The sequence below is a fragment of the Sulfitobacter brevis genome (assembly GCF_900112755.1).
Lineage (GTDB): Bacteria > Pseudomonadota > Alphaproteobacteria > Rhodobacterales > Rhodobacteraceae > Sulfitobacter > Sulfitobacter brevis.
The window spans coordinates 57672-284046 of sequence record NZ_FOMW01000003.1 but is presented as its reverse complement, the minus strand read 5'-3'; the positions used below and the strand labels follow the sequence as shown (position 1 = coordinate 284046).

Annotated in this window: 214 protein-coding genes and 1 riboswitch (2 of these 215 only partly in view); of the genes, 114 read left to right on the top strand and 100 right to left on the bottom strand. The window is 60.9% G+C overall.

The window, feature by feature from the left end; translation table 11 throughout:
- Together BM174_RS05720 and BM174_RS05715 are read left to right on the top strand one after the other, a co-directional pair.
- Positions 1-434 carry the 3' portion of a peroxidase-related enzyme gene (locus BM174_RS05720; protein ID WP_093922879.1) on the top strand. 136 nt of this gene lie to the left of the window's left edge, so the window shows 434 of its 570 coding nt (coding positions 137-570); the start codon falls outside the window, past its left edge; it ends in the stop codon at positions 432-434.
- Positions 434-1366 carry an OmpA family protein gene (locus BM174_RS05715; RefSeq protein WP_093922878.1) on the top strand — a complete coding sequence of 311 codons (933 nt, stop codon included), beginning with the start codon at positions 434-436 and terminating at the stop codon, positions 1364-1366. Before BM174_RS05720 ends, BM174_RS05715 begins: the two co-directional genes overlap by 1 nt.
- A gap of 7 nt (positions 1367-1373) precedes the next feature.
- Here BM174_RS05715 and BM174_RS05710 read toward each other — a convergent pair whose 3' ends face one another.
- The 5 genes from BM174_RS05710 to BM174_RS05690 form a co-directional block, all read right to left on the bottom strand.
- Complete coding sequence (locus BM174_RS05710; RefSeq protein WP_093922877.1) at positions 1374-2090, bottom strand: energy-coupling factor ABC transporter ATP-binding protein; 717 nt, start codon at positions 2088-2090, stop codon at positions 1374-1376.
- Positions 2084-2788, bottom strand: a complete 705-nt coding sequence (locus BM174_RS05705; protein ID WP_093922876.1) for an ABC transporter permease — start codon at positions 2786-2788, stop codon at positions 2084-2086. The genes BM174_RS05710 and BM174_RS05705 overlap by 7 nt, the downstream gene beginning before the upstream one ends.
- A 192-nt stretch (positions 2789-2980) precedes the next feature.
- Positions 2981-3886: a LysR family transcriptional regulator gene (locus BM174_RS05700; RefSeq protein WP_093922875.1), complete on the bottom strand. Its 906-nt coding sequence runs from the start codon at positions 3884-3886 to the stop codon at positions 2981-2983.
- A 147-nt stretch (positions 3887-4033) separates the two neighbouring features.
- Positions 4034-4975 carry a zinc transporter ZntB gene (locus BM174_RS05695; protein ID WP_093922874.1) on the bottom strand — a complete coding sequence of 314 codons (942 nt, stop codon included), beginning with the start codon at positions 4973-4975 and terminating at the stop codon, positions 4034-4036.
- A 113-nt stretch (positions 4976-5088) separates the two neighbouring features.
- A complete protein-coding gene (locus tag BM174_RS05690; protein ID WP_093922873.1) occupies positions 5089-7116 on the bottom strand; it encodes an NADPH-dependent 2,4-dienoyl-CoA reductase in 2028 nt (675 codons plus the stop codon).
- Between the two features lie 251 nt (positions 7117-7367).
- Between BM174_RS05690 and BM174_RS05685 the strand changes: the two genes are divergently transcribed.
- Both BM174_RS05685 and BM174_RS05680 read left to right on the top strand, forming a co-directional pair.
- Entirely contained in the window at positions 7368-7850 is a 483-nt protein-coding gene (locus BM174_RS05685; RefSeq protein WP_093922872.1) for an RNA pyrophosphohydrolase, read from the top strand.
- A complete protein-coding gene (locus tag BM174_RS05680; RefSeq protein WP_143092424.1) occupies positions 7847-8329 on the top strand; it encodes a hypothetical protein in 483 nt (160 codons plus the stop codon). The genes BM174_RS05685 and BM174_RS05680 overlap by 4 nt, the downstream gene beginning before the upstream one ends.
- Here BM174_RS05680 and BM174_RS05675 read toward each other — a convergent pair.
- Genes BM174_RS05675 through nth form a run of 3 tightly spaced genes read right to left on the bottom strand, consistent with a single transcriptional unit; the run spans position 8326 to position 10558 of the window.
- Positions 8326-8922, bottom strand: coding sequence for a GNAT family protein (locus BM174_RS05675; protein ID WP_093922870.1), 597 nt, complete (start codon positions 8920-8922; stop codon positions 8326-8328). The two genes, BM174_RS05680 and BM174_RS05675, sit on opposite strands and share 4 nt — an antisense overlap.
- Before the next feature lie 5 nt (positions 8923-8927).
- Complete coding sequence (locus BM174_RS05670) at positions 8928-9917, bottom strand: adenosine kinase (RefSeq protein ID WP_093922869.1); 990 nt, start codon at positions 9915-9917, stop codon at positions 8928-8930.
- Positions 9914-10558 (bottom strand): endonuclease III, encoded by a 645-nt coding sequence (gene nth / locus BM174_RS05665; protein WP_093922868.1) that lies wholly within the window; start codon positions 10556-10558, stop codon positions 9914-9916. Before nth ends, BM174_RS05670 begins: the two co-directional genes overlap by 4 nt.
- A gap of 103 nt (positions 10559-10661) precedes the next feature.
- Here nth and BM174_RS05660 point away from each other — a divergent pair, with 103 nt between their 5' ends.
- Together BM174_RS05660 and BM174_RS05655 are read left to right on the top strand one after the other, a co-directional pair.
- Complete coding sequence (locus tag BM174_RS05660) at positions 10662-11537, top strand: methylated-DNA--[protein]-cysteine S-methyltransferase (RefSeq protein WP_093922867.1); 876 nt, start codon at positions 10662-10664, stop codon at positions 11535-11537.
- Positions 11538-11684: 147 nt separating this feature from the next.
- Complete coding sequence (locus tag BM174_RS05655) at positions 11685-12353, top strand: YiaD family glycine zipper/OmpA-like lipoprotein (protein ID WP_093922866.1); 669 nt, start codon at positions 11685-11687, stop codon at positions 12351-12353.
- Between the two features lie 105 nt (positions 12354-12458).
- Here BM174_RS05655 and BM174_RS05650 read toward each other — a convergent pair whose 3' ends face one another.
- Positions 12459-13490, bottom strand: coding sequence for an NAD(P)/FAD-dependent oxidoreductase (locus BM174_RS05650; RefSeq protein ID WP_093922865.1), 1032 nt, complete (start codon positions 13488-13490; stop codon positions 12459-12461).
- 58 nt (positions 13491-13548) lie between these two features.
- Between BM174_RS05650 and mnmC2 the strand changes: the two genes are divergently transcribed.
- Positions 13549-14223, top strand: a complete 675-nt coding sequence (gene mnmC2 / locus BM174_RS05645; protein ID WP_093922864.1) for a tRNA (5-methylaminomethyl-2-thiouridine)(34)-methyltransferase MnmC2 — start codon at positions 13549-13551, stop codon at positions 14221-14223.
- Positions 14220-15098: a DMT family transporter gene (locus tag BM174_RS05640; protein WP_281244838.1), complete on the top strand. Its 879-nt coding sequence runs from the start codon at positions 14220-14222 to the stop codon at positions 15096-15098. Before mnmC2 ends, BM174_RS05640 begins: the two co-directional genes overlap by 4 nt.
- On the opposite strand, the gene BM174_RS05635 is transcribed toward BM174_RS05640, so the two are convergent.
- Positions 15054-17027, bottom strand: coding sequence for a lytic transglycosylase domain-containing protein (locus BM174_RS05635; protein ID WP_177209421.1), 1974 nt, complete (start codon positions 17025-17027; stop codon positions 15054-15056). The two genes, BM174_RS05640 and BM174_RS05635, sit on opposite strands and share 45 nt — an antisense overlap.
- Positions 17028-17152: 125 nt before the next feature.
- Here BM174_RS05635 and dapA point away from each other — a divergent pair, with 125 nt between their 5' ends.
- Positions 17153-18028: a 4-hydroxy-tetrahydrodipicolinate synthase gene (gene dapA / locus BM174_RS05630; RefSeq protein WP_093922863.1), complete on the top strand. Its 876-nt coding sequence runs from the start codon at positions 17153-17155 to the stop codon at positions 18026-18028.
- Between the two features lie 59 nt (positions 18029-18087).
- Here dapA and BM174_RS05625 read toward each other — a convergent pair whose 3' ends face one another.
- The 8 genes from BM174_RS05625 to BM174_RS05590 form a co-directional block, all read right to left on the bottom strand.
- On the bottom strand, positions 18088-18960 hold the full coding sequence (locus tag BM174_RS05625) for a dimethyl sulfoxide reductase anchor subunit family protein (protein ID WP_093922862.1): 873 nt from the start codon (positions 18958-18960) through the stop codon (positions 18088-18090).
- Entirely contained in the window at positions 18960-19706 is a 747-nt protein-coding gene (locus tag BM174_RS05620) for a 4Fe-4S dicluster domain-containing protein (RefSeq protein ID WP_093922861.1), read from the bottom strand. The genes BM174_RS05625 and BM174_RS05620 overlap by 1 nt, the downstream gene beginning before the upstream one ends.
- A gap of 76 nt (positions 19707-19782) precedes the next feature.
- A complete protein-coding gene (locus BM174_RS05615) occupies positions 19783-22602 on the bottom strand; it encodes a molybdopterin oxidoreductase family protein (RefSeq protein ID WP_093922860.1) in 2820 nt (939 codons plus the stop codon).
- Positions 22599-23717: an acetate/propionate family kinase gene (locus tag BM174_RS05610; RefSeq protein WP_093922859.1), complete on the bottom strand. Its 1119-nt coding sequence runs from the start codon at positions 23715-23717 to the stop codon at positions 22599-22601. Before BM174_RS05610 ends, BM174_RS05615 begins: the two co-directional genes overlap by 4 nt.
- On the bottom strand, positions 23710-25485 hold the full coding sequence (gene xsc / locus BM174_RS05605) for a sulfoacetaldehyde acetyltransferase (RefSeq protein ID WP_093922858.1): 1776 nt from the start codon (positions 25483-25485) through the stop codon (positions 23710-23712). The genes BM174_RS05610 and xsc overlap by 8 nt, the downstream gene beginning before the upstream one ends.
- Positions 25486-25597: 112 nt before the next feature.
- A complete protein-coding gene (gene pdxR / locus BM174_RS05600; RefSeq protein ID WP_093922857.1) occupies positions 25598-27061 on the bottom strand; it encodes a MocR-like pyridoxine biosynthesis transcription factor PdxR in 1464 nt (487 codons plus the stop codon).
- A 160-nt stretch (positions 27062-27221) separates the two neighbouring features.
- Complete coding sequence (locus BM174_RS05595) at positions 27222-27482, bottom strand: glycine zipper 2TM domain-containing protein (RefSeq protein ID WP_093922856.1); 261 nt, start codon at positions 27480-27482, stop codon at positions 27222-27224.
- Between the two features lie 204 nt (positions 27483-27686).
- Positions 27687-29078, bottom strand: coding sequence for an aminotransferase family protein (locus BM174_RS05590; RefSeq protein ID WP_093922855.1), 1392 nt, complete (start codon positions 29076-29078; stop codon positions 27687-27689).
- A gap of 614 nt (positions 29079-29692) precedes the next feature.
- On the opposite strand from BM174_RS05590, the gene BM174_RS05585 reads away from it, so the two are divergent.
- The 3 genes from BM174_RS05585 (at position 29693) to BM174_RS05575 (ending at position 32905) form a co-directional block, all read left to right on the top strand.
- Entirely contained in the window at positions 29693-30697 is a 1005-nt protein-coding gene (locus tag BM174_RS05585; protein ID WP_093922941.1) for a taurine ABC transporter substrate-binding protein, read from the top strand.
- A 133-nt stretch (positions 30698-30830) separates the two neighbouring features.
- Positions 30831-31637: a taurine ABC transporter ATP-binding protein gene (locus tag BM174_RS05580; protein WP_093922854.1), complete on the top strand. Its 807-nt coding sequence runs from the start codon at positions 30831-30833 to the stop codon at positions 31635-31637.
- A gap of 5 nt (positions 31638-31642) precedes the next feature.
- The gene (locus BM174_RS05575) at positions 31643-32905 is read left to right on the top strand and encodes an ABC transporter permease (protein ID WP_093922940.1); all 1263 of its coding nucleotides are present in this window, start codon (positions 31643-31645) and stop codon (positions 32903-32905) included.
- 53 nt (positions 32906-32958) lie between these two features.
- On the opposite strand, the gene BM174_RS05570 is transcribed toward BM174_RS05575, so the two are convergent.
- Entirely contained in the window at positions 32959-35157 is a 2199-nt protein-coding gene (locus tag BM174_RS05570) for a DEAD/DEAH box helicase (RefSeq protein ID WP_093922853.1), read from the bottom strand.
- A gap of 223 nt (positions 35158-35380) precedes the next feature.
- Between BM174_RS05570 and BM174_RS05565 the strand changes: the two genes are divergently transcribed.
- The 4 genes from BM174_RS05565 to BM174_RS05550 all read left to right on the top strand — a co-directional run bounded on the left by BM174_RS05565 (position 35381) and on the right by BM174_RS05550 (position 41613).
- Positions 35381-35908, top strand: coding sequence for a MarR family winged helix-turn-helix transcriptional regulator (locus BM174_RS05565; protein ID WP_177209420.1), 528 nt, complete (start codon positions 35381-35383; stop codon positions 35906-35908).
- A 136-nt stretch (positions 35909-36044) separates the two neighbouring features.
- On the top strand, positions 36045-36764 hold the full coding sequence (locus BM174_RS05560; protein WP_093922851.1) for an ImuA family protein: 720 nt from the start codon (positions 36045-36047) through the stop codon (positions 36762-36764).
- Positions 36658-38202 (top strand): Y-family DNA polymerase, encoded by a 1545-nt coding sequence (locus tag BM174_RS05555; protein ID WP_245766273.1) that lies wholly within the window; start codon positions 36658-36660, stop codon positions 38200-38202. Before BM174_RS05560 ends, BM174_RS05555 begins: the two co-directional genes overlap by 107 nt.
- Positions 38203-38301: 99 nt before the next feature.
- Positions 38302-41613: an error-prone DNA polymerase gene (locus BM174_RS05550; protein WP_093922849.1), complete on the top strand. Its 3312-nt coding sequence runs from the start codon at positions 38302-38304 to the stop codon at positions 41611-41613.
- Positions 41614-41678: 65 nt separating this feature from the next.
- Here BM174_RS05550 and BM174_RS05545 read toward each other — a convergent pair whose 3' ends face one another.
- From BM174_RS05545 to BM174_RS05535, 3 genes are all read right to left on the bottom strand, one after another.
- Positions 41679-42410: a metallophosphoesterase family protein gene (locus BM174_RS05545; protein ID WP_093922848.1), complete on the bottom strand. Its 732-nt coding sequence runs from the start codon at positions 42408-42410 to the stop codon at positions 41679-41681.
- Positions 42411-42474: 64 nt separating this feature from the next.
- Positions 42475-44070, bottom strand: a complete 1596-nt coding sequence (gene serA, locus BM174_RS05540; protein ID WP_093922847.1) for a phosphoglycerate dehydrogenase — start codon at positions 44068-44070, stop codon at positions 42475-42477.
- Between the two features lie 65 nt (positions 44071-44135).
- Positions 44136-45275 carry a phosphoserine transaminase gene (locus BM174_RS05535; protein WP_093922846.1) on the bottom strand — a complete coding sequence of 380 codons (1140 nt, stop codon included), beginning with the start codon at positions 45273-45275 and terminating at the stop codon, positions 44136-44138.
- Between the two features lie 157 nt (positions 45276-45432).
- On the opposite strand from BM174_RS05535, the gene serB reads away from it, so the two are divergent.
- Entirely contained in the window at positions 45433-46308 is an 876-nt protein-coding gene (gene serB, locus BM174_RS05530) for a phosphoserine phosphatase SerB (RefSeq protein ID WP_093922845.1), read from the top strand.
- Positions 46309-46364: 56 nt separating this feature from the next.
- Here the strand turns inward: serB and BM174_RS05525 are convergent, their stop codons facing one another.
- Positions 46365-47360, bottom strand: a complete 996-nt coding sequence (locus BM174_RS05525; protein WP_093922844.1) for an asparaginase — start codon at positions 47358-47360, stop codon at positions 46365-46367.
- Positions 47361-47537: 177 nt separating this feature from the next.
- Between BM174_RS05525 and BM174_RS05520 the strand changes: the two genes are divergently transcribed.
- From BM174_RS05520 to BM174_RS05510, 3 genes are all read left to right on the top strand, one after another.
- The gene (locus BM174_RS05520) at positions 47538-48068 is read left to right on the top strand and encodes an invasion associated locus B family protein (RefSeq protein WP_093922843.1); all 531 of its coding nucleotides are present in this window, start codon (positions 47538-47540) and stop codon (positions 48066-48068) included.
- A gap of 133 nt (positions 48069-48201) precedes the next feature.
- Entirely contained in the window at positions 48202-49380 is a 1179-nt protein-coding gene (gene rlmN / locus BM174_RS05515; protein WP_093922842.1) for a dual-specificity RNA methyltransferase RlmN, read from the top strand.
- Between the two features lie 198 nt (positions 49381-49578).
- A complete protein-coding gene (locus BM174_RS05510; RefSeq protein WP_093922841.1) occupies positions 49579-49803 on the top strand; it encodes a hypothetical protein in 225 nt (74 codons plus the stop codon).
- Positions 49804-49916: 113 nt separating this feature from the next.
- On the opposite strand, the gene BM174_RS05505 is transcribed toward BM174_RS05510, so the two are convergent.
- Positions 49917-50771, bottom strand: a complete 855-nt coding sequence (locus BM174_RS05505; RefSeq protein ID WP_093922840.1) for an LOG family protein — start codon at positions 50769-50771, stop codon at positions 49917-49919.
- Between the two features lie 204 nt (positions 50772-50975).
- Between BM174_RS05505 and dapD the strand changes: the two genes are divergently transcribed.
- The 3 genes from dapD (at position 50976) to BM174_RS05490 (ending at position 52587) form a co-directional block, all read left to right on the top strand.
- Positions 50976-51803 (top strand): 2,3,4,5-tetrahydropyridine-2,6-dicarboxylate N-succinyltransferase, encoded by an 828-nt coding sequence (dapD, locus tag BM174_RS05500; protein ID WP_093922839.1) that lies wholly within the window; start codon positions 50976-50978, stop codon positions 51801-51803.
- Between the two features lie 132 nt (positions 51804-51935).
- Entirely contained in the window at positions 51936-52187 is a 252-nt protein-coding gene (locus BM174_RS05495; protein ID WP_093922838.1) for a GlsB/YeaQ/YmgE family stress response membrane protein, read from the top strand.
- Positions 52188-52248: 61 nt separating this feature from the next.
- Complete coding sequence (locus BM174_RS05490; protein WP_093922837.1) at positions 52249-52587, top strand: hypothetical protein; 339 nt, start codon at positions 52249-52251, stop codon at positions 52585-52587.
- A gap of 6 nt (positions 52588-52593) precedes the next feature.
- Here BM174_RS05490 and BM174_RS05485 read toward each other — a convergent pair whose 3' ends face one another.
- Positions 52594-53688, bottom strand: a complete 1095-nt coding sequence (locus BM174_RS05485) for a Hint domain-containing protein (RefSeq protein ID WP_093922836.1) — start codon at positions 53686-53688, stop codon at positions 52594-52596.
- A gap of 321 nt (positions 53689-54009) precedes the next feature.
- On the opposite strand from BM174_RS05485, the gene dapE reads away from it, so the two are divergent.
- The 5 genes from dapE to BM174_RS05460 all read left to right on the top strand — a co-directional run bounded on the left by dapE (position 54010) and on the right by BM174_RS05460 (position 59841).
- Positions 54010-55155 carry a succinyl-diaminopimelate desuccinylase gene (gene dapE, locus BM174_RS05480; RefSeq protein ID WP_093922939.1) on the top strand — a complete coding sequence of 382 codons (1146 nt, stop codon included), beginning with the start codon at positions 54010-54012 and terminating at the stop codon, positions 55153-55155.
- Positions 55152-55568 carry a GNAT family N-acetyltransferase gene (locus BM174_RS05475; RefSeq protein WP_093922835.1) on the top strand — a complete coding sequence of 139 codons (417 nt, stop codon included), beginning with the start codon at positions 55152-55154 and terminating at the stop codon, positions 55566-55568. The genes dapE and BM174_RS05475 overlap by 4 nt, the downstream gene beginning before the upstream one ends.
- Positions 55565-56164 carry a TIGR04282 family arsenosugar biosynthesis glycosyltransferase gene (locus BM174_RS05470; RefSeq protein WP_093922834.1) on the top strand — a complete coding sequence of 200 codons (600 nt, stop codon included), beginning with the start codon at positions 55565-55567 and terminating at the stop codon, positions 56162-56164. Before BM174_RS05475 ends, BM174_RS05470 begins: the two co-directional genes overlap by 4 nt.
- A 5-nt stretch (positions 56165-56169) precedes the next feature.
- Positions 56170-58428: a ribonuclease R gene (rnr, locus tag BM174_RS05465; RefSeq protein WP_093922833.1), complete on the top strand. Its 2259-nt coding sequence runs from the start codon at positions 56170-56172 to the stop codon at positions 58426-58428.
- Between the two features lie 120 nt (positions 58429-58548).
- Positions 58549-59841: a lytic murein transglycosylase gene (locus BM174_RS05460; RefSeq protein WP_093922832.1), complete on the top strand. Its 1293-nt coding sequence runs from the start codon at positions 58549-58551 to the stop codon at positions 59839-59841.
- Positions 59842-59859: 18 nt separating this feature from the next.
- Here BM174_RS05460 and BM174_RS05455 read toward each other — a convergent pair whose 3' ends face one another.
- Together BM174_RS05455 and BM174_RS05450 are read right to left on the bottom strand one after the other, a co-directional pair.
- Entirely contained in the window at positions 59860-61257 is a 1398-nt protein-coding gene (locus BM174_RS05455) for an aspartate aminotransferase family protein (protein ID WP_093922831.1), read from the bottom strand.
- Between the two features lie 92 nt (positions 61258-61349).
- The gene (locus BM174_RS05450) at positions 61350-62036 is read right to left on the bottom strand and encodes a GntR family transcriptional regulator (protein ID WP_177209419.1); all 687 of its coding nucleotides are present in this window, start codon (positions 62034-62036) and stop codon (positions 61350-61352) included.
- A gap of 146 nt (positions 62037-62182) precedes the next feature.
- On the opposite strand from BM174_RS05450, the gene BM174_RS05445 reads away from it, so the two are divergent.
- The 7 genes from BM174_RS05445 (at position 62183) to BM174_RS05415 (ending at position 70247) form a co-directional block, all read left to right on the top strand.
- Positions 62183-63268: a polyamine ABC transporter substrate-binding protein gene (locus BM174_RS05445; RefSeq protein WP_093922829.1), complete on the top strand. Its 1086-nt coding sequence runs from the start codon at positions 62183-62185 to the stop codon at positions 63266-63268.
- An 85-nt stretch (positions 63269-63353) separates the two neighbouring features.
- Positions 63354-64481 carry an ABC transporter ATP-binding protein gene (locus BM174_RS05440; protein ID WP_093922828.1) on the top strand — a complete coding sequence of 376 codons (1128 nt, stop codon included), beginning with the start codon at positions 63354-63356 and terminating at the stop codon, positions 64479-64481.
- A gap of 100 nt (positions 64482-64581) precedes the next feature.
- Positions 64582-65457 (top strand): ABC transporter permease subunit, encoded by an 876-nt coding sequence (locus tag BM174_RS05435; RefSeq protein WP_093922827.1) that lies wholly within the window; start codon positions 64582-64584, stop codon positions 65455-65457.
- Entirely contained in the window at positions 65454-66275 is an 822-nt protein-coding gene (locus tag BM174_RS05430) for an ABC transporter permease subunit (protein WP_093922826.1), read from the top strand. Before BM174_RS05435 ends, BM174_RS05430 begins: the two co-directional genes overlap by 4 nt.
- Positions 66272-67600: an NAD(P)/FAD-dependent oxidoreductase gene (locus BM174_RS05425; protein WP_093922825.1), complete on the top strand. Its 1329-nt coding sequence runs from the start codon at positions 66272-66274 to the stop codon at positions 67598-67600. The genes BM174_RS05430 and BM174_RS05425 overlap by 4 nt, the downstream gene beginning before the upstream one ends.
- A 75-nt stretch (positions 67601-67675) precedes the next feature.
- Entirely contained in the window at positions 67676-68995 is a 1320-nt protein-coding gene (locus BM174_RS05420; RefSeq protein WP_093922938.1) for a UDP-glucose dehydrogenase family protein, read from the top strand.
- A 16-nt stretch (positions 68996-69011) separates the two neighbouring features.
- Entirely contained in the window at positions 69012-70247 is a 1236-nt protein-coding gene (locus tag BM174_RS05415; RefSeq protein ID WP_093922824.1) for an MFS transporter, read from the top strand.
- Here BM174_RS05415 and trhO read toward each other — a convergent pair.
- Positions 70235-71134, bottom strand: a complete 900-nt coding sequence (gene trhO, locus BM174_RS05410) for an oxygen-dependent tRNA uridine(34) hydroxylase TrhO (RefSeq protein WP_093922823.1) — start codon at positions 71132-71134, stop codon at positions 70235-70237. The two genes, BM174_RS05415 and trhO, sit on opposite strands and share 13 nt — an antisense overlap.
- An 84-nt stretch (positions 71135-71218) precedes the next feature.
- Here trhO and pncA point away from each other — a divergent pair, with 84 nt between their 5' ends.
- On the top strand, positions 71219-71818 hold the full coding sequence (pncA, locus tag BM174_RS05405) for a bifunctional nicotinamidase/pyrazinamidase (protein WP_093922822.1): 600 nt from the start codon (positions 71219-71221) through the stop codon (positions 71816-71818).
- Here pncA and BM174_RS05400 read toward each other — a convergent pair.
- Positions 71815-72468, bottom strand: a complete 654-nt coding sequence (locus tag BM174_RS05400; RefSeq protein WP_093922821.1) for a MarC family protein — start codon at positions 72466-72468, stop codon at positions 71815-71817. The genes pncA and BM174_RS05400 overlap by 4 nt on opposite strands.
- Before the next feature lie 127 nt (positions 72469-72595).
- Here BM174_RS05400 and pncB point away from each other — a divergent pair, with 127 nt between their 5' ends.
- On the top strand, positions 72596-73888 hold the full coding sequence (gene pncB / locus BM174_RS05395) for a nicotinate phosphoribosyltransferase (protein WP_093922820.1): 1293 nt from the start codon (positions 72596-72598) through the stop codon (positions 73886-73888).
- A 103-nt stretch (positions 73889-73991) separates the two neighbouring features.
- Here pncB and BM174_RS05390 read toward each other — a convergent pair whose 3' ends face one another.
- Positions 73992-74519: a hypothetical protein gene (locus tag BM174_RS05390; RefSeq protein WP_093922819.1), complete on the bottom strand. Its 528-nt coding sequence runs from the start codon at positions 74517-74519 to the stop codon at positions 73992-73994.
- A 361-nt stretch (positions 74520-74880) separates the two neighbouring features.
- A riboswitch (cobalamin riboswitch) is annotated at positions 74881-75094 on the top strand.
- 35 nt (positions 75095-75129) lie between these two features.
- Here BM174_RS05390 and BM174_RS05385 point away from each other — a divergent pair.
- From BM174_RS05385 to cobJ, 10 genes are all read left to right on the top strand, one after another.
- Positions 75130-75300 carry a CbtB domain-containing protein gene (locus tag BM174_RS05385; RefSeq protein WP_093922818.1) on the top strand — a complete coding sequence of 57 codons (171 nt, stop codon included), beginning with the start codon at positions 75130-75132 and terminating at the stop codon, positions 75298-75300.
- A 3-nt stretch (positions 75301-75303) separates the two neighbouring features.
- On the top strand, positions 75304-75984 hold the full coding sequence (locus BM174_RS05380) for a CbtA family protein (RefSeq protein ID WP_093922817.1): 681 nt from the start codon (positions 75304-75306) through the stop codon (positions 75982-75984).
- A complete protein-coding gene (locus BM174_RS05375; protein WP_093922816.1) occupies positions 75977-76468 on the top strand; it encodes a hypothetical protein in 492 nt (163 codons plus the stop codon). The genes BM174_RS05380 and BM174_RS05375 overlap by 8 nt, the downstream gene beginning before the upstream one ends.
- Before the next feature lie 66 nt (positions 76469-76534).
- Positions 76535-76909 carry a DUF1636 family protein gene (locus BM174_RS05370; RefSeq protein WP_093922815.1) on the top strand — a complete coding sequence of 125 codons (375 nt, stop codon included), beginning with the start codon at positions 76535-76537 and terminating at the stop codon, positions 76907-76909.
- Positions 76906-77940 (top strand): cobalamin biosynthesis protein CobW, encoded by a 1035-nt coding sequence (gene cobW, locus BM174_RS05365; RefSeq protein ID WP_093922814.1) that lies wholly within the window; start codon positions 76906-76908, stop codon positions 77938-77940. Before BM174_RS05370 ends, cobW begins: the two co-directional genes overlap by 4 nt.
- 3 nt (positions 77941-77943) lie before the next feature.
- Positions 77944-81186, top strand: coding sequence for a cobaltochelatase subunit CobN (cobN, locus tag BM174_RS05360; RefSeq protein ID WP_093922813.1), 3243 nt, complete (start codon positions 77944-77946; stop codon positions 81184-81186).
- Positions 81183-82313: a precorrin-3B synthase gene (cobG, locus tag BM174_RS05355; protein WP_093922812.1), complete on the top strand. Its 1131-nt coding sequence runs from the start codon at positions 81183-81185 to the stop codon at positions 82311-82313. Before cobN ends, cobG begins: the two co-directional genes overlap by 4 nt.
- Positions 82313-82942 (top strand): precorrin-8X methylmutase, encoded by a 630-nt coding sequence (locus tag BM174_RS05350; RefSeq protein ID WP_093922811.1) that lies wholly within the window; start codon positions 82313-82315, stop codon positions 82940-82942. The genes cobG and BM174_RS05350 overlap by 1 nt, the downstream gene beginning before the upstream one ends.
- A 1-nt stretch (position 82943) precedes the next feature.
- Positions 82944-83675, top strand: coding sequence for a precorrin-2 C(20)-methyltransferase (locus tag BM174_RS05345; protein ID WP_093922810.1), 732 nt, complete (start codon positions 82944-82946; stop codon positions 83673-83675).
- Positions 83672-84406 (top strand): precorrin-3B C(17)-methyltransferase, encoded by a 735-nt coding sequence (gene cobJ / locus BM174_RS05340; RefSeq protein ID WP_093922809.1) that lies wholly within the window; start codon positions 83672-83674, stop codon positions 84404-84406. Before BM174_RS05345 ends, cobJ begins: the two co-directional genes overlap by 4 nt.
- On the opposite strand, the gene BM174_RS05335 is transcribed toward cobJ, so the two are convergent.
- Entirely contained in the window at positions 84382-85128 is a 747-nt protein-coding gene (locus BM174_RS05335; protein ID WP_218152914.1) for a cobalt-precorrin-6A reductase, read from the bottom strand. The genes cobJ and BM174_RS05335 overlap by 25 nt on opposite strands.
- A 1-nt stretch (position 85129) precedes the next feature.
- On the opposite strand from BM174_RS05335, the gene cbiE reads away from it, so the two are divergent.
- From cbiE to cobF, 7 genes are read left to right on the top strand one after another with little or no spacing between them, the layout of a single operon-like run.
- Positions 85130-86311, top strand: coding sequence for a precorrin-6y C5,15-methyltransferase (decarboxylating) subunit CbiE (gene cbiE, locus BM174_RS05330; RefSeq protein WP_093922808.1), 1182 nt, complete (start codon positions 85130-85132; stop codon positions 86309-86311).
- A complete protein-coding gene (locus BM174_RS05325) occupies positions 86308-86694 on the top strand; it encodes a cobalamin biosynthesis protein (RefSeq protein WP_093922807.1) in 387 nt (128 codons plus the stop codon). The genes cbiE and BM174_RS05325 overlap by 4 nt, the downstream gene beginning before the upstream one ends.
- Entirely contained in the window at positions 86691-87476 is a 786-nt protein-coding gene (gene cobM, locus BM174_RS05320; RefSeq protein WP_093922806.1) for a precorrin-4 C(11)-methyltransferase, read from the top strand. Before BM174_RS05325 ends, cobM begins: the two co-directional genes overlap by 4 nt.
- The gene (locus BM174_RS05315) at positions 87473-88798 is read left to right on the top strand and encodes a cobyrinic acid a,c-diamide synthase CobB (protein ID WP_093922805.1); all 1326 of its coding nucleotides are present in this window, start codon (positions 87473-87475) and stop codon (positions 88796-88798) included. Before cobM ends, BM174_RS05315 begins: the two co-directional genes overlap by 4 nt.
- Complete coding sequence (gene cobA / locus BM174_RS05310; protein WP_093922804.1) at positions 88795-89520, top strand: uroporphyrinogen-III C-methyltransferase; 726 nt, start codon at positions 88795-88797, stop codon at positions 89518-89520. The genes BM174_RS05315 and cobA overlap by 4 nt, the downstream gene beginning before the upstream one ends.
- The gene (locus tag BM174_RS05305) at positions 89517-89819 is read left to right on the top strand and encodes a DUF1636 family protein (RefSeq protein ID WP_093922803.1); all 303 of its coding nucleotides are present in this window, start codon (positions 89517-89519) and stop codon (positions 89817-89819) included. Before cobA ends, BM174_RS05305 begins: the two co-directional genes overlap by 4 nt.
- 3 nt (positions 89820-89822) lie before the next feature.
- Positions 89823-90566, top strand: a complete 744-nt coding sequence (gene cobF, locus BM174_RS05300; RefSeq protein ID WP_093922802.1) for a precorrin-6A synthase (deacetylating) — start codon at positions 89823-89825, stop codon at positions 90564-90566.
- 73 nt (positions 90567-90639) lie between these two features.
- Here the strand turns inward: cobF and arfB are convergent, their stop codons facing one another.
- From arfB to BM174_RS05270, 6 genes are all read right to left on the bottom strand, one after another.
- A complete protein-coding gene (gene arfB, locus BM174_RS05295; protein WP_093922801.1) occupies positions 90640-91062 on the bottom strand; it encodes an alternative ribosome rescue aminoacyl-tRNA hydrolase ArfB in 423 nt (140 codons plus the stop codon).
- 363 nt (positions 91063-91425) lie between these two features.
- Entirely contained in the window at positions 91426-92046 is a 621-nt protein-coding gene (locus BM174_RS05290; protein ID WP_093922800.1) for a queuosine precursor transporter, read from the bottom strand.
- Between the two features lie 89 nt (positions 92047-92135).
- On the bottom strand, positions 92136-92939 hold the full coding sequence (locus tag BM174_RS05285) for an esterase-like activity of phytase family protein (protein ID WP_093922799.1): 804 nt from the start codon (positions 92937-92939) through the stop codon (positions 92136-92138).
- 59 nt (positions 92940-92998) lie between these two features.
- On the bottom strand, positions 92999-93943 hold the full coding sequence (mepA, locus tag BM174_RS05280) for a penicillin-insensitive murein endopeptidase (RefSeq protein WP_093922798.1): 945 nt from the start codon (positions 93941-93943) through the stop codon (positions 92999-93001).
- The gene (locus tag BM174_RS05275) at positions 93940-95310 is read right to left on the bottom strand and encodes an MFS transporter (protein WP_093922797.1); all 1371 of its coding nucleotides are present in this window, start codon (positions 95308-95310) and stop codon (positions 93940-93942) included. Before BM174_RS05275 ends, mepA begins: the two co-directional genes overlap by 4 nt.
- A gap of 59 nt (positions 95311-95369) precedes the next feature.
- A complete protein-coding gene (locus BM174_RS05270; RefSeq protein ID WP_093922796.1) occupies positions 95370-95939 on the bottom strand; it encodes an acyl-CoA thioesterase in 570 nt (189 codons plus the stop codon).
- 126 nt (positions 95940-96065) lie between these two features.
- On the opposite strand from BM174_RS05270, the gene BM174_RS05265 reads away from it, so the two are divergent.
- The 3 genes from BM174_RS05265 (at position 96066) to yaaA (ending at position 99337) form a co-directional block, all read left to right on the top strand.
- A complete protein-coding gene (locus BM174_RS05265; protein WP_093922795.1) occupies positions 96066-96353 on the top strand; it encodes a YggT family protein in 288 nt (95 codons plus the stop codon).
- A gap of 127 nt (positions 96354-96480) precedes the next feature.
- The gene (gene recQ / locus BM174_RS05260) at positions 96481-98526 is read left to right on the top strand and encodes a DNA helicase RecQ (protein WP_093922794.1); all 2046 of its coding nucleotides are present in this window, start codon (positions 96481-96483) and stop codon (positions 98524-98526) included.
- Between the two features lie 31 nt (positions 98527-98557).
- Positions 98558-99337, top strand: coding sequence for a peroxide stress protein YaaA (gene yaaA, locus BM174_RS05255; RefSeq protein ID WP_093922793.1), 780 nt, complete (start codon positions 98558-98560; stop codon positions 99335-99337).
- On the opposite strand, the gene BM174_RS05250 is transcribed toward yaaA, so the two are convergent.
- Complete coding sequence (locus tag BM174_RS05250; protein WP_093922792.1) at positions 99322-101580, bottom strand: response regulator; 2259 nt, start codon at positions 101578-101580, stop codon at positions 99322-99324. The two genes, yaaA and BM174_RS05250, sit on opposite strands and share 16 nt — an antisense overlap.
- Positions 101581-101714: 134 nt before the next feature.
- Between BM174_RS05250 and BM174_RS05245 the strand changes: the two genes are divergently transcribed.
- The 5 genes from BM174_RS05245 (at position 101715) to BM174_RS05225 (ending at position 111755) form a co-directional block, all read left to right on the top strand.
- Positions 101715-107165, top strand: coding sequence for an alpha-2-macroglobulin family protein (locus BM174_RS05245; protein WP_177209418.1), 5451 nt, complete (start codon positions 101715-101717; stop codon positions 107163-107165).
- Positions 107162-109189 (top strand): penicillin-binding protein 1C, encoded by a 2028-nt coding sequence (gene pbpC, locus BM174_RS05240; RefSeq protein ID WP_093922791.1) that lies wholly within the window; start codon positions 107162-107164, stop codon positions 109187-109189. Before BM174_RS05245 ends, pbpC begins: the two co-directional genes overlap by 4 nt.
- Before the next feature lie 52 nt (positions 109190-109241).
- Positions 109242-110159: an AEC family transporter gene (locus BM174_RS05235; RefSeq protein WP_177209417.1), complete on the top strand. Its 918-nt coding sequence runs from the start codon at positions 109242-109244 to the stop codon at positions 110157-110159.
- A 61-nt stretch (positions 110160-110220) separates the two neighbouring features.
- Positions 110221-110874 (top strand): DUF1007 family protein, encoded by a 654-nt coding sequence (locus BM174_RS05230; RefSeq protein ID WP_093922789.1) that lies wholly within the window; start codon positions 110221-110223, stop codon positions 110872-110874.
- Positions 110859-111755: a nickel/cobalt transporter gene (locus BM174_RS05225; RefSeq protein WP_093922788.1), complete on the top strand. Its 897-nt coding sequence runs from the start codon at positions 110859-110861 to the stop codon at positions 111753-111755. Before BM174_RS05230 ends, BM174_RS05225 begins: the two co-directional genes overlap by 16 nt.
- Positions 111756-111773: 18 nt before the next feature.
- On the opposite strand, the gene BM174_RS05220 is transcribed toward BM174_RS05225, so the two are convergent.
- From BM174_RS05220 to BM174_RS05205, 4 genes are read right to left on the bottom strand one after another with little or no spacing between them, the layout of a single operon-like run.
- Complete coding sequence (locus BM174_RS05220) at positions 111774-113816, bottom strand: hypothetical protein (protein ID WP_093922787.1); 2043 nt, start codon at positions 113814-113816, stop codon at positions 111774-111776.
- The gene (locus BM174_RS05215; RefSeq protein WP_093922786.1) at positions 113813-116584 is read right to left on the bottom strand and encodes a DUF4159 domain-containing protein; all 2772 of its coding nucleotides are present in this window, start codon (positions 116582-116584) and stop codon (positions 113813-113815) included. The genes BM174_RS05220 and BM174_RS05215 overlap by 4 nt, the downstream gene beginning before the upstream one ends.
- The gene (locus BM174_RS05210; RefSeq protein ID WP_093922785.1) at positions 116581-117465 is read right to left on the bottom strand and encodes a DUF58 domain-containing protein; all 885 of its coding nucleotides are present in this window, start codon (positions 117463-117465) and stop codon (positions 116581-116583) included. The genes BM174_RS05215 and BM174_RS05210 overlap by 4 nt, the downstream gene beginning before the upstream one ends.
- Positions 117462-118469, bottom strand: coding sequence for an AAA family ATPase (locus BM174_RS05205; RefSeq protein ID WP_093922784.1), 1008 nt, complete (start codon positions 118467-118469; stop codon positions 117462-117464). Before BM174_RS05205 ends, BM174_RS05210 begins: the two co-directional genes overlap by 4 nt.
- 70 nt (positions 118470-118539) lie before the next feature.
- On the opposite strand from BM174_RS05205, the gene BM174_RS05200 reads away from it, so the two are divergent.
- Entirely contained in the window at positions 118540-119124 is a 585-nt protein-coding gene (locus BM174_RS05200) for a DUF1285 domain-containing protein (RefSeq protein ID WP_093922783.1), read from the top strand.
- A 15-nt stretch (positions 119125-119139) separates the two neighbouring features.
- Positions 119140-119895: a hydroxypyruvate isomerase family protein gene (locus BM174_RS05195; RefSeq protein WP_093922782.1), complete on the top strand. Its 756-nt coding sequence runs from the start codon at positions 119140-119142 to the stop codon at positions 119893-119895.
- 73 nt (positions 119896-119968) lie between these two features.
- Here BM174_RS05195 and polA read toward each other — a convergent pair whose 3' ends face one another.
- The 3 genes from polA to BM174_RS05180 all read right to left on the bottom strand — a co-directional run bounded on the left by polA (position 119969) and on the right by BM174_RS05180 (position 123729).
- Positions 119969-122767: a DNA polymerase I gene (polA, locus tag BM174_RS05190; RefSeq protein WP_093922781.1), complete on the bottom strand. Its 2799-nt coding sequence runs from the start codon at positions 122765-122767 to the stop codon at positions 119969-119971.
- A gap of 135 nt (positions 122768-122902) precedes the next feature.
- Positions 122903-123493 (bottom strand): TIGR02117 family protein, encoded by a 591-nt coding sequence (locus BM174_RS05185; RefSeq protein WP_093922780.1) that lies wholly within the window; start codon positions 123491-123493, stop codon positions 122903-122905.
- Positions 123494-123549: 56 nt separating this feature from the next.
- Positions 123550-123729 carry a zinc-finger domain-containing protein gene (locus tag BM174_RS05180; RefSeq protein ID WP_093922779.1) on the bottom strand — a complete coding sequence of 60 codons (180 nt, stop codon included), beginning with the start codon at positions 123727-123729 and terminating at the stop codon, positions 123550-123552.
- Positions 123730-123951: 222 nt separating this feature from the next.
- Here BM174_RS05180 and gpmI point away from each other — a divergent pair, with 222 nt between their 5' ends.
- From gpmI to BM174_RS05165, 3 genes are read left to right on the top strand one after another with little or no spacing between them, the layout of a single operon-like run.
- Positions 123952-125478 carry a 2,3-bisphosphoglycerate-independent phosphoglycerate mutase gene (gpmI, locus tag BM174_RS05175; protein ID WP_093922778.1) on the top strand — a complete coding sequence of 509 codons (1527 nt, stop codon included), beginning with the start codon at positions 123952-123954 and terminating at the stop codon, positions 125476-125478.
- Complete coding sequence (locus BM174_RS05170; protein WP_093922777.1) at positions 125475-126605, top strand: murein hydrolase activator EnvC family protein; 1131 nt, start codon at positions 125475-125477, stop codon at positions 126603-126605. Before gpmI ends, BM174_RS05170 begins: the two co-directional genes overlap by 4 nt.
- 4 nt (positions 126606-126609) lie before the next feature.
- Complete coding sequence (locus BM174_RS05165) at positions 126610-127944, top strand: S41 family peptidase (protein WP_093922776.1); 1335 nt, start codon at positions 126610-126612, stop codon at positions 127942-127944.
- 134 nt (positions 127945-128078) lie between these two features.
- On the opposite strand, the gene BM174_RS05160 is transcribed toward BM174_RS05165, so the two are convergent.
- From BM174_RS05160 to ilvD, 4 genes are all read right to left on the bottom strand, one after another.
- The gene (locus BM174_RS05160; protein ID WP_093922775.1) at positions 128079-128450 is read right to left on the bottom strand and encodes a hypothetical protein; all 372 of its coding nucleotides are present in this window, start codon (positions 128448-128450) and stop codon (positions 128079-128081) included.
- Between the two features lie 11 nt (positions 128451-128461).
- A complete protein-coding gene (locus tag BM174_RS05155) occupies positions 128462-129235 on the bottom strand; it encodes a DUF6478 family protein (RefSeq protein ID WP_093922774.1) in 774 nt (257 codons plus the stop codon).
- A gap of 111 nt (positions 129236-129346) precedes the next feature.
- Entirely contained in the window at positions 129347-129922 is a 576-nt protein-coding gene (locus BM174_RS05150; RefSeq protein ID WP_093922773.1) for a hypothetical protein, read from the bottom strand.
- Entirely contained in the window at positions 129903-131669 is a 1767-nt protein-coding gene (ilvD, locus tag BM174_RS05145; RefSeq protein ID WP_093922935.1) for a dihydroxy-acid dehydratase, read from the bottom strand. Before ilvD ends, BM174_RS05150 begins: the two co-directional genes overlap by 20 nt.
- 160 nt (positions 131670-131829) lie before the next feature.
- Between ilvD and BM174_RS05140 the strand changes: the two genes are divergently transcribed.
- The 5 genes from BM174_RS05140 (at position 131830) to BM174_RS05120 (ending at position 138428) form a co-directional block, all read left to right on the top strand.
- Entirely contained in the window at positions 131830-134940 is a 3111-nt protein-coding gene (locus BM174_RS05140) for an ABC transporter transmembrane domain-containing protein (RefSeq protein WP_093922772.1), read from the top strand.
- Positions 134937-135836 (top strand): CPBP family intramembrane glutamic endopeptidase, encoded by a 900-nt coding sequence (locus tag BM174_RS05135; protein ID WP_093922771.1) that lies wholly within the window; start codon positions 134937-134939, stop codon positions 135834-135836. Before BM174_RS05140 ends, BM174_RS05135 begins: the two co-directional genes overlap by 4 nt.
- Positions 135837-135895: 59 nt before the next feature.
- A complete protein-coding gene (accD, locus tag BM174_RS05130; RefSeq protein ID WP_093922770.1) occupies positions 135896-136849 on the top strand; it encodes an acetyl-CoA carboxylase, carboxyltransferase subunit beta in 954 nt (317 codons plus the stop codon).
- Complete coding sequence (locus BM174_RS05125) at positions 136846-138120, top strand: bifunctional folylpolyglutamate synthase/dihydrofolate synthase (RefSeq protein ID WP_093922769.1); 1275 nt, start codon at positions 136846-136848, stop codon at positions 138118-138120. Before accD ends, BM174_RS05125 begins: the two co-directional genes overlap by 4 nt.
- A 104-nt stretch (positions 138121-138224) precedes the next feature.
- On the top strand, positions 138225-138428 hold the full coding sequence (locus BM174_RS05120; RefSeq protein ID WP_093922768.1) for a hypothetical protein: 204 nt from the start codon (positions 138225-138227) through the stop codon (positions 138426-138428).
- A gap of 43 nt (positions 138429-138471) precedes the next feature.
- Here the strand turns inward: BM174_RS05120 and zapE are convergent, their stop codons facing one another.
- Positions 138472-139530, bottom strand: a complete 1059-nt coding sequence (gene zapE, locus BM174_RS05115; RefSeq protein ID WP_093922934.1) for a cell division protein ZapE — start codon at positions 139528-139530, stop codon at positions 138472-138474.
- A 178-nt stretch (positions 139531-139708) separates the two neighbouring features.
- On the opposite strand from zapE, the gene BM174_RS05110 reads away from it, so the two are divergent.
- Positions 139709-140950, top strand: coding sequence for an MFS transporter (locus BM174_RS05110; RefSeq protein ID WP_093922767.1), 1242 nt, complete (start codon positions 139709-139711; stop codon positions 140948-140950).
- A gap of 24 nt (positions 140951-140974) precedes the next feature.
- Here the strand turns inward: BM174_RS05110 and BM174_RS05105 are convergent, their stop codons facing one another.
- From BM174_RS05105 to mbfA, 6 genes are all read right to left on the bottom strand, one after another.
- Positions 140975-141895, bottom strand: a complete 921-nt coding sequence (locus BM174_RS05105; protein WP_093922766.1) for an ornithine cyclodeaminase family protein — start codon at positions 141893-141895, stop codon at positions 140975-140977.
- Positions 141892-142512 (bottom strand): HAD family hydrolase, encoded by a 621-nt coding sequence (locus BM174_RS05100; protein WP_093922765.1) that lies wholly within the window; start codon positions 142510-142512, stop codon positions 141892-141894. Before BM174_RS05100 ends, BM174_RS05105 begins: the two co-directional genes overlap by 4 nt.
- Before the next feature lie 69 nt (positions 142513-142581).
- Positions 142582-143034: a YaiI/YqxD family protein gene (locus BM174_RS05095; protein ID WP_093922764.1), complete on the bottom strand. Its 453-nt coding sequence runs from the start codon at positions 143032-143034 to the stop codon at positions 142582-142584.
- Positions 143031-143864: an S-formylglutathione hydrolase gene (gene fghA, locus BM174_RS05090; protein ID WP_093922763.1), complete on the bottom strand. Its 834-nt coding sequence runs from the start codon at positions 143862-143864 to the stop codon at positions 143031-143033. The genes BM174_RS05095 and fghA overlap by 4 nt, the downstream gene beginning before the upstream one ends.
- 26 nt (positions 143865-143890) lie before the next feature.
- Positions 143891-144820, bottom strand: a complete 930-nt coding sequence (locus tag BM174_RS05085; RefSeq protein ID WP_093922762.1) for an AEC family transporter — start codon at positions 144818-144820, stop codon at positions 143891-143893.
- A gap of 82 nt (positions 144821-144902) precedes the next feature.
- Positions 144903-145877 (bottom strand): iron exporter MbfA, encoded by a 975-nt coding sequence (gene mbfA / locus BM174_RS05080; protein WP_093922761.1) that lies wholly within the window; start codon positions 145875-145877, stop codon positions 144903-144905.
- A gap of 144 nt (positions 145878-146021) precedes the next feature.
- Between mbfA and BM174_RS05075 the strand changes: the two genes are divergently transcribed.
- Together BM174_RS05075 and BM174_RS05070 are read left to right on the top strand one after the other, a co-directional pair.
- Positions 146022-146639, top strand: a complete 618-nt coding sequence (locus BM174_RS05075) for a TetR/AcrR family transcriptional regulator (protein WP_245766272.1) — start codon at positions 146022-146024, stop codon at positions 146637-146639.
- Positions 146636-146926 (top strand): I78 family peptidase inhibitor, encoded by a 291-nt coding sequence (locus BM174_RS05070; RefSeq protein WP_093922759.1) that lies wholly within the window; start codon positions 146636-146638, stop codon positions 146924-146926. Before BM174_RS05075 ends, BM174_RS05070 begins: the two co-directional genes overlap by 4 nt.
- A gap of 40 nt (positions 146927-146966) precedes the next feature.
- Here the strand turns inward: BM174_RS05070 and paaK are convergent, their stop codons facing one another.
- Complete coding sequence (gene paaK / locus BM174_RS05065; RefSeq protein WP_093922758.1) at positions 146967-148277, bottom strand: phenylacetate--CoA ligase PaaK; 1311 nt, start codon at positions 148275-148277, stop codon at positions 146967-146969.
- Complete coding sequence (gene paaI, locus BM174_RS05060) at positions 148274-148714, bottom strand: hydroxyphenylacetyl-CoA thioesterase PaaI (protein WP_093922757.1); 441 nt, start codon at positions 148712-148714, stop codon at positions 148274-148276. Before paaI ends, paaK begins: the two co-directional genes overlap by 4 nt.
- A 115-nt stretch (positions 148715-148829) precedes the next feature.
- On the opposite strand from paaI, the gene BM174_RS05055 reads away from it, so the two are divergent.
- Positions 148830-149180 (top strand): DUF2794 domain-containing protein, encoded by a 351-nt coding sequence (locus BM174_RS05055; RefSeq protein ID WP_093922933.1) that lies wholly within the window; start codon positions 148830-148832, stop codon positions 149178-149180.
- A 35-nt stretch (positions 149181-149215) separates the two neighbouring features.
- On the opposite strand, the gene BM174_RS05050 is transcribed toward BM174_RS05055, so the two are convergent.
- The 3 genes from BM174_RS05050 to BM174_RS05040 form a co-directional block, all read right to left on the bottom strand.
- Positions 149216-149989 (bottom strand): C40 family peptidase, encoded by a 774-nt coding sequence (locus BM174_RS05050; RefSeq protein ID WP_093922756.1) that lies wholly within the window; start codon positions 149987-149989, stop codon positions 149216-149218.
- Positions 149986-151368 carry a leucyl aminopeptidase family protein gene (locus BM174_RS05045; RefSeq protein ID WP_093922755.1) on the bottom strand — a complete coding sequence of 461 codons (1383 nt, stop codon included), beginning with the start codon at positions 151366-151368 and terminating at the stop codon, positions 149986-149988. Before BM174_RS05045 ends, BM174_RS05050 begins: the two co-directional genes overlap by 4 nt.
- 65 nt (positions 151369-151433) lie before the next feature.
- On the bottom strand, positions 151434-151811 hold the full coding sequence (locus BM174_RS05040; RefSeq protein WP_093922754.1) for a hypothetical protein: 378 nt from the start codon (positions 151809-151811) through the stop codon (positions 151434-151436).
- A 149-nt stretch (positions 151812-151960) separates the two neighbouring features.
- Between BM174_RS05040 and BM174_RS05035 the strand changes: the two genes are divergently transcribed.
- A complete protein-coding gene (locus BM174_RS05035; RefSeq protein ID WP_093922753.1) occupies positions 151961-152611 on the top strand; it encodes a carbonic anhydrase in 651 nt (216 codons plus the stop codon).
- A gap of 110 nt (positions 152612-152721) precedes the next feature.
- Here the strand turns inward: BM174_RS05035 and BM174_RS05030 are convergent, their stop codons facing one another.
- The 5 genes from BM174_RS05030 to BM174_RS05010 form a co-directional block, all read right to left on the bottom strand.
- Positions 152722-153744, bottom strand: a complete 1023-nt coding sequence (locus BM174_RS05030) for an aspartate-semialdehyde dehydrogenase (RefSeq protein WP_093922752.1) — start codon at positions 153742-153744, stop codon at positions 152722-152724.
- A 74-nt stretch (positions 153745-153818) separates the two neighbouring features.
- Positions 153819-154997, bottom strand: coding sequence for an MFS transporter (locus BM174_RS05025; protein ID WP_093922751.1), 1179 nt, complete (start codon positions 154995-154997; stop codon positions 153819-153821).
- The gene (locus BM174_RS05020) at positions 154994-155770 is read right to left on the bottom strand and encodes an HpcH/HpaI aldolase family protein (protein ID WP_093922750.1); all 777 of its coding nucleotides are present in this window, start codon (positions 155768-155770) and stop codon (positions 154994-154996) included. Before BM174_RS05020 ends, BM174_RS05025 begins: the two co-directional genes overlap by 4 nt.
- A gap of 163 nt (positions 155771-155933) precedes the next feature.
- A complete protein-coding gene (locus tag BM174_RS05015; protein WP_093922749.1) occupies positions 155934-156608 on the bottom strand; it encodes a winged helix-turn-helix domain-containing protein in 675 nt (224 codons plus the stop codon).
- 1 nt (position 156609) lies between these two features.
- Positions 156610-156900: a hypothetical protein gene (locus BM174_RS05010; protein WP_093922748.1), complete on the bottom strand. Its 291-nt coding sequence runs from the start codon at positions 156898-156900 to the stop codon at positions 156610-156612.
- A gap of 223 nt (positions 156901-157123) precedes the next feature.
- Here BM174_RS05010 and BM174_RS05005 point away from each other — a divergent pair, with 223 nt between their 5' ends.
- The 3 genes from BM174_RS05005 to BM174_RS04995 all read left to right on the top strand — a co-directional run bounded on the left by BM174_RS05005 (position 157124) and on the right by BM174_RS04995 (position 159744).
- On the top strand, positions 157124-157732 hold the full coding sequence (locus BM174_RS05005; protein ID WP_093922747.1) for a hypothetical protein: 609 nt from the start codon (positions 157124-157126) through the stop codon (positions 157730-157732).
- A gap of 189 nt (positions 157733-157921) precedes the next feature.
- Positions 157922-158539 carry a ribonuclease HII gene (locus BM174_RS05000; RefSeq protein ID WP_093922746.1) on the top strand — a complete coding sequence of 206 codons (618 nt, stop codon included), beginning with the start codon at positions 157922-157924 and terminating at the stop codon, positions 158537-158539.
- 104 nt (positions 158540-158643) lie between these two features.
- Positions 158644-159744 (top strand): site-specific DNA-methyltransferase, encoded by a 1101-nt coding sequence (locus tag BM174_RS04995; protein WP_093922745.1) that lies wholly within the window; start codon positions 158644-158646, stop codon positions 159742-159744.
- A 217-nt stretch (positions 159745-159961) separates the two neighbouring features.
- Here BM174_RS04995 and BM174_RS04990 read toward each other — a convergent pair whose 3' ends face one another.
- Both BM174_RS04990 and BM174_RS04985 read right to left on the bottom strand, forming a co-directional pair.
- Positions 159962-161113: an alkane 1-monooxygenase gene (locus BM174_RS04990; protein ID WP_093922744.1), complete on the bottom strand. Its 1152-nt coding sequence runs from the start codon at positions 161111-161113 to the stop codon at positions 159962-159964.
- 54 nt (positions 161114-161167) lie between these two features.
- The gene (locus BM174_RS04985) at positions 161168-162196 is read right to left on the bottom strand and encodes an A/G-specific adenine glycosylase (protein WP_425442326.1); all 1029 of its coding nucleotides are present in this window, start codon (positions 162194-162196) and stop codon (positions 161168-161170) included.
- Between the two features lie 141 nt (positions 162197-162337).
- On the opposite strand from BM174_RS04985, the gene BM174_RS04980 reads away from it, so the two are divergent.
- Genes BM174_RS04980 through BM174_RS04970 form a run of 3 tightly spaced genes read left to right on the top strand, consistent with a single transcriptional unit; the run spans position 162338 to position 164656 of the window.
- The gene (locus BM174_RS04980; RefSeq protein ID WP_093922742.1) at positions 162338-162844 is read left to right on the top strand and encodes a DUF721 domain-containing protein; all 507 of its coding nucleotides are present in this window, start codon (positions 162338-162340) and stop codon (positions 162842-162844) included.
- A 22-nt stretch (positions 162845-162866) separates the two neighbouring features.
- Positions 162867-163544, top strand: a complete 678-nt coding sequence (locus BM174_RS04975; RefSeq protein ID WP_093922741.1) for a DsbA family protein — start codon at positions 162867-162869, stop codon at positions 163542-163544.
- Complete coding sequence (locus tag BM174_RS04970; protein ID WP_093922740.1) at positions 163544-164656, top strand: CaiB/BaiF CoA transferase family protein; 1113 nt, start codon at positions 163544-163546, stop codon at positions 164654-164656. The genes BM174_RS04975 and BM174_RS04970 overlap by 1 nt, the downstream gene beginning before the upstream one ends.
- Positions 164657-164694: 38 nt before the next feature.
- Here BM174_RS04970 and lpxK read toward each other — a convergent pair whose 3' ends face one another.
- The 6 genes from lpxK to BM174_RS04940 all read right to left on the bottom strand — a co-directional run bounded on the left by lpxK (position 164695) and on the right by BM174_RS04940 (position 171026).
- Entirely contained in the window at positions 164695-165687 is a 993-nt protein-coding gene (gene lpxK / locus BM174_RS04965; protein ID WP_093922739.1) for a tetraacyldisaccharide 4'-kinase, read from the bottom strand.
- Complete coding sequence (locus BM174_RS04960) at positions 165684-166916, bottom strand: 3-deoxy-D-manno-octulosonic acid transferase (RefSeq protein ID WP_093922738.1); 1233 nt, start codon at positions 166914-166916, stop codon at positions 165684-165686. The genes lpxK and BM174_RS04960 overlap by 4 nt, the downstream gene beginning before the upstream one ends.
- Positions 166917-166922: 6 nt before the next feature.
- Positions 166923-167165: a DUF4170 domain-containing protein gene (locus BM174_RS04955; protein ID WP_093922737.1), complete on the bottom strand. Its 243-nt coding sequence runs from the start codon at positions 167163-167165 to the stop codon at positions 166923-166925.
- Positions 167166-167214: 49 nt separating this feature from the next.
- Positions 167215-167991 (bottom strand): 3'(2'),5'-bisphosphate nucleotidase CysQ, encoded by a 777-nt coding sequence (locus BM174_RS04950; RefSeq protein ID WP_093922736.1) that lies wholly within the window; start codon positions 167989-167991, stop codon positions 167215-167217.
- On the bottom strand, positions 167978-169324 hold the full coding sequence (locus BM174_RS04945; protein ID WP_093922932.1) for a TldD/PmbA family protein: 1347 nt from the start codon (positions 169322-169324) through the stop codon (positions 167978-167980). Before BM174_RS04945 ends, BM174_RS04950 begins: the two co-directional genes overlap by 14 nt.
- 169 nt (positions 169325-169493) lie before the next feature.
- Positions 169494-171026 carry a DUF2125 domain-containing protein gene (locus tag BM174_RS04940; protein ID WP_093922735.1) on the bottom strand — a complete coding sequence of 511 codons (1533 nt, stop codon included), beginning with the start codon at positions 171024-171026 and terminating at the stop codon, positions 169494-169496.
- Positions 171027-171179: 153 nt separating this feature from the next.
- Between BM174_RS04940 and BM174_RS04935 the strand changes: the two genes are divergently transcribed.
- A complete protein-coding gene (locus tag BM174_RS04935) occupies positions 171180-171929 on the top strand; it encodes an SDR family oxidoreductase (RefSeq protein WP_093922734.1) in 750 nt (249 codons plus the stop codon).
- Positions 171926-172552, top strand: a complete 627-nt coding sequence (locus BM174_RS04930) for an enoyl-CoA hydratase/isomerase family protein (RefSeq protein WP_093922733.1) — start codon at positions 171926-171928, stop codon at positions 172550-172552. The genes BM174_RS04935 and BM174_RS04930 overlap by 4 nt, the downstream gene beginning before the upstream one ends.
- A gap of 52 nt (positions 172553-172604) precedes the next feature.
- Here the strand turns inward: BM174_RS04930 and BM174_RS04925 are convergent, their stop codons facing one another.
- On the bottom strand, positions 172605-172907 hold the full coding sequence (locus BM174_RS04925; protein ID WP_093922732.1) for an SH3 domain-containing protein: 303 nt from the start codon (positions 172905-172907) through the stop codon (positions 172605-172607).
- A gap of 360 nt (positions 172908-173267) precedes the next feature.
- Between BM174_RS04925 and BM174_RS04920 the strand changes: the two genes are divergently transcribed.
- Together BM174_RS04920 and BM174_RS04915 are read left to right on the top strand one after the other, a co-directional pair.
- A complete protein-coding gene (locus BM174_RS04920) occupies positions 173268-174428 on the top strand; it encodes a GAF domain-containing sensor histidine kinase (protein ID WP_245766271.1) in 1161 nt (386 codons plus the stop codon).
- Positions 174429-174614: 186 nt separating this feature from the next.
- Positions 174615-175808, top strand: coding sequence for a TIGR03862 family flavoprotein (locus BM174_RS04915; protein WP_093922730.1), 1194 nt, complete (start codon positions 174615-174617; stop codon positions 175806-175808).
- Positions 175809-175824: 16 nt separating this feature from the next.
- Here the strand turns inward: BM174_RS04915 and BM174_RS04910 are convergent, their stop codons facing one another.
- The 5 genes from BM174_RS04910 to BM174_RS04890 all read right to left on the bottom strand — a co-directional run bounded on the left by BM174_RS04910 (position 175825) and on the right by BM174_RS04890 (position 181027).
- The gene (locus tag BM174_RS04910) at positions 175825-176415 is read right to left on the bottom strand and encodes a glutathione S-transferase family protein (RefSeq protein WP_093922729.1); all 591 of its coding nucleotides are present in this window, start codon (positions 176413-176415) and stop codon (positions 175825-175827) included.
- Positions 176416-176434: 19 nt separating this feature from the next.
- The gene (gene holA / locus BM174_RS04905) at positions 176435-177433 is read right to left on the bottom strand and encodes a DNA polymerase III subunit delta (protein WP_093922728.1); all 999 of its coding nucleotides are present in this window, start codon (positions 177431-177433) and stop codon (positions 176435-176437) included.
- Entirely contained in the window at positions 177430-177912 is a 483-nt protein-coding gene (lptE, locus tag BM174_RS04900; protein ID WP_093922727.1) for an LPS assembly lipoprotein LptE, read from the bottom strand. The genes holA and lptE overlap by 4 nt, the downstream gene beginning before the upstream one ends.
- Complete coding sequence (gene leuS / locus BM174_RS04895; protein ID WP_093922726.1) at positions 177899-180445, bottom strand: leucine--tRNA ligase; 2547 nt, start codon at positions 180443-180445, stop codon at positions 177899-177901. Before leuS ends, lptE begins: the two co-directional genes overlap by 14 nt.
- 87 nt (positions 180446-180532) lie before the next feature.
- The gene (locus tag BM174_RS04890) at positions 180533-181027 is read right to left on the bottom strand and encodes a DUF3576 domain-containing protein (protein WP_093922725.1); all 495 of its coding nucleotides are present in this window, start codon (positions 181025-181027) and stop codon (positions 180533-180535) included.
- Between the two features lie 324 nt (positions 181028-181351).
- Here BM174_RS04890 and BM174_RS04885 point away from each other — a divergent pair, with 324 nt between their 5' ends.
- Together BM174_RS04885 and BM174_RS04880 are read left to right on the top strand one after the other, a co-directional pair.
- Positions 181352-182293 (top strand): porin, encoded by a 942-nt coding sequence (locus tag BM174_RS04885; RefSeq protein ID WP_093922724.1) that lies wholly within the window; start codon positions 181352-181354, stop codon positions 182291-182293.
- A 101-nt stretch (positions 182294-182394) separates the two neighbouring features.
- The gene (locus BM174_RS04880) at positions 182395-183048 is read left to right on the top strand and encodes a YggS family pyridoxal phosphate-dependent enzyme (RefSeq protein ID WP_093922723.1); all 654 of its coding nucleotides are present in this window, start codon (positions 182395-182397) and stop codon (positions 183046-183048) included.
- Positions 183049-183058: 10 nt separating this feature from the next.
- Here the strand turns inward: BM174_RS04880 and BM174_RS04875 are convergent, their stop codons facing one another.
- Both BM174_RS04875 and ribA read right to left on the bottom strand, forming a co-directional pair.
- Positions 183059-183553 (bottom strand): L,D-transpeptidase family protein, encoded by a 495-nt coding sequence (locus BM174_RS04875; protein WP_093922722.1) that lies wholly within the window; start codon positions 183551-183553, stop codon positions 183059-183061.
- Positions 183550-184638 (bottom strand): GTP cyclohydrolase II, encoded by a 1089-nt coding sequence (gene ribA, locus BM174_RS04870; protein ID WP_093922721.1) that lies wholly within the window; start codon positions 184636-184638, stop codon positions 183550-183552. Before ribA ends, BM174_RS04875 begins: the two co-directional genes overlap by 4 nt.
- 166 nt (positions 184639-184804) lie before the next feature.
- Between ribA and BM174_RS04865 the strand changes: the two genes are divergently transcribed.
- The 5 genes from BM174_RS04865 (at position 184805) to BM174_RS04845 (ending at position 188363) form a co-directional block, all read left to right on the top strand.
- Positions 184805-185491, top strand: a complete 687-nt coding sequence (locus BM174_RS04865) for a response regulator transcription factor (protein WP_093922720.1) — start codon at positions 184805-184807, stop codon at positions 185489-185491.
- 259 nt (positions 185492-185750) lie between these two features.
- Positions 185751-186539: an exodeoxyribonuclease III gene (locus BM174_RS04860; RefSeq protein WP_093922719.1), complete on the top strand. Its 789-nt coding sequence runs from the start codon at positions 185751-185753 to the stop codon at positions 186537-186539.
- Positions 186540-186594: 55 nt separating this feature from the next.
- Positions 186595-187509: a thioredoxin gene (trxA, locus tag BM174_RS04855; protein ID WP_093922718.1), complete on the top strand. Its 915-nt coding sequence runs from the start codon at positions 186595-186597 to the stop codon at positions 187507-187509.
- A gap of 27 nt (positions 187510-187536) precedes the next feature.
- Positions 187537-188181 carry an LON peptidase substrate-binding domain-containing protein gene (locus BM174_RS04850; protein ID WP_093922717.1) on the top strand — a complete coding sequence of 215 codons (645 nt, stop codon included), beginning with the start codon at positions 187537-187539 and terminating at the stop codon, positions 188179-188181.
- A 29-nt stretch (positions 188182-188210) separates the two neighbouring features.
- Positions 188211-188363, top strand: a complete 153-nt coding sequence (locus BM174_RS04845; protein ID WP_177209423.1) for a Trm112 family protein — start codon at positions 188211-188213, stop codon at positions 188361-188363.
- 21 nt (positions 188364-188384) lie between these two features.
- On the opposite strand, the gene BM174_RS04840 is transcribed toward BM174_RS04845, so the two are convergent.
- Positions 188385-189605 (bottom strand): UbiH/UbiF/VisC/COQ6 family ubiquinone biosynthesis hydroxylase, encoded by a 1221-nt coding sequence (locus BM174_RS04840; RefSeq protein ID WP_093922715.1) that lies wholly within the window; start codon positions 189603-189605, stop codon positions 188385-188387.
- Positions 189606-189689: 84 nt separating this feature from the next.
- Here BM174_RS04840 and BM174_RS04835 point away from each other — a divergent pair, with 84 nt between their 5' ends.
- The 4 genes from BM174_RS04835 (at position 189690) to BM174_RS04820 (ending at position 196023) form a co-directional block, all read left to right on the top strand.
- Positions 189690-191018, top strand: coding sequence for an amidase (locus tag BM174_RS04835; RefSeq protein ID WP_093922714.1), 1329 nt, complete (start codon positions 189690-189692; stop codon positions 191016-191018).
- 118 nt (positions 191019-191136) lie between these two features.
- The gene (locus tag BM174_RS04830; RefSeq protein ID WP_093922713.1) at positions 191137-192324 is read left to right on the top strand and encodes an aminotransferase class I/II-fold pyridoxal phosphate-dependent enzyme; all 1188 of its coding nucleotides are present in this window, start codon (positions 191137-191139) and stop codon (positions 192322-192324) included.
- 16 nt (positions 192325-192340) lie between these two features.
- On the top strand, positions 192341-195250 hold the full coding sequence (locus BM174_RS04825; protein WP_093922712.1) for a DNA translocase FtsK: 2910 nt from the start codon (positions 192341-192343) through the stop codon (positions 195248-195250).
- Between the two features lie 173 nt (positions 195251-195423).
- Positions 195424-196023, top strand: a complete 600-nt coding sequence (locus BM174_RS04820) for a LolA family protein (RefSeq protein WP_093922711.1) — start codon at positions 195424-195426, stop codon at positions 196021-196023.
- Between the two features lie 48 nt (positions 196024-196071).
- On the opposite strand, the gene BM174_RS04815 is transcribed toward BM174_RS04820, so the two are convergent.
- Both BM174_RS04815 and BM174_RS21560 read right to left on the bottom strand, forming a co-directional pair.
- Entirely contained in the window at positions 196072-196665 is a 594-nt protein-coding gene (locus BM174_RS04815) for a transglycosylase SLT domain-containing protein (protein WP_093922710.1), read from the bottom strand.
- A 104-nt stretch (positions 196666-196769) separates the two neighbouring features.
- On the bottom strand, positions 196770-196892 hold the full coding sequence (locus BM174_RS21560) for a hypothetical protein (RefSeq protein ID WP_281244835.1): 123 nt from the start codon (positions 196890-196892) through the stop codon (positions 196770-196772).
- A gap of 85 nt (positions 196893-196977) precedes the next feature.
- Here BM174_RS21560 and hspQ point away from each other — a divergent pair, with 85 nt between their 5' ends.
- A complete protein-coding gene (gene hspQ / locus BM174_RS04810) occupies positions 196978-197304 on the top strand; it encodes a heat shock protein HspQ (RefSeq protein WP_093922709.1) in 327 nt (108 codons plus the stop codon).
- A 104-nt stretch (positions 197305-197408) separates the two neighbouring features.
- Here the strand turns inward: hspQ and BM174_RS04805 are convergent, their stop codons facing one another.
- From BM174_RS04805 to BM174_RS04795, 3 genes are all read right to left on the bottom strand, one after another.
- Positions 197409-198986: a gamma-glutamyltransferase family protein gene (locus tag BM174_RS04805; protein WP_093922708.1), complete on the bottom strand. Its 1578-nt coding sequence runs from the start codon at positions 198984-198986 to the stop codon at positions 197409-197411.
- Between the two features lie 270 nt (positions 198987-199256).
- Entirely contained in the window at positions 199257-199628 is a 372-nt protein-coding gene (locus BM174_RS04800; RefSeq protein ID WP_093922707.1) for an ATP-binding protein, read from the bottom strand.
- Positions 199629-199720: 92 nt separating this feature from the next.
- Positions 199721-200071: an STAS domain-containing protein gene (locus BM174_RS04795; RefSeq protein ID WP_093922706.1), complete on the bottom strand. Its 351-nt coding sequence runs from the start codon at positions 200069-200071 to the stop codon at positions 199721-199723.
- A gap of 91 nt (positions 200072-200162) precedes the next feature.
- Here BM174_RS04795 and BM174_RS04790 point away from each other — a divergent pair, with 91 nt between their 5' ends.
- The 7 genes from BM174_RS04790 to rarD all read left to right on the top strand — a co-directional run bounded on the left by BM174_RS04790 (position 200163) and on the right by rarD (position 209186).
- Positions 200163-201335, top strand: a complete 1173-nt coding sequence (locus tag BM174_RS04790; protein ID WP_093922705.1) for a thiolase family protein — start codon at positions 200163-200165, stop codon at positions 201333-201335.
- A 78-nt stretch (positions 201336-201413) separates the two neighbouring features.
- Complete coding sequence (locus BM174_RS04785) at positions 201414-201872, top strand: GAF domain-containing protein (protein ID WP_093922704.1); 459 nt, start codon at positions 201414-201416, stop codon at positions 201870-201872.
- A 63-nt stretch (positions 201873-201935) separates the two neighbouring features.
- Positions 201936-202508 carry a helix-turn-helix domain-containing protein gene (locus tag BM174_RS04780; protein WP_093922703.1) on the top strand — a complete coding sequence of 191 codons (573 nt, stop codon included), beginning with the start codon at positions 201936-201938 and terminating at the stop codon, positions 202506-202508.
- A 1-nt stretch (position 202509) separates the two neighbouring features.
- A complete protein-coding gene (locus BM174_RS04775) occupies positions 202510-203133 on the top strand; it encodes a LysE family translocator (protein ID WP_093922702.1) in 624 nt (207 codons plus the stop codon).
- Positions 203134-203245: 112 nt separating this feature from the next.
- Positions 203246-205693 (top strand): GcvT family protein, encoded by a 2448-nt coding sequence (locus BM174_RS04770; RefSeq protein ID WP_093922701.1) that lies wholly within the window; start codon positions 203246-203248, stop codon positions 205691-205693.
- 76 nt (positions 205694-205769) lie between these two features.
- Positions 205770-208214, top strand: a complete 2445-nt coding sequence (locus tag BM174_RS04765; protein ID WP_093922700.1) for a GcvT family protein — start codon at positions 205770-205772, stop codon at positions 208212-208214.
- A 51-nt stretch (positions 208215-208265) separates the two neighbouring features.
- The gene (gene rarD / locus BM174_RS04760) at positions 208266-209186 is read left to right on the top strand and encodes an EamA family transporter RarD (protein ID WP_093922699.1); all 921 of its coding nucleotides are present in this window, start codon (positions 208266-208268) and stop codon (positions 209184-209186) included.
- Here the strand turns inward: rarD and BM174_RS04755 are convergent.
- Positions 209183-209599: a nuclear transport factor 2 family protein gene (locus BM174_RS04755; protein WP_093922698.1), complete on the bottom strand. Its 417-nt coding sequence runs from the start codon at positions 209597-209599 to the stop codon at positions 209183-209185. The genes rarD and BM174_RS04755 overlap by 4 nt on opposite strands.
- Before the next feature lie 57 nt (positions 209600-209656).
- Here BM174_RS04755 and BM174_RS04750 point away from each other — a divergent pair, with 57 nt between their 5' ends.
- The gene (locus tag BM174_RS04750; protein WP_093922697.1) at positions 209657-210304 is read left to right on the top strand and encodes a pseudouridine synthase; all 648 of its coding nucleotides are present in this window, start codon (positions 209657-209659) and stop codon (positions 210302-210304) included.
- Positions 210305-210380: 76 nt separating this feature from the next.
- Here BM174_RS04750 and BM174_RS04745 read toward each other — a convergent pair whose 3' ends face one another.
- Complete coding sequence (locus tag BM174_RS04745) at positions 210381-211808, bottom strand: aldehyde dehydrogenase family protein (protein WP_093922696.1); 1428 nt, start codon at positions 211806-211808, stop codon at positions 210381-210383.
- A gap of 156 nt (positions 211809-211964) precedes the next feature.
- Between BM174_RS04745 and BM174_RS04740 the strand changes: the two genes are divergently transcribed.
- Both BM174_RS04740 and BM174_RS04735 read left to right on the top strand, forming a co-directional pair.
- On the top strand, positions 211965-212618 hold the full coding sequence (locus BM174_RS04740) for a peroxiredoxin (RefSeq protein ID WP_093922695.1): 654 nt from the start codon (positions 211965-211967) through the stop codon (positions 212616-212618).
- Positions 212619-213413, top strand: coding sequence for a glycosyltransferase family 25 protein (locus BM174_RS04735; protein ID WP_093922694.1), 795 nt, complete (start codon positions 212619-212621; stop codon positions 213411-213413). It begins immediately after the preceding gene.
- A gap of 1 nt (position 213414) precedes the next feature.
- On the opposite strand, the gene BM174_RS04730 is transcribed toward BM174_RS04735, so the two are convergent.
- On the bottom strand, positions 213415-214149 hold the full coding sequence (locus BM174_RS04730; RefSeq protein WP_245766270.1) for a hypothetical protein: 735 nt from the start codon (positions 214147-214149) through the stop codon (positions 213415-213417).
- A gap of 204 nt (positions 214150-214353) precedes the next feature.
- Complete coding sequence (pnp, locus tag BM174_RS04725; RefSeq protein WP_093922693.1) at positions 214354-216492, bottom strand: polyribonucleotide nucleotidyltransferase; 2139 nt, start codon at positions 216490-216492, stop codon at positions 214354-214356.
- Between the two features lie 296 nt (positions 216493-216788).
- On the opposite strand from pnp, the gene BM174_RS04720 reads away from it, so the two are divergent.
- Positions 216789-217742, top strand: a complete 954-nt coding sequence (locus BM174_RS04720) for a class I SAM-dependent methyltransferase (protein ID WP_093922692.1) — start codon at positions 216789-216791, stop codon at positions 217740-217742.
- A 164-nt stretch (positions 217743-217906) separates the two neighbouring features.
- Here the strand turns inward: BM174_RS04720 and rpsO are convergent, their stop codons facing one another.
- The 6 genes from rpsO to rbfA form a co-directional block, all read right to left on the bottom strand.
- A complete protein-coding gene (gene rpsO, locus BM174_RS04715; RefSeq protein WP_093922691.1) occupies positions 217907-218176 on the bottom strand; it encodes a 30S ribosomal protein S15 in 270 nt (89 codons plus the stop codon).
- 197 nt (positions 218177-218373) lie between these two features.
- Entirely contained in the window at positions 218374-219330 is a 957-nt protein-coding gene (locus BM174_RS04710; RefSeq protein ID WP_093922690.1) for a calcium-binding protein, read from the bottom strand.
- A gap of 119 nt (positions 219331-219449) precedes the next feature.
- Complete coding sequence (locus tag BM174_RS04705) at positions 219450-219959, bottom strand: DUF1643 domain-containing protein (RefSeq protein WP_177209416.1); 510 nt, start codon at positions 219957-219959, stop codon at positions 219450-219452.
- Positions 219960-220002: 43 nt separating this feature from the next.
- Positions 220003-220917, bottom strand: a complete 915-nt coding sequence (gene truB, locus BM174_RS04700) for a tRNA pseudouridine(55) synthase TruB (RefSeq protein ID WP_093922688.1) — start codon at positions 220915-220917, stop codon at positions 220003-220005.
- 110 nt (positions 220918-221027) lie between these two features.
- Positions 221028-221768 (bottom strand): phosphodiester glycosidase family protein, encoded by a 741-nt coding sequence (locus tag BM174_RS04695; protein WP_093922687.1) that lies wholly within the window; start codon positions 221766-221768, stop codon positions 221028-221030.
- Complete coding sequence (gene rbfA / locus BM174_RS04690) at positions 221765-222196, bottom strand: 30S ribosome-binding factor RbfA (protein ID WP_093922930.1); 432 nt, start codon at positions 222194-222196, stop codon at positions 221765-221767. Before rbfA ends, BM174_RS04695 begins: the two co-directional genes overlap by 4 nt.
- A gap of 85 nt (positions 222197-222281) precedes the next feature.
- Between rbfA and dapB the strand changes: the two genes are divergently transcribed.
- Both dapB and BM174_RS04680 read left to right on the top strand, forming a co-directional pair.
- On the top strand, positions 222282-223100 hold the full coding sequence (gene dapB, locus BM174_RS04685; protein WP_093922686.1) for a 4-hydroxy-tetrahydrodipicolinate reductase: 819 nt from the start codon (positions 222282-222284) through the stop codon (positions 223098-223100).
- 84 nt (positions 223101-223184) lie between these two features.
- Positions 223185-223538 carry a dihydrodipicolinate reductase gene (locus tag BM174_RS04680; RefSeq protein WP_093922685.1) on the top strand — a complete coding sequence of 118 codons (354 nt, stop codon included), beginning with the start codon at positions 223185-223187 and terminating at the stop codon, positions 223536-223538.
- Positions 223539-223574: 36 nt separating this feature from the next.
- Here BM174_RS04680 and BM174_RS21700 read toward each other — a convergent pair whose 3' ends face one another.
- Positions 223575-223754 (bottom strand): DUF1674 domain-containing protein, encoded by a 180-nt coding sequence (locus BM174_RS21700; protein WP_177209422.1) that lies wholly within the window; start codon positions 223752-223754, stop codon positions 223575-223577.
- 215 nt (positions 223755-223969) lie between these two features.
- On the opposite strand from BM174_RS21700, the gene BM174_RS04670 reads away from it, so the two are divergent.
- Positions 223970-225241: an RsmB/NOP family class I SAM-dependent RNA methyltransferase gene (locus BM174_RS04670; RefSeq protein ID WP_093922683.1), complete on the top strand. Its 1272-nt coding sequence runs from the start codon at positions 223970-223972 to the stop codon at positions 225239-225241.
- Between the two features lie 42 nt (positions 225242-225283).
- Here the strand turns inward: BM174_RS04670 and BM174_RS04665 are convergent, their stop codons facing one another.
- A complete protein-coding gene (locus BM174_RS04665; RefSeq protein ID WP_342742049.1) occupies positions 225284-226048 on the bottom strand; it encodes a phosphate/phosphite/phosphonate ABC transporter substrate-binding protein in 765 nt (254 codons plus the stop codon).
- A 174-nt stretch (positions 226049-226222) separates the two neighbouring features.
- Between BM174_RS04665 and BM174_RS04660 the strand changes: the two genes are divergently transcribed.
- Positions 226223-226375: the beginning of a heparinase II/III family protein gene (locus tag BM174_RS04660; protein WP_093922681.1), read on the top strand. 1599 nt of this gene lie beyond the right edge of the window; the window shows 153 of its 1752 coding nt (coding positions 1-153); its start codon is at positions 226223-226225; the stop codon falls past the right edge of the window.

The window sequence follows — 226375 nt, the reverse complement described above, 5'->3', positions numbered from 1 at the left end:
TCGAAAAGCTGAATACCTTCACCGCGATGTACAACGATCTGATGCTCGGCGATTCGTCTCTGTCGAAGCTTGAGCGCGAAATGATCGCGGTCGCGGTGTCTGCGGTGAACAAATGCTATTATTGCCTTGTGGCCCACGGTGCTGCGGTGCGCGACCTCAGCGGTGATCCGGCCTTGGGTGAAGCTTTGGTAATGAATTACCGCGTTGCCAAGATTGATGCCAAACAACGCGCCATGCTGGACTTTGCGGTCAAGTTGACCCAGCAAAGCGCCAGCGTTGAAGAGGCTGACCGGCAAGCGCTGCGTGACGCGGGTTTTAGCGACCGCGACATCTGGGATATCGCCTCGGTTGCGGCATTTTTTAACATGACCAATCGCGTCGCCAGCGGCAGCGACATGCGCCCCAACGTCGAATATCACGCGCAGGCGCGGTGATGCTACGGGCGCTGGCTCTGCTATTGTGCTGTGCTGGCCCTGCGGCCGCGCTGGAGCTTTCGCTGCCCGCCAACGCACGCCAGACGGTCGAGCGTAATACCGCGCCCGACCGTTATGCCGCGCCGGTCGGGGTGTTTGCCGAAGGGCAGGTGGCACGCGTTGAGATTGACGGCGATGTGCACCGCGCTGCTTGGCGCCTACAATCGCCGGGGCTGACACCGCTTCAAGTCATCCGGCCCCTGCGCGCGCAGCTTGTTGAGGCGGGATTCGAGATCGTGCTGGACTGTGCGTCCAAACAGTGCGGCGGCTTCGATTTCCGCTTTGCGACCGAGACCCTGCCGGGTCCGAATATGTATGTGAACATCCGCGAGTATCACTTCGTCACCGCCTTGCGCCGCACGGGTGATGTGCCCCAAGAGGTGGTGACCCTGTTTGCCAGCACCTCGGCCAACTCGGCCTATGTGCAGATAATTCAGGCGGGGCGTTTGGCGGCGGGTTCGGTTGCGGTTTCGCCCGATGCGGACGTGCCGACAACAACACAGAGCGTGGCGCAGGATGATTTGGTCGGGACGCTGCTGAAAGACGGCCACGTGATCTTGGCCGATCTGGATTTTGACACCGGCACCTCCGATCTTGGCACGGGGCCGTTCGCTTCGTTGGAGCGTCTGGCTGCCTTGTTAAAAGAACGCCCGACGATGCGGATCGCCTTGGTGGGGCATACCGATACGGTCGGATCGCTGGAGAATAATATCGCGTTATCGCGCAGGCGCGCCCAATTGGTGCGCCAGCGCATGATCGAGACCTATGACCTTGCTGGTGCGCGGATGGAGGCGGAGGGCATGGGCTATCTTGCGCCTGTTGCGTCCAACCTGAACGCCGCAGGCCGCGAGGCCAACCGGCGGGTCGAGGTTGTGGTGCTCTCCGACGAGTAGGCCGCGCTTATTCGACGATATCGCCGTCCAGAAAGGCCCGCAGTTGCGGCGTTTCGGGCGCATTGAAAATCTCGGGCGCCTGCCCACGCTCATGGATACGGCCCCGCAACATAAACAACACATCACTGGCCAACCGTCGCGCCTGCCCAAGGTCGTGGGTCGCCATAACGATCCGCGTCCCTTGCTGGTGCGTGGCGATCAAAAGCGCTTCGATCTCGCGGGTCGCACGACCATCCAGATTGGCGGAAGGCTCGTCGAGGAATAACACTTCGGGTTTGCGGATCAACGCACGGGCCAGTGCCAGCTTTTGCTTCTCGCCGCCCGACAGTCGCGGGGCGTAGCGCTCCAGTGCGCCATCCAGCCCGATCCGTGCTGCCCAGTCGGCGACCTGTGCGGCAATCTCGGCTTTTGGCGTTTTTACAAGTTGCAGCGGGTAAGCGAGGTTTTGCGCCACGGTGCGGCGCAGGATTGTCGGGCTTTGAAAGACATAAGCCTGACGGGCACGGGCGAGGGCTTCGGATGTGGCCCAAGTCAACTGCCCCGCCGACAGCCGCTCAACCCCGTGCAAGAGCCGCAGCAGCGTTGTCTTGCCAGACCCGTTCGGCCCCAGCAGAATCGTAAAACCGTCTCTTGGCAACGCCAGATCAACCGGCCCGATAATGGTTTTGCCGCGCTTGCGCACCACAGCATCGGTGAGCGTCGGGATCTTCACTTGGCTTACCATCTGCCATCTCTTTCTGTGCGCGACAGGGTATGGATTGCAAGATTGACCAACAGCGCCAAACTGATCAGCACAAACCCAAGCCCGAGGGCGAGCGCAAAGTCTCCTTTGCCGGTTTCCAGTGCAATCGCCGTGGTCAGCACGCGGGTGGCGTGGTCGATATTGCCACCGACGATCATAATCGCGCCGACTTCACCGATGGCGCGACCAAATCCGGCCAGTGCCGCTGTCAGCAGGTTGCGCCGCCCGTCGCGGATTAGCGTAGCAATGCGCTGGCCCTTGCTGGTGTTTAGCGAGATCAGCAGATCATGATACTCGGCCCAAAGTTCGCGCATCGCCTGATGGGTGATCGAGGCAATGAGGGGCGTGATGATAATGACCTGCGCGATGATCATCGCCGTAGGCGTGAACAACAGCCCCAAAACCCCAAACGGGCCGGAGCGTGACAACAGCAAATAGACGATCAGCCCGACCACCACCGGTGGCAGCCCCATCATCGCATTCAGCACGGCAATCGTGGCACGGCGAAACCTGAAACGGCGCACCGCAAGCCACGTGCCCAAAGGCAGTGCAATCAGGCAGGCAATCACTAATGCCGAAAAGCTGACTTGGATCGAGCGCAGCGTAATCTCGATCAGATCGGGATCGCCGGTGCCGATCAGCTGGAATGCGGCCGATAATCCGGCCCAGATATCTTCCATGAAAAGCTGTCCCGTCCGGCAGAGAGTGGCGCGCTGTTGCTATCGTCGTACCGGAATACAGGCTTCTCCCCTGACGTCAAACCCGTTGCAGGCGGGGCGCGCGCGCGATGGCACGTCCAGAAAGCAAAAAAGCCCCCCGAATGCTTTTGAAAGCACCGGAGGGCGGAGGTCACCGAGGGGAGGTGGTGTGGATTACCAGACGTTCGGGCCTTTTTCCGCAAAGGCGTGGACCAGAAAGTCGATGAAAGCGCGGACCTTGGGCTGGGTAAACCGGCCCGGAGGATAGACGGCATAGATGCCTTGGGTTTCAACAGGCAGATCGGGGATCGCGTCCTCGACCAAACCCTTCTCCAGCGCATCAGCGTAGAGAAAGCTCGGCAGATAGGCGATGCCGAGGCCCGAGATCGCAGCGTTCAGCAAGCTTTGTCCGTCGTTGACCGAGAGCCAGCCCGCGGTGCGCACCTGACGTTTCTCACCCGAAGGGGCAGTCAGCTTCCAGACGTTGCCCGAGGACTGGTTGGAATAATGCAGCAGCTTGTGATCGTTCAGATCGTCGATCTTTTCGGGGCGGCCATATTGCTCGAAATACTTCGGGCTGGCGATCATCCGTTTGGTGGTTTCGGTCAACTTGCGGGCCCGCAGGGTGCTGTCTTCCAGCTCCCCGATCCGAACCGCCATATCATAGCCTTCCGAAATCAGCTCAACATAGCGGTTGTTGAGCACCATGTTCACGGTGATGTCAGGGAAGTCATTGAGGAATTCCGACAGTGCTGGCGACAAATGATTAACGCCAAAGTCCGTCGCGACAGAGATGCGCAACAGGCCCGAAGGCGCGGATTGCATCGAGGTCACCAAAGCGTCGGCTTCGCCTGCGTCGTTCAACACACGGCGGGCGCGGTCATAATAGGCAAGGCCGATTTCCGTCGGGCTGACGCGGCGGGTGGTGCGGTTCAACAACCGTGCCCCAAGGCGCGCTTCCAGTGACGACACGTGCTTTGACACTGCCGATTTGGAGATGCCCATTTTTTTGGCGGCGTCGGTAAACCCCCCTTGATCCACCACTGTGGCGAATGCTTCCATTTCTGTAAGGCGGTCCATGCCCGTTCCCTTCACGATACTTGTTTCAAGGATCAGTGATGACGGCCAATTCAGGCAGGAAGGGGGCAGCCATGGGACAGTAGCAAGGTATTTGCAGGGATCGTTAAGGGCATGGAAACAGCAGAACGCTGTGTTTCCATGTGCGTTTCAGAGCCAGCGCATCCAGCGCAGCAAGACAAACATGAACACCGCAAGCCCCAACATCGAAAGACAAAGGTAGACAAAAGCGTAAGGATGATCGAGCCCCGGCATGCCGCCGATATTAACTCCGAACAGACCTGTCAAAAAGCCGAGCGGTAAAAAGATCGCGGCGACAATCGATAGCACATAGCCGTGGCGCGCCTGTCGGTGGGCGATATTTGCGTCATGCTCATCCTGGATCGAAACAAGCTGGTCGCGCAGGGCATCAAGTTCTTCGACCGCGATGGTGGTAGTGTTGGCAAGTTCGCGCAGCCGAAACTGGCTCTCGGTCGGAATCAGCGGAATATCGAATGCTGCCAACCGTGCCAGCGCCACGCGCTGCGGCTCCATATAGCGTTTGAGACGGATAACGCTGCGCCGCGTATCCGGCAAATCGCGCGGCGGCGGGGTGTCTTTATTCTCCAGATCATCTTCGTAATAGTCGGCCAGTTCTTCGATCTTGGCGACCTGCTCCTGCACGCGGTCGGTCAGCCTGCTGATCAGCGCCTCAAGAAACGCCGCTGGCGTGTGCGGCGCATTCCCGGCGACAGCTTGTTGGCGAATCGCGTCGATGGCAAAAATCCGGCGGCGGCGCACGGTGATTACCACCTTACCGTCCACCCACATCCGCGCCGAGATCATCTCGTCCGCGTCGGCGCCATCGTTGAGGTTGATGCCGCGCAGGTTCAACATCAGCCCGTCTTCATAACGGTCACAGCGCGGGCGGGTTTCGTTCTGCAACAGCGATCCGGCGGGGATGGCCGGCAGCCGTTCATGCACCCAAGCCGGAAATTCCGGGTCGGTGAGATCGAAGTGCCACCAGCGGTAGGTGCCCGGACCCGTCAGCGCTGTATCGGTCGGCACCGTCGTCGTGCCGTCAGGAAAAATATCAAAAACGCAGATCGGCATGGGATGTCCTCGCAGGGGCTAAGGCAGTCTTTGCCGCCAAAGACGCAAATGGCAAGAACCGGCGCCGCTGACATGCAGTCGCGCCGCTCCTAAAATCTGCCGCCAAGCGGTGCTCAGAGCGCGGCAGCCAGTCGCGTGCCTTGATTGATCGCGCGTTTCGCGTCGAGTTCTGCCGCAACATCTGCGCCACCGATCACGTGGCAGGTTTTGCCTTTGGCTTCCAGCGCATCAGCCAGCGAGCGGTCCGACAATTGTCCTGCGCAAAGTACGATCGTATCGGCCTCGATCAGCGTCGGGTTTTCGCGTGCTTCGCCAAAGCTGATATGCAGGCCGTCTGCATCAATTTTCTCATAGTTCACACCCGCAATCATTTTGACCTCTTTCATGGTCAGGGAGGCGCGGTGGATCCAACCTGTTGTCTTGCCCAAACCCTTGCCAACTTTGGTGGGCTTGCGTTGCAGCATGGTGATCTGACGCGCAGGTTTGTGCGGTTGCGGCCCTTCGGGAGCCAACCCGCTGCGGTGCTCTTCGGGGTCAGTGACGCCCCATTCGCGCATCCATTCCGGCAGGTTCAGCGTGGTGCTGTCGCCGTCGTGGACCAGATGCTCGGACACATCAAAGCCGATCCCGCCCGCGCCGATCACCGCAACCCGCTGGCCGACCTCGACAGTGCCTTTCAGCACATCGATATAGCTGACCACTTTGCCGCTGTTCTGGCCCGGAATCTGCGGATCACGAGGCACCACGCCGGTCGCGATAATCACTTCGTCAAAGCCGTCCAGATCATTGGCCGAGACTTCGGTATTGAGCTTCACCGTGACGCCATGGTGGTCGACCATGGTGCGATACCACTCGACGAAACCCCAGAACTCTTCCTTGCCCGCGACCTGTTTGGCGAGGTTTAACTGGCCGCCAATCTCGGACGCGCGGTCAAAGATGGTGACGCTATGGCCCCGCTCGGCGGCAGTAATCGCGGCGGAAAGCCCTGCAGGCCCCGCGCCGACAACAGCGATGGTTTTCGGTGCTGCGGTTGCTTCGATCTTCAACTCGGTCTCATAGCAGGCGCGCGGATTAACCAGACAGGTGGAGATTTTGCCGCCAAAGGTATGGTCTAGGCAGGCCTGGTTGCAGGCGATGCAAGGCGCGATCCGGTCGGCGTGTCCGGCCATCGCCTTCGCGACAAAATCGGCGTCTGCCAGCATTGGCCGCGCAAGACTGACCATATCGGCGCAGCCATCGGCCAGCAGCTCTTCGGCGACCTGCGGTGTATTGATGCGGTTGGAAGTGATGATCGGGATGCCGACCTTGCCCATCAGCTTTTTCGTCACCCAAGCAAAGGCCGCGCGCGGCACCGAGGTGGAAATTGTCGGGATACGTGCCTCATGCCAGCCAATACCGGTATTGATGATCGTCGCACCAGCTTTCTCGATTTCCTGCGCCAGTTGCACAACTTCGGCATGGGTCGAACCATTGGGCACCAGATCAATCATCGACAGGCGGTAGATGATGATGAACTCCGCGCCGACGGCCTCGCGGACCCGTTTCACGACCTCGATCGGCAGGCGCATCCGGTTCTCGTACGAGCCGCCCCAACGGTCGGTGCGTTTGTTGGTGTGGGTAACCAGAAACTGGTTGAGGAAATAACCTTCGGAGCCCATCACCTCGACCCCGTCATAGCCCGCCTGTTTGGCGCGCAAGGCGCAGGCCGCGATATCGGCGATCTGCTTTTCGATACCTTCTTCGTCCAGCTCCTTAGGCGCGAACATAGAGATCGGAGACTTCACCGCCGAGGGCGCGACACATTCGGGCGTGAAAGCATAGCGGCCCGCGTGCAGGATTTGCATACAGATCTTGCCGCCCGCCTCATGGACGCGCTGGGTGATTACGCTGTGGTTATCGATGTCCTTTTGGCTGGTCATCATCGCCGCGCCATGCGCGACCGAGCCTTCGGGGTTGGGACCGATACCGCCCGTCACCATCAGCCCCACGTCACCGCGCGCGCGGGTCGCGTAAAACTCCGCCACGCGGTTCCAATCCTGCGTTTCCTCCAGCCCTGTGTGCATCGACCCCATCAGCACGCGGTTTTTGAGCGTAGTGAAACCCAGATCAAGCGGAGCAAGCATATGCGGATAGTTGGACATAAAGGACCTCTGGCTAAAACGGTTTCGCTAAGGGATGACCTTAGATGCGCCTCAAGTCACGTACAACGCGGCGTCAATCGCTGTGGCGGTTCAGGGCGGGCGGGACCTATGTCAGACTCAGGCCGGTTCTTGCCTGCAGGTTTTGCGCGCTGCGCCGCGCCATTCCGCACGGGGATGTTTCATGCTATCGAAAGGCTCAGATTTTGCTACCGCAGGGCCGGCCGCCCTGCCGGAGATGGAGACCCCCTGCGATGACCCCCGAAGATATTTCCAAACTGCCGTACCGCCCCTGTGTCGGGGTGATGCTGATCAATGCAGAAGGCGAGGTTTTCGTCGGCCAGCGCCGCGACCGTGATCAGGACGCTTGGCAGATGCCGCAGGGTGGGGTTGAAAAGGACGAGGACCCGGCCGAGGCTGCCCTGCGCGAGCTGGAGGAAGAAACCGGCGTAGCGCGTGATCTGGTCGAGGTGGTGGCGGAGACCGCGACGTGGCTGCCCTATGATCTGCCGCATGATCTGGTGCCGCGCATCTGGAAGGGTCGGTTTCGCGGGCAGGAGCAGAAGTGGTATCTGATGCGGTTTCAGGGCCGTGACGATCAGGTGAATATCGAAACCGAACATCCCGAGTTTTCCCAGTGGCGATGGTTGCCACATGGTCAGTTGGTCGCGGGAATCGTGCCATTCAAGCGCGCGGTTTACGAGGCCGTTTTAACCGAGTTCAAGGCGTATTTATGATGAGAAGATTTGTTGTTTTGCTTGCGGCACTTGTGCTGCCCGTACAGGCCTCGGCGCTATCGTGCCTCGCGCCATCGGTTCAGCGGACCTTTAACGAGGTGCATGCCGCGCCTGAGACTTACGTGGTGGTGCGCGGGCGGTTAACGCTGGATCCACGCAAGTTGCCGCGCAACAATCACGGGACCAGCAAGCCAGCGAAAATGACCCAAGTGCCCGCGAAACTGATCGGCAAATCGATGAGTAAATCTGGCTTCGTCGTGCCGTTCGAAAATACCGTCATGTTAGAGGTCGCCTGCTATGGACCGTGGTGCGGATCGGTGGCCAACGGGCAAGAGACACTGGCCTTTGTGAAGCGCGACGCGGGCAGCTATGCGCTGGGCATCAACCCCTGCGGCGGGCGGGCCTTCACCAATCCGTCAGCCGCCGATCTGAAAAAGGTGCTGGGCTGTTTCAACGGCGCCGCCTGCGACGCGCCCTAGGCGCGCAACAGAGGCACGTGCGGTGCTGCATTTTCCGGCAGTAGCCCGATCTGGCGCGGATCATCGGCAATCTCGATCTCTTGCTGATAGGGCGTAAAGCCGCTGCGCTTGTAGAAATCCACTGCCTGCGGGCTGTCAAAGGTGCAGGTATGAACGTGGAAGCTCGAGATCGGCTGCGCCCACGCCATCGAGATCGCCTCGTTCATCAAATAGCGCCCGGCGCCCGAACCGATAAGGGCCGATGTCAGCCCGAAATAGGCCAGTTCACATTCACCTTGGGTGCGGAAATCAAGCTCCAACAGCGCCTCGTCTCGCCCGCCACGGCTCAGAGTGTGGAAAGTGACTTTGGGATCATCGAGTATCGCCTGTAGCTTTTCGTCTGCCATCGCCAGCCGTCCAAACCACAGCCAATCCTGCCCGCCGACACGGGTAAAGATATCGCGGTACCAGTCGAGGTCGGGGGTAACCTGTCGCAGTTCCAGCCCGTCGGGCAGGGCAACTGGCCGCAACGGTGCCGCGGCCTGCATTTCGAGGTGGGTGACCACCGTCGCGACCTTACCCAGTGGCACTTTGTGAAATCCGTCAGCTAACATTTGTGTCACACCAGCCCTTGCGCTTTGAACAACGCCATGATGTCGGTCTCGGGCCGGGGGCCGATGTGGCTGATGACTTCCGCCGCACAGATATTCCCCATGCGCCCGCAAGTCTCCAGATCACGGCCCGTTGCCAGCCCATAAAGGAAACCTGCGGCAAACTGGTCGCCCGCGCCGGTGGCGTCAACGGGCACGATCCGTGTCACCGGCACATCAACGCGCTCCTCGCCACGGATCAATGTCACCCCGTCGCCGGAACGGGTGCAAACAACCAGCGGGCAAATCTCGGCAGTTTTGACCAGCGCGGCTTCGGTATCATCCGTCTCCCAAAGGGCGCGGATTTCGGCTTCGTTGCCAATGACAAAGCCTAGATCGTTCTGGATAAGGGCAAGGAAGTCGTCGCGGTGGCGCTCGACACAGAAAGGATCGGAAATGGCGATGCCTGCCATACCGCCGCCTGCAGTGGCTGCGCGTGCGGCTTCCCGGAAAGCAGATTTGCCTGCGTCATGATCAAAAAGGTAGCCTTCGAGAAACATCAGCTTGGCCTTGGAGGTCACCGCCTGCGGCACGTCCTCAGATGTAAGACCCGTGGAGATGCCCAGATAGGTATTCAGCGAACGTTCCCCGTCTGGCGTCACAAAAATCATGCAGCGCGAGGTGGGGTTTTCGCCGCCAGAGATCGGCGCATTGACGAAATCAATGCTGATATCGGTCATCGCCTTGGCGTAGAACTGCCCCAACGCGTCATCGCGTACCCGACCGATGAAGGCCGTTTTTAGCCCCAGCGCACCTGCGCCTGCCACCGTGTTTGCCACCGATCCGCCGGGTGTCTGCAGCCGGTCTTTCATCGCGCCGTAGAGCACCTCGCCGCGCTCCCGTTCGATCAATTGCATGATGCCTTTTTCGATGCCCATCAGGTCAAGAAAGCTGTCATCGGCGTGCGAGATTACATCGACAACGGCGTTACCGATGCCAACCAATTCGTAAGTCGTCATTCTGTTTTATCCTCATAGGGGCAAAGGTCGCGGATGATGCAGGTGCGGCACAGCGGTTTGCGTGCGGTGCAGGTATAGCGGCCATGCAAGATCAGCCAGTGATGTGCATGATGCTGGAAGTCAGCAGGAATATGGTCTTCGATGGCGCGTTCGACCACGTCGACGTTTTTGCCCGGTGCGATGCCGGTGCGGTTGCCGACGCGATAGATATGGGTATCGACAGCCTGCGCGGGATAGTTCCACCACATGTTGAGAACCACATTTGCGGTTTTACGCCCGACACCGGGCAGCGATTGCAACGCCGCGCGTGAGTTGGGCACCTCGCCACCAAATTCTTCGACGAGAATTTGGCTCATTTTCATGACGTTCTTGGCTTTTTGCCGGAACAACCCGATGGTTTTGATATGCTCGGTGACCGCATCAATCCCGAGGTCGAGCATTTTCTGCGGTGTGTCGGCCACGGCAAACAGCCCGCGGGTGGCTTTGTTCACCCCTGCATCGGTGGCCTGCGCACTCAGCGCCACGGCGACCACCAACGTATAGGCGTTCACATGTTCCAGCTCGCCCTCGGGGGCGGGGTCCATTTCCTGAAAGCGCGTGAATATTTCGCGCAGGGTATGATAGTCGAGCTGTTTTGCCATGCTCTGGGGTATGGGCAATCGCTGTGGCTAGGGCAAGGCGGGCACGCGAAAAAGGCGCAAGAAACGGGTCGCGTCAGGGCTGCGGGGGGCCTAGATTGATCTCATGACACAGATATCCGCCATACCCGCCCTGCCAACCGACAACGAAGCTGGCTATCATTACCGCGTGATGCGCCGTGCGATTGCCGTGATTGATGGCGCCGAAGACCCGCTGCAGCTTGATCAGATTGCCAGCGAAATGGGCATGTCTGCGGCGCATTTCCAGCGCTTGTTTTCGCGCTGGGTGGGGGTCTCGCCGAAGCGGTACCAGCAATATCTCGCGATTGATCACGCCCGCACCCTGATGCGCGACAGGTTCACCACGCTGGAGGCCGCGCATGAGTTGGGCCTCTCGGGGACGGGGCGGCTGCATGATCTGTTCTTGCGTTGGGAGGCGATGAGCCCCGGCGACTTTGCCCGCAAGGGGGCGGGGCTGACGATCAGTTGGGGCTGGTTTGACAGCCCGTTCGGAAAGGCATTGGTGATGGGTACCGAGAAGGGCATCTGCGGGCTGGGGCTGGCGGATGAAATGGGCGACGCCGCCGCGATGCTAGACCTCACGTCGCGCTGGCCCTCTGCGACCTATGTAGAAGACCCCGCACGACTGGCCCCTTGGGTGCGCACGGCCTTTGGCCTGCAAGACAGCCCTTCTGACAAAGCGCCGCTTTATATGATCGGGGCACCCTTCCAGATCAAAGTCTGGGAAGCGCTCTTGTCGATCCCTTCGGGGCAGGTCACTACTTATTCAGAAATCGCCCAGGCCATCGGCAGCCCGAAAGCCGTGCGCGCGGTGGGGACTGCTGTCGGGCGCAACCCCGTGTCATGGTTGATCCCTTGCCACCGTGCGCTGCGCAAATCGGGCGCGCTCGGGGGCTACCATTGGGGTTTACCCGTCAAACGCGCGATGCTGGCCTTTGAAACCGCCCGCGCCGAGGCATGAACGGGCCTCCCCCTTAGCCTGCCCATAAGGCGGGTTTCCGCCGATTTTTTCAAATCATCTGTTTTATGTGAAACCCAATCCCAATATACCGCGTTGGTACAATGATGCCCTGCCCGAACGGGGCCCGTAAACATGAAGGCAGTAGATATGATTACTACAAAAATGACTCTGGCCACCGTTCTGGCTGGCACACTTGCGCTCGGCGCTTGCACAACAACTGGTCCAATTGGCGCTGGCCCCAGCGATCCGAACCAGAAAACCAAAAACGGCGCATTGATTGGTGCCGGTGCTGGTGCGGTTATAGGCGCGCTTTCGGCGGGCGACGGCAACCGTGGCGATGCGGCCCTTAAGGGTGCCGTTTTGGGCGGGGCTTTGGGCGCTGGCGTGGGTTATTCCCTCGACAAGCAAGAAGCCGACCTGCGCCGCCAGCTTGATAGCAACGTCATCATCACCAACACCGGTGATCGTCTGATCGTGACCCTGCCACAGGATATCCTGTTCGCCACCGACAGCACATCCGTTCAACCGGGCCTGCGCGACGACCTGCGGGCGTTGGCGAACAACGTCAATGTTTACTCCAACTCCACGCTGCAGGTCATTGGCCACACAGACAGTGACGGCGCTGCTTCTTACAACCAGCAGCTCTCTGAAGGCCGCGCCAACGCGGTTGCGAACATCCTGATTGCTGACGGTGTGCCATCCTCGCGGGTGCGGGCCATGGGCCGCGGCGAAAGCCAGCCTGTCGCCAGCAACCTGAACGCCTCGGGCAAAGCGCAAAACCGCCGCGTCGAGATCGTGATCCTGCCGAACGCCTAAACCGTCCGGCACTGCAAGATGTAAAAAACAGCCCCGGCCTTTGGTCGGGGCTGTTTGCGTTTTAAACACTTTCGCCTGCCTGGCTGTACTCGGGCCAAGTAAGGCTCAGAGATTATCGCTAAATCGGAACCCGTCCGGTATTCGGTCATGCCCTTCCAATACTAAATCAGCCATCACCTCAGCAACCTTTGGTGCCATGCCAAACCCGATCTTGAAACCGCCGTTAGCGATGAACTGATCGGGTCGGTCTGGCCATACGCCCAACATTGGCGCGCGGCTGCGGCTGCGCGGGCGCACCCCCGCCCAGCGTTCAATCACTGGCGCATCACGCAAAGCCGGCACAGCGGCCCGCGCCGCCGCGATAACCGCATCTAGCTGTTGGTCGGTGTCGTAGGGTGCGGAATATTCGCGCTCGGTGGTGGAGCCGACAGCCACGGTTCCGTTGGTATGGGGGATCATATGAACGCCTTGGCCGAACAACTGCGGCAAGCCCCGCGCGTCATAGGCCAGCACTGCCGCTTGGCCCTTAATACCAGCCCCGATCTGGCGTGGGAATTGGCTGTTGAGCTCTTCCAGACCTGCAGCGCCAGTCGCCCAGACCGTGCGACCTTGATCCTCGCCCTCGGCCACGACCTCAACCCCTGTCACCGCGAGCGCCTTGACCATTGCATCACAGGCGGCCCGCGGATGGATCAGCGCGCTCAAGGTGTCATGCACCAGCCAGCCTGTCGGGCTTTCTGGCGCCCAAGCGTCGCTTGAAGCTGGCACCACCTGCCACGTGGCGCGGCCCTGCCACAGATCGGCAGCAGCGGCGCTGCGTTGATGCGCAAGGCTCAGGGCGTGATCGTCGGCCACAGGCTGCAATCGACCTGACGGCGCATAGCCCGATATGCCACCGCCCACCGCCTCGATCTCGGCCCAGAACGCCGGCGCCATCAGGAGGCTTTCAAGCTGAAATGCCTTCTTGGGGTTCCAGTTTTCGGGCACATGCGGGGCCAAGGCACCGACGACGCCACCGCTGCTGCCTGCGGCCGGACCATTGGGATCAATGACGCGCACCCGTGCGCCGCGCTGGACGCAGGCCCAAGCGATGCTCAGGCCGAAAATACCGGCCCCGCGTATGGTGATATCGGCCATTGCCAATGTGTGCTCCTTTGCGCAGTGTCTGCGCGACAAGGGCTTACTAGGTGCGCGCGTGCAGAACCAGACCGATAAACTGACGTGGCGGGAGGGCGGCGTGCCTGTCTCGACCCGGTTTGATGACCCATTTTTCAGCCTAGACAACGGCGTTGCCGAAACCGAGCATGTTTTCCTCGCGGGGAATGATCTGCCCTCCCGTTTTCGCGCGGGCTTCCAGATAGCCGAGTTGGGCTTTGGCACCGGATTGAACCTGTTGGTGGCTTGGGACTGTTGGACACGGTCAGGGATGCTGGGCCCGTTGCACTTCACCAGCTTCGAGGCGTTTCCGATGGCGCCCGAGGACATGCGGCAAGCCCACACGAGCTTCCCCGAATTTAACGGCAAGCGCGATTTGCTCGGCGCTGCCTGGGGCGGGGCGGGCGGCGTTTTTGACCTGCCGGGCTTGCGGCTTGAGGTCATTGCCGGAGATGCCCGTACCAGTCTGCCTGCGTGGCCGGGGCAAGCGGACGCATGGTTTCTGGACGGGTTCTCGCCTGCCAAGAACCCCGAACTCTGGGCGCCTGAGTTGATGGCCGAGGTTGCCGCCCATACCGCACCCGATGGGACCGCCGCGACCTATACTGCCGCGGGGCATGTGCGGCGCGGGTTGGCGGATGCGGGTTTTGACGTAACGCGCGTCGGCGGCTATGGCCGCAAGCGCCACATGACCCGTGCAAGGATGCCGCAGTGAGCCAGTCCAACAACATCCCGCTGGGCATCATTCTGATGATCGCGACCACCTTTGTGTTTGCCGTGCAGGACGGGTTGTCGCGCCATCTGGCCAGCGAATACAATGTGCTGATGGTGGTGATGATCCGCTATTGGTTCTTCGCCGCCTTCGTGATCGCGATTGCACGGCGCAAGGCGGGCGGGATCAGGGCCGCGGCACAGACATCCCAACCACTGTTGCAAACCGTGCGCGGGCTGCTGCTGGCCGCCGAGATTTGCGTGATGGTGATCTCCTTTACCATCCTAGGGCTGGTGGAAAGCCATGCGGTCTTTACCTGCTATCCGCTGTTGGTCGCGGCGCTGTCGGGGCCGGTGTTGGGCGAAAGTGTCGGCTGGCGCAGGTGGGCGGCGATCGGTGTGGGGTTCATTGGCGTACTGATCATTCTGCAACCGGGCATGAAGGTCTTCGACCCCGCTGCAATCATTCCGCTGTTGGCAGCGGCGATGTTCGCGATTTACGGACTGTTGACCCGTTTTGTGGCGCGAAAGGATTCTTCGGCCACCAGCTTTTTCTGGACCGGTGTCACCGGATCCGTGGCCATGACGGCGGCGGGCATCTGGTTTTGGCAGCCGATGACCGGCCCTGACTGGATCGTAATGGGCTGTCTGTGCATCACTGGCGTGACGGGGCATTGGCTGCTGATCCGATGCTACGAGGTCGCCGAGGCCAGCGCCGTGCAGCCCTTCGCCTATCTGCAACTGGTCTTTGCTGGCATCATCGGCGTGTCGGTCTTTGGCGAGGATATCGAGACCAATGTTGCCATCGGCGCAGGGCTGATCGTGGCGGCGGGGCTATTTACTTTTTGGCGCGAACGCCTTCAGCGTCGTACCGGTTAACTCCTGCGAAAACGGCACCGGCAGCGGATCTTTTCCCAGCCGAGCGCGGTAGACCGGCAGGCTCTCGGTGACGCGCATGATGTAGTTTTGCGTCTCGCGGAACGGGATCATTTCGACCCAATCGACGATATCAATCTCGCCTTTGCGCGGATCGCCGTAATCCTTTACCCACCGGTTCGGGCGACCGGGCCCCGCGTTATAGGCCGCAGCCATCATCGCCACGTTGCCGTCAAAACGACCGGCCATCTGGCTTAGATACGTCGCGCCGAGCTTGGCGTTGTAGTCAGGATCAGCGGTCAGCCGGTCCGTGCTGTGCAGGGCACTGATGCCCAAATCACGGGCGACGTCCTTGGCAGTGCCGGGCATCACCTGCATCAAGCCCCGCGCGCCCACGCCGCTTTGGACAATGGGATTAAATTCACTTTCGCGCCGCGCAATCGCCAAGGTCATCTCGGTCGCCATCGGCAGGTCCATTTTGACCAGTGAATGCAGCGGGTAATAGGGCGCGGCGACGGTCAGCCCACGCTGTGCGGCCCGCTTGCCGATCATCACGGCCAGATGTGGCTGACCTACGTCAATCGCGGCCTGACCCAAAAGCTCCAAATCATCGCTGAGCAACTGGCCCGCGAGGTGGGTCCAGAACCGTTTCGCTACGTCCAGCTCGCCCGAGGCTTGCAGCAACATGCCCGCCTCAAACAGCGGTGCGCGCGCCAGCGGCGAGGTGCGCCAGTCGCGTTTGGGTTTGTCACCTTTGAGGCTTTCGTCAAACGGCAGGCCGCCCCGTTCTGCGGCGAGCAGCCCGTAAAACGCGGTCTGGAACTGGGCGCCCATGGCATAGGCTTTGGCAGCACCTTCGGTATCGCCCATCGCTTCACGGGCGCGTCCGCGCCAGTATCCGGCGCGGCCTTGGCTGATTGGCGATTCAACAGCGCCGTCATGGGCCATGAAGTGTTTCAGCGCGAGTTCGGGGTCCTTGAGAAAGCGCAGGGCGAGATAGCCAGACAGCCACTCAAGATCGGCAAAGTCCGAGCCCTCGGTGAGAAAGTGCCGCGAGGCGATCTTGTAAGCGGTCTCATAGTTGCCATCGCGCATTTCGTCGCGGGCCATGGCGCGGCGGCGGTTGGACCATGCGCCCGGCTGGCCCAAATTCTCAGCAGTGGTTGACCGTTCAAGCAACAGCGATTTCGCATCGTCCCAAAGGCCCTTGCGCACACGCCATTCAAAGCGGGCATGGGCCAGTCCGGCATCGCCCGCTTTGCTGGCAGGTAGAGCGGCGATCATTGCGTTCACATTGCCCTCGCGCTTTTGCAGCGCAATGCGGGTTTCGGCCAAAGCCACGTCTTCCTTGCTGACCAGATCAAACATTTGGCGGGCTTCGCTATGTTCACCCTGCCAGAGCATCTCATCCAAGCGTGCGCGATGGTGTGGTTTCAACAAAGCCGCGTGTTCGGCCAGAAACCGTGCTTGCGAGGTAGTGTTCATCGGCATCGTGCGCCATGCCAGAACCAGATCAGCCTCTGCCTCGCCTTTCTTCCCCGTACGGGTTAGCGCGGCGGTATGAGCCAAAACGCCGCTCGGGGTCTGGGGCGGCATCTCGGCGAAAAAGGCAAGAATCGCCGGATCATCCTGATCGGCGACCATATCTTCGGCCCGCTTGCGCAGGAAATCCTCGCCCGGCCAGTCGGGGCGGCGGTCAAGAAACGCGCGGACGTCCCCGTAGGAGCCGCCACCAGCCCGCAGGCGGTGCCATTCGATGACATCAACTGCCACCGGACCGTCGCGCTGTGCAATCATCGCGGCAGTTTCCCAGTTGCCGGAACGCATCGCATCCATCGCCCAACCCAAGGGGCGGGGACGTTGCGCACTGGCGGGCAACGCCATGGCAAAAACGAGCAGAAGGGCGGTCAGAACGCGTGTCATGACTTGCATTTCCCATGTGTCAGAGGCTAGAGCCTTGCAACATAAGCCTTACAGTAGTGTAAACAACTTAGATTTTTACACATCGGCAGCAATCGACCGGTTTCCCCCGGCCAGCGCAAAAAAGGAGCGTGCATATGTTCAAAGGCTCGATGCCTGCACTCGTCACGCCGTTTCAAAACGGCGAGCTGGATTTGGAAACGCTGAAGAAACTCGTTGATTGGCACATTGCCGAAGGCTCTAACGGTTTGGTGCCGGTGGGCACGACCGGCGAATCGCCGACCCTGACCCACCGCGAGCACGAGATTGTGGTTGAGGAAGTGGTGAAGGCTGCAGCAGGCCGTGTGCCCGTAATTGCCGGTGCCGGATCGAACAATACGGTTGAAAGCATCCGCCTTGCCCAACACGCCGAAAAAGTCGGCGCTGATGGGCTGTTGGTGGTGACGCCCTATTACAACAAGCCGACCCAGCGCGGCATGGTGGCGCATTTTACCGCCGTCCATGACTGCTGTGACCTGCCGATCATCATCTACAACATTCCACCCCGGTCGATGGTCGATATGAGCCCTGACACTATGGGTGAGTTGGCGAAGCTGCCGCGTATCGTCGGCGTCAAGGATGCGACAGCGGATGTTTCGCGGGTCAGCGCCCAGCGGATCACCTGTGGCAAGGATTTCATCCAGCTTTCCGGTGAAGACGCGACGGCGCATGGCTTTAACGCCCAAGGTGGTGTTGGCTGTATTTCGGTCACCGCAAACGTCGCGCCGAAGTTGCTGGCGAAGATGCAAGCGGCCTGCACGGCGGGTGATTATGCGGCGGCACTTGAAATTCAGGACCGGTTGATGCCCTTGCATCAGGCAATTTTTGCCGAGCCCGGGCTTGTCGGTGTGAAATACGCGATGTCGCGGCTGGACCTGTGCTCAGAAGAGGTGCGCTTGCCGCATGTCGGGCTAACCGACCGCGCCAAGGCGCTGGTCGATAACGGTCTGCGCCATGCAGGTTTGATGAACTAAGCGACGTTTACGGGCCAAGCTATTGTTATACGTCTAACGCGCGCCCATTGTGGCGCGCGTTATCGTTTGCCGTAGTAGAGACCGACAACATGCTCCGCTTCTGCAAAGAAGAGCCAGCGGGCGGCAAGCACACCTGCGAGATGCGACAGCACTGCGAGCAGCGCTTCGATGTGGTGGAATGGCAAAAGCAACAATATCACCGGCACCACCGCCATCAGCATGATCGCGATGATCCGTAGCTTGAAGCTGTGTTTGCGGCCAATCACATAGACAAATTCGCGCAGCAGATAGTTGGTGCCGGTATGGGGTGGCTCGAAGGCGCGTACCTTGCCGATAGTGCCAAGCCGTGTCGCGCTGGCCATGTTGGTGCCGGATCGGGCGAATGCACCATCACCGATCAGCCATGTCGCCAACTGCACGGCCCCCGCGACGAGTAGCAGCACGATGGCCCAAGTGACCTGTCCGGCCAGCAATGCCCCGCCCGCGATGCTGAGCGATAGGAAGTTGACGGGGGTCAGCTTTTGATGCCAGCGCGGGATCGCTTTTAGCTGGGCGTAGATCATCGATGTGCTGAACACCGCGCCCAGTGAAAGCGCCGCACCGATCAACCCGACCGGCCACCAGTGCTGATCGAAAAACACCAGACCAGCGCCATGGACCGCCATGACCAACAGGGCCAGAACCGCGAGCCAGCCTTCGCGCGAGAGCCAGCTTGTGCGCCATTGGGTAAAGGCCTTGAGCGCCCTTTCGGGGTGGCCGAGGTGGAAGGTCGAGGCGATCAGCCCGCCGACCGCCAGCAGATAGGCGATGACATAGAACACAAAGGCGACCCAGCCGGTCACGGCGGGCAGGCCGATGCCGAGCCATGCCAGAAGGCCGAAGCCCAGCCCTGAAAAGGTCGAGAAGATGATAACGGAAGGTGCGGGGTGCATCAGAGTTTCTCCAGCGCCTTGTCGAGCCAGCCAAGGAAACCTTTTGGCTCCGCGTCGATCGGGGCAAGAAAGGGGGCAAGTATGTCAATGTCGCCCAAAGTGTCTTTTGGGCGCGGGGGCAGGTATTTGTTGACCGGCTTGGTGCCTTGTTCGGGCATCAGGTCCATACCGCCACGCTCTGCCACAAGCACGCTTACATCGCTGTCAGGATCGCCGAGATCGCCAAAATGCCGCGCACCGGCGGGGCAGGTGCGCACGCAAGTCGGGATGCGGTCTACTTCGGGAATATTCTCGTTATAGATCCGGTCGACGCAGAGGGTGCATTTCTTCATCACCTTTTCGACCTGATCCATTTCGCGCGCGCCGTAAGGGCAGGCCCATGCGCAAAGGCCGCAGCCGATACAGTCGCTTTCATTGACCAGAACGATGCCGTCTTCGACGCGTTTGTAGCTGGCGCCTGTCGGGCAAACGGTAACGCAAGGGGCGTCTTCGCAGTGCAGGCAGGACTTGGGGAAGTGGACGAGTTGGGCCTGACCCTCGGGCGGCTGGACCTCGTAGCTGTGGACACGGTTGAGGAAGGTGCCGGAGGGGTCAGCGCCATAGGGGCTTTGATCTGACAGCGGCGCGCCGTAATTCTCGGTGTTCCAGCCTTTGCAAGAGATCACGCAGGCATGGCAGCCGACGCAGGTATCAAGGTCGATCACAAGGCCGAGCTTACGGGTGGTTGACTGTGGGAGGGATGTCATCGGCGGTCCTCCTGTGGGAAAACGGGCGGGGCGCTGCCCCGAAGCGTAGGATATTGACGGTCAAAAAGGGCAGGGATCATTTGCCGACCTTCCATGCCAGTTCTTTGGGGCCGGTGCCAACGGGGGAAGTGACGGGCGGATAGACCGGCTTGGCCTCGGCTGGCGCGGTGGTTTTCTCGATGCGGACCTTGAGGTCAAACCATGCGGCTTGGCCGGTAATCGGATCGGAATTGGCCCAGCGAAGACCGTCGCCCTTGGGGGGCAGCAGTTCGTGGATCAGGTGGTTTAGCAGGAAGCCTTTGGTGGCCTCCGGCGCATCGTGTTCAAGCGCCCAGGTACCCTTGCGCTTGCCGATGGCATTCCACGTCCAGATCGTGTTTTCGTTTAGCGCGGCCATTTCCATGACCGGCACTGTAATTTCGCCGTGTGGTGAGGTGATGCGGGCCCAGTCGCCATCGGTGAGGCTGTGTTGCGCCATCAGCTTGCTCGGCAGGTACATCGGGTTGTGGCCGTGCAACTGGCGCAGCCATGCGTTCTGGCCACCCCATGAGTGGTACATCGCCATCGGCCGCTGGGTGAGCGCGGTGACGGGGAAGCCTTCGTTGCCGTGTTGATCGGCGTCATACCAGATCGGCAGCGGCGACATCGTGGCTTTGATCCGTTCGCGCAGGTGATCGGGGGGCTGGCGTTCGCCGTGGCCTTCGGCGGCGATCTGGAATTTGCGCATTGGCTCAACGTAGAGATTGAAAAGGTAGGGCTGGGGCGCGTCGTAGAGGCCGAGCTTGACCGCCCAGTCCTGATAGGCGCGGTTCCATGGTTTGTAGTAATTCGCGCCCGCTGGAATGTGCTCGATGAAGAAGCCGCCATTGGCGATGTAATTGTCGAGTTGGCCTTCGTTAACGCCGCCGCGCCCTGATTGCAGACCGTTCGGCCCCATCCGCCACCCTGCCAGCGGCCCGATGCCGGGGCGGCGCTGGTGGTTGACGATGTAATCGGCGTAGTCGGCATATTTCTGGCTGCCGTCCTCGTTCACAAACCCGGGCAGGTCGAGCCGCGCACCAAGGTCGCAGAGCGCGGATTGAAAGCCTTTTACGTTACGGTCCGGCTCAACCACGGGCCAACGGATCGCATCGGCGGCGGCGTCAGCCTCGCAAATCGGGCGGTCGAGCAGCGAGATGCAATCGTGGCGTTCGAGATAGGTGGTGTCAGGCAGGATGAGGTCAGCATAGGCGACCATTTCGGAGGAATAGGCGTCGGAGTAGATGATGCGGGGGATCACATAGTCGCCGTTTTCATCGGTGTCGGTCAGCATTTCCATCACGCCGCCGGAATTCATCGAAGAGTTCCATGACATATTGGCCATATACATGAAAAGCGTGTCGATCTTGTAGGGATCACCGGCGTGGGCATTGGAGATCACCATATGCATCAGCCCGTGGCTGGACATCGGGTTTTCCCATGTGAAGGCCTTGTCGATCCGCGCAGGTGTGCCGTCGTCCTTGAGGGCGAGGTCTTCGGGGCCGTGGACAAAGCCGAGATGCGGGCCGTTCAGCGGCGCACCGGCATTCACACCGACATGCGGTTTGGGGTGGACCTTGGCAGGCTTGGGGTAGGGTGGTTTGAAGCGGAAGCCACCCGGTACCTCGACCGTGCCGAGGATGATTTGCAGCACATGCAGCGCACGGCAGGTTTGGAAGCCGTTGGCATGGGCGCTGATACCGCGCATCGCGTGGAAGGAGACAGGGCGGCCTGTCATCGTCTTGTGCGTCTCGCCGCGGAAGTCGGTCCATGGATGGTCAAGCTCGATCGCCTCTTCAAAAGCGACGCGGGCGATTTCGGCGGCGATGGCGCGGATGCGGGCGGCAGGAATGCCGCAGCGCTCGGCCACGGCTTCGGGGGTGTATGCGTCGGAGAGGTATTTCTCGGCCATCTGGTGGAAAACCGGGCGGTGGGTAATGCCCTTGTTGCGGTAGGTGGCGGAGAGATCGGGTTTCACGCCGGGTTGATCGAAGGCGGTGGGCTTGCCGGTTACCCGGTCGATCACCAGTTCCTTGCCATTCTCGTCGCGCAGGAACAGGCCAAAATCGGGCGATTTCTCATCGCAGTTCAGCAGCACGGGCGCGTCGGTGTATTGCGCCAGATAGGTCAGGTCGATCTTGCCCGCCTTCATCAGGCAATGGATCATCGACAGGATAAGCAGCCCGTCGGTGCCCGGCGTGATGCCGACCCAATCATCGGCAATTGCGTTATAGCCGGTGCGGATCGGGTTCACCCCGATGACCCGCGCGCCGCGTTTCTTCAGCTTACCCAAACCCATCTTGATCGGGTTGCTGTCGTGGTCTTCGGCAACACCGAAGAGCATGAAAAGCTTGGTATGATCCCAATCCGGCTGGCCGAACTCCCAAAACGATCCTCCCATGGTGTAAATGCCAGCCGTCGCCATGTTGACCGAACAAAAACCGCCGTGCGCCGCGTAATTTGGAGTGCCAAAGGCCTGCGCCCAGAGACTGGTGAAGGATTGCGACTGGTCGCGCCCGGTGAAAAAGGCCAGCTTTTCGGGGTTGGTGTTGCGGATCGGCTCCAGCCAGCTGACAGCAATGTCATAAGCCTCGTCCCAGCTGATCTCCTCGAACTCGCCAGAGCCGCGCGGGCCCACGCGCTTCAGTGGCGCGCGCAAGCGGGCGGGTGCGTTGTGCTGCATGATGCCCGCAGACCCTTTGGCACAAAGCACACCACTGTTCACCGGATGGTCGCGGTTGCCCTCGATATAAGCGACCTTGCCGTCCTTGAGATGCACGTCGATCCCGCAGCGGCAGGCACACATATAGCAGGTGGTCTTGCGAATCTCGTCCGAAACTTTCGGCGAGAGATCGAGCTTTGGTTGGTGCTGCGTCATGGCTGCGGTGCCTCCTTGAGCGCGATAAGAGCCTGTTCGGCGATATGCCGTTCTTCGGCGGCAGGGATCACCCAACTGGGAACATTTCCCGTCCAGAGCAGGTTTGCAAGAACCTCCTTCCGCATTGCGGTATCATTTTCGCCGATGCCGCCAGTGAAAGCGATGCCATCCAGCCCGCCCATGGCCGAAATCATCGATCCGGCCTGCCGCGTGATCCAATAGCAAACGTGGTCGCGGGCGAAAGTGGCGGCGGGGGTGGCGGCGGCTTGAACGCGCCGCATATCGGCGCTGATCCCCGATAGGCCCAGCAGGCCAGCGCGCGTTTGCAGCAGGTCCTCGGCTGCGTCGATGCCGATCTGGCGGGCAAGGTGGAGCACCGCGCCTGCATCGATCTCGCCGACGCGGGTGCCCATGGTCAGCCCTCCAAGCGGAGAGAACCCCATGGTTGTGGCAACCGACCGACCTTTGTGGATTGCGCAAAGCGAAGCGCCATTGCCGAGATGCATTGCCAAAAGGCGATTTGGCAGCGGCGCACCGGTCACCTCCTTCCAGTTTTGCACCATCGCGCCGTAGCTGATGCCGTGGAACCCATAGCGACGCAGCCCTGCCGTCTCGGGCGTGCCGGGCAGGGCATAGCGGTAGGCAACGGGCGGATTGGTGGCGTGAAATGCCGTGTCAAAGCTCGCGCATTGCGGCAGGTCGGGCATGGCGGCGGTGATCGCGTCAATCGCGGCGAGGTTATGCGGGTTATGCAGCGGGGCCAGCGGAATGCAGGCGGCGATCTTTCCCCGCACCTGCGGGGTGATCCGCAGGCTGCGCGACAGGTCCGGCCCGCCGTGCACCACACGGTGTGCCGCGGCGCTCAGATCGCCGACTGCCACGCCATATGCAACCATCGCCGAGAGGATTTCGGTGAGCGCTGCTGTATGGTCGCACAACGCCATATCGCGGCTTTCACCAGCGCAGGTGATACGCCCTTCCTCGTCATCGCCGATGCCGGTCGCCTCAATGCGCAACAACTCACGCAAGCTGCTGCCGAAAAGCGCGGTTTTGATCGAGGAGGAGCCCGCGTTGACAACCAACACGGGCCCGTCTGGCTGTTTCGGCTTAGACATTCTGCGGGCGCATGTCGTCCTTGCTGATTCCAGCTACACTTACCGGCTTTTTCATCGCATCGCGGCGGAACGGCTCACCCAGTTCCTGATTGAGCAAGATCTCGATAAAGGTGGTTTTGCCTTCGCTCATCTGTGCCTTTACCGCCTTGTCGAGCGCAGCAGTCAGGTCCTGCATCGTGGTGACCTGCACGCCCTCGACGCCGCAGGCCGTGGCGATCTGGGCGTAGTTCACGTCCTGCGCCAGTTCGGTGCCGACGAAATTATCCTCGAACCACAGCGTCGTGTTGCGCTTTTCCGCGCCCCATTGGTAGTTGCGGAAAATGACCATGGTGATCGCGGGCCAATCCTCGCGGGAGACCGACACCATCTCGTTCATTGAAATGCCAAAGGCGCCATCGCCCGCAAAGCCGACAACCGGCACATCGGGGCAAGCGATCTTGGCACCGACGATGGCAGGGAAGCCATAGCCGCAGGGGCCGAACAAACCCGGCGCGAGGTATTTGCGGCCTGCCTCAAACATCGGATAGGCATTGCCGATGGCGCAGTTGTTGCCGATGTCGGAGCTGATAATCGCATCCTTGGGCAGTGCCGACTGGATCGCACGCCATGCCATGCGCGGCGACATCTTGGCGGGCTCACGGTCGCGGGCGCGTTCGTTCCATGTGGTACCCGGATCGTCGTCCTCGTGATCCATCGAGGTGAGTTCCTGCGCCCAAGCAGATTTGGTCTGTGCGATCAAAGCGGTGCGGTCCGTGCGGCCTGCATCACCGGCGCTATCGCTTAGCTTGGCCAAGATCGCATCGGCGACCTTCTTGGCGTCGCCCACTATGCCCACGGCGACCTTTTTGGTCAGGCCGATCCGGTCGGGATTCATGTCGACCTGAATGATCTTGGCGTCCTTGGGCCAATAATCAATGCCATAACCGGGCAGGGTCGAAAACGGGTTCAACCGAGTGCCGAGTGCCAGCACCACATCGGCCTTGGCGATCAGCTCCATCGCGGCCTTGGAGCCGTTATAGCCGAGCGGCCCGACCGACAGCGGGTGCGAGCCGGGGAAAGCATCGTTGTGTTGGTAGCCACAGCATACCGGCGCGTCCAGTCTCTCCGCCAGCGCCATCGACGCCGGAATCGCGCCGCCGATCACCACGCCTGCGCCGTTCAGCATGACAGGGAATTTGGCCTCGGAGAGCAGCTTGGCCGCCGCATCGACCGCGTTTTCCCCGCCCGAGGGGCGCTCGAATTCCACGATGGCGGGCAGCTCAATGTCGATCACCTGCGTCCAGAAATCACGCGGAATGTTGATCTGCGCGGGCGCGGAATGACGTTTGGCTTGCAAGATCACGCGATTGAGGGTTTCGGCCATGCGCGACGGGTCGCGGACCTCTTCCTGATAGGCGACCATGTCGCGGAACAGCGCCATCTGCTCAACCTCTTGGAAGCCACCCTGACCAATCGTTTTATTCGCCGCCTGCGGGGTGACCAGCAACAGCGGCGTGTGGTTCCAATAGGCGGTTTTGACCGGTGTCACAAAGTTGGTAATACCGGGGCCGTTCTGCGCCACCATCATCGACATCTTGCCCGAGGCGCGGGTGTAGCCATCGGCCATCATGCCGGAATTACACTCATGCGCGCCGTCGAAAAACTTGATCCCTGCCGCCGGAAACAAGTCCGATATTGGCATCATAGCAGAGCCGATGATCCCGAACGCATTGTCGATCCCGTGCATCTGGAGAACTTTGACAAAGGCCTCTTCAGTGGTCATTTTCATGGCGGGGGATCCTTGTGATTTATTGTGGCGGAGCGATTCCGCTAAGATGCCGAGAATAGTTTCCACCGCTGGTTCGAGTTAGGGCCAGAGCAGGGTGCGGAATAAGGCCAGATTACGCGCTAGCGGCAATTTCCTTGGCAACCATCGCGACTCCCTCGCTGATGCGCGATGTCGGGATCGAGGAATAGGCGAGGCGGTAGTAATTTGTGGGCCGCAGATCACCGGCAAAGAAGGCGCGACCCGGTTCGATCAGCACGCCCTTCGACTGTAGCTTGCGGGCCAGATGATCGGTATCCACCGTCTCGGGCGCGCGCATCCAGAAGGATGAGCCGCCATAGTAGCCGCGCCCGGAAACCTGCAACCCGTGGTCGGTCATCGCCTGCTCCATCACCACGCGGCGTTCGTGCAGCGCAGCACCCATCCGGCGAATTTGTGCGTCGTAATAGCCGAGTGACAGGAAGTAGGCGGCAGTGCGCTGGATATGGCCGGGCGGATGGCGCAACACGCTGGCGCGCAGGGCGCGGGCCTCGCGGATGAACGGCTCGGAGCCGACAAGATAGCCCAGCCGCAGCCCCGGAAACAGGGATTTGGAGAAGCTGCCTACGTAGATAACCCGCCCGTCCGCATCCATCGATTTCAGCGCAGGCGAGGGAGGTTTGAGGAACGACATCTCGAATTCATAATCGTCCTCGACGATCAGCGCATCAGTTTCGCGGGCACGGTCCAGCAGGGCGCGACGACGGTCCATTGGCATGGTGGCGTTGGTCGGGCACTGGTGACTGGGGGTGGTGAAAATCACATCGGTTTCGGGCGGGATCGCGTCAGGCGGCAACCCGTCCTGATCGACGCGCACCGGCGTCACATGACAGCGCGACTGGCTGAGAATGTCGCGCAGTGCGTGATAGCAGGGGTCTTCTAACACGGCGCGGCGACGTTGGGTCAGCAAGACTTGCGTCGTCAACCAAAGCGCGTTCTGTGCGCCGAGCGTGATCAAAATCTGGCTGGGACGGGCGGAAATGCCGCGCCGTGGCAGGGTGTGCCGGGCGATAAATTCAATCAGCCGCGGATCGTCCTGATCGTAGTAGTCGGTGGTCAGCGCGGTGAAGTCGCGCTGACCCAATGCCTGAAGCGCACACAGTCGCCAGTTGGCATGGTCAAATAGCGTCGGGTCGGCTTGGCCATAGATGAAGGGAAACCGGTACTGCGCCCAATCTTGTGGTTTGGAGGGGGTGGCACCACCACTGAAACGCTGGCCGATTGCACGGCCCCAGTCGACGGCATCGTCATTCTCGGCAGCGGGCTCGAAATCGGGCGGAGCGGGGGCATTTTCCGAAACGAAATAGCCGGACCTGCCTTTGGCAAAAAGGTATTCGTTGGCCAGTAGCTCGGTATAGGCGATGGTCACGGTGATGCGGCTGACGCCCAGATGCTGTGCCAACTTGCGTGTCGAGGGCAGCTTTTCACCCTGCCGGAATCGCCCTGACAAAATGCCTTGGGCAATCATCTGCTGGATCTGCTGTTGCAGGGTGCCTTGCGCGTCGGGGCGCAAAAAGAAGGTCTCGACGGGGAGTGTCATTCTTCCACTCTAGGCTGGACCTAGTTGCGGATCAATCTGGCATTATCACGGGGCCAATTCTTTGTGACGCCCCCTATGCTTGTGCAATAAAAAAGGCTCCGGAAAAATCCGAAGCCTTCTTGAAATCAAGCTTGTGTTAAATCAAGCCTGCTGCGGTGCCTTATGGGCAAGCAGCATAGTAACGCTGACCAGCAGAGTTCTGGTAAACGCATTTGCCGCCGGATGTGCGGCCAATGTAGTTACCAGCAGCGGCGCCAGCCAAGCCACCAATGATCGCGCCTTGGATTTTGTCGTCATCGTTGGAAACAGCAACACCTGCTGCGGCACCAAGAGCGGCGCCTGTCAGGGCACCTTGGTTCTGCGGGGCACCGCAAGCGGCCAGGCCAGCAATCATCGGTACAATCAAAAGGAATTTCTTCATGGGTCTTCTCCGGTTTGTGTTCAATTGTTAACGCCGCCCCTCTTGAAAAGGTTCCGGCGTATGTGACGTGTGCGCAAAAAAACCCAAAAAGGGGCAATCGGGCGCGTGTCATGTTCGGGCAAGACAAGCGTTACATGGCACAAAAGGCGGACGGGTCAAGCCCGCCCGCCCCTCATGTGCGACTTATGGCCGATGGCCGATGGGTTAGCCGAAGACGCGACCCAGAGCGCCATCAACCGCTGTGATGATCTGGTCGATATCGTCTTTCTTGGCGATCAGCGCAGGCGAGAAACATAGCGTGTTGTTCTTGCCGGGCAGCGAGCGGTTGGTCGCGCCGATGATTACGCCTTGCGCCATGCAATCGCCGACCACGGCCTGCACCATTTTCTCGGCCACAGGGTCGCGACTGTCACGATCCGCGACCAGTTCGGCCCCGAGGAACAGACCCTTGCCGCGCACGTCGCCAATCACGGCGTGGCGGTCTGCCAATGCGGCCAATTGATCAAGCATATAGTCACCCATCTTGGTGGTATTGGCGAGCAATCCTTCGTTTTCGATGATGTTCATATTCTCCAGCCCCGCTGTCGGGCCAGCGGTGCAGCCCCCGAAGGTGGAGATATCGCGGAAGTAGTTCATCGGGTCGGAGGCGTCGTCCTTGAACATGTTGAACACCTCTTCGGTGGTCACAAGGCAGGCAATCGCCGCATAGCCGGAGGCCACGCCTTTGGCCATGGTCACCATATCGGGCTGGATGCCGTAGTGCTGGTAGCCGAACCACGTGCCGGTGCGGCCTACGCCACAGACCACTTCGTCGATGTGCAGCAGAATGTCATACTTGCGGCAGATTTCCTGCACGCGCTCCCAATATCCGTCAGGCGGGACGATAACGCCGCCGCCTGCGGTCACCGGTTCAAGGCACAGGCCGCCGACGGTGTCAGGCCCTTCGGCCAGAATAATCTTTTCGATCTGGTCTGCGGCCCAGACGCCATAGTTTTCCGACGGTGCGCCGTCCTGCTCAAAGCTGCGGTACTCAAGGCAATGCGGCACCCGCACGAAACCATCAGTGAACGGGCCATACTGCGCATTGCGCTCGTCCTGTCCGCCCGCTGACAAACAGGCGATTGTGGTGCCGTGGTAATCGCGGTCGCGGTAGAGGATCTTGTGCTTTTTGCCGCCATAGCGCTTGTGCGCAATCTGGCGGACCATCTTGAAGCCCTTCTCGTTGGCCTCCGAACCGGAGTTGCAATAGTAGACGCGGCTCATGCCCGGCATCTTGTCGATCAGCTTTTCAGCGAATTGCGAACCGGGGATCGAGCCCGCGGAGCCTGCGAAATAGTTCAGTTTGATCAACTGGTCGCGTACGGCGTTGGCGATACTTTCGCGGCCATAGCCTACGTTGACTGTCCAGACCCCGCCCGAAACGGCATCAAGGTGCTCTTTGCCCTTTTGGTCCCAAACCCGCATGCCTTTGCCTTCGACAATGATGCGCGGTTCGGTGGTTTCATAGGGCTTGTGCTGGCTCAGGTGGTGCCAGATGTGGGCGCGATCGGCCTCGACCACACGGGAAATATCGTTCTCGTTGAAATTGCCATCCATCATCTCGGACCTTTCATGCTGCGCGCGTCAGGAGGTGAAATCGCAGGCGATGTCGCCGCGTCATTTTGAGACAACACAGTCTTTTAGAAGAATCAAGTAGGGCCAGTGTTTCTTGATGTTTAGGGCCAGAACGGTCGAATGGGCCCGACAGGGAGGAATTTCCCTTGTTTTAAGAGAGCGCGGCGGAAATCAGCGCAGTCCGCAGGCGTGGCGCGAAATGGCAAAGCGGGGTTCTAATGTGATGCCAGATCAGGCACTCCGCGCCAAACTGGACTCATGGCTTCGGTCCAATTGGACGTTTATTCCTGACTGGTATCGCAGACAGTTGCAGAGGCTATCGGCGCTGTTGACCGCAATTTTGGCTTTTTCACCTTTTTGGTTTAAAAAGCCAAAGTAAGCGCGGAATTTTTTGAAAGTATGGGCAGAATGATTTGCCCGAAACGACAATAGGAGACATGATTGATTTCAGCACAATGATGTTGAAACGGCAGAGCCAAACCAACGCCGAACCCAAGACCCCAAAGCGAAATTCGGGGGCGCAGATCGGCGCCAAGTCGACGCAAAAAACAAAAGATGCGGCCAGCAAGGACCGCAAATTCATCAGGGAGAATAAGATGTTCAAGGAAACAACAAGCAGCCTCGTGGCCGGTGCGGTGATGGCACTGTCAGGGCAGGCCGCATTTGCCGATGCGCATGGCGAAATCACTGTGGGCTACTTCCTCGAATGGCCGATGCCGTTCCAGTATGCCAAGGTTAACGGCACCTACGACGAAGAGTTGGGCACCAAGGTCAACTGGGTCAGTTTTGATTCCGGCACCGCGATGAGCGCGGCAATGGCCTCGGGTGATGTACAGATTTCTGTCAGCCAAGGTATTCCACCCTTCGTGGTCGCCACATCGGCAGGGCAGGATTTGCAGGTCGTCGATGTTGCCGTGTCCTACTCTGAAAATGACAATTGCGTCGTGTCCTCCGGCCTTGAGATCGACAAGGATTCCGCGTCCGAGCTTGCCGGCAAGAAAGTTGCCGTGCCGCTGGGCACCGCAGCCCATTACGGCTTCCTCAAGCAGATGGATCACTTTGGCGTCGATGTCGGCAGCATGACGGTCGTTGATATGGCCCCTGCTGAAGGTGCCGCCGCGCTGAGCCAAGGCTCGGTCGATATGGCCTGCGGATGGGGCGGTGCCCTGCGTCGCATGAAGGAATCGGGCAATATTCTGCTGACTGGTGCCGAGAAGGAAGAGCTTGGCATTCTAGTATTTGACGCCACCACCGCGCCTGCGTCTTTTGTGGCCGAGAATAGTGATATCGTCGCGAAATTCATCAAGGTGACCGCCGATGCCAACGCGATGTGGGCCTCGGGCGAAAAAACTGACGAGATGCTCGAAGTTATCGCTAAGGACTCCGGCATGGATGTGGAAGCGACCAAGGAAACCCTCGCGACCTTTGCCTTTCCGACAATTGACGACCAGCTGGCCGACAAATGGCTCGGCGGCGGCAGCCAGAAGTTCATGGGCGGCGTTGCTCAGGTGTTCGTCGACGCGGGCTCCATCGATTCCGCGCTCGACAGCTATGATGGCACTGTGAACACCGGCCCGCTGAAGGCCGCGCAGGGCATGTGATCTGTAGGCGGTTCCCGACGCATCCAGGCGTTGGGACCCGCTGATCAGCTGGGGCGGCGCTGTGGCACGATCTTTGATCTCGTGTCACATTGCGGCCCCTTTCGCCCTCCCATAGCTGAAAAGAGCAGGACCCATGACCGGACTCTCTATTGAAAATCTATCCATGCGCTTTGACTTGCCGGACGGCGGATCGGTGCAGGCGCTAAAAGACGTGTCGATCGACCTTAAAGCAGGCGAACTTTTGAGCGTGCTCGGTCCCTCGGGGTGTGGCAAAACTACCTTGCTTAATATCGTTGCGGGCTTTCTGGCCCCGACCTCGGGGGAGATCGTGCTGAACGGCAAAAGCGTGCATGGCCCCAGTGCCGAACGCGGCATGGTGTTTCAGCAAGGTGCTTTGTTCGAGTGGATGTCGGTGCGTGAAAACGTGGGCTTTGGTCCCTCGATGAAGGGCATGCCCAAGAACGACAAACGCGACACCGTGAACCACTTGCTGGATGTCGTGGGCTTGCAGGAATTCAAGGAAAAGGCGGTTTATGAGCTGTCGGGTGGCATGCAGCAGCGCGTGGCACTGGCCCGCTGTCTGGCCAATGACCCCGATGTAATCTTGATGGATGAGCCCTTGGGCGCATTGGACGCGCTGACCCGCGAAAAGATGCAAAGCCTTGTGCTGAAGCTGTGGAAAGAGACCGGCAAGACCATCATCCTGATCACCCACTCGGTCGAAGAGGCTTTGTTGCTGGGCGAGCGGCTGATCGTCATGGCCCCGCGTCCGGGACGCATTCATAAAGAATACCGTCTGCCCTTTGCCGAGCTTGGCGTCGGGCAGGATCTGCGCGAAGTAAAGAAACATCCTGAATTCGCCACCAGACGCGAGGAAATCCTCAGCATGATCTGGGATATGGAGGAAGAAATTATGGGCCGCACCGAGGCAAGCGCATGACGGGTCTGGTATTTCTGGCGATTTATATCGGCATCTTTGCCGGAGCCTTTCTGATCATCACCCGCGTGGTGCAACGGACCAACAATGACTACACTTCGCTAAAAACGGTCACCTTTGGCGATGAGAGCGCCGTGCGCCCGAACCGCTGGGCGGGGGTGATCTCGATCCTGACGATTTTCGTGATGTGGGGGATTTTCACGGGTTCCTCACTGCTGCCATCGTTCCTGCACGCCCCGGGGCCATTTTTGGGCACATCAAACTTTACCTACACTGCCGAAGCGGACGGAAAGCGCGATGATGCGACCGTCACGGTGGTGGTGCATCCGCGCGAGGCCGAGGTTGAGGAGCCGGTAATTGAGGCCGGAGACGGCTTTGCCAAGAACGATGTCGCAACTGTGGCGCAGTGGCGCAACAAGCTGATCAACGTCAGCGGCAATGACGAGATCTCCAAGAAAGACGGCGCCCGCGTCATCGCGATCAACGGTAAGAAAATCGCGCCCGGCGGTTCGGTGCGGGTCGAGGGCGGGGTGGTGAACCTCAGCGACAAGGGCACGCCAAATTTCGTACCCGCCAAAGGTTGGCAGATGGAGCCACTTTATCTACCCGCGCCCGAAGATGTCTGGGCCAGAACCGGCCAGATCATTGACGAAGGATTTCGCAACTTCACGTTGTTCGAGCATTTGGGTTTCTCACTGTTTCGGGTAATCGTGGGCTTTATCTGCGGCGCGATTGTTGGCATTCCGCTGGGCTATGCGATGGGCCTGAGCAATTGGTTTCGTGGCTGGTTCGACCCGATTGTCGAATTTATGCGGCCCGTGCCGCCGCTGGCCCTGATCCCGCTGGTGATCATCTGGGCGGGCATCGGCGAGACGGGCAAAATCATCCTGCTGTTCCTCGCCGCACTCTGGATCATGGCAATCGCCGCACGTTCAGGGGTGTCGGGGGTCAATATCTCCAAGGTGCACGCGGCCTATTCGCTCGGGGCGTCAAAATGGCAGATCATGCGCTATGTGATCATCCCCAACTCGCTGCCGGAGATCTTCACCGGCGCACGGGTGGCGATGGGGGTCTGTTGGGGTACAGTTGTCGCGGCAGAGTTGGTCGCAGCGGAGCAGGGGGCGGGCATGATGATCATGACGGCGTCCAAGTTCCAGAACACTGACATCGTGATTATGGGGATCATCCTGATCGGGGTCATCGGCTTTGGCATCGACATGCTGATGCGCGCCGCCGAGCGGTTCTTGGTGCCGTGGAAGGGCAAGGGCTGATCCTCGTCCACCGCACAAATGAAAAACGCCGGGGCTGACCCCGGCGTTTTTACTTATTTAGGACGGGATGTGCTTTTGCCCTTGGGCTTGGCACCGGGGCCACCTGCGGGCTTGGTGCCTTGCTTGCCGATCTTGTTCGGCGGCGTGAAGCGTTTGGAGGGGTCCGAAGCCCGCGTATATGATTTTTCGCCTGCTGGTCCGTCACCACGCGAGGTGGTCGACGAGGTTGGCTTGCCGGGCTTGGGTTTGCGCGGCTCATAGTTGCTGTCGGCGGGCTTTTCCTTTTTCCAAACCGCTTTGGCCTTTGGTTTGCCGTCGGCATCGGGTTTGGGGTTTGTTTTCGGCTTGGGCGCGGCACCGGCTTTCATCGGCGTACGCTCGGTTTTGTGCGACTTTGGCGGACGTTCACCCTTGGGTGCGCGGGGCTTTTCAAACTTGGGTTTGTCGGTGCGCGGCTTGTCGCTATAGGGCTTGGGCGGGCGCGGAGCCTGCGTTTCTGCCACGGGTGCTTCGGATGGGGCCGCGCGGGGTTTGCGCGACGCGCTTGGCGCGTCGGAATCATAGGCAGGGCGCGGGGCACGTTCGGGACGTGGGCCACTGTCGGCGCGGGGAGCGCGATCAGGCCGCGGTCCGCTCGGCTTGCTGCGCGGGCCACTTGGTTTCGGACCGCGTGCAATATCGGGCGCGCTGTCCAACTGGGTCACAACAGCGCCCATTTCGGCCTTCATATCAGGGCCAAGCGCCGTGACGAAACGCGGTGCCGCGCTGGCGAGGATTTCCACAAAGCTGTGGGTTGGCTGGACGCGGATCGCGCCAATGTCGTCCTTGGTCAGATCGCCGAGACGGCAGAGCATTGGCAGCAAGGTGCGCGGCTCTGCTCCGTCATTGCGGCCGGTCGAAACCGAGAACCAGACCGAGGGGCCAAAGGCGGCACGCGGTTTTTCATCGCCCACAGCACCGGGTTCGGCCAGTTCTTCGGGGGCCGAGGCGCGGGCGCGGTAGAGGTTGACGAAAGCAGTTGCCAATTGTTCGGGCGTGAATTGCTCGACCAAGCTGGCGACGAAATTTTCGGCATCTTCGGGGATCGGGGCTGACCATGCGGAATCGGCCAGCAAACGCGCCTCGTCGGCGGCATTCACTTCGGCGGCCGAGGGCGGTGCCGCCCATTCAACCTTCAGCTTGGCGCCGCCGATCAGACGGTTGGCCTTGCTGCGCATTTTGGCAGGCACGATCAGCGCCGAGACGCCTTTGCGCCCCGCACGACCGGTGCGGCCCGAGCGGTGCAGCAGCGTGTCGGAGTTTGAAGGCAGATCAGCGTGGATCACCAGTTCCAGATCGGGCAGATCGATACCGCGTGCGGCCACGTCGGTCGCCACGCAAACACGGGCGCGTCCGTCACGCAGCGCTTGCAAGGCGTTGGTCCGCTCTGATTGGGTCAACTCACCTGACAGCGCCACAACCGAAAAACCACGGTTGGTGAAACGGGTGGTCAGCCGTGTCACGGCCGCACGGGTGTTGCAGAACACGATGGCGTTCTTTGCCTCATAGAAGCGCAGCACGTTGATGATGGCGTTTTCGGTGTCGCGCGGGTGCACGTTCAGCGCGCGATACTCGATATCGCTGTGCTGCTTGGCCTCACCAACGGTGGTGATGCGCTGTGCATCGCGCTGATAGGATTTCGCGAGCTTGGCGATTGCCGCAGGAACGGTCGCGGAGAACAGCAGGGTGCGGCGGTCTTCGGGCGCTTCGGAGAGGATGAACTCCAACTCTTCGCGAAAGCCCAGATCGAGCATCTCGTCGGCTTCGTCCATCACCACCGCGCGGATCGACGACAGGTCGATGTTGCTGCGTTTGATGTGGTCACACAGACGGCCCGGCGTGGCGACAACGATATGCGCGCCGCGGTCCAGTGCGCGGCGTTCCGCGCGGGTGTCCATGCCGCCGACGCAGGTCGTAACGACTGCGCCGGTCTTGCCATAAAGCCAGGTCAATTCGCGGCTGACCTGCATGGCCAGTTCGCGTGTTGGCGCGATGACCAGTGCCAGTGGCGCACCGGCTGAGTTGAAATGGGTGTCGGTTCCCAGCAGGGTTGGCGCGATGGCAAGGCCAAACGCCACCGTCTTGCCCGAACCGGTCTGGGCGGAAACCAGCAGATCTGCTTCGTCCAGCGCGGGATCGGTTACGGCCTCCTGAACGGCGGTAAGTGTCTCATAACCCTGTTGGGCGAGCGAATCGGCAATAGTCTGAATCAAGAAATTATGTCCTGTTGTTTTGGCGCTGCCTGCGGCAGGCGGGCCAAAAGCGGGTGTTTTGGCAAGGCTAGCGGCAGCGGGTACGCTCTCAAAACCGGAATGTACATGGTCATTGTGCCGCAGGATAGGCGGTTTTTCTCAACCTTCCAGCGGGAAGAAGGCTTGATTCGATTATTAATGTATGGATTTTTATCTCCTTTACCGAGTGTGCAGGTGCCGTAAAATGTCCAGTGAAAGTGACGCGACCTTGCCATGCGGCGGGGCTGATTCGGCCAAACATCCGCCAGTTGAGACAATCGAAGACGTCATCTCGTTTAAGATAAAGCGCTTGAATGGCCTGATCGACCGCCGCGGCTTTGACTGGCTGGAGGCGCTATTTGATCTGAGCCTGAATGAATGGCGCGTGTTGGCGTTGATCCGGTCCAAGGGACCGGTACGGGCGGGCGATCTGTCGGGCTTTCTGTTGATGGACAAAAGCCAGTTGAGCCGCTTGTTGAAGGAGTTGATTGGCAAAAGGCTGATTAGCAGCAACCCTGATCGGCAGGATGCGCGGGCGGTTGTGCTGCGTGTGACGACCAAGGGAAAAGCGCTTTACGGGCGGATACTGGGGGAAGTGGTGCGCCGGAACGAGCGTGTGCTGACCCCGCTTACTGCCGGGGAAGCGGCGCTTTTTAACGGCATGCTGGACAGGGTGATCGCGTTCAACCTGTCGCGGACCAGCGATGAGAGCGACCCCGCGAACCACGAGTGATTGCTGAGTGGCGGGCCGCTTTTGCGCCGCCATCTCGGCTTTGCCGCTTTGGTGAAGCCACGACGATCTTGCACGTGCCCTCTACCCAAGCAGGCTCTTTTCATGTAGAACAAAAAGTGAACATATGGAGGGATGCATGATACCCGATTCTTCATTTGGGCAGGTCGTTTCCCTGTCCGCCAAACGTCTGGTGCAGGACGTGCCAAGGCCCGGTTCAGGGGGCGCGGTGCTGCGCGATGTGTTGGCGGGCGGGCCGTTCGATGCGGCGGTGACGGGGTTTGTGCTGGCCTGTCTGGGCGAGAGTACCGATCCGGTGCTTTGGGTGTCGGACCGGATGTCGCGGCGCGAGAATGGCCAGCTTTACGGGCCGGCGCTGCGCAATTTCGGCTTTCGCGGCCATGTGCTGAAGGTCGAGGTCAGCCATCCGCGCGATGTGCTTTGGGCGATGGAGGAAGGTGCCGCCTGTGCGGGGTTGTCTGCCGTGGTGGGCGAAATACACGGTGCACCGGAGGTGTTGAGCTTTACCGCCACCAAGCGCCTTGCCCTGCGGGCCGAGACCGCTGGCGTGCCGATCTGGCTGATCCGGTCGGGCGATCACGGGGCGCTGTCGGCGGCGCGCGAACGTTGGCGGCTCAGCGCGCTGCCGTCCCAGACCCATCCCTACAACCCCCAAGCTCCCGGCGCACCGCTCTGGGAGGCGGAGCTGTTTCGGGCGCGCGGGCGCAGCCCCGGCACGTGGGTGGCCGCCCATGACCCAACCGCAGCCGAGCCCGCAAATCGTCTCCGCTTATTTCCCCAATCTGGCGATGGACAGATGGCAGAGGATGACCGCGCAACAGCGGACCTTGCCGGATGACACGGTGCCGGTGGTGCTGGCACGCCAAGGCGCGCACGGTCCGGTGATCCACGCGCTTGGCGCTGCCGCGCAAGCGCGGGGGATCAGCGCGGGCGAGCGGGTTGTCGATGTGCAGGCGATCCATCCGGACTTACACGTCGAGCCCGCCGACCCCGAGGGCGAAGGCGCATTGCTGGCCCGTGTGGCGCTTTGGGCGCGGCGCTGGTGCCCGTGGACCGTGCGCGACGGGGCGGATGGCATCGTGATGGACGTGACCGGCGCCGCGCATCTTTTTGGCGGAGAGGCAGCGATGCTGCGCGACATGGGCGCGCGCTTTGCCATGCAGGGCTTGTCGGCGCGGCTGGCGATGGCCCCGACCCGTGGGGCGGCGCAGATGCTGGCACGGTTTGGCGCTGCGGGGACGATCTGCGGGCCGCAGGAGGTGGCGGAACTGCTGGCGCCGTTGCCCGTGGTCGCCCTGCGGATCGACAGCGATACCTCGCGGCTGCTGACACGGCTTGGCCTCAAAACCATCGGCGCGCTGATGGAGGTGCCCCGCGTTGCGCTGATGCGGCGGTTTGACCGGATCGCCGAGGATCGCAACCCGCTGGTTCTGCTCGACCGCGCGTTGGGGCGGCTGGGCGATCCGCTCAATGCACCGGGCGAGGGACGGCGCTGGCTGGCACGAGCGCGATTGCCTGAACCGGTGATTGATCCGGTGCCGCATCTGGACGGGCTGGCCGCCGATCTTTGCACCCAACTGGCACAGGCGGAACTGGGCGTACGGTTGCTGCGGCTGACGATTTACCGTGTCGATGGTGAATGGCGCTCGCGCAATGTGGCGACGGCCTCGGCCAGCCGCGAGGCCAGTCATGTGCTGCGCCTGCTGCGTGGCAAGCTTGACGGTATCGACCCCGGTTTCGGGTTTGATCTTTTGACGCTGGAGGCACTGCGGGTAGAGCCCTTGGCGCTGCATCAGGACCATTTGGAGGGCGGGCGCGAAGCGGGCCGCGATGTGGCGGCACTGTTGGACCGGCTGACCGCCAAGCTGGGGCCGGAGCGCATTACATGGCCGGTCTGGGTGCAAAGCCATCTGCCCGAACGGGTCGAGGGCCGCGTGCCTGCGCTGACCGGCGCGCCCGCGGCACCGCCTGTTCTATCACGCGACCGGCCCTTGCGTCTGCTCACACCGCCCGAGGAGATTGCGGTGCTTTATGCGGTGCCCGAAGGCCCGCCTGCGCGGTTTCGCTGGCGGCGGGTGGCCTATCTGACCACGCGCCATGAGGGGCCCGAGCGTATCGCGCCGGAGTGGTGGCGCGATCGCCCCGGCACGCGGCTGCGGGATTACTATAAGGTCGAGGTTGGTGACGGGCGGCGCTTCTGGATTTACCGTCAGGGTATTCTGGGCGACGGACGCGGCGGCGATCCGCATTGGTTTTTGCACGGGATTTTCGCGTGATGGTGAGCGGTATTAAATTGCCATGCGCTCCGCAGCGCGCTGACTTGTCCGCATTTCCACCCGCCATCCCGCAGGGTGTGGGAGGGGGGAGCGCGTGCGATGCCTGAGCAGGAAGGACATAAGCGCCGGACGCTGGACCCGGATGACCCGTTTCAATGGCACAGCCCCGGTCCTTATGTGGAACTGGGGCTGGCCAGTTGTTTCTCGTTTTTGCGTGCGGCGTCAGATGCCGTCGATCTGACGGCCACGGCCAATCTGCTGGGCTATCACGCGATGGGGATTGCCGATCACAACACGCTGGCAGGGGTGGTGCGGGTCCATACCGAAGCCAAAAAGGCCAAGCTGCGCCCGGTTATTGGTGCGCGGCTGGTGTTGATGTGCGGCACCGAACTTTTGGCCTATCCGCGCGACCGCGATGCTTATGCGCGGCTGTCGGTGCTGCTGTCCAAGGGCAAGATGGCGGATGTCGATGGCGGTTGGCAGGCCAAGGGCGAAACCCATTTGACGCTGGAGATGCTGGCGGCCCATGCGCAGGGCATCCAATTGATCGTGATGCCGCCCGAAGCGGTGGCGGTGTTCGAGGCGGGCCTGCCCCGGCTGCTGCGTGCCTTGCCGCAGATGCGCCATATCGGGGCGGCCTATCTCTATCGCGGTGACGACGTGGCGCGGATCCACCGGCTTGACCGGATCGCGCGGGCGCATGGGATGGGCATTCTGGCGACCAATGATGTGCTCTATCACGCGCCGCAGCGCCGCCCGTTGCAGGACATCATGACCTGCATCCGCACTGGCACCACCATCGACACCGCTGGTTTCGCACTGGAGGCCAATGCCGAACGCTACCTCAAACCGCCCGGCGAGATGTGCCGGCTGTTTGGTGCATGGCCCCATGCCATCGCGGCGACGCGGCAGGTGGCGGATGCCTGCACCTTCAGCCTTGATGACCTGAAATACGAGTACCCGCACGAGATTGTCCCCGAAGGCCGCAGCGCACAGGAGGAGTTGGAGCATCTGACTTGGGCAGGCGCGGCGCAGCGCTATCCGGATGGGGTATCGGACCGGATCAGGGCGATCATCGAGAAAGAGTTCGCGCTGATCGGGTCCAAAAAGATCGCGCGGTACTTTTTGACCATCAACGATATCGTGCGTTTCGCGCGGGAGGAGGCCGACCCCCCTATCCTGTGCCAAGGGCGCGGCTCGGCGGCGAATTCGGCAGTGTGTTTCTGCCTTGGCATCACCTCTGTCGATCCTGAGGAACATGACGTGCTGTTCGAGCGGTTCCTCTCGGAGGAACGCGACGAGCCGCCCGATATTGATGTCGATTTCGAGCATGAACGCCGCGAGGAAGTGATCCAGTACATGTATCACAAATACGGGCGGGCGCGGGCGGGGCTGTGCGCGACGGTGATCCATTACCGTCCGCGCAGTGCAATCCGCGAGGTCGGCAAGGTGATGGGGCTCAGCGAGGACGTGACAGCCAAGCTCGCCAGTACCGTTTGGGGCAGTTTCGAGGCCGAGGTCGGCGATGCGCGGGTCAAGGAGGCGGGGATGGATCTGAGCGATCCCTATCTGCGCCGCGTGATCCGGCTGGCACGGGAGATGACGGGAATGCCACGCCATCTGTCGCAGCATGTCGGCGGGTTTATCCTGACCGAACGCCCGCTGACCGAGATCGTACCGATCGGCAATGGCGCGATGCCGGAGCGGTCGTTCATCGAGTGGGACAAGGATGACATCGACGCGCTGGATATCTTCAAAGTCGATATTCTGGCGCTGGGGATGCTGACTTGCATCGCCAAATGTTTTGATCTGATGGCTGCGCATTATGGCGATGTGAAGGAACTGGCGACGGTGCCTGCCGATGATGCCGCGACCTATGACATGCTGTGTCTGGGCGACAGTCTGGGGGTGTTTCAGGTCGAAAGCCGCGCCCAGATGGCGATGCTGCCCAAGCTGCGGCCAAGGCGGTTTTACGATCTGGTGATCGAGGTTGCCATTGTGCGGCCCGGTCCCATTCAGGGCGATATGGTGCATCCGTTCCTGCGGCGGCGACAGCGGCTTGAGGGGGTGAGCTATCCCGCGCCGGGGCCGGAGCATCCGCAGGACGAGTTGTTAAAGATATTGGGCCGCACGCTGGGGGTGCCGATCTTTCAGGAGCAGGCGATGAAAATCGCCATTGATGCCGCCAAATTCACTCCCGCCGAGGCCAATGAGTTGCGCAAGGCGATGGCGACTTTCCGGTCGCGCGGCACCATCGAAACCTTACAGCAGAAGATGGTCGGACGGATGACCGAACGCGGCTACGACCCTGATTTCGCGCAGCGCTGTTTTGACCAGATCAAAGGGTTCGGGGAGTATGGCTTTCCCGAAAGCCATGCGGCGAGTTTTGCCAAGCTGGTCTATGTCTCAAGCTGGATGAAGTGCCACTATCCTGCGGCCTTTGCCTGCGCGTTGTTGAACAGCCAGCCGATGGGGTTTTATGCGCCAGCGCAAATTGTGCGGGACGCGCGCGAGCATGGCGTCGAGGTGCGCGGGGTGGATGCGAACTTCTCCGAGTGGAACTGCACCTTGGAGCCTTGTGGCGCGGGGTTTGCGCTGCGTTTGGGGCTGCGCCAGATTGACGGGCTGCGTCAGGATGCGGCGCTGCGGATCATGACGGCGCGGGATCTGCCCTTTGGCGACGTGGCCGACCTCAAGAAACGCGCGCGGCTGGATCGCGGTGCGGTGCGACGGTTGGCAGCGGCAGATGCGATGCGCAGCATGGGGTTGGATCGCCGTGCCGCGCTGTGGCAGGCGCAGGGGCTGAAGGATGCGCCGGACCTGCCGATTTTCACCTATGCCGAGACCCGCGATGAGGGGGCGGAGCCTGTTGTGGTGCTGCCCGCGATGCCGCAGGCCGAACATGTGGTGGCGGATTACCAAACGCTGCGGCTGTCCCTGAAGGCGCATCCGATGGCGTTTTTTCGCGGCAGCTTGCGCGGGCAGGGCTTTGTTTGCACCGATCAACTGCCTGCCCTGCGGCACGGCGCGCGGGTGTCGATCGCGGGGCTGGTATTGGTGCGCCAGAAACCGGGCAGCGCCAAGGGGGTATGCTTTATCACGCTGGAGGATGAGGCAGGGGTGGCAAATCTGGTGATCTGGCCAAGCCTGTTCGAGCAGTACCGGCCCGTAATCATGGCGGCGCGTTTATTGGTTGTGCACGGGCGGGTGCAAAGCGATGGCCGCGTCATTCACGTGGTGGCGGATCGGTTGGAGAACCGGACCGACCGGCTCGATACGCTCAGCGAAGATCGGGTGCCCGCGACCACAGTGCGCGGCGATCATCCGACCCATCCAATCCCCGGACAGGTCAGCAGGCACAGGCATCCGCGCGATGTGAAGGTAATCCCGAAGTCGCGCGATTTTCATTGATGCGCAAAAGGCGGGAGCGCTGGCCCGCGCTCCCCCGGAATATTTCCGGTCCAAAAGAGAAAGGATTAGGCAGGCGTGAGGGGGGTGCGGCCTTGGCCGGAGAGCAGCCAGCTTTGTTGGTTTTCAAAGACAGCGACGCTGAGCGGGTTGCCGTAGCCTGCGCCGGAATCGAGGTTCACGCGGTTGCCGTAGTGGGTGGCGGCCTGAACAGGGGTATGGCCGTGGACTACCAGTTTAAGGTGTGCAGCGCTGTGACGGTGAAATTCTTTGCGAATCCAGAGCAGGTCCTCTTGGTCTTGATCGGCAAGGGGCACATCGGGGCGGATGCCTGCGTGGGCAAAGAAGTGATTCTGGGTCTCGTGGCTCAGCTTGAGACTGTGGACGAAGTGCAGGTGGGCAGGGGGTACGGCGCTGCGGGCTTGGGCGTGGACATCCAGCATCCGATCTCTGCTGGTGAAATGGATGCCATAGGAGGCCAGCGTTGTGTCGCCGCCCAAGCGCGGGTGCAGCCAGTTGAGGTCGATGGGCAGATAGGCGTCGTGGCGGGGGTAGTCTTGCAGAAACCATGCGAACATACGGTCGTGGTTGCCCATCAGGAAGGTCCAGTCGCGGCCCAAGTCGCGCCCTGCAATGAGGGTGTCGAGCACGGCGCGGCTGTCGGGGCCACGGTCGACGTAATCGCCGAGAAAGACGATCGACGCTTCTTTGCCGCCGTCCTGTTCGATCAGGTCGAGGACACGGTCCAGCTCGGCCTTTTGGCCGTGAATGTCGCCGATGGCGTAGATCGGTTTGGGCATGGGCATCTTTCAGGTAAAAGCAAAACCGCCCGCCGGTGAGGGCGGGCGGTTTGAGATTGGTCGATTAGGCAACATCGAACTGAAGCGGCTTGATCTGCCGGAACATGCCGGTGTCATGCAGCTTTTTGATCACGGGCGCCGGCACCTCGTCATCGACGTAGAGCAAGGCAATCGCCTCGCCCTTGGCGGCGGAGCGACCGAGGGTAAAGTTGGCGATGTTAACGCCGTTTTCGCCCATGGTCTGACCCAGTGTCCCGATGATGCCGGGGACATCTTCGTTGGTGGTATAGAGCATGTGTTCACCGATTTCGGCATCGATGGTGATGCCCTTGATCTGGATGAAGCGTGGCTTGCCGTCCGAGAACACAGTACCCGCGATGGAGCGTTCGCGCTTTTCGGTGACCACGGTGACCTTGATATAGCCGTCGAAAACGCCGGATTTATCTTGGTTGGTGGTGCTGATCTGAATGCCTTTTTCACGGGCTACAACGGGGGCCGAAACCATGTTCACGTCAGGGTTGGCGCGTTTCATAATGCCAGCCACGACGCCGCAGTTCAGCGCGCTGAGGTTCATGCCAGCAACCGAGCCGTCATAAAGGATGTTGATCGCTTTAACAGGCTCGTCGGTCATCTGGCCAACGAAAGCGCCGAGGTGGCCTGCGAGTTTCAACCACGGGCCCATGATTTTTGCTTCCTCTGCGGTAACCGACGGCATGTTGAGCGCGTTGGTTACGGCACCGGTGAGCAGGTAATCTGCCATCTGCTCGGCGACCTGAAGGGCGACGTTTTCTTGGGCTTCGGTGGTTGCCGCGCCGAGGTGCGGCGTGCAGACCACGTTGGGCAGGTTGAAAAGCGGGTTCTCGGTGGCGGGCTCTTCGGCGAAGACATCGAAACCCGCACCGGCAACATGGCCGGATTTCAGCAGGTCGGCGAGGGCGACTTCGTCAACCAGACCACCACGGGCGCAATTGATAATCCGCACGCCTTTCTTGGTCTTTTCGAGGTTTTCACGACTCAGGATATTCGCGGTCTGCTCGGTATAGGGAACGTGCAGGGTGATGAAATCGGCGCGCTTCAGAAATTCTTCGAGTTCGACCTTCTCGACGCCCATTTTCTCGGCCTTTTCGTCGCCGAGGAAGGGGTCATAAGCCACGACTTTCATCTTGAGGCCGCGTGCACGGTCGCAAACGATACCGCCAATGTTGCCCGCGCCAATCACGCCGAGGGTCTTACCGGTCAGCTCAACGCCCATGAACTTGGACTTTTCCCATTTACCCGCATGAGTGGAGGCGCTGGCTTCGGGGATCTGGCGGGCGACGGCGAACATCATTGCGATGGCGTGCTCGGCAGTGGTGATCATATTGCCAAAAGGCGTGTTCATCACGATCACACCGCGCTTGGAGGCGGCGTCTTTGTCAATGTTGTCAGTGCCGATCCCGGCGCGACCGATAACCTTCAGGTTGGGGGCGTTGGCGAGGATCTTCTCGGTGACTTTGGTGGCCGAGCGGATCGCAAGGCCGTCGTAGTTGCCGATGATTTCGGCAAGCTTGTCTTTGTCCTTGCCAAGATTGGGCTGGAAGTCGACGTCGATACCGCGGTCGCGGAAAATCTGGACGGCGGCTTCGCTGAGGCTGTCGGAGATGAGTACTTTGGGAGCCATGTTTGTGGTCCTTATAAAATGGTCTGAGATGGCCGCGCCTGCCGGTGGCAGGCGGGCGCTGTCATTCACGCGTTGATTTCGGTCTCGAAGGCATAGGCGAGCCACGGCAACATCGCGTCGATGTCCGAGGTCTCAACCGTGCCGCCGCACCAGATCCGCAGACCCGCAGGGGCGTCGCGGTAGGCACCGATATCGAGGGCCACGTCTTCGTCGGCCAGCCGTTTGGCGATGGCTTTGGCGAAGGCGGCGCCGTCGGTGATCCGGCCATCGGTAAACTTGAGGCAAACCGAAGTATTAGAGCGGGTCGCGGGATCGGTGGCGAGAAAATCGATCCAGTCGTTTTTCGCGACGAAATCGGAGATTGCTTTGGTGTTGGCATCGGCCCGCGCGATCAGACCTTTCAGACCGCCGACGGATTTGGCCCAGTCCAGCGCCAGCAGATAATCTTCGACGCAAAGCATCGAGGGCGTGTTGATAGTTTCGCCCTTGAAGATGCCTTCGATCAGCTTGCCGCCTTTGGTCATGCGGAAAATCTTTGGAAGGGGCCATGCGGGGGTATAGGATTCGAGCCGTTCCACCGCGCGGGGGCTGAGGATCAGCATGCCGTGCGCCGCCTCGCCACCCAGCACTTTCTGCCAGGAGAAGGTGGTGACGTCGAGCTTGTCCCACGGCAGGTTCATCGCGAAGGCGGCAGAGGTAGCATCGCAAAGCGTCAGGCCTGCACGATCCGCAGGGATCGCATCGCCGTTTGGCATGCGCACACCGGAGGTGGTGCCGTTCCATGTGAAACAAACGTCATTGTCATAGTTGAGCGCGGCCATATCCACGATCTCGCCGTAGTCGGCGGTGTGAACTTGGGCGTCGATTTTAAGCTGTTTGACCACATCGGTGACCCAGCCCGCGCCGAAAGATTCCCATGCGACCATCTCGGCAGGGCGTTCGCCAAGCAGCGACCACATCGCCATCTCGAAAGCGCCGGTGTCGGAGGCAGGCACGATCCCGATACGGAAGTCGGCAGGAACGCCGAGGATCTCGCGGGTGGTTTCGATCGCTTCAAGCAGCTTGGCCTTGCCGGGTGCCGCGCGGTGGCTGCGGCCCAGAGGCGCGGAAGCGAGCTTGGTCAGATCAAATGTGGGGATTTTGGCGCAAGGGCCCGATGAAAATCGCGGATTTGCCGGCCGCGATGCCGGTTGTGTAATAGCCATTGATGCTATCCTCTCAGATATGCGCCCTTCGTTGGGGAAGGGTGTCCCACGGAGGCAGATACGGGGGGCTGCGGTCTGGCACAAGCCGCAAAACGCGGCTAGAACGCCGCTTCGGTCGCTTTTTGCGACATCCCTGACGCGGATCGGAAACTTATCGATGTTTACAGTGGTTTTGCTCACTTCTCCCCGGACACGCGGGCTGGAGCCTGCCTTGGTAGAAAGCTTGCGCAATGCGTGGGGCGGCGGCGATGCGGTTTGGCTGGCACCCGACGAGGCGGCGGAATTCAGCATCGGCCAGATGCCCGCGAATCGCTGGGAGGTTTGGGAGAACTGTCAGTCGATGGGGGTCGATATGGTGGTGGTGCAGGCCCAAGGCCGCGCCAAAAAGATGCTGCTGGCCGATATGGACAGCACGATGATCGAACAAGAGTGCATTGACGAATTGGCCGATGAGGCGGGCGTCGGTGCACGGGTCAAGGAGATTACCGCACGGGCGATGAACGGCGGGCTGGATTTCGAGGGTGCGTTGAAGGAGCGGGTCGGGCTGCTGCAAGGGCTTGATGTTGCGGCGATCGACAAAGTTCTGGCCGAGCGGATCACCTATATGCCGGGCGGTAAGGTGCTGGTTGCCACAATGAAGCAGGCAGGCGGCCATGCGGCGCTGGTGTCAGGCGGGTTCACCGCCTTTACCGAACAGGTCGCAGCGACGCTGGGCTTTGACGAGAACCGCGCGAACACCCTGCTGGCCGAGGGCGGCAAGCTGACGGGCGCTGTGGGGATGCCGATTTTGGGCAAGCAGGCAAAGGTAGATGCGCTGGAGCAGATCACGACGCGGTTGGGAATTTCCGAGGCAGATGTGATTGCCGTGGGCGACGGGGCAAATGATCTGGGGATGCTGCACCGCGCGGGGCTGGGGGTGGCGCTGCATGCCAAGCCTGTCGTCGCGGCAGAATGCGATGTGCGGATCAATTTCGGAGATTTGACGGCGCTGCTTTTTGTGCAGGGCTATGCGCAGGAAGAGTTCGCCGCGTAAAGCGCGGCGACCGGCGGGGGAGGCGTTGCCTCCCCCGAACCCCCACCAGAGTTCATCTAGCCAACTGAAGCAGGCAGGAGATCGGCGCTGGGCTTAAGGATGCCCGTGACGGTGCCTGCGCGGTTGGTGATCGGGGTGTTCATCCGCGCAACGGTGGCGGGATGGTTGGGGTCGAGCGCACCGAGACCGACGAGAATCGCGGCGATGGCACATTCAGCGGCGCGGGTGGTGCCGCAGGAGGCCTTGAGCGCGATGCCGAGCTTGGCTTCGGGCAGGATGGCGATGAAGAAACCTTCGGCACCGGTCTTCAGGGCAACCTTCCCGTTCATGGCGCGCATCAACTCGGTGCAGGCGCGGGTTTCACCAGCGACGAGGTCGGGGTGCAGGCGCATGGCTTGGTGCAGACGGGCCTCGGCGGAGCCTTCGGGGGCCGCGGCGAAATGCGCCATGGCGCGGGCCATGCCGTGCAGGGTGCAGGCAAAGTTCGGGGCCGAGCACCCGTCTATCCCGTAGCCGGGAGAGGTTTCGCCGGTCACCGTCTCGAACGCTTCGAGGCATGCTTTTTGGACCGGATGGGTAGGATCGACATATTCGCTGCCGCCGCCGAGGTGTTGGTTTAACGTCAGGAAGCCTGCGTGTTTGCCCGAGCAGTTATTGTGATACTGGCAAGGCGTTTCGTCTGATTTGATCATCGCGACTTCGGTGTCGCGCCCGTAAGGCATATGCGATCCGCAACGCAAATCGGATTCTTGCAGGCCAAGCCCGTCGAGCCAGTTGGCGACGCGCTTGGTGTGGATCGGATCGCCTTGGTGGGAGGCGCATGCGAGGGCGAGATGTTCGCTGGTCAGGCCTGCTTTGTCGGCGGCGCCCGAGGTGATCAGCGGCAGCGCTTGCAGCATTTTGGAGGACGAACGTGGCAGGATGACGGCTTCTGGATCGCCCCAGGCCTGCACGATCTGGCCGGTATCGTCGCAAACGACAGCATGGCCAAAGTGGACGCTTTCGAAAAAGGGACCGCGCCAGATTTCTGCAAAGGGGGCTGGTTTCGTCATCTTCCATCCTATTCGTTGGCGAAAACCTGCCAATCAGGCTTTCGCTTGTCGCGTGTTTCACGTTATTATGCTTGTTGTCGAGAAGATGACAGACCCTTGCAAGCGAGCGGCCGGATGAACGGATGCCATGCGGGTCTGACGAAATATTGAGGTCACGGACGGCTGGAGGCTGGACAGATGCAAATAGTAAAGACGATCGGTATTGCGGCAGGATTAGCCGCGTGTTTGACAGTGGGCGCATCCGCGCAGGAGCAAAGCACGAACCGTGTAGCGGCCAAGACCGACTGGTCCGTTTTTGTCGAGGATAACCCGACCGAGTGTTGGGGTGTGTCCACGCCGAAAGAGGCTGTGAATTCGCGCGATGGTCGTGTGGTAGCGGTGAACCGTGGCCAGACCTTGCTCATGGTGTTTTACCGCCCCTCCGCAGGGGCCAAGGGACAGGTTGCCTTTACCGGCGGCTATCCCTTCGCCAGCGGATCGACGGTTAACCTGAACGTGTCCGGCAGCAGCTTTGAGTTGTTTACCGAAGGTGAGTGGGCGTGGCCTGCGACCACAGAGGATGATTCGCAGATTATCGCGGCGATGAAACGTGGCGCCGACGCGGTTGCGACCGGACGGTCGGGCCGCGGGACGCAGACCAAAGACACATTCTCCCTGCTGGGATTCACAGCAGCGGTTGAGGATGCGGCGAAGCGCTGCGGCGGCTAAACCCTCCTTCGCGGGGACGAGTATGAAAATATGGGCGTGGCATCGGGAAGCGGTGCCGCGCCTACCCCTTTTGCAAATGCCGCCGGTTTCTATATAGAGGCGCATCACCTTCAGGATTCGAGGCGCTATTTCTATGTCTGCATCATCGCCCATCACCCAAGACGTCATGACCATCCCCCGCAAATTGCCGGAGGGTCCGGTGAACCTTGTGGGCATGACACGTGATGCGATGCGCGAGGCGCTGATCGGGGCGGGAACGCCGGAGAAGCAGGCCAAGATGCGGGTCGGGCAGATCTGGCAGTGGATCTATCAATGGGGCGTGCGCGATTTCGAGGCGATGACCAATCTGGGCAAGGCGTATCGTGCGCAACTGGCCGAGCTGTTCGTGATCGAGGTGCCTGAAGTTGTGACCCGTCAGGTGAGCGCAGACGGGACGCGGAAGTATCTGGTGCGCATTGCGGGCGGCCACGAGGTCGAAGTGGTGTATATTCCTGAGGAAGGGCGCGGCACGCTATGCGTTTCTTCGCAGGTGGGTTGCACGCTGACCTGTTCGTTCTGCCATACCGGCACGCAAAAACTGGTGCGCAACCTGACGGCTGGCGAGATTATCGGACAGGTCATGGTGGCACGGGATGATCTGGACGAATGGCCGGTTCCCGGCACGATCACCGGCGAAGCGCGGTTGTTGTCGAATATCGTGCTGATGGGCATGGGTGAGCCGCTGTATAATTTCGAAAACGTCCGCGACGCGATGAAGATTGCGATGGACCCCGAGGGCATTCAATTGTCGCGCCGCAGGATCACGCTGAGCACCTCCGGTGTGGTCCCAGAGATTGCGCGGACAGCGCAGGAAATCGGCTGTCAGTTGGCGATTTCTTTCCATGCTACAACGGACGAGGTGCGCGACAAACTGGTGCCGATCAACAAGCGTTGGAACCTTGAAGCGTTGTTGGAGGCATTGCGCGACTATCCGAAGGTCTCCAACTCCGAGCGGATTACTTTTGAATATGTGATGCTGGACGGCGTGAACGATTCAGATGCAGATGCGCATCGGTTAATTGAATTAATTCGCGGCATTCCGGCGAAGATCAACCTGATCCCGTTCAACGAATGGCCGGGTGCACCGTATAAACGGTCGTCGAACAACCGCATTCGGGCCTTTGCGGATATCATCTATCGTGCAGGCTATGCCTCGCCAGTGCGCAAACCACGCGGCGAAGATATCATGGCCGCCTGTGGCCAGCTGAAGTCAGCGACCGAGCGGGCGCGTAAATCACGCAAGCAGATCGAAGCGGACGCGGGGATTAGCTAAGTCTCGGCTATGTTGCATTCTTGAAGGTTGAAGCTTGGAAGCCTTTGGCGGGGGCTTTCAGGTAAAACGAGAGATAAATTTGCGGCGGAGGTCTCGTTTCGGTCCTGAAATGACCCTATTCTCGTCGCATTTGCGGGCAATTCCCGCCTTTATCGAAGCGCAGATTGTTTCCAGTAGGCAAACAGTCTGGAGGCTCAAATGTCTGTAATTTTTAACAATAACCCCTTCGTCATTGAAAAAGTAATTGATCTGGTCATGCGGGAGCGCGCGATGGCGCTATCGACGCGCGAGTGGAAACATCGCTTGGCTGGCTACGGCTATGCGATCAAAGAGACCGATCACGGCCAGATCGTAGAAACCTTGCCGCACCACGTTGAAATCGCGACACTGCCAGAAGTGATGGTTGCGCCGCGCTTTCACTGATGATGGCCCCCGCGTTGGGGCCGGCGATAAATTCGCAGCCGCCGGTTTTCACCGGCGACCTGTTGTGAAGCTCTGGGCTGAGGCCATATTCTGGCAGTCTTTTGAGTTCAGGTTTATTCCAGTTCCGACCGCCCTGGCACATCTTCGCGGGGCGGTTCTGTTTTCCAGTTTTCAATGAGATCCATTGCTTCTGCGGCTGTTTCGACAAATCGGAACAGGTTGAGGTCTTGGGCCGAGATGGTGCCTGCATCCGCGAGCGCATCCCAGTTGATAATTTTCTCCCAGAAGGCCCGACCGAAGAGCAAGAACGGCACCCGTTCCATGCGTCCGGTCTGGATCAGGGTCAGGGCCTCAAAAAGCTCGTCCATGGTGCCAAAGCCGCCAGGGAAGACGCAGATCGCCTTGGCGCGCATCAGGAAATGCATTTTGCGGATCGCGAAGTAGTGGAAGTTAAAGCATAATTCTGGCGTGACGTATTCATTCGGGGCCTGCTCGAACGGCAGCACGATATTCAGCCCGATGGAGCGACCGCCTGCGTCAATCGCGCCGCGATTGCCTGCTTCCATCACGCCGGGACCGCCGCCGGTCACGATAACGTCGTCGGTGCTGCCGGATTTCATCGATTTCAGGGTCATCAGCCGGGCAAATTCGCGGGTCTCGTCGTAAAAGCGAGATAGTTCGGCGAGGGTCTCTGTGCGGGCCGTGTGTTTTTGTGCAGGTTCGGGGATACGGGCTCCGCCAAACAAAACAATCGTTGACGTGATGCCGTGGGCATCAAGAATCAACTCGGGCTTGAGCAATTCAAGCTGCAGACGCACGGGCCGCAATTCTTCGCGGCACATGAAATCGCTATCGGTGAAGGCAAGCTGATAGGCGGGCGCACGGGTTTGGGGTGTGTCCGGTGCCTCTTGGGCCTTGGCGCGGTCGCTGTGGGCGTCGCGCAGCGGGTGGCTTGGGTCGTCTCTCATGTATTTCTCCGGACAGGCTGCTCGGGGTGGGATTTATTGGGCAATCGTGCCCGGTTTGCTTCCCAACATGCACCGCAGGACGCGGATTGACCACAGCGATATGACAGCCTGGGCGGGTGCTGCGTCAGAGGGGGGTGCTCAAGCGATTGCGCGGCAGGGCTGGCGCGGGTATAGCGCGGTAACACATTTGATCAGGAGCAGAATATGTCCAACGCCCAGCTTGAGTCCGCAATCGAGTCCGCTTGGGACACCCGTGACCAGATCACCTCGTCCACGACCGGAGAGGCCCGCGATGCCATCGAGACCACGCTGAACGCGTTGGATTCGGGCAAGCTGCGCGTCGCAGAAAAGCAGGATGATGGCAGCTGGCATGTGAACCAGTGGGCCAAGAAGGCCGTGCTGCTGGGCTTTCGAATCAAAGATATGGAGCATCAGGAAGGTGGCCCGCAGGGCGCTGGCTGGTGGGACAAGGTCGACAGCAAGTTCAAAGGCTGGGGCGATACGGAGTGGAAAGCTGCGGGCTTTCGCGCTGTGCCGAACTGTGTGGTCCGCCGCAGCGCCTATATCGCGCCGGGCGTGGTGTTAATGCCGTCCTTTGTGAACATTGGCGCCTATGTCGATAGCGGCACCATGGTTGATACTTGGGCGACCGTTGGCTCCTGTGCGCAGATCGGCAAGAACGTGCACCTTTCAGGCGGCGTAGGTATTGGCGGTGTGCTGGAGCCGATGCAGGCGGGCCCGACGATTATTGAAGATAACTGCTTTATCGGCGCGCGCTCCGAGGTCGTCGAGGGTTGCATCGTGCGCGAAGGTTCGGTTCTGGGAATGGGCGTCTTCATCGGCCAGTCGACCAAGATCCTTGATCGTGAAACCGGTGAAGTCATGTATGGCGAAGTGCCAGCCGGTTCGGTTGTGGTGGCAGGCTCGATGCCCTCAAAGAACAACGTGAACCTTTATTGCGCCGTTATCGTCAAGCGCGTCGACGAGCGGACCCGCTCCAAGACCAGCATCAACGAGCTGCTGCGCGACTAAGACAGCAACAGCGGCCCTTCTCCCCCTACGTGTATGCAGCGGGGGGAGAAGGAAAATGTTGTGAGAATTTTCATAGTGATGTTACCGATTAGGGGACGCTCGCGTCGCCAACCACAGAAATTGGAGCATACCATGGGAATTGGACTAATCGGAGCGATCATCATCGGCGGTCTTGCCGGATGGATTGCCAGTATGATCATGAAGGCAGAAACAGGGCTGATCACCAACATCGGGTTGGGCATCGTTGGCGCCGTGGTTCTGAACTTTATCCTCAGCCTCTTTGACATCTATGCCGCAGACGCGTGGCTGCCACAGCTTGTGGTCGGGCTTGTCGGGGCCTGCCTGCTGATCTGGGCATGGCGGGCGATGCGCGGGCGCAGCTGACCCTTTCCAAGGCTGGGCGAAACAGATAGGGCTGCCGCCAACAAAAGTGGTGGCCCTAGTCATGTCTGAAGAGAAAAAAGTAAAAAAACCCTCGCGCCAGCAGGTCTATACCTTGCTGGTCGAAATTGGCCGCAAGGCAGGCGATGGTCTGCCCGAAGGGGCAACGGGGGCGGCGCTGATGTGCTTTGCGTCCGGCGTTGATGAAGCCGAGGCGGTGCGCGAGACGGTGGCGATCCTTAAACAGGCAGAAACCAATCCGCTGGATGTGACCGGCTACGGCACCTTGGCCGACCGGGAGGCCGAGGGTCAGGAAATTGACGCAGAAGAGCGCGAATTGATGCAGCGCGCGCTTGAGGAAAACTCGGTCATTATCGCGCAAATGACGCCGTTTTACGACTGACAGCGATCAGGCGGCGCGTTGCCGCGCGAGGTGGATCGCATCGTACCAACGCAAGACCTGATGCGCGGGGCGGCCATGTTCGGGCAGGGTGCTGCGGTCGAGATGATGCAACAGGCTGCTGGCCAGATGCGGCGCGTTGCGTCTGATCCTCCCGATATAGAGGCTCTCTACGGCAGTGCCTGCCGCCAACATTGTTTCATGCGCGGGCAGCAGCAATTGCGTGTAGCTGATCGTCGGACCGCAAGGCTCTGTCAGGGCGGCAAAGCCGTTGACGAGGTGTCGCGCTGGCACCAGCACAGCTTCTTGATTGAACAGGTATTCAACTTCTGGCCCATCCAGCAGCACCCGCTGATCGGGGGCAACGATGATATCTTGTTGCAAGCCGAAGTACGGCGCGCGGAGCCGCACGGGCGCAAAGCTGCCGCGCGCCGGAACCATCCGCGACAAGCGGTGCAGCACCGGCACCACGCCCGCAGCTTGCGTCACCACAGTGTCGCCGCGCTGGAGCAGTGATGCAGGCCGATAGCCGTAAGGTGTGGCAAGTGGCGTCTCGGGCAGCAGTGTCGGCATCGGGCCAATCGGTTCGATCTGGTCCGAGCAGGCTGCAAAAATCATGTCGGGCGCAAAGGTCTGGCCGGTGCGGCCCAGCATCAGATCACGGATATCGTCCAGCGACAGCGGGCGCGGATCGTGGATCGGCACTGTCGTTACATGGGTCTCTTCGGGCTTTTCCAGCGTCAGGCGGCCCCAGTTTGCGGCGGTATCCCAAGAATAGGTGATGCGCACGACATCGGTGCGGCCCGCTTCCTTATGCTGGATCGCCGCGTGGGTGATGGCTTGGTCCTGCACCTGCACCATGGCCAGCCCGCCACCGGGGATCGCCTGAAAGGTCAGGCTGCGATGGCTGGGATGAGTGGACTTATAGCCGAAAAGCACCTGCGGTTTGCCATCTGCCGAAAGCCGCGTTTCAAACAGGATCGTGCCGCGCGTCAGCAAACTGCGCGGATCATCCTCTAAAAGCGGCGTCGCCTTCTTGTCGCTCCCGAGCCCGCGCAGCGACAGCCGGCGGTCTTCGTGGTCGGTGAGGGCCAGCCATGTCAAAGCGGGCAGCCCGTGGCGCGGCGAGATTTGCGGCGTGGTGACGGTGCGACCATAATCCTGCCCCTGTTAACATTGCGAGGCATTTAACTGGCACGGCACGGATTTGACCCCAAGCCAGATGTCACATTTGAAAGTAGAAAGCCCTGTATTCAGGTGCTGTCCAGACTGCCGTTACCCGCCTCGGGCTTCTTTATTGGGTTGATTCTAGCACGCAATATCGCGCCCTCAAAAGCTTTTGATCGCTCTACCCCTTGGCACCGCGCCTTTTTCGCCACAAAACTGCAGCACATGCCGAAACCGACCAAACTCAAGGAGCCTGTGATGTCTGGCCTCGACCCCGCCGATCTGACCGCGAAACTGGTGCGCTGCGCCTCTGTTACCCCTGCCAACGACGGCGCGCTTGAGATTTTGCAAAGCGTTCTGGAAGCCGCGGGCTTCGATTGTGCTTGGGCGGATCGCGGAGGCATCCGCAACCTGTTTGCCCGTTGGGGCAGCAAGGGCAACCAGCGCTGCTTTGGTTTTAACGGTCATACCGATGTGGTGCCCGTAGGGGACGAGGCGGCATGGACGATGCCGCCCTTTGGTGCAGAAATCCGTGACGGGGTGATGTACGGCCGTGGCACCACTGACATGAAATCTGGTGTGGCGGCATTTGTCGCGGCAGCGGTGGATTACGTCAAAAACACCCCCCCTGATGGCGCCATCGTCATCGCCATTACTGGCGACGAAGAGGGCGAGTCCGTTGATGGCACCACCGCGTTGCTGGATTACATGGCCGAGAACGGCGAGCGCATGGATGTCTGTTTGGTCGGAGAGCCGACTTGTCCGGAAAACATGGGCGACATGATCAAGATCGGGCGGCGCGGCTCGATGAATGCGCATTTCCGCGTGGTGGGTAAACAGGGCCATTCCGCCTATCCGCACCGCGCCAATAATCCGCTCAATGCAATGGTCCGGCTGATGGACAGGCTCGCCTCGCACGAGCTCGATCAGGGCACCGCACATTTCGACGCCTCCACCCTCGCTGTGGTTACCGTGGATACAGGCAATGCCGCGACCAATGTCATTCCGGCGGCCTGCACCGCTGCGGTCAATATCCGCTTCAACGACACCCATTCCGGCGCCAGCCTGAGCGCGTGGCTGGAGGAGGAGGCCGCGAAAGTGCGCAAGGCGTTCGGGGTCGAGGTGAGCTTGAAGATAAAGATTTCCGGCGAAAGCTTCATCACACCACCCGGCGCGCTGTCTGATCTGGTGTCGCGTGCCGTGGAGGCCGAAACCGGCGTGACGCCGCAGCTGTCCACGACGGGCGGCACCTCGGACGCGCGGTTTGTCAAAGCGCACTGTCCGGTGGTTGAGTTTGGTCTGGTCGGGCAGTCCATGCATCAGGTGGATGAACACGTGCGGGTAGAACATATTCACCAGCTAAAAGCGATCTATGGCCGTATCCTCAAAGACTATTTCGCATGACGATCACCATTGCGCTGACCGAAGATATCGCGACCTGTCGCAAGCTGCGCCGCGTGGTGTTTATAGACGAACAGGGCGTCTCCGAGGCTGACGAGTTGGACGAATTTGACCCCGAGTGCCTGCATTTGCTGGCGATGGATGGCGATCAGCCAGTCGGCACCGCGCGGATCAAGGTCGAGGGCGATACAGCCAAGATCGGGCGGGTCTGCGTGCTGCGTGAGTTTCGCGGGACAGGGCTTGGTGCTGCGCTGATCCGCAAGGCGCTTGAGGTCGCGCAAGGCCATGCTTCGCGAGCCAAGCTCGGTTCGCAGGTTCATGCCATCGGGTTTTATGAGGCTTTGGGGTTTGAAGCCATCGGCCCGGTCTACGACGACGCAGGCATCGACCACCGCGATATGGTACGCGCGTTGTGAAGCGCACCCTCATTGTTATGGTGAAAGAGCCGCATCCCGGGCGGGTAAAAACCCGTCTCGGGCGCGATATTGGCCCCGTCGCTGCAGCGTGGTGGTTTCGCCATCAGACCCGTCATTTGCTGCGCCGCTTGCGCGATCCGCGCTGGGAGCTGGTGCTGGCCGTGGCCCCCGATGTCGAAGGGTTGCGCAGCCGGTCGTGGCCCGCGGATCTGCCGCGCTGGCCGCAAGGGCGGGGTGATCTCGGTGCGCGGATGACGCGATTGCTGGGGCAGGTGCCGCAGGGTCCGGCCTGTGTGATTGGCGCTGACATCCCTGATGTATCGCCCCGCCATATCTGGCAGGCGTTTCAGGCGCTGGGCGGGCATGATGCAGTGTTTGGCCCCGCGCCGGACGGAGGGTATTGGCTGGTTGGCCTCAAACACCCGCGCCGCCAGCCGCCGTATTTCTTTGACGCGGTGCGCTGGTCAACCCGCCACGCGCTGGCCGACAGCAAGGCCACCTTGCCCGATCATCGCATCGCCGAAATCGCCACTTTGCGCGACGTCGACACCGCTGACGATTTGCCCATGACGAGAAGGGGTGCGCGTGCTACCTGAGGGGCATGAGCAAAATACCTTCCAAGCCCGAAATCCTCGAATGGATTGAACAGAACCCAACCCTGACCGCCAAGCGCGACATCGCAAAGGCGTTCGGCATCAAGGGCGCTGCGCGGATCGACCTTAAGCGCATGCTGAAAGAGCTTGAGGCCGAGGGCCATCTGGAAAAGCGCAAACACAGCTATCAAAACCCCGACCGCCTGCCGCCTGTATCGGTATTGCTGGTGACGGGGCCTGACAAGGATGGCGATCTTTTCGCCAAGCCGATGGAATGGCACGGTGAGGGCGTGGAGCCTGTTGTGCTGTTGATCCCGCGTGCCTCTGATCCCGCATTGGGCGAGGGCGACCGGATTTTGGCGCGGCTGACTTTGGTCAAAGCCGAAGATCACCATTATGAGGCGCGGTTGATCCGGCGCATTGGCAGTAACCCCAAAAAACTGCTGGGCGTGTTTCGCAAAGGCTCTGATGGTGGGCGTATCGTGCCGATCGACAAGGGGGCCGACCGCGAGTGGGTCGTCGCTGCTGATGCCACGCATGGTGCCCAGGATGGCGAGTTGGTCGAGGCCGAGCTTGCGGGCCCCAAGGGCCGCATGGGCCTGCCACGTGCACGGGTGACCGACCGTTTGGGTGACCCTTCCGCGCCGCGGGCGGTCTCGCTCATCGCGATCCACCAGCATGGCATCCCTGATGAATTTCCCGACGATGTGATCGCCGAAGCTGATGCCCAAGAGCCCGAGGGCCTCAAAGGCCGCGAAGATTTGCGCGACCTGCCATTGATCACCATCGACCCTTCCGATGCCCGCGATCACGACGATGCTTGCTATGCCCATGCTGACGAGGACCCCAAGAACGAAGGCGGCCATATCGTCTGGGTCGCGATTGCCGACGTTGCGGCCTATGTTACCCCCGGCTCGGCGCTGGACCGTGAGGCGCGCAAACGCGGCAACTCCACCTATTTTCCCGACCGCGTGGTGCCGATGCTGCCGGACCGCCTGTCGGGCGATCTGTGCTCGCTGCACGAAGGCGTGCCGCGTGCCTGTATCGCCGTGCGTATGGTGCTGGATGCCAAGGGCAAGAAGCTGTCGCATGACTTCCACCGCGGGCTGATGCGCTCGCCCGCCTCGCTGCATTACGAAGAGGTGCAGGACGCGATTGACGGCAACCCGAACGACCGCACCGGCCCGCTGCTGGAGCCAGTGCTCAAGCCGCTTTACGCCGCCTATGCCGCGCTGAAAACCGCCCGCGCTGAGCGTCAGCCGCTGGACCTCGACCTGCCAGAGCGCCGGATCGAGTTGGCCGAGGATGGCAAGGTGAAGTCGGTGAACTTCAAGGACCGGCTGGATGCGCATAAGCTGATCGAAGAGTTCATGGTGCTCGCCAATGTCGCCGCCGCCGAGACCTTGCTGGCCCGCAAAGTGCCGCTGCTGTTCCGTATCCACGAAGAGCCTTCGCCTGAAAAGCTTGAGGCGCTGCGCGAAACCGCTCAGGCGGCGGGATATTCGATGCCGAAAGGGCAGGTGCTGCAAACCTCGCATCTGAACAAGTTGCTGAACGATGCTGCGGGCTCGGATGATGCGGAATTGATTAACCTCAGCACCCTACGCTCCATGACACAGGCCTACTACGGTCCCGCGCATATCGGCCACTTCGGCCTCGCGCTGCGGTCCTACGCGCATTTCACCTCGCCGATCCGGCGCTATGCCGACCTTATCGTGCACCGTGCGCTGATCACCGCGCACAGCTGGGGCAAGGACGGTTTGCAGCCTGAGGATATGGACGAGTTGGAGCAAACCGGCCAGCATATCTCGGACACCGAGCGCCGCTCGATGGTGGCGGAACGCGATACCACCGACCGCTACCTTGCTTCATACCTCTCTGAGCGTGTGGGCAATGAATTCACTGGGCGGATCAGTGGCATCGCGCGGTTCGGAGCCTTTGTGAAGCTGGATGAAACTGGCGCGGACGGTCTGCTGCCAATCCGCTCGCTTGGGCGGGAGTATTTCCACTTTGATGCGGATGCGCAGACGCTGATGGGCTCCGACACCGGTATGACCATCGGCATCGGACAGCGCGTCACGGTGCGGCTGGCCGAGGCGGTGCCGGTCACGGGCGGCATCGCGCTGGAGCTTTTGTCCATAGAGGGAGAGGCCGTGCCAAAGGGCGGCAGGTCGCCCGCTGGCCGCAGCAACCCGCGCCGCAAATCCACCAAGGCCAAGCACAAGTCCGACAAGGTAAAGCGCAAGGTCAGCCGCACCCGCCGCTGATCCGCGCGGATTGCTGCCACCCGAAGGGGCGCAGCCCGATTGCGCCCTGACAATACCTGCCAGCACCCTGTAGGCTTGCCAAAACATTGGTATGGCAGGGTTAAGCGAGTGGGAAATGGTATGCGCGGATTGAAAATGGTGACGGGTTTTGGCGCGGTGGGGGGTGTTTCGCTGGCCTTGGCGCTGACAGTTTTCGCCAATGGTTCGTCAGCGCAGACTGATACCGACACCACCCGCCCCCCGGTTCTGGCCACCAAAGCCGCCGAGAAAGCCCCGATTGAAGGCACCCAAGCGGGCCTGCAAGACTGGGTAAAAAACTTCCGCGCGCGGGCGCTGGAGGCAGGCATTGCCGCCGATGTTTTCGACGCGACCATGGAGGGCGTTACCTATGACACCGAAGTGATCCGCCGCGACCGCAACCAGTCGGAGTTCACCAAAACCGTTTGGGATTACCTTGATACCGCCGTGTCGGATCTGCGCGTGCAGAATGGCCGCGACGCCTTGCAGAAACGGGACACGGCACTGACCCAGATCGAGGCGAAATACGGCGTAAACAAAGAAGTGTTGGCCGCGATCTGGGGTTTGGAAAGCGCCTTTGGCACTTTTCGCGGCAGTGACAGCGTGATCAATTCGCTGACCTCACTGGCCTATGACACCCGCCGCGCCGAATTCTTCGAGGCCGAGTTGATCCACGCGCTGCGGATTTTGCAAACCGGCGACACTACGCTGGCGCAACTCAACGGCAGTTGGGCAGGGGCTATGGGGCACACGCAATTTATGCCGTCATCTTTTCAGGAACACGCGGTCGACCATGATGGCGATGGCAAGCGCGATATCTGGGGCGACGATCCAACCGATGCGCTGGCGTCTTCAGCCGCTTATCTGAAGCATCACGGTTGGACGCTGGACCAGCCTTGGGGTGTAGAAGTGCGCTTGCCGGAGGGGTTCGACTACCTGCTCGCCGACCGCGAGACCTTGAAAACAGCGGCGGAATGGGCCGAGCTTGGGGTCAAAGACACGCGCGGTAAGGCGGTGGCGGATCATGGTCCGGCGTCGATCTTGCTACCCGGCGGGGCCGAGGGCGCGGCCTTCATGATCTTTAATAATTTTGCAGTGATCGAGCGCTATAACACCGCTGATGCCTATGTGATCGGCATAGGCCATCTGGCGGATCGCATCGGGGGCGGCGGGCCGATCCAGCACGACTGGCCGCGCCAGGAACGGGCGCTGACCTTTGATGAACGGATTGAATTGCAAGAGCGGCTGACCTCCGCGGGCTTTGACACGCAAAAGATCGACGCCAAAATCGGGCCGTTGACGATCAATGCTGTGCGTGGGTTTCAGCAGGCCAAGGGGCTGTTGCCTGACGGCTTTGCCTCGCTCAGCCTGCTGGAGAAGTTGCGCGCCCCATAAAGGGCGCGCCAGTGCTGATCAGGCCTCGGCCTTCAGCATGTCTTTCTCTTTCAGCGTTGCATAGGTTGCATCCAGCGCCTTCTTCGCCCGCTTGCCGAATTCCTTCAGCTCTTCCGGCGTGATTACCAGTGGCGGAGAGATGATCATCCGGTCACCGACGTGGCGCATGATCAGGTTATTGGCAAAGCAGTTTTCGCGGCAGATGAAACCGACATCGCCCTTGTTGCCGGCAAAACGCGCACGGCTTTCTTTGTGCGGGGTCAACGGCAGCGACGCCATCAGGCCGGAAACGTTTACGCCGCCAACCAGCGGGTGTTCGTTCAGCATGGTCAGCTCGTCGGCAAGGGCAGGGGCCGCCACATCGCGCACATGTTCGACGATGCTTTCTTCTTCCATGATGCGCAGGTTTTCCAACGCAACCGCCGCACAAACAGGGTGGCCGGAATAGGTGTAGCCGTGGTTAAATTCACAGGCGTTGATCACCTCAGCGATTTTGTCAGACACGATGGAGCCACCAATCGGCGCATATCCCGAGGACAGACCTTTCGCGATGGTCATGATATCGGGTGTAATGCCCATGGTCTGCGAGCCAAACCAGTTACCGGTCCGGCCAAAGCCACAGATCACCTCATCCGCGATCAGCAAAACGTCGTGCTTTTTGCAAATGCGCTGGATTTCCGGCCAATAGGTCGCGGGGGGCACAACCACGCCGCCGGCACCTTGCACGGGTTCGGCGATAAAGGCCGCAACCTTATCCGCCCCAAGCTCGAGGATTTTCGCCTCTAGTTCTTTGGCACGGGCCAGGCCAAAGTCGCGATCATTGGATTCGGCACCCTCCGACCACCAGTCAGGCTGGTTGATGTGGTGGATGCCCGGGATCGGCAAACCGCCCTGTTCGTGCATATAGGTCATGCCGCCAAGGCTTCCCGCGCCCACAGTCGAGCCGTGATAGGCGTTATTCCGGCTGATGAAATGGCTCTTCTCGGGCTGGCCCTTTTGCGCCCAATAAGTCCGCACCATCCGCAGGTTAGTGTCATTCGCTTCCGATCCCGAACCGGCAAAGAACACATGGTTCAGGTCGCCCGGTGCCAGTTCGGCCAGTTTCGCGGCCAGCGCGATGGCGGGCACATGGCTGGTCATAAAGAAGGTGTTATAGAACGGCAGTTCGTCCATCTGGCGCGCAGCGACCTTACCCATTTCGGGGCGACCATAGCCAAGATTTACGCACCACAACCCTGCCATCGCATCAAGGATTTCGTTGCCGTCGCTGTCGGTCAGATAGATGCCTTTGGCCCGCGTGATGATTCGCGCGCCCTTGGCGGCCAGTTCGTTATTGGTGGTAAAAGGGTGCATATGATGCGCCGCATCAAGCGCCTGAAGTTCGGCAGTGGGCAGGTGGTTCGTGATCGAGGACATGGCGTGCACCTTTCGGAATGTTGGTCTTGAACTGATTGGCCGCAGAATATGATCAAATTATATGAAGTCAATCGAATCAGTTTTTGACAGCTTTAAATCGCTAGCGCGGTGCGGACCTGCACCATTCCCTGCTCCACATCCTCGGCCATCGCCTCGGCTGCCGCTTCGACATCTGCATCGCGCAGGGCTGCCAAAAGCTCCATGTGTTTGTCGGGCAGATTGCTGGTCCCGAAGCGGCCGCAGATTACCCGAAGTGACGGGCCGAATCGCAGCCAGAGCCGGTCCACCGTCGCGGTCATGATCGGGGCATCGGCGCCTGCATAGATCAGCGTATGGAACCGGTAGTTATGCGTCAGATACCCGCCCACATCGCCTTGGTCGATGGCATGGTTCAGATCGGTATCTGCTTGGGTCAGCAGGCGCAGGCGCTTCACCGTCATGCGCCGGGCCGCACGGCGGGTCAGCTCCGGTTCTAATGTTTTTCTCATGAAACCAAGCTCGTCAGCGCATTCAAGCGTCAGAATAGGCACGCTGACACGGCGGTTGCCCTGATGGATCAAAGCGCCTTCCGCGATCAAGCGGCGCAGGGCCTCGCGTACCGGCGTCATCCCCGCCTCCAACTGCGTGGTCAGCCCCTGAATGGTGACCGGCTGGCCGGGGGCGAGATCGCCAAACAGGATCATCGCGCGCAACCGTTCGTACACATGTTGGTGCGCTGGCGTTTTGCCCGCGTCTTCGGCGCCAGCCGGCGTGGTATTCGGGGTCGTCTCGACAGTCATGGCAACGCCTGTTTTTTGTTCATTTTCGGTAACCTTGCACCAAGGATCGGTGCGTGACAGCATAAAGTACCTTGCCGCAAGAGGCAAAACTTGATCAAATTAGCGAAAGGTTGGGGCCAACCCGACCTACCTCAAGGGAGTACGACATGAAATTTACAATAATGGGCAGCATTGCCGCCTCCACTTTATTGGCTTCAATGGCGATGGCCGAAGAAGTCCGAGTTTACAACTGGTCCGACTATATCGACGAATCCCTGCTGCAAAAGTTCGAAGATGAAACCGGCATTGATCTTGTCTACGACGTGTTCGACAGCAACGAAGTGCTAGAAACCAAACTCCTCGCCGGTGGATCGGGCTATGACGTGGTGGTGCCGTCGGGCACCTTCCTGCAGCGCCAGATCACCGCAGGCGCGTTCCAGAAGCTGGACAAAACCAAGCTGCCCAACATCGAAAACCAATGGGACGTGATCGAAGACCGGCTTAAGAAATACGATCCCGAAGGTGAATATGCGGTCAATTACATGTGGGGCACCACCGGCCTTGGCGTGAACGTCAACAAGGTCAAAGAAGTGCTGGGCGACGATGCGCCGATTGATTCGCTGGCCCTGATTTTTGATCCCGCCAACATGGAAAAACTGGCCTCCTGCGGCGTCTATTTCCTCGACGCTCCGGTCGAGATCATCCCTGCAGCGCTCGCCTATCTTGGCGAAAACCCTGACAGTCAGGATGCCGAGGTCATCGAACAGGCCGAGCCGCTGCTCACCGCCATCGCGCCACATGTCCAGAAATTCCACAGCTCGGAATATATCAACGCGCTCGCCAATGGCAGCATCTGCGTGGCCTTCGGCTGGTCCGGTGACATCCTGCAGGCCCGCGACCGCGCCGCCGAGGCTGACAATGGCGTCGAAATCGCCTATAACGCTCCGACCGAAGGCGCGCTGATGTGGTTCGACAGTTTTGCGATGCCGGTCGATGCCCCCAACCCCGAAGCCGGCCTGAAATTCATCAACTTCATGATGGATGCGCAAAACGCGGCGGCTGCTTCGAACTACGTCTATTACGCCAACGGCAACTTTGCCTCGCAGGCGCTGCTCGCAGAAGACGTGATCGGTGATCCGGCGATCTATCCAACCGAGAAGACCTTGAAAAACCTCTACACCACATCGCCTTACGATCCCAAACTGCAGCGGGTCGTGACGCGGATGTGGACCAAGATCAAATCCGGCACCTAACCCAATCTGCCTCCGCGGCGGCGTCCTTCGGGCGCCGCCGTCTTTCTTTAGCCCTGCGTGGGCCGACCAGCGAAAGTTCATTTCCTTGAGCCAGACCGTCTTTGCCCCTTGGGCCGATCCAGATCAGAAACCGCTCATCCGGTTTGAAAACGTGACCAAGAAGTTCGGTGAGTTCGTCGCGATCGACGATCTGTCGCTGGACATTTATGAACAGGAATTCTTTGCCCTGCTCGGGCCCTCCGGTTGCGGCAAAACCACGATGATGCGGATGCTCGCGGGTTTCGAGAATCCCACATCGGGCCGGATGCTGCTTGCCGGACAGGACATCGCAGGCGTGCCGCCCAACAAGCGTGCGGTCAATATGATGTTCCAGTCCTACGCACTGTTTCCGCATCTCAGCATTTGGGACAACATCGCCTTTGGCCTGCGCCGCGATAACAAACCCAAGGACGAAATCAACGCCCGCGTCGAGGAGATGCTCAAGCTTACCCGCCTTGAAAAATTCGCCCGCCGCAAACCGCACCAGATCTCCGGCGGCCAGCGCCAGCGCGTCGCCCTTGCCCGCTCTCTGGCCAAAGCGCCCAAACTGCTGCTGCTGGATGAGCCGATGGGTGCGCTGGATAAGAAGCTCCGTCAGGACACCCAGTTTGAACTGATGGACATTCAGGAAACCACTGGCACCACCTTTGTCATCGTCACCCACGATCAGGAGGAGGCGATGACTGTGGCCTCCCGCGTTGCGGTGATGGACGAAGGCCGGATCATTCAGGTCGCCACCCCCGCCGATATCTACGAGGCGCCCAACAGCATCTATGTCGCGGATTTCATCGGTGACGTGAACCTTTTCAACGGCACCACGAGCCCTGAGGGCGACGACCGCTACGCCGTGCACTGGGCCGAAGGCCATCCGCCGCTCATCGCCACCTCGGCCCAGCCCTTCAGCGACGGGCAATCCAGCCATTTCGCCATCCGCCCCGAGAAAATCGCCATCAGCACCGAACGCCCGACCGAGACCGCCAATGTGCTGCAAGGCAAGGTCCTCGATATCGCCTACCTCGGCAATATTTCGACCTACCATGTCGCTCTGCCCTCGGGGCAGATCATCAAGGCCCAGACCGCCAACACTCGCCGGATCTCGCGCCGCGCCATCACTTGGGAAGACCCGGTTTGGCTCTCATGGAACGCCACCGCCGGCGTATTGCTCGACCGATGAATTCGCGCAGCCTTTCCCCCCGCATTTTGGCCCGAAATATCCCGGATAGCGTGAGGAGCTGGCCTCTTGCACCCGCCCGCGCCGCAAAGGACAGGTTTTAATGCGCCGCTTCGCCCTCATTGCCGTCCCGTACCTGTGGCTCCTGTTTTTGTTTCTGGTGCCCTTCCTCATCGTTTTCAAAATCTCGCTGTCCGATCTCGCGCTGGCAATCCCGCCCTATGCGCCGACCTTCAAAGATGGCATCGCCGAGATGCTGCGCCAGTTCGATTTCGAGAACTTCGTCTTCCTCACCGTGGATGATCTCTACTGGAAGGCTTACCTCAGCAGCCTCCAGATCGCGTTTTTCTCGACCCTGATCACCCTGATGGTCGGCTATCCGATGGCGTACGGTATGGCCCGCGCTCCCGAAGAATGGCGCGCCACTTTGATGATGTTGGTGATCCTGCCATTCTGGACCTCATTCCTGATCCGCGTCTATGCGTGGATCGGCATCCTCAGCAATGACGGGTTCCTTAACCAGCTCTTGATGTGGATCGGTTTGATCAACGAACCGCTCACCATCCTCAATACCAATATCGCGGTCTATATCGGCATCGTTTATACCTATCTGCCTTTCATGATCCTGCCGATTTACGCCGCCCTCGACAGGCTTGATGAATCGCTTAATGAGGCCGCCGAAGACCTCGGCTGCTCACGCATGCAAGCGTTCTGGCTAGTGACCATACCGTTGTCGAAAAACGGCATCATCGCGGGCTGTTTTCTGGTCTTTATCCCGGCCTTGGGTGAGTTCGTGATCCCCTCGCTGCTTGGCGGGTCCGGCACGCTGATGATCGGCAAAATCCTGTTCGAGGAATTCTTCAACAACCGCGATTGGCCGGTGGCCTCAGCGGTGGCGGTGGTGCTCTTGCTGATCCTGATTATTCCCATCGTGCTGTTCCAGCGTAACCAACAGCGTCAAGCGGAGGCAGAACAATGAAGCGTTTAAGCTGGTTCAACGTCACCTCCCTGACACTGGGGTTCGCGTTTCTTTATTTGCCGATGGTTCTGCTGGTCATCTACAGCTTCAACGCCTCGAAACTCGTCACTGTCTGGGCCGGTTTTTCGCCCAGATGGTACGGCGAGTTGATGCAGAACGAAGCTTTTCTGGATGCAGCACTGGTGACCCTAAAGGTCGCGGTCGCCTCTTCGACGCTGGCGACAATCCTTGGCACCATGGCCGCCTATGTATTGGTGCGTGGCGGGCGATTTATGGGGCGCACGCTGTTTTCGGGGATGATCTATGCACCCTTGGTCATGCCCGAAGTTATCACTGGCCTGTCGCTGCTGCTGCTATTCATCGGTATCGGGATGGATCGTGGTGTGCTGACTATCGTGCTGGCGCATACGACCTTTTCGATGTGCTATGTCTCGGTCGTGGTGTCCTCGCGGTTGATGACCTTTGATCGCTCGCTCGAAGAAGCAGCGCTTGATCTCGGCTCGTCGCCATGGACAGCGTTTCGCCTTATTACCCTGCCGATCATCGCGCCTGCAGTTATCTCGGGCTGGCTGCTGGCCTTCACGCTCAGCCTTGATGATCTGGTGATCGCCTCCTTCGTCTCCGGCCCGTCCTCTACTACGCTGCCGATCAAGATTTTCTCGGCGGTGCGTTTAGGTGTCTCGCCCGAGATCAACGCGCTCTCGACCCTCATGATCGGGATCGTCACAATCGGCGTGATCATCGCGTCGCTGATCAGCAAGCGAAACTCGCTACGTGCCCAGAATGATGCGCAAGCGGCAGAGCGCGCCACCGGATGAAACACATCTACCCCGATTTCGCTTATAGCGACGCGCCGCGTGCGGACTGCTGGTGGGACCAGACTTGCGACCTGCCGGACCGTACCGCACTCAATGGTGACCAGACCTGCGACGTGGCGATCATCGGCGGCGGATTTACCGGTATCTCTGCTGCCTTGCATCTGGCCGAGGCCGGGGTGCGCGTTGCAGTCCTCGAAAGCCGCTATGTCGGCTGGGGCGCTTCGGGGCGCAATGGCGGGTTCTGTTGTCTGGGCGGCGGAATGCTTGAAAACGCTGCGCTGGAAAAACAAGTGGGCCGCGCCGGTCGCGACCAGTGGCGACAGGCCGAGCTTGCATCAATCGGCTTGGTCGAGGGGCTGATCGAGCGTTTAAATCTTGAGGTTGACCGCCACTCGGATGGCGAAACCCAACTGGCGCACCGCCCGCGCGATCTTGAAGAAATGCGCAGGCGTGTCGGGTTTTATGCCGAGAGCTATGGCGTCACCGCGCGCCTGACCGAGAAGGCAGATCTTGAGGCCGAAGGTATGCAGGGCGGCTTTCACGGCGCATTGACCGTGCCGGTCGGGTTTGGCCTGAACCCGCGTAAATACATCAAAGGGCTGGCCGCCGCTGCCGAGGCCGCTGGCGCGACGATCTACCACGATAGCCCCGTGACCGGCATCCACCGTCAAGCCAACGGCTTTCGCGTCCAGACCGCCACAGGCACGGTGACGGCCGACAAAGTGATTGTCGCCACCAACGGCTATTCCTCCGAAGACCTGCCCGCATGGTTCGCCGCGCGCTACATGCCAACTCAATCCAGCGTCATTGTATCCCGCCCGATGACCGAAGGAGAGCTGGATGCTCAAGGCTGGACCAGCCGCCAAGCCTCCTATGACACGCGCCACCTGCTGCACTATTTCCGCCTGATGCCCGACAACCGGATGCTGTTCGGGGTGCGCGGCGGGTTGATGGCCACGCCAGATTCAGAAGCGCGGGCCTTGCGCCGCGCGCGGTCGGATTTCGAGGCGATGTTCCCCGCATGGCGTGACGTGGAAACACCCTTCGGGTGGTCGGGTATGGTCTGCCTCGCCCGCAACCGCATGCCTTTTGTCGGCGAGGTCCCGCAAGAAAAAGGCATGTTCGCCAGCATGTGCTACCACGGCAACGGCGTGGCAATGGCCAGCTATTGCGGCGCGCTGTTGGGCGATCTGGTTCAGGGCAAGACACCGCAGCAAATCTATCCCGATATCGTCAAACGCCCGCTGGTGAAATTCGAGCTTGGCCGCCTGCGCCGCGCGATCATGCCCTTCGCCTATGCAGGCTTTGCCCTTGCAGATCGCTGACTCCGCAGGCGATAGTTGACATCAGGGCCGTAAATGGCCCATCCGACCGACCAAAGCGGCGCAAAGGGTGAGCAGATGAAAATTGCGATGATCGGCACCGGCTATGTCGGGCTGGTATCAGGGGTGTGTTTCTCCGACTTCGGACACGACGTGATTTGTGTCGACAAGAACCCCGACAAGATCACCCAGCTTGAACAGGGCATCGTCCCGATCTACGAGCCCGGCCTTGAGGAGTTGATGGTCAAAAACGTCACGGCGGGGCGTCTGTCGTTCTCCGGCGATCTGGCTGCAGCGGTGGCAGGGGCTGATGCGGTTTTCATCGCCGTCGGCACCCCGACGCGGCGCGGCGATGGCCATGCCGATCTTACCTATGTGATGGCCGCTGCCGAAGAGATCGCGCAGGCACTGACCGGATATGCCGTTGTCGTGACCAAATCGACCGTGCCGCTGGGCACCAACCGTCAGGTCAAGCAGGTCATTCACAAGGCCAACCCCAAAGCTGAATTCGATGTCGCCTCGAACCCCGAGTTCTTGCGCGAAGGGGCGGCAATTGATGATTTCATGCATCCCGACCGCGTTGTTGTCGGTGTGCAGAACGACCGCGCCGCCGAGGTGATGAACGACATCTACCGCCCGCTGTCGCTGCGTGATTTTCCGGTGATGATGACCGATCTCGAAAGCGCCGAGATGATAAAATACGCCGCCAATGCGTTTCTGGCGACCAAGATCACCTTCATCAACGAGATCGCCGCACTGTGTGAACGGGTCGGGGCTGACGTTAAAATGGTCTCCAAGGGCATGGGTATGGACGGGCGCATCGGCGATAAGTTTCTGCATGCAGGGCCAGGCTATGGCGGTAGCTGTTTTCCCAAAGATACCAAAGCGCTGGCCCGTATCGGCCAAGACCATGCCATGCCAATGCAGCTGACCGAAACGGTGATCAAGGTCAACGACGAGGTCAAACGCCGGATGATCGACAAGGTCGTTGATATTTGTGGTGGCAACGTCAACGGCAAAACCATCGCCGTGCTCGGCGTTACCTTCAAACCCAACACCGATGACATGCGCGATGCGCCGTCGCTGACCATCATTCCGGCGCTGGTCGGCGGGGGTGCCAAGGTGCGCGTCGTTGACCCGCAAGGCCGCCGCGAGGGCGAGGCCCTGCTGCCCGGTGTGAATTGGTCTGAAGACGCTTATAAGGCCGCGCAGAATGCCGACGCTATCGTGATCCTGACCGAGTGGAACGAATTTCGGGCCCTGGACCTCAAGCGGCTCGCCAAGCGGATGAATGCGCCGACCATGGCCGACCTGCGCAACATCTACGCCCCGAAGGACGTCAAACGTGCGGGCTTCACCGCCTACGTCTCCATCGGGCGCGCGGGCTTTGGCGTCTGACAGAAGGTAGTTGGCAATGGTGCGGGAAATCGAGAACACTGGCACCGACAGCCGCTATGCGTGGCTCCGGCTGGGTCTGACGCTGCTGGTGGCGACCATCGCCAATGCGGGCATGTGGGCCATCATCGTGATCATGCCCGCCGTCGAGGCAGAGTTCGGCCTTAGCCGCAGCGACGCCGCCTTGCCCTATACCCTGACGATGATCGGCTTTGCCTTGGGCAATTTCGCCATCGGGCGGGCAGTGGACCGATTTGGCATCACTTGGACCTTGATCGCGGCGACTTTGGTGATTGTCGGAGGCTTGGGGATGGCGACAGCTTCTGGCTCCATTGTCACGCTGTCACTGGCGCAGTTTGTGATCGGATTTGCCTCCGCCGTCGGGTTCGGGCCGTTGATCGCGGATATTTCGCATTGGTTTGTGCGGCGTCGCGGTGTCGCCGTGGCGATTGCAGCCAGCGGCAATTATCTCTCGGGCGCGATCTGGCCGATGGTCTTGGCGGGCGTGCTGGAGCAGAACGGCTGGCGGACGGTCTATATCGTGATGGCGGTTGTGACCCTCGTGGGCGTGGTGCCCTTGGCCTTGGCGCTGCGCCGACAGGTTCCGGACGAGGCCCGCGAGGCCGCACATCACGCCTCTACACTCAACGCCCAGTCATCAGGGCTTAGCCCGCGCAAGTTGCAGTATCTGCTGGGGCTGGCGGGCATTGGCTGCTGTGTCGCAATGTCGATGCCACAGGTGCATATCGTGGCGCTGTGTGTGGGTCTTGGCTTTGGCCCCGCCGTGGGCGCGCAGATGCTGTCATTGATGCTGATGGGGGGCGTTGTTTCGCGCATTTTGTCGGGGGTTCTGGCTGACCGTCTGGGCGGGGTGCGGACGCTGCTGATCGGCTCGGTGCTGCAATGTATTGCGCTGTTTTTGTACCTGCCAGCAGGCGGTATGGTCTCGCTCTATATGGTCAGTCTGGTGTTCGGCCTCAGCCAAGGCGGGATCGTTCCCAGCTATGCGCTGATCGTGCGGGAGTACATGCCGGCGCGGGAGGCAGGAGCGCGGGTCGGCTTTGTGCTGATGGCCACGATCATGGGCATGGCTCTGGGCGGCTGGCTGTCGGGCAAGATATACGACATCACCGGATCCTATGAGATGGCCTTTGTGAACGGCATCGTCTGGAACGGGCTGAACATCGCGATCATCCTGTGGTTGCTGTCGCGCAGCAGGCCACGAAGCCCGCGCGCCGCACTTCAGCCTTCCTGAGGATCGCCGCGCTCGGCAGAGAGCCGCAGCTGCTTTTGCCGCTCGCGAAAGCGGTCCTTGTCCCAATCAGTCGTCTGGTCATAACACTTGTGGCAGGACACGCCGGTCTCATACTCAGGGCGGTTTTTGTCTTCGGGAAGGATGGGCTGGCGGCAGCCGTGGCACAGCTCATGCGGCCCTTCGCGCAGCCCGTGGCCAACGCTGACCCGCGCATCGAAAACGAAGCAATCGCCCTGCCAAGTGCTCTGCTCCTGCGGCACTTCCTCAAGGTATTTCAAGATGCCGCCCTTGAGATGATAGACGTCGTTGACGCCTTGCCCCAACAGATAGTTCGTCGACTTCTCACAGCGGATACCCCCCGTGCAGAACATCGCGATCTTCTTGTTGTGGAACTTCTCCTTGTTGGCCTCCCACCATGCGGGAAAATCGCCAAAGCTTTTGGTTTGCGGATCAACGGCACCGTCAAAGGTGCCGATGGCGACCTCATAATCGTTGCGCGTGTCGATCACCGCGACATCATCGCTACCGATCAGATCGTTCCAGTCCTCAGGGGTCACATAATGGCCGGTGCCGGTCATCGGATCGACGTCGGGCTGGTTCATCGTGACGATCTCGCGCTTGATCTTGACCTTCATGCGGTTGAAAGGCGGCACCGTGCTGGTCGCCTCTTTCCATTCCAGCGTCTCACAACCGGGCAGGGCGCGCAGATGCGCGATCACCGCCAATATCCCGTCGCGCGGTCCCGCAATTGTGCCATTAACCCCTTCGCGGGCCAAAAGCAGCGTGCCGGTCACGCCCTGCGCCTGACACAGCGCCAGAAGCGGCGGCTTGATCGCGGCAGGGTCGTCAAATCGGGTGAAGTGGTACAAGGCGGCAATGCTATACATGGGCGGTGAAATAGGCGCACAAGGGGCTGTTCTGCAAGGGGGCGGCGCGTTAAACCCAGCATCAACCCCAGCCAAGGAGCCATCATGCAAGCCCTGATCGTGATCGACGTCCAGAACGACTTTTGCCCCGAAGGCGCGCTCGCCGTGCCACAAGGCGATGAGATTGTCCAAGATATCAACGCCTTGATGGCTGATTTCGACGCGGTAATCCTGACGCAGGACTGGCATCCAGCGGGGCATTCGTCCTTTGCCTCAGCCCACAAGGCCAAAGCGCCTTATGACGTGATCACCATGCCCTATGGCCCGCAAGTGCTCTGGCCCGACCACTGCATTCAGGGCAGCATGGGCGCAAAATTCCATATGGAGCTTCAAGTGGACCGCGCCGATCTGATCATCCGCAAGGGTTTTAACCCCGAGATCGACAGTTATTCCGCCTTTTTTGAGAATGACCACCAGACCCCGACGGGGCTCGAAGGGTACCTGCGCACGCGCGGTATCGACAAGCTAACCATGGTCGGGCTGGCGCTGGATTTCTGCGTGAACTTCTCGGCGGTGGACGCAGCACGGCTCGGCTTTGATGTCACTGTGCGCGAAGACCTGTGCCGCGCCATTGATCTGGAAGGCTCACTGGCGGCGGCACGCGCGGGGATGCAAGAGGCCGGAGCCAAGCTGACAACGGATTAATCGGCGATGCCCTCGGTCTGCGCGGGCAAGTCCAACAACCCCAAAGCCTCCAACCCGCCAAGCGTGGCATCGACCGCGACGGTCGCCAGCACGATCCCCATCACCCGGCTGATCACGCTTGATCCGGTGGTGCCAATCAGTTTGCCGATCTTTGAGGCCATCAGCAACAGCACCAGCGTGATCAGCAGCACCAGCACCAACAGCCCTGCGGTCATCATCTGGTCACTTACCGGATTGCTGTGATTATCGGTCAGGATAACAATCGCCAGCATCGCCCCTGGCGAGGCGATGGAGGGCATCGCGAGCGGAAATACAGCCCCGGCCAGATGGTCCCGTTCGGCGCTCTCGATCTCCTGACGGGCTTTGGATTCGCCAAAGATCATCGTTAATGCAAACAGGAACAGGACCAGCCCGCCCGCCACCTGAAACGACCCCAGGCGCAGGCCCAAAAGCTCCAGCAGCAACTGGCCCGCGACCAGAAAGGCCATGAGCACCAGACCCGCCACCAACACAGCCCGCAGGGCAAAGCGCCGGTGCAGGGATCGCGGCACCCCTGCGGTTGCAAACAAGAACACCGGCAAGCTGCCGATCGGGTCGATCACCACGACCAGCGTGATGAATTCCCGTATGAGGTTTGGCCAGTCAATCACGTCTCGTGCACTCCGCAATCCATTGAAATTTCGTATACCATGCCGTTAAGCGGGTGTCAGGGGACGAAGGTTCTTGCCCGCCTCGAAAGGTTGCGGCACAAGGTTAACGCCAGAAGGGGTTGAATACATGGTCGATATCGCCACCCGCGTCTATAATCACAAGTGGAAGATCGACCCGATTGTGCGGTCTTTAATCGACACAGATTTCTACAAGTTGCTGATGTGCCAATCGGTGTTTCGCAACAAGCCCGACACTCATGTCACCTTTAGCCTGATCAACCGTTCCAAGCACATCCCGCTGGCCGATCTGATCGACGAGGGCGAGCTGCGCGAACAACTCGATCACATCCGCTCGCTATCGCTGAGCCGCGGCGAAAGCACATGGCTGCGCGGCAATACCTTTTACGGCAAACGCCAGATGTTCCGTCCCGATTTTATGGAATGGTTCGAGGGGCTGCGCCTGCCGCCTTACCATCTGGAGCGCAAAGGCGACCAATACGAGCTGACCTTTGAAGGCTCATGGCCCGAGGTGATGCTCTGGGAGATCCCTGCGCTGGCGGTATTGATGGAACTGCGCAGCCGCGCGGTGCTTGACCGGATGGGCCGCTTTGAATTGCAGGTGCTTTATGCCCGCTCGATGACCCGCGTCTGGGAAAAGATCGAGGCGCTGCGCGAAATCCCCAACCTGTCGATCGCCGATTTTGGCACACGGCGGCGGCATTCGTTCTTATGGCAGGACTGGTGCGTTCAGGCGATGCGCGAAGGGCTGGGCTCGGCCTTCACCGGCACCTCGAATTGCAAGATCGCGATGAGCCGTGAGGTGGAGGCGATCGGCACCAATGCCCACGAATTGCCGATGGTCTATGCCGCGCTGGCAGATTCCGATACGGCCCTCGCCAAGGCACCCTACGACGTGCTGTCGGACTGGCACGACGAGCATGACGGTAACCTGCGCATCATCCTGCCTGACACCTATGGCACCAAAGGTTTTCTCGACAATGCGCCCGATTGGCTGGCGGGTTGGACGGGCATCCGTATCGACAGCGGTGATCCTGCCAAAGCCGCGCAGATCGCCATCGACTGGTGGCGCTCGCGTGGGGAGGATCCCCTCACCAAACGGGTCATTTTCAGCGACGGTTTGGATGTCGACAAGATGAAGGAACTTCACGCGCAGTTTTCGGGCAAGGTAAAAGTCTCCTTCGGGTGGGGCACCTTGCTGACCAACGACTTCCGTGGCTTGGTGCCGGATGATGAGCTGGCGCCGTTCAGCCTCGTGTGCAAAGCGGTTGCAGCCAATGGGCGACCCACCGTCAAGCTGTCGGACAATCCCAACAAAGCGATGGGTCCGCAAAGCGAGATCGACCGCTACAAACGGGTATTCGGCTTGGGCGAACAGGAAAAGTTCGACGTTATTGTCTGAGCTGGACGCTTGCCGAGCTGAGCGCACAAAAAAGGCCGGAGACCCCGTAAGTTCTCCGGCCCTGTGTCGCCAGATGGATGCCCGGCAACGGTGTTGGTTCGCGTTACATGCGGTCGTCGACCACCAGCGTGACGCCGCCAGAGCCTTGTGTGGAAACCGCGATCACCTGATCAACTTTGTAGCCCTCGGCTACGATCTTTGATTTCAGATCGGCGTTGGCTTCCAAGGCCGCTTGCAGGTCCATGACCATTTCGCTTTTCGCGTCCAGCGCATTATCAAGCGCTTCGGCGTCATCGCCTGCGTTGCCTTTGAGGTCGCTCACAGTGGTGAACGTGGTTTCAGCGTCTGCGGTCACACCGCCGATTTCAGCGGTGACGTCAGCGCCCTTTTTCGAGCCGCTGCGCAGTTCCGAGATCAGTTGGCCGTAGTTTTCCTTGGCCAGCTTGTTCTTGCCTTTCACATTTGCGTCGGTGTCGGCAGTCACGTCGACGTTGGCGGCACCCGTGTTTGCTGTCACATCGGCAGTAACGCCTGCATCAACGGATGTTGCGGCTTTCGATTCAGCGAAGGCTGCAGTCGAAACACCGGTTGCCAGAAGGGCGGCGATCATTGTGCTTGTTGTACGTTTCATCAGATGTACTCCTTTTAGTTTCCTAGTCGGACACCTTTCGTGATGTCGGGGAGGAAATGCCCGACCCCCACCCGATGTTCCGGAGCGGAATTTTGCTATTGGCGGGAGTTTGCAGGGAACCGCGAAAACTGGCAAAAAGCTGCGTAGGTTTATTCATGCGCTTGAAAACAAGCCCGCTTTTACCAATGCGCCGCAGCGGGCGCGACAGGGCAGGGCGCGGCGATTCCCGTGCCGCAGATTCGCTCGGCTTTTAAGCCTCCACGGTAACATAAGCCGCGCAAGGTCCCTCAAAAATACCAAAAAGAACCGCATCCCGCGCCTGACATGTCGCAATTCTATCTTGCGCAAGACGGGGCAAAATGTGTAACTGACCACGCTTGGTGTTCCGAAAATCACCTATGGTGTGGGACCGAAAAGGGAATTTGGTAAGGGCAGCAGCCCGAAGCCAAAGCCGCCCCCGCGACTGTAAGCGGTGAGTCTGCGCCCAGATGCCACTTGCCCTAAATCGGGTAGGGAAGGCGGGCCAAAGGCCACGACCCGCGAGCCAGGAGACCTGCCAGGCGGAGTGAAACGCAAGATGTCGTCGGGTGTGACGACGAGGAGTAGACAGATGACGACACTGACACAGAGCCTGAGCACGACCCGCACGCGCCTTGTCCCGACTGTATTTGCGATGATGCTGGGCGTTGCCCTGATCGCGCTGACCGGCCATGTGCAGGCAGCCGCTCTGCATGACGCGGCGCATGACGTGCGTCACGCAACCGGCTTTCCCTGCCACTAAGCAATGCTTTCCAGATTTGTGACCAGCGCGTTGTTCGCTGGCGCTGCAACGGGCCTGATTGCGGGCCTGTTGCAGTTCGTGTTTGTGCAGCCGGTTTTGCTGCATGCGGAGCTGTATGAAAGCGGCGAGTTGCTGCATTTCGGGGCCGAAGCGGTCTCGGCCCATCCCGCGTTGCCCGGCTTTGACGCGGTGCGCGACGGGCTGAGCCTGATTTTCACCATGCTGACCTATACCGGCTATGCGCTGATCGGCGTCGCCGCGATGAGCCTTGCCGAAGAACGTGGCGCGTTGATTAATGCGCGGTCCGGCCTGATCTGGGGTGTGGCGGGCTTTGTCGTTTTTCATCTGGCTCCCGCTTTCACGCTGGCCCCCGAAGTACCCGGTGTGGCTGCTGCCGATGTTGGTGCGCGTCAAATCTGGTGGTTCGCTACGGTGGGCGCTGCGGCTGTGGCGCTGTGGCTGCTGGCTTTTGGCATATCGTGGATCGGCTGGGGCGTGGCGGTTGTGCTATTGCTCGCACCACATCTAGCCGGCGCACCCGAGCCTGACCGTTTTATCGGCACCGTGCCGCCTGAAATCGCCGCCCTTTTTGCCGCACGTGCACTGGGCGTCGGCTTCGCCGCTTGGGTGATTCTCGGCAGCTTCGCGGGCTACTTCTGGCAACGCGAGGCCGCCCATGAATAGGGGGCTGGTGCTTTTTGCCATCGGGCTGGTGTTTGGTGGCGGGCTGGGCTTTGCCATCGCCGCAGGCAATGGCGTCACCTTTGATGGCCATGATCACGGTGATGCGGGCCATGAGGCTGGCGCGAACGCTGACGCCCACGCCGATCTGCACAATGACCCGCGCGAATTACCTGCCGTGGATGCGCCCGAGGTCACGCTCGACCTCAGCGCCGATCCGGTTGCGGGCTATAACCTGCGGGTCCGTACGCGCAATTTCACCTTCGCCCCACAGTCGGCCAGCCTTGCCGATGTGGCGGGCGAAGGTCACGCGCATGTCTACGTTAACGACGTGAAACTGGCGCGACTTTATGGCGAGTGGATGCATATTGACCATCTGCCCACCGGCGAAGTCACCGTCAAAGTCACGCTCACGGGCAACGACCACCGCCCGCTCGCCGTTGCAGGCCAGCCGATCATCGCTGAAACGCGGTTGATCGTCGAATAGATCTGCCGCTTGTCCGAACCCCGAAGGTGCGCTAGGCCCCTTCGGGACCATTAAGGGGAACGATACATGACAGTCACCCTGCATGTCTGCACCACCTGCCGCGCCGGCGTTGTGCTGGAAGAAGACGCGCCGCGCCCGGGTGCGCAACTGCACGCGGCACTTTCCGCCGCCGAGGCTCCCGAAGGGGTGCAGATCGTCGGCGTTGAATGCCTGTCGGCCTGTTCGCAGGGTGCTGCCGTAGCGCTCTCTGCACCTGGGAAATGGACCTATGTTTATGGCCGCCTCGCGCCCGAGGATGCACCCGATATCCTGACCGGTGCCGCCGCCTACGCCGCCACCACTGACGGGCTCGTGCCTTGGCGCGAACGGCCCGTAATTTTCCGCAAGCAAAGCCTTGCCCGTGTTCCCCCGATGACCCTGCCAATGGAGGCCGCCGAATGACCGATCTGGCAAAGATCCCCGTAACCGTGATCACCGGCTTTCTCGGCTCGGGCAAGACCACGCTGATCCGCCACCTGATGACCCACTCCAAAGGCCGCCGCCTTGCCGTGCTGGTCAACGAGTTCGGCACCGTCGGTGTTGATGGCGATATCCTCAAAAGCTGTGCAGATGAGGATTGCCCTGCCGAGAACATCGTCGAGCTGGCGAATGGCTGTATCTGCTGCACCGTGGCCGATGATTTCACCCCTACGATCGAGGCGCTGATGGCGATGCCGACGCGTCCCGATCATATCCTGATCGAAACCTCCGGTCTGGCGCTGCCCAAGCCGTTGTTGAAGGCGTTTGACTGGCCCGCGATCCGCTCCAAGATTACCGTTGATGGGGTGATTGCCTTGGCCGATGCCGAAGCTGTGGCCGCGGGCCGATTTGCCGCTGATGTGGCGGCAGTGGATGCCCAGCGTTTGGCCGACGACAGCCTTGATCACGAAACCCCGCTGTCCGAAGTTTTCGAGGACCAAATTTCTTGCGCCGACATCATCCTGATGTCCAAGGCCGATCTCGCCGGCCCGGAAGGTCTTGCAGCCGCCCGCAAGGTGATCGAGGCCGAAAGCCCGCGCAAGATCCCGATTCTCGAGATGAGCGAAGGCGTGATCGACCCCAATGTGATCTTGGGTCTGAACGCCAAAGCCGAAGACGATCTGGCCGCGCGGCCCTCGCACCATGACGGGGCCGACGATCATGAGCATGACGACTTCGAAACCGTCGTCGTGCCAATGCCCGAGATTGAGGACGTCGATGCGCTGGTCAAGGCTATCGAACGGCTGGCCGACGAGCAGCACATCCTGCGCGTCAAAGGTTACGTCGCCGTGAAAGGCAAGCCGATGCGCTTGCTGGTTCAGGCTGTCGGTGCGCGGGTGCGTCACCAGTTTGACCGCCCTTGGGGCGCTGACATGCGTGCCGGACACCTCGTGGTGATCGCCGAGCATGATCACGTCGATCTGGCCGCCATCCGCGCTGTGCTGGGGGCCTGACCCATGCATGTCGTCTTCCGCGAAAGCCATGGGCTGGAGGATAGCGAAACCCCTTATGATCCGGGGCAGACGCCCGCTGATCTGGTGGTGCTTTCGTTCTCCGACAGTGACCTCGGCGCTTTCGCGGCGGGCTGGCATCGCGGTGGCGGGCCGGAGGGCAAGCTGCCCCGCTTGCGGCTGTGCAACCTCGTGGCGCTGCGCCACCCTGCCTCGGTCGATAACTATGTCGAAACGACGCTAGCGGGGGCCAAAGGCATCCTCATCCGCCTTATCGGCGGCGAGAATTACTGGCCCTACGGGATTATGCAGGTGCAGGATTTTGCCCGCCGCAACAACATCGCGCTGGCGGTGCTGCCTGCCGACGGGCGCGAAGATCCCGCGCTTGATGCCCATTCCACCCTGCCGATCTCCACCCTGCGCCGCCTTTCACACCTTTGCGATGCGGGCGGCGCCGTTGCGGCGCAAGCGGCTCTGGCGCAGCTGGCATTGGCGGCGGGGTTTTATGCGGGGCCGGTTCTGGGCACCAAGACCGTGCCGGATTGCGGGTTCTACGATCCCGACAAGGGCGTGATCCCCTTTGCCGATACACAGGGCGAGACGATCGCCGTCACCTTCTACCGCAGCTATCTGACTGCCGCCGATACCGCCCCCATCGACGCGTTAATCGCCGAACTGCGCGCGCGCGGTTTCAACGCCATCGGCCTTTTCGTACCTTCGCTTAAGGCCGAGCCTGCGCATGATTTCCTTGCCGCGGCCTTGGCTCAACTCGCCCCCGCTGCCATCGTCAATGCCACCGCCTTTTCAGGGCGCGGCGAGAATGGCGCGTCGCCGCTGGATGCCACGGGCTGTCCGGTGTTTCAGGTTGCCCTTTCCACAGCGCGGCACAAAGATTGGGCCGAAAGCGAGCGCGGGCTGTCACCTGCCGATCTTGCCATGCATGTGGTGCTGCCCGAGGTCGATGGCCGCATTTTCACCGGCGTTGTCAGCTTTAAGGCACCGGGCAAGAGAGACCCGCACCTGCAATACTCCCGCTTCGCTCACCGCGCCGATGCTGCGCGGATCAAGGCCGTGGTGGACCGTGTCACTGGATGGACGACGCTCGCAAAAACCCCTGTGTCCGGGCGCAAGCTGGCGCTGGTGCTCTCCACCTATCCCGGCCGTGCGGACCAGATCGCCCATGCTGTCGGCCTCGATGCGCTGGCCTCGGTCGAAGACATGCTGATGACGCTGGCAGGGGCCGGATATAGCGCCAAGCCCGATGTGGGGTTTGGCAAGTCGTTGACCCAATCCGCCATCGCTTGGCCGCTTGCCGACTATGAGGCAGCTCTCGCCCACCTGCCGCAACCGCTGCGCGACGATCTGCGCACCGCATGGGGCGTTGTGCAGGATGATCCGCTTTACAGCGACGGCGCGTTCCACTTTCCGGCGCAGGCCTGCGGTAACGCATTGGTCGCCCTCCAGCCCGAGCGGGGCAGTATCGCCGCCCGCGACACCGATTATCACGACCTCGCCCGCGTGCCGCGGCACTCCTATGTGGCTTTCTACCTGTGGCTGCGTGCGCAAGGCATACACGCGCTGGTCCACATCGGCGCGCACGGTACGCTGGAATGGCTGCCGGGCAAAGCGGTCGCGCTGTCGGATGCCTGCTGGCCCGAAGCGCTGACCGGCGATCTTCCGGTGATTTACCCCTTTATCGTCAACGATCCGGGCGAAGCGGCGCAGGCCAAACGCCGCATTGGTGCGGTAACACTGGGCCACCTGCCGCCGCCGATGAAGGACAGCGAAACACCCTCGGGCCTCATTCGCCTCGAAAGCCTGCTGGACGAATATTCTACAGCAGACGGGCTCGACCCTGCCCGCCGCGACCGGTTGATCGAGACCATCCGCTCTGAGGCGCAAGCCGCTGGCGTAGAGGCAGATCTGGGCCTTGATGCCAGTGCCTCCGCCGCCGAGGCGATCACCCGCATTGACCGCTTTGTCTGTGACATCAAGGAGAGCCAATACGGCGACGGACTGCATATCTTTGGCGCGGGCGAGGGCGAACATGAAGGGCTGCTGACCGCGCTAGACGGGCGGCGCGTGACGGCGGGACCCTCCGGCTCACCCTATCGCGGGCGCTCGGATGTATTGCCGACGGGACGCAACCTCTATGCCGTCGATCCCCGCGCTGTGCCGTCCCGCGCCGCCCATGCCCAAGGTGTGAAGCTGGCCGAGGAATTGCTGCGCCGTCACCTGCAAGACAATGGCGATTGGCCCAAGGGGCTGGTGATCGATCTCTGGGGCTCTGCCACCATGCGCACGGCGGGCGAAGAGGTCGCGATGGCGCTGCATCTGGCGGGGCTGGCGCCGAAATGGGACGAGGGTTCAGAGCGTGTTTCGGGCTTTGATGTGCTACCGCTCACCCTGCTGAACCGTCCGCGCATCGACGTCACCCTGCGGGTTTCGGGCCTGTTCCGCGATGTCTTCCCCGGCCTCAGCCAGTTGTTCGAGGCCGGTGCCGCCGCCTTGGCCGAGCGGGAAGAAGCGCCCGACATGAACCCCTATTTGGTCAAGGCGCCGCGCGTCTTTGGCCCGCGCCCCGGCCTGTACGGGATGAATATGGAAACCGCGCTTCACGATTACTCCGACACGGGGCGCGCAGCGGCGGGAGAAGCTTGGCTCAAAGGTTCCGAATGGGCGATTGATGCCAAAGGTGAGGCGCATCAAGACCGCGCCGCGCTGGAGGCCCGTTTGCACGGCGCCGACGGGTTTGCCCATATTCAGGACCTCGCCGAAAGCGACGTTTTGCTGGCCGCTGATTACGCCAGCCACGAGGGGGGCTTTTCTGCCGCGATGGCGCATTTGGGGGCGGATAAACCCGCGATGTACCATGTCGACAGCACGCAGCTTGGCGCGCCCCGCGCCCGCACCTTGCCCGAAGAGGTTGCCCGCGTGGTCCGCGCCCGCGCCGCCAACACAGATTGGGCCAGCGGCATGATGCGCCATGGCTTTCGCGGGGCTGCCGAGGTCGCTGCGACGCTGGATAATCTCGCTGCCTTCGCGCATCTGACCCGCGAGGTGCCCGCGCACTTGATTGACCTCTATTTTGACGCAACACTGGGTCGCGAAGATCTGGTTGACTTCATGGCAGCGGAAAACCCTGCCGCACTTCAGGCGATGCGCGACCGTTTTGCCGCCCTGCGTGATGCGGGGCTGTGGGTGACGCGGCGCAATTCGATCACCGCACAGATGGATGCCGCCGAATGACCACTCCCCCCGAAATCAAAGGCTGGTGCCCCGGTGCCCTGCGCCCGATGATGTCCGGTGACGGGCTGGTGGTGCGCATTCGCCCCTTCGGAGGGCGTCTGCGCCGTGCGCAGGTTGACGGGCTGGCGACATTGGCGGCGGCCCATGGCAACGGGCTGATTGATCTGTCGAGCCGCGGCAACATCCAGATCCGTGGCGTGCGTGAAGACAGCCATCCCAAGCTGATCGACGGTCTGGCGCGCATGGGGCTGGTCGATGAAACGCCCGAAATCGAAAGTCGCCGCAATATGCTTGTCACGCCCTTCTGGCTGACCGGTGACAGCACCGAGCGTTTTACGGCTGAACTGACCGCTGCCCTTTCCGCCGAGGACGCACCCCGGATCCCGCATAAGTTCGGCTTTGCCGTCGACACGGGGCGCGAACCGGTGCTGCAAACCGCCTCGGCCGATATCCGGTTAGAGCGTGACGCGGGCGGCGGGTTTATTCTGCTGGCCGACGGGCTGCCTGCGGGCAAACCGGTGACCTCTGACAGCATGGTGTCCGAAGCGCTGGCGCTGGCACATTGGTTTGTCGCGCATCGTGGCGCGCATAATCGCATGGCGGCGCTGCTGGCCAGCGGCCAACGCCTGCCAGCCGGATTTTTCGTGCCACGTCAACGGCAAAGCTATCAGCCTAAGCCGGGCTTTACGCCGCTGGGCGCGATGGTCGGGCTGGCCTTTGGGCAGCTTCAGGTCGAAACGCTTGCCAGCCTTGCCAAACATGGCGGCCTGCGGATGACCCCGTGGCGGATGCTGCTGGTCGAAAGCGCGCGGCAACTGCCCGAAATAGAAGACCTGATCACCGATCCCGACGATCCGCTGCTGCGCATCGTTGCCTGCACGGGTGCGCCGCGTTGTCCGCAAGGCTTTATCGAAACCCGCCCGATTGCCCGCCAACTGGCCCCGCATTTGTCGGACGGCCAGTTCCTGCATGTCTCCGGCTGTGCCAAGGGCTGTGCTCATCCGCGCCCCGCGCCGCTGACCGTAACTGGCACACCGGACGGCTTGAACCTCATCGAAAATGGCCACGCGTCTGACGCGCCCGCCCGCGAAAACCTGACCCTCCAAGACCTAACCAAGGCGATCTGATGCCCCATAGCTACATTACCGACGGGGCGGAGATTTACCGCCAGTCCTTTGCCACCATTCGCGCCGAAGCCGCCCTTGGCCGCTTTACTCCCGAAGAAGAAATTGTTGCCGTGCGGATGATCCATGCCGCTGGTATGGTAGGGCTCGAAGAATACATCCGCTTTTCACCCGATATGGCCATCGCTGCGCGTCGCGCGCTGGAAAACGGCGCACCGATCCTCTGCGATGCCTATATGGTCAGCGAGGGCATCACCCGCAAACGCCTGCCGCGCGAAAACGAGGTGATCTGCACCCTGCGTGACCCTGCTGTACCTGCAATGGCGCAGGAGATGGGTAACACCCGCTCCGCCGCCGCGCTGGAGCTGTGGCGCCCTCATCTGTCAGGGGCTGTGGTCGCGATCGGCAATGCGCCGACGGCGCTGTTTCATCTGCTGAATATGCTCGAAGACCCCGATTGCCCGCGCCCTGCGGCAATTATTGGCTGTCCTGTCGGCTTTATCGGCGCGGCGGAATCCAAAGATGCGCTGATGGCTGATTTGCCGGTGCCGTCGATGATTGTGCAGGGGCGGCTTGGCGGGTCTGCGATTACGGTCGCGGCGGTGAATGCGCTCGCCAGCAGGGTCGAATAAGATGGGCAAGGTAGTTTGCGCCGGCCTCGGCCCCGGTGATCCCGAACTGATGAGCGTTAAATCGGATCGTGCAATTCGCGGGGCGTCTCATGTCGCCTATTTTCGCAAGAAAGGTCGCGCCGGTCAGGCCCGCGCCATCGTGAACGGCATGTTGCGAGATGACGTGACGGAATATCCGATGGAATATCCCGTTACCACCGAGCTGCGCTTTGACAGTCCTGAATACCGCGACCAGATGGTCGCCTTTTACGCTGAATGGGCAGACAAGCTGGCCGCGCTCGCTGCCGAGCATGATGTTGTGGTGCTCTGCGAGGGCGACCCTTTTTTCTACGGGTCGTTCATGCATCTGCACACCCGCCTGCAAGGCCGCGCCGAGGTTGAGGTTTTGCCCGCGATCCCCGGCATGGTCGGCTGCTGGAACGCGCTCGACACGCCTTTCACATGGGGCGATGACGTGATGACCGTGCTGATGGGCACGCTGCCCGAGGATGAACTGCTGGCCCATATGCAACGCGCCGATGCGCTGGTGGTGATGAAAACTGGTCGCAACCTGCCCGCTGTGCGCCGCGCCCTTACGGGCGCAGGCCGGATCGACGATGCGTGGCTGGTTGAGAAAGGCACCATGCCGCAGCAGCGCGTCGCCAAGCTTGCCGAAGTGGCAGATGAAGACTGCCCCTATTTCGCGATCGTATTGGTCCACGGCCAAGGGCGTCGCCCCGAGGCACCGGAATGAGCGGCTGGATCGCCATTGCGGGGCTTGGCCCGGGCCGCGAGGATCTGGTCACGCCTGAGGTCACCGCCATGCTGGCCGAGGCCACCGATGTGATCGGTTATATTCCTTACGTCGCCCGCGTCGCCCCGCGTGACGGGCTGACCCTGCATCCCACCGACAACCGTGTCGAGCTTGACCGCGCCCTGCATGCCCTGCAACTGGCCGCCCAAGGCGCGCGGGTCGTGGTGGTGTCCTCCGGTGATCCGGGGGTTTTTGCGATGGCTTCTGCGGTATTTGAGGCGCTGGAGAAACACGCTGAATTTGGGGATACCGACATCCGCGTGCTGCCGGGCATCACCGCGATGCTGGCCGCCGCCGCCCGCGCCGGAGCGCCGCTGGGGCATGATTTCTGCGCGATTAACCTGAGTGATAACCTCAAGCCTTGGTCGATGGTCGAACACCGTTTGCGGCTAGCCGCACAGGCAGATTTCGCAATGGCGTTCTATAATCCGCGCTCGAAATCCCGCCCGCACCAATTCGCCAAAACACTCGAAATCTTGCTGGAGGAATGCGGCCCCGACCGGCTGATCACCTTCGCCCGCGCCGTCAGCACGCCCGAAGAGGCGTTGAACACGGTGACCTTGGGCGAGGCGACGTACGAGATGGCGGACATGCGCACAGTTGTGTTGGTTGGCAACTCGGCCACGCGCCGTGTCGGGCGCTATGTCTATACGCCACGGTCGGCGGAATGACCCAGCCAGCGCATCACCTGCGCGACACTTTCCACCACATTGGTGCCGGGCAGGGTGGGGCGATCTGCCATAATCACCGGCAGGCCAAGCGCGCGGGCCGCCGTGAGTTTGGCCCGCGCCGCCTCTCCGCCCGCATTCTTGGCAACCACATGCGTGACCGCGTGAGTGCGCATCAAGTCGGTGTCGCCTTCGGTTGTGAACGGCCCGCGTGCAATCACCACGGTGGTTTGGGGGAGGGGCAAATCAGACTCGGACGCATCGACCAGCCGCAGGATATAATGATGCTGCGGCTTGGCGGCGAAAAGCCCGATCTGTTGCTTGCCGATTGCGAGAAACACGACCGACGGCGCATCGGGCAGCGCGTCGGGGATATTCGAAATACCCCGAACCATTGTCCAGTTGTCACCTTGCTCTGCCTGCCACTTTGGCCGCTCCAGTCGGATCAACGGCATCCTCTGCGTGGCGCACACGGCAAAGGCGTTCTGACTCATTCCTGCCGCAAAGGGGTGGGTCGCGTCGATCACATGGGTGATTGCCTCAGTGTGCAGATATGCGCGCAGCCCCGACACGCCGCCAAAGCCGCCGACCCGCGTCGGCAGAGGTTGCGCCACGGGCGCGAGGGTGCGTCCGGCATAGGAAAATACGGCATCAACGCCCGCCTCGGCCAAGGCTTGGGCCATGGCGCTGGCATCGGTGGTGCCACCCAACAGAAGGACGCGCATGATGGGTGATCCTTGGCTTAGCATTATCGGAATGACCGACGATAGCGCGCCGGGGCTGGGGGCCGCAACCCGTGCCGCACTTGATGCGGCGCAAGTGATCATTGGCGGTCCACGCCATCTTGAGCGGGCAGGCGCAGGCACGCGCGGCCAACCTTGGCCGGTGCCGTTTGATATCGCCCCCGTGCTGGCCTTGCGCGGCACGCCAACGGTGGTGTTGGCCTCGGGTGATCCGTTCTGGTTCGGCGCGGGCGGCAGCCTTGCGGCGCATCTTGAGCCGCATGAATACCGCGTCTTCCCCGCACCTTCGACGTTTTCGTTGGTGGCGAGCGCGCTCGGCTGGCGGCTGGAGGAAGTCACCTGCCACGGGCTGCACGCCGCGCCCTTCGCCCGATTGCGCGGTGTGCTGGCGCCTCATGCGCGGATGATCTGCCTTGTCCGCGATGGCGCAGCGCCGCAGGCACTAGCCGCGTGGCTGTGCAGCCAAGGCGCAGGCGCCGCGCGACTTTCGGTAATGGAGCGGATGGGCGGCGCGGACCAGCGTGTGCGCCAAACCCACGCCGAAGGTTTCGACTTAACCGATATCGCCGCCCCCGTTGCCGTCGCCGTCGAGCTGCCCGCCGATGTCGGCCTCTCCCGCGCCTCGGGCCTGCCTGACGGCAGTTTTGCCAATGACGGGCAGATCACCAAACGCCCCGTGCGGGCGCTGACCCTTTCGGCCCTCGCGCCGCGCGCAGGGGAGCTGCTTTGGGACATTGGCGCAGGCTCCGGCTCTGTCTCGGTCGAGTGGTGCTTGGCGGGCGGACGGGCGATTGCGTTTGAGCAGCACGCCACGCGCGTCGCGAATATCGCCCAGAACATCGAAGATTTCGGCCTGTCGCATCGCATGAGCGTCATCGAAGGCAAGGCCCAGACCGCGCTGTCCGACCACCCGCTGCCTGATGCAGTGTTCATTGGCGGTGGTGGCAATGCGGCGCTTTATGAGATGCTGTTCGACATTCTGCCAACCGGCACCCGAATTGTCGCCAATGGGGTGACGCTGGAAACCGAAAGCCTGCTCGCGCAGCTCCATGCGACCCACGGCGGTGACCTGCTGAGGATCGAACTGGCGCAGGCCGCGCCGCTCGGCTCCATGCGCGGCTGGCAATCAACGCGGCCCGTGGTGCAATGGAGCGTTACGCGATGAGGGTCGCGGGCATCGGATTTCGCAGCGCTGCCAGCCTGCCCAGCCTTGTTGACGCGCTGCAACGCGCCTTGGCGGAGGCGGGCGGCGGCACGCTGGATGCGCTGGTGACTGAAAGCGCGAAATCGCGCGAACCGGTGTTTCGCGAATTGGCGCAGAGCATGGGCCTGCCCGGCCTTGGCGTCACCCAGCAAGACCTCGGCCAGATGATCACCCCCACCCAATCGCAGCGCATCCAAGACCAGTTTGGCACCGGATCTTTGGCTGAAGCCGCAGCTCTTGCCGCTGCCGGACCGGAGGCGACGCTCGCGGCTTGCCGCGTCGTGTCGGGCGATGGTATGGCCACAGCGGCCATTGCAGACAGCCAAAGGAAAGACCCCAGATGACAGTCCATTTCATTGGTGCAGGCCCCGGCGCGCCAGACCTGATCACCCTGCGGGGCCGCGACCTGATCGCCGCCTGTCCGGTCTGTCTTTATGCCGGATCGCTGGTCCCCGATGCGCTGCTGGCGCATTGCCCAGCGGGCGCGAAAATCATCAACACTGCGCGCATGTCGCTGGACGAGATCATCGACGAGATCGCCGCCGCCCATGCCGCAGGGCAGGACGTGGCGCGGCTGCACTCGGGCGATCTCTCGGTCTGGTCGGCGATGGGTGAACAGTTGCGCCGTCTTCGGGCCTTGGACATTCCCTATGACGTGACACCCGGCGTGCCGTCCTTCGCCGCCGCTGCCGCAGCACTCGGGGCCGAGTTGACGTTGCCCGAAGTGGTGCAATCGGTGGTGCTGACGCGCACGTCAGGCCGCGCAACAGCGATGCCTGAGTCGGAGTCGCTTGAGAATTTCGCCCGCACTGGAGCGACACTCGCCATCCACCTGAGCGTGCATGTGTTGGAAAAGGTGATCACCGATCTCACCCCGCATTACGGTGCGGATTGTCCGGTCGCGGTGGTCTGGCGTGCCAGCTGGCCGGACCAGCGGGTGGTAAAGGCCACGCTCGGCACCCTGCGCACCGCCATTGGCGAAGAGATGGAGCGCACTGCGTTGATCCTCGTGGGTCGTGCCATCGGGGCCGAAGAATTTGGCGAAAGCCGTCTTTACGCAGGCGACTATGACCGCCGCTTTCGCCCGGTGGGCACCAACCCGCGCTTTCCGGAGACTGGCGAATGATCCCCCCCGGCTTGATGATCTCCGCCCCCGCATCGGGCAGCGGCAAGACTACTTTGATGCTCGGCCTGCTGGCAGCGCTGCGGGCGCAAGGCGTGACGGTGCAGCCGTTTAAAAGCGGGCCGGATTATATTGATCCTGCGTTTCACACAGCGGCTTCGGGCCGCGCGTCTTTTAATCTCGACAGTTGGTCGATGGACCGCATCCTGCTCGACAGTTTGGTCGGCAATGCAACAGGGGCTGATCTGATCCTCGGCGAAGGCTCGATGGGCCTGTTTGACGGCGTCGCCATTCCCGGCGCATCAGGCAATGGCGCCAGCGCCGATATTGCCGCGATGATGGGGTGGCCGGTGGTGCTGGTGCTAGATGTATCCGGTGCCGCGCAATCGGTGGCGGCTACGGCCTTGGGGTTCAAGACCATGCGCCCCGACGTGACCCTCGCCGGTGTGGTGCTGAACCGCGTCGCTTCCCCGCGCCACGAGACTTTGGTCAGAACGGGCATGGAGGCCGTAGGCATCAAGGTGCTGGGCGCCCTGCCGCGCCGGACCGAGATCGAAATGCCCGAACGCCATCTTGGCCTTGTGCAGGCGGGCGAGCAGGAAAACTTGCCGCAGATCCTCGCCGAGGCTGCTGCCTTTGTCGCCGCCAATGTTGATATCAACGCCCTGCGGGCGGCCGCCAGCAGCACGCTGCAATCCGCGCCGCCCGCCGTGCGCGTCACCCCGCCCGGCAACCGGATCGCGCTGGCGCAGGACAACGCTTTCGCCTTTGTCTATCCGCATCTTTTGGAAGGCTGGCGCGCAGCGGGGGCGGAAATTCTTCCGTTCTCGCCACTGGCCGATCAAGCGCCTGACGCAAGCGCTGATGTTTGCTGGCTGCCGGGGGGCTATCCCGAATTGCACGCGGGCAAACTCGCCGCCGCCGAGATTTTCCGCAACGGCCTGACCACCTTTGCGCAAACCAAACATGTCCACGGCGAATGCGGTGGCTACATGGCACTTGGCGCCGGACTGGTCGACAAGGAAGGCACGCGCCACCAGATGGCGGGGCTTTTGGGGCTGGAAACTTCTTTCGCCAAGCGCAAGATGCACCTCGGCTATCGCAAGGCCGACCTGCACAGCGCCATCCCCGGCCACCCCGCGCGGGCCCGATTGCGCGGCCACGAGTTCCACTATGCCACAATTTTGGCCGAGCCGGATGCCCCGCTGGCCCAAGTCACAGACAGCAATGATACCGAGACCCCCGAGACCGGATCGGTCAAGCGGTTTGAGGGTGGTGGCACCGTGACGGGCACCTTCTTCCACATGATTTCCGAGGCCCCATGACCGGCTTTGTCTCCTTCGTCTCTTCCGGTCCCGGTGATCCGGAGTTGCTAACCGTGAAGGCGGTGGACCGGTTGCAAAAGGCTGATGTGGTCCTGTTTGACGACCTCTCTGCGGGGCCAATCCTGACCCATTGTCGCACCGATGCGGACCTTATCGGCGTCGGCAAACGCGCCGGACGCGCCTCGCCAAAGCAGGACCACGTCAGCCGTGTGCTGGTGGATCATGCGCAGGCGGGGTTGCAAGTGGTGCGGCTCAAATCTGGCGATGCGGGCATGTTTGGACGGCTTGAAGAGGAGATTACCGCACTGCGGGCGGCAGGCATCCCTTTCGAGGTGATCCCCGGCGTGACCTCCGCCTCGGCAGCTGCCGCGATGGCAGGCATCCCCTTGACGCGACGCCTGACCGCGCGGCGCGTTCAGTTCATCACCGGCGCAGACGTTACGGGCGAACTGCCTCCCGACGTGAATATGGCTGCCCTCGCTGACCCGCTGGCAACCACGGTGGTCTATATGGGCAAACGCACCTTTGCCGGTCTGGCCGCGCGGCTGATTGAACACGGTATGCCCGCCGACACCCCCGCCATGCTGGCCGAAGCGGTAACGACCCCTGATGAGAAACTGACCCGCTTCACCATTGCCACACTGGCTGACCATCTGGCCAGCACCAGCAGCACCACACCGGCGCTAATCTTTTACGGCCCGCTGGCGGAGCCCGAGGCGTGAAGGTCCATGTGTGCAGCAGTTGCACCCATGACGGTGCCTTTGTGAAAACGGTTCAGGACGCACTCGCCGACTGCGACGTGCTGTCCGTCGATTGCATGTCAGGCTGCGCCCACGCCCAGACGGTCGCCTTTCACAGCGCTGGCAAAACCGCCTACCTCTTCGGCGACATCACCGTAGATGACCTGCCCGCCCTGCAAAACTTCGCGCGCCTCTACCAAGCCTCCTCCGATGGCAATTTCACCGACGCGCGGGTGCTGGGCGATCTGCGCACAAAAGCCATCGCACGGATACCGGGATAACATATGCATCTGACCTTGATCGGCATCGGCACCGGCAACCCCGAACACCTGACCCTGCAAGCGATCCGCGCCCTCAACGCGCAGGACCTGATCCTGATTCCGCGCAAGGGCGAGGGCAAAGCCGATCTGGCAGAACTGCGCCGCGCAATCTGTGAAGACGTGCTGACCGCCAAGACCACCCGCATCGTGGAATTCGACCTGCCCGTGCGCGATGAGGCCACTACCGCCTACCGCCAACGCGTCGACGACTGGCATGACGCCATCGCCGAAAGCTGGCAACAAGCGCTGGCCCCGCATCCCGAAGCCACCCGCGTCGCCCTACTGGTCTGGGGCGATCCGTCGCTCTATGACAGCACCCTGCGCATCGCTGCACGGCTCGACCCCGCCCCGACGCTGGAGGTCATTCCCGGCATTACCTCGATGCAGGCCCTGACTGCCGCCCATGCGATCCCCGTCAACACCATCGGCGGCCCGTTCCTTGTCACGACAGGGCGCCAGTTGCGCGAGAACGGCTGGCCTGAGGGTGTGGAGACATTGGTGGTGATGCTCGACAGCGGCGGCGCCTTTGAGACGGTGGCCGCCGATGGCGTTCACATCTGGTGGGGTGCCTATGTCGGCATGGCCGAGCAAATCACTTGCGAAGGCCCGCTCGTGGAAATTGGCAAAGAAATCATCGCTCTGCGCGCGAAGGCCCGCGCCCAACACGGCTGGATCATGGACATCTACATCCTGCGCAAAACGCCCTAATCCATCTTCATTTGGTCGGTTAAACTCCGGAGAGTGTGAGGGGCTGGCCCCTCGCTCCTTTAATCGCGACCCGTCACTCCGGCGGATCAACCCGACCCCGCATCGACTTGACCTCGCCGCGCACCTTCTTTGCCTTCAGCCGACGCTTCTTTGACCCCAATGTGGGGCGCGTCGCAATCCGCCGCTTTGGCGGCGTAAGCGCGGACCGGATCAACTCAACCAGCCGCTCACGGGCAATATCGCGGTTGCGTGCCTGCGAGCGGGTTTCTTCACATTGAATGATCAACGCGCCCTCGTTGGTCCAGCGCCGCCCCGCCAGCCGCTTTAGTCGCGTCTTCACAGGTGGCGCCAGCGACGGCGAAGTCTCGGCTTCGAACCGCAACTCGACAGCCGTTGAAACTTTATTCACATTCTGCCCGCCCGGACCCGAAGACCGCGAAAAGCTTTCGGTGAGTTCCCAGTCCTGCAGGGCGATGGTGTCATTGATGCGCAACATGGCACCATCATCGCATTGCCCGCAGGCGAGGTGAAGGGGCGATGATGTGCCAGAGTTGCCGAATGCAGTTCCGATCCGGATACGAAAAGGGCCGCTCCTGTGAAGGAACGGCCCAATCGAAGGGTTTAAGGAGGTGGGATCGGTTAGATCGGTGACCCACTCAGGTTGGTTTCAACCGCCAGAGGCTGCTCTAGCAGGAGACCCCCCAAGCTGTTCCGACACCCCGCTCCAATACCGTTCTTGACACTGGATCACCTCCTTTACATTTGTTGAACTCACCCTGAGGTTTGCACAGGTTTTTCATTTCGCAAAGCGATTTTTTCAACAAATCACGGGGGCTGTGTCGCTGCTGCCGCAAGGGGCTCAACGGACCTGCGGCCGGGTCCGTGTCAGCATCCGAAACGGGACCAGGGCAATCAGCGCCAGCGAAAGCTTGACCGCCCAATCCGCGACCGCAAGCGACACCCACAGTGGCACGGCAGGACCGACCCCTAAAAGCGGCAGCGCCTCGGCGGCCCATGAGACATCGGTGGCGGGGTGGATAAAGCTCAACGCGCCGGAAAAGGCGATCGAGAAGAACAGCGCCGTATCAAGGGTGCTGCCGATCAGCGTACTGATCAGCGGGGCGCGCCACCACTGGCTGGAACGGTTGGCGGCAAAGACGCTGACATCAGACAGTTGCGCGATCAAGAAAGCCAAGGCCGAGCCGATGGCGACGCGCAGGGTTACAATCGGGCCGTACTCCCCAATAATCTGGGTGCCGATGACCGAACAGATCAGCCCAACCACAAATCCGATAACCACAACCCGCCGCGCCACGGCGGCACCATGCAGACGGTTCAAGACGTCAGTGACCAGAAACGCCAGCGGGTAGGTGAATGCGCCCCACGTGAGCCACTGTCCGAACAGATATTGGACCAGAATATTGGACGCGATGACGATAGCCGCCATAGCAATGATGCCGATGAAGATTGTGCGTGTCATGTTTTAAACCGTTTTATGCAAGGGAGCGGTGACTTGGTCCAGGAGTTCGGACACTTCGGCGTTTATGCATTTGGCGGGGGGCCTGCAAGTTATTCCTTGACGGTAAATTCCACGATCTGTGTCTGCTGGATGAACAAAAAGTTGTCGTCCGAAATCAGCGTCAGGCGGGTGCGCCCAGCAGCATCGTACCAGACCGAGAGCGCCTCAAGATTGTCATACTGGCTGGGCCAGCTTGTCATCAAGGTGGTCTCGCCCAACTGCGGCGCGGTCAGGTCAAACCGCCGGATACGACTTCGAAACCCTAACGGGCCAAAGCTGCGCTCCAGCAGATAGAGCCGGCCGTCGCGGTCAAAGTCAGCCCCTACAGGCAGAAAAGGACCCCTGCGTGGCAAGCTGCCAGCGCGGCGCCACGCCTTGTCGCGGAAGGCATAAATCGGCACTTCCTTCGCGTCTGCGAGCTGTTCAGGCAGGGTGTAGAGCGTGCCATCCGGGTGCAGCGCCAGCGCTTCTAACCCACCGTTGAGAGGCAATACCGCAAAGTCGGGGTGCTGCGGCAGGGCGCTCAGACGTGCGGATGCTACGTTGAACTGCATCACGCGGTGATTATGCTCGAAGGAAATGTATCCGGTGCCGCCCGCGCCTAAGGCCAACCCTTCTGCATCGCTGTCACCGCGCTTGAGCGGTGCACCTTTCGGCGTCAGGATTGCCGTCTTTCGCAGCACTTGCAGCGCCGAGAGTTTACCCGCGCGGCGTATCATCTTTGCAACGACCAGATTGCCCTTGTCGGTCACCACAGTGAGCGTTTCGCCGTCTTCGCTGACTTCAGCGCCGGAAAATCCGCCGAACCACGGCGCAGGCAGATCCCAGACAACCGAAGAGGATGGCAGGAGCATAGGCTCGGCCTTTGCCACCAGAGGGGTGACAAAGGCGAGCAGAGCAAACAGTCGTAAGATCAATTGTTAAGGACGGCTTGGCACTGTGCGGGCAGGTCGGCCAAGATCAGATCGCGCTTGGGCTTGGGATCGGGCGCATCAGGGTCCTTGGGCTTGGCTTTTGGCGGGTTCAGGATGTTGGCCTGCCACTGGCGTGCATCCTCGCAGCCATCGCCCGCAGGCGGTGGGGCTTGGTTTACACAGCCGCGCGCACCGGCAGAGCAGGCGAGACGGACGTGGAAGTGATAGTGATGCCCGTACCAAGGCCGGATTTTACGCAGATAGCTGCGGTCGCCTTTTTCGTCGTTACACATCTGCACTTTGGCACCGGGGAAGATAAAAATCCGCTCGGTGCGCGGGTCTTTCGCAGCGGCTTTGACGATCTCATGATGCGCGCGGGTCCACGAGTCGTTGACATAGGCGCCATTGGCGCGCCGCATCGAGATTGACGAGATATTCTCGCGCTGGGCACGGCTGAGGCTCATGGATTTAGGTGGCAACATCCAGATGTCCGCATCCAGTCCGATCTGGTGGCTCGAGTGGCCGCTGAGCATCGGACCGCCACGGGCCTGGCTCATGTCGCCGACATAAAGGCCCGACCAACCGGGCTGCGTCGCGGCAAAGGCGGACAGGCGGGTGACCATATCGACGGTTTCAGGATGGGCCCAGTTGCGGTTGCGCGACAGACGCATCGCTTGCCATGTGGGTCCGGTTTCGGGGAGCTGTTGCGCGCCGGCAAGGCAGCCCTTGGCATAGCTGCCATAGGCGGCGGCACTTTGCGATGACGGGCCTGATTTGGCACCGAACAACTGCTTGGCAACGGCACCGGAAAGCGCCCCGCCTGACGATCCGATGGTCGGCAAAACCACCTTCTCACCGCTGATATCGGTTTCGGTCGCTTCGCCGCCGCATGCCGCCAAGGTAAGGGCCAAGGCAGCGCTGACGAGCCATCTTTTGATGATCATTCCGCAAATTCTCCCTGAGGTTTGACCCATGCTAACAGCACCAGACCAATGATGAAAAGTCCCACGACGGGGGTGATGCCCCATCTCTGGCTGCCGCTCACATCGCTTGCAACCGCAATTAGTGCTGGGGCCAGAAACGAGGTCGCCTTACCGGAGAGAGCATAGAGCCCGAAGGCTTCTGTCATGCGGGCGGGGTCGCCCTGTCTTGTCAACATGTTGCGTGATGACGCCTGAAGGGCACCACCGGCTGCACCAATCAGCGCGCCTGCGACATAGAACAGGATATCCGGCAATGGCGAATTTTCGCCTAAGTCGATGCCCAGTACCGAGGTCGGCGTCAGGGAAATGATCAAACCGGACGTGAAGATCAGGATGATGCAGCAGGTCACGATGACCGGCATCGGCCCGACCCGTCGGTCAACCCGCCCGCCGATCCAGCAGAACACAGCACCAGACACTGCCGCGAGAATACCAAAGATGCCGATATCGATAATCGACCAGTTCAGCACCCCCAGCGCATAGATGCCGCCGAAAGTGTACATGCCGTTCAGCGCATCGCGGTAGAACATCGACGAGCCGAGGTAGGCCATCAGCGACGGATGCCGTGGCAGATGGCGCAGGGTGCGTCCCAGATCAGCCAACCCATTGCCGATCTGATAGCGCTCTGCTGCGGGATTGGGCGTATCGCGGATGTACATGAAAAACGGGATCATAAAGACCACATACCAAAGCGCCGTTAGCGGGCCGACAATGCGGGTATCGGCCTTGGTCACACTGTCCAGACCCAGTAGCGGCGACAGCCCCGCCATGGTTTTGCCGCTGGGCCCCGCCTGAAACAGCGCGATCATCACCACCAGTGCCACCACGCCACCGGCATAGCCAAAGGCCCAGCCGGAGCCCGAAAGCCGCCCGCGCTCTGCCGGATCGGGGTCAAGCTCGGGCAGGTAGGAATTGGTGAAAATCGTCGCGAACTCCATCCCGATCAGGCCGATCCCGAAAAAGAACAGCGCCCAAAGCACCGAGAAATCGGCAGGCGCGGTCCACCACAGGCCAGCGGAGCCGACGACATAGAGTACCGAGAACAGCCAGATCCACGGCATCCGGCGGCCCGAGCTGTCGGCCACCGCACCAAGCATCGGTGCAAGGATCGCAATCAGCACGCCCGTGGCGGTCAAGCCATAGCCCCAATAGGCTTGCGCCTGCGCTTTGGCCGCACTCAGGTCCATGCCGCTTTCGACCAGTGCTGCAGTGGCGGTCTGGGCGAAATAGGGGCCAAAGATGAAGGTCAGCAACAGCGTGTTGAACGGCTGGCTGGCCCAGTCAAAGAAGTACCAGCCCCAGATCCGTTTGCGTGGTGTGATTGCCATTGCCGATATGCCCCTGTTTGCTTGCTCAATGTAGAGCAGCACCGCAACAGTCGTGCAAGTTAAGCTTTGGCAGCGAACGGGTGGGAAAAGGGTTCGGCCATCGGCGGCCAAGGCCGTGTGGCATCCGCATCGCACCATGCTCTGACCCAAGCAGGCATTTCGGGCGATGCTATTTCCTGCCCCATCGCGGCGAGCACACGGTCCGGTGCGACGATGCCGTTCTTATCGGTGATCGCAGCGCGGTACATCACATGGCTGGCGCATTCGCCGTTTTTCTTCCACATCGACTGTTCCATATAGACGAACTTGTCGTCCCAACACAGGGCACGGCTGCGCATCTCAAATCGCTCGAACCCGCGGATGCGGCGGCGAAACCGTGTGGAAGTGCCTGCCATCGTCATGCCCCAGCCTTCGTAACGCAAAACCGCGATCAACCCGACCCGTTGGGCCATTGCCGTGCGCCCCAAATCATAAAGCGACAGCGCCCGCCCGTTGTTCAACTCCAGCCACATATCCAGATCGTGCGGCCAGCAAATATGCTGGCTGACATGGGTCTCGGTCATCGTTGCAAGCGGGGGCTGGCGGCTGGCCAAAAACACGTCTTTGGCCATGCGAATAAACGGGAACATTGGCGTCTCCTTTTCGTGCCTGTGAAGACCCGCCTGCACGCTGCGTCAAGCGGGACCTTGCGGCACTCTTGCAGAATTGGCCCATGGCGATTAACTGACGCACAGTGCTGTGAAAGGGCCCCCATTATGACCTCGTTGTTCCAAATCCTCATGCTTTTGCTGAACATCGTGTGGTTCATCGTGATCGCGCATGTGATCATGTCGTGGCTGATCAACTTTCAGGTGCTCAATTTGCGCCAACCGCTGGTCGCGCAAATCTGGGACGGGCTGAACCGTCTGCTGGAACCGGTCTATTCGCGCGTCCGTTCGGTGATCCCGCCGATGGGCGGGCTTGATTTGGCGCCGCTGATCGTCCTGATTTCGGTCGCCGTGCTGCGCATCCTGCTGATCAACAACATGCCGATGATGTACTAATCGCGTCACGGGCGCGGCTTCGGCAAGTTTGCTCTGATCAGCGGCGCGATGCCGCGTTCTGGGGCTTGTTCACCATTTGTTAGTATGGGAGTCTGCATCAAAGAGCAGATAATCCCACAGGATCCCGATGACAGGCGCTGCCACGCTGCTAAAAGATGTATTCGGCTTTGACGATTTCCGCCTTGGCCAGCAGGAGATTGTCGAGGCGGTGACCGCCGGTGAGAACGTGCTGGCGATCATGCCGACAGGCGGCGGTAAATCCCTGTGTTTCCAGTTGCCAGCCCTGATGCGGGAGGGGGTAACGGTGGTGATCTCGCCGCTGATCGCGCTAATGCGTGACCAAGTCCGCGCCTTGCAAGAAGCGGGCGTTGTCGCGGGGGCACTGACCTCGGGCAACACGCCTGAGGAAACCGACGCGGTTTGGGAGGCGCTGGAAGCGGGCACGCTGAAGTTGTTGTATATGGCCCCCGAACGGCTCGCCGCAGGCTCGGCGATAGGCATGCTGAAGCGGGCTAACATCACGATGATCGCGGTAGACGAGGCGCATTGCGTCAGCCAGTGGGGGCATGATTTCCGCCCCGATTACCTGCGCATTGGTGAATTGCGCCGCACCTTGGGCGTGCCTCTTGCTGCTTTCACCGCCACGGCAGACGCCGAAACACGCGACGAAATCATGCAAAAGCTGTTTGATGGCACCCCGCCGCGCAGCTTTCTGCAGGGCTTTGACCGGCCCAATATTCACCTCGCCTTTTCTGCCAAGAACAAGCCGCGCGACCAGATTTTGACCTTCGCTGCTAGCCGAAAGGGCCAGTCCGGCATCGTCTATTGCGGCACCCGCGCCAAGACCGAAGGGCTGGCACGTGCCCTGCGCGAAGCGGGCCATAGCGCGCTGCACTATCACGGCGGCATGGAGGCCGACGACCGACGCATCGCCGAGGCGCGGTTCCAGCGCGAAGACGGGCTGATCGTTGTGGCGACGGTCGCTTTTGGCATGGGCATCGACAAGCCCGATATCCGCTGGGTCGCCCATGCTGACCTGCCCAAATCCATCGAGGCCTACTATCAGGAGATCGGCCGCGCGGGGCGCGATGGTGCCCCCGCCGAGACCCTGACGCTCTTCGGGGCTGACGACATCCGTCTGCGCCGCTCGCAGATCGACGAAGGCCTCGCCCCACCCGAACGGCGCAGCGCCGATCACGCACGGCTGAACGCTTTGTTGGGCTTGGCCGAGGCGCTGGAATGTCGCCGCACGAACCTGCTGGGCTACTTCGACGAGACCGAAATCACCTGCGGAAATTGTGATCTTTGTGACACGCCTGCGGATGTGTTTGACGGCACCACTGCCGTGCGCAAGGCGCTGTCGGCGATCCTGCGCACTGAGGAATGGTTTGGCGCGGGCCACCTGACCGATATCCTTTTAGGGGTCGAGACCGATAAGGTCCGCGCCCGCAACCATACAGATCTGCCGACCTTTGGCGTTGGCAAGGAGTATACCCGCAACCAGTGGCAGGCGATTTTCCGGCAGATGATGGGCCATGATCTGATCCGCCCGGACCCCGAGCGCCACGGCGCGTTGCGGATGACCGATGCGGCCCGCCCGATCCTGCGTGACGAGGCCACCATCAACCTGCGCCGCGATTCTATCACTGCGGCGGGCGGGGTGCGCCGTCCTGCGGTCAAGGAAATGGTCAACGAAGAAGACGCGCCGCTGCTGTCAGCCCTCAAGGCCAAGCGTCGCGGGCTGGCCGAAAACGCCCGTGTGCCCGCCTACATTATCTTCAACGATCGCACCTTGATCGAGATGGCGGAAACGCGCCCCGCCAATCTGGACGAGATGGCCCGCATCGGTGGCGTCGGCGCGAAAAAGCTCGAAACTTATGGCGCGGCGTTCCTTGAGGTGATCAACGGGGCGGCAGCGACCATGCATCCGTCTCGGCGCAAGCTGGCAGGGCGCGGTGCGGGCGATGTCTATGACCAGTTGCTGGCAGTACAGGCCGATCTGGCGCGCGGCGAGGCAGGGACCGACAAACCGCTCAGCTGCTCTGCGTCCTTGTTGGCCAAGGTTGCGCAGATGCGTAACGCCGACGTAACCGCGTTGACCCGCTTGTTGGGTGAGCCGCGTTCGGAACGTTTCGGCGCGGCCTTTCTGGACGTTCTGCGGGACGGGGGCTAAGTCGGGGTTAGCGGTTAAAAGGGGTACGGGCATGTTAGTGGTGATTTCGCCAGCCAAGCGGCTGGACTGGCAGGAGCGATCTGTCGCAACAACCGAACCTGTTTTTCAGGAGGATGCGATCCGGTTGGCTCGGACTGCCCGCAACCTGACTTTGGGTGATCTGAAATCATTGATGGGGCTATCGGATGATCTGGCGCGGTTGAACCGGGACAGGTTCCAAGCCTTTCAGGATGCCCCTGACGCCGAGATCACGCGCCCCGCTGCACTGGCTTTTGCGGGCGATACCTATATGGGGCTTGAGGCCGCGAGCCTTGATGAGGATGAACTGAACTGGGCGCAGGAACATCTGCGAATTCTATCTGGCCTTTATGGACTTCTGCGCCCCTTGGATGCGCTACAGCCCTACCGGTTGGAGATGGGCAGCAAGCTCAAAACACGGCGCGGCGCAAACCTTTATGACTATTGGCGTGATGTGCCCGCACAAGCGCTGAACACCCAGGCGGCGGCCGTTGGGGCCGGGGTGTTGGTCAACTGTGCCAGTCAGGAATACTTCGGCGCGGTGGCTCCCAAGGCGCTGAAGCTGCAAGTAATTACACCGCAATTTATGGAGGATAAGGGCGATGCCCGTGGCCCCAAAATAGTCAGCTTTTTCGCCAAGAAAGCCCGCGGCGCGATGGCGCGGTTTATCATCCAGAACCGTTTGACCGACCCCGCAGCGATCCGCGAGTTTGACATTGGCGGATATGCTTATCAACCAGAGGCCTCGACCCCACAAAAGCCGGTATTTGTGCGCCCCTATCCCGTTGGGTGAGCCGGAGCCGGACGCCAGAGCGGGCAATGAAACGGACGCTGCGCGGCCTCAATCCGCTGGATAATATGTGCCTTGCGCAGCGGTTTGGTCATGTAATGATCCAGTCCGGCGGCAAGGATGCCTGCCTCATCGCCATCAATCGCCTGCGCTGTCAGTGCGACGATGGGCACATGGCTGCCGTTGCTCGCCTCCAGCGCACGGATCGCGCGCGTGGCCTCCTTGCCATCGATCCTTGGCATCGAAATATCCATAAATATGATGTCCGGCTGGATTTGCGCAAAGAGTTTAATCGCCTCCTCGCCGTTTGAGGCAAAGGTCAGATCAACGTCGAGTTCCTTGATCATCTTGGTCAGTACAAGCTGATTTGTTCTATTGTCCTCGGCCGCAAGAACGCGCAGCCGGCGCAACGGCAGAGGCATCGTTGCGGCTTGCTGCGTCGAGACAAATGGCGCCGAAAGCATCGGGAGCAGCTTTATTTCGCAAGGCTGGCTGGTGACGGTTTTTGAACCGCTGGCGCGCGTGTTCATTGCGTCTCTTATCGCCGCAACAAGCTTGTGGCGTGGCAAAAGTTTACGCGCGACACCTTGCACATGTTTGCAATCGGGATGGTCGCGAGCCTTTTCCGGCGACTGGCACAGGACCAGAATCGGGACCCGGTTTCCCGCCTGCCGCACCGCGGTACAAAGCGCCAAGCCATCGATCCCGGGCAAGTCATACTCGACCAGGATCAGGTCAACATCCTCGGTGAGCTTTGCCAAAGCCTCGCCCACCGTGGCGCAGGCGGTCACGGTCAGACCAAGCTGACACATTTGCCGACCCATGATCGCCCGACTGATGGCGACGTGATCCACGATCATTATGTGGCTCGATGGAGCGGGCAGGCTATAGCTTTGCGCCTCCATCGGGGTCGCGATTTCAAGTCGCAGCCGAAAGCTGAAACACGAACTGACCCCGACCTCCGAGGTGACCCTGATCTCGCCGCCCATCATGTCGACCAACCGCTGCGAGATCGCAAGCCCCAAGCCCGTTCCGGCAAAGTGGCTGTTGCTTTCATCCTCGATCTGGTTGAATTCGCCGAATATATGGCCCGCTAAGTTTTCCGGTATGCCGACACCGGTATCTTCGATGCTGACGTGCAATGCGACCTGGCCCGCCGCTTGGTCTGGTGTGCCCGTGACGCGGATCAGCACATGCCCGGCCTTGGTAAATTTGATCGCATTGCCAATCAGGTTGGTGAGCACCTGGCGGATTCGCCCTGGATCGCCAATGAGCCACGTTGGGAGGAAGAGATCATAATCCAGCGCCAGCGTCAGACCCTTTTGCGCGGCGGTACCATGTAGCAGCAGCATGATATCCTGAATCACCTGTTCCAGATCAAAAGGCTCAAGCTGCAGTTTGCCGACCTTCGCTTCGACCTTGGAATAATCGAGCACGTCATTGATGATCACCAACAACGCGTCACCGGATTTGCGGATGGTATCCACGTAAAGGCGCTGCTCTTCGGAGAGGTCCGTATCGCGCAAAACCTCTGCCATGCCGACCACACCATTCATCGGCGTTCTGATCTCGTGGCTCATGTTAGCCAGAAACGACGACTTGGCCCTGTTTGCGTTTTCTGCCACGGCGCGGGCCTGTCTTAGCTGTTCTTCGTGTTGCACTGTCGCGGTGATATCGAGCCCGAGCGATACCATATCCCCGCCCGGTCCGCGCTGGTCGACCAGCTTGATATAATTGCCATTCCACAGCTGGATGACCACAGGCGCCGGATTGCGCAGAATCAGGCGTTCGCCCATCATTTCACGCCACTCAGCAGCGGTCAGAGCGCCGGTATTGATAATGCCTTCGTCGGTAAGCGCTTCAAGGACCAGCTCATATCGCACCCCCGGTTTGATGATTTCGAGGTCCTCGAAAATCGCGATGTAGGACGGGTTGGCAAGCAGCATTTCATTCTTCGCGTTAAACAGCGCGAACCCGTCTGTAATAATCTCGATCGACTGCCATATCCGCCGCTCTGCCAGCGCGATTTTGTGGTTGGCCTCCGTCAGGTCCAGTTTGAAACGCTGATTTTCGCCGCGCATGGTTTCATACTGCGCCCGCGTTTCGATGATCTCCTCGGAAAGCTGTTTGGCATGTTGCCCCAGCTTACGATTGGCGTCCGCAAGCTCTGCCTGCTTCACCTCGAGCAGGCGTTCAGCGGCCAAGCGGTCACGCCGTTCCTCGCTAAGTTTATGGGCTAGGGTCATAGAACACTCTGTCGTCAAAATCGGGCTAGCGCGATTGTGCGGCGGGGGTGTAAATAACTGCTTAAGGCTGGCGGGGCACTTGCTGGATTTCCGGCTCCGTGCAACGGTACAGCGGTATTTCATCGGAGAATGCTATGTCCTTTTCCCGAATTTTTTGCGCCGCATTTTTATTAGTTTTTAGTCTTGGCCGACCGACCCTAGCGCAGGACGCTGTCCCCGCGCACCGCTATCTCTATGAGCGCGACGTCGATTTTTACGGCGCCGATCTCGGCAAGCTTTTCGACACCAGCCGCGATGCCTGTGAACGGGCTTGCAGCGCGCAGCAAGGCTGCACCGCTTTCACCTTCAATACCCGCTCGAACGCCTGCTTTCCTAAAGCGGCAGTTACTGACGGCCAATCCTATGTCGGGGCCATATCAGCCCGAAAACTACCCGTTAATCCGGCGATATTGGCCGGTGTGGCGGGCCGTCAATCCGCACTCGGATTTCTTGACGCCACAGATCTACCTGAGGCCCGTTCGCGGGCGGAGGCGATGGCATGGGAGTTTGCCGCCGATGGCGCGACCCTTGAGGAGTTGCTCGACGCCTTGCAGCAAAGCCAGCAGACCGATCAAGCGGGTCAGATCCAGCGTCTGGCGGGTCGCGCGGCGGTGTTGTCGGGCCGTGCCGATCTATGGACGCGCTTTGGGGCTGCATCCTTGATGCAGGCCGCGCAGAATGAATATGACGACAGCACCGCCGATCTGCGCGATGCGTTGACGGGCGCGGTGAACGGCTATTTGCGCGCGACCGAAGTGGCGGTGCAGGTTGAGGCGCTTTCGGTGCTGGCCCAAGCATTGGAGGCCAACGGGCGCGGCACCGCGATGATCCCTGCACTGCGGCTGGCGCTGACGCTCGGCGCGCGCGAAGATTTAGCGGCGCAGTTGGACGAGGCAATCGGCAAATACGGGTTCCGCGTGGTCGATAACACGGTCGATAACAATGCCGCCGCGCCGCGCATCTGCGCCGAGTTTTCGGAGAAGCTGGCGCAGGGCGGGGTGGATTTCGAGCCGTTCGTGCGCGTCGAGGGGCGTGGCTTGGTTGTGCAGGTCGATGACCGACAGTTGTGCCTGGACGGGGTCGAGCATGGCCAGCGCTATGATCTGACATTGCGGGCGGGCCTACCTGCGGCGAGCGGCGAAACGCTGGCGAAGGATGTGCGATTGCAGGTTTACGTCCGTGATCGCGCGCCTTCGGTGCGGTTCTCGGGGCGGGCCTATGTGCTGCCCCGCGCTGCTGATGCTGCTGTGCCGGTGGAGACGATAAATACCGACACCCTCAACCTGACCCTTAGCCGTGTCAGCGACCGCAATCTGGTGCGCGCCATCCGCGACAGCTATTTTGGCAAGCCGTTGAATGCATGGGAGGAAGACCAGTTCTCCGACACGCTGGCGCAACAGATTTGGTCAGGCAGCGGCGATGTGCAAAACACCCTGAACGCCGAAATGACGACCCGCCTGCCGCTGGGCGATGTGCTGGCGGGACAAACCGCAGGGGTTTATGTACTGACCGCCGCAGTGCCGGGGCAGGACCGGTACGAGTTTCCGGCTGCATCGCAGTGGTTTGTGCTTTCTAATCTGGGCTTGTCTACGTGGTCAGGCACCGATGGATTGCAGATTGCGGTGCGCAGTCTGGCGGATGCCAGCGCCCGCGAAGGGGTTAAGCTGACGCTGATCTCGCGGGCCAATGCAGTCTTGGGCGCAGCGGTAACTGGCGCGGATGGTTTTACCAGTTTTGAGGCTGGCCTGACGCGCGGCGAGGGGGCGGCGGCACCTGCTTTAATCCTCGCTGAAGGCAGCGCATCTGAGGGGGCGGTTGATATCGCGTTTCTGCCGCTCACGGATCCGGCCTTCGATCTCTCGGATCGCGGCGTCGAGGGCAATCCGCCCGCCCCGCCGATTGATACCTTCCTGATAACCGATCGCGGTGCGTACCGCGTCGGCGAGACAATCTATGCCACCGCACTCACCCGCGATGCGCAAGCCCGCGCCCTGACCGACCTGCCGCTGACCGCTATTCTGAAGCGGCCCGATGGCGTGGAGTACAGCCGTCAGCCCAGCGCCAATGCCGTGGCAGGGGGGCATGTTTTTGCACTGCCCTTGGGGGGCGATGTGCCGCGTGGCGCATGGCGGCTCGATATTCTGTCAAACGTTGATGGCCCCGCCTTGGCGAGCCAGACGGTACTGGTGGAAGACTTCATGCCCGAGCGCATTGATTTCGACATCACCTTACCCGACGCGCCACTACGCATAATCGATACGCCGCCTTTAACGGTAGATGTCCGCTATCTCTTTGGCGCGCTGGGCACGGATCTGACGGTGGAGGGCGATCTGCGTCTGCGCGCCACCCGCAGCCTTGAGGGTTTCGATGGGTATCTGTTTGGCCGTCATGATGCGGGTTTTGGCACCAAGACCAGCGCCCTGGACAGCGTAGTAACGGACGCGCAAGGCCGCGCGACGATGCCGCTCACCTTGCCTGAGCTTGAGGAGGACGCAGGTGTGCCGTTGGAAGCGCAGGTGATCTTGCGGGTCTCCGAAGGTTCGGGTCGTCCGGTCGAGCGGCGCTTGGTCACACCTCTGGCGACGGATGCCGCGTTGATCGGGATCAAGCCTGCGTTTCAAGACGAACTGCCCGAAGGCGCCGAAGCAAGCTTTGAATTGATCGCCGTCGGGCCGCAGGGCGTTGCCGTGCCGATGCCTGTGCGCTGGACTGTAAACCGGATCGAGACCCGCTATCAGTGGTATCAACTCTATGGCAATTGGGAATGGGAGCCGACCACCCGCCGCACGCGGATCGCCACAGGCGACGCCGTGCTGGGAGCCGTGCCGGTGCAGGTCAGCACCCCGACAAACTGGGGCGAATACGAGTTGGTTGTGGAGCGTGCCGGCACCCCCTATGCGGCATCTTCCGTGCTGTTTTCGTCGGGTTGGTCTGGCGGCAACGGAGCGGTCGACACGCCTGACCGCTTGGAAATGTCGCTTGACGCGGCGGCCTACGATTTGGGGGATACCGTGCAGTTGCGAGTGGTCGCCGAGGGCGATGGAGTAGCACTGGTCTCGGTCCTCTCAAACGCGGTGATTGACCGCAAGGTCGTGGCTGTCAGTGCAGGCGAGAACCTCATTCCGCTGACCGTCACCGAAGCGTGGGGGACGGGGGCCTATGTCACCGCCTCGGTCTTGCAGGGGATGGATGTGGGGACAGGGCAGAACCCTGCCCGCACCCTTGGGTTGGCCCACGCGGCTGTGCGCCCAACAGAAAAAGAATTGTCCGTGCGCATCGACGCGCCACAGGTGACCGACGGGCAGGCAGGCGCGACCCATGTTACGGTCCAGGTGGACGGCGTGAAACGCGGTGAGACCGCCTATGTCACCCTTGCGGCTGTTGATGTCGGTATTCTGAACCTCACTGCGTTTACCTCTCCCGATCCGACCGGCCACTACTTCGGCCAGCGTCGTTTGGGGGTCGAGATGCGCGATCTGTATGGGCGCCTGATCGACGGGATGAACGGCGCGATGGGGGCGGTCCGCTCCGGCGGCGACGCGGCTGCCAATGCGCAGTTGCAATCCCCCCCTCCCACAGAAAAGCTGATGGCGTTCTTTAGCGGGCCTGTGAAAGTTGGCGCGGATGGCCGTGCCGAGATCGAGGTGATGCGCCCTGCCTTCAACGGCGCGATAAGGCTGATGGCTGTGGCGTGGTCGCCAAGCGGAGTCGGCGACGCCGAGGCCGAGATCATTGCCCGCGATCCGGTGGTGGTCACCGCGTCGCTGCCGCGCTTCCTCGCGCCGGGCGATGAAAGCCGTTTGTTGCTGGAGCTTGTGCATGCGGAGGGGCAGGCGGGTGAAATGACCCTGTCAATTTCTGCCGATTCCGCCGTGACGCTGGGCGATGTCCCTACGCGCATTACGCTCATTGAAGGCGGCAGCCAGCGTCTCGAAATCCCCGTGACGGCGCAGACTGTAGGCGATGCACAGATCGCCGCAACCCTGACCACACCCGAGGGCAAAGAACTGCGCAAGGTGCTGACCTTGCCAGTGCGCGACAATGATCCCGAAATCGCGGTGACGCGACAGTTTGCGCTGGGCGCGGGAGAGGTCTTTACCTTTGACAGCGAAGTGTTCGTCGGATTGCGCGCAGGCACAGCATCGGCGACGCTGACCGCAGGGCCGTTGGCGCGGTTCGATGTGCCGGGACTGCTGCGCCAGCTTGACCGCTACCCCTATGGTTGCACTGAACAGGTTACCTCGGGCGCGATGCCGCTGCTCTATCTCAGCTCGGTGGCGCAGTCCGCCGGATTGGGCGCTCCTGCCGACATCGACGACAAGATCGCCAAAGCCATTGCCCAGGTGCTGACGCGGCAATCGAGCAACGGCGCGTTTGGCATGTGGCAGGCGGGGTCCGGCGAGTTCTGGCTTGATGCCTATGTCACCGATTTCCTGTCCCGCGCCCGCAAAGAAGGCCATGCCGTGCCCGACCTTGCGTTCCGACTGGCGATGGACAACATGCGCAACCGCGTAAACTACGCGCCCGACTTTGACGCGGGCGGGGAAGACCTTGCCTATGCGCTGTTGGTTTTGGCCCGCGAAGGCGCGGCGAGCATGGGCGATCTGCGCTACTACGCTGATACCAAGCAAGACAGTTTCGCCACGCCGCTTGCCGCAGCGCAACTCGGCGCGGCGCTGGCAGCCTACGGCGATCCGGTGCGCGCTGATGCGATGTTCCGCCGTGCGTCGGTGCTGTTGACGCGGGACCGCACGGTTAAAGCCGGTTGGCGCGATGATTTTGGCACGCCGCTGCGGGATGCGGCAGGGGTATTAAAGCTCGGGGCCGAGGCGGGCAGCAACGCGGTGGATACTGCGACGCTGGCCGCCTTCGTCGGCACGGGCGCCACATCGCTTTCCACGCAGGAAGCCGCACAGGTCGTGCTTGCCGCTTATGCGCTTGGCACTTCCGGCGCAGCGACAGGGCTCAAGGTCGATGGCCAACCTGTAAGTGGCAATTTGGTTGTGCGGTTGGAAGGCGGGTCGCATCAGCCCGTGGTGATCAACAATACTAGCGCTGCCGCGATTGACGTGACGATGACAGCCTTCGGGGTACCGGACGTCGCCCCTGACGCGGGCGGCTACGGCTATGCGATCACCCGCCGCTACTACACGATGGATGGCAGCGCCGCGCCTGAAACGCTCGCCTCCGGAGAGCGGATGGTGGTGGTGCTGGAGGTGCAGCCGTTTGAAGACCTCGGCGCACGGCTGATCATCGACGATCCTCTGCCTGCCGGTTTCGAAATCGACAACCCTTCGTTGTTGCGCAGCGGCGAGGTTGGCGCCTTGGAATGGCTGAGCGTCAATGAGGCCGAGAATGCCGAGTTCCGCAGCGACCGTTTTGTGGCGGCGGTCAATCACCGCGATGCAGCGCCGGTGCGGTTGGCCTATATCGTGCGGGCCGTGACGCCGGGCCGCTATCATCATCCCGCCGCGACCGTCACGGACATGTACCGGCCTGAATACCGTGCCAACACTGCGACGGGTGAGGTGACGGTGACGCCATGATCCGCCGCTATGGGTTCTTTGCTTTGGTGGTGGTTTTGGGGCTGATGGCGGGCCTGCGCGACGGGGTAGATCGATGGGTCGCCGAGACCGCGCTGCCGCCAATGCTGGTTGAGACGTCGGTGGAAGTGCGGGACCGTTTCGGCGTGTTGCTGCGGGTGTTTCCGGTCGAAGACGGGCGCGTGCGGCTGGCAGTGACGCTGGATCAGGTTGATCCGGACTTTGTGCAGATGCTGATTGCCTATGAGGACAAGCGCTTTCGCCAGCACAACGGTGTTGATTGGCCTGCGGCTTTACGTGCAATTGTGCAGGCCGCAACCAACGGTGAAGTCGTCTCAGGCGGGTCGACCCTCACCATGCAAGTCGCACGGTTGCTGGAAAACTCGGGCACCGGACGCTGGCAGGGGAAACTGCGACAAGTGCGGCTGGCCCTGGCGATGGAGCGGCGGCTGAGCAAGGACCAGATCCTGACGCTCTACCTTGCCCATGCGCCCTATGGCGGGGCGGTTGAGGGGGTGCGGGCAGGGTCGCTGGCGTGGTTCGGCAAGGAGCCAACACGGCTAAGCATGGCGGAAGCAGCGCTGCTCGTTGCCCTGCCGCAATCCCCCGAGACACGGCGCCCCGACCGTCACGCCGAGGCTGCTCGCACGGCGCGCGCGCGAGTCCTCGCCCGTCTTGGCGCCACCCCCGACCAAATCCAGACGCCCTTGCCTACCACCATGCAGCCCTTTGTGCGCTTGGCCCCCCATCTGGCCGACCGGATGCGTCGCGATCAACCGCATGCACCGCGCCACGACCTGACCCTTGATGCCGGCTTGCAAACCAAGATCGAAGATCTCGTGGCCCGTGCCGTGACGGGGCAGGCCAGCGGCGTTTCGGCGGCAATTGTTGTGGCGGACCATCGCACGGGCGAAGTGCGGGCCTCGTCTGGATCGGCGGCGTATTCTGCCGACGGGGGCGCGTTGGGGTTTGTCGATATGACCCGCGCGTTGCGCTCTCCGGGATCGACGTTGAAGCCGTTTATCTACGGGTTGGCGTTTGAACAGGGGTTGGTGCACCCCGATAGCTTGATCAACGATGCGCCAGTTGCCTTCGGAACCTATGCGCCGAAAAACTTTGACGGGATATTTCGCGGCGAGGTGACAGTGCGCGAAGCGCTGCAATTGTCGCTGAATATCCCGCCCGTGCTGCTAACGGACGAGTTGGGCCCCGCACGGCTGATGGCGACCCTGCGTAAGGGCGGCGCGCATCCGCAGATCGCCGGTGGCAGGCCGGGCTTGGCAGTGGCCTTGGGCGGCGTCGGGCTGACACTGGATGATATGGTGCAGCTCTATGCCGGTTTGGCCAATGGCGGCATGGCGCAGCCTTTGATGTGGCGGCAGGGGGGCTCGATGGGCGCGCCGCAACGTATCCTGTCGCGCAGCGCGGCGTGGCACGTCGGCCATATCCTCGCCAGCGTCACCCCACCGCGCGGCAGTGCGGCGCGCAATGGTCAAATCGCCTATAAAACCGGCACCTCCTATGGCCACCGCGATGCCTGGGCAATCGGCTTTGACGGGCAACACGTAATCGGGGTTTGGCTGGGGCGGCCTGATGGCACGCCGGTGCCGGGTGCATTCGGTGGCGATCTTGCTGCACCGGTCTTGTTCGAAGCCTTCGGCAGGTTGAAACTGGTGCCGACACCCTTTGCTCCGCCTCCACCCGAGACCCTGATCCTCAGCACCGCAGAGCTGCCGCTGCCGCTGCAAAGATTCCGACCGCGCAATGCTGTTTTTGCCGCCGCGCCGGACGCGCCCGTGGTCAGCTTCCCGCCCGATGGCGCGGTGCTGCGCCGGAGCGGCGATACCATTCCCTTGAAGCTGCGCGAAGGGATATTGCCGCTCACAGTTCTGATCAACGGCGCGCCTGTGCTGACCGGATTGCGGAGCCGCAGCACCACGCTGCCGATCAGCGACGCCGGATTTTCGCGCATCTCGGTCATTGATGCGATGGGGCGGGGTGCCGAGGTGCAGATACGGCTGGACTGATCCGCCGCAGGCTGTCAGGTCTGCCGCGATATTTCCCTATCCGGCTTTTCCCATGTCTCTTGCGCTTTCCGTCTTGCCGCTCGTCTTTCTGATCGGGCTTGGATACCTGCTATCGAAAACGCGGATGATCCCTCCGGCAGACTGGAAAGGCATCGAAACGCTCAGCTTTCGGGTGCTGATCCCTGCGGTTCTGATCCAGACCATCCTGAAAACCGACCTCAGTTCAGGGCAGTTTGGCGGTGTCGGGCTTGCGCTGTTGGGCACATGGGCGGTGATTGCTACGCTGGCGTTCAGCCTGCGCTTGCTGCCCGTCGCCCGTTTGGGCAACCCTGGCTTCACCACCCTGTTTCAGACCGGCACACGGTGGAACGCCTTTATCGCGCTGGCCGCGGCAGAGCAGTTTACCGGCGCATCAGGGCTCGCGGTGATGGCGGTTGCGATTGCGCTGCTGATTCCGCTGATCAACGTCAGTTGCATCATCGTATTGTCCGCCTTCGGCCCGACGCGCATCGGGCCGGTTGGGGTGGTCTGGGTGGTGGTGAGAAACCCGCTGGTCCAAGCCTGCGCCGTTGCGCTCACGCTTTATTTTGCTGGTGTCACGCTGCCCGTGCCGGTGGCCGAAACGCTGGATATGATCGGGCGCGGGGCGCTGGCGTTGGGGTTGATGGCGGTGGGCGCGGGGATCAGCCTGCGCCGCCTTGCACGGTGGGATTGGAAAGTCGCCACAGCATTGATCTTGCGCCCCGTTCTGGCACCGGCTGTCTTTGCCGGATTTGCCGCTGTGATCGGGCTGGACGCGGTGCAGACCTTGGCGGGCGTGCTGGTTTTTGCCGCACCTGCTGCTGCCAACGGCTATATCCTCGCGCGGCAAATGGGCGGGGATGCCGGCCTCTATACCGATGTGTTGACGTGGCAAACGATCCTGTCGATCGTTGTCTTGCCATTCTGGGCCGCGCTCCTTTTAGGCTAAGCCGTGCCCATCCCGCGTGTAGACAATTGCCCGTGGATGCCACGCAGGCTATGCAGTTTACATGAGATATTCAGCCGCCCTGACCCTAATCACCGCCCTTACCGCCGCCCCGCTTGGCGCGCATCCGCATATCTTTGTCGATACCGGTTTTGAACTGGTTGTCGATGACAGCGGACAAGTGACCCATGTGCGGGTTGTCTGGCAGTATGATGACTTCTACTCACTGCTGATCACCGAAGATATAAAGCTGGATCAGGATGGCGACGGCACAATGACCGAGGCCGAGATCGACCAGCTCACCGGTTTTGACATGCAGTGGGTCGAGGGGTTCGAGGGCGATTTGGAGCTGACGCTCGGCGATGCGCCCGTTGCCCTCTCAGCGCCGCAAGAAGTGACTGCCAGCTTTGCCGACGGGCGGATCACCACTTCGCATCTGCGCGCGCTCACCACCCCGGTTCGGGCAGGCGAGACGGTGACGATCAAAGCCTATGACCCCACATATTATACGGCCTACGAAGTCACCCGCCCGGTGACTGTTGCCGGAGACAAGTCATGTGAAATCCGCCTCAAGGCTCCCGAAATGACCGACGGCCTCGCCCAGATGCAACAAGAGCTCGCCGCCCTTGATGCGCAATCCGACCCCGAGGATGCCGGCCTACCCAATATCGGCGCACGGATGGCCAGCCGCGTGAGTGTCACATGCGCCGCCTCCTGACGCTGGGCGCACTGGCGGTGCTGATCGGGCTCGCCACTTGGTGGTGGAGCGGTGGCTTTGACCGTCTGGCCTTTTGGGCGGCAGGCCAGCAACGCCAGTTCCAGAATGGCATCGCCGCCGCCTTGCGCGGCGCACGGGCAGGCGAAGCGGGCGCCGTGCTCACCCTGTTGATGGCCTGTTTCGCTTACGGGCTGGCCCATGCGGCAGGGCCGGGGCATGGCAAGGTGCTGATTGGCGGCTATGGGCTGGCGCGCGGTGTGAGCCACGCAAAACTGGCGGCCATTGCGCTGGCGGCATCGCTGGGGCAGGCGGTGACCGCAGTGCTGCTGGTCTATAGCGGGGTGCTGTTGTTCGATCTGGGGCGCGAAACACTGATCGGCGTGACTGAGGACATCATGGCACCGGTCAGTTACGCGGCGATTGTGCTGGTGGGCGGCTGGCTGGTCTGGCGCGGCTTGCGGCACATGCGGCCAGCCAAGATCGCTGATCATTCTTATCAGGGCAACGGCGAGACCTGTGCAAGCTGCGGCCACGCCCACGGCCCGACCCTGCAACAGGTTGAGCAAGCCAGCACCCCGCGCGAGGTGCTGGCTCTGATTGCGGGCATTGCCGTGCGACCCTGCACCGGCGCGCTCTTTGTGCTGATCATCACGTGGCAGATGGGTATTGGCGGGCTGGGCATCGGCGGCGCTTTTGCGATGGCACTGGGTACGGCGGCGATCACTGTGGCGGTTGGCTTGGGCGCGGGCACACTGCGCGGCGGGCTGCTGGCAGGAGTTGTAGACTCGCCGCGCGCCGCGCAGATTGCCGCAGCGGTCGAGTTGCTGGCGGGTACAGTGGTGATCTTGCTGGCGGGTGGCCTGTTGTTGCGCGCGCTCTGAGGTCGGCTTCGCGCGGTCTTAGCGCCGCCCTTCGCGCAACCACGCAGCGGTAATGAACATGGCGGCCAGCACCAGCACCAGCCACGGCGGCAGCATCGGGGTCTGGCGTACGTCGCGGGTCTCATAGGCGTCGCGCGGGGTCAGCCCCAGCCAGCCGCGACCGGCAGCAGGGCGGCCCACCCGCACATCGCGCAGGCGCGGCACACCATCTTCCAGCACAGCCACACCGCCGCGCAGCCCATCGATCACAGGGCGCAGTGCCCCATCGCTGGCGATGGTCTCGATAAATTCGCGCGGCGCTGCGGGGCCGAGGCCGATGACCGCGCTCTGGTCGCCATTCTTCAACCGGTAGAGACCAATTTCGGCGCCTTGATACACACCCTCATAGGCGCCCGGTCCCGCCTCGCTCAGCGTAATCTCTTGCGTGCTGCCATCCGGCGCGGTGACGGTGACGGAGGGCACGCTTTCGCCCAACGTGCGGCGCAAAATCCGCATCGTCTGGCCCTCGGCGCTTGCGGTCAGCGCCTCTTCCTCAAGCTCGGGCTCTTTCATCATCCAGTGGGCCAAACGGCGCAGCAATTCCAACTGCGGGCCGCCACCCTCGTACCCGCGGTTCCACAACCATGCGTGATCCGAGGCCATTAGCGCGACGCGGCCCTCTTGCACACGGTTCAACACCAGCAGAGGCCGCCCGTCGATCCCGTCCATCACCACATCGCCCTGCGGATCGACCACATCGATCTGGCGCAGCCAGCGGCCCCAATCGCCGTTGCCTGGCAATCCGGCAGTGACCGGATGGCGCTGACCCAGATCGGTGACATGCGGCAGGAACGGTTCGTCAAACACCCGCGCTGTCGGTGTTGCGGGCAGTACCGCGCCCAGTGGCGAGCGATAGAGGCTGTCGGCGCTGGCAAAATCAGGCCCCGCTGCGACCAGCACAGCACCGCCTTTGCGGACGTATTCGGCGACATTCTCCAGATAGAGCGCGGGCAACAAGCCGCGCCGCTTGTAGCGGTCAAAGATGATCAGATCGAAATCCTGTATCTTTTCCATGAACAATTCGCGGGTCGGGAAGGCAATCAGCGAGAGTTCGTTCACCGGCACCCCGTCCTGCTTTTCTGGCGGGCGTAGAATGGTAAAATGCACCAGATCAACGGAGCTGTCGGATTTTAGAAGGTTACGCCACGTGCGCCCGCCGGGGTGTGGCTCTCCGCTCACCAAAAGCACGCTCAGCCGGTCGCGCACCCCGTTCATCTGGATCAGCGCAGTGTTATTTCGATCGGTCAGCTCGCCCTCGGCTTCGGGCACCGAGAACTGTATCACGTTGCGCCCGCCGTGCGGCAGGGTCACTGGCAGATCAATGTCTTGCCCAATCGGCACACGGAAGGTCTGCGGCGGTTCGCCGTCAATGGAAATCTCCAGCGGGGCGAGCGCGTTGCCGTTTTGCGGTGCGCCCAGATCATCGATGCGCAGGGTCAGCACGACAGGTTCGCCGATGATGGCAAAGGCGGGGGCGTTTCTGACGCTCAGACGGCGGTCCCAATCGGTGGCTTCGCCGGTTTGCAACAGGTGCAGCGGAGCAGGCAGATCAAGCGGCAGATCGGCGTCATGCACACGCCCGTCGCTGATCGCCAGAATACCTGCGATCCGCGCGCGCGGCTCTTCGGCCAAGGCGGTGCTGATGGCGCTGAGCAATTCGGTGCCCGCATCGCCTGCCCCATCCGGCACGGTGATCCGGCGCAGTTCGGTATTGGGGCGCGCGGCGATCTGCGCGGCCAGCGCGGTGGCGGCATCATCGGTCTGGGATTGACGGTTGCCGAGCAACTGGCTGGCGCTGGCGTCTTCGACGAGCAGCACGATATCAGTCAGCGGGGCGCGGTCTTCTTGCTGGTAGGACGGCCCCGCGAGCGCGCCCAGCACCACCGCCGCTGCCAATCCCCGCAAGGCCCAGCCGTTCAGCCCGCGCAGCACCGCCAAAATCAGCGCGATCAGCGCGATGATGGCCACAACCAGCAGCAGGGGCAGCGGTATCAGCGGGTCAAATACGATGGTTGACGTCATTGGCCCAGCCGATCCAGAAGCGCAGGCACATGCACCTGATCCGATTTGTAATTGCCCGTCAGCACATGCATCACAAGGTTGACACCAAAGCGGTAGGCAAGCTCGCGCTGGCGTTCTCCGGCATATCCGCGCCCGATGGGCAATAAGGGCCCGCCATCACTGCGGATTGCCCAGGCCGAGGCCCAGTCATTGCCGCCGATCACCACTGGTGTCACCCCGTCGTTGAGGTTGCGAAATGGCATGCCCTCGATCTGTTCGGCATCCGGCGGCGCGGCCTCGACCCAGACATCGCGGCTCAGGTGGCGACCGGGGAAGTCCTGCAGCAGATAGAAGGTGCGGGTCAGCACGTGATCTTCCGGCAGCGGCTCGAGCGGCGGAATATCGAGCGGTGCGGCGAGGTCCTGCAGCTTGCGCCCATTCGGGCTGGCGGCACCAAAGCGCGCGATGTCTGCATCGCGGGTGTCAAACAGGATCAGCCCGCCCGAGCGGAGATAATCGTTCAGCTTGGTATAGGCCTCGGCGGAGGGGCGCGGCTGTTCTGGGGTGATCGGCCAATAGAGGATCGGGAAAAACGCCAGCTCGTCGGTTTCGAGGTTCACGCCGGTGGGGGGGGCAGGCTCGATCGAAGTGCGGAAAAACAGGACATCAGACAGGCCGGTCAGCCCGGCGCGGGCGACGTCATCTACCTTCGTGTCGCCGGTGAGGACATAGGCCAGCGACACTTCGGCAGCAGACTGGATCGCGAAATTATCGGCGGTGTCTTGGGCCGTGGCGGGGGCGGGCTGAGCCAAAAGCGGTAGGGCCAGCAGAGCGGCCAGCGTTGCATTGCTGCGGCTGAGCAACCGGCCCGAAAGCGCCAGCGAGGCCACCACATCGGCCAATAGAAACAAAATCGACAGGCTCAGCAACCATCCGGCAACAGGCTGTTCGGGCGCGACAGCCAGCCCGCGTACCGGCACATCGGCGGGCCAACCGGCAGGCGTGAGCGTCGCGTCTGCGGCAAAGACATTGCGGGCCAGTCTGCGGTCGCCCGAGGCATAGATGCCGGGCTGAAGCTTCGGCCCCGTCGGAGTGGTCAATAGATCGGCGCCATCAACGCCGGGCAAGCTGCCTGCATCGCTGAGCGCGCCGTAGCCATCCATCACCCGCAGCGGCGTCCATGTACTGCCCTCAAGGCTGTCTGCTGCGGGTGAGGCCGAGGACGACGACACCGCCAACCGTTCCAGCATCTGCACAAACAAGCCCGACAGCGGCAGGGTCGACCACTCAGCCGTGGCGGTCACGTGAAACAACACGACCTGCCCCTGCCCGAGAGCCTTGCGTGTGACCAGCGGGGTGCCATCGCTGAGCGCGGCAATGGCACGCTCAGCCAGCGTCGGGTCTGGTTGGGCAACGACTTGCGCCGAAACAGTCACATCCTCCGGCACCTCCAGCCCGAAAAACGGCGAGCTGTCGCGGAAGGCGGCGAGGGTTTTTGGCGCCCCCCAGCTCATCGCGCCGCCAACGCTGCGGCCGCCTGCACGCAAGCGCACAGGCATCAGCGGGTCCTCTTCGCTGCGGCTGATATCACTGGCGGCAATACGCGGTCCGGCAAAGCGCACCAGCATCCCGCCCTGTTCAATCCATGCCGTCAACGGCCCTTGTTCAGCGGGAGAAAGCGTTGCGACATCGGCCAGTACAATCACATCGGGGTTCGCAGGCAGCACGTCATTCAGCCCGCCGTGGATCAGGTCAGCATTGGGGGCCAGCGCCTTTTCGATGTAGTGCAGCGGCGACAACAGTTGCAGACCTTCGGCGTCATTGCGGCTGTCGATCAGGGCGACTTCGCGGCGGCGCAGGGCATCATCGGTCAGTGTCACTGCGCCTGCCGAACGTTCGCCCGCGATGCTGAATCCGCTGACCCGCGCGCGCAGCTCGGCGGGCAGCGATAGTTCGGCACTGGCGACGGTGGCGTCGGTGTCAAAATAAGCTGTGGCAGTGGCGAGAATGCGGGCGTTGCCTGCAGGATCGCGACCCTCGGCACGCAGGATCACGTCGCGCTCCAACCCTGCGGCAGTGCGGTTCACGGATAGTTTAATCACCCCGCCCTCATAGGTGGCGGGAGCGATGGCCATAACATTTCCGGAGGTCTGGAAGACCTCGACATTACCTCGGGCCTGCATCGCGCCCAGCAGGGTTTCGCGGCCGCTGTATTCCAAAGCATCGCTGAACCAGAGTGTGTCGAAGCTGGGCAGTTCGGCCATGATCGCGGCGGCGCGGTCAATGTCGGCAGGCGACGGCTGCCACGGCTCAGGGGTAAATCCCGCCAGACGGCTGCGCCAGACATCCGCGGATTGAAAGGCTGGCTTTTCGGGCCGCGTGAGGCTGAGGAAACCGACCGTACGGCCGGCACGGCCTGCGCGTGTTAGCTGCGCTTCGATCGCCTCGGTCTGGCGCGGCCAGCGTGTTGCACCGGCCCATGTACCATCGAGTACGATCAGTAGCGGGCCCGATCCATCGGCTTGTTCATTCTGCGGGTTCAGCACCGGTCCTGCCAGCCCCAGAATAATCGCCGCAACGGCCAGCATCCGCAGCAGCAACAGCCACCACGGGGTGCGGTCAGAGACGCTTTCGTCGTCTTTGAGGCCAAGCAGCAGTGCCACACCGGGAAACCGGCGGCGCACCGGGGCGGGGGGCACGGCACGCAGGATCAGCCAAAGGATCGGCAACGCCAAGAGCGCAGCCAGCAACCAAGGTGCCGTAAACCCGATGCCGCCCAGAACCGTCACGCCACACCTCCGGCCCGCGCATCAAGTGCCCCATAAAGCCACAGCAGCGCCGATTGCGCCGAGCCATCTGTATGGTGCAGCCCGTATTGCCAGCCGGTTAACGCGCACAAGCGCTGTAGCTCGGCTTTGCGCTCGGCCAACCGGTCGAGATAGCGGCTGCGTAGGTCGTTGGCCATTAGCGTTTCGTGACGGACGGTGCCGCCGATGCTTTCAAACACGGTGCGGCCAGAAAAAGGAAAGGCTTCCTCTGACGGGTCAAGCACATGATAAAGCACGCCCCGCACCCCGCGATCAGCGGCCTTTGTGAGGGCCAGTTGCACCCCCTCCAACCCGCCCATGAAATCAGAGATAAACACTGCCCGCGCATGAGGGATCATCGCGCGGTGCTCAGGCGGGCTATAATCGGTTTCGTCGTCACGGGTGAACAGCTCGGCCAGTCGTAAAATCTGCGGGGTGCCGCGGCGCGGGGGCAGGGCGGTGCCGGTGAGGCCCACCCGCTCGCCGCCGCGCAACAACAAAATGGCCAGCGCCAGCCCCAACAGCCGGACCCTGTCGGCCTTCTGCGGCAGCTTGCCGGAGGAGGAAAAGCGCATCGACGCCCCCTGATCTACCCAGAGCATCACCGATTGCGCGATCTGCCATTCGCGTTCGCGCACAAATTCCTGATCGCCCATCGCCGAGCGGCGGTGGTCCACCATGCGGCGGCTGTCGCCCATCTGGGCGGGGCGGTATTGCCAAAAATCATCGCCAACGCCTGCACGCCTGCGCCCGTGCGCGCCGAGCAGGACAGCGCCTGCCAAATGCTCTGCCCGCGCCAATAGGGCGGGCAGATGCGCGGCCTGTTCTTCGGCCGTGGCGCGCAGGGTTGCCGGAGTGGTCACGCTGCGGCCTTGGTCCCGCCAAGGCTGGTCGCGGTTTGATCAATGAAGGCAGACAGGCTGTCGCCGCGGGCACGTGCCGCAAAATTCAGCGCCATTCTGTGGGATAGTACCGGGCGCGCCATTGCGATCACGTCTTCAGCCGAGGGGGCCAGACGCCCCTGCAACAATGCCCGTGCCCGCACCGCCAGCATCAGCGCCTGTGAGGCCCGTGGACCCGGACCCCACGCCACTGTTTCGCGGACCTTGGCGCTGGCCTCCGGCCCGTCAGGGCGGAAGGCGCGAACCAGATCAAGGATCAGTTCAACCACGCTGTCACCCACGGGCATCCGGCGCAGCAACCGCTGTGCAGCCAGCAGCTCGCCCGTCGAAAAGACCGGGCTGGCCTCGGCCTCCATCTCGCCGGTTGTGGCAATCAAGATGTCACGTTCGGTGGCGCGGTCGGGGTAGTCGACGTCGATCTGCACCAGAAAGCGGTCAAGCTGGGCTTCGGGCAACGGGTAGGTGCCTTCTTGCTCAATCGGGTTTTGCGTCGCCAACACGTGAAATGGCACGCCAAGCGGGCGATCTACACCTGCAACGGTCACAGTCTTTTCCTGCATCGCCTGCAGAAGTGCGGATTGGGTGCGCGGGCTGGCGCGGTTGATCTCGTCGGCCATCAATAGTTGGCAGAAAATCGGTCCCTCGATAAAGCGGAACGCACGGCTGCCATCAGCCGCGGTATCGAGCACTTCGGAACCCAGAATATCGGCGGGCATCAGATCAGGCGTAAACTGCACACGGTTGCCATCCAGCCCCATCACGGTGCTCAGTGTCTCTACCAGACGCGTTTTGCCGAGACCCGGCAGACCGACCAGTAAACCATGGCCACCACATAAAAGCGCGGTCAACGTCAGGTCCACGACCTGTTCCTGCCCGATAAATCTGCGGGTAATCGACCGTTTTGCCGCCCCGAGCTTCTCGCCGAGCGCCTCGATTTCGCCTACCATGTCTTCGGCTTCACTCATGACATTCGCGCCTCTTGGGTTATATTGGTTGAGTGTAAGTGTATCGCGCGCAGAGGAAATGGCAAAAGCTATGAGTGGACAAAAAACCGTTACCCCGACTGCCGAAGGCCTGATTGCCTCTGCCAAAGCCGCCAAAACGCGCGGATTGCCGCCGTTGGAGAAATGGAACCCGCCGTTTTGCGGCGATCTCGACATGCAGATTAAACGCGATGGCACGTGGTTCTACCAAGGCACGCCTATCGGGCGGATCGGATTGGTAAAATTGTTCGCGTCGATTCTGTGGCGCGAAGGCGATGATTACTTTTTGGTCACGCCGGTCGAGAAAGTCGGCATCACGGTCGAGGACGCGCCATTTGTCGCTGTCGATTTCAATGCCAAAGGCACGGGCCGCGACCAGAGCCTGACCTTCGAGACCAATCTGGGCGATATCGCGGTTGCCGGCCCTGATCATCCGATCCGCGTGGTGCGCGACCCCGATACATCCGAGCCATCGCCCTATGTGTTGATCCGTCGCAACCTTGAGGCGTTGATTGATCGCAAGAGTTTCTACCGTCTTGTCGATCTGGGCTGCCATCATGAGGGTTGGTTTGGCGTCTGGTCCGGCGGAGAGTTCTTTGGCATCATCCCGTCCGATGAGCTGCCCGCTGACGCGTGAAAAGGTGCCTGCCAGATGAAGCCTGCTGCCAACCTCTCACTGCTCTGGCCGGAATTGCCCTTTCTGGAGCGCTTTAACGCAGCAGCTGCGGCCGGGTTCAAAGCGGTTGAAGTGTTGTTTCCCTATGATGTGCCCGTGCCCGAGATCCAAGCCGTTCTGCGCGCCAACGGGCTGCAGATGATCCTGCTAAACGCGCCGCCGCAGACCGATACGGGGCGCGCGCGGGGCTTTGCCGGGACCCCGAACGGTGAGGCACAATTCGAGCAAGACATCTGCCATGCCTTTCGTTACGCGCAAGCACTGGGCGTGTCTTTCATTCATGTGATGACCGGAGACAACGCTGGCCCCGCCTGCCTGCCCACACTGATCCGCAATCTGACGTGGGCCGCGCGAGCAGCACCGAAGGGTATTACCCTCACGTTGGAGCCGCTTTGCGAGGCCACTATGCCCGGGTATTTCATGAACGATTACGTGCTGGCGGCAGAGGTTTTAGCGGCAGTGGACGCGCCGAATTGCGGGCTGCAATATGACAGCTTTCACGCGCAGATGATTCACGGCGATGCGGTTGCAACATATGAGAAGTACCGCTCGCTTGTTCGCCATGTCCAACTCGGCGATGCGCCGGATCGGGGCGCGCCTGCGACCGGAACTGTGAATTTTCGCGAACTGTTTCACATGATGCGCAGCAGTGGCTATGACGGTTGGGTCAGTGGCGAGTATCACCCTGGCGGGCCGACCGAAGATACCTTGGGCTGGATGAAGTTGGCCTGACGCTGATGAGCGGGTGCCGATCTAATATTGCACTACTTAAGCGCTTTGTTCTGCGCGGCTGGGCGCAAGGCGCTTAATGCGCCTCGGCCCAATTTTTGCCCTGCCCTGCATCCACAGTCAGCTTCACCGCGAGCTTCACCACTGGATCATTGGCGTTTTCCATGACCTCGCGGGCGGCGTTGATCAGCGCCGCCTCATGGCCTTCATCGACTTCGAAAAGCAATTCATCGTGCACCTGCAACAGCATCCGCGCGGGGAGATCGGCAATGGCGGCTGGCATGCGGATCATCGCACGGCGGATCACATCCGCCGCCGTGCCTTGGATCGGTGCGTTGATCGCGGCGCGCGCGGCGAAACCTGCTTGCGGCCCCTTGGCACCGATATTGGGCGTGTTGATCTTGCGCCCGAACAGCGTCTGCACATAGCCGTGCTCTTTTGCAAAAGCCTTGGTGTCATCCATATAGGTGCGAATGCCGGGGAAACGTTCGAAATAGCGGTCGATAAACCCCTGCGCCTCGGCCCGCGGAATGCGCAGGTTGCGCGCAAGGCCGAAGCCCGAGATACCATAGATGACACCAAAGTTGATCGCCTTGGCGCGACGGCGGATGTCCGGCGTCATGTCCTCCATTGGGACATCAAACATCTCCGACGCGGTCATCGCGTGGATGTCGTCGCCCCGCGCAAACGCCTCCTTGAGCGCCGGAATATCCGCGATATGGGCGAGGATGCGCAGCTCGATCTGCGAGTAATCCAGTGCCACCAGCGTCTTGCCTTGTTCGGCTACGAAAGCCTCACGGATGCGGCGACCTTCCTCCGAGCGGATCGGAATGTTCTGCAAGTTCGGATCGGTAGAGGCCAAGCGTCCGGTCGAGGCCCCCGCGATTGAATAGCAGGTATGAACGCGGCCCGTGTCCTTGTTGATATGCTCCTGCAGCGCATCGGTATAGGTCGATTTCAGCTTCGACAGCTGCCGCCAGTCCAAAATGCGCGCGGGCAATTCATGCAGCGTTGCCAAGTCCTCCAGCACATCGGCACCAGTTGCATAGGCCCCCGTTTTGCCCTTTTTACCGCCCTCCAGCGCCATTTCGTCAAACAGGATTTCACCAAGCTGCTTGGGCGAGCCCACGTTGAATTTGCGTCCTGCCAGTCCGTAAATCTCGTCCTCCAACGCCGCCATCTTTTGCGCAAAGGCATTGGACATCCGGCTCAGCGTATCGCGATCGACCTTGATGCCAGATCGTTCCATCTGCGCCAGCACCGGCACCAAGGGTCGTTCCAGCGTCTCATAGACTTGCGTCACCCCGACCTTGTGCAACTGCGGTTTGAACACTTGCCACAGACGCAACGTGATATCGGCATCCTCAGCGGCGTAAGGCACGGCTTCATCCAGCGGCACCTTGTCAAAGGTCACGGCAGACTTGCCTGCCCCCAGAAGTGGTTTGATCGGGATCGGCGTATGGCCCAGATAACGTTCGCAAAGCGCGTCCATACCGTGGTTATGCAGCCCGGCGTGCATGGCATAGGACATCAGCATCGTATCGTCGATCGGACCCACGGTGATGCCCAACTGCGCGAAAACTTTCAGGTCATACTTCATGTTCTGACCGATTTTCAGGATTGCCGGATCCTCCAGCATCGGGCGCAACATCTCCAACACCTGTTCGACCGGCATCTGCCCCTCGGCCAGTTCATCCGAGCCAAACAGATCATCGCCACGGCTCGCCTTGTGAATTAGCGGAATATAACAGGCCTGTCCGGCCTCGACCGCAAGCGAGATACCCACCAGTTCACAGATCATCTCGTCAAGACCAGTGGTCTCGGTATCCACCGCGACATAGCCGAATTCGTAAATCCGGTCGATCCAACGCTGCAAGGCCGCCGCATCGCCAACCCTCTCATAGCTGGCCGTGTCAAAGGCCACCTCGGCCACCTGCGGCGCATCGGCGATTGCGGGCGTGTCGGCAATCGCAGGCGCATCGCGTCCTAACACCTCGGCCACGCGGCGCGACAGGGTGCGAAACTCCATCTCCGCCAGAAACGGCAGCAAGACATCGGCATCCGGTTCGCGTACTTCCAGATCATCAAGGGTGAAATCCAGCGGCGTCTGTTCGTCCAGCAACACCAAACGGCGGCTCAAACGAATCTGCTCGGCATGATTGATCAGCGTCTCGCGCCGCTTGGGCTGCTTGATCTCGCCCGCGCGTTCCAACAGACTTTCCAGATCGCCATACTCATTGATCAACAGCGCTGCCGTCTTGATCCCGATGCCTGGCGCGCCGGGCACGTTATCAACCGAATCCCCTGCCAGCGCTTGCACATCGACAACCCGCTCGGGGTACACACCGAACTTTTCGAACACGCCTTCGCGGTCGATGCGCAGGTTCTTCATCGCGTCCAGCATCTCGACTCCGCCACCGACAAGCTGCATCAAATCCTTGTCGGAACTGATGATCGTACAGCGCCCGCCCGCGGCCCGCGCCTGCACCGCCAGCGTCGCAATGATATCGTCGGCCTCAAAGCCTTCCTTCTCCTTGCAAGCGATATTGAACGCCTCGGTCGCGACCCGTGTCAGCGGCATCTGCGGGCGCAAATCCTCCGGCATTGCATCGCGGTTCGCCTTGTAGAGGTCGTACATATCATTGCGAAAGGTATGGCTACCCTTGTCAAAAATCACCGCCGCATGGGTCGGCGCATCATCGCCCTTGTTGTCCTGAATCATCTTCCAGACCATGTTGCAAAACCCTGCCACAGCGCCAATCGGCACCCCGTCGGATTTGCGCACCAAAGGCGGCAGCGCGTGAAAAGCGCGGAAAATAAACGCCGAGCCGTCGATCAAATGCAGATGGTGGCCTTTGCCGAATGTGCCTGACATAAAATCGCGCTCCTTTTGCTTCGCGTTCCTTTTGCCACGCCGCGCCCCGCGCTGCCAGTCGGGTTTCGCATGGGCTTCGGTTTCATTTGGCCGAAAAACTCACCGCGGAGCGTTCAAGCCGCGCGGCATGCGCCCTCAGCCCGATTGATAAAGCCAATGTGAAAGCCGCACTGCCCCCGGCACCGGCGTCCACAGGCCAAAGCGCAATCCCGCTGCGCGGATCATCTCGCCGACCCAGACATTGCAGGTCCGCGTCAGGTCAAACCGCCCGCGTGCGGGATAGAACAGATCAAAGGCGTGATAGCCCGCCAGCGGCGGACCTGCGTCAAAGCTGTTGCGGATCGCTAGCAGAAAACGTGCGTATTGCGCGTCGTCCATGCGCAGCACTTGCACCTCCAGCCCGTCATTTAGCGCGCCGACAATATCCATCCGCATCACCGAGTTATCGCCCAGCACACTGCGCCAGATCGCGGTGCTATTCAGCTCGCGGTAGGTCGGTACGCTCGTATAAAAAGCCTCCCCGCCCCAGCCGGCCACCAGCCACTGGGCATCAGGGTGGTCGATTGCAAAACCGCTATCGCGCAAGTTGCTGAAAGCCGTGCGGGTCTTATCGTCCAAGGGGAGCAAAAAGTCATAATGGATCGGGCCGCGTACCAATAGTACTTCGTGGCGACCAATGCCCTCGCTGGCACCCGAGGGCACCACAGCGCCCGCCAAGGCGAGCATTAGGTAAAGTACCGGAAGGGCCAGAAGCCCAAGGACCAAGCGCCGGAGCAGAAGCCTCAGACTTTGCCCTCATACTCGACATGCACAAATTTGCAGTCGCAATAGCCGCATTCGACCCAGCCCAGATCCATTGGTATCTGCAACCAGACGCGCGGATGGCCCAAGGCGCCCTCGCTGCCGTCACAGGCAACGCGCCATGTGTTCACGATGCGGGTTTCGGGCGCTTTGATGGTCATGAGGGATGTCCTAGGTTGACGCGGGCTGGGCCTGTTATGCCCAAACCCCGCCAGCGGGACAAGTCCCCGCGCTGCGCATGACCACGGCAATTTTCGCCCCCTCCAGCCCCAACCCCAAGCCGCCGCCCGCGCATAATCGCGCGTTTAAAGGAAAACGGTTCACCCCGACGTGCGCACGCGGTAAGGAGACGGTAACAAAAGACCCGCCGGAGCAGCCAGTCAATGACCCCACCGAAGCCCGTGATCCTGTGCATCCTCGATGGATGGGGTCTCAGCGAGACGCGCGACGGCAATGCGCCGCTGTTGGCCAAGACGCCAACGGTCGACCGGATCATGCAAAACTGCCCCCATGCCACGCTGATCACCCATGGCCCCGATGTCGGTTTGCCGCGCGGCCAGATGGGCAATTCCGAAGTCGGACACACCAATATCGGTGCGGGCCGTGTGGTGGCGATGGACCTCGGCCAGATCGACCTCGCCATTGAAGACGGCAGCTTTTTCCGCAACGCGGCGATTTGTGATCTGATCGCCAAGTTGCACGCCAATGGCGGCACCCTGCATCTGATGGGCGTGTTGTCGGATGGCGGCGTCCACGGCCACCTCAACCACACGATTGCCGCAGCACAAATGGCCGACAAAGCAGGCGTCAAGGTCGCGGTCCATGCCATCACCGATGGCCGCGACGTCGCGCCACGCTCGGCGTTGGACTATCTGGAAACCGCACAGAGCGATCTGCCCGAAGCCGCCCGCATCGTAAGTGTTTCAGGCCGCTATTTCGCGCTGGACCGCGACAACCGCTGGGACCGCGTGCAGCTGGCCTATAATGCGATGGTGCATGGTAAGGGCGAGGCCGCAGCCACGCCTGCCGAAGCGATCAACGCCGCCTATGCGCAGGACGTCTCCGACGAGTTTATCCGCCCCGTGGTGATCAACGGGTTCGAGGGCATCCAAGACGGCGACGGGGTATTCTTCCTTAACTTTCGTGCCGACCGCGCCCGCGAAATCCTCTCCGCCATCGGCGAGATCGGTTTTGAGGGCCAAGACGATTTTGACACTGGAAGACGGCCCGAGCTTGCAGGCCTTCTGGGCATGGTCGATTATTCCGCAAGTCACGCGATCTTTATGACCACAGCATATCCTAAACAGACGATCGCCAATGCGCTGGGGGCATGGGTTGCACGCCACGGGCTGCGCCAGTTCCGGTTGGCCGAGACCGAAAAATACCCGCATGTGACTTTCTTTCTGAACGGCGGCAATGAGGCCCCCGAAACCGGCGAAGACCGCAGCATGCCGCGCTCGCCTGATGTGGCAACGTATGATTTGCAGCCCGAGATGTCTGTGGTTGAGGTCACCGACAAACTGGTTGCTGCCATCGGGCAGGGCTATGATCTAATCGTGGTGAACTATGCCAACCCCGATATGGTCGGCCACACCGGCGATATTGCCGCCGCCATAGCCGCCTGCGAGGCGGTGGATGCAGGTCTGGCCCGCGTGATCGAGGCGCTGGAAGATGTGGGTGGCGCCATGGTGCTGACCGCCGATCATGGCAACTGCGAAATGATGATTGATCCCGAAAATGGTGGGCCGCACACCGCCCATACGCTCAATCCGGTGCCGGTGGCGCTGATTGGCGGGCCGGAGGGGGCAGAGCTGCGCGATGGCCGTCTGGCTGATCTGGCCCCGACCTTGTTGCAGTTGATGAACCTGCCGCAACCGGACGAGATGACCGGAAAGTCGTTGATCCTATGATTTACAGGCTGCTCCTCTTGCTGGCATTGATACCCGCTGCGGCTGCGGCGCAGAACGAGGCTGCGACGGTCGCCCGTGCCGCAGCAGCCGAACTTGAAGCGGCCTCGCAGCAGCTGGACGCCGCCGAAGGCGCGCGCGACAGGGTCAAGGCGTTGACCCAGACCATTCAGGCCTTTGAAAAAGGGCTGGGCGCAATGCGGGCAGGCCTGCGCCAAGCCGCCATAAACGAAGCACAGCTGACCAAGAAATTGCAATCGCGCGAAGCCGAAGTCGGCCAGCTGTTTGGCGCGCTGCAAAGCATTGGCGGCAACCCGTCGCCTGTGTCCTTGCTGCATCCCGATGGCCCGCTGGGCACCGCACGCGCAGGGATGTTGCTGGCCGAACTAACGCCTGCACTGAACGCGCAGGCCGACGGGCTGCGCCGCGATCTGGAACAGATCCAAACCCTGCGCACCCTGCAAAACGATGCCGCAAGCCGGCTTCAAGAAGGTCTGTCAGAAATCCAGAACGCCCGCACCGCGCTCAATCAGGCGATGGCCGAACGCACTGATTTGCCGACCCGCTTTACCGAAGATCCGGTGCGCACCGCGATCCTGATCGCCTCCACCGAGACGCTTGAAGGTTTCGCCAGCGGTCTGGCCGAAATGGCCAGCGATGCGATCGAGCCCGCGCCGATCAATCTCGACGGTCAGGTCGGCAGCCTGCCGCTGCCCGCCCAAGGTCTGGTGCTGCGCCGCGCTGGTGAGGCCGATGCCGCTGGGGTGGCACGCGCCGGCATGGTGCTCGCCACCCGCGCCCGCGCCATCGTCACCAGCCCTACCGCCGCCACGATCCGCTACACCGGCCCCTTGCTTGACCTTGGCAATGTCGTAATTCTTGAACCGCAGGCCGATACATTGTTTGTATTCGCAGGGTTGGATGTGGTCTATGGAACCGCCGGGCAGGTGATCGCGGGCGGCACACCAATCGGGCTCATGGGCGCCGGGCCGGACGCAAACAACGCCACATCTTCACCCAATCGTGAAGGCACTGGCACTGACCGCTCGGAAACGCTCTATATAGAGGTCAGGCAAGACAACACTCCCCAGGATCCGATGGACTGGTTCCGCACCGACAAGGATGGATAACAGGATGAAGAAATTCGTGATGGCAGCCGTGGGCGGCACTTTGGCCGGAGTGGTTGCAACAACCCAGATCGCGGGCCCCCTGCTGGCGCAGGAGCAGGTTAAATCAACCAGCGTGTATGAACAGCTTGATCTGTTCGGAGACATTTTCGAACGCATTCGTGCGCAATACGTTGAGGAAGTCGATTCCAGCGAGCTGATCGAGGCGGCAATCAACGGCATGCTGACTTCACTCGACCCGCATTCCAGCTATCTCTCCCCAAAAGATGCTAGCAAGATGCGCGAACAAACGCGCGGCGAATTTGGCGGCTTGGGCATTGAAGTCACCCAAGAGGACGGCTTTGTGAAAGTGGTCTCGCCAATTGATGGCACCCCCGCCGCCGAAGCGGGTATCGAAGCGGGCGATTTTATCACCCATGTCGACGGCGAAACCCTATTGGGCCTCACGCTTGACGACGCGGTGGAAATGATGCGCGGGCCGGTCGGGTCCGAGATCGTGATCACCGTGGTCCGCGAGGGCGAACCCGAACCCTTCGATGTGACCATTACCCGTGACACAATCGAACTCACCGTGGTGCGTGCCCGTACCGAAGGCGACACTGTGGTTCTGCGGGTCTCAACCTTTAACGAACAAACCTACCCAAAACTGAAAGAGGCGATTGAGGCCCAAGTCACCGCTGCTGGGGGCATGGACAAGGTCAACGGCTTCGTGCTCGACCTGCGCAACAACCCCGGCGGCTTGCTCAATCAGGCCATCGCCGTGTCGGATGCCTTCCTTGAGGAGGGCGAGATCGTCAGCACCCGGGGTCGCGACCCTGCTGACGGGGATCGCGTCAACGCCACACCGGGCGATCTGACCACAGGCAAACCGATGGTTGTGCTGATCAACGGTGGCTCGGCGTCTGCGTCCGAGATTGTCGCCGGTGCCTTGCAAGATCACCGCCGCGCGGTCGTAATCGGGACCAAAAGCTTTGGCAAAGGCTCGGTTCAGACGGTGATGCCACTACGGGGCAATGGCGCGATGCGCCTGACCACCGCACGCTATTACACGCCGTCGGGCCGCTCCATTCAGGCGCTCGGTGTCTCGCCCGATATCATCGTGTCACAGCCGCCAGTGAAACCAGTGGAAGACGAGAATGATACACTCGCCCGTCCGCTGCGCTCCGAAGCCGATCTGCGCGGCAGCCTGAACAACGACAGCCTGACCGAAGACCAGATCAAGCAGATCGAAGACGATCGGGCAAAGGCAGAAACCGCCGCCAAACTGCGCGAGGAAGACTACCAACTCGCCTACGCTATCGACATCCTCAAAGGTCTGTCGGCACTCGGCCCAAAGAACTGATCCTCTGATCCAACGACCAACGGGGTCCGCCATACCAGCGGACCCCGTTTGCGTTTGGTTCATTTCATTTGGCCAGTTAAACTCTGCGGGAGTGTGAGGGGGCAAAGCCCTCTCATCTATACAAGTCTGTCGGTTTAGCTGGTTTCGAGGCAATGCCGCCGGAATGCCCGCTTGAGCATATCAAGCTCGGCGCGCAACAGATCCATTTCGGCGCGGATATCCCCGCCCAGATCTTCGCCCGCCAGCAGCGTCACATGGCCGATCAGGTCGCCCGCAACCTTGTCGCGGATCAACAGGGTCTGCACCCCGTCGGCAATCGCGTCTCGCGGTACCGGCACCGAGAGGATCCAGCGCTTTTCCTGCGGATCCTGCACCAGTTTTACTTCGTCCAGGACCTTGCCTTGATGGGTCACCTCGACCTGCGGCACACCGCTGACTGATTGGGTCACGATCCCTTCCCATACGCCCTGTTGCATCTTGGTCTTGGTCAGTTGCAGCGTGCTCATACCGGCAGTCCTCAGATTTGTGCGCGCGGGCGGCGCGAGAAGGTCAGATCGCGCAGGATAACTTGATTCATCTGCGGGCCTTCAAAGATCAGATCAATCCACGCCCGTTCCACCAGCTTTTCGTTCAGGTTGGAATAGGCGAGGTCGAATTCCACGCGAATGTTCTCTTCGTTCAGGGGCAGTTCGCGGACAATCTGTTCGGTGTTGGGTCCGTGTTTGATGTTGAGGCGCGCGAAAATCTCCAGCGGTTTTTCCATCTCGACGATGGCATCCATCCGCAGCAGGTGATTGCGTTTCAGCCCTTTGATCGCGGTGTCTGGCAGGTCGATGACCAGCGACAGGAACGACCCGTCAAATTTGAACACGTCCATGCGCAGCCCATAGGCGGCGAGATCTTTTTCGCGCAGGTTGCGCAACTGGCGCAGGGTCAATTCGGAGAAGTCGCAATCGTGAAACAGCGTCACCTCACTGCCCAGCATCGATTTGGTTTTGACCGAACTCAGCCCCGGCATCGGCAGCGGGCCGCGCCACAGTTCGGGCCGCCACGCCCAATCGGCGTTATGCGGTTTGGGAAAGCTCGACGAGCCGATCATCGGCAATGCCAGTCGTTCGTCCGCGATATGCAAAAGCCTGTCGAGATGCGTTTTCAATTGCCGAGCGCGGCTGCGCTGACGCCTCAGGGCCGGAAGGTCAGTGGTGCCTGCCTTGCGCGCGGCAATCGCCCAGCGTCTGATCTGGCTTGCGTAAAGCTTGCCATCTAGAAAGCTCTCCCCGAATTTGGACATATGCGCTCTGCCTTTGGTTTTTGCCCAGTCTAGCCACGCGGTGCGTTTCGTTCAAACGATTAGGCAAGAATTTCGGGGATCATGCGGGCGGGTGCGATCTGAGAAGCAAAATTAGTTAGCCGCGATGGTCCGGGCGATAAGTTCGCGTACAATGTCGCGGCCTTCGTCTGACTGCGCCCGGCTGTCGGGTGGACCATAGAGTGCGACGCCGAGGATGAAGCCGCCCGCACGCGCCGTCCCGCGCCAGTGGCGGGGGTCGAGCCCCGCGACGGGCACCGGGCCTTCGGCGCGATACAAGATCATGTCTTTGGCGTCCGACGGGTTTGAGACCTTGACCAGATTGGCGGCCGTGGCGGTCTGGGCTGGGGTAGGCAGCGGTGCGCTCGCTGCGGCTTCCAGTAGGCTGACGGTGATCAACGCAACCGGTGCCCCGATAGAGGATGAAGCCGGTGCGCCGAGCGCATCGCAGCGCGCCATCAAGGCAAAACGCGGTTTAATGCTGCTGCGGTCGATGCAAAAGCCCTGCGGCGGCACCAAGGTCACCGCACCTTTGGCAAGGGCGACCCGCCCAAGTGCCTGAGGTTCGCCCGCGTCAACGGCGGGCTGCCCCAAGGTCGTGGCATCGCAGGCGCCCAAGAAACCAAGCGCCAGCGATGCGATGAGGGCCTTACAGGTCCATGTAGTCATGTGTTTCCACCTTGGCGCCGGGATGGGTCACCGCCCCCAGATAAGTCGGGCCGACAAGCTGGGCGTACTTCCAAAGCGCGCCGCTGGCGTAGTTGGTCGGACGCGGTCCGGCCCATGCCTTCTTGCGCTCTGCCAGTTCGTCATCGGTCAGATCGACACTGATCGAGCCTTTGATTGCATCCAGCGTGATCATATCGCCATTTTTCAGCAGGGCAATCGGCCCGCCATGCGCGGCTTCGGGGCCGACATGGCCGACGCAGAAACCACGGGTCGCGCCGGAGAAGCGACCGTCAGTGATCAGCGCCACCTTCTTGCCCATGCCCTGACCGGAAAGGGCCGCCGTGGTCGCCAGCATTTCGCGCATGCCGGGGCCGCCTGCGGGGCCTTCGTTGCGGATCACGAAAACATCGCCTTCGGAATAGGCGCGGTTCTGGACGGCTTCAAAGGCATCCTGCTCACATTCGAACACCAGCGCGGGGCCGGTAAAGACGATATGTTCTTCGGCCATGCCCGCGATTTTCACGATGGCACCTTCGGGGGCAAGGTTGCCCTTGAGGCCGACAACGCCGCCGGTTTTGCTGATCGGGGTCTCGATGGCATGGATCACCTTGCCGTCGGCTTCGCGGGTGATTTTGTCGAGCTCTTCGCCGATGGAATACCCCGAAGCGGTGATGCAATCCGCGTGCAGCAGGCCCGCCTTGCGCAATTCCTTCATTACCACAGGGATGCCGCCCGCGTCATAAAGGTCTTTTGCCACATGCGACCCGCCGGGCTTCATATCGACGAAATAAGGAGTGTCGCGGAAGATTTCGCAGACGTCGTCGAGGAAAAAGTCGATGCCCGCCTCATGCGCCATCGCGGGCAAGTGCAGACCGGCGTTGGTCGACCCGCCGGTGCAGGCCACAACACGCGCCGCATTTTCAAACGCTTCACGGCTACATACATCGCGGGCGCGAATGTTCTTTTCGATCAGGTTCATCACCGCAGCACCAGAGGCCACGGCATATTCATCGCGCGATTCGTAGGGCGCTGGCATGCCCGACGAGTTGAGCAGCGCGAGGCCGATCGCCTCGGACACGCAGGCCATTGTGTTGGCGGTGAACTGGCCACCGCAAGCACCGGATGTAGGGCAGGCGACGCGTTCCAGAATATCCAGTTCGGCCTCGGTCATGGAGCCGTTCTGCCAGTTGCCGACGGCTTCGAACATGTCTTGCACAGTCAGGTCGCGGTTGGCGAATTCGGCAGGCACTTTGGCGCCTTCAGGCACTTTGCCCGGCAGGATCGACCCGCCATACAAGAACACAGAGGGTACGTTCAGACGGATCATCGCCATCATCATACCGGGCAGGGATTTGTCGCATCCGGCAAGACCCACAAGCGCGTCATAGCAGTGGCCGCGCATGGTCAGCTCAACTGAATCGGTAATGGCTTCGCGTGAGGCCAGCGAGGAGCGCATGCCCTCATGGCCCATCGCGATGCCGTCGGTCACGGTGATCGTCGTAAATTCGCGCGGTGTGCCTTGCTCACGCTTCACGCCGATTTTTACGGCCTGTGCCTGACGGTTCAGCGAGATGTTGCAAGGCGCGGCTTCGTTCCAGCAGGTCGCCACGCCGACCAGCGGCTGGTGGATTTCCTGTTCGGTCATGCCCATCGCATAGTAATAGGACCGGTGCGGCGCGCGTGCGGGCCCTTCGGTTACGTGTCGGCTGGGCAGTTTCGATTTGTCAAAGCGCTGGTTAGTGGACATCTGGGCCTCCGCGAAATTCGTGTCTGTAACGGCATAGTCGTGCAAACCAAGTGCTGCAAGCGTCAAGGCGGCATGTTGTAAAGCGGCGATGCTGGGCTTAGGTTCGCCCAACCCCTCCGAAGGTCGGCTCCGTGCCCGCCCCCAAGCGAAAGTCCGGTGCATGGAACCCAGCCTGTTTTCCTTCATCTGGAAATACTCGCGGCGCGAACAGCTGGTCTTGCTGGCCTTTACGCTGTTCACCTTCCCGTTCCTCTATGTGACGCTTGAACTGCCCAAACGCATCATCAACGATGCTATCGGGGCCAAAGACGCGGTCATTGACCTGTTTGGCACCGAAGTCACTCAGGTGCAGTTTTTGTTTGTGCTGTGCTTTGCCTATCTGGCGGCGGTCTTGGTGCACGGCGTTTTGAAAATGCGGTTGAACACCATGAAGGGTGTGTTGTCCGAGCGGCTTTTGCGGCGGTTTCGCTATCAGTTGATCGACCGGATGATGCGTTTCCCGCGCAGCTATTTCCAAACCACTTCGCAAGGCGAATTGGTCAGCATGGTCACCTCCGAGGCCGAGCCGATGGGCGGGTTGATGGGCGATTTCGTCGCCCAGCCAGTGTTTCAGGCGGGACAGATGCTGGTCATCGTGGCGTTTTTGTTTGTGCAAAGCCCGTGGTTCGGGCTGGCTGGGGTGGCGCTGATCCCGCTGCAGGCATGGCTCATTCCGGTGCTGCAACGGCAGATCAACCAGTTGAACAAAGCCCGCGTGATCGAGGTGCGGGCGCTCTCTGCCGAGATTGGCGAGACAGCGGCGGGCATTGCCGATCTGCGCACCAATGGCGGCTGGCGCTACCGCTTGGCGCAGTTCACCGACCGGCTGGGGCGGCTCTTTGATATCCGTTTCCAGATTTACCAAAAGAAATTCTTCATGAAGTTTCTCAACAACTTCATTACCCAGCTCACGCCGTTCTTCTTTTATGCTGTGGGCGGTTATCTGGCGATCAAGGGGCAGATCACCGTGGGGGCGCTGGTGGCGGCGCTGGCCGCCTACAAGGATTTGTCGAGCCCGTGGAAGGAGCTGTTGGACTACTACAACCAGACGCAGGATATGGGGTTGCGCTGGGACGTGGTGACTGAACGGTTCGCGCCGAAAGGCATGGTCGACGAGGCGCTATTTGCAGGCGTGCCCGAGAGTATTCCGCGACTCGACGGCGATGTCGAAATGATCAACGTCTCGGTGCGCAATGCCGACGGCAACATGCTGCTTGAGGATATCAGTCTCCACATCCCCCAAGGCGCGCGCGTCGCCATCGAGGTGCCCGTGCAATCGGAGCGCACCGCGCTGGCCGAAGTGCTCACCCGTGAAGTAATGCCGGCACGGGGGCGCATCGAAATCGCAGGCCGCGATCTGGCAACCCTGCATCAGGCAGTGCTGGCCGCGCGTATCGGATATGCCGCCGCGCAGCCCTATCTTTTTCAGGGCAGTCTCGGCGATAACTTGTTGATGTCGCTCAGGACCGGTCCGACGCTTGAGCCAAAGGGCAGCAAGACCCGCTTTAGCCGCAATTTGCTGGAGGCCTACCGGACAGGCAACAGCCGCGAAGACCCCACCGCCGACTGGCTTAATCCTGCATTGGCGGATTTTACCGAAGCGACCGAGGTCGGCGACTGGTGGTTCCGTCTGACCGAAGCGATGGGCAATGCCGAAATGGTCTTCCGCAACATGCTGACCATGCAGGTCGACCCCGAGCGTCATCCCGACCTGACCAAACAATTGGTGGCGCTGCGCGACGAGGTTCATGACAAGCTGGTAGCGCGCAGGTTGAACAAGGTTGTCTATCGATTTGACCCCGACCGGTTTAACCCTGCCGTGCCTTTAGGCAGCAACCTGATGTTCGCCTCGCCGATCCGCAGTATCAGCCAGCAGGGCTTGGCCGCACAACGGGCGTTTCTGGGGATGGTAACCGAACAAGGCTTGGCCGAGCAGGGGATCGCGATCTCGCAGACGCTGGTGGAAACCCTGCACCAGACCTTTGGCATGGACGGCACCGGACATCCCTTGTTCACCGCCCTTGGCATCGAAGAGGAGCTTTACGAGCAACTGGTCGATATCGCTTCGCGCCGCCGCGACAAGGGCGACGGCGCGTTGACCCAAGAAGAGTTCGCGCTGCTGCTGACCGTGCCTTTTGCCTTTACGGCCGAACAGTTTGGTCCGGCATTTCCCGACAGCTTTAAAGAAGAGATTTTGCGTATTCGCCAGACCAGCGGCGCCAGCCTGCGGGCGCGGGTCAGCGATATGTTCGTGCCGATTGCACCAACCACTTATCTGCCGCGCCTGACGATACTGGAAAACCTGCTTTATGGGCGGGTGTCTTCGATGGCGGGCGTGCAGTCCGATCTGGTAATAGATGCGGTCTCCGAGGTGCTTGAGGCGCATGGGCTACAACAGATGATCTCGGCCCTCGTGTTCGATCTGCCGACAGTGATCGGCGGCACCAACCTGCCAACGCTGGTGCAGGAACGTGCTGCATTGGGGCGTGCCGCGCTCAAACGTCCTGATGTTTTGATTTGCAACCAGCTGTCCAGCGGCCAGAACGCCGAAGCGCAGGCCAAGCTGCGCGACCGACTCAGTGATTTGCTGCCCAAGACCACGCAAATTTACCTGCGCGACCGCTTTGAGAAGCCCGAAGAGTTCGACATGCATGTGGTGGTGCGGGGCGGACGGATTGACGGTCTGCACGAAGCCGAAGATCCCGTCGAGGACGAGGCTGCCTCAACCGATCTGCGGCGCAAGCTGCGCATTCTTGCCCGCAATCCGCTGTTCGGCGGTTTGGACCCGCGCAGCCAACGCTTGTTAGCCTTTTCGGCGCAGTGGTATCGCGCTGAGCCGGGGCAGCGTGTGTTCTCCATAGGGGACCGGCCTGATGCGGTTTATCTATGTCTGTCGGGGCTGGCAGAACTGTCGTGGAATGATCTCGACGGGATGCCGCATCATGTCTCCGACGTTGAGCCGGGGCGAATGATCGGTGATCTGGCCATCATTCTGGACGAGCCGCGCCAGTTGGACCTGACCGCCCTTGAGGACGTGCAGTTCTTGCGCATCGGTGCGGAGGAATTTCGTGCTGTGATGGAGAGTGACCGGACCATGTTGCTCAGCTTGCTGCACACAGTGGCGGGGCATCTGACATCTGTTGCGGACCTGCTGCGCGAGGCCAAGATCGCCCTGCCACGCGAGGTTAGCGTGCGTAACCGTGCCCACTCCGCGCCGGAGCGGCGGCAATGATCTCGCGGCCTGATTACCGCGCCCACGAAGATTTTGTCGCGCCCGCCCGCCCCAGATCAGCGCTTTGGCAATTTGCGCTGGGGTGTTTGTTGACGGTTATTGGGTATGTCGCGCTGAACCAGTTGTTCTTCCAAACAGTCTATAACTTTGTCGGGCCGCAGGATGTTGGTCTTTATGATCAGTTGCTGACGGGGCGGACCGTGGCGGCGATGTTTATCCTGTTGTTCAGTTTTGTGTTTATGACGGTGGCAGTCGGCGTCGCCGTGCGGGTAATACACAAACGCTCTGCACGCAGCTTGCTGGGGCCGCGGGCGCTGTTTGTGCCGCAGTTTACCGCCGTTTCGCTGATGATGGTCGGGTTGGCGGTGGTGCTGTTTGTGTTGCCGCCTTGGGATATGGGCGGCGAGTTGACGCTAAACATGCCGGTCAGCCGCTGGGCGGTGCTGTTGCCGTTCTCGCTGCTCGCCGTGCTGGTGCAAGTCAGCGCCGAGGAAATCGTTTTTCGCGGCTATGTGCAGCAGCAACTGGCGGCGAGGTTCCGCTCTCCGCTGGTGTGGATGGTGCTGCCCTCGGTGCTGTTTGCCCTTGGCCATTACCTGCCCGATTCAGCCGGTGACAATGCGATTCTGATCGCACTTTGGGCGGGGATTTTTGGCATGATGATGGCCGATCTGACCGCACGATCCGGCTCTCTCGGCCCCGCAATTGCCCTGCATTTCTGGAACAATGTCTCGGCGATCCTGTTTATTTCGATGCCGGATGACCTATCCGGTTTGGCGCTGTTTCTGGCGCCATTCGGCCTTGGTGATGCGGCGGCGATCCGCGACTGGTTACCAGTGGATTTCATGCTGATGCTGGTCGGCTGGCTGGCCGCAAGGCTGGCAATACGCCGTTGATTGCAATTTCTTCCGCTGCGGCTTATCTCAGGGGCAACTAGCGGCATCAGGAACCTCATATGAACTGGATCACGAACTACGTCCGGCCCCGGATCAACTCGATCTTTTCGCGTCGCGAAACGCCGGACAACCTGTGGACCAAATGCGATGAATGCGGCACCATGCTGTTTCACCGCGAAGTGTCCGACAACCTGAATGTCTGCACCAACTGCGGCCATCACATGCCGATCACCCCGCGTGAACGGTTCAAGGCGCTGTTTGACGGGGGTGTTTTCTCCGAAGTCAAAGTGCCCGCGCCGACGGTTGATCCGCTGCATTTCCGCGATCAAAAGAAATACCCCGACCGCCTGAAAGCTGCGCAGAAATCGACCGGCGAAGCCGAAGCGATGCTGGTGGCCACCGGCGAGATGGGCCGCACGCCGATCGTTGCTGCCTGTCAGGATTTTTCCTTCATGGCCGGATCAATGGGCATGTATGTTGGCAACGCGATCATTGCTGCCGCACAAGAAGCTGTAAAGCTCAAGCGCCCGCTGATCCTGTTCTCAGCTGCCGGTGGCGCGCGGATGCAAGAAGGCATCCTGAGCCTGATGCAAATGCCGCGCACCACGGTCGCCGTGCAGATGCTCAAGGAAGCGGGCCTGCCCTATATCGTCGTGCTGACCCACCCGACCACAGGCGGCGTTACCGCGAGCTATGCGATGCTGGGAGATGTGCATATTGCCGAGCCTAACGCGCTGATCTGCTTTGCCGGTCCTCGGGTGATTGAACAAACCATCCGCGAAAAGCTTCCCGAGGGCTTCCAGCGCGCCGAATATCTGCTGGATCACGGGATGCTGGACCGCGTCACCCCACGCACCGAGCTGCGGGACGAGCTGATCAATATCACGCGGATGTTGCTCGGCCTGCCGCCAGCCGTGCGGGGAGATTTGCCTGCGCCGGCTGAGGGGGGTGATCTCGATCACGCGCTGACCGAGAACAAGCAGCCCGCCGCGAAGCCAGTCGCCAAGAAATGAGCGAGACAACATCCGACGCCATCCTTGAGCGGATGATGGCGCTGCACCCCAAGATCATCGATTTGACCTTGGACAGGATGTGGCGGCTGCTGGAGGCGCTGGGCAACCCGCAGGACAACCTTCCGCCAGTGATTCATCTGGCGGGCACCAATGGCAAAGGCTCCACGCAGGCGATGATCCGCGCGGGGCTAGAGGCCGCGGGCAAGACCGTTCACGCCTATACCTCGCCGCATCTGGCGCGTTTCCACGAACGCATCCGGCTGGCCGGAGAGTTGATCGACGAAGACGCGCTGAGTGCTGTACTCGATGAATGCTATGCCGCCAACAATGGCGAGAGCATCACCTATTTCGAAATCACCACCTGCGCCGCGATCCTTGCGTTTTCCCGCACTCCTGCGGATTACGTTCTGCTTGAGGTCGGCTTGGGCGGGCGGCTGGATGCTACCAATGTGGTGGCGAAACCGGCGTTGACGGTGATCACGCCGGTGTCCCTGGACCACCAGCATTATCTTGGCGATACGCTAACCTTGATTGCAGGCGAAAAGGCGGGGATCATCAAGCGCGGCGTGACTTGCGTTGTCGGCCCGCAGGCCGAAGAGGGCATGGACGCGATCGAAGCAAGGGCGCAAAAACTGGGCGCGCCGCTGCTCGCCTATGGTCAGCAGTGGCATATCGCGCCCGAGGCCGGACGCATGGCTTTTCAGGACGAGACCGGCCTGCTTGACCTGCCGCTGCCCAAGCTGCCCGGACCGCACCAGATCATGAACGCAGGGGCAGCCCTCGCGGCGCTGCGCCACTTCGGGGTTGATGCCGCGGCCTGTGAGGCAGCGGTGACCCAAGCCTATTGGCCCGCCCGCATGCAGCGCCTGAAAAACGGCCCGCTGATTGATATAGCAGGTACTGCGCAGCTTTGGTTAGACGGCGGTCACAACCCCGCAGCGGGCGAGGCGTTGGCCGCAACATTGTCGGGCGGCGCATCGCAACCGGTGCACCTGATCTGCGGGATGCTCAACACCAAAGACATCGCAGGATACCTACGGCCCTTGGTGCCCTATGTCGTCAGCTTGCACGCCGTCTCCATCCCCGGAGAGGCGAATACATTACCCGCCAGCGAGACGGCAAAGGCCGCCCGTTCTGTGGGAATGACCACTTTCGAGTCCGCAAATGTCGCCGGGGCGCTACGCGATATCGTCGCGGGCGATCCAGGCGCGAAGGTGCTGATTTGCGGGTCGCTTTACCTTGCTGGCAACGTGTTGCGCGAAAACAGCTAAGCTACGATATTTCGCTCCCCCCGCTGCTCTGGACGCCAAATATGGTGTAAACCAAATCGTAATCCTGACGCGTCATGTTGGCGTGATAAAAGGAGAGATTGTGGATGAGCATTATGAGCGGACAAACAGGGAAATTTGCGTCAACGCCAGAGGTGGAAATCGTGTCGAGCAAGTCACATCTTATTTTTGTGGCCGTCGGCATGTTGATCGTTATTGGAGGACTTTGGGTCCTGTATAATTTCGATGCACCGTACCATCCGGAAATCCCCGTAAGCGACAGCCAGCAGTTCCAGATCTCGGATTCTTGATCTGCGTCAATAGTGGCGGGCCCTTAGGGTGGCCAGCAGCGGCCTAGCTGCCCCAACCGTCGGATTGCATCTCGCGCAGCCGTGACGCCGTGCGTTCAAACTCAAAGGTGCCTTCGCCTTCAAGGTAAAGCATCTCGGGCTTGGCCGCCGCCGAGCAGACCAGCCGAACGCGCGCCTCATACAGCGCGTCAATCAGGGTCACAAAGCGCTTTGCTTCGTTGAAGTTGGAGCGGCCAAGGCTGGGGATATTATCCAGCAGCAACACCCGCACGGCGTCGGCAAGGGCCAGATAGTCCGCCGCACCCAGCGGTCTGCCGCAAAGCTCGTGAAAACTGGCGCGGGCCATGCCGTTGCGGAATGCGGGGATCTCTACCTCGCGGCCTTTCACGTGGAGGGTCAGCGGGGTGCCAGCACCGCCGGCCAGATCATCCCAAACGGCATTCATCGCCGCGCGGCTGTCGTCGTTCACCGGCGTGAAATAGACCTGCGAGCCTGCAAGACGGTCCTGTCGGTAGTCAGTCGGACTGACCAGCTCTTGCACCACCATATGATCCTTGATCAACTGGATGAACGGCACAAAGACTTCGCGGTTGATGCCGTTTTTATACAGATCATCCGGCACGCGGTTTGAGGTTGTGACCACCACAACGCCTGCTGCAAACAGCGCCTGAAATAGCCGTCCGACGATCATCGCATCAGTGATGTCGCTGATTTGCATCTCGTCAAAAGCCAGCAGGCGGACCTTTTCCGCCACATCGGCGGCAACAGGCGCGATGGCATCATCCACCCCGGTCTTGCGGGCCTCATGCATCGCCGAGTGGATCTCTTGCATGAAAGCGTGAAAATGGACGCGGCGCGCCGGGATACCATCCAAGCCCTGCACAAACATATCCATCAACATGGATTTGCCGCGCCCGACGCCGCCCCAAAGATAAAGCCCCTTCGGCGGTTCGGGCGCCTTGCGAAACAGGGATTTCTTCACGGGCCGCTCAAGTGCTTCGCGAATGCGGTCAAATTCACCGATCACCGCTTCTTGGGCGGGGTCGGCCTGCAGGACGCCATCGGCGATCTTACGGTCATAGCTTTCGCGCAGAGTTGTCATGGCGGTGATGTAGCGTGCCGCACCTGCATTGGAAAGTAGCACAAGGCCGGTTGTCGATCACGCGGCGGCGCACAGGCGGCAACACATCACGTTTCGCCATATAGGTCCGCACGAAAGCTGAATTGACGCTGGCGGCAACTCTTCTAAAGATGTTGGCGATCATCCGAACGGAGCCCGCATGACAGATCGCACCCCGCTTTTCACGCCCGTCCTGATCGTGGGCTGCGTTATCATCATGGTCAGCTTCGCGGTCCGCGCCTCATTTGGTGTGTTCCAAATCCCGATTGCCGAAGAATTCGGTTGGCTGCGCAGCGAGTTCAGTCTTGCCATCGCGCTGCAAAACCTCGCTTGGGGGATCGGACAACCGATATTCGGGGCCATTGCCGAAAAGATTGGTGACCGCAAAGCCATCATCATCGGCGCGGTGGTCTATGCGTTGGGGCTGATGCTCTCGGCCAATTCTTCGACCCCGATCGAACACCAAACTTATGCGTGGCTGGTCGGTTTCGGCATCGCAGGCACCGGATTTGGCGTGATCCTGGCCGTTGTAGGGCGGGCCTCGTCCAGCGAAAATCGCTCCATGTCGCTGGCGATTGCCACGGCTGCGGGCAGCGCGGGGCAGGTCTTTGGTGCGCCAGCGGCGGAATGGATGCTGAGCTTTTTAAGCTGGCAGACCACCTTCATGGTGTTTGCTGGCGTCATCTTGTCAATGATACTGACACTGCCGTTGATGCGCGCACCAGCGATGGCCAGCAAGGCCGAGCTTGAGGAAACATTGGGCCAGATACTGGTCAAAGCGTTTCGCGACCCGTCCTACACGCTGATCTTTCTCGGGTTCTTCTCCTGCGGCTATCAACTTGCGTTTATCACGGCGCATTTTCCGGCCTTCGTGACTGAAATGTGTGGCCCTATTCTCGCAGGCGGGGTGCTGCATAACATCGGCATTACCACGACTTCTGCGCTCGGCGCTGTGGCGATATCGCTGATCGGGTTGGCGAATATTGCAGGCACGCTGGCGGCAGGCTGGGCAGGCAAGCGGTTCTCGAAAAAGTACCTGCTGGCGGGCATTTACACAGGCCGCACGGTGATTGCAGCGCTGTTCATCATGTTCCCGATCACGCCGGTCACCGTGATCCTTTTCTCGGTGGCGATGGGGTCACTTTGGTTGGCCACAGTGCCGCTGACCTCGGGGCTGGTCGCGCATATCTACGGGTTGCGCTACATGGGCACGCTCTACGGGATCGTGTTTTTCTCCCACCAGTTGGGCAGCTTTTTAGGCGTTTGGCTGGGCGGGCGGATGTATGATGCCTATGGCAACTATACCGCTGTTAGGTGGATCGGGGTCGCTGTCGGCGCGTTTAGCGCGATTGTGCACCTGCCGATCCGCGAGCGGCGGCTGGAAGGGTTGGTCACTGCCTGAGCCGCGCCGCTCAGGCAGAAATTCCTACGCCCGCGTTTTCCAGCGGTCGAGAATATAGCGGCTGGTCATCAGATCCAGATGGGCGCCGCCACCGTTCTTGAACAGGGTGATCTCGTCATCGCTGCGACGGGTGAACCGGTCGAGGCCATAGTAGTCGGCGATCAGGTGGTCGCGGGTGATGGTACCGGCCGACAGCGGAATTTCGATTTCACCGATATGGCCGAGAGTCGTATCAAAGCTATCGACAAATACCCGGGCGCGCAGCAGAGCTTTGTCATCAACCTCGCGCATATCAGGGCGGTAGGCGCCGATCAGATCGATATGCTGTCCCGCCTGAAGCCAGTCGCCTTTGATCAGCGGTGTGGTCGACATGGTGGCGCTGGTGACGATATCGGCTTTGCGCACTGCCTCTTCCAGATCATCCGCTACGGTCAAATCGGACAGTTCTTGCGCCATCGCGTCGGCATTGGCGCGGGTGCGGTTCCAAACGGTAAAGCGCGCCTGCGGAAACGCAGCGCTATAGGCGGCGTGCAGAGCGCGCCCCTGATTGCCCGCCCCGACGATCAGAATATTCTCACTGTCGGGCCGCGCCAGACGCCGCGCGGCAAGCAAACTGTCGCCCGCAGTCTTCCATTTGGTGACGAGGTGGAAGTCCACAATTGCCTCAAGCAGCCCGTTGCCGTCGGCATAAAGGTTAAGCCCGCCGTTCACCATCGGCGTGCCTTTGGCGGGATTTTCGGGGAAAATCGTTGCAGATTTTACCGCGATCCCGAGGCCGTCAATCCATGCCGCGCGGTTCAGCAAGGTGTCTTTGCCGCGGTACAAGAATGTATCGGCTATTTCGGCGCGGGGCATGCTGTGGCCCGCAGCCAAAGCGTCGGTTAGCCCGATCCAATCGAGCAGCGCGTTGCCCTCGTCGAAGGGGATGAAGGGAATGGTGCTCATACGGCCTCGCTTGGGTCTAGCAGGCCCTCAGTGACCAGACGGTCTGCCCAGCCTTGCGGCCCTGTGAAGTGATGGGTGTGCCAGCCGCGTTTGGCAGCGGCGGCGATGTTGTCGGCGCGGTCGTCGGTGAAGATCAGTGCTTCGGGGGCGACGCCGCAATCGGCTTCAAGTGCGGCAAAGATCGCCGGATCGGGCTTGATCACTCCCATATGGCCGGAGATGTAATCGCGGTCGAATGCGCGCAAAAAGGGGTAGTGCGTGGCGGCGTGATCGTAGCTCTGAATGCCAAAGTTTGTCAGGGAAAAGACCAGCACGCCGCGTGCCTGCAGGGCCCGCATCAAGCGCACGGAATGGCTGATTTCGGGGGCCGCCATATCGATCCAGCGGTCATGCCACAGGCGGATTTCATCGGCCCAGTCCGGCGTTGCCTCGGCCACCGCATAGATTGTGTCTCTGAAGTGCTCTCCGCTGTCGACGCGGTCGTTCATCGCGTGCAGGTCCACGGCGGCAAACATTGCGCGGCGGCGGTCAGGGCCGATCTGCGCGTCGTAAAACCGCTCGGGATTCCATTCGATCAATACATTGCCGATATCGAAAATGACGGCTTCGGGTTTCATCTTTCAACCTTTTTAACACGTGCGACCCTGCGCAATTCGCGTCGGTCTGCCAGCTTGCCACAAAATCAACTAAACGCGCGCTGCTGCCCGCAATTCCCGCTCCAGTGCTTCCAGAAAGCGGGACCGGTCGGCCTTTGTAAACCCCTTGCCGCCGCCCTGCCGGAACGGATCGGCGGCGCGCAGATCGGTCATCAGATCGCGGGTCGCGAGGACGTTGCCGATATTGGCTTGGGTCAGGGCTTCGCCATTGTGTTTGAGCACCCGCGCGCCTGCTTCGACACAGCGCGCGGCCAGTGGAATGTCGCCCGTCACCACCACATCGCCGGGACCGCAGCGCTCGGCGATCCACATGTCGGCCACGTCGGGGCCATCAGCCACAATCACCGTTTCCACCAGCGGGTTCTGCGAGGGTCGCAGTCCGCCGTTGGAGACCACGAACATGGCGACCTTATGGCGGGTTGCGACACGCTCGGCCTCGGCTTTCACGGGGCAGGCGTCAGCGTCGATGTAGAGCGCGGTCACAGTGCGTAGAGCGCATCGGCATGGAAGGCCACGTGGTCTTCCATGAAGGTAGCGACGAAGAAATAGCTGTGATCATAGCCCGGTTGCATCCGGAAGGTCGCGGGCTGGCGGCGGGTGGCGATGGCAGCAGCAAGCGCTTCGGGCTTCAGCAGGTCGAGAAACTGGTCGCCGGTGCCTTGGTCGATCAGCACCGGTCCGTCGAAGCCCTTTTCGGCCATCATGACGGTGGCGTCGTGGCGCTGCCATGTGGTCTCGTCCGCGCCCAGATAGGCGGTGAGTTGTTTGCGGCCCCAGTCACTGGCGGAGGGGTTGGTAATCGGCGCGAAGGCCGAAACCGAGCGGTACTGCTCGGGCAGGTTCATCGCCAATGTGAGCGCGCCGTGCCCGCCCATCGAATGGCCGGTGATGCCTTGGCGGGTCATATCGACAGAGAAGTTCTCGCCGATCAGTGCAGGCAATTCGGTGGCGATATAGTCCCACATGTTGAAATGCGGCTTCCATGGGTCTTGCGTTGCGTTCAAGTAAAAACCGGCACCTTTGCCGAGGTCATAGGCCTCGTCGTCGGCCACGTCTTCGCCGCGCGGCGAGGTATCGGGAAAGACCAGCGCGATCCCGTGTTCGGCGGCCCAGACCTGCGCCCCGCTTTTGGTCATCGCGTTCTCATGCGTGCAGGTCAGGCCCGACAAATACCACAGCACCGGCACCGGCCCGTCGCGGGCCTCCTCGGGCAGGAACAGGCCAAATGTCATCTCACAGCCACAGGTAACGGACGTATGGGAATACACCCCTTGGGTGCCGCCAAAACAGGCATTTTCCGAGACAGTTTTCATTGTAAGTTCCTTATTAACCGGAGGAATTAAAGCGCAGAGACCCAAGCAACCACAAGGCTGACCGTGACAATGCTAAACGCGGTGGAGACGAGGATGGCGGCAGAAACCCGTTGCGGCGCGACACCGTAGTGTTGGGCCAGCATATAGACATTGCCCGCCACAGGGAGCGCCGCAGTAGCAATGATCACGCCAGCTTTGTAGGGATCGACGCCAAATAGAACCAGCGCTCCGATAGCGACGAAAAGCGGATGCAGCACCAGTTTGCAAAAGCTGAGCCAGCCGGCGATGTGCAGGCGTTCGGCCGATTTGGAGGCCAGCGAGGCCCCAATCGCAAACAGCGCACCGGGCGTTGCCGCCCCGCCCAAAATGGCGAGGAAATCGTTCATTGGATCAGGGATCGGGATGCGGAGCCCCGACCAGACAAACCCCAGTACGATGGCAACAATCATCGGGTTTTTCACCAGGCCCAGTCCGATGGTGCGCAGGGTTCGCAAGCTCATCTGGCCATCGCGTGCGCCGGTGATCAGAATCACGATCAAGCTGGAAAACACGATCATATCAATGGTCAAAGCGATCAACACCGGCCCGATGGCTTGCGCGCCCAAAAGCAGGGTCAGCATCGGCACGCCCAAAAACCCGGTGTTGCCGATGGCAGCACATTGCGCCTCGATCGCGTTGGTCTGCACGTCTAACCCCCGCAGGAAACCGACGAGGCTAGCGATGCCATATACGGCCAATGTGCCCCAGAGATATGCCACAACCAATCGCGTATCCCAAACCTCGGCCAGTGACAGATTGGCGGAAAAACGGAAAAGCATCGCCGAGAGGGCAAAGTAGAAAACGAATTTGGTCAGATAGGCAGTGGCTTCTTGCGTGAAAAAGCGCGTGCGCCCCGCCCAATAGCCAACGGCGATCAATGCAAAGAACGGCAGGGTTTTCAGGAAGATCGCCAGCATGGCAAAGGGATAGACAGCCCGCAGCGCCAGCGCAACCTTTCGCGCAGCGCGGAGGCGCTATTATCCTATGCAGGGCGGCTTTTTAACCCGATCCGATCAAAACACCGGCGCCGAAAACCAAAGCGCCGCCCAGCACCACCTGCAAGGCGGCGCGGAAAAATGGCGTATCCATAAACTTATTCTGGATCCATGCAATCGCCCAAAGTTCGACAAAAACCACCACAATGGCAATCATCGTTGCGGTCCAGAAATCGGTGATTAGATAGGGCAGCGCATGGCCGAGCCCGCCCAGAGTGGTCATGATCCCCGAGGCAAATCCGCGTTTTGTGGGCGAGCCACGGCCCGAAAGCTCCCCGTCGTCGGAGGCGGCTTCGGTAAAGCCCATCGAAATCCCCGCCCCGACGGAAGCCGCGAGCCCGACCAGAAACGTTGTCCAGGTGTCATGAGTGGCGAAGGCAGTAGCGAAAATCGGTGCCAGCGTCGAGACCGAGCCATCCATCAGTCCCGCCAACCCCGGTTGGACCCACGTCAGGATGAACTGGCGGTGCGCGCGGCTGTCTTCATCGGCCAGCGTGTCGGGGTCGAGATGGGTTTTCGACAGATTTTCGGCAGCAGATTGGTGCCCCGCTTCGGCGGCGGCGAGGTCCCCGAGAAGTTTGCGGGTATCGGCATCGGTGGTGCGGGCGGCGGCGGCGAGATAGAAATGCTCCGCGTCATGCTCCATCGCGGCTGCTTCGGCGCGGATACGCTCCAGCCCGAGATTCTGGGTCAGCCAAACCGGGCGGCGGGCATAATAGCCCGAGACATGTTCGCGCCGGATCAGGGGAATCGTCGGGCCAAACCTTTTGACATGCAGGTCGATCAACCGTTTGCGATGCTCGTCTTCTTCGGCGGCCATGCCATCGAAAATTGCGGCGGTGTCGGGAAATTCAGCGCGCAGGCTCTCGGCATAGCCGCGATAGATTTGCGCGTCGTCCTCCTCGGAGGAAATGGCCAGCGCCAGAACTTGTTGTTCGGTCAGATCGCGGAAGCGTTTGCGGTTGAGCGAGAAGCGCATGGGAAGATCCTCGGTATAGTTTAGAATGATTCTAATGTTTAATTTGCACAACGGCAACTGCCCATCGGCCAAAGCGGTTCCGATTAGGGCTTGGAACTGAACGATACGGTTTATACCCTGACGCACAGTATGCCGGAGGGCTTGATGATCGCGACAGCACAAAAAGTCCGCAAGGGCCGCAAATACGACCAAGTGCTTGAAGGCGCGCGCACTGTTTTCATGGCAGACGGGTTTGAAGGCGCCAGCGTTGACGAGATATCGAAGGTGGCTGCGGTGTCCAAGGCGACGCTTTACAGCTATTTCCCTGACAAACGGCTGTTGTTTATGGAAGTGGCGAATGCAGAATGCCAGCGTCAGTCACGTGAAGCGCTTGATACGATCCAGATGGATGCGCCGCCACACGAGGTGCTCAAACAGTCGGGCATGCATTTTTTGCGGTTTCTGACCTCGACCTTCGCGCAACAGGTTTTCCGGATATGTGTGGCCGAATCGGACCGTTTCCCCGAGTTGGGCCAGCGGTTTTATACCTCCGGTCCTGCAATGATGCAGGCCGAATTGATCGGCTATTTCGAGCAGGCCGAGGCACGGGGCGAGCTGCTGATTACCGACAAGCGGCTGGCGGCGGACCAGTTTATGGAGCTTTGCAAAGCCGACGTCTGGCCGCGTTTGATGTTCGGGGTCAGCAAGTCGGTGTCGGAGCCAGAAATCGAGCGTGTCGTGGATGGCGCGGTGGAGACTTTCATGGCAAGGTACGGCGTATGAAACATACCCTGATCCCGAGCCTGCTGCTGAGCTTTGCCTTGTCTGCCTGCGCGCCCGTTGCGCCGGATGCTCCGCCAGCGCCACCCGCAGCACCGACGCCAAACGACACCTGCAACGCAGCGGGATATGCCAGCCTTATCGGCAAAGATGCCCCCAACGCGCTGATCGTGCCGGAACCCAAGCGGATGTACCGGATCGGTGATCCGGTGACGCTGGATTTCAATCCTGCACGGGTGAATGTGCAGCTTGACCAGACCGATGTGATTGCCGCAATCACCTGCGGTTAAGGCAGGATGTCGGGGGCGATGCCCCCAAACGATCTGCGCTTTAGCTTTTAGGGCGGTTGTCCACAATCCGCACCGCTTTGCCTTCGGAGCGGACGACGCCGCCGACATCGGCTACATCCACAACCACAGAAATTCCGACCGTCTGTTTGATTTGGGCCGAGAGCGCTTTGGCGGCAGCGGCGCGGGTATCGCCCGTGACCGAGCCATCGGCGCATTCACATAGGACCCGCATCTGGTCCATCCGGCCACTGCGCGTGAGCTCAATCTGGAAATGCGGGGCAAGTCCTGCGGTCGCCATCAAAGCTTCTTCGATCTGGGTCGGGAAGACGTTGACGCCGCGCAGGATGATCATGTCGTCACTGCGCCCCGTGACCTTCTCCATCCGCCGCATCGACCGCGCGGTGCCCGCCAACAGACGCGTCAGATCGCGGGTGCGGTAGCGGATAATCGGAAAGGCTTCTTTGGTGAGCGAGGTAAAGACAAGCTCGCCCTGCGCGCCGTCGGCCACAGGCTCGCCCGTCGCGGGATTGACGATTTCAGGATAGAAGTGATCTTCCCAAATGTGCAGCCCGTCCTTGCTTTCCACACATTCCATTGAAACGCCGGGTCCCATAACCTCGCTGAGGCCGTAGATATCGACGGCATGCATGTCGAACGCCTGCTCGATTTCGAGCCGCATCGCGTTGGTCCATGGCTCGGCGCCAAAAATGCCGACCTCAAGCGAGCAGTCGCGCGGATCAAGGCCTTGCGCGGCGAATTCATCCAAGATCGACAAGGCATAGGAGGGAGTGACGGTGATGCCTTTAGGTTTGAAATCTTCAATCAACCGGACCTGCCGCGGGGTCATGCCGCCAGAAATTGGATAGGTTGAAAGCCCCAGCGCATCGGCGCCAAGGTGAATGCCCAAACCGCCCGTAAAAAGCCCATAACCATAAGCGTTATGCAGCATGTCACCGGGGCGCATGCCCGCCGCGCGCAGCGACCTCGCCACGACGGAACCCCAGTTTTCCAGATCTTTCTTGGTGTAGCCGACCACCGTTGGCTGACCGGTGGTGCCCGAGGAGGCGTGGATGCGTGCCACCTGTTCGCGTGGCACGGCGAACATGCCGAAGGGATAATTGTCGCGCAGGTCGGTTTTGACAGTGAAGGGGAATTTCGCGAGGTCCGACAGCGACTTCAGGTCGTCGGGATGTACGCCCGCATCGTCAAAGCTTTTGCGGTAGAAGGGCACGTTGTCATAGGCATGGCGCAGCGACCATTTCAGACGCTCGGTTTGCAGGGCGGTGATTTCGTCGCGGCTGGCAATTTCGATCGGGTCGAGGCTGCTCTGGTCGGGTGTCAGGTCTTTCATGTCTCAAGGTCCTCCTCGGGGAAATGCTGGCCTTTGATGCTCCGTGATAGCCCTCGAAACAGGGCCACTACACGCCCGTCCTCTCCGGTGACAGTGACATCATAAATGCCAGAGCGTCCGCTGCGGGATGTCTCAACCGCTGTTGCCTTGAGCAACTCTGCGGCACGGCCCGGCGCGAGATAGGTGATCTGGTTTTGCTGGGCGACCGTATTCTGGTTGTAGCTGTTGCAGGCAAAGGCGAAGGCGCTATCGGCGAGTGTGAAGATAAAGCCGCCGTGGCAGATGCCGTGACCGTTGAGCATCGCGGGTCCGACCCGCATTGTCAGCGTCGCGGCGCCGGGAGCAATATGGGTGATTTGCATGCCCAGACCAGCCGAGGCGGTATCCCGAGAGAACATCAATTCGGCACATTTGCGGGCGCGGTCTTGGGGCGTCATGAGGCACTCTTATGTTTCAATTTTTTGGAAGATTACATGAAACTGTAACGCTTTCAATAAATTTTGCTGCGGCTGGAGACTTGATTTGGCGCCGGATCAGCGCAACTGTCAAATCATGACAATCCACACAGATCCCGCTGTCACCCCCTTTGAGCGCGCGCCCGAGCAGGTTGCTTTTCACCGCACCGAATTGTCGGTTATTTTGTCACTCTACGGGCGCATGGTTGCAGCCGGAGAATGGCGGGATTACAGAATCTCGTGTTTGCGCGAGGTGGCAGTATTCTCGGTCTTCCGGCGCACGGCCGAGATACCGCTTTACCGGATTGAAAAACGGCCCAGGCTGCGGAGCAAGCAGGGCATGTATGCGGTGATGGGTACCGGCGGGCAGGTGTTGCGCCGAGGCCATGATTTGAAAGCCGTGTTGCGGGTTTTGGAGCGCAAATTGATACGGGCGGTCGACGACTGAGCGGTCTGTGTCGGAAATTTCCGGTCAAAAATAAGTTAAAAGCGGCGATGGGCAGTGACCGAACCTTCGCCTTGCGCGGCAATGCGGTTGATCGCGGCGGTGAGAGGCTCATAGGCGACCGACATGCTGTGCCCGTTGGCGTGTAAAATTGTGTCGGGGTCGCTGACGATGGCGACGTGACCTTTCCAGAAGATTAAATCGTTGCGTTGGTAGGGGCCTACGGCGGGATTGCAGATTGCCGATTGGATATCGCTGTCGGCAGGGCAGGGAATGCCGCATGCCAGAAGTGCGGCTTGGACCAAACCCGAGCAATCAATGCCCCAGCGGCTGTTGCCGCCCCAGAGGTATGGGGTGCCGAGGAAGAGAGCGGCGACGGCTGCGGGGTCCGAAGCATAGGTGCCCTGCGGAGCCAAATGAGTGAGCGGCACAAATCCGGCGCTGGTTTCGGCGAAATTGCCAGTCGTTGCAGTGACGCAAAGCAAGCTGCCGAAGCTGAGGCTGGTCTGGTCAGGTGACTTGATGTTTGGCTCTGCATAAACATGTGTTGCGGGGGCGCTGACGCGGTGGGTTGCCGCATCTGCTGCGCTGATCGCAGTGGTCTGGACAAAGCCGCAGTAGCCGTCCTTGTCGGCTTGGACGTAGGTCCAGCCGTCAGTTGTATTCAGGACTGTGACGATTTCGCCAAACAGCAACTGCCGGTCTCGGGGGCCAGCGGGGCTGCGGCGCAGGTCGCAAACGGGTGTCGCGATCTGTGCCGTGGTTTTTTCGGTAATCAAGGCCGGATCAGGAGTAAGGCGCCGATCGGTCATTGGTTTGCCAAGGTTGCAAGTGTTGCGAGCAAGGCCCGCGTGGCTTGACCTGCCCCGCCTTTGGCGCGTGCGGGCGCATCTTTGGGTTGCCAGCCGTAGATATCGAAATGGGCATAGCGGCTGTCGGAGACAAAACGGCGCAGGAACAGCGCGGCGGTGATCGAGCCTGCAAAGCCGCCTGCAGGCGCGTTATCCAGATCAGCGATACCGGGTTCGATCATCGGCTCGTAAGGGGTGTGGAAGGGCATCCGCCAAACCGGATCGGCTTGGTCGCGGCCCGCGTTTTCAAGCGCAGAAATGAATGTCTCATCATCACTGTAATAAGGGGCCAAATCGGGGCCGACTGCGACGCGGGCAGCACCCGTGAGCGTGGCCATCGAAATGATGTGATCCGCTCCATCTTCGTCAGCGAGCGCCAAGGCGTCAGCCAGCACAAGGCGGCCTTCGGCATCGGTGTTGTTGATCTCGACGGTCAGGCCCTTGCGCGAGGTCAGGATGTCTTGCGGTCTGAACGCATTGCCAGCGACCGAGTTTTCCACGGCGGGGATCAGCACGCGCAGCTGGATTTTTATCTGCGTTGCCATGACCATATGGGCTAGACCCAGCACCGCAGCTGCTCCGCCCATATCTTTTTTCATCAACCCCATGGAGGCTGCCGGTTTCAAATCTAACCCGCCGGTATCAAAACAAACGCCTTTCCCGACGAGAGTAATCTTAGGGCCGGCATTGCCCCAAGACATGTCAATCAGCCGCGGCGCGCGGTCAGCAGCGCGCCCGACAGCGTGAATCATCGGGAAATTTTGCTCCAGAAGGGCATCGCCGGTAATTACCTCGATCGTTGCATCATGCCGCTGTGCGAGGTCGCGGGCAGCCTGTTCCAACTCGGGCGGGCCCATGTCGGCGGCGGGTGTGTTAATTAGGTCGCGCGTGAGCCATTCGCCCTCAACCTGTGCCTCAATGCGCGGCGCATCGACGCCTTCGGGCGCAATCAGGGCAGCCCGCAATGGCGACTGTTTTCGGTAGCGATCAAACCGGTAGGCCGATAGGAGCCAGCCAAGAGCCTCGATGCTGCGTGCCTCTTCCGGCAAACCCGATACGATGCGATATGTGCCCTGCGGCAGTTTCGCTGCAGCGGCCGCGAGATGAAACCGCCCGCGTGCACGGGTGGCTTTAGTGCCATAGCCCGCGAGAGCCACCGATGGCCGCCCGTTTTCGTCTGCCAGAGTGACTGCTTGGCCAATTGCACCGGTAAAGCCTTGAGAATCAATCCAATTAGCGATCCGTTCCGGTTGATCCTGCGACCAGTCTTTTAGCCCATCCTCGCTGATCACATGCAAGGGAATGGAAGGGGTGGCGGGGTCGGCAAATGTTGCGGGCATGGGGCGCTTTCCGGTCTGATGGCGAATGCCCGCAGACTAGATGAAACAGCGGTGCCCGCAAGCGATCAGATGCTCACGTCCGAGGTCTCCCAGATGGCAGCCAGCGATCTCTCTCCGATGCGGATCAACCGCGAAAGCGTTGCGGCCACCGCGATCTGGTCCTCGGCATCCAGACAGTGGGTCACGTCGCGCGCCACCCGTGCAACCGAATACATACCGATCTGTTCGGCAATCGCGATGAGCGAGCGCGTATTCTTGCGCAAATCCACCCATTCGCGGCCGCAATAAAGCCGGTCACATTGCGCCATGCGCAGGGCCAGTTCCTCCATCGCGCGACACACGACATCTTCCGCCCCCGCTTCCCCAAGCTGGGCGTAAAGCACGCCAAGCTGATCGGGATTGACGTCGACCTGCTCGGTCGGTCGAATTTGTAGTACCTGCATCAAGTTTTACCCTTTCCCGGCCCCCACGCCTTGGCTGCACACTGGCCCCAAGGTGTAACGAAATGATTGAGAGCCAAACGTATTATCCCTCGAATTATCGGGGAATTTGGGATATCCCGAAGGCTATCAACCGATAGGACTGAACTGACATGGACAATGCCAAACCCCTGCCAAACTACTTGGTGCAGCGATATCATGGTTGGAAGGCGACCGGGTATGCGGAAAACCAGTCATGGTACCGCCGCCTTGCCTCCGATGGCCAACACCCGCGCGCGATGGTGATCTCGTGCTGCGACAGCCGCGTCCATGTCACCTCGATTTTCGGGGCGGATCAGGGCGAATTCTTTATTCACCGCAATATCGCCAATCTGGTGCCGCCCTACCAACCTGACGGTGCCCAGCACGGGACCTCGGCTGCGGTGGAATATGCGGTGCGGGCGCTTAAAGTGGCGCATTTAATTGTGCTCGGACACTCAAACTGCGGCGGGGTGCAGGGCTGTATCAACATGTGTCAGGGCAAAGCCCCCGATCTGGATGCCAAAGATAGCTTCGTGGGCCGCTGGATGGACCTGTTGCGCCCGAAATACGAGGTCGTGGCGGATATCGCGGATGCCGACGAACAGCAGCGCCAGCTCGAGAAACACGCGGTGATGACCTCGCTCGAAAACCTGATGACCTTCCCGTGGATCGGCGAGAAGGTATCAGCGGGCGAATTGACCCTGCACGGCCTTTGGACCGATATCGGCGAAGGCGGGCTGGAATACTACAATACCGAGAAAGAGCTGTTTATGCCGGTTTAGCGCAGCCAACCTCCCGAGCCCAAAAATGCGCAGGGGCTTGTGTTTTCGACATCAGCTCAAACGAAAAAGGCCGCCCCGAGGGGCGGCCTTAATTCAAGTATAATGGCTGATCAGCCCTTCTTGAGGCACTCGCGCCCCAGAAGCTCGGCGATCTGTACCGCGTTCAGGGCAGCACCCTTGCGCAGGTTATCACTCACACACCACAGGTTCAGACCGTTATCGATGGTGCTGTCCTGACGGATCCGGCTGATGAATGTCGCGAAATCGCCGACACATTCAATCGGCGTGACATAGCCACCGTCTTCGCGCTTATCGATCACCATGATGCCGGGTGCTTCGCGCAGAATGTCGCGGGCTTCGGCTTCGTCGAGGTGGTCTTCAAACTCGATGTTGATCGCTTCGGAGTGGCCGACAAATACCGGCACCCGCACGCAAGTCGCCGTAACCTTGATCGAGGTGTCGATAATCTTTTTGGTCTCGGCGACCATCTTCCACTCTTCTTTGGTCGAGCCGTCTTCCATGAAGACGTCGATATGCGGAATAACGTTGAAGGCGATCTGCTTGGTGAACTTCTTGGCGGGCTTGTCGTCGGTCGGGTTGTAGATCGACTTGGTCTGGTCCCAAAGCTCGTCCATGCCATCCTTGCCCGCGCCTGACACCGATTGATAGGTGCTGACGACGACGCGCTTGATGGTGGCGCGGTCGTGCAAAGGCTTCAACGCCACAACCATCTGCGCGGTAGAGCAGTTCGGGTTGGCGATGATGTTTTTCTTGGAATAGCCATGCACCGCCTGCGGGTTAACCTCAGGCACGATCAGCGGGACGTCCGGATCATAGCGGTACAGGGACGAGTTATCGATGACCACGCAGCCTGCCTTCGCAGCGGAGGGGGCGTACTTTTTGGTGGCCTCGGAGCCAACAGCAAACAGCGCCATATCCCAGCCCTTGAAATCAAAGCTATCAAGGTCTTTGCATTTGAGCGTTCGGTCACCAAAGCTGACTTCCGTACCCAGCGAGCGGCGGCTGGCTAAGGCGACGATTTCGTCCACGGGGAACTGGCGCTCGGCCAGAATGTTCAGCATTTCGCGGCCCACATTACCTGTGGCGCCCACGACGGCGACGCGATAACCCATCTGAATTCTCCAATATTGATGTGTGATGGTCCGCGCCCTTTAACGCGCCAGCGCCCCCAAGGGAAGGGGCGCAATCACTGCCGCGCGCTGTCGCGGCTAAAGAGATAGATAACAAAGCCTACGACAAGACAGGCGGTGAACAGGATGAACACCGCGCGGAACGGCATTTCGACCGCGGCGGCGGGCAGGCCAGCCGTATAAACCCGCCCTGACAGAAACTGCAAAACCCCGACGCCGCCAATGCTGAAGAGATTGAGCATCGTCACGCCGCGCCCGATCAGATGCGGCGGCAGAAAGCTGCGGCCATGGGCCATGATCACCGGATAGGAGGCGCCGAAAAAGCCGATGGCACAGAGCATTGCTACGGACAGGGTCAGCGAGGTTGCGGGATAGACGATCAATACTGCCGCTGCGATCAGGGTCAGCGCCGTGCCGCCTGCGATCATCCATTTGCGCGAGCCCAGCATCCGGTCCAGCGGCCCGTAAGCCAGTGTGCCCGCGATCATCGCCAGCCCCATCATCAATGTGGCGAAACCGATTGTGCTGACATTGGCATTGAACACGTCGGTGAGGTAAGGCCCGATCCAAAGCCCGCGGGTAGCGCCGGAAATGGCATAGCTGACGCCCATCAGCGGGAAGATGAACCACAGCATCCGCAGTTTGAAAAGCTCTAGCAGCGATCCCTTGGTTTCGCCCTCTACACGCGGTGGATCTTTCACCAAGGCCAGCGTACCAAAGGCAACCAATGCCGAGATGCCACCCAAGCCCCAGAGCGCATTGCGCCAGCCCATCGTCTCGGCGGCGAGGCCCATCGGGTAGGAGGCGACCAGATTGCCGAAACTGCCCAAGCCGACCATCACCGAGGCCAGCACGGCAAATTGCGCAGGCGGGTATTGCCGCGCAAAGATATAGTAGGACGCCATCAGCACCGGCGCACAACCGACCCCGATCAGCGTCATCGCGATTGAGACATGCAGCGCTGTCGTCGCCAAAGCAAAGACCGCCGCCCCACCGCCGCCGCCGATCAACAAAAGCCATCCCGCCGTGCGCCGCGGCCCGATAGAATCAAGCGCGGCTCCAATCGGAATTTGCATTGCGGCAAAGGCGAGGAACCACATGCCCGACGCAAAGGCGAGATCATCGGGCGTGGTGCCCAAGTCATTGGCCAAGAATGGGGAGAGCACCGCAAGGAAGGCGCGGAAGAACTGGCTGAGCACATAGGCCAGCCCCAAAAGCAGGATGCCGGGGGTCATTTCAGGGTGTTCTTCCATTTGGTGGCCAGCGCTTGGGCCGCGTGGCTGAGCAGCAGCACATCGGCCCCAACAGCGACAAATCGTGCGCCCGCCGCGAGGGCCGCTTGGGTCATGATGTCATTGGTAGAAAGGATACCGCCTGCTTTGCCGGAGGCCGCGATTCGTGTCAGCGCATCCATGATCGCGGATTGCACCTCGCCGTGCATGAGGTCGCCCATGTGTCCCATGTCAGCGGCGAGATCGGCAGGGCCGATGAACACGCCGTCCACGCCCTCGACCTTAAGGATGTCATCCAGCGCCGCCAGGCCGCGCAGGCTTTCGACCTGCACGAGCAGGCAAATCTGCGCATCGGCGGTAGTGCCGTAGTCTGCCGTCATAGAGAAACGACCGGCGCGGCTGACAGCATAACCCACACCGCGGTCGCCATGCGGCGGGTAGGTGACATCGCGCACCAACTGTCGGGCCTGATCAGCACTATCGACCATCGGCACCAGAACTGTTTGTGCACCTGCATCAAGGACCTGCTTGATCAGGTAGGTCTCGCCCAAGGGGACGCGCACGACCGCGTGGCTGTTGCTGGCTTCAAGCACCTGCAATTGTGCCGTGATCGAGCGCAGATCGTTCGGGGCGTGTTCGCCGTCAATCACCAGCCAGTCAAACCCTGCGGTACCGACCAGTTCGGTGGTGAGGGTATCGGCGAGGCCGAGCCAGCAGCCAAACAGCGTTTGCCCTTGGGCGAGAGAGTGTTTGAAAGGGTTGAGCGGGGCGGGCATTGGCGGTGTCCTCGGGTTTGGCGTTTGCCGCACCCTAGACGCGAAGTTTGGTGTTTGACCAGAGGTTGGATGCGTATCCGCCACGCAGGGAGAAGGGGGCGCTGCCCCCATCGCGGCAGGCAGCGAGTTCCCCCGGAGTTTAACCTGCCGAATGAAAGGCGGATCAGATGACCTTGATCACGTCTTTGTCGATGGCCAGCATATAGCCGCGACGGGCAATATTTTTGACCAGCAGTTCCGAGACGATCTGGTTGCCCAGCGTGTCGCGCAAACGCTTGATTCGGGTGGCGCCAGCGGCCTCGTCGCAATCGGCGGCGTTGCGGCCCGAGATCATGCCTTCGATTTCAGAGCCGGATAGCACGTCATCATCCATCCGGGCTTCGGCCAGCACGCTCATGGTTTCCATCGCGGCACCGGTGAGCTTGAAGCCGAGGTTGTTGAGGTAGACGGTGTTTTCTTCGCGGCTGATCAGCAGGGAATTGACCTGAATGCCGACGCGTTCAATCTGGGCCATGCGGCGGTTGAAGCCGATCAACATGATTAAAAACACCAGTGCGGCGATCAGCATGGCGGTGGCAAACACCAGCAGCACCGAGATAACAATGCGGTAGCTTGCCAATGTGTCGGAGAAAGCGGTGCCGGATTGTGCGAGGATTTCCAGCAGCTTGATCTCGGAGGCGGAGGTCAGATCATCATTCTCGATGAAGATCCGCTCGACTTGCGCATTGAACAGGTTGCCGTCGGGCAGGGCCCAGAGCAGCACGCCAAGGCCCACGGCCAAGACAACGACGATTGCCGCGAGCCCCCCACCAACAAATCGCCCGCCAAAACGGCGCATGTCAGAAGCGGAGGTAGTTAGGTCCTGCACTGTCTTTCCTCTTTTCCAATCCGTCCTCGCCGAACACCGAGAGGATGTTCAGCAAGGTCCAGCCCTGTTCGGACAGACGTGCTGAAAGCTCGGTCTTGGCAGAGCCGACATCGCAGGTTCCGTCCACTTGAGCCACACCATAGTGCAGCCGGAGCGGGTTGTCCTGCTTGGCTTTATAGTCGGCATAGCAGCTTGCCGCAGCGGCGGGCAGGGCTGAACCGACCATGAGGAAGATAAAAAGGGAGAGAGTTATGTTTTTCATTCGCTAGTCATGCGACCTCTGCCGCTGATATTCAATATCCGTGGGGGCTTGGCCCGCGTGTTATTGGATAACATGTAGGCGTTATTGCCTGTCTGGCGCGATAATCCCAAGTTGGTGGCACGAACGACGAATCCCGAAACTGCCTACCTCGTCTTACTGGATCTGGCGCTGCTGAATGTGGTGCATCACAGGGCCAGCGGGCGCACTAAAGAAAGGACTGTACATGTATCGTAGATTTATTGCCCTTATCGTTGCGGCATCCCTCGCCGTAACTGCCATGGGCGCGGCCCCTGCCTATGCCGGCGATGACGATGATATTGCTAGAACGCTGGCTGTGATCCTTGGTGCCGCTGTGGTGGGCAAGATCATTTACGACAAGAACAAAAGAGAGCGCCAGAAAGTGATCTCGCGCCGTCAGCCGGCCCCGGAGCTTGTGTATGCCCCGCGTCAGCGCATAGAGCCACTCTATTCGGCGCTGCGCCCGCAGGCACGGCCACAGGCCTATGAGGCAGACCGCTACCGCTCTGCCACGCGAGAGGCCTATCAGGGCACTCCACAGGTCGAGGTGCGCCCGTTGCCGCCACAGGTGCAGCCACGCCCGCTGCCTAGCAATGTAGATACCAAAATGCTGCCAGCGGAATGTTTCCGCAGCTACGGCGGTCGCATCGAAAGCCAGCAGGTTTTCCGGTCCGACTGTCTGGAGCGCAGCTATGAGTTTGCAAACCGGATGCCTGCGGGCTGTCTGGTGAGCGTGAATACCGAGCAAGGTCGACAGGACGCCTATGAGGCGCGTTGTCTGCGCGATGCCGGTTACAGCTTGGCGCGCGGGTAAATCCCGCTCGCCTTGACCGGAGGGCACGTCCCTGCCGTCCGGTTCGAAAGGGGGAGATGTTCGGGCATCTCCCCTTTTCTTTTTACGCCAGTGCGATGTCGCATCTGGTGATTGTTCGTAACGAGTAGTTCTATTAGCGAACGGTCCGGACCTTGCGGTTCGGGCCGTTCTGCGGTTTTACATCAAGCTATGTTGATACCCGATTACTCCTTCGAGACCCTGGCGCGAGACAGCGGATACCTGCGGATCGCAGGGGTGGACGAGGTCGGGCGCGGCCCGTTGGCGGGGCCGGTGACGGCGGCGGCTGTGGTCTTGGATCCGGCGCGCATCCCGGAGGGGTTGAACGATTCGAAAAAGCTGACCCCGAAGCGTCGGGCACTGCTGAATGCGCAAATCCTTGAGGTTGCGGAAATCAGCATCGGTCATGCCAGTGTTGAGGAAATCGAAGATATCAACATCCTGCGCGCCAGCCATCTGGCGATGGTACGGGCGCTGGAGGGTCTTTCCGCCCCCCCGGATTATGCCTTGATCGATGGCAATATGGTGCCCCGCGGTCTGGCGCTGCCGACCCGGACGGTGATCGGCGGAGATGCGCGCTGTGTGTCGATTTCAGCGGCCTCAATCGTGGCCAAAATATGTCGAGATTGTGTCATGTTGTCCTTGGCGCAACAGCACCCGGGTTATGGGTGGGAGACCAACATGGGATATGGATCAAAAAGCCACATAGCGGCGCTGCAAAATCTTGGTGTGACCCCACACCATAGACGTTCGTTCAAACCGGTCCACAAGATGTTGTATCAAGATTAAAACCTAATCACTTGATTCAAAAAAGAATTTGACCGCGAATCGCTTCTGAATCATCCTGCTAGACAACCAAGAGCACAAAATGTGCCGGGGACAGAGGCAGAGATATGAAGACCATGACAAAGGGTGCTGCGGCACTTCCCTTGAACGAAATTATTGCGGGCGACTGCATTGATGTGATGAACAGCTTGCCTGAACAGAGCGTCGATCTGATATTCGCTGACCCGCCGTATAACTTGCAATTGCGGGGCGATTTACATCGCCCTGACAACTCGAAAGTCGATGCTGTCGATGACGAGTGGGACCAGTTTGCAAGCTTCAAGGTTTATGACGAATTCACCCGTGCATGGTTGAAAGCAGCGCGCCGCTTGCTCAAACCGAATGGGGCGATTTGGGTGATCGGCAGCTACCACAATATTTTCCGCGTTGGCTCTGCTTTGCAGGATCAGGGCTACTGGATTTTGAATGACGTAGTGTGGCGCAAGTCGAACCCGATGCCGAACTTCCGTGGCAAACGCCTGACCAATGCCCATGAGACGATGATCTGGGCGGGCAAGGACGAGAATGCGAAATACACCTTTAACTATGAGGCGCTGAAGGCGTTGAATGAGGGCATCCAGATGCGCTCTGACTGGGTGCTGCCGATCTGCACCGGCCATGAGCGCCTGAAGAATGAGGACGGTGATAAGGCACATCCGACGCAAAAGCCCGAATCGCTGTTGCACCGTGTGCTGGTCGGGTCGACCAATCCCGGCGATGTGGTCTTGGACCCGTTCTTCGGGACAGGCACCACAGGCGCGGTTGCCAAGATGCTCGGCCGTGATTTCATCGGGATCGAGCGTGAGGAAGCTTATCGCAAGGTTGCAACAAAACGCATCGACGCGGTGCGCCGCTATGACCGCGATGCCTTGCAAACCACGACATCCAAGCGCGCTGAACCGCGCGTGCCCTTTGGCCAGTTGGTCGAGCGCGGCATGCTGCGTCCGGGCGAGCAGTTGTATTCCCTCAACGGGCGTCACACTGCCAAGGTGCGGGCCGATGGCACGCTGATTGGCAGCGATGTTAAGGGATCGATCCACCAGGTTGGTGCGGCCTATGAAAAGGCGCCAAGCTGTAATGGCTGGACCTATTGGTGCTTCAAGCGCGAGGGCAAGACTGTGCCCATCGACATCCTGCGCCAGCAGATCCGCGCCGAGATGGCCAACTGACCTCTTAGCGGGATTTCCCCTCTAGTTTTTCGAACACCGCCGGTGCCCGACTGGTCCTCTTGAGGAGGGCCGCTTTGTCAGGGCGCTCACCTTGGCCCCGCCTTTTGGCGGGGCTTTTTTGGTTGCCGAAGAGGGTAGGATGCAATCTGCGAGGCAGCACCTAAATGCACCTGCGGGGCGCTCCGCAGGGAGTTTAGCCAGCCAAATGAAGGGAGGGCTAGCGCGGCAGCGGGGTCGTGCCTTTGTTATAAGCAGCCCAGTCGGTGATCTCCGGATAGTACATGTCGCGCCATTTCTTGACCCGTGGGTTCATGATCCGACGCCAGAGCGGCGGGACCATGGCGGCCATCGTCATCACCGGATAGCCATAGGGTAGTTGTGGCGCCTCGCTTGCGCCATAGGTTTGCAAAACCGGAAAGCGGCGGTCGGGTTTGTAGTGGTGGTCGGAGTGGCGTTGCAGGTTTATCAGCAGCCAGTTGGAGGCGCGATGCGCAGCGTTCCATGAGTGGCGGGGCGCCACATGTTCGTATTTGCCATTCCCGAGGTGCTTGCGTGTCAGCCCGTAGTGTTCGATGTAATTGACCAATTCAAGCTGCCAGATCGCAGTGCTTGCTTGCACCAGAAACAGGCCCAGCCCCGCCCAGCCGCCCAACAGCAGCGCGATCAGCAGAAACCCTGTTTGCAGCGCCCAGTAGCGCCAGAACGGGTTGGACAGATCAGTCCAAGGCAAATCCTTGCGGGCCAGCATCTGCTTTTCGGCACGGAAGGCGGATTTAAGCGATTGGCGCAGCACGCGCGGGTAAAAGCGGTGGAAACCTTCGTTGTAATGGGCGGTGACGGTATCGCGCGGTGTCGCGACATAGCGGTGGTGCACCAGCAAGTGTTCTGAGCGGAAGTGCGAATAGAGCACCATTGCGAGCAGGACATCCGCGAGCCAACGTTCAACTTTGTTTTTCTGATGCATCAACTCGTGGCTGTAGTTGATCCCGATGGTGCCGGTGATAACGCCGACACCGAAGAACAGGAAAATCCGCTCGGCGGTGCCGAGGTGGTCGGCGCGTGGCACATACCACAGCAGGGCGAATACTGTGATGGTTTGGGCGGGTACCCAGATGAGCGTCACAAGCCGGTACCAGAACAGATCCTCATCGGTCGCTTCGGTATCGCCGTTGTCGAGGTTGAGGCCAAGGGCCGCATCCAGAGCGGTAAACAGATACCATGTCACCAGCGGCAGCAGCGCGATGGTCCAACCCCCATTGAAGGCCGCGACCCAGACCAGCGGGATCAGCGCCAGCGACAGCCAGAACGGCAGCGCGCGGGTGAGTTTGGCCAGATCGGCGGCGGGGATGATATGGTTGGATGCAGTCATGATATGCGCTCTCGGGCCAGTTTCCCCGCGACTATAGCGCAAGGGCAGCGGCGCTCAAAGAGCGGTCGCAGAAGGGGTGCGAACAAGGTCGTAGGCTTTGCGCATCACAGTGGGCAGATCGCTGGGGCGGAAGTTTTCACGTGGAACAAAGTGGCCTGTGGTGGGGCGGGCATCGACTTCGACTTTGGCTTGCAGGATGCGGAGGATCAGGTGGAAATGGGTGAAGGTATGGCGGACTTCTCCGGGCGTTTCGCGCCAGTTGGCGGCGAGCGGTGCTGCGCTTTCGGGCATCGGCAAGCTGCTATCCACCCAATCCGAGCCGGGCCAACCCAACATGCCGCCAAGCAGACCGCTGTCCGGTCGTGTTTCGAGCAGCCATGCGCCATCGCTGCGCTGGGCGAGGTAGACCGTGCCATGGCGAACGGGTTTAGCCTTCTTCGGTGTCTTTTTTGGTAGCGCCGCCGCTGTGCCCGCAGCACGGGCGGCGCAGGGCGCGCGCCATGGGCAAATACCGCAGGCGGGGGAGCGCGGCGTGCAGATCGTCGCGCCGAGGTCCATCACGGCTTGTGCATAATCACCCGGACGGGTCTGCGGGGTCAGCGCCCCTGCCTTTTCCATCAGCTCGGACTTGGCGCCGGGCAGCGGGGTGTGAATGTCATAGAGCCGCGCGATCACGCGCTCGACATTGCCATCAAGCACGGTGTGCGGCTGATCAAATGCGATGGCCGAAACAGCCGCCGCCGTGTAGGGGCCGATGCCGGGTAAGGCGAGCAGAGCGGCGTGATCGGCCGGAAATGCCCCGCCGTGCCGTTCAACCACTGCACGGGCACATTTAAGCAAGTTTCGAGCGCGGGCGTAGTAGCCAAGCCCCGCCCATTCGCCCATCACATCGGCATCCTGTGCCGCCGCCAGTTCGGCCACGGTTGGCCAGCGCGTGGTAAACCGCTCGAAATACGCGCCAACGGTGGCAACGGTGGTTTGCTGCAACATCACCTCGCTAAGCCATATGCGGTAGGGGTCGGGCAGGGTGCCCGCCATGCGCTGCGCGGGCGGCACGCGCCACGGCATGCGGCGGGCATGCATGTCATACCATTCTAGCAAAATGCGCGGCAGGGCGCTTATGTCGGAATTTTCACGCAATCTTTATGCTCTGACCGTTGCGGGACGGGTAGCGATTGGGCGCAAGACGTTTATGTTAAGGCTGATCATGCGGAGAACATAGTCATGCCGCCACGGCGTTCCAGTACAAAAGGCTTCACACGGACCGACAGCCTGTTGGCAGGCCAGATCCGCAAGGCATCGGGGCAGCGCGGTTTCGAGCAATCGCGCCTGCTGACCCATTGGGCCGAGATTGCGGGCGAGGATACCGCCGCGATTTCGCGACCGGTCGAGGTAAGCTACGGGCGCGGTGGCATGGGGGCGACCCTGACCTTGCTGACCACGGGAGCCAATGCGCCGATGCTGGAATTGCAAAAGGAAAAACTGCGCGAACGGGTGAACGCGGTCTATGGCTATAGCGCGATCGCACGGGTGCGGATCACGCAAACCGCCGCGACGGGTTTCGCCGAAGGACAGGTGGAATTTACCGCGCGCAAACCTGCGGCGGCTCCGGTTGTCGACCCTGCCTTGCGCCAGAGGGCGATCGAGACCGCGCAACCCGTCACCGACCCGTCCTTGCGCGACGCCCTTGCGCGTCTGGGCGAGAACGTATTGAACAAGACCAAACGCTAAACGCCGAATAAAGGAATATCACATGAATCGCAGAACGATGATTTTGGGCGGCGTCGCCCTTGTTGGCCTTGGCGGCTGGGCTGTCAGCCGCCAGATGGGCCCGAGCTCGACCCAGATCACACCGCTGGCCGGTGCCGCCAATGCGCAAACATCTAACGCTGATGTAGACACATCTGGCGTGCAGGACATGGTGATGGGTGATGCCGATGCGCCGGTGACCATCATCGAATACGCTTCCTACACCTGCCCGCATTGTGCCAACTTCCACAATGAAGTCTTTAAAAAGCTCAAGGCCGACTACATCGACACGGGCAAGGTCAAGTTCGTTTACCGCGAAGTGTTCTTTGACCGTTTTGGTCTGTGGGCCTCAATGGTGGCGCGCTGCGGCGGACCCGAGAAATTCTTTGGCATTGCCGATCTGATCTACAAGGGTCAGTCCGAGTGGACCCGCGCGGGCGAGCCTGCTGCGATCGTCGAAGAGCTGCGCAAGATTGGCCGTCTGGCTGGTTTGAACAACGAGACGCTGGATGAGTGCCTGCAAGATGCCAGCTCCGCCGAGACGCTGGTGGCTTGGTACGAGCAGAACGCCAAAGACGACGATATTACCTCGACACCGAGCTTTATCATCGACGGCAAGAAGCAATCCAACATGGCTTATGATGATATGAAAAAGATCATCGACGCCGCATTGGAAAGCTGATGACCGCGCCGCTTGCCGGATTGAAGGTTGTCGAACTGGCACGTGTTCTGGCTGGCCCTTGGGCCGGTCAGACGCTGTCGGATCTGGGTTGCGAAGTTATCAAGGTTGAAAGCCCGCAGGGCGATGATACCCGCCAATGGGGCCCGCCCTTTGTGACCCGCGACGAGGATGTGACCGCCTCCTATTTCCACTCCACCAACCGCGGCAAAGCTTCGGTCACGGTCGATTTTCGCACGCCGGAAGGGCAGGCGCGGGTACTCGAATTGCTTGCTGACGCTGATATCGTGATCGAGAACTTCAAGACCGGCGGGCTGGCGAAATACGGGTTGGACTATACCAGCATTGCGGCAAAATTCCCCAAGCTGATCTATTGCTCAATCACCGGTTTCGGCCAGACGGGGCCTTATGCGCATCGCGCGGGCTATGACTTTATCATCCAAGGCATGTCAGGACTGATGTCGATTACCGGAGAGCCGGACCGCCAGCCGCAGAAATCCGGCATGGCGATCACCGATATCTTCACCGGAATCTATGCGACAACGGCGATCCTTGCAGCCGTGCATCAGCGCAGCGTTACGGGCGTGGGCCAGCATATCGACATGGCGCTGCTGGATTGCGCCGTGGCGATCATGGGCAATCAGGCGATGAACTATCTGACCACCGGCAAGGCACCGGGGCGGATGGGCAATGCGCATCCCAACCTGACACCCTATGAGGTTTTCCCCTGTAGTGACGGGCATATCATCATCGCGACAGGCAATGACGGGCAATACCAACGTCTCTGCCGCTTGCTGGATCTGGGCGACATGGCCGAAGCGCCGCATTTTGCCAAGAACGCCGACCGCGTCGCCAACCGCCCCGAGATGATCGGGCGGCTGACCGAGGCGACTTTGCTGCGCACCCGCGATGAGCTTTTGGAAGCTTGCGAGGCCAACAACGTGCCCGCAGGGCCGATCAATGATCTGGCCGATGTGATGGCTGATCCGCAGGTCATTGCCCGCGGCATGCAGATCGAGCTGGACGGCGTGCCGGGCTTGCGCTCGCCCTTCACCTTCTCGGGTGCTGAACTTGCCTTGCACCGGCCCGCACCGAAACTCGGCGAAGACAACTAAAATCTAGCGCTCCTGCCCGCGTGGCGGGGGCGGGCAGATCAGTCAGGACGCGGCAGCGCGTCTAATGCGGTAAACAGCGCGTTATCCTCAGCCAGTTTTAGTCTCACCGGCAGGCTGATCACCTTCATGCGAAAAGCGGGCGGCAGGCGCACGGCGTCCTTCTCGGTGGTGACAAGCTGCGCGCCGCGCAATCGCGCCTCGCTCTCCAACCTGGTCATCAGAGCAGTGGTCAGCGGCTGGTGATCATCCAGCGGCTGCGCTTGGATCAATGTAGCGCCGAGGCCGCGCAGCGTGGCAAAGAACTTCTCCGGATGGCCGATACCTGCAAAGGCCAGCACCCGCGCATCGGCCCAGTCCATGCCGGTTTGCAGAGGCGCAAGCTCGGCGCGGACATGGGGCAGATGGGCGGGCAGGGGGCGTGTATCAAAACTGTCTTGCGCGGCGCTGTCGCCAATTGAGATTACCATATCGGCCCGCGCCAGCCCAACCGACACCGGCTCGCGCAGCGGCCCTGCAGGCAGGCAGAGCCCATTCCCAAAGCCCTTGACCGCATCTACCACGACGATGCTGAGGTCATAGGCCACCGCCGGATTTTGAAAGCCGTCGTCCAGCACGATCACACTGGCCCCCGCCGCCTGCGCCGCACGCGCACCAGCGGCGCGGTCGCGGGCGACCCAAACCTCGGCAAAGGCCGCCAGCAACAAGGGTTCGTCTCCGACATCGGCAGCGGTGTGGCGTGCCGGATCGACCTGCACGGGCCCTTCCAGCGTGCCGCCGTGCCCACGCGAGACGATATGCGGCGTGTGGAAACGGTCGCGCAATCGCTCGACGACGGCCATGACAGTGGGGGTTTTGCCGGTGCCGCCCGCGTTGATGTTGCCAACGCAGACCACTGGAATATCCATCTTCGCAGGGACGCCCTGCGCCAGCCGCCGCGCTGTAGCGCGGGCATAGAGCGCACCCAGCGGGGAAAGGGCGCGCGCGCGCCAGTCGGGCTTCGGCAGATGCCAGAACTTCGGTGCGCGGCTCATGCGCTACCCGCCCGCATATCCAGTGCATCCTGTACCAGATCGGTCACGCGATCGGTCAGCGCGGCCCCTTGGCTGATCACATCCCAGCCCGCATGGGCCATCGCCGCCGCCTGATCTGGCGCAATGAGCCGCGAGACGGCTGTTCCGAGCGCAGCGGCGTCATTCACGATGCGTGCCGCACCGGCAGCGGCCAGTCGCGTATAGGAAGGCAGGAAGTTACGCACTCGCGGACCATAGAGCACTGCCGACCCCAAGGCCGCGGCCTCGAATGGATCGGACCCGCCTTGGTCGGAGACCAGCGACGAGCCTAAAAACGACACAGGCGCCACCCGAAAGAACAGTCCGCGATCGGAGATGTCATCGACGATCATCACCTGAATAGTGTCATCGGGCATGGCTGGCCCTCCCCAGCGGAGCACATCGAAGTTCCGCGCCTTGGCGCGGTCATAGGCGACCTCCGCCAGATCGGGCGAAGCAGGGTTCAGGATCAGCAGCAAACGGTGCGACAGGCGCAAAGCGTTGCTATGGGCAGAAAGCACGGTATCAATCTCGCCCGCCTGCACCTGGGCGGCAAACCATGCCGAGCGTCCGCCCAAGGCGCGCGAAAGATCAGCAAGATCGCTGTCATAACACGGCAGCGCTTGCCCGCCCGCCATCAGCGCCGAGGTTACCTCGACCCGCTCGGCGCGCATGCCGAGGCTGACCAGCCTTTTGCGTCCCGCGTCGCTGCGAGTCAGCGCGAGCTCGAATTTTGAAAGCAGCGCGCGGGTGAGGTCGGGCAACCAGCGATCCCGGCGCCCGTCAAAACCTCCCGTGCCGACATCGACCAGAAACATCGGACAGCCCCGCAAGGCCGTTTCAAGGATCAGGTTGGGCCGCAGCGCCCCCCAAACCCAAACCATCGCATCAGGTTTCCAGTGGTCGAGAAAGGCCGCGATGCTGTGGGGGTGTTCGTTCGGCACCGTATCAAATACCGGCCCATCGCTTTCAGGGTCGCCCTGCGGGGCGGGCGGGGGTGTGCCTTCGGGCAAAGTGATTAGGACATGCAGCCCGACACGCGCCGCGATCAGCCGTAGGGCCAAATCCTGCACGGCGATCAAATTCCCCGGCTCTGCCGCATGAATCCACAGCAATTCGCCACGCGGGCGCAGCACCTCGGGCGGCGCAACCCGCGCCTCAGCCCGACGCGCGAGCGCCCGATATGCCGTCAGCCCCAACGACTGCCCCAAATGGGTTTACCCCAGCTCTTCGGTCGAGGAGGCGGGTGCCTCTTCGTCGCGCAAGCGGTGCAGGTGGGCGATGAAATAGCGCATATGGGCATTGTCCACGGTGCGCTGTGCCTCGTTCTTCCACGCATCGTAAGCGGCCGCATAATTGGGGAAGATACCGACAACATGGATGTCATCTACGTTCTTAAAGGCCGTCTCGGTCGGGGTGACAAGCTCGCCGCCAAAGACAAGGTGCAGGCGCTGGGTCATGGCATTTCCTTTGCATGGTTGTTGACTATTGGGTAGCAGATGGCGCCGGTCACGCAAGGGCCGAGGTCAGCGCGCCGTGGACCGTTGCCCCCCCTGCAACTACCCCGTTCAAGCGTGGATCGGGGTTGTTAAAGCGCAACGCGCTGCCGGTCCTGTCGGTGCAGCGACCGCCGGCTTCGCTGACGATCAAGGCACCGGCAGCGATGTCCCATTCCCAACTGCGGCGCAGCGTTATCATCGCATCAAAGCGGCCTTGGGCGACCAGTGCCAGACGGTAGGCCAGTGACGGGCGGTAACTGCGCTTGAACTGTGGACAGACGCTGCCCTTCCAGTTGCTCGCGATGAGCGCGGGCTTGGCGGCCAGCACGGTCGCGTTTTGCAGATCGGTGCCGGAGGAGGCGTTGATCGGGGCGCCGTTCAACGTGGCCCCGCCGTGCAGTGAGGCGGCATAAAGCCTGTCGAGCATCGGCAGATAGACCACCGCCGCCGTGACGATCCCGCGCTCTGCTACCGCGAGCGCATGGGCCCAAGTGTCGGAGCCTTCGACAAAGCTGCGGGTGCCATCGATCGGGTCGATGATAAACACGTGGTCGTGGCCGAGGCGGGCATCGGTGTCTTCGGTTTCCTCCGACAGCCAGCCGTATCCGGGCCGCGCGCCGCGCAGCGTAGTCAGCAACAGATCGTTCACCGCAAGATCGGCTTCGGTCACCGGCCCTGCGCCATCGGGTTTGTCCCAGCGCTGCGCCGTGGCACCGGCGTATCCGGTTGCCACTTGCCCCGCTTTACGCGCAGCGTCGATCAGCAGGGGGAGGTCATGCGCCGGCAAGGGTCATTCCCGGCACCAGAAGCGATGGCACCACATGCGCCAAGTGAGGACGCGCGTCATTGGCGGGCACAATGGCCCGCAGCATGTCGCGCAGATTGCCCGCAATGGTACATTCGTTGATGGCATGGGTGATCTCGCCGTTCTCGACCCAAAGTCCGGCGGCCCCTCGCGAATAATCACCGGTGTTCGGGTTGATGGTGCTGCCGATCATCGAGGTCACCAGCAGGCCGGTCCCCATATCGCGGATCAGGTCGGCGCGGGTGGCGCTGCCTTGGGTAAGCGCAATGTTCCACGTGCTCGGCGATGGCCCGCTTGAGGTGCCGCGCGAGGCGTTGCCGGTCGGCTTAAGCCCCAGCTTGCGTGCTGCGGCAAGGTCGAGCGTCCATCCCTGAAGTACGCCGTCGGTGACAATTTCGCGCTGCGCGGTGGGCAAGCCTTCGGCATCAAAGGGGCGTGACCTTGTGGCGCGGGGGCGGTGCGGGTCCTCGAGGATCGACAGGCCCTCGGGCAGGACCAGCGTGCCCATCGCGTCGCGCAACCACGAGCCGCCGCGTGCAATGGCGGCACCATTGATCGCGCCCAGCAAATGGCCGATCAGGCTGCCCGAAATCCGTTCGTCGAACAGCACCGGATAGGTGCCGGTCGGGGGCTTGCGGGCATCCATACGCACCAAGGCGCGCTGGCCCGCCGAATTGCCAATGTCTTCGGCGCTGCGCAGATCGGCCTGAAAAATCCGGCTGTCGCCATCATAGTCCCGCTCCATCTTGGCACCGCTACCCGCGATGGCAACGCCCGAAAGTCCGCGATCGGTGCGACCATAACCGCCCGCAAACCCGTTGCTGGCGGCGAGGTGGATCTCTTGCGAGGCATAGCCTGCACTGGCCGATTGGACCTGGGTCACGCCGTTAACCGCCAGCGCTGCGGCTTCGACGCGCGCAGCATCTTCGTGCAACTGCTCGGGCGTGGGCGCGGCGGTCGGATCGTTTAATTCAAGTACATCGACATCCCAGTCGGGGGCCAGCTGATCGGGAGCGGCAAGTCCTGCATAGGGATCTTCAGGGGCTTCGCGTGCCATCGCAACGGCACGTTCGGCCATTTCGGTGATCGTCCGCTCGGAGGTGTCGGAGGCGGAGACATTCGCCAGACGCTGGCCGACAAAGACCCGCAGGCCGATGTCAGTCCCTTCTGACCGTTCGGCCTGTTCCAAAGCGCCGCCGCGTACGGCGATAGAGACAGATTGCGCGCGTACTGCCATCGCATCGGCCTGATCGGCACCTGCCGCGCGGGCGGCCTGCAAAAGGGCATGTGTCAGCGCATCAAGGGGCTTGGTCATCAAGGGGCTCCGGCTTGGGGTCGCCTCGTCAGGTAACCCCCGCAGGGCGCTGGGGCAAGGGCCGCCCCGATATTTGCCGTCAGGGCGCGCGCAAGTCGCTTTGGTGTTGCCATAAGAAAAGGCGCGCCAATGAAGCGCGCCTTGGTCTGTTCTAGCGATCATTGCAGGATTATTTGATCCGTTGGCCGTTAGCCAATACCTGCCCGTCCGGCGTGAACTCGATTTTGGATTTCAGCGTGTCCGGCGCGTCGCCCGGAACGGTGAAAAGGCCCATCATCATCCGCGCACCCATCGCTTGATCTGCAGGGATCAACCCCATCGCCACCAGCTTGTCCAGCAGCGCGTTGCCGCCCGCGAGCGACAGATCAAGCGCACCTTCGGGTTTGGGCATGCCATCAAAGGTGGTGGTGTCGGTGTTGTCAAACGTCACATCACCGCTGCCGCTCAACTTGGCGCCGACAGCATCCAGCAACAAAGTGTTGACGCGCAGTGTCTCCAACTTGCCGGGAGGGGTGTCGCCGAGCTTGGCCGCCGCTTCCGGATCAAGAATATCGGTCAGCATGGTCGCTTTGCCCGCCAGATCAACCTTGAGCGTCGCAGGATCGCGCGGCAACTGGCCTGCGGGATCAAAGATGCTCCAGATCAGATCGGACATTTTGAACTGTGCCAGTGTCAGCCCCAATGCGAAGCCTTGCGGGGTTTCGGATTTACTAACCGGAACTGCCAGATTGAAGCCGCCCTCGGCCATGCTGAATTCGATCGGGAAGGGCATTTCCGCGACATTCACGGCGACAGCCAAATCCTTTTGCGCACCGGAATAGGCCAGCCCTTCGGCGCCCATCTTCATATCAAGGGTCCCACCGCCCGAGGTCGTCGCGGCTTTGAAACTGCCGTTCTCGGGGTCCGTCAGCTCGGCATCCGAGCGGCCTTGCGCATAGGCTATTTGCCCCGAGACCTTGAAGCCCGCCTTGATCATCGCGGCCATATCTTCGGCGTCAATGATCTCCAGCGGGATCGCCCCGCCACCGTCCAGCGTCAGACCCGACAGACCGCCTGCCAGTTTCAGCTTGGTGGAATCTTCGGGATTATCGACGAAAATATCGTATTCAACCGATGCAATGGTGCCCGTTTGCTGATAGCTGCGCACTTGGTCGACGGTGACGGTCGTCGCGTTCTTGACGCCTGTCGCGGCCAGTTTGAACTTGGCGTTCTGCTCGCCGTAGGTCTCATCCCCGACCTGCAATTGGTCCAACACCATCGCAAGACTTTCGGCGGCATAGTCGTAGGTGATGTTTTCGATTGATCCGCGTGCAGTCAGCGCATGACCGTTCTGGGTGAACGACAGATCAAGCTGAACAGGCTTGGCGTCAGGCTCTGCCGCTGTCATGTGCATGCGCAACTGCTGCACCGCTGGCATCACCACCGAAACCGAGCCGTCGGCGTTCTGCTGGAAGGTCAGCGTGCCGAGCGACAAATTAGCGACACCCTCGTCGGCAGGCATTGGCATACCCAGACGGATGTTGCTGACGGTCAGCGCGTTACCGGCCACGGCCTCGCCCGCTTCTACCGTATAACCGGCGCTTTCCAGATAGGCGCGCCAATCGCCCCAGACCTCGGTCGGGGTCAGATCGGCCAAGGCTGCCTGCGACACGAGGGCAAAGGGCAGGGCCCAAGCGACTGACGTTACTGAAATACGGGACATGTTCAAATTCCTCTGCAATAATACGGGCCAAGACTGGACTGACGGTATGTCAGCGCCAAATCAGGCCGTGGGGCTGGACCCCGCTTGATCGCGAGATTACCACAGGCCGCGCTGTGGATGCAAAACCTCAAACCGACGAAACGGAGCCTTGCGATGGATATGACCGGTAAAACAGTACTGATAACCGGTGCGAGCCGTGGAATTGGTGCCGAAGCTGCGCGGGTTTTCGCCGCAGCGGGGGCCAATGTCTCGTTGCTGGCGCGCAGTCAGGACGAGATCGCCAATCTGGCCGGTGAAATTGGCCCGCGTGCGATTGCGGTGCCGTGCAATGTCGCCCGCTACACCGAAGTTTCCTCTGCCGTTGAAACAACTGTTCAAGCTTTTGGCGGGCTGGATGTGATGATTAACAACGCCGGCGTGATCGAGCCGATCTCGCGGCTGGCCGATGCCGATCCTGACAAATGGGCGCAGGTGATCGATATCAATCTCAAGGGTGTCTTCAACGGGATGCGCGCCGCATTGCCCGTGATGAAACGGGCGGGTGGCGGCTCGATCCTGACGATCTCCTCTGGTGCGGCACATAGCCCGATCGAGGCGTGGAGCCATTACTGCGCCTCCAAAGCGGCGGTTCATATGCTGACCCGCTGTGTGGATGAAGAAGAAGCTGCCAACGGCATCCGCGCTATCGGGTTGTCGCCCGGCACGGTGGCCACCACCATGCAGCGCGAGATCAAGGCCTCGGGCATCAATCCTGTCAGCAAGCTGAACTGGGAAGACCACGTGCCCGCCGACTGGCCCGCACGCGCCTTGCTGTGGATGTGCAGCGCCGAAGCAGACGGATATATTGGCAAGGAAATCTCGCTGCGGGACGAGGCAATCCGTAAAGCGGTGGGCCTGTTATGATCGAGCTTGATCGCGCGGGCGACGTCTGGACGGTGACCATCAACCGTCCCGACAAGGCCAATTCGCTGACCCATGACATGCTGTTGCAGTTGGCCGACCTTATGGAGCGTGCGCAGGCCGCTCGCGTTGTCATCCTGACAGGGCAGGGCAAGGTTTTCAGCGCCGGGGCCGATCTGGACGAAGCCCGCGCCGGCCTCGCCCGCTCCGATGTGTGGGAGCGTTTGTCGGGCGCGATTGCCGCCTTACCGGGGCTGAGCATCGCGGCGCTGAACGGCACATTGGCGGGGGGTGCGATGGGCATGGCTTTGGCCTGTGATCTGCGCGTCACAGTGCCAGCGGCGAAGTTCTTTTATCCGGTGATGAAGCTGGGCTTTTTGCCGCAACCGTCCGACCCGGCGCGGATGGCTGCACTAATCGGTCCGGCGCGGGCCAAGCTGATCCTGATGGGCGGGCAGAAGATCACCGCGGAGGAGGCGCTCGGCTTTGGGTTGGTGGACCGCGTTGTCGCGGCAGAAGATCTGATGACCCATGTGCACGGGCTTGCAGTCGATACACTCGCGGCCGCCCCTGAAATCGCCACGGGGATTAAGCAGATGTGCGCGGGCACGCAGGCCGAGACCTAAGGCCATTCTGGTTCTGCCGCCCGAGCGTGGCGGCAGAACCAGAATGATCGCTCTACCGCTCGCGCAAATAGGCCCATGACACAAAGCCTGAAATCGCGCGCGCTTGCGCCAATGACACTTCACACCACCGGGTGCCGCCAGTTTGCGTACATTTGTGCACGCGCAGCGCAGTGCCGTTGGGTAGCCCCAAGATCACCTGATAGCCCGTGCCCGGACCTGCGCGCATTTTCAGCAGATTGTCCTCGGCGACGCCGCCGACTTCATAATCGCCGCGCGTTGCGGCGGCGGCGGGGTTCACATCGGGCAGTACGACGAGCGCGAATGCCAGAAGGGCGGGGATTATTGCTTTGCGCATTTTTATGCTCCTGTTTTTTGCCTCTGACGTGGTTGTAGGCCGTCGCAGGGGGCGCGGGCAACTGTGTCGGCCATACTGAGTGCCCTGCCGCAGCGATGATGGCGGCGCTCTGCCGACGCTCGATGGACGGCAGCCAAAGGCGCAGTTCATTGTCTCTTTCCTGCCAAGTGCCAAGGTTGAAACAGTTTTGTTAAGAGATGCGAAACAGTGACCACACTTTGGCCCAAATTGTATTTTAATTTTAGTTAACAACAGCGGCCAACCCGTCAATGCAGGTCGCACATCAAATGGTAACCCGAGTTTAGCGAGTGTAGCACAGTGAAGACATTCCCCGTCCCTTTCAACGAAGACTCCCGCGTGATGGCGGTCCAGAATGTGCCAGGTCTGACGCGCGAGAATGAAGTGTTGTTCGATACACTTTGTATGGCGGCAAAGCGGCTGTTTGATTGCCCGATCGCCCATATCAGTGTCGTTGAAGAAAACACCCAGTGGTATAAATCGGTCGTCGGGATCGAGCTTGAAGAAATGCCCAAGAACAACTCGTTCTGCACCCATACCATCATGGCAGGCACGCCGATGGTGGTGCCGGACCTGAGCCTTGACCCCAAATTCAAAGACCACCCGATGGTCGCCGAGGGTGGACCGCAGGCCCGATTTTACGCGGGCGTGCCGTTGATCCTGTCGTCAGGATTTCGCTTTGGCAGCCTGTGCGTTCTAGATTTCGTGGCCCATGCCGCCCCGTCTGAGAAAGACCTCGATATCCTCACCGAACTGGGCCGCGCTGTGGTTGCTGCCTTGGAAAAGGCCCCGGCGCAGGCCGCCGCACCGCCCCCGACATCCAGCCAAGATACCTTTTTGACACTCGTCGGGCATGAATTGCGTACACCACTGACGATCATTCACGGCTCCATCCGGATGTTGGACACGCGGCTTGAGGGCGAGATTAACAAGAAGCTGTCGCAAAGCGCGATTAAGTCCAGCGACCACCTCTCCAAGCTGATCGCGACGATCCTTGAATTCAGCGACATGCGGACCGGCGAGTTGCGGCTTAAGGAAGAAACGACCAATCTGGCCGAGCTTGCCCGAGATATTGCCGATGACCACACCACCGCTGCCGAAGCGGGGGGCAAGACATTCCATGTTCCGGTCTGTGATCTGCCAGCGGCGATTCTGGCCGATAAGGCCCATATCAAGATCTGTCTGATCTCACTGTTGATGAATTCGGTCCTGCATGGCGGTGATATCATTAGCCTTTACATCGGGCAAAACCATGATGGCGATATTGAATTGCGGGTCAACGATAACGGCAAGATTGATGAAAGCGTCGAACTGTCAGAGCTTTACAAGCCGTTCATCGTCGGCGGCGACGTCGAACGGCGTGGTACTGGTGGGGGCTTGGGTCTGGGTCTCCCCCTAACTCGTAGATTGGTTGAGCTGCATGGCGGTGAATTCGAGGTTATCGTCGATGAAGCTGGCACCACCGCGTGTATGCGTTTGCCCAAATGGCGGTTAAGGGGCTGACGCGCCCTTTGCTGCTTTTGCCCTAATTCGACGGTATTCGGCACGGGCGAACGCGCAGGATCGTGATATTCATGGGCAAATTGCTTGCTCCTGCGGGCGTGGTCCTGCAAGAGGATGGCGTATTCATCCGTCACAGCAAGGTCTGCCCATGTTCATCGCCCCCCGCGCCGTCTTTGGAGTTCTGGCATGAGCCAAGCTGTTGTCATTGGCGCGGGCCCTGCTGGCCTGATGGCCGCGGAAATGCTCGCCGCGGCGGGCCATGCGGTGACCCTGTGTGAAGCCAAACCATCGGTCGGGCGCAAATTCCTGATGGCGGGAAAATCGGGGTTGAACCTGACCAAATCCGAAACACCCGAGGCCTTTTTGCACGCTTTCACGGATGCGGCAGAGCCATTGGCGCCGGTCTTGGCGGCATTCGATGCACAGAAAGTGCAGGAATGGGCGCAAGGGTTGGGGCAGGAGGTTTTTACCGGCACCACCGGACGGGTTTTTCCAAAAGTGATGAAGGCATCACCACTGTTGCGGGCTTGGCTGGTGCGGCTGACCGAGGCCGGTGTGCAAATCAACACACGCTGGGCGTGGACCGGCTGGGACGGGGCGGCGCAGAACGCGGTGCTGACCTTCGAGACGCCGCAAGGACCGCAAACTTTGCAGGCAGATGTGACGGTGCTGGCTTTGGGCGGCGCTAGCTGGTCCCGACTGGGGGCCACTGGCACCTGGGCAGAGGTGCTGGGCGCGCAGGGCGTTGCCACCTCGCCATTCGCGCCCGCCAACGCAGGCATTGCCATCGCATGGTCAGACCATATGACCCGCCATTTCGGCACCCCGCTTAAAGGGGCGGCGTGGTCGGCGGGGCCTTATGTGTCGCGCGGCGAAGCGACGATTTCGCGCCACGGGCTTGAGGGTGGCGGCATCTACTCCGTGTCGCGCGGCGTGCGCGAGGGCCACGCTCTGACGCTCGATCTGTTGCCAGATTTCACCGTAGCCGAATTGCTGACCAAGCTGACCCGCCCGCGCGGCAAGGCCAGTCTCGCCACCCATCTGCGTAAAACATTGAAGCTGAACACTGCCCAGATTGCGCTGTTGCAGGAGATGGCGCGCCCCTTGCCCGACGGGCTGCGCGCCTTGGCGCGGGTGATTAAAAACCTGCCGATCAACCATGCGGGCCTGCGCCCGATGGACGAGGCGATCTCGACGGCTGGCGGCGTTGCATTCCCGGCGCTGGACGAGGCGCTGATGCTGCGCGATCTGCCGGGGGTATTCGTCGCTGGTGAAATGGTAGATTGGGAGGCCCCGACCGGAGGCTATCTGATCTCGGCCTGCCTTGCGACAGGCCGATGGGCAGGGGCAAACGCCGCGGCGTGGCTAGCGAAACGCTAGCCTGCACGGGAGGGAGTTAATCGCCCTTTGCCAAAGTCGCTTTGAACGCCGTGCGGTCGCGCACGGTTTTGGCCCAATTGCCCAGCTTGTCATTCACGCGCGGAAAACCCGCCCCGATGGACCAGTTGATGCAATGCGTCGCCAGAATATCGGCGTGGGTCATGCTGTCGCCGCATAAGTAGGGGCCCTCGATCCGCTCTGCCAACAGATTGGCCGAGCGCACAAACTCCGACTTGAGGCTGTCTTTGATCTCGGGCACGCGGCTTTCTTCGGGGAAGATGAAGCTGTGTTTTGCCGCCGCCCAAAGGATCGCGTCAAATTCGTCGATCAGCCAGAAGGTCAGCGCATCTTGGCGCGCCCGTGCGAGCGTGCCTGCGGGCGCAGTTAGCTTGCCGTGTTTGTCGCCCAGATAGGTCATGATCGCGACCGAATCGGTCAACACATCATCGCCGTCTACCAGGACGGGGATCTTGCCAGACGGATTGAATTTTTTCGCCTCGTCCGAACGGGGCGCAGCGGGGTTGTGATCATAGGCGATGCCCATTTCTTCCAACATCCACATGACGCGGAAAGCGCGGGATTTTACGGCTCCGACAACGGTATACATTTGGGGTCCTTTCAAAGGGTCAGCGTTGTGCGCCCAGCATCGCCAGACGGATAAAGGCGCGTTCCACCAAGGCCAGCGCGGGGGCGCGTTGTCCGGCGGAGCGGAGGGTAAGATCGGTATCGGTCAGCACGCCGAGCGCTGTTTCCAGCTTGGATGCGCCCCAGTTTTTGGCCTGCCGGATGGCGCGGTCACGGTCGCGTAGGCCGTAAACCGGTGCACCGGGATTGGCGGCAATCCGGTACAAGGCGCGGAAATAGCGGGTGGCTTGGATTGTCAGGGTCACGGCGTTGACGCCTTGGGCTTGAAGGCGGTTCATCACCGGGCCGATATCGCTTGCGCGGGCTTCGGCGACCACATGCAGGATGTCATCGACCTCGGCCTCGGTCGAGGTGGGGGCGCAGGCGGCGACGTCTTCCAGCACCAGCGGCGTGGTGTCGCCCAGTTTATAGAGCGTCAGCTTTTCCAGTGTCTGGCGAAAATCACCGGGGGCCAAGGCGCGGGCCAGATCGTTCAACGCCGCCATCGCATTAGAATCGGGGGAGAGATCGGCGTCTTTCAGCAGTTTCTCAATCTCGGCGCGGTCGGGAGGATTGTCATAAATCGGCGTGGCATAGGCGGTTTTGTGGGCCTCGAAGGCCTTGAGCACTTTGGAGGTTTTCTTGAGATCGCCGCCCGTCACCACGATCTGCGCATCACCTGCCTGCCAATCGGCTAACGCATCAATCAGGATTTGCGTAATGTTGTCGTTGGCGTCCTCTACCAGTGCTGCACGCGGACCGGGGAAGAAACCGACCGCCTTGATCGCATCCAGCAGTATCGCAGGTTCGCGGCGCAACTCGGTCGCTGACATGCGGGTCAGGCGCATTTCCTCGTCGGCCTTGGCACCGAGCAGGTTGCGCAACAGGTCCTGACGTTTAATCGCCACGCGCATCACATCGCTGCCATAGATCAGGATGCCGGTCTTGGCCGGATCGGGCCGTGCGAAATAGCCCGTAGCGTCGCGGGGGCTGAGCTTCATGCCGAAAGGTCGGCGGTATAAAGGCGGGTCACGATCTGTTGGGCCAGAATGGTCATCAAGCGTCCCTGCGCGTCTTGCTGGCTGGCCAGTGTCGCAACGGTGGTGCCGGTTGCGGAATAGCCGGTAAAGTTCTCGACCTTGCCAGAACTGAGGATTGCCCCACTGGCCAGATCGCGCAGCGCATAGTCAGCCGAGCCGAGGATGTTATAGCGGTCGGTATCGCCTTCGCTGTCGATGGCAAGCCCGTCCTCGCTGGTCACGATGATCAGCGCCAATCCAAAGCGCGGGTTGGCCGCACGGCCAAGGCGGGTTTCTAGCTCGCGGGTCAGTACATAGCCGTTGCGGTCCGTCGGGTCATCGACGCGCACCTGATTCTGCAACGCCGTGCCCGCGCCATCCGGCCCATAGACCGGCTGAAAGCCGCAGGCGGCCAGCGCCAGCGGCATCAACAGTGCAGTGCGTCGGTTAAGCAACGACATTCACAATCCGTCCCGGTACTACGATGACCTTTTTCGGGGTGGCCCCGTCCAGCGTCCGAATGACAGCTTCGTGGGCCAGCGCGATTTTTTCAACCTCTTCCTTCGGCATGTCAGCAGGAACCTGAATTTCCGCGCGGCGCTTGCCGTTGATCTGGATTGGCAGGGTCACGGTGTCATCGACCAGCATCGCCTCATCGGCCTTGGGCCAGGGCGCCGTCACGATCAGCCCTTCGCCGCCCTGCGCTGCCCAAATATCCTCCGCGAGGTGCGGTGTCATCGGGGACATCAGTTGCGCCAGTGTCATGATCGCTTGGCGCTGTGCCGCTTGGCCGGCCTTTGATTTCTGCAAGGTGGCGGTGAAGGCATAGAGCTTGGCAATCGCCGCGTTGAAGCCAAAAGATTCGACCCCCATGGTCACGTCGTTGATGGTCTTGTGCATCGCCCGCAACAGCGCGTCGTCACCCTCGCCGGCGGTGTCGGGGGCCATCTCGAGAATGCGCTCCGAGATGTTCCAGACGCGGCCAAGATGCTTGAACGCTGCATCGGCACCGCTTGCAGTCCATTCCACGTCCCGCTCGGGGGGCGAATCGGACAACACAAACCAGCGCGCCGTATCGGCGCCGTAAGCCGAGATGATGCTAAGTGGATCGACAACGTTCTTTTTGGACTTCGACATTTTCGCCGAGGGGATAATCTCGACCGCCGTGCCATCAGCGAGTTTGCCGTCAGTCACGTCTTCGGGCAGGTGATAAACTGGGCGGCCATTATCCTCGCGGGTCTGGTAAATCTCATGCGTCACCATGCCTTGGGTAAAAAGCGCGTCGAAAGGCTCGATGGCGCTTTCTGGCAAGTGGCCGGTGATCTGCATCGCACGGGCAAAGAAGCGCGAATAGAGCAGGTGCAGAATCGCGTGCTCGATACCGCCGATATACTGATCGACGTTCATCCAATAGGCGGCGTCCTCCAGCACTGTCGGGGTGTCGGCATGGGGTGCAGTGAAGCGGGCGAAGTACCATGACGAATCGACGAAGGTATCCATCGTGTCGGTTTCGCGCTTGGCCGCAGCGCCGCAAGCCGGGCAGGCACAGTCGCGCCATGTCGGATGGCGGTCCAGCGGATTGCCCGGCACGTCAAAAGTGACGTCGTAGGGCAGCTCGATCGGGAGGTTCTCTTTCTTTTCGGGCACCACGCCGCAGGTGTCGCAATGCACCACGGGGATCGGGCAGCCCCAATAGCGCTGCCGCGACAGGCCCCAATCACGCAAGCGGTACTTGGTCACGCCTTGTCCGACGCCGTTTTCCTCGCAAAAGGCGATGGCCGCGTCGATGGCTTCGAGGCCGGTCTGCCATGCATCGCCCGCGAACCCGAGGTTGTAGAACACTTTCTCGGTTTTGGCGGGCACAAAGGCTTCGGCCAGTTTCGGGCTGGCATCCTCGGACGGCAGGAAGGTCGAGATGATTGGCAGGCCGTATTTGGTTGCGAACTCAAAATCGCGCGCATCATGCGCGGGGCAACCAAAGATCGCGCCGGTGCCGTAGTCCATCAGGATGAAGTTGGCGATATACACGGGCAACTCGCGCGCGGTGTCAAAGGGGTGGCGCACGCGGATGCCGGTATCAAGGCCGAGCTTCTCGGCGGTCTCGATGGCTTCTTCGGTGGTGCCACCTTGGCGACATTGATTGCAGAAGGCCGCGACGTCGGCGTTGTCGCGCTCCAGCAGTTTGGCCAGCGGATGGTCGGGCGAGATGCCTACAAAGGAAGCACCGAGTAGCGTGTCAGGGCGGGTGGTATAGACATCGATCCGGTCGTGGCCCACAGGCGCATCAATGGTCGAGAAGGCGAATTGCAGCCCGCGCGACTTGCCGATCCAGTTGGCCTGCATCAGTTTTACCTTCGCGGGCCAGTTATCAAGGCTGTCGAGTGCGGCAAGCAACTCCTCTGAGTGGTCGGAGATTTTAAAGAACCACTGGGTCAGTTCGCGCCGTTCCACCAAAGCGCCCGAGCGCCAGCCGCGACCGGCCTCGACCTGCTCATTCGCCAGAACAGTCATATCGACGGGATCCCAGTTCACCACGGCGTTCTTGCGGTAGACTAGGCCCTCTTGCAGGAAATCGAGGAACAGCGCCTGCTGCTGGCCATAATACTCCGGATCGCAGGTGGCGAATTCGCGCGACCAGTCGATGCTGAGGCCGAGCGGTTTCATCTGTGCGCGCATGTCGGCGATATTGCCGTAGGTCCAATCCTTGGGGTGGCCGCCGATCGCCATCGCGGCATTTTCGGCGGGCATCCCGAAGGCGTCCCAGCCCATTGGATGCAGCACGTTGTGCCCGGTGGCGAGCTTGTAGCGCGCGATCACGTCGCCCATCGTATAATTGCGCACATGGCCCATGTGGATGCGCCCCGACGGATAGGGGAACATCTCAAGCACATAGTACTTGGGCTTGTCAGCCGAGCGGACAGCCTTGAACACGGCGTCTTTTTCCCATGCCTGCTGCCAGCGGGCTTCGATTTCGGCGGGGGTATATCGGGGCATCGGGGTCAGGACCTTGTAACATGAAAAACGCCGGGCTGTTGTGGAATACAGAACCCGGCGCATGAGCAGTGATGAAAGAGGGCGGGTTCAGAACTTGGCGTCGGCGATGCGCAACTCACGGGCGCGGCTGAGAATCGCATCCTCGACAGCGCGGGCGGTTGCGGCATTTACCGGTCGGCCACCGCTGGTTTGCAGCGCGATATTCAGCGAGCGTGCATCAAGCGCGGGATCGTCAATCAATACCGTTGCGCGGTAAGCCGTGCCGCCGCCCGGAGGCGTGCCGTAGCCGGTTACGATCACGCCGGTGAACGGATCGACAGACTGGACCGGCAGGAAGTTCAGCACTTCGAGCGATGCCGACCAGAGGTATTTGTTCACCGCGACATCGCTACCGGCGTTCTTGGCGCCAAAGATCGACCAGATCGTATTTGATTGGTCGGTCTCGATGTTATTGGGGTTGTTGGCGTTGCTATAGGTCTCGGGGCGCGCCGTAGCCGGACCCAAGCCGCGAAAGCCACAAGCGCCCAATGTAGCGACGACCATAAGTGTTAACGCAACTCTGCAAACGGTTTGACGTGCCATTCCAGCGATCCTTTGCCTGTTTGGTCACTGGTCTAACCAAGCTGGCCCATGTGGGCAAGGCATATGTAGCCATGCTGATTCTGCTGTTTTCCAGTGCTGTAGCGCGAAAGAACCGCTGCTGCCGAGCACCCTGCCGATGCCGCGTTGTAGTACTGCTGTATTAACAGGTGTGGCGAACTGTGGCAAAGCTGCACCATTGGCGGCAGCATTGTGTTCGACCTGTGCAGGCGTCTTGCCATGAGGGGGGGATTGGATGCAAACACCCTTCATACCCTTACCGGATTCCCCGGTTTGGGCATGTGAATTCAAACCGAGGGAAAACTCATGAAAAAAGTTCTCTTCGCATCAACGGCTCTGGTTGCGACCGCCGGCGTTGCTGCTGCAGACGTTACATTCGGTGGCTACGGCCGCTTTGGTATCCAGTACACAGACACAGCTGCTGGTGACTCCACAGACATCACGTCACGCTTCCGTCTGCAGATCGACGCGACAGCTGAATCTGACGCAGGCGTTACTTTCGGTGCCCGTGCTCGTATCCAGCAGGACAACGATGGCGCCGCTTCGATTGATAGCGTTGGCACCGACCGCGACGGCGACGGCGACGTTGATTACCGTGCTGACCGCACTGAAACAGGCATCAACGGCGTGCGTTTCTTCGCCCGTTCCGGTGGTCTGGAAGTTGGCGTTGGCAACATCTACGGCGCTCTGGAATTCATGCCTGGCATGTACCCAATCGACCTTGGCCTGACCGGTCTGGGCTATGACTACACCGCGTACAACTTCCGCGGCGATGCATACGACTCTGACGAAGAAGGCTCAGCCGGCATGAACGGCGTTGAAGTCCTGTACTCCATGGGCGACTTCTCGGTTCACGTATCGGCTTCCGACTTCAATGACCGTATTGCTGCTCACGCTGCATACACATGGAGCGGTTGGACGTTTGCAATCGGTGGTCAAGACTCCGACTCGGCAACTGACACCGAGTTTGCTGCTTCGGTTGGCGGTTCCTTCGGCCCAGCAGACGTTACTCTGGCCTATGCTGACAACGGTACAGATGGCGATCACTGGGTTCTGTCCGGTCGTTTCGACGTGGGCGCAGCTACAGACGTAGAAGTTTACGTTGCTGACGCGGATTACTTCGCGGAAACATCCTACGGCATCGACTTCAACCACGACCTCGGTGGCGGTACATCGCTCCGCGGTGGTATTGCCAGCTTGAGCAACGACTCGACAGTTGTCGACATGGGTGTGCGCTTCAACTTCTAAGTTGAACCACATTACGGTTAGAGGGGCAGGCCATTGGTCTGCCCCTTTTCTTTTGTGCAAGGCTGGTGTTCTGTGCCCCAAATCTTAGCGGAGAACCGGCCATGCCCCTGCACGACATCACCACCAGAATCGCCAAAGCCGAAGCAGATGCAGGCCGCACCGCAGGCTCTGTCACGCTGATTGCCGTCAGCAAGGTCCAGCCCGACGCCCGCGTGCGCGCCGTGCTGGAAGAGGGCCATCGTTGCTTTGGTGAGAACAAGGTTCAGGAAGCGGCTGGCAAATGGCCTGCCTTTGCCGAGGATTTTGACGGGCTAGACCTCCATCTTATCGGGCCGCTGCAATCCAATAAAACCCGTGCAGCGATGGAACTGTTTCATGCGATCCATTCGCTTGATCGCCCTAAGCTGGCGCAATCCTTTGCCCGCCTCGCGCAGGAAATGGGCCGCTGTCCCGATCTGTTTGTGCAGGTCAACACTGGGGAGGAGGCGCAGAAGGCAGGCGTTTTGCCCAGCGAGGCGGATGCCTTTGTTGCCGATTGCCGCGCGCTTGATCTGCCCGTCAAAGGGTTGATGTGCATCCCGCCTGTCGACGTCGAGCCTGCGCTGCACTTCGCGCTGCTGGCCAAGATTGCCGCGCGCAACGGTCTTGAAGGATTGTCGATGGGGATGAGCAGCGATTTCGAGCGGGCCATCGCATTGGGGGCGACCCATGTGCGTGTCGGCTCCGCGATCTTCGGCGAACGCGTGCCTGCCTGAGGGGTAGGGGCTAGCGGACGATCAAACAGCTCCGCTGCGTGATCCGCGTGGCGATCCGGGTGAGGTCTGCGCGGTCAAATGCGACGCAGCCTTCGGTCGGATACCCCGGACGCCGCCATTGGTGAATAAAAATAGCCGAGCCGCACCCCGCCTGAGCGTCAGGCCAGTTCCAATCCGTGACCAACACCAGATCATAGAGCGGATCGGCGCGGCGCAAGGCTTCGTGGCTGTCGGGGTAGGGGGCACGGACAAGGTGGTTATAATCCGGCGCACCGGACGCATCCGACCACAGGTCGCGCGGGCCAATCGGCGTTGCCCATGCGGTAGGCGCGACGATCCGGTCAGGCCGGTAAAGCATGCCGACAATGCGGTGACTGCCGCGCGGGGTCGCGCCGTCGCCCTCGCGCTTGTGGGACGTAACACCGCCCTTGCCGATGGAGCAGGGCCAAAGCCGCCCCTGAAACCGCAGCCCCTGTCGGGTCAGCACCAAATCATCGGGCGTCACAGCAGATGGCCGGACTTTGCGGCCTTGGTGGCCAGATAGGCGCTGTTGTGGCGGTTCTCGCCCACTGCCAGCGGCACACGCTCGGTCACGTCGATGCCACTCGCCTGCATCATCTCGACCTTACGAGGATTGTTGGTCAGCAGTCGCACTGCCGAGAAACCCATCGATTTCAGGATATCAGAGCCAAGCCGGAAATCGCGTTCGTCATCCTCGAAGCCGAGGCGATGATTGGCCTCGACGGTATCAAACCCTTGATCCTGTAAGGAATAGGCCCGCATTTTGTTCGCAAGGCCGATGCCACGCCCCTCCTGATTGAGGTAGAGCAATACGCCATGCCCCTCGGCCCCCATTTGTGCCAATGCGGCGTGGAGCTGCGGGCCGCAGTCGCATTTGAGGCTGCCCATTAGATCACCGGTAAAACAAGCCGAATGCAGCCGTGTCAGCACCGGTTTAGACCGATCAGGCCGACCGATTTCGATGGCATAATGCTCCTCGCCGCCATCCTCGGGGCGGAACACATGCAAACGCCCGGCCTCGGACGCCTCCATCGGCAACCGCGCATTCACCACGGGATAGAGCGGGCTGCGCTCCTCCAGTGCGGGAGCGGCGGTCGCGAGGTCAAGGCAGGTTAGCCCGTGGGTTGCTGCAAATCCTCGCGCATCAGGCAGATCAAGCACCAAGGCGGCAGGCAGCAGGCGGGCAGATTTGGTCAGGCGAAGGGCGGCGCGGTGGGCGTCCGCATTGCCGCCTCTGGCGCAGTTGAACGGTCCCTTCAGCGGGGCGCGCAAATCATCAGCAGGGTTGGCGATGCTATGCACCCATGCAGGGGTGGCATCTTCGGGCAGGATCACCCGCGCCAGATCACCATCATAGGCCCGCGCCTTGAGCGTTGTGGCGCGCCGCGCCGTGATTGCCAGTACCGGCGTGCCGCCAAGAGCGAGTACATCGGCCAAGCGCTGCGGGGCCAAAGTCTCTGCCGCTAAAACCAGAACGCCGGAGGGCCCGGCAAACACAACTGGCACGCCCATGCGCAGATCGGCACGCGCCCGCGCCAGTTGTTCGGTAATGTCGGGGGCAAAGCTCATCTGCGGTGTTACACTTTTTGGTGGCAATTGCATGTTATGTAAGCGAGCAGGCCGAGAATTGAAACATTCGACCGAAACCTAACACGAGGCCGTGAAAGTTCGGGTGCAAACCTTGTCGTGACCCCACTCATGACGCATCTGTGATAGGAAGAGAACGGAGAACAATATGGCCCAACTCAAGAAAATCCTGCTTGTCGATGATGACGACGATCTGCGCGACGCGCTGAGCGAGCAGTTGATCATGACCGAAGACTTCGATGTTTTCGAAGCTGCCAACGGTGCCGATGCGATGACCCGCGCCAAAGAAATGATCTATGATCTGGTGATTCTCGATGTCGGCCTGCCCGATACCGATGGCCGCGAGTTGTGCCGCTTGATGCGCAAGCAGGGCGTTAAAAGCCCGATTGTGATGCTGACCGGCCATGACAGCGATGCCGACACCATTCTGGGCCTTGATGCGGGCGCAAATGATTATGTCAGCAAGCCCTTCAAATTTCCGGTTCTGCTCGCCCGCATCCGCGCCCAGTTGCGCCAGCACGAACAATCAGAGGATGCGGTATTCCAGCTTGGGCCGTATATGTTCAAGCCGTCGATGAAAGTGTTGATCACCGAAGACGACAAGAAAGTCCGTCTGACCGAAAAAGAAACCAATATTCTCAAATTCCTCTATCGCTCCAGCGATGGGGTGGTGCCGCGCGAGGTGCTGTTGCATGAGGTTTGGGGCTACAACGCCGGCGTCACGACCCATACGCTGGAAACCCACATTTACCGCCTGCGTCAGAAGATCGAGCCTGATCCATCTAATGCGCGTTTGCTGGTGACTGAATCCGGCGGCTATCGTTTGTCTTCATAAGTTTCGGAACTTTTGTTGATCTGTGCCGTTGGAAACCTGAGTGGCGAGGTTTTCATGACTCGCCAATCGGTTTGAACCCGAAGTTTGCGTCCGGGAAATGACGTATACCTCCCTGTTGGACTGGGCCGGACTTAAGTGTCCGGCCCTTTTTTTATCTCGGACAATCGCCCCGTCCTTACATCGTCTGATTTCGGCATGGCAGCGGCGGGCCGCAAACGTTAGGTTGCGCGCAAATTCCCCATTGCCGGAGCCTGCGCCCATGTCTTTTTCCCTCGCCACTTGGAACATCAACTCGGTCCGCCTGCGCGAGGGGCTGGTGTTGCGGATGCTGGCCGAGCATGGGCCAGATGTGCTGTGCTTGCAGGAGTGTAAAAGCCCCGTCGACAAGATCCCTGTCGAGGCGTTCAAGGCCGCGGGCTATACCCACATGGTGGCGCGTGGGCAGAAGGGCTATAACGGCGTAGCGATCCTGTCCAAACTGCCGCTGGAGGACGTCGGGGGCAGTGATTTTGCAGCACTCGGCCACGCGCGGCACGTTGCCGCAAAATTGGAAAATGGCGTCACCATCCACAACTTTTACGTCCCCGCAGGCGGCGACAAGCCCGACCGCGAAATTAACGAGAAGTTTGGCCAGAAGCTCGATTACCTTTCCGAGATGCGTGACTGGTTTCATGGCGAGGCACCGGAAAAATCCATTCTGGTTGGTGATCTGAACATTGCCCCGCGTGAGGATGACGTTTGGGACCACAAGAAGCTGCTCAAGATCGTCAGCCACACGCCCGTCGAGGTCGAGGCGCTGGGGCAAGTGCAGGACGCGGGCAATTGGGTCGACATCACGCGGCAGGATATTCCGCAGGGCAACCTTTATAGCTGGTGGTCCTACCGCGCCGCCGATTGGGATAGCGCCGATAAGGGCCGCAGGCTCGATCATATATGGGCCACCAAGGACATAGCGCAGGCCGGACACTCCAGCCACATCCAGCGCGTGGTGCGCGGATGGGAGCAACCCAGCGACCACGTGCCGGTTTTTGCCAGTTTCGACCTTTGATTCTAGGGCTTCAGCCCTCATATAGAGACAAACGCGAGCAAGCGAGGATATTGAGATGATGGAACTGAACCTGTCGGGCGCGCCTGATGCAAATTTGATTTCGGACAGCGACGAGGCGAGCTTCATGACCGATGTGGTCGAGGCTTCGCAGCACACCCCGATCATCGTGGATTTCTGGGCGCCGTGGTGTGGCCCCTGCAAGACACTTGGCCCCCAGCTTGAGAAAGCCGTGATCGCAGCCAAAGGCGCGGTCAAGATGGTCAAGGTCAACGTCGACGAAGCGCAGATGATCGCGGGTCAGTTGCAAATCCAGTCGATCCCGACGGTTTATGCCTTTCACAAAGGCCAGCCGATTGACGGCTTTCAGGGCGCACAGCCCGAATCCGAAATCAAAGCCTTTGTTGATCGCGTCGTGAAAGCCGCCGGCGGCGAAGCCCCGGGGGATCAGCTGGCCGAAGCGGTAGAGGCCGCCGAAGACATGCTGACCGAAGGTTCTGCCGCCGATGCCGCGCAGACCTTTGCCGCGATTCTAGGCGAAGATCCGAACCACGCGGGCGCTTATGGCGGCATGGTACGTGCGCATATCGCGATGGGCGAGCTTGATCAGGCCGAGGCGCTGTTGAACGGTGCCCCAATCGAAATCTCCAAATCGCCGGAGCTGGAAGCCGCTCATGCACAGCTTTTGCTGGCGCGGCAAGCCGCCGATGCGGGCCCCGTGACCGAGCTTGCCACGGCTGTCGAGGCAAACCCGGATGACCTGCAGGCGCGGTTTGATCTGGCGCAGGCGCTCTATGCAACGGGCGATGCCGAAGGAGCCGTTGATCATCTGCTCGACATTTTCCGCCGGGATCGCGAGTGGAACGACGGGGCCGCCAAGGTCCAGTTGTTCACGATTTTCGAGGCGATGAAGGCCAATGATCCGATCGCGCTGAACGGTCGTCGCAAGCTTAGCTCGATGATATTTGCCTGAGGCGTGGCGCGTGCTAGATCGCTTGTCATGATCACACCAACAGAGTTGCCCGAAACGATCGCGATCTTTCCGCTGGCTGGCGCGTTGCTGTTGCCACGGTCGCGGTTGCCGCTGCATATCTTCGAGCCGCGGTATTTGCAGATGGTCGAGGATGCCTTGAAAACCGACGCGCGGATGATTGGCATGATCCAGCCCAACGCGGTGCCGGGGCGCGATGGCAACGGGTTGCAGACCATCGGCTGTGCCGGACGGATCACCCAGTTCTCTGAAACCGAAGACGGGCGCTATATGATCACACTCGGCGGGGTGTCGCGGTTTCGGGTGCTCAAGGAGATTGACGGCTTTTGCCCCTACCGTCGCTGTGACGTGAAATGGGACGGGTTCGAGCGGGACCTGGGTTGTGACGAGACTGACACCGCGTTTGAGCGTGACGGCTTTCTCAATCTGCTCAGCCGTTACTTCGACCAGCGCGGCCTGTCTGCCGATTGGGATACTTTGACAGAAGCCGACGACGAATTGCTGATTAATTCCTTGTCGATGATGCTGGATCTGGAGCCCGAAGACAAACAGGCGCTGCTGGAGGCCCCGTCGCTAGAAACACGGCGCGAGACTTTGGTGACCTTGATCGAATACACCCTGCGCGGCGGGCAGGAAGAGGGAATGATACAGTGAGCGATGCAGAAGTAGTTTTTGACCGCCGGATGCTGGAGGCGTTGGTTTGTCCGCGTACCCACACCCTCCTGCGCTATGACGCGGCGGCCCAAGAGTTGATCTCAGACGCGGCGCATCTGGCCTATCCGATCCGCAATGGCATCCCCGTCATGCTGGTCGATGAAGCCCGCGCAATCGATTAGAGCGAGCGGGCTGGCGGAAGCTCAGTCGCCCTGCATCAACCGCGGCAGCTCTCCGGTTAGACCTGCGGCCTCGCGTATGAATCCGCGCCGCAGACCGGGCAGGGCGCTGATCGCGGCCATTCCCACATCACGCGCCAACCGCATTAGCGGGTTATCGTTGGAAAACAGCCTGTTAAAGCTATCGGTCGCCAGTGCCAGCGTAGCGTTATCGAACCGGCGCCACTGCTGATAACGCTGCAACATCGCGATATTGCCGATCTCCTCGCCGCGCATTGCCGCTTCTTCAATCACTTGCGCCAAGGCCGCGACATCGCGCATGCCGGCGTTCAGCCCCTGACCGGCAATCGGGTGGACGCCATGCGCCGCATCGCCCACCAGCGCTACGCGCGGGGCGACCATCTCCAGTGCCAGCGACAGGCTCAGCGGAAAGGTATAGCGCGCGCCCGCCAGTGATATTTCCCCCAGAAAGCTGCCAAAACGCGGGCGCAAAACTTCAAGGTAATCGGCATCGGGCAGGGCATTGATCGCGGCGGCATTGCTCACGCTCTCGCTCCAGACGATGGAGGAACGATTGCCCGTCAGCGGCAGAAGCGCCAGCGGCCCTGGCGGCATAAAAAACTGGTGCGCCACGCCATGATGCGGCGCTTCATGCTGAATGGCACAGACCAGCGCATTCTGCGCATAGCCCCAACCGATGCGTTTGATCCCAGCGCGATTGGCAGTGCCACTGTCGCGCCCATCCGCCCCGACAGCCAACGCCGCCCGAAGCGGTTTACCTTTGTTGAACGCCAAGGTGATCCCCGTCGCATCAACAGTCTGGCCCACGACGGTCTTGCCGTTCATCTGGGTGATCCGCGCTTCGTCAGACACGGCATCCAGCAAGGCGCGGCGCAGGTGTCGGTCCTCGACCATATAGCCCATCGGGCCTTCCTCGATCTCGGCATGGTCAAACTGCATCGCGAGAGGGGAGGGGCCTTCGCCCGCGCGCCCGTCGGTCACCTTGATCTGCAACATCGGTTGCGCATGATCGGCAACGGCATCCCAAACGCCGATGCCCCTGAGCAACCGCATCGAAGTCAGCGCCAGCGCATAGGCGCGCCCGTCAAAACCCGCGTTCTTTCGAACCTGCGTCGTTGCGCTGTCAATCAGCGTGACGCGCTGCCCTGATCGGGCCAGTGCCAAAGCAAGCGTCGGGCCGTTCAGCCCGCCGCCAATGATCGCAATATCGGTGTCGTTTGTCATAACCCTAGATATGGGGGGCAGGTGGGGATTGTCCATGCGCCGCCGCCCCGCTACCGTCCGCAAAACCGAGCAGGGGGAATGACAATGCGCGAATGGCTGACAATGACGGCGGCAAATCTGGGGCGCGGGATCGCGGCAGGGCAGATCGACCCTGTGACGCTGTGCCAGACCTATCTGGACGCGATTGACGCGCACCCGATGCGCGACCGTATTTACGCGCGCGTCACCACCGAGCGTGCGCTGGCCGAAGCCGGTGCTGCAGCGGATCGCGCAAATGCGGGCCAGCGTCTGTCGCCGCTCGACGGGGTGCCGGTGTCGTGGAAAGACCTGTTTGACACAGCCGGTGTCGGCACCGAAGCGGGCACCAAGCTGCTGGCGGGACGCGTACCTGACGAAGATGCCGCTGTATTGGTCAATGCCACGGCAGCGGGGCTGGTGTGTCTGGGCAAAACCCATACGAGCGAGATGGCATTTTCGGGATTGGGCTATAACCCCAGCACCGCGACACCGCCTTGTGTGAATAACGAGAATGCTGTGGCGGGGGGATCGTCCTCTGGGGCGGCGGCGTCGGTCGCGTTCGGGCTGGCGGCTGCGGCCATCGGCTCTGACACCGGCGGTTCGGTGCGGATACCTGCGGCATGGAATGATCTGGTCGGGCTGAAAACCACTTCGGGGCGGTTGTCACTTGAGGGTGTGGTGCCGCTGGCGCTGAAGTTTGACACGGTCGGACCGCTTTGCCGTTCGGTTGAGGATGCAGCACTTTTGTTAGCGGCGTTGGAAGGCGGCAAAGCTGCCGATCTGCACCACGCCGATCTGGACGGGCGGCGCTTTGCCGTGCTGCGCACCGCCGCGTTTGACGATATCTCGGAGCCGCAATCCGCAGCCTTTGATAGCGCCATTGCGCGGATGCGCGCAGCCGGTGCCGTGGTAGAGGATATCGAAGTGGACGAGGTCGACGAGGCTATGCCATTGAGCGGCTGCCTTTATACTGCCGAAGCCTATGGGCTGTGGCGCGATATCATCGAGGCCGACCCCGAGGCGATGTACCCGCGTATTCTGGACCGTTTCCGCATGGGGAAGGACTTCAGCGGCCCTGATTACGTTGCTGCTTGGGCCCAGCTTGACGCGGCGCGGATCGGTTATGACGCCGCCGTCGCGGGTTACGACGCGGTATTGGTGCCGACCTCGGCAAATATGCCCCCCGATCTTGAGCGTTTGACGAGCGAGGATGACTACTACGTCACCGAAAACCTGATGACCCTGCGCAACACCAGAATCGCCAACCTCATGGGGCTCTGCGCGCTGACCCTACCCACGGGCGCGGCATCCTGCGGGTTGAGCCTGATGTGCGCACCAGACATGGAAGAGCAGCTTTTGCGCCTTGGTGCGGCAGTCGAGGAGGCCCTAAGGTAAGGCTGTCCTAAAAGCCACAAACGGCTGAAAGCGTTCCGGTTTTTCTGGACGAACGGGCAGGGCTTGAGTACCTTGGGGCAAACGGGGCGTTTATGATCCCGAACCCGAGGCAGCTAAAATGACGTATCCCGAGCGGTTTTCGAACCTTCCGGCCCATGCATGGCCGCGTCTTCGCGCATTGCTTGATGCGCATGACGGTGGTGGTACGCCGATTCACATGACCATCGGTGAGCCGAAACACGCGTTTCCGGCGTGGGTAACCGATAAGATTGTCGAGAATGCTGCCGGCTTTAACAGCTATCCGCCCAACGATGGCTCGCCCGAATTGCGCGGGGCCATCGCAGGCTGGATCGCGCGGCGCTACGGCGTCGAGATGGATGCCGACACCCAGATTATGGCGCTTAACGGCACCCGTGAGGGGCTTTATAACGCGATCATCGCGCTGAGCCCCGAGGCCAAGAACGGCCAAAAGCCTGCCGTGCTGATGCCGAACCCGTTCTACCAAGTCTATATGATTGCAGCGATTTCCGGCGGTGCTGATCCAATCATGGTGCCAGCCACCGCTGAAACAGGCCATCTGCCCGATTTCACCAGTCTGCCCACAGACGTGCTGGACCGGACCACCGCCGCCTATATCTGTTCGCCCGCGAACCCGCAGGGCGCTGTGGCAGACCGTGCCTATTGGGCCGCGTTGATTGCGCTGGCCGAAAAGCACGATTTCCTGATCTTCGCAGATGAGTGCTACTCAGAAATTTACCGCGATGCGCCTCCTGTCGGCGCATTACAGGTCGCGCAGGAAGTCGGCGCTGATCTTAACCGCGTGGTCATCTTTCATTCGCTATCAAAGCGGTCGAACTTGCCGGGTTTGCGTTCCGGCTTTGTCGCAGGCGGAGCGGAGACGATCCGCGAGATCAAACTGTTGCGCAATTACGCAGGCGCACCGCTGCCCTTGCCGCTGCAACAGGCTGCGGCGGCCGTTTGGGCGGATGAGGCCCATGTGGAACAGAACCGTGCGCTCTATGTGGAGAAATACCACATCGCGGACCGCATTCTTGGCAATGTCGCAGGCTATGTGAGCCCCCAGGCAGGGTTTTTCCTGTGGTTGCCGGTTGAGGATGATGAGGCCGCAGCGCTGAAATTGTGGCGCGAGACTGGCGTTCGGGTGCTGCCCGGCAGCTATCTGGCGCAGAATGTGAACGGGGAAAACCCCGGCAAGACATATATCCGGGTCGCCTTGGTGGCCCCAAAAAACGAGACGACGCGCGGCCTGCAGGCGATCCGCGACTGTCTGTACTCGGATGCATAAAGAGGGAAAAAGAGCGATGGCATACCAGACGCGGCAGCGCGATCCACTGTTGGATAGCAACATGACCCAGGCGATTGAAAAACGCGGCAAGGAGCTGATGGGTCTGGCGCTGATTGCTGTCGGTCTGATGGCTGCGATGATGATCGGCAGCTACACGCCCGACGATCCCAACTGGATGGTTTCGACCGATGCACCGGTGCAAAACTGGATGGGCCGGATGGGCGCTTCGATTGCCGCACCCCTGTTTATGATCGTCGGCTGGGGCGCGTGGGGCATTGCCGTGGCCTTGATGGCATGGGGCGTGCGTTTTGCCCTGCACACCGGCGAAGACCGCGCCATCGCACGGCTGATCTTTGCGCCGATCGCTGTGGCTCTGGGGGCGATCTACGCTGCCACGCTCACCCCGAATGCGGACTGGCTGCAAACCCACAGTTTCGGCTTGGGTGGCTTGTTTGGCGATACCGTGATGGGTGCAATGCTGACAATTCTGCCGATTGGTTCGGCATTTACCGTCAAGCTGATGTCGCTGCTGATGGGCGTCGCGATCTTGACGCTGGGGGCCTTCGTGCTCGGCTTTACCAAGCCTGAGTTGACCCGCATCGGCCGGTTCTTGATGATCGGCACGATCATGGCCTACGCCACTTTGATGAATTTGCTCGGGCGTGGTGCTACCGAAGCCGTGCAGGCCGCCCAAAACATCCAGGCCCGTGCCGCTGACCGCCGCGAACGGCTGCGGATCGAAGCCGAAGAGAATGCTGCCTTCGCCGAGACCCAAGCGCAGGCCGAAGCCTTCACTGCGCGGCGCACGATGCCGAAAGCCGAGCCGATGATGTACGAGCAAGCAGAGCCGAAGCCGAGCTTGCTGGGCCGGATGCCTGCGTTGATCAAACGCCCCGATGTGATGCCAGAACCCGAATTGGTCGAACATTACAGTGATGTTGTCATTGACGACGAGCCGGGCGAAGAGCGCATTCGCAACAAGATCGCGGATGTCATTAAAAGCCGCGTGCGCACCAGCACTGCTGTGCAGACACCGACCACCATGCCGCTGACCAAAGGACGCGGTCGCGGCCCTGATGCGCTTGTGCTCAATATCCCGCCGCGCCGCACTACGCAGGCCGAAACGACCTTGACCGCAGGCGCACGCGCCGAGCCACCTTTGACTGCGCCCGCCCGTCCTGTTCTGGAGCGCGGCACCGCTGCTGCCCCCTCCCCTGCCGAGATTGATGCCTCTGATTACTTCGAAGAGGAGGCAGTTCTGCCGCTTGAGAAGGCGACAGCCCCCGAAGCGCCAGTGATCCCCGTGGCAGAGCCGCGCAAGGTTGTGCATCAGCCTGTGCGCAAGGTGGTCCAGCCCTCCAAGCAGGCCCGCGCGGAAGCACAGCCAGCGTTGACCTTTGAGGATACCCATCCAGGCTACGAGCTGCCGCCGCTGAACCTGTTGGAGAACCCCGAGACCGTTAAACGCCTGCACCTGTCCGATGAAGCGTTGGAGCAGAATGCGCGGATGTTGGAAAATGTGCTGGATGACTATGGAGTGAAAGGTGAGATTGTCGCCGTTCGGCCTGGTCCGGTCGTCACCATGTACGAGCTTGAACCAGCGCCCGGTCTCAAGGCGAGCCGCGTCATCGGCCTTGCAGATGATATCGCACGCTCGATGGCGGCGCTTTCTGCCCGTGTTTCGACTGTTCCGGGCCGGAGCGTCATCGGCATCGAGTTGCCCAACGAGGTACGCGAGAAAGTGGTTCTGCGCGAGATTCTCAGCGCCCGTGATTTCGGCGACAGCACCATGCGACTGCCACTTGCCTTGGGTAAGGATATCGGCGGCGAGCCGATGATTGCCAACCTCGCCAAAATGCCGCACCTGCTGATCGCGGGGACCACGGGGTCGGGTAAATCGGTGGCAATTAACACGATGATCCTGTCGCTGCTCTACAAGCTGACGCCCGAAGAATGCCGCCTCATCATGATCGACCCCAAGATGCTGGAACTGTCGGTGTACGACGGCATCCCGCATCTGCTGTCCCCCGTTGTGACCGACCCGAAAAAGGCCGTTGTCGCGCTCAAATGGACTGTGGGCGAGATGGAGGAGCGCTATCGCAAGATGTCCAAAATGGGCGTGCGCAACATTGAAGGCTATAACGGCCGCGTCCGCGAGGCGCTGGCCAAGGGCGAGATGTTCAGCCGCACGGTTCAGACCGGCTTTGACGACGACACCGGCGAGCCGATATTCGAGACCGAGGAGACCACACCCGTAGCACTGCCCTATATTGTCGTCATCGTTGACGAAATGGCCGACCTGATGATGGTGGCAGGCAAGGAAATCGAAGCCTGTATCCAGCGATTGGCACAGATGGCGCGGGCCTCGGGCATCCACTTGATCATGGCGACCCAGCGTCCGTCGGTTGATGTGATCACCGGTACGATCAAGGCCAACTTCCCGACGCGGATTTCCTTTCAGGTGACCTCGAAAATCGACAGCCGCACGATCTTGGGTGAGATGGGGGCCGAGCAGCTTCTGGGCATGGGCGACATGCTTTATATGGCGGGCGGCGCCAAAATCGTTCGTTGCCATGGTCCTTTCGTCAGTGACGAAGAGGTCGAGGAAATCGTTAACCACCTCAAGCAGTTCGGGGAGCCGGACTATATCGGTGGGGTTGTCGAAGGGCCAGCGGATGATGCCGAGGCAAGCATCGACGCGGTATTGGGGCTTGGCGGTAATACCGACGGCGAAGACGCGCTTTATGATACCGCGGTGCAAATCGTGATCAAGGATCGCAAGTGCTCTACCTCCTACATCCAGCGCAAACTAGCGATCGGCTACAACAAAGCTGCGCGGTTGGTCGAGCAGATGGAAGACGAGGGTCTGGTCTCGCAGGCCAACCATGTTGGGAAACGTGAAATTCTGGTGCCTGAACAGGGCTGAGGCTTACCTCCGACTGTTACTGTTATAAGGCCACCACCACCGCCGGATGCATTTCCGGCGGTGTTCTTTTATCCAATGACAAGCGCCTGTTGGCTGAAAACCGCGCGTTGATATCGCATATCCATACGTGCCGCCCTATGTGTATGCCAAGGTTCAACTACAGGAAAACGAATATGCGCTTTATCCCCACTGCTGCCCTCGTGCTCGGCATGGCCCTCGTGGCTCCGGTCGCCGCGCTGGCGCAAAAACTGCCGCTGAACGAGATTTCAGGCTATCTCAACAAGATGCAAACCGCCCAAGGCGAGTTCACCCAGATCAACAATGACGGGTCGATCAGTACAGGCGTGCTTTATATCAAGCGTCCAGGACGGGTGCGGTTTGAATATAACGCGCCTGATTCCGGTCTGGTGATTGCGGGCTCGAATACCGTGGTGATCTTCGACAAGAAATCGAACCAGCCGGCAGAAACCTATCCACTGTCGCGGACTCCGCTATCGATCATCCTTGCCAAACAGGTCGATCTGGGGCGGGCGAAAATGGTCACCGGCCACAGCTATGACGGCACCGCCACCACGGTGACGGCCCAAGACCCCGAGCATCCCGAGTATGGCAATATTCAGCTGAAGTTCACCGCCAATCCGGTGGAACTGCGTCAGTGGATCATCAATGACGGCAACGGCAGCCAGACGACTGTCGTGTTGGGTGATCTCAAGACCGGCGGAAGCATCGCCAACAGCAAATTTGACGTAGGCTCACCCGGCATCCGACGCTGATATAGGCACAAGAAATGCGGCCCCGGTGGCATTCACCGGGGCCTGCCATTACCAGCGGCTCAGACGGCAGCCAGCGATCTGTTGTTCGTACATCTGGGCCCGTGCATCTACCTTTCCTGCAACACCCACCAGCCACGCTTTGCTGTTATAGGTCTGGCGCGAAAAGCCGGTGTGGCCTTCGTGATAGGCAAGGTACTGGTTGCGCGCATCGTGCAGCGCCACGCCGTTGCGGTCGCGGGTTAGCGTCATGTACCAGCCCATGAAATCACTCGCGTCTTCAATGCGGTCCCGCTGGGCGCGGTGTTTGCCATTGGCTTTGACGTATTCTTCCCATGTCGCATCCAACGCTTGGCTATAGCCGAACGCGCTGGACTGACGACCCATCGGGATCACCCCCAAAGCGTATTTAAACGGCGTTCGGGCGTCAGCGACGAATTTGCTTTCTTGGTGGATAGTGGCCATTTGCACATGCACCGGCACGCCCCAACGGCGTTCGGCGGCACGGAATGCTTTGTAATATTCAGGGCGCTCTTTGAGAATCGTGCAAGCGTCATCCAACTGTCGCGGCGCAGAGGGATCTGCCCCGCCGCCGCAGGATGCTACCAGCAATACGATTGCCATTGCGCGAAGAGTTTTGCTCATCTGCCTCTCGCTTTTTTGTCGTTTCTTATTGGTCGTGTATTGTTTTGCAGGCAGTTTATCTGATTCCGCCCGCGCGTCACATCACTTTTTTGCCGACCGGCGGCTTATAACAGCGCGGCGAGGATGATCGGCAACGCAGTGATCGCAATCGGGCTCGCACCCAACCAGAGCGTCGCGGGCAGGGATGCGGCCCCCACGAGTCCGAAAGCTGATAGCAAGAGCGTCAACAGACTGTTTCCTTCTGCAAAGACAGCGTGATTGGACAAATGCCCCTTGAAACGACTACTAACGAAAGGTAGGGGCTGCAATGTTATGATACGTACGCGCGCAAAATACCATTTGGGCCAAGTGGTCCGGCACCGAATCCACCCTTTCAGAGGGGTGATTTTTGACGTCGATCCAGAATTTGCCAATACCGAAGCATGGTATGAGGCCATTCCCGAAGAAACTCGCCCCGTCAAAGACCAGCCGTACTATCATTTGTTGGCTGAGAATGACCAAAGTTACTATGTGGCCTATGTCTCGGAGCAGAACTTGGTGGCGGATTATTCCGGCGAACCGGTGGATCACCCCGATATCCCCGATCTGTTTGGCCCCTTTACCGATGGCGCCTATCCGCTGCACTTCCAGCTAAATTGATCAGCCGCGGCCTGCAGCTTGGCCGGGCGATTCTTTGCACAATCTTAATTGCAAAAGCGCCCCGACCAAGACCGGAGCGCTTCTCTATTGCTGACGCGCTTGTCTCAATAGCCGAGCGCGCAGCCGTCCTTGCGCGGATCGCTGCCACCTTCCAGCACGCCGTCTTTGCCAATGCGGATAGCCTGCGCGCCGCCAAGCGCTGTGTCGGGCACCTGAACTTTATGTCCTAGATCGGCCAGTTTCGCGCGAACCGCTTCAGAATAGCCCCGCTCAACTTTTAAGATACCATTGTCGGAGAAGGCCCGCGGTGCATCAATTGCCGCCTGCGGGTCCATGCCGAAATCGGTGATGTTGCTGGCAAATCGAGCGTGGCCACAAGGCTGATAAGCGCCGCCCATGACGCCAAAGGGCATCACCACACGCCCCTGTTCGCGGATCATGCCGGGGATGATGGTGTGCATGGGACGCTTGCCGCCTTTCAATTCATTCGGGTGGCCTTCCTCCAAGGTGAACCCTGCACCGCGATTCTGCAGCAGAATGCCAAACTTGTCCGAAGCGATGCCAGAGCCGAAGCCGTGGAAAATCGAATAGATAAGCGAAACTGCCATGCCGTCGCGGTCTACGACAGTGATGTAGATTGTGTCGCGGTGAACGGCCTCTGACAGAGGTGCTGCGGCAGCCATCGCTTTCTTTGGATCAATGAGCGCGGCCAGTTTTCGCGCTGTTTCAAGCGCCAGCATATGGTCAAGCCGTGTTGTGTGTTCGGGGTCCGCAAGGAAACGATTGCGGGCATCATAGGCCAGTTTAGTGGCCTCGGCCTCAATATGGACGCGCTCTGCCCCGAGGGGGTCCATCCCCGCAATGTCAAACTGCGCCAATATGTTGAGCAGCAATAACGCGGTTGCGCCTTGGCCGTTGGGCGGATGCTCTACCACCTCAAGATCCTTGTAAGGCGCCGCAACGGGTGTGCTGGCGTCGGCTCGCGCATCAGTGAAGTCTTGCACCGTGTGCAAGCCGCCCGCTGCGTTCAGCGCTGCGACCATATCCTCGGCAATCTCGCCTGTATAAAACGCATCCCGTCCGTCTTTCGCGACACGCCGCAAAACTTCCGCCTGTCCGGGTGCCCGGAAAACCTCGCCGACTTTAGGCGCCTTGCCGGACAAAAGGAAATGCTCCCGCGCCTTACCCTGAAGGCTTTTCGCCTCATTGGCCCAGTCGAACGCAACGCGCGGGGCCACAGGAATGCCCGCGTCAGCATAGCGAATCGCGGGGGCCAGAACGGCCTCAAGCCCGATCTGGCCGAGAGTGTCCGATAAGTGGCAAAACGCATCAATCGCGGTGGGGATGGTGACCGCATGGGCGGACCGGAGGGGGACAACCGTTTCCCCGGCGTCGCGCAGCGTGGCGGCGTCCAAAGCGGCAGGCGCGCGCCCCGACCCGTTGAGAGCAAGAACTTCGTCACTGCCAGCGGGGGAGTAGAGCACAAAACAGTCACCGCCAATTCCGGTCATCTGCGGTTCGCAAATACCCAGCAAAACGGCTCCGGCAATGGCAGCGTCCATCGCATTGCCCCCGCGTTCAAGGATATCGATGGCTGTTTTAGCAGCCAATGGGTGCGACGTGGCGCACATTCCATTGGTTGCCAGCACGGGCGAGCGCCCGGGAAAATGAAAGTCGCGCATTGCTACCCCTATTGGCTAAGTTTCAAACGCGAACCTAACGGGACAATAGCGGGCTGCCAATGTGGGGAATGAAAGTTCCTCGGCACCGCGCACTGGGTGGGGGCTGTTAAACGCGGCGCCGAGGGAAGCCATATGCAGCTACAGGTTCTTATATGCCCGCCAACAAAGGCAGAAGTGTGAAGACATCGCGGCGGTTTGTGGAAGGTTATCGCGGGGAAATTGACAGGTTCAAAGGATTCACAGGTCGGCGTTGATCGGGGGCATTTTCACCTATGAGGGCAGCGATATCGCAAGCTTCAAATCCAAGCGGTTTTCACCTCCCGTCCGCTGGTAACTCACATTCTGGGCCAAATCATTTATCAGATAGAGCCCAAATCCGCCTTCCGGCAGTTCGCTGGTCTTTAGGTTTAAAAGGTTGCCCAAAGCCAGCGGTGTCGCGTTGCTGGCCATCGGGAGGCCGGTATCCGTGATCGTCACATGCAGGCCATCGGCCAAAAGCGTACAGCGAATCGCGATGTCACCAGTCGGCACCGTTTCCGGATAGGCGTGCTCTACAATATTGTTAAGGGCCTCTGCCAACACCAACTCGATTGTGCTCAACTGCTCTGGTCCAAGACCTAGCGGATGGATCTGAGCCAACATCCATTGCAGGCCCCTGCGCACCCCACTCTTGCGGCCGACAATCACTGTTCGGACAGCCGTTGGCAGCGCGGATGGTTTTCCACCGGTCACGATCAGGCTCTGGGATGCACGTTAAGATCTGCGATCGCGCCGGCCAATGTATCAAACAGGCTAAAGACACTATCCATCCGGGTCAGGGTAAAGACCCTGCTCACTGCTGGCGACAGGCCTACTAATATCAGCGCCCGATCCGGTGCAAGATGCTTCATCGTGGCAACAATCGCCCCCAAACCGCTCGAATCAATAAAGGTCACCCGCCCCAGATCTAAAACGACGGTTCGCGGAGCCCCGACCGTCATGCGCCGCATTGCCTCTTTAAACCCCAGTGCCACAGCAGCATCGATCCGGTCTTCCTCCACACGGATCACACAAAACCGCTCTTCTTTTCTGACGGAAACTTCCATAGATAATTCCTGCGACCCCAACGATCGGGTCATTAATAAGCGCGAACACTTACCAAATTGTAAGCGTTCAGGAAATTGAAGGGAGACTGAGATGCAAAAGGTAGTCATCGCGGGGGCGGCGCGGACCCCCATGGGCGGATTTCAGGGAGAATTCGCAAGTCTGAGCGCAGCAGATCTGGGCGGCCACGCCATCCGCGCGGCAATAATGGGCGCAGGCCCCGCGCAGGTTCAAGAAGTTTTAATGGGCTGTGTGCTACCTGCTGGCCAAGGGCAGGCACCGGCGCGGCAGGCAGGCTTCAAAGCCGGTCTGGACGATACAGTGCCCGCAACGACGCTAAATAAAATGTGCGGGTCGGGGATGAAGGCGGCGATGATCGCGTTTGACCAGATCGCGCTGGGCCAAACCGATGTTATGGTCGCTGGCGGCATGGAATCGATGACAAATGCGCCCTACGTGCTGCCCAAAATGCGCGCAGGTGCGCGGCTCGGCCATGGTCAGGTCATTGATCATATGTTCCTCGACGGGCTAGAGGATGCTTACGACAAAGGCCGCCTGATGGGGACCTTCGCCGAGGACTGTGCCGAGACCTACCAATTTACCCGGGCTGTCCAAGACGACTATGCGCTGGCCTCGCTGTCGCGCGCCCTTGAGGCACAAGAAAGCGGCGCTTTCGACGACGAAATTGCGCCGGTCGAAGTCACCTCGCGGCACGGATCGGCCCGCATCACCGTTGATGAACAACCGCGCAGCGCCCGCCCAGAAAAAATTCCACAGCTCAAACCCGCCTTCCGCGATGGCGGGACCGTAACGGCAGCAAATTCCTCGTCCATTTCCGATGGCGCCGCCGCCCTCGTTCTCGCCTCCGAATCGGCCGCTGAAGCCCAAGGCCTCACGGTGCGGGCCCACATCCTTGGCCACGCTAGCCACGCCCAAGCACCCGGCCTGTTCACCACTGCGCCAGTTCCCGCCGCGCAAAAGCTGCTAAAGCAGATCGGCTGGGCGAAAGAGGATGTCGACCTTTGGGAGGTGAACGAAGCTTTCGCCGTGGTCCCGCTCGCCTTCATGCACGAGATGGGCCTGAGCCATGACATCGTTAACGTTAACGGAGGCGCCTGCGCACTCGGCCATCCCATCGGCGCATCTGGCGCGCGCATCATTGTTACGCTCTTGAACGCGCTGGAAAAGCGCGGCCTTAAACGTGGCGTTGCGGCGATTTGCATCGGCGGCGGCGAAGGCACTGCAATTGCAATCGAACGGGTCTAATCTCTTTTAACCATACAAAATCCTCGGGGGTGCGGGGGGCATACAGCCCCTCATCGCCACTCGTAAGAAAGCCCCAACATGCAAGTTGACTATCCAACCCTCGCCAAAACGCTCGCGGCCCTCACGTCTGGCGAAGCCGACGCCGTCGCCCTGATGGCCACCGTCGCCTGCGAAGTGCACCACGCCGATGACCGGTTTGATTGGACCGGCTTCTACCGCGTCACCGCGCCCGAAATGCTCAAGATCGGCCCCTATCAGGGCGGTCACGGCTGCTTGGTCATTCCGTTTTCCCGCGGTGTCTGTGGCGCGGCAGCGCGGACCGGTGAGGTCCAGCTCGTTCCGGATGTCGAGGCGTTTTCGGGCCATATCGCCTGCGCTACTTCCACCCGCTCCGAGCTTGTGCTGCCGGTCTTTAATGGTTCCGGCATGCTGATTGGCGTATTTGACATTGATAGCGATCAGCCTGATGCCTTCAACTCAAGGGATGCCGATGCGCTGACCGCCATTTTGAAGGACTGCTTTGCTGCCGTGAAATAATGCTGGATTTTTTCACACGCCTCGCGCAGTGTGAAATTTGAAGGTATTATTTCACGAGGCGTCATGCAGCACGACCGCCCTGATATTTCTCTGACGCTTGGCGCGGACCTGCGTGCCCTGCGTAAGGCGCGCGGACTCAAGCTGACAGATCTCGCGACAAAACTCGGGCGCTCGGTCGGCTGGCTCAGTCAGGTCGAGCGCGACAAATCCGATCCCGCCATCGCCGATCTGCGTCAGATCGCTTCGGCATTGGGGGTCTCCGTCTCGATGCTGTTCCGCCATGCGCCTGCTCCTGCGGGCGAGGCAGGCTTCATTGTGCGCCGCGAGGCCCGCCGCCCGATCGGGTCGCCGATCGCAGGGTTGACCGAAGAGCTCCTCTCTCCTGATCTCACCGACGATTTCGAGATGGTCCATTCCACTTTCCTGCCGCACAGCCGCATCAAAGAACCGGTTTCAAGGCCGACGCAGGAGGTCGCCTATCTGGTCTCTGGCAGGCTCGACATTGAAATCGCGGGTACCACCCACAGTCTGCGCCCCGGTGACAGCTTTCGCATCCGTGGCGAAGCATTCCGCTGGTCCAACCCCACCTCCGACCCCGCTGTTGCGATCTGGGTCATAGCCCCGCCGGTATATTGATATGAGCTTTGATGCATGGATCGTTTTCGCATTGTTCTGGACGGTTTTCGTCACCACGCCGGGGCCGAATGCGGTCAATTGCATCAGCAACGGTATGACGCTGGGCTTTCGTCCTGCGCTGGTCGGCGTGCTTGGTATCCTGACCCAAGCCGCCCTATTCTTGCTGCTATCCGCCTTGGGCATCACAGCCCTGATCGCCGCCTCGCCCGAAGCTTTCTTCGTGGCCAAGCTGATCGGCGCGGGGTTCTTGATCTTTCTAGGTATCCGCGGCTGGGTCATGGCTTCGCGGCCCGTCACGATAACCGAACGTCCGGCGTCTTCGGTCTATCTGCGTGCCTTTGCTGTCGCCACGATCAACCCGAAAAGCGTGGCGGGCTATCTCGCTGCCTTCTCGCAATTCGTCCAGCCCGGCGTGCAGATCTGGGACCAGATGGCGGTGATCGTGCCCACGGCGCTGACCCTCACAGCGCTGAGCTATACCGGATTCACCGCTCTGGGTGCAGGCATCGGCAAAGCGGCGCTGGGTGCGGTTTTCAATGTGTGGTTCCGGCGCTTTATGGCGGTGTGTTTCGTAATTTACGGCATCCTTCTAGGCGCATCGACCCCGCTGGCAGGGAAGGGGTGATGCCGTGGTGCGCGGGATCTCCGTCCAAGCGCTAAATCCATTATCCACCCGTCCAAAGTAGTCACCACCAACCCCAATCCCCCAGAGCAACACAGCGCCAAGGAGCCCCATGATGAGTGAATTTCCAACCACTGCCCGTGTGGTCATTATCGGCGGCGGCGTGGTCGGGGTGTCCTCACTCTATCACCTTGCCAAAGCAGGCTGGACCGATTGCGTGCTGCTGGAAAAGAACGAACTGACCGCTGGTTCTACTTGGCATGCCGCCGGAAACTGCCCTTCGTTCAGCACTTCCTGGGCGGTGATGAACATGCAGCGCTATTCGCTCGGGCTCTATGCAGTGTTAGGGGCGGAGGTGGATTATCCGATGAATTACCACGTCACCGGATCAGTCCGGCTGGCGCATGGTCGCGAACGGATGATGGAGTTCGAGCGCGCCCGTTCGATGGGTAATTACCAAGGTCTCAACCTCGAGATGATGGACCTGAACGACATCAAGGAACGCTACCCCTTCATCGAAACACATGACCTTGCAGGCGGGCTGTGGGACCCTGACGATGGCGATATCGACCCTGCGCAGCTAACGCAGGCGCTGGCCAAGGGTGCGCGCGATATGGGCGCACGGATCGAACGGTTCTGCCCCGCCACGGGCATTTCGCGCGACGGCAGCGAATGGATCGTGCATACCGCAAAGGGCGATATCCGCTGTGAAAAGGTGGTGAATGCTGCGGGCTATTACGCGCAGCGCGTCGGCGAATGGTTCAAGCCTTATGGCGGGCGCACCGTGCCGATGACGGTGATGAGCCACCAGTATTTCCTCACCGAAGAGATTTCCGAACTCGCTGACTGGTCACGCGAGAACGGTCGCAAAGTGCCGTTGCTCCGCGATGTCGACAGTTCCTACTATCTGCGGCAGGACAAGAACGGGCTAAACCTTGGACCCTATGAACGCAACTGCAAGGCCCATTGGGTGACGCCGCAAGATCCGATGCCCGAGGATTTCTCGTTCCAGCTTTACCCCGACGATCTGGAGCGGCTGGAGTGGTATATCGAGGACGCGATGGCGCGGGTGCCGATGCTGGGCACCGCTGGCGTGGGCCGGGTGATCAACGGACCGATCCCCTATGCACCGGACGGCCTGCCGCTGCTTGGCCCGATGCCCGGCGTACCAAATGCCTATGAGGCGTGTGTGTTTACCTTTGGCATCACCCAAGGCGGTGGCGCAGGCAAGGTGCTGGCGGAATGGATCACCGAAGGCCAGACCGAGTGGGACATGTGGTCGGTCGATCCGCGCCGCTACACGGAATACGCGGATCAGGACTACACCAACCAGAAAGCGTTGGAGACTTACGGCCACGAATACGCGATGCATTTCCCGCATCACACATGGCCCGCTGGCCGCGACAAAAAGCTGTCGCCGCTACACAGCCGTCTGAGGGACGCAGGCGCGCAATTTGGCAGCTACAACGGTTGGGAACGCGCCAACTGGTTCGCCAAAGAGGGCGACGATACCTCCGAGGAAGCCACGCAGACATGGGATCGCAACGGCCCATGGGCCGTGCGGGTACAAGAGGAATGCGAAGCGGTGCGCGACCATTGCGGCGTGCTGGCAATCAGCGGTTTTACCCGCCTTAAGGTTGCCGGCACCGGCGCGCGGGACTTCATCGACGGGCTGACGGCCTCGGCCCTGCCACCACCCGGGCGCATCGGCTTGATCTATTTCGCAGACGATCGCGGCCGGATCGTGACAGAGATGTCGGTTATGGTGCACGGCCCTGATGAGGTTGGTCTGATCACCGCTGCTGTTGCACAGTGGCATGATGCCGAATGGCTGCAACGCCACGCGCCCGACGGCATCACGGTTACGGACCACACCGAGGCGGCCGAGTGCCTGCTGGTGACGGGTCCGGCGAGCCGCGACATCCTCGCGCCGCTCACCGATCATGATCTTTCGGCCAAATGGTTAAGCATCAGCGCGACAGGCAAGGTCGCGGGCCGGGACTGCACCCTGATCCGCGTGTCCTTCGCGGGGGAGTTGGGCTGGGAAATCCATTGCGCCCCACAGGACGCGCCCGCAATCTGGGATGCGGTGACGCAAGCGGGGGCGAAACCCTTTGGCATGTATGCACTAAATTCCCTGCGGATCGAAAAGGGCTACCGCGCGTGGAAGGGCGATCTGTCCACCGACTACACGCTGCTGCAAGGGGGGCTGGACCGCTTCGTCAAACTCGACAAACCTGCCGACTTCCCCGGTAAAGCGGCGCTGTTGAACGAGCGCCAGCAAGGGGTTGCCAAACGTTTCGTCACCATGACGGTTGAGGCGGGCGATCAGGACGCGCCCTATATGTCGACCGTCTGGCACAACGGCGCGGTGGTGGGTGAAACCACCTCGGGTGACTGGGGCTACCGCATCGGCACATCCGTGGCACTTGGCATGATGCGCGCCGACCTTGCCGAGGCAGGCACCGAAGTGGAGATCGACATCTTCGGCAAACGTTGCCGCGCTGTGGTGCAGCCGGATGCACCACTTTGGGACCCGAAAAACGAGCGCCTGCGGGCCTGACCCCCACGCCAGCCCCAACGAACCGGAAGCCAACGGCCTCCGGTTCGGAGTTTGAAATTCCGTTTGGAGAGACGAGATGTCCACCATTCCCACTCATGCCCGCGTTGTCATCATCGGCGGCGGCGTTATTGGCTGCTCCGTAGCCTACCACCTGACCAAACTCGGCTGGACCGATGTGGTTTTGCTGGAGCGCAAACAGCTCACCTCCGGCACCACGTGGCACGCGGCGGGACTGATCGCCCAGCTTCGCGCCACCGCGAACATGACCAAGCTCGCGAAATACAGCCAAGAGCTTTATGGCAACCTCGAAGCGGAAACTGGCGTTGCGACCGGGTTCAAACGTGTCGGTTCGATCACCGCCGCCCTGACAGAGGAACGCCGTGAGGAAATCTATCGCCAAGCCGCGATGGCGCGTGCATTTGGCGTTTCGGTCGAGGAAATCTCCCCCTCCGAAGTCAAAGCCCGGTATGAGCACCTGAACATCGAAGGCGTTACGGGCGCTGTCTATCTGGAGAAGGACGGGCAGGGCGATCCGGCGAACATTGCATTGGCCTTGGCGAAAGGCGCACGGCAACGCGGCGCCAAGGTGCTGGAGCGCGTCAAGGTCACCAAGGCCGTCCGCTCGGACCGCAAGATTACGGGTGTGGAGTATGAGACCGCCAGCGGCGAGCAGGGCAGCATCACCTGCGATCACGTGGTCAACTGTGCCGGCATGTGGGGCCATCAGGTCGGCGAGATGCTGGGCGTCAACGTGCCGCTGCATTCCTGCGAACACTTCTACATTGTCACCGAAGCGATCAAGGGGCTGAGCCAGTTGCCGGTGCTGCGGGTGCCGGATGAGTGCGCCTACTACAAAGAAGACGCAGGCAAGATGCTGTTGGGCGCGTTTGAACCGGACGCAAAACCTTGGCGCTTGGAAATCCCCGACAATTTCGAATTCGACCAACTTCCCGAAGATTTCGACCACTTCGAGCCGATCCTTGAACGCGCGGTGAACCGGATGCCGATGCTGGCCGAGGCGGGGATACATACCTTCTTTAACGGGCCGGAATCCTTTACCCCCGATGACGCCTACCACCTTGGCCAAGCGCCTGAGATGGACAACGTCTGGGTCGCGGCGGGGTTCAACTCCATCGGCATCCAGTCTGCGGGCGGTGCGGGCATGGCGCTGGCCCAATGGATGGAAGATGGCGCGAAACCTTTCGATCTCGGCGATGTGGACATCAGTCGAATGCAGCCCTTTCAAGGCAATCGCCACTACCTTTTCGAGCGGAGCAAGGAAACATTGGGCCTGCTTTATGCCGACCACTTTCCCTACCGTCAAAAGGCCACTGCCCGCGGGGTGCGACGTACGCCTTTCCACCAACACTTACTCGACCATGGTGCGGTAATGGGCGAGCTTGCGGGCTGGGAGCGTGCCAACTGGTTCGCGAACTCCGAGCAGAAGCCCGAATATGCCTATTCGTGGAAGCGGCAGAATTTTTTTGGCAACGTCGCCAGCGAGGTCGCGGCGATCCGCACCAATGTGGGCATGTATGACATGTCTTCCTTTGGAAAAATCCGTGTCGAAGGCCGCGATGCCACTGCGTTTCTAAACCACGTTGGCGGCGGGCAATACGATGTGCCGGTGGGCAAAATTGTTTACACCCAGTTCCTCAACCAGCGCGGTGGGATCGAGGCCGACGTCACGGTCACTCGTCTGTCCGAAGCCGCCTATCTGGTCGTGACCCCCGCCGCGACAAGGCTGGCGGACGAGACATGGATGCGCCGCCATCAGGTCGATTTCAACGTCGTCCTCACCGACGTGACCGCAGGCGAAGGCGTGCTGGCCGTAATGGGGCCGAACGCCCGCAAACTGCTGCAAGCGGTATCGCCCAACGACTTCTCGAACGACGCCAACCCTTTCGGCACCGCGCAGGAGATCGAGCTTGGGATGGGGCGCGCCCGCGTGCACCGCGTCACCTATGTCGGTGAATTAGGGTGGGAGATTTACCTCAGCGCCGATATGGCGGCCCACGGGTTTGAAACGCTCTATGCCGCAGGGCAGGACATGGGGCTCAAGCTATGTGGCATGCATATGATGGACAGTGCCCGCATCGAAAAAGGCTTTCGCCATTTCGGCCATGACATCACCTGCGAAGATCACGTGCTGGAGGCCGGACTGGGCTTTGCTGTCAAAACCGACAAGCCCGACTTCATCGGCCGGGACGCGGTGCTGCGCAAAAAGGAAACGGGGCTCGAAAAACGTCTCGTGCAATTCCGCCTCACCGATCCCGAGCCGCTGCTTTATCATAACGAGCCGGTGCTGCGTGATGGGCAGATCGTCGGCTATCTGTCCTCGGGCGCCTACGGGCATCATCTGAAAGGCGCCATCGGTATGGGCTATGTGCCGTGCAAGGGCGAGACCGCCGCGCAGGTGCTGGCTTCGAGCTATGAGATCGATGTCGCAGGCGCGCGGGTGCGGGCCGAAGCCTCTTTGAAGCCGATGTACGATCCGGCGTCGGAGCGGGTGAAAGTTTGAGGCTGGGCTTTCGTAAAACTGCGGGCTAGGGATAGGACAAAGGAATATCCGATGCGTAATCCCGATAGCCTCACCCCCAAGACCAACGAAGACACGCCGCAGGGGCTGGCCTTCGCTCTGGGCGCTTATATCATGTGGGGCTTTCTGCCGCTTTATATGAAACTGGTCTCGCATATCAGCCCTGCCGAGGTTGTCGCGCATCGGATCATCTGGTCGGTGCCCATCGCGGCGGCAGTGCTGGTCGCGATCCGGCGTACCGATGCGCTGCGCGAGGCGTTGCGCAACCCCAAGATGCTGGCGATGGCCTGTGTTACGGCAGCGCTGATCACGATCAACTGGGGCATTTATGTCTGGGCAGTCACGTCGGGACACGCGCTGGATGCGGCGCTGGGCTATTACATCAACCCGCTCTTTAGCGTCTTCCTGGCCGCTGTGCTGTTGGGGGAGCGCTTGTCGCGCGCCCAGCTAGCCGCGCTGGCCTTGGCGGCAGCGGCAGTGGTTGTACTGACGGTCGATGCAGGCCGCGTGCCTTGGGCGGCGCTGGCGCTCACACTGTCATGGGGGTTTTATGCGCTCGCGAAGAAAAGCCTCGCCATCGGGCCAAACCAGGGGTTTTTGCTGGAGGTTTTGATCCTGCTACTGCCCGCGCTGGGGTATTTCGCCTATCTGATAGGCACAGGTCAATCGCATTTCGCGACAGGTTCGCTGCGCGATACCTGGCTGCTGGTTGGCTGCGGTGTGGTGACCGCAGTCCCGCTGATGATCTATGCCAACGGAGCTAAACTGCTCCGGCTGTCGACCATTGGTATCCTGCAATATATCGCGCCGACGATGATCTTTCTCATAGCTGTCTTCGTGTTCGACGAGCCCTTTGGTCGCGCGCGGATGATCGCTTTCCCGATGATCTGGCTGGCGCTGGTGATCTACTCGACCTCGATGATCCGTCAGATGCGTGCCACCCGCGCCGCCTAGACGTTAGACAGCGCGTCTTTGAACTTAAGAAATGCAGGGTCGCGCATGACGCGTGCATTCATCGCATCACGCAAGGCGCCGATGGATTTATGTGGCCGCATCACAACCTCGAAAGTGGCTATCAAGCCCTGTGCATCCAGCGTGATCAGATCGACGCCAACCGCATCCAGATCGCCTATTTTGCATTGGAACTCCAAGGCCCAGGCGTCACCGTCTCCCATCACCCGCCGATAGCGGAAGCCGGTAAAGACTTGCCCGACATGGCCCAGCACGGCGGCGACCGCATCCCGCCCTGTCCAGACCTTCCAATAAGTCGGCGGCATGAACTTCACCCCCTCGGCAAGGAGCGGCGCGATGGCATCCGCATCGCCCTTGGCGACGACGTCCTGCATCTTCTGAATGGTGGGGTGCATCGGGGCCTCCGGCTTTTGGTGGGTTGAAACCCAACCCTACATCTGGGAGGACGCGGAATGGAAACAGATTATACCCCGCCGCAGGACCCCTTGGTGGTCCTGCATGAAGACGCCGAAGTGCTGCTGGTCGATAAACCTGCCGGTCTGCTGAGCGTGCCCGGCAAGGGAGAGCACCTGTCAGATTGCCTGCTGGCGCGGGTGCAAACGGTATTTCCCGACGCGCTGCTGGTGCACCGGCTCGATCGCGATACCTCGGGCGTGATGATCTTTGCGCTCACCCCTTACGCGCAGCGTCATCTGGGCCTGCAGTTTGAAAAGCGGATGACGCGCAAAACCTATGTCGCACGGGTTTGGGGTGTGCCGGCGGAGAAGACCGGAACAGTCGACCTGCCGCTAATCGTCGATTGGCCGAACAGACCTTTGCAGATGGTCGATCATGAAAATGGCCGTTCCGCGCAAACCGATTGGCGCGTGCTGAAAGACGAAGGCGACACGTCACGGATCAGGCTCAGCCCCAAAACGGGGCGCAGCCACCAGTTGCGCGTCCATATGTTAGCATTGGGCCACCCGATCCTGGGCGATCCTTTTTATGCGACCGGCCCCGCGCGGGAGTTTGACCGGTTGATGCTGCACTCCGAAGAGCTGCGGTTCAATCACCCTCAGGGTGGCCATTCGACGCGAATCCGATCCAAGGCGCCGTTTTAGACAGCGACGCGCCGATCACATAAAGCAAAAGGGCCACCCGTTGGCAGCCCTTTTAAACTTCTCCTTTGAAAGCCTGTTACTCAGCAGCCCAGCCTGAGACTGCTTTGACTTCAAGAAATTCCTCAAGCCCGAAGACCCCGCCTTCGCGCCCGTTCCCGGACTGCTTGTAGCCGCCGAAGGGCGAGCCTTGGGCAAAGCCCTTACCATTGGTTTCCACCATACCGGAGCGCAAGCGGCGTGCCACGCGGCGGCGTTTGTCGGTGTCTTCGGTTTGCACGTAGTTGGTCAGCCCGTAAGGCGTGTCATTGGCGATCGCGATCGCTTCCTCTTCGGTCTCGAAAGGGATGATCGACAGCACCGGCCCAAAGACCTCTTCACGCGCGATGGTCATGTCGTTGTTGACGTCGGCAAAGACCGTTGGCTTCACGAAATAGCCGCGATTGAGGCCATCAGGACGGCCCAGACCGCCTGCCGCGAGACGCGCCTCGGACATGCCTGTTTCGATGAGGCCCTGAATTTTGTTGAACTGGGCTTCGCTGACCACCGGGCCGATGTGCTTGCCTTCGTCCGAAGCGGGGCCGACATGGGTGTTGTTGGCAACCTCGGAGGCCATTTCAACAGCTTCGTCATAGCGCGATTTGTGCACCAGCATCCGCGTTGGCGCGTTACAGGACTGACCGGAGTTGCGGAAGCAATGCATCGCACCAGCTTTTGCCGCTTTGGGGTGCGCATCTTCAAAGATGATATTGGCACCTTTGCCGCCTAGCTCAAGAGAAACGCGCTTGAGTGTATCAGCGGCCGCTTTAGAGATCGCGATACCGGCGCGGGTCGAGCCGGTGAAGCTGACCATATCGACATCGGGGTGTGCGGAAAGCTGGCTGCCAACGCCGGGGCCGTCGCCGTTCACCAAGTTGAATACACCAGCAGGGAAACCTGCTTCATGCACGAATTCAGCAAACAGATGTGCGCTGAGCGGGGCAATCTCGGAAGGTTTCAGAACCACAGTGCAGCCTGTCGCCAGCGCGGGGATCACCTTCAGCACGATCTGGTTCATCGGCCAGTTCCAAGGCGTGATCAGTGCGCAAACACCGATAGGCTCGCGCAGGGTCTTCTCGCTCGACGTATAATCTTCTTCGAAGGAGAAATCCTCAAAGGCTTTCAGGAAGCCTTGGATATGCCAGCTACCGGCGCCAACCTGCGCAGTGCGGCTCATGTCGATCGGGGCGCCCATTTCCAGCGACATGGCTTTTGCCATCTCTTCGGAGCGTGCTTTGTAGATATCGAGCAGCTTGCCGATTAGGTCGGCACGCTCCTGCTTGGCGGTCTGCGACCAGCTGTCGAAAGCACCGCGCGCGGCTTTCACGGCGGCGTTGGTGTCGGCCTCTGATCCCAGCGAAATCACAGCGCACTGCTCTTCGGTTGAGGGATCGATCACGGCGAAATCATTGGCTTTGGCAGGGGCAACCCATGCGCCATTGATGTAAAAATCACGCTTTTCCAGCATAGTCATACTCCTTTATCCGGACGGCAGCCGGGGCGGTTTCCCGGTCAGATTGGCGCCACTGTGTCACTGCATATGTGAGGTCGCAAGAGAGGGGATGCAACCGAGCGGAATAAATACTACGTAAAGGGCAGAGTTCATCACCCCAAGGAGGACGACATGGGTTTGCGTATCAACGACACCGTTCCCGACCTGAACGTCGAGACAGATCAAGGTTCCTATTCGCTGCACGAATTTATCGGCGACAGCTGGGCAATTCTGTTTTCACATCCCAAGGATTTCACGCCCGTGTGCACCACCGAATTCGGCGCAGTGGCACAGTTGGCGGATGAGTGGGAAAAGCGCGGCACCAAAGTGATCGGCGTTAGCGTGGACGGCGTCGAGGACCACAAGAAATGGAAAGGTGACATCGAGAAAGTCGGCGGCGCGCCTGCTACGTTCCCGATCATCGCGGACACAGGGCTCGAGGTTTCCAAAGCCTTCGACATGCTGCCCGCCGAGGCCTATCTGCCCGATGGCCGCACCCCTGCGGATTCCGCCACCGTGCGCTCGGTCTTTATCATCGGGCCGGACAAGAAGCTGAAGCTGTCGATGACCTATCCAATGACCGTGGGCCGCAACTTCGCCGAAGTGCTGCGCGCGCTCGACGGGTTGCAGACTACCATCGGCAAGGGCGTGGCGACACCGGCGAACTGGAATGTGGGCGATGACGTGATCATCCCCGCGACTGTTTCGGATGCGGATGCCAAGGCGAAGTTTGGTGAGTTTACCACTGTGCTGCCCTATCTGCGCACCACTAAAGCGCCGAAGTAAATGACGTCCATGCGCGCTTTGGTGATTAACCTAGACCGTGCCACGGCGCGCATGGACTTCCAGCAGCGACAGTTAACGCGGCTGGGCATTGGGTTTGATCGACTGCCCGCCGTGACGGTGGGCGATCCGGAAGTTTCGGCGGATGAAGCCTATTGGGCCAAATGGCAGCGCCCAATTGCGCCTACGGAACGCGCTTGTCTGTGTAGCCATATCGCCGCGTGGCGGCATGTTGCGCAGTCTGGGCAGGCGCATCTGATCTTGGAAGACGATGCGTTGCTGTCGGACGATGTGCCTGCTGTACTGAAGGCCGCGCAATCCGAATCGCGCTGGGATTTACTGCAGCTTGAAACCCGTCAGCGACATAAGGTTATGTCGCGCAGTAGCACCAAGCTGGGGCCGATCCGCGTCCGACGGCTGTACCTCGACCGTGCGGGGGCTGCGGGATATGTGCTGTGGCCGTCCGGCGCGGCGCGACTTTTGGCGCGGGCGCAGGTGCAGCCAGCACTGGCAGATGCTCTAATTGCCCAACCCGGCCTGCTGCGAGCCTATCAGGCAGTGCCTGCGCAAATCATCCAGAACGATATCGCGGTGGAGGAGGGGATCGCGGCGCAATGGCTCGTCGAGCCTTCCAGCGTGTCGGATGAGTCGCACCGGAAAGCCAAGAAAACCGCTGGGCAGAAATGGCGCCGGATATCGGCTCAGATTTTGCTGGGGCTGCACGGGATCAAAGGCTCCCTTCTCCATCGCAAGGTGATTATTCCGTTTGCGAAAGAACGATTTACCAGCCGGAGCTAGCCTACCACCAGCCTGTCCGGTCGCGGTGGTGCAGGGCGCGAAAACGCGCATAGACGGTATCGCTTTCCTGAAGCCGCTGAAAAATCTCAGCGAGGATAGCGCCGGTAAAATGTTCGTCTTTCTGCGCATCAATCCGCCAACGCATGTTGCGCAAAGTATCGTCCGTGCCGACGGTGAACCCTGACAACCCCTCGAACAGCGGCACCAGATTGTGCTGGACGTCCTCGACCCGATCAGGATCGAAGATCGCGCCGCCGGTCTTGGTGAAATACCGCTCGGACTCAGCCATTTTGACGGTATTGACCAGTAGCGAGGCCGAAAACGCCCGCGCCCGCGCCGCCGGATCGGGGTCCCAATCCGCCACAGAGTCGCAGGCAGATACCATCCAGCGGATGTTGAGGTGTTGCAGGAGATAGTCTTGTTCCTGCAGCCACATCTCCACAAACCGCGCATAGGTTTCTTTGGGCGAGACCTTGCGGCGCAACAGCACATTCAATCGAGCATGCTCCAACAAAAGCGCGCTTTGGCCAGAGAACTCGGCCTCCAGTGCTTTAAAGTGACGATCAAGATCATCGTCGGACCCACGCGTTTGGCGAGCCACACCGGCTTCTACAATTTGCCCCCGCAAGCTGGCAAAACTGCCGGTAGGTGTCTGTACGGCATTTTTGCTGAGCCGGCGTCGGTGTTGCTTGAGCGAGAAAAAGCTCTCAAAGCGGCTCTTTTTACGGGGCGGCATTAAGTAGCTCCTTTTGTACAGTTGGTCGCAGGCAACTGTTCCATGATCGCGGGCTCCTTTGGGCTTCATCTGCTTTTATGCCAGCGGCTCTACAAAGAAAAGCGCGGGCTGGTGCGTGGCTTGGTGGGGCCGGAAATGCAAAAGGCCCCGATGACTGAACATCGGGGCCTTCGCTTTCGTCAAAGTCAGAAATGCGTGGGAGGATTACTCCTCGGCGCCTTCTTCTTCTTTCGTCATCTCTTCGCCAGTTTCCTGGTTGACCATCTTCATCGACAGGCGAACCTTGCCGCGATCGTCAAAGCCCAAGAGCTTCACTTTCACTTCCTGGCCTTCCTTCAGAACGTCTGATGGATGATTCAGGCGGCGGTTTTCGATCTGGGACACGTGGACCAGACCATCGCGCTTGCCAAAGAAGTTCACGAATGCACCGAAGTCGACGATCTTGACGACTGTACCGGTGTAGATCGCGCCTTCTTCAGGCTCGGCCACGATGGAATAGATCATGTCGTAGGCTTTTTTGATGCTGTCGCCGTTTGGCGATGCGATCTTGATGATACCTTCGTCGTTGATGTCGACCTTGGCGCCCGACACTTCCACGATCTCGCGGATGACCTTGCCACCGGAACCGATCACTTCGCGGATTTTATCCGTTGGGATCTGCATGGTTTCGATGCGCGGTGCGTGCACGGAGAAGTCCGCCGCGCCGGAAAGCGCTTTGTTCATCTCGCCGAGGATGTGGATACGACCGACTTTGGCCTGCTCCAGAGCTTTCTCCATGATCTCGGGCGTGATGCCTGCGATCTTGATGTCCATCTGCAGCGAGGTGATGCCGTTTTCGGTACCGGCAACTTTGAAGTCCATGTCGCCGAGATGGTCTTCGTCACCCAGAATGTCCGAAAGGATCGCGTAGGAGCCATCGTCTTCGAGGATCAGACCCATCGCCACACCGGCAACAGCCGATTTCAGCGGAACGCCCGCATCCATCATCGACAAGGAGCCACCGCAAACCGACGCCATCGAGGACGAGCCGTTAGACTCGGTGATCTCGGACACAACGCGGATGGTATAGGGGAAGTCTGTCGACGCAGGCAGAACCGCCTGCAACGCACGCCATGCCAGCTTGCCATGGCCGATTTCACGGCGGCCCGGGCCAGACACACGACCAACTTCACCAACCGAGTAGGGAGGGAAGTTATAGTGCAGCAGGAAGTTGGATTTGAAGTTGCCGTGCAACGCGTCGATGAACTGTTCGTCATCGCCGGTGCCCAGCGTGGTCACAACCAAGCCCTGTGTTTCACCACGGGTGAACAGAGCCGAACCGTGGGTCCGTGGCAGGATGCCGGTCTGGGACACGATATCGCGGATCTCGTCAGTGCGACGACCGTCGATACGCTTGCCGGTTTTAACCACATCGCCGCGCAGGATCGAAGCTTCGAGCTTCTTCAGGGCGGAGCCGAGGTTGGCATCAGCCAGTTGCTCTTCGCTCAAGGAGGCCTTGATCGTTTCGCGTGCGGCAGAAACCGCAGCGGTACGCTCTTGCTTGTCAGCAATCGCGAAGGCAGCGCGCATTTCGGTCTCGCCGGCTTTTTTGACGGCATCAGACAGCGCCGAATAGTCAACAGGCTGGAAGTCGAAAGGCTCTTTCGCGGCGTCTTCGGCCAGATCAATGATCAGGTCCAGAACTGGCTGGATGCTTTCGTGGGCGAATTTCACGGCACCGAGCATTTCTGCCTCGGACAGTTCATAAGCTTCGGATTCAACCATCATCACGGCGTCTTTGGTGCCGGCAACAACCAGATCAAGACGCTGCTCGGGGTTCAGGCGCAGGTCCTGCATGTCGTCGACTGTCGGGTTCAGGATGTATTCGCCATCCTCAAAACCAACGCGGCAGGCAGCAATAGGGCCACGGAACGGCGCACCGGAAATGGTCAGCGCCGCGGAAGCCGCGATCATCGCAACCATGTCGGGGTCGTTAACAAGGTCGTGGCTCAGCACGGTGCACATCACCAGTACTTCGTTTTTGAAACCAGGCACGAACAGCGGGCGGATCGGACGGTCGATCAGGCGGGCTGTCAGGGTTTCTTTTTCGGTTGGGCGCGCTTCGCGCTTGAAGAAACCGCCCGGCACTTTACCGGCGGCATAGTATTTTTCTTGGTAGTGGACGGTCAGCGGGAAGAAGTCCTGACCCGGCTTTTGCGTGCGGGCAAAAGTCACGTTGGCCATGACGGTTGTTTCGCCCAGCGTGGCAATCACGGAGCCGTCAGCCTGACGGGCAACCTTGCCAGTTTCCAGTGTCAGCGTCTCTTCGCCCCACTGGATCGATTTTGTCGTTACGTTAAACATTCACGTTTCCTAAGGTTGGCCCGGTTCGGGCCATTTGCATAGGGGCCGTATTGCCCCTGACTCCGGTATCTTCTTTGTCGGGCGCTGGAGTCCGGGCGCCGGCTTTCAGATTGCGGGGACATACAGTGTTTTGCGCGTGATGGGAAGGGTGGCGTTCTTTGGCAGGGCGCGGCCACTGTGCCGCGTTTGAATGCCGTGGGCTTGAATTGGCAGGTAGCGAAACCGAGGGTATCTGCGCGCTTGGCTTACTGCCAATTTGCCGCCACTATACGGGCAGTTTTACAAGGACGCCTTATATGCCGCGCCGCGCTTTGTCCCACCCTCGATTTGGCCGTGGTTTCGGCCTGCTGCGCCGCGTCACAAGCAGCAGACGCAAGCATATTGCGCTGGTGCGGGACCTGTACCGCCAGATGGATATGGTTGAAGACGGGTGCCTGTGCTGTGGCAATCGCGACTTTTCGTTATTGGCCGAATGCGACCGCTACGGTTTTGATCTCCAAAAGCAAATCTGCGAAAGCTGTGGCCTGGTGCAGACCTATCCCGCCCTTAGCCAATCGTTTCTGGATGTGTTCTATCGCGATCATTATCGCAGGCTTTATACCAAATCGGATCTGGTGAATTACGATCATATCCTTGCCGAGCAGAACGAGCGCGGTGAGCGGTTTCACCGCTTTTTACTTCAGGAGCTGGACGCGGCGCAGATAGCCGAGAGCCATGTGGTCGAGATCGGGTGTTCTGCTGGGGGCATCCTCGCCTATTTTCGGGATCATGCAAAAAGCGTGCAGGGCTGTGATCTTGATGAGGCGGCCGTTCGGTTTGGGGCAGCACAATTCGGGATTGATCTTACGGCGGAGGCATTCCCCGACAGCCTGCCTGAAGGGCCAAAGATATTTATCCTCTCGCATGTGCTGGAACATGTTGCGAAGCCCAAGGAGTTACTTGCGCAAATTCGGGCGCACATGGGACCGGGCGATCACCTCTTCATCGAAGTGCCAGGGCTGAACATGGTGGCGGAGGGCGAGTATAGCCACAACTTGCGGGCCTATTTTCATATTGCCCATGTGGCCGATTATTCGGCGGCGACATTGACCGCTATGCTGGCGCAGGCGGGGCTTGCGCCCCTGCGCTGCACCGAAGGGGTGACCGGCATTTTCGTGCGTCATGAGGGGCCTGTCCCTTCGATCGTACGCGACCCGCAGGATAGTGTTGAGAACGTGCGGCGGATCGAGCGAACTTTTGGGTCGAAGTAGGCGCGCTGTCTTGGGCGCCACCGCCTGTCACTCGGGAAGGGTTTGAGTTTATCTTGCCAAATCAAGTTGGGTTTGATGGCGTTGCGGACTGTGGCTCAAAACAAAAAAAACCGCCCCCTGTTGCCAAGGCGCGGTTTGATGTCGTGTCGGCGGTGTGCTGCAGGTTAGCGGCGCAGGCCCAGACGTTTGATCAGGTCTTGGTAACGCGCGTCGTCGCGGGTCTTGACGTAGTCAAGCAGCTTGCGGCGGGTTGCGACCATTTTCAACAAACCACGGCGGCCGTGGTTGTCTTTTTTGTGGGTTTTGAAGTGTTCGGTCAGGGTCGCGATGCGCGACGACAGAATGGCGACCTGTACTTCGGGCGAACCTGTGTCGCCTTCTTTGGCCCCAAAGTCCTTCATGACCTTGGCTTTTTCTTCTGGTGTAATCGACATCGGGGTCTCCTTTTCGGAAAGTGTAAAAAATGAATGGCGCAGGCCGGGATGTCGTCCAGCACAGGCCCGTGGAGGTATTGCCGCGTGATTAGAATCACATGCCAATGGGGGCGTATAGAAAAATTGCGGGGAAATGGCAAAGGCTAACTGGGTAGAGCTAACCCGATGTGGTGGCAGGTGGTGTCGTCAAGACCGGATCAGCTGTTCAGCAGGCCGGTCTCGAAGGCAGAACTGAGCGGGATGAGCGCGATGTCAGCGGCGGTAAGGGGCATGTCGCCCGCGACTTGGGCCACGACCGTGCCATCAAGAACGACCTGTAATTGCCCGGCATTATCGGGATCCGGGCGGATGTCGATGGCGGGGGGTGTCGCATCGCCCGCGCTGTCATCCCAAACAAAGAGCAGACTGTCGTCGCTCGGTGTGTAATCCATGATTTCTGCGGCGCCGCCTTCGTTGATCCAGTCGCCGAAAATGATCTGGTCGGCGCCGTCGCCTGCCGTCACAACATCGCCGGCACCCGCGATGATCAGATCGTCGCCCCCGCCGCCATTGAGATAATCCGCCGCATCGGTGTCGACGAGGCCGGAGAGACTGGTGCTCAACTCAAGGCCGCTCACCGTATCGTCACCCCAGCCGCCGAACAGGGTATCGGCCCCTGTGCCGCCAACGAGCGCATCGTCGTCCAATCCGCCTTGCAGCACGTCATTTCCCGCGCCGCCACTAAGTTGGTCATCGCCTGCGGACCCTTGCAGAGAATCATCGCCGTCCTCACCATAGAGGTAGTCGTCATCGTTGTGGCCCATCAGGCTGTCGTTGCCTGTGCCGCCGTAAAGATCGTCGTCGCCGTCGTTGCCATTGAGGCTGTCATCGCCCGCATCGCCGGAAATTGTGTCATTGCCCTCAGCACCGTGCAAATCGTCATCGCCTGTGCCGCCGTAGATCAGGTCTTCGCCCGCATAGCCGCCGATTTGGTCATCGCCACTGCCACCCGCCAGCAGATCATCGTCAAAGGTGCCAGACAGGATATCACCGAACGGCTGGGAGGGGGCGTCCGGCGGGGGCGTGGGGTCTTCGCTTTCGTCCTCGGGGGTGACGTCGATGTAGACGACAGCGCTTACTGTCATCAAGCCCATGAGCCCTGCCAACCACAACATGCTTTATCCACCCCAATCGCCAACACTCCGGTTGAGCGTCCGCTTCGTGCAATAGCCGCAAGGAGGCGCTGAACCAAACTGAATTGCCATGAATGGTTAATTAGTAAAGTCGTGCAGCGTCACTCGGCCCACACTACGGGCTGCTGCGCATAGGGCAGGTAGAGCGGGTGTTTGGGGTGGCCCGCCTTAGATAATCCCAGATGGAACAGCGCATGGTTTTGGGCCCGCAACAGGGCAGCAACCGCAACGCCGCGCCCTTGGTGTGCACCGTGCACGCCCCAAGCCGCGATGATCCGGTCGCTCCGCGCGGCACCCTGCAAGATGGCCGCGTCATTCTGGGTGCCCACCGGATCATCGGCGGCGCGCATGTTGCGCGGATCGGTGGCGCGCCATGCGAAAATGTTGGTTACCTCGAAGCTGCCAAACCCCAAGCGACGGGCGCGCTGCTCGCAGCGGCCGACGGTCGGGTCGTTTTGCATTTCGGTTGCGGTGGAGGGGTTCAACATCAAAAACATCACTCGCAAACCCTGCGGATCCCATGTCCGGCAAAGGCTATAGCGATAATTTTCGCAAGCCGAATAAGACGCGACCGATACGGCTTCTGGGGTGGTGTGATGGCGAACGAGCATGGCGGGGGTTGTCGCATCCCGCCACCTGCTGCGCAAACCGGTATTAGTCAGCGGGTTCAGCGAACACCCGCGCAGGATGCAATTCGCCGGATTTGAACCTGCCGACGGCCACGGCGCGGCCCTTGTAGGAGGCCCAGCATTCATCGCCGTATTCTACGCCCGTACCGATCACCATCCCGGGATTGCCATTGCGCAGACGCACTGCGCCCTCATCCGTGGCTTTCACCTCGGGCAGGTCGCAAAGTCCCTGTTCCATCGGCAGCAGATGGGCATCAAGTTCGGGAGTACGGGCTATGGCTTCGATCTGTTCCAGCGTCAGCCCGTTGGCGGCCTCGAACGGGCCAGACCACTCACGGCGCAATTCGCGGACATGTCCGAGGCACCCGAGCTTTTGCCCTAGATCGCGGGCAATGGAGCGGACGTAGCCGCCCTTGCCGCAGACCATCTCAAGCGTGACGTGGTCCACGTCGGGGCGATCGGTGAGCAGTAGGCTTTCAACCCAGAGCGGGCGGGCGGCCAGCTCCATCTCTTCACCGGCACGGGCCAGTTTATAAGCGCGCTGACCGTCGACCTTAACGGCAGAAAACTGCGGTGGAATCTGCTGGATATCACCGACAAATGAGCCAAGTACGGCTTTGATCGCGGCATCGTCGGGACGCAGGTCCGAGGTCGCGATCACTTCGCCTTCGGCATCGTCGGTGTTGGTGGAAATGCCCAAGCGAACAGTAAAGGAATAAGCTTTCAGGGCATCGGTGATATAGGGCACCGTTTTAGTCGCCTCGCCCAAAGCAATAGCCAACACGCCCGTCGCGTCAGGATCAAGTGTGCCAGCGTGGCCCGCTTTCTTGGCATCCAAGGCCCAGCGTACTTTGTTCACGACCGTCGTAGAGGTGGGGCCTGCGGGTTTGTCCACGATAATCCACCCTGAAATATCCCGACCCTTGCGTTTACGCGCCATGTGCTGCCCTTTTTGCGAATGCGTGGGAGGCTATACATAGTGTACGGCCTGCTGCCCAGTAGAAATGTCTTGAAGTGAGAGAGCCCGCGCGCGGTCAGCGTTAGTCGGCGCTACTTGGCAGGCTCGACCACGCCGATGATCGGCCCCAAAGCGCTGAAGCCTGCATCATCGCGGCCCAAATCTGGCGCCCGCAACCGCGAGACATTCCCATCGAAATAAAGCGCATTGGGCAGTTTCAGATGATCGCGGAAGAAACTGGCGAATTCGTGAAAGTTTACCACCTCGTTGGAGATCACGAAAACCGCGCGCTTGCCTGCCGCCGAGGTGCCAACGCCGTTGCGCACATAGCGCGAGGTGCCGTCTTTTAAAAACCGCGGATGCAGCGCCCCGTCAATCACCAGCATCGGGCCGGACTGGGTCGCGGACCGGCAGGCGGGGCCAGCATTTACAAAGGCGCGGGTTTCGAACACATCGGCCCGCCCGTCGCGCAGACAGAGCACTCCATTGGGCAGCAGGCCAAAGTTACCCGGCCCTTCGGAGCTGATCACCCGTTGGAATTCGCGCCCGTTTTCAAGGTAATAACCAACCGGCGCGCGGTCGTCGTGATACATGCCCGCATTCATCGCAAAGCCAAGTTGCTGGCCCTCGGCCCGCAGCGCTTTCTCGATATTGCCGAAATAGCCAAAAGTGCGGCCTTCGTCGTCATTGAGGAACAGCTCCAACCGTTCGGCGGTCAAATCCACCTCGCAAACGGCATAGCTTTTGCCTTGGAAGCTTTGATTGCTACAAGTTGTTGCAGCGGCAGGCAGCGCCCACAGCAATACACCCAAAAGTGTGAGGGCGCGTATCATTCATCCGGCCCGTCAGTCTGGGCATCCCCATCGGGCGCATCTGCATCACGGCGCACCACGTCTTGCGCCAACATCCGGCTGGTTGCATCCATCTGGTCAAAGGTGTGATCCAGCTGGAAGCGTAGCTCGGGGGCGAACTTCAGGTTCAGCTTCTTGGCCACCAAGCGGCGCAGCTCACCCTTGTTGCGGGCCAGCAGTTTCAGCACCTCGTCTTTGCCCAAACCGCCCAGCGGCAGCACATAGGCGGTCGCGATCCGCAGGTCGGGCGATGTCCGCACCTCGCCGACTGTAATCGACATACGGTTAAGATCGGTGTCATGCACCTCGCCACGGGCCAGCACGTCGGACAATGCGCGGCGGATGGTTTCACCCACGCGGAGCATACGTTGTGTCGGGCCTGCGCCCTCGGAAGATTTGTTCTTTGCCATGTGCACCATCTAATGCCTTGCTGGGGCTTTGCCAAGCAGGCGCTGTCAGGATACACAACGCCGAGATAATGAGGGAGCACAGCCAATGACCAAGTCACCTGCCATCGCCGTAATGGGGGCGTCTGGCCGCATGGGTCAGATGCTGATTTCGCAGGTTAGCGCGCATGAAGGCATGACGCTGACCGGTGCTGTCGAACGTGCGGGTCATGACTGGATCGGGCAGGACGTAGGCGTGGCAATGGGCGGTGCGGCGCTGGGCGTGATCGTCACTGATGATGCCGCAGCAGCAATTGGCACGGCTAGCGCGATCATTGATTTTACCGCGCCTGCGGCGACGCTGGCCTTTGCGGCCCATGCCGCCAAATCCGGTGCCGTACATGTCATTGGCACGACCGGCATGACCGCCGAGGATATCGCCAAGCTGGAGCCTTTCGCCGAAAAAACAGTGATCATCCGCGCGGGGAATATGAGCCTTGGCGTTAACCTGCTGACTCTTTTGACCAAAAAGGTCGCGGCGGCGCTGGACGCAGATTTCGATATCGAGATCATCGAGGCGCACCACCACCATAAGGTCGATGCGCCTTCGGGAACCGCTCTGATGTTGGGCGAGGCGGCAGCCCAAGGGCGGGGTGTCGCACTTGAGGATGTCTCAGACAGAGGCCGCGACGGTATCACCGGTGCGCGCAAACGCGGCGATATCGGCTTTGCCGCCATTCGCGGCGGTGACATCGTCGGCGAGCATGACGTGATGTTTGCGGCCCCCGGCGAGCGGATCGTGCTGCGCCATATTGCCAGCGACCGCACCGTTTTTGCCCGTGGTGCGCTCAAGGCGGCGCTTTGGGGGCAGGGGCGTGAGGCGGGAGCCTACGACATGCTCGATGTGCTTGGGCTGAATGACGCCTAAGTTGGCTTTCGCGGCCGTCGGGATGAAACTTTCAGGCCGGATATCTCGTGGTTTGGGGACTGTTTGCCTAAACGAGGTCTCGCCATGAAAGCCGTCGTCTTCTCTATTGCCGCTATGATCCTCACTGCCGTGCCCGCGCTGGCAGAGTACCAGCCGGTCAAATCCCGCAGCGAGTTTGTGACGTTGATGGAGGGCAAATCGTTGACCCGTCCGCTGGTCGAACTTCAGGTCACGCCTGATGGGCAAATTAGCGGTATGGGGGCCGCGTGGCCGGTGACGGGGTCATGGACGTGGGAAGACGGGTATCTTTGCCGCCGGATCGCTTGGGGCGGCGATGATCTGGGATACAACTGTCAGGCCGTCGAAGCCGATGGCGCGAAAGTGCGGATCACCTCCGACAAAGGCCAAGGCGATTCGGCGAAATTTACGCTGCGCTGACGTCTCCCACCCATTCAAGCGCAGGCCGGCACCCGATCAAAAATCGATTGCGATGCCCTTTTTCTCCCAATCCCCGTAGCGCACAGGCTCTGGCCCGTCGCGCCCGCCATGTTCGCGGGGCAGTTCTGCCTGTGCTGTCTGGCGGCGGCGTTCCTCGGCCTCGGCCAAGGCCCGCTGGGCCGCAGGGGGTAGCGATTGTTGGGCCGCGCTGCTCATATTAGGCAAGTCCGGTCCCGGCGCGGGCGTCGGTTGCGCGGGGGTATCGGGGATCGGGCGCGGTGCCGGCTTTGGGTGGGGCGGCAGGTCCGGTGTCGGGGTCGGGTTGGGGTTTGGGTCTGGCATGATGTCCTCTTGAAGGCAGCTTGCCCCTTGATATACGTCGCCCCTTGGCCCAGACAACCCGCACCCTTGCACAGACAGAGAGAGAGCCCATGGCAGATACAGGCGTTCAGGCGCGGCGCAGTGCCGTAAACCTGTTGGACCAGATCCTCGGCGAAGAGCCCTGTCTGATGTCGGAGGCGCTGGCTGGCGGCACATTGGACAAGCTGCCGCCCGATGATCGCGCCCGCGCCCAGCGTTTGGCGACCGACACCCTGCGCGGAATGGAACGGGCCGACCGGCTGTTGCAAAAGCATCTGAACAAATATCCGCCGCTGCATATTCATAACGTGCTGCGCGTCGGCACGGTGGAGCTTTGTCAGGGCGGCGCGGCGCATGGGGTGGTCAACGCGATGGTCACATTGGTGTCGCAACACCGCACGCTGAGCCACCTCAAAGGGCTGACCAACGCCGTTTTACGCAAGATCGCCGCCGAAGGGCCCGACGCATGGGATGCTCTGCGCGCCCCGCGCCTGCCGAAATGGCTGCGTGGACCTTTGATCGAGGCTTGGGGTGCTGATGCGATTGCGGCGATGGAAATTGCCCATCTGGCAGGCGCACCGCTGGACCTGACCGCGAAAACCGACCCCGCCGCACTGGCCGAAGCAGTTGGCGGCACGGTATTGCCGACAGGATCGGTACGGATCAAAGATGCCGGACAGGTCTCTGCGATGCCGGGTTTTACCGAAGGCGATTGGTGGGTACAGGATGCCGCCGCCGCTGTGCCGGTTCAGGTGCTGGCCCCGCAGGCTGGCGAAATGGTGCTGGATCTTTGCGCCGCACCGGGTGGCAAAACCATGCAGATCGCCGCTTCGGGCGCGAAAGTGACGGCGGTAGATGTATCTGGGCCGCGCATGTCGCGGGTGACCGAGAACCTCTCGCGCACCAAGCTGACCGCGAAAATGCTGGTCATGGATGCCCGCAATGTCGAAGGGCAATTTGATGCGATTGTGCTGGATGCGCCCTGTTCGGCCACGGGCACCCTGCGCCGCCACCCCGATCTGCCCTATGCCAAGGATGGCGCGGAATTCGGCGCGTTGATCGCGTTGCAAGAAGAGTTGATCGACCATGCATGGAGCCTGCTCAAACCCGGCGGGCGGTTGGTGTTTTGCACTTGTTCCCTGTTGCCTGACGAGGGCGAAGTGCAGGTTGATGAGGCGTTGGAACGGCATGATGACATGACCTGCGACACCGAGGCGCTAAAGGTGTCGGGGATTGATCCGGCGTGGATCACCTCCGAAGGTGGGCTTCGGCTGCGCCCCGACTACTGGCCCGAGCTTGGCGGCATGGATGGGTTTTACATCGCCTGCCTGCGCAAGGACTGAAACTTGGATTTCTCAGCTTTCTTAGTCTCCTAACACGTCACCTTACGGAATTTCCGTGGGCGTGTCTGGCGGATTGTCTATCGCAAGGTATGCTGATTTCGGTATTGCAACGAGACCCTTGATCCCGAGGGTCTCGCGGTCCGTCTCATTCAAGTTGTTGATCGCTTCGCGCACCGCCTCAAACGTCGTTTGCGCATTTGCGGTTGGCCCCGCGATGTACGGCAGCCCCGGTGTCGGCTCGGTATGCATGAGAACGCGCAACTGCTCGGCGCAGGGCTCATACCGCGCAATCAATCTCCATGAGACCGCGTCGAGCGCGGCGATATCAGCCGCACCGCTGGCGATCGCTTGGGCCGCGGCGCGGTGACTGTGGGTTTGAAGCCTACGATCAAACCAGACGCTCAATGGCTTGAGCGCCGCATAGGGCGCGGCATAGCCGGACTGGGAAAACGTCTGGTTATAGGCAAAACAGGCGCCGTCAAAGGCCTCCGGCGTGGCGCGCGGGTCATCCTTGCGCACAATAATAGCGGAGTTGTAATAGCCGCTCGGACATCCATCGACCGCGAAATCCGGCGTGCCTATCAGCGTCACTTGGCGGTGCAGCCAAAGCCGGTAGGGCATGCCGCAGGTCTGGCCGAGCACCAGATCGGGCGCGCGCCAGACCTCGAATTCCGATGAATCGTTCGCTAATTCCGCAGGCGCCGGAATCCCCCGTGCGATCAATCCCTCCCGAATAAGCGCCCAATAGCGCGCAGTGGCGTCCGCCGTTTCGGGCCGCAGATACATCATCAGGCTGGCAATCATCATGGGCTCCGGCTGCGGAAAATCTGTCGCCAACCTAAGGGCCGAACCCGCTGCAGAACAATATCAATGTGTCTAAAACCGCCGATCTGCGGTGATCTGGCAAAAATCGGTGACTCGAAAGGGCGGGGAGGCTATGCTGGCCTCAGGCGCCGATAGAGCGTCAAGGGCAGCGCAGTTATGTTCAACACCATCAGCTTGAGGGCACGCAAAGTGCGGTTTCTCAACCAGTTGCACGCGCGGCTGGCAACGCGGACGCGTGCGCAAGTCAAAGGCTTTGTCTCTTCGCCCGAACCGCGCACAATCGGATCGTTTGCACGCGGGCGACAACTG

Coding starts and splice junctions, on each gene's coding strand:
- BM174_RS05715 (WP_093922878.1), top strand. CDS start 434: ATGCTACGGGCGCTGGCTCTGCTATTGTGCTGTGCTGGCCCTGCGGCC.
- BM174_RS05710 (WP_093922877.1), bottom strand. CDS start 2,090: ATGGTAAGCCAAGTGAAGATCCCGACGCTCACCGATGCTGTGGTGCGC.
- BM174_RS05705 (WP_093922876.1), bottom strand. CDS start 2,788: ATGGAAGATATCTGGGCCGGATTATCGGCCGCATTCCAGCTGATCGGC.
- BM174_RS05700 (WP_093922875.1), bottom strand. CDS start 3,886: ATGGACCGCCTTACAGAAATGGAAGCATTCGCCACAGTGGTGGATCAA.
- BM174_RS05695 (WP_093922874.1), bottom strand. CDS start 4,975: ATGCCGATCTGCGTTTTTGATATTTTTCCTGACGGCACGACGACGGTG.
- BM174_RS05690 (WP_093922873.1), bottom strand. CDS start 7,116: ATGTCCAACTATCCGCATATGCTTGCTCCGCTTGATCTGGGTTTCACT.
- BM174_RS05685 (WP_093922872.1), top strand. CDS start 7,368: ATGACCCCCGAAGATATTTCCAAACTGCCGTACCGCCCCTGTGTCGGG.
- BM174_RS05680 (WP_143092424.1), top strand. CDS start 7,847: ATGATGAGAAGATTTGTTGTTTTGCTTGCGGCACTTGTGCTGCCCGTA.
- BM174_RS05675 (WP_093922870.1), bottom strand. CDS start 8,922: ATGTTAGCTGACGGATTTCACAAAGTGCCACTGGGTAAGGTCGCGACG.
- BM174_RS05670 (WP_093922869.1), bottom strand. CDS start 9,917: ATGACGACTTACGAATTGGTTGGCATCGGTAACGCCGTTGTCGATGTA.
- nth (WP_093922868.1), bottom strand. CDS start 10,558: ATGGCAAAACAGCTCGACTATCATACCCTGCGCGAAATATTCACGCGC.
- BM174_RS05660 (WP_093922867.1), top strand. CDS start 10,662: ATGACACAGATATCCGCCATACCCGCCCTGCCAACCGACAACGAAGCT.
- BM174_RS05655 (WP_093922866.1), top strand. CDS start 11,685: ATGATTACTACAAAAATGACTCTGGCCACCGTTCTGGCTGGCACACTT.
- BM174_RS05650 (WP_093922865.1), bottom strand. CDS start 13,490: ATGGCCGATATCACCATACGCGGGGCCGGTATTTTCGGCCTGAGCATC.
- BM174_RS05635 (WP_177209421.1), bottom strand. CDS start 17,027: ATGCAAGTCATGACACGCGTTCTGACCGCCCTTCTGCTCGTTTTTGCC.
- dapA (WP_093922863.1), top strand. CDS start 17,153: ATGTTCAAAGGCTCGATGCCTGCACTCGTCACGCCGTTTCAAAACGGC.
- BM174_RS05625 (WP_093922862.1), bottom strand. CDS start 18,960: ATGCACCCCGCACCTTCCGTTATCATCTTCTCGACCTTTTCAGGGCTG.
- BM174_RS05620 (WP_093922861.1), bottom strand. CDS start 19,706: ATGACATCCCTCCCACAGTCAACCACCCGTAAGCTCGGCCTTGTGATC.
- BM174_RS05615 (WP_093922860.1), bottom strand. CDS start 22,602: ATGACGCAGCACCAACCAAAGCTCGATCTCTCGCCGAAAGTTTCGGAC.
- BM174_RS05610 (WP_093922859.1), bottom strand. CDS start 23,717: ATGTCTAAGCCGAAACAGCCAGACGGGCCCGTGTTGGTTGTCAACGCG.
- xsc (WP_093922858.1), bottom strand. CDS start 25,485: ATGAAAATGACCACTGAAGAGGCCTTTGTCAAAGTTCTCCAGATGCAC.
- pdxR (WP_093922857.1), bottom strand. CDS start 27,061: ATGACACTCCCCGTCGAGACCTTCTTTTTGCGCCCCGACGCGCAAGGC.
- BM174_RS05595 (WP_093922856.1), bottom strand. CDS start 27,482: ATGAAGAAATTCCTTTTGATTGTACCGATGATTGCTGGCCTGGCCGCT.
- BM174_RS05590 (WP_093922855.1), bottom strand. CDS start 29,078: ATGGATGGCAATTTCAACGAGAACGATATTTCCCGTGTGGTCGAGGCC.
- BM174_RS05585 (WP_093922941.1), top strand. CDS start 29,693: ATGTTCAAGGAAACAACAAGCAGCCTCGTGGCCGGTGCGGTGATGGCA.
- BM174_RS05580 (WP_093922854.1), top strand. CDS start 30,831: ATGACCGGACTCTCTATTGAAAATCTATCCATGCGCTTTGACTTGCCG.
- BM174_RS05565 (WP_177209420.1), top strand. CDS start 35,381: ATGTCCAGTGAAAGTGACGCGACCTTGCCATGCGGCGGGGCTGATTCG.
- BM174_RS05560 (WP_093922851.1), top strand. CDS start 36,045: ATGATACCCGATTCTTCATTTGGGCAGGTCGTTTCCCTGTCCGCCAAA.
- BM174_RS05555 (WP_245766273.1), top strand. CDS start 36,658: ATGACCCAACCGCAGCCGAGCCCGCAAATCGTCTCCGCTTATTTCCCC.
- BM174_RS05550 (WP_093922849.1), top strand. CDS start 38,302: ATGCCTGAGCAGGAAGGACATAAGCGCCGGACGCTGGACCCGGATGAC.
- BM174_RS05545 (WP_093922848.1), bottom strand. CDS start 42,410: ATGCCCAAACCGATCTACGCCATCGGCGACATTCACGGCCAAAAGGCC.
- serA (WP_093922847.1), bottom strand. CDS start 44,070: ATGGCTCCCAAAGTACTCATCTCCGACAGCCTCAGCGAAGCCGCCGTC.
- BM174_RS05535 (WP_093922846.1), bottom strand. CDS start 45,275: ATGGCTATTACACAACCGGCATCGCGGCCGGCAAATCCGCGATTTTCA.
- serB (WP_093922845.1), top strand. CDS start 45,433: ATGTTTACAGTGGTTTTGCTCACTTCTCCCCGGACACGCGGGCTGGAG.
- BM174_RS05525 (WP_093922844.1), bottom strand. CDS start 47,360: ATGACGAAACCAGCCCCCTTTGCAGAAATCTGGCGCGGTCCCTTTTTC.
- BM174_RS05520 (WP_093922843.1), top strand. CDS start 47,538: ATGCAAATAGTAAAGACGATCGGTATTGCGGCAGGATTAGCCGCGTGT.
- rlmN (WP_093922842.1), top strand. CDS start 48,202: ATGTCTGCATCATCGCCCATCACCCAAGACGTCATGACCATCCCCCGC.
- BM174_RS05510 (WP_093922841.1), top strand. CDS start 49,579: ATGTCTGTAATTTTTAACAATAACCCCTTCGTCATTGAAAAAGTAATT.
- BM174_RS05505 (WP_093922840.1), bottom strand. CDS start 50,771: ATGAGAGACGACCCAAGCCACCCGCTGCGCGACGCCCACAGCGACCGC.
- dapD (WP_093922839.1), top strand. CDS start 50,976: ATGTCCAACGCCCAGCTTGAGTCCGCAATCGAGTCCGCTTGGGACACC.
- BM174_RS05495 (WP_093922838.1), top strand. CDS start 51,936: ATGGGAATTGGACTAATCGGAGCGATCATCATCGGCGGTCTTGCCGGA.
- BM174_RS05490 (WP_093922837.1), top strand. CDS start 52,249: ATGTCTGAAGAGAAAAAAGTAAAAAAACCCTCGCGCCAGCAGGTCTAT.
- dapE (WP_093922939.1), top strand. CDS start 54,010: ATGTCTGGCCTCGACCCCGCCGATCTGACCGCGAAACTGGTGCGCTGC.
- BM174_RS05475 (WP_093922835.1), top strand. CDS start 55,152: ATGACGATCACCATTGCGCTGACCGAAGATATCGCGACCTGTCGCAAG.
- rnr (WP_093922833.1), top strand. CDS start 56,170: ATGAGCAAAATACCTTCCAAGCCCGAAATCCTCGAATGGATTGAACAG.
- BM174_RS05460 (WP_093922832.1), top strand. CDS start 58,549: ATGCGCGGATTGAAAATGGTGACGGGTTTTGGCGCGGTGGGGGGTGTT.
- BM174_RS05455 (WP_093922831.1), bottom strand. CDS start 61,257: ATGTCCTCGATCACGAACCACCTGCCCACTGCCGAACTTCAGGCGCTT.
- BM174_RS05450 (WP_177209419.1), bottom strand. CDS start 62,036: ATGACTGTCGAGACGACCCCGAATACCACGCCGGCTGGCGCCGAAGAC.
- BM174_RS05445 (WP_093922829.1), top strand. CDS start 62,183: ATGAAATTTACAATAATGGGCAGCATTGCCGCCTCCACTTTATTGGCT.
- BM174_RS05435 (WP_093922827.1), top strand. CDS start 64,582: ATGCGCCGCTTCGCCCTCATTGCCGTCCCGTACCTGTGGCTCCTGTTT.
- BM174_RS05430 (WP_093922826.1), top strand. CDS start 65,454: ATGAAGCGTTTAAGCTGGTTCAACGTCACCTCCCTGACACTGGGGTTC.
- BM174_RS05425 (WP_093922825.1), top strand. CDS start 66,272: ATGAAACACATCTACCCCGATTTCGCTTATAGCGACGCGCCGCGTGCG.
- BM174_RS05420 (WP_093922938.1), top strand. CDS start 67,676: ATGAAAATTGCGATGATCGGCACCGGCTATGTCGGGCTGGTATCAGGG.
- BM174_RS05415 (WP_093922824.1), top strand. CDS start 69,012: ATGGTGCGGGAAATCGAGAACACTGGCACCGACAGCCGCTATGCGTGG.
- trhO (WP_093922823.1), bottom strand. CDS start 71,134: ATGTATAGCATTGCCGCCTTGTACCACTTCACCCGATTTGACGACCCT.
- pncA (WP_093922822.1), top strand. CDS start 71,219: ATGCAAGCCCTGATCGTGATCGACGTCCAGAACGACTTTTGCCCCGAA.
- pncB (WP_093922820.1), top strand. CDS start 72,596: ATGGTCGATATCGCCACCCGCGTCTATAATCACAAGTGGAAGATCGAC.
- BM174_RS05390 (WP_093922819.1), bottom strand. CDS start 74,519: ATGAAACGTACAACAAGCACAATGATCGCCGCCCTTCTGGCAACCGGT.
- BM174_RS05385 (WP_093922818.1), top strand. CDS start 75,130: ATGACGACACTGACACAGAGCCTGAGCACGACCCGCACGCGCCTTGTC.
- BM174_RS05380 (WP_093922817.1), top strand. CDS start 75,304: ATGCTTTCCAGATTTGTGACCAGCGCGTTGTTCGCTGGCGCTGCAACG.
- BM174_RS05375 (WP_093922816.1), top strand. CDS start 75,977: ATGAATAGGGGGCTGGTGCTTTTTGCCATCGGGCTGGTGTTTGGTGGC.
- BM174_RS05370 (WP_093922815.1), top strand. CDS start 76,535: ATGACAGTCACCCTGCATGTCTGCACCACCTGCCGCGCCGGCGTTGTG.
- cobW (WP_093922814.1), top strand. CDS start 76,906: ATGACCGATCTGGCAAAGATCCCCGTAACCGTGATCACCGGCTTTCTC.
- cobN (WP_093922813.1), top strand. CDS start 77,944: ATGCATGTCGTCTTCCGCGAAAGCCATGGGCTGGAGGATAGCGAAACC.
- cobG (WP_093922812.1), top strand. CDS start 81,183: ATGACCACTCCCCCCGAAATCAAAGGCTGGTGCCCCGGTGCCCTGCGC.
- BM174_RS05350 (WP_093922811.1), top strand. CDS start 82,313: ATGCCCCATAGCTACATTACCGACGGGGCGGAGATTTACCGCCAGTCC.
- BM174_RS05345 (WP_093922810.1), top strand. CDS start 82,944: ATGGGCAAGGTAGTTTGCGCCGGCCTCGGCCCCGGTGATCCCGAACTG.
- cobJ (WP_093922809.1), top strand. CDS start 83,672: ATGAGCGGCTGGATCGCCATTGCGGGGCTTGGCCCGGGCCGCGAGGAT.
- BM174_RS05335 (WP_218152914.1), bottom strand. CDS start 85,128: ATGCGCGTCCTTCTGTTGGGTGGCACCACCGATGCCAGCGCCATGGCC.
- cbiE (WP_093922808.1), top strand. CDS start 85,130: ATGGGTGATCCTTGGCTTAGCATTATCGGAATGACCGACGATAGCGCG.
- BM174_RS05325 (WP_093922807.1), top strand. CDS start 86,308: ATGAGGGTCGCGGGCATCGGATTTCGCAGCGCTGCCAGCCTGCCCAGC.
- cobM (WP_093922806.1), top strand. CDS start 86,691: ATGACAGTCCATTTCATTGGTGCAGGCCCCGGCGCGCCAGACCTGATC.
- BM174_RS05315 (WP_093922805.1), top strand. CDS start 87,473: ATGATCCCCCCCGGCTTGATGATCTCCGCCCCCGCATCGGGCAGCGGC.
- cobA (WP_093922804.1), top strand. CDS start 88,795: ATGACCGGCTTTGTCTCCTTCGTCTCTTCCGGTCCCGGTGATCCGGAG.
- cobF (WP_093922802.1), top strand. CDS start 89,823: ATGCATCTGACCTTGATCGGCATCGGCACCGGCAACCCCGAACACCTG.
- arfB (WP_093922801.1), bottom strand. CDS start 91,062: ATGTTGCGCATCAATGACACCATCGCCCTGCAGGACTGGGAACTCACC.
- BM174_RS05290 (WP_093922800.1), bottom strand. CDS start 92,046: ATGACACGCACAATCTTCATCGGCATCATTGCTATGGCGGCTATCGTC.
- BM174_RS05285 (WP_093922799.1), bottom strand. CDS start 92,939: ATGCTCCTGCCATCCTCTTCGGTTGTCTGGGATCTGCCTGCGCCGTGG.
- mepA (WP_093922798.1), bottom strand. CDS start 93,943: ATGATCATCAAAAGATGGCTCGTCAGCGCTGCCTTGGCCCTTACCTTG.
- BM174_RS05275 (WP_093922797.1), bottom strand. CDS start 95,310: ATGGCAATCACACCACGCAAACGGATCTGGGGCTGGTACTTCTTTGAC.
- BM174_RS05270 (WP_093922796.1), bottom strand. CDS start 95,939: ATGTTCCCGTTTATTCGCATGGCCAAAGACGTGTTTTTGGCCAGCCGC.
- BM174_RS05265 (WP_093922795.1), top strand. CDS start 96,066: ATGACCTCGTTGTTCCAAATCCTCATGCTTTTGCTGAACATCGTGTGG.
- recQ (WP_093922794.1), top strand. CDS start 96,481: ATGACAGGCGCTGCCACGCTGCTAAAAGATGTATTCGGCTTTGACGAT.
- yaaA (WP_093922793.1), top strand. CDS start 98,558: ATGTTAGTGGTGATTTCGCCAGCCAAGCGGCTGGACTGGCAGGAGCGA.
- BM174_RS05250 (WP_093922792.1), bottom strand. CDS start 101,580: ATGACCCTAGCCCATAAACTTAGCGAGGAACGGCGTGACCGCTTGGCC.
- BM174_RS05245 (WP_177209418.1), top strand. CDS start 101,715: ATGTCCTTTTCCCGAATTTTTTGCGCCGCATTTTTATTAGTTTTTAGT.
- pbpC (WP_093922791.1), top strand. CDS start 107,162: ATGATCCGCCGCTATGGGTTCTTTGCTTTGGTGGTGGTTTTGGGGCTG.
- BM174_RS05235 (WP_177209417.1), top strand. CDS start 109,242: ATGTCTCTTGCGCTTTCCGTCTTGCCGCTCGTCTTTCTGATCGGGCTT.
- BM174_RS05230 (WP_093922789.1), top strand. CDS start 110,221: ATGAGATATTCAGCCGCCCTGACCCTAATCACCGCCCTTACCGCCGCC.
- BM174_RS05225 (WP_093922788.1), top strand. CDS start 110,859: ATGCGCCGCCTCCTGACGCTGGGCGCACTGGCGGTGCTGATCGGGCTC.
- BM174_RS05220 (WP_093922787.1), bottom strand. CDS start 113,816: ATGACGTCAACCATCGTATTTGACCCGCTGATACCGCTGCCCCTGCTG.
- BM174_RS05205 (WP_093922784.1), bottom strand. CDS start 118,469: ATGAGTGAAGCCGAAGACATGGTAGGCGAAATCGAGGCGCTCGGCGAG.
- BM174_RS05200 (WP_093922783.1), top strand. CDS start 118,540: ATGAGTGGACAAAAAACCGTTACCCCGACTGCCGAAGGCCTGATTGCC.
- BM174_RS05195 (WP_093922782.1), top strand. CDS start 119,140: ATGAAGCCTGCTGCCAACCTCTCACTGCTCTGGCCGGAATTGCCCTTT.
- polA (WP_093922781.1), bottom strand. CDS start 122,767: ATGTCAGGCACATTCGGCAAAGGCCACCATCTGCATTTGATCGACGGC.
- BM174_RS05185 (WP_093922780.1), bottom strand. CDS start 123,493: ATGCTCGCCTTGGCGGGCGCTGTGGTGCCCTCGGGTGCCAGCGAGGGC.
- BM174_RS05180 (WP_093922779.1), bottom strand. CDS start 123,729: ATGACCATCAAAGCGCCCGAAACCCGCATCGTGAACACATGGCGCGTT.
- gpmI (WP_093922778.1), top strand. CDS start 123,952: ATGACCCCACCGAAGCCCGTGATCCTGTGCATCCTCGATGGATGGGGT.
- BM174_RS05170 (WP_093922777.1), top strand. CDS start 125,475: ATGATTTACAGGCTGCTCCTCTTGCTGGCATTGATACCCGCTGCGGCT.
- BM174_RS05165 (WP_093922776.1), top strand. CDS start 126,610: ATGAAGAAATTCGTGATGGCAGCCGTGGGCGGCACTTTGGCCGGAGTG.
- BM174_RS05160 (WP_093922775.1), bottom strand. CDS start 128,450: ATGAGCACGCTGCAACTGACCAAGACCAAGATGCAACAGGGCGTATGG.
- BM174_RS05155 (WP_093922774.1), bottom strand. CDS start 129,235: ATGTCCAAATTCGGGGAGAGCTTTCTAGATGGCAAGCTTTACGCAAGC.
- BM174_RS05150 (WP_093922773.1), bottom strand. CDS start 129,922: ATGACTACATGGACCTGTAAGGCCCTCATCGCATCGCTGGCGCTTGGT.
- ilvD (WP_093922935.1), bottom strand. CDS start 131,669: ATGTCCACTAACCAGCGCTTTGACAAATCGAAACTGCCCAGCCGACAC.
- BM174_RS05140 (WP_093922772.1), top strand. CDS start 131,830: ATGGAACCCAGCCTGTTTTCCTTCATCTGGAAATACTCGCGGCGCGAA.
- BM174_RS05135 (WP_093922771.1), top strand. CDS start 134,937: ATGATCTCGCGGCCTGATTACCGCGCCCACGAAGATTTTGTCGCGCCC.
- accD (WP_093922770.1), top strand. CDS start 135,896: ATGAACTGGATCACGAACTACGTCCGGCCCCGGATCAACTCGATCTTT.
- BM174_RS05125 (WP_093922769.1), top strand. CDS start 136,846: ATGAGCGAGACAACATCCGACGCCATCCTTGAGCGGATGATGGCGCTG.
- BM174_RS05120 (WP_093922768.1), top strand. CDS start 138,225: ATGAGCATTATGAGCGGACAAACAGGGAAATTTGCGTCAACGCCAGAG.
- zapE (WP_093922934.1), bottom strand. CDS start 139,530: ATGACAACTCTGCGCGAAAGCTATGACCGTAAGATCGCCGATGGCGTC.
- BM174_RS05110 (WP_093922767.1), top strand. CDS start 139,709: ATGACAGATCGCACCCCGCTTTTCACGCCCGTCCTGATCGTGGGCTGC.
- BM174_RS05105 (WP_093922766.1), bottom strand. CDS start 141,895: ATGAGCACCATTCCCTTCATCCCCTTCGACGAGGGCAACGCGCTGCTC.
- BM174_RS05100 (WP_093922765.1), bottom strand. CDS start 142,512: ATGAAACCCGAAGCCGTCATTTTCGATATCGGCAATGTATTGATCGAA.
- fghA (WP_093922763.1), bottom strand. CDS start 143,864: ATGAAAACTGTCTCGGAAAATGCCTGTTTTGGCGGCACCCAAGGGGTG.
- BM174_RS05085 (WP_093922762.1), bottom strand. CDS start 144,820: ATGCTGGCGATCTTCCTGAAAACCCTGCCGTTCTTTGCATTGATCGCC.
- mbfA (WP_093922761.1), bottom strand. CDS start 145,877: ATGCGCTTCTCGCTCAACCGCAAACGCTTCCGCGATCTGACCGAACAA.
- BM174_RS05075 (WP_245766272.1), top strand. CDS start 146,022: ATGATCGCGACAGCACAAAAAGTCCGCAAGGGCCGCAAATACGACCAA.
- BM174_RS05070 (WP_093922759.1), top strand. CDS start 146,636: ATGAAACATACCCTGATCCCGAGCCTGCTGCTGAGCTTTGCCTTGTCT.
- paaK (WP_093922758.1), bottom strand. CDS start 148,277: ATGAAAGACCTGACACCCGACCAGAGCAGCCTCGACCCGATCGAAATT.
- paaI (WP_093922757.1), bottom strand. CDS start 148,714: ATGACGCCCCAAGACCGCGCCCGCAAATGTGCCGAATTGATGTTCTCT.
- BM174_RS05055 (WP_093922933.1), top strand. CDS start 148,830: ATGACAATCCACACAGATCCCGCTGTCACCCCCTTTGAGCGCGCGCCC.
- BM174_RS05050 (WP_093922756.1), bottom strand. CDS start 149,989: ATGACCGATCGGCGCCTTACTCCTGATCCGGCCTTGATTACCGAAAAA.
- BM174_RS05045 (WP_093922755.1), bottom strand. CDS start 151,368: ATGCCCGCAACATTTGCCGACCCCGCCACCCCTTCCATTCCCTTGCAT.
- BM174_RS05040 (WP_093922754.1), bottom strand. CDS start 151,811: ATGCAGGTACTACAAATTCGACCGACCGAGCAGGTCGACGTCAATCCC.
- BM174_RS05035 (WP_093922753.1), top strand. CDS start 151,961: ATGGACAATGCCAAACCCCTGCCAAACTACTTGGTGCAGCGATATCAT.
- BM174_RS05030 (WP_093922752.1), bottom strand. CDS start 153,744: ATGGGTTATCGCGTCGCCGTCGTGGGCGCCACAGGTAATGTGGGCCGC.
- BM174_RS05025 (WP_093922751.1), bottom strand. CDS start 154,997: ATGACCCCCGGCATCCTGCTTTTGGGGCTGGCCTATGTGCTCAGCCAG.
- BM174_RS05020 (WP_093922750.1), bottom strand. CDS start 155,770: ATGCCCGCCCCGCTCAACCCTTTCAAACACTCTCTCGCCCAAGGGCAA.
- BM174_RS05015 (WP_093922749.1), bottom strand. CDS start 156,608: ATGCGCCGTTTTGGCGGGCGATTTGTTGGTGGGGGGCTCGCGGCAATC.
- BM174_RS05010 (WP_093922748.1), bottom strand. CDS start 156,900: ATGAAAAACATAACTCTCTCCCTTTTTATCTTCCTCATGGTCGGTTCA.
- BM174_RS05005 (WP_093922747.1), top strand. CDS start 157,124: ATGTATCGTAGATTTATTGCCCTTATCGTTGCGGCATCCCTCGCCGTA.
- BM174_RS05000 (WP_093922746.1), top strand. CDS start 157,922: ATGTTGATACCCGATTACTCCTTCGAGACCCTGGCGCGAGACAGCGGA.
- BM174_RS04995 (WP_093922745.1), top strand. CDS start 158,644: ATGAAGACCATGACAAAGGGTGCTGCGGCACTTCCCTTGAACGAAATT.
- BM174_RS04990 (WP_093922744.1), bottom strand. CDS start 161,113: ATGACTGCATCCAACCATATCATCCCCGCCGCCGATCTGGCCAAACTC.
- BM174_RS04985 (WP_425442326.1), bottom strand. CDS start 162,196: ATGCATGCCCGCCGCATGCCGTGGCGCGTGCCGCCCGCGCAGCGCATG.
- BM174_RS04980 (WP_093922742.1), top strand. CDS start 162,338: ATGCCGCCACGGCGTTCCAGTACAAAAGGCTTCACACGGACCGACAGC.
- BM174_RS04975 (WP_093922741.1), top strand. CDS start 162,867: ATGAATCGCAGAACGATGATTTTGGGCGGCGTCGCCCTTGTTGGCCTT.
- BM174_RS04970 (WP_093922740.1), top strand. CDS start 163,544: ATGACCGCGCCGCTTGCCGGATTGAAGGTTGTCGAACTGGCACGTGTT.
- lpxK (WP_093922739.1), bottom strand. CDS start 165,687: ATGAGCCGCGCACCGAAGTTCTGGCATCTGCCGAAGCCCGACTGGCGC.
- BM174_RS04955 (WP_093922737.1), bottom strand. CDS start 167,165: ATGACCCAGCGCCTGCACCTTGTCTTTGGCGGCGAGCTTGTCACCCCG.
- BM174_RS04945 (WP_093922932.1), bottom strand. CDS start 169,324: ATGACCAAGCCCCTTGATGCGCTGACACATGCCCTTTTGCAGGCCGCC.
- BM174_RS04940 (WP_093922735.1), bottom strand. CDS start 171,026: ATGTCCCGTATTTCAGTAACGTCAGTCGCTTGGGCCCTGCCCTTTGCC.
- BM174_RS04935 (WP_093922734.1), top strand. CDS start 171,180: ATGGATATGACCGGTAAAACAGTACTGATAACCGGTGCGAGCCGTGGA.
- BM174_RS04930 (WP_093922733.1), top strand. CDS start 171,926: ATGATCGAGCTTGATCGCGCGGGCGACGTCTGGACGGTGACCATCAAC.
- BM174_RS04925 (WP_093922732.1), bottom strand. CDS start 172,907: ATGCGCAAAGCAATAATCCCCGCCCTTCTGGCATTCGCGCTCGTCGTA.
- BM174_RS04920 (WP_245766271.1), top strand. CDS start 173,268: ATGGCGGTCCAGAATGTGCCAGGTCTGACGCGCGAGAATGAAGTGTTG.
- BM174_RS04915 (WP_093922730.1), top strand. CDS start 174,615: ATGAGCCAAGCTGTTGTCATTGGCGCGGGCCCTGCTGGCCTGATGGCC.
- BM174_RS04910 (WP_093922729.1), bottom strand. CDS start 176,415: ATGTATACCGTTGTCGGAGCCGTAAAATCCCGCGCTTTCCGCGTCATG.
- holA (WP_093922728.1), bottom strand. CDS start 177,433: ATGAAGCTCAGCCCCCGCGACGCTACGGGCTATTTCGCACGGCCCGAT.
- lptE (WP_093922727.1), bottom strand. CDS start 177,912: ATGTCGTTGCTTAACCGACGCACTGCACTGTTGATGCCGCTGGCGCTG.
- leuS (WP_093922726.1), bottom strand. CDS start 180,445: ATGCCCCGATATACCCCCGCCGAAATCGAAGCCCGCTGGCAGCAGGCA.
- BM174_RS04890 (WP_093922725.1), bottom strand. CDS start 181,027: ATGGCACGTCAAACCGTTTGCAGAGTTGCGTTAACACTTATGGTCGTC.
- BM174_RS04885 (WP_093922724.1), top strand. CDS start 181,352: ATGAAAAAAGTTCTCTTCGCATCAACGGCTCTGGTTGCGACCGCCGGC.
- BM174_RS04880 (WP_093922723.1), top strand. CDS start 182,395: ATGCCCCTGCACGACATCACCACCAGAATCGCCAAAGCCGAAGCAGAT.
- ribA (WP_093922721.1), bottom strand. CDS start 184,638: ATGAGCTTTGCCCCCGACATTACCGAACAACTGGCGCGGGCGCGTGCC.
- BM174_RS04865 (WP_093922720.1), top strand. CDS start 184,805: ATGGCCCAACTCAAGAAAATCCTGCTTGTCGATGATGACGACGATCTG.
- BM174_RS04860 (WP_093922719.1), top strand. CDS start 185,751: ATGTCTTTTTCCCTCGCCACTTGGAACATCAACTCGGTCCGCCTGCGC.
- trxA (WP_093922718.1), top strand. CDS start 186,595: ATGATGGAACTGAACCTGTCGGGCGCGCCTGATGCAAATTTGATTTCG.
- BM174_RS04850 (WP_093922717.1), top strand. CDS start 187,537: ATGATCACACCAACAGAGTTGCCCGAAACGATCGCGATCTTTCCGCTG.
- BM174_RS04845 (WP_177209423.1), top strand. CDS start 188,211: ATGCTGGAGGCGTTGGTTTGTCCGCGTACCCACACCCTCCTGCGCTAT.
- BM174_RS04840 (WP_093922715.1), bottom strand. CDS start 189,605: ATGACAAACGACACCGATATTGCGATCATTGGCGGCGGGCTGAACGGC.
- BM174_RS04835 (WP_093922714.1), top strand. CDS start 189,690: ATGCGCGAATGGCTGACAATGACGGCGGCAAATCTGGGGCGCGGGATC.
- BM174_RS04830 (WP_093922713.1), top strand. CDS start 191,137: ATGACGTATCCCGAGCGGTTTTCGAACCTTCCGGCCCATGCATGGCCG.
- BM174_RS04825 (WP_093922712.1), top strand. CDS start 192,341: ATGGCATACCAGACGCGGCAGCGCGATCCACTGTTGGATAGCAACATG.
- BM174_RS04820 (WP_093922711.1), top strand. CDS start 195,424: ATGCGCTTTATCCCCACTGCTGCCCTCGTGCTCGGCATGGCCCTCGTG.
- BM174_RS04815 (WP_093922710.1), bottom strand. CDS start 196,665: ATGAGCAAAACTCTTCGCGCAATGGCAATCGTATTGCTGGTAGCATCC.
- hspQ (WP_093922709.1), top strand. CDS start 196,978: ATGATACGTACGCGCGCAAAATACCATTTGGGCCAAGTGGTCCGGCAC.
- BM174_RS04805 (WP_093922708.1), bottom strand. CDS start 198,986: ATGCGCGACTTTCATTTTCCCGGGCGCTCGCCCGTGCTGGCAACCAAT.
- BM174_RS04800 (WP_093922707.1), bottom strand. CDS start 199,628: ATGTTGGCTCAGATCCATCCGCTAGGTCTTGGACCAGAGCAGTTGAGC.
- BM174_RS04795 (WP_093922706.1), bottom strand. CDS start 200,071: ATGGAAGTTTCCGTCAGAAAAGAAGAGCGGTTTTGTGTGATCCGTGTG.
- BM174_RS04790 (WP_093922705.1), top strand. CDS start 200,163: ATGCAAAAGGTAGTCATCGCGGGGGCGGCGCGGACCCCCATGGGCGGA.
- BM174_RS04785 (WP_093922704.1), top strand. CDS start 201,414: ATGCAAGTTGACTATCCAACCCTCGCCAAAACGCTCGCGGCCCTCACG.
- BM174_RS04780 (WP_093922703.1), top strand. CDS start 201,936: ATGCAGCACGACCGCCCTGATATTTCTCTGACGCTTGGCGCGGACCTG.
- BM174_RS04775 (WP_093922702.1), top strand. CDS start 202,510: ATGAGCTTTGATGCATGGATCGTTTTCGCATTGTTCTGGACGGTTTTC.
- BM174_RS04770 (WP_093922701.1), top strand. CDS start 203,246: ATGAGTGAATTTCCAACCACTGCCCGTGTGGTCATTATCGGCGGCGGC.
- BM174_RS04765 (WP_093922700.1), top strand. CDS start 205,770: ATGTCCACCATTCCCACTCATGCCCGCGTTGTCATCATCGGCGGCGGC.
- rarD (WP_093922699.1), top strand. CDS start 208,266: ATGCGTAATCCCGATAGCCTCACCCCCAAGACCAACGAAGACACGCCG.
- BM174_RS04755 (WP_093922698.1), bottom strand. CDS start 209,599: ATGCACCCCACCATTCAGAAGATGCAGGACGTCGTCGCCAAGGGCGAT.
- BM174_RS04750 (WP_093922697.1), top strand. CDS start 209,657: ATGGAAACAGATTATACCCCGCCGCAGGACCCCTTGGTGGTCCTGCAT.
- BM174_RS04745 (WP_093922696.1), bottom strand. CDS start 211,808: ATGCTGGAAAAGCGTGATTTTTACATCAATGGCGCATGGGTTGCCCCT.
- BM174_RS04740 (WP_093922695.1), top strand. CDS start 211,965: ATGGGTTTGCGTATCAACGACACCGTTCCCGACCTGAACGTCGAGACA.
- BM174_RS04735 (WP_093922694.1), top strand. CDS start 212,619: ATGACGTCCATGCGCGCTTTGGTGATTAACCTAGACCGTGCCACGGCG.
- BM174_RS04730 (WP_245766270.1), bottom strand. CDS start 214,149: ATGCCGCCCCGTAAAAAGAGCCGCTTTGAGAGCTTTTTCTCGCTCAAG.
- pnp (WP_093922693.1), bottom strand. CDS start 216,492: ATGTTTAACGTAACGACAAAATCGATCCAGTGGGGCGAAGAGACGCTG.
- BM174_RS04720 (WP_093922692.1), top strand. CDS start 216,789: ATGCCGCGCCGCGCTTTGTCCCACCCTCGATTTGGCCGTGGTTTCGGC.
- rpsO (WP_093922691.1), bottom strand. CDS start 218,176: ATGTCGATTACACCAGAAGAAAAAGCCAAGGTCATGAAGGACTTTGGG.
- BM174_RS04710 (WP_093922690.1), bottom strand. CDS start 219,330: ATGTTGTGGTTGGCAGGGCTCATGGGCTTGATGACAGTAAGCGCTGTC.
- BM174_RS04705 (WP_177209416.1), bottom strand. CDS start 219,959: ATGCTCGTTCGCCATCACACCACCCCAGAAGCCGTATCGGTCGCGTCT.
- truB (WP_093922688.1), bottom strand. CDS start 220,917: ATGGCGCGTAAACGCAAGGGTCGGGATATTTCAGGGTGGATTATCGTG.
- BM174_RS04695 (WP_093922687.1), bottom strand. CDS start 221,768: ATGATACGCGCCCTCACACTTTTGGGTGTATTGCTGTGGGCGCTGCCT.
- rbfA (WP_093922930.1), bottom strand. CDS start 222,196: ATGGCAAAGAACAAATCTTCCGAGGGCGCAGGCCCGACACAACGTATG.
- dapB (WP_093922686.1), top strand. CDS start 222,282: ATGACCAAGTCACCTGCCATCGCCGTAATGGGGGCGTCTGGCCGCATG.
- BM174_RS04680 (WP_093922685.1), top strand. CDS start 223,185: ATGAAAGCCGTCGTCTTCTCTATTGCCGCTATGATCCTCACTGCCGTG.
- BM174_RS21700 (WP_177209422.1), bottom strand. CDS start 223,754: ATGAGCAGCGCGGCCCAACAATCGCTACCCCCTGCGGCCCAGCGGGCC.
- BM174_RS04670 (WP_093922683.1), top strand. CDS start 223,970: ATGGCAGATACAGGCGTTCAGGCGCGGCGCAGTGCCGTAAACCTGTTG.
- BM174_RS04665 (WP_342742049.1), bottom strand. CDS start 226,048: ATGATGATTGCCAGCCTGATGATGTATCTGCGGCCCGAAACGGCGGAC.